Annotated in this window: 199 protein-coding genes, 1 tRNA gene and 1 other RNA gene; 147 read left to right on the plus strand and 54 right to left on the minus strand. The window is 63.8% G+C overall.

What is annotated here, in order from left to right; translation table 11 throughout:
* The first annotated feature begins 241 nt into the window (after positions 1 to 241).
* The 9 genes from WH303_RS15585 (at position 242) to WH303_RS15625 (ending at position 10325) form a co-directional block, all read left to right on the plus strand.
* Positions 242 to 961: a DUF4197 domain-containing protein gene (locus WH303_RS15585; protein WP_339519631.1), complete on the plus strand. Its 720-nt coding sequence runs from the start codon at positions 242 to 244 to the stop codon at positions 959 to 961.
* A 3-nt stretch (positions 962 to 964) separates the two neighbouring features.
* Positions 965 to 1369, plus strand: a complete 405-nt coding sequence (locus WH303_RS15590) for a YchJ family protein (protein WP_339519633.1) — start codon at positions 965 to 967, stop codon at positions 1367 to 1369.
* A 31-nt stretch (positions 1370 to 1400) separates the two neighbouring features.
* Complete coding sequence (locus WH303_RS15595) at positions 1401 to 2096, plus strand: HAD family hydrolase (protein WP_339519635.1); 696 nt, start codon at positions 1401 to 1403, stop codon at positions 2094 to 2096.
* Positions 2097 to 2196: 100 nt separating this feature from the next.
* Positions 2197 to 3831 (plus strand): GMC family oxidoreductase, encoded by a 1635-nt coding sequence (locus WH303_RS15600; protein WP_339519636.1) that lies wholly within the window; start codon positions 2197 to 2199, stop codon positions 3829 to 3831.
* Positions 3832 to 3973: 142 nt separating this feature from the next.
* A complete protein-coding gene (locus tag WH303_RS15605) occupies positions 3974 to 5167 on the plus strand; it encodes an ABC transporter substrate-binding protein (RefSeq protein WP_339519638.1) in 1194 nt (397 codons plus the stop codon).
* An 80-nt stretch (positions 5168 to 5247) separates the two neighbouring features.
* On the plus strand, positions 5248 to 6168 hold the full coding sequence (locus WH303_RS15610) for a branched-chain amino acid ABC transporter permease (protein ID WP_339519639.1): 921 nt from the start codon (positions 5248 to 5250) through the stop codon (positions 6166 to 6168).
* Positions 6168 to 7988 (plus strand): branched-chain amino acid ABC transporter ATP-binding protein/permease, encoded by a 1821-nt coding sequence (locus tag WH303_RS15615; RefSeq protein WP_116926538.1) that lies wholly within the window; start codon positions 6168 to 6170, stop codon positions 7986 to 7988. Before WH303_RS15610 ends, WH303_RS15615 begins: the two co-directional genes overlap by 1 nt.
* On the plus strand, positions 7981 to 8712 hold the full coding sequence (locus WH303_RS15620; RefSeq protein WP_043338144.1) for an ABC transporter ATP-binding protein: 732 nt from the start codon (positions 7981 to 7983) through the stop codon (positions 8710 to 8712). The genes WH303_RS15615 and WH303_RS15620 overlap by 8 nt, the downstream gene beginning before the upstream one ends.
* A complete protein-coding gene (locus tag WH303_RS15625) occupies positions 8709 to 10325 on the plus strand; it encodes a GMC family oxidoreductase (RefSeq protein WP_339519641.1) in 1617 nt (538 codons plus the stop codon). Before WH303_RS15620 ends, WH303_RS15625 begins: the two co-directional genes overlap by 4 nt.
* Before the next feature lie 42 nt (positions 10326 to 10367).
* Here the strand turns inward: WH303_RS15625 and WH303_RS15630 are convergent, their stop codons facing one another.
* From WH303_RS15630 to WH303_RS15640, 3 genes are all read right to left on the minus strand, one after another.
* The gene (locus tag WH303_RS15630; RefSeq protein ID WP_339519643.1) at positions 10368 to 11996 is read right to left on the minus strand and encodes an AMP-binding protein; all 1629 of its coding nucleotides are present in this window, start codon (positions 11994 to 11996) and stop codon (positions 10368 to 10370) included.
* A gap of 22 nt (positions 11997 to 12018) precedes the next feature.
* Entirely contained in the window at positions 12019 to 12699 is a 681-nt protein-coding gene (locus tag WH303_RS15635; RefSeq protein ID WP_339519645.1) for a glutathione S-transferase family protein, read from the minus strand.
* A gap of 97 nt (positions 12700 to 12796) precedes the next feature.
* Positions 12797 to 13840, minus strand: a complete 1044-nt coding sequence (locus tag WH303_RS15640; protein WP_339519646.1) for an AraC family transcriptional regulator — start codon at positions 13838 to 13840, stop codon at positions 12797 to 12799.
* A 152-nt stretch (positions 13841 to 13992) separates the two neighbouring features.
* On the opposite strand from WH303_RS15640, the gene WH303_RS15645 reads away from it, so the two are divergent.
* Positions 13993 to 15705, plus strand: coding sequence for an AMP-binding protein (locus WH303_RS15645; RefSeq protein WP_339519648.1), 1713 nt, complete (start codon positions 13993 to 13995; stop codon positions 15703 to 15705).
* 39 nt (positions 15706 to 15744) lie between these two features.
* Here WH303_RS15645 and WH303_RS15650 read toward each other — a convergent pair whose 3' ends face one another.
* Positions 15745 to 17472, minus strand: coding sequence for a Na+/H+ antiporter (locus WH303_RS15650; RefSeq protein WP_021024800.1), 1728 nt, complete (start codon positions 17470 to 17472; stop codon positions 15745 to 15747).
* An 82-nt stretch (positions 17473 to 17554) separates the two neighbouring features.
* On the opposite strand from WH303_RS15650, the gene WH303_RS15655 reads away from it, so the two are divergent.
* From WH303_RS15655 to WH303_RS15730, 16 genes are all read left to right on the plus strand, one after another.
* The gene (locus tag WH303_RS15655) at positions 17555 to 19162 is read left to right on the plus strand and encodes a carboxyl transferase domain-containing protein (protein WP_339519650.1); all 1608 of its coding nucleotides are present in this window, start codon (positions 17555 to 17557) and stop codon (positions 19160 to 19162) included.
* Between the two features lie 16 nt (positions 19163 to 19178).
* Positions 19179 to 19967, plus strand: coding sequence for an enoyl-CoA hydratase/isomerase family protein (locus tag WH303_RS15660; RefSeq protein WP_339519653.1), 789 nt, complete (start codon positions 19179 to 19181; stop codon positions 19965 to 19967).
* Positions 19968 to 20059: 92 nt separating this feature from the next.
* Entirely contained in the window at positions 20060 to 20839 is a 780-nt protein-coding gene (locus WH303_RS15665; protein ID WP_339519654.1) for a DUF4126 domain-containing protein, read from the plus strand.
* Positions 20840 to 20895: 56 nt separating this feature from the next.
* Positions 20896 to 22905: an acetyl/propionyl/methylcrotonyl-CoA carboxylase subunit alpha gene (locus WH303_RS15670; protein ID WP_339519655.1), complete on the plus strand. Its 2010-nt coding sequence runs from the start codon at positions 20896 to 20898 to the stop codon at positions 22903 to 22905.
* Positions 22906 to 22964: 59 nt separating this feature from the next.
* On the plus strand, positions 22965 to 23888 hold the full coding sequence (locus tag WH303_RS15675; RefSeq protein WP_339519656.1) for a 2-hydroxyacid dehydrogenase: 924 nt from the start codon (positions 22965 to 22967) through the stop codon (positions 23886 to 23888).
* 40 nt (positions 23889 to 23928) lie between these two features.
* Positions 23929 to 24840 (plus strand): hydroxymethylglutaryl-CoA lyase, encoded by a 912-nt coding sequence (locus tag WH303_RS15680; protein WP_339519658.1) that lies wholly within the window; start codon positions 23929 to 23931, stop codon positions 24838 to 24840.
* Between the two features lie 86 nt (positions 24841 to 24926).
* Positions 24927 to 25427: a YbaK/EbsC family protein gene (locus WH303_RS15685; RefSeq protein ID WP_339519659.1), complete on the plus strand. Its 501-nt coding sequence runs from the start codon at positions 24927 to 24929 to the stop codon at positions 25425 to 25427.
* On the plus strand, positions 25424 to 25732 hold the full coding sequence (locus tag WH303_RS15690; protein ID WP_339519661.1) for a DUF1289 domain-containing protein: 309 nt from the start codon (positions 25424 to 25426) through the stop codon (positions 25730 to 25732). The genes WH303_RS15685 and WH303_RS15690 overlap by 4 nt, the downstream gene beginning before the upstream one ends.
* A 12-nt stretch (positions 25733 to 25744) precedes the next feature.
* The gene (locus WH303_RS15695; protein WP_339519663.1) at positions 25745 to 26392 is read left to right on the plus strand and encodes a DsbA family protein; all 648 of its coding nucleotides are present in this window, start codon (positions 25745 to 25747) and stop codon (positions 26390 to 26392) included.
* 256 nt (positions 26393 to 26648) lie between these two features.
* Positions 26649 to 28307 carry an MFS transporter gene (locus WH303_RS15700; protein WP_339519665.1) on the plus strand — a complete coding sequence of 553 codons (1659 nt, stop codon included), beginning with the start codon at positions 26649 to 26651 and terminating at the stop codon, positions 28305 to 28307.
* 302 nt (positions 28308 to 28609) lie between these two features.
* Positions 28610 to 29587 carry a porin gene (locus WH303_RS15705; protein WP_027010383.1) on the plus strand — a complete coding sequence of 326 codons (978 nt, stop codon included), beginning with the start codon at positions 28610 to 28612 and terminating at the stop codon, positions 29585 to 29587.
* Positions 29588 to 29905: 318 nt separating this feature from the next.
* Positions 29906 to 35866, plus strand: coding sequence for an excinuclease ABC subunit UvrA (uvrA, locus tag WH303_RS15710; protein WP_339519667.1), 5961 nt, complete (start codon positions 29906 to 29908; stop codon positions 35864 to 35866).
* A 273-nt stretch (positions 35867 to 36139) separates the two neighbouring features.
* Complete coding sequence (locus tag WH303_RS15715) at positions 36140 to 36838, plus strand: response regulator (RefSeq protein WP_312988752.1); 699 nt, start codon at positions 36140 to 36142, stop codon at positions 36836 to 36838.
* Positions 36839 to 36843: 5 nt separating this feature from the next.
* Positions 36844 to 38379 (plus strand): sensor histidine kinase, encoded by a 1536-nt coding sequence (locus WH303_RS15720; RefSeq protein ID WP_339519670.1) that lies wholly within the window; start codon positions 36844 to 36846, stop codon positions 38377 to 38379.
* A 198-nt stretch (positions 38380 to 38577) separates the two neighbouring features.
* Entirely contained in the window at positions 38578 to 39060 is a 483-nt protein-coding gene (locus WH303_RS15725; RefSeq protein WP_021027529.1) for a tripartite tricarboxylate transporter TctB family protein, read from the plus strand.
* Between the two features lie 3 nt (positions 39061 to 39063).
* Positions 39064 to 40617 (plus strand): tripartite tricarboxylate transporter permease, encoded by a 1554-nt coding sequence (locus tag WH303_RS15730; RefSeq protein ID WP_312988755.1) that lies wholly within the window; start codon positions 39064 to 39066, stop codon positions 40615 to 40617.
* Positions 40618 to 40712: 95 nt separating this feature from the next.
* On the opposite strand, the gene cysK is transcribed toward WH303_RS15730, so the two are convergent.
* Positions 40713 to 41630, minus strand: a complete 918-nt coding sequence (gene cysK, locus WH303_RS15735; protein ID WP_021027531.1) for a cysteine synthase A — start codon at positions 41628 to 41630, stop codon at positions 40713 to 40715.
* A 221-nt stretch (positions 41631 to 41851) separates the two neighbouring features.
* On the opposite strand from cysK, the gene WH303_RS15740 reads away from it, so the two are divergent.
* On the plus strand, positions 41852 to 42022 hold the full coding sequence (locus tag WH303_RS15740) for a hypothetical protein (protein ID WP_239644993.1): 171 nt from the start codon (positions 41852 to 41854) through the stop codon (positions 42020 to 42022).
* 4 nt (positions 42023 to 42026) lie between these two features.
* Here WH303_RS15740 and WH303_RS15745 read toward each other — a convergent pair whose 3' ends face one another.
* Entirely contained in the window at positions 42027 to 42929 is a 903-nt protein-coding gene (locus tag WH303_RS15745; RefSeq protein ID WP_339519675.1) for a DMT family transporter, read from the minus strand.
* 128 nt (positions 42930 to 43057) lie between these two features.
* On the opposite strand from WH303_RS15745, the gene WH303_RS15750 reads away from it, so the two are divergent.
* Complete coding sequence (locus WH303_RS15750; RefSeq protein ID WP_339519677.1) at positions 43058 to 43855, plus strand: AraC family transcriptional regulator; 798 nt, start codon at positions 43058 to 43060, stop codon at positions 43853 to 43855.
* Positions 43856 to 43955: 100 nt separating this feature from the next.
* Positions 43956 to 44295, plus strand: an RNA gene (gene rnpB / locus WH303_RS15755) — RNase P RNA component class A.
* 68 nt (positions 44296 to 44363) lie between these two features.
* Here rnpB and WH303_RS15760 read toward each other — a convergent pair.
* The 3 genes from WH303_RS15760 to dapF all read right to left on the minus strand — a co-directional run bounded on the left by WH303_RS15760 (position 44364) and on the right by dapF (position 46929).
* Positions 44364 to 45293: a tyrosine recombinase XerC gene (locus WH303_RS15760; protein WP_339519678.1), complete on the minus strand. Its 930-nt coding sequence runs from the start codon at positions 45291 to 45293 to the stop codon at positions 44364 to 44366.
* Between the two features lie 5 nt (positions 45294 to 45298).
* Positions 45299 to 45991 carry a DUF484 family protein gene (locus WH303_RS15765; RefSeq protein WP_339519679.1) on the minus strand — a complete coding sequence of 231 codons (693 nt, stop codon included), beginning with the start codon at positions 45989 to 45991 and terminating at the stop codon, positions 45299 to 45301.
* A 65-nt stretch (positions 45992 to 46056) separates the two neighbouring features.
* Positions 46057 to 46929 (minus strand): diaminopimelate epimerase, encoded by an 873-nt coding sequence (dapF, locus tag WH303_RS15770; RefSeq protein WP_339519681.1) that lies wholly within the window; start codon positions 46927 to 46929, stop codon positions 46057 to 46059.
* 174 nt (positions 46930 to 47103) lie between these two features.
* Here dapF and WH303_RS15775 point away from each other — a divergent pair, with 174 nt between their 5' ends.
* Positions 47104 to 48801, plus strand: coding sequence for an MBL fold metallo-hydrolase (locus WH303_RS15775; RefSeq protein ID WP_339519682.1), 1698 nt, complete (start codon positions 47104 to 47106; stop codon positions 48799 to 48801).
* Positions 48802 to 48838: 37 nt separating this feature from the next.
* On the opposite strand, the gene pssA is transcribed toward WH303_RS15775, so the two are convergent.
* The gene (gene pssA / locus WH303_RS15780; RefSeq protein WP_027011044.1) at positions 48839 to 49462 is read right to left on the minus strand and encodes a CDP-diacylglycerol--serine O-phosphatidyltransferase; all 624 of its coding nucleotides are present in this window, start codon (positions 49460 to 49462) and stop codon (positions 48839 to 48841) included.
* A 211-nt stretch (positions 49463 to 49673) separates the two neighbouring features.
* On the opposite strand from pssA, the gene WH303_RS15785 reads away from it, so the two are divergent.
* Genes WH303_RS15785 through WH303_RS15795 form a run of 3 tightly spaced genes read left to right on the plus strand, consistent with a single transcriptional unit; the run spans position 49674 to position 53031 of the window.
* Entirely contained in the window at positions 49674 to 51056 is a 1383-nt protein-coding gene (locus WH303_RS15785) for an aspartate aminotransferase family protein (protein ID WP_339519684.1), read from the plus strand.
* Positions 51053 to 52120 (plus strand): GNAT family N-acetyltransferase, encoded by a 1068-nt coding sequence (locus WH303_RS15790; RefSeq protein WP_339519686.1) that lies wholly within the window; start codon positions 51053 to 51055, stop codon positions 52118 to 52120. The genes WH303_RS15785 and WH303_RS15790 overlap by 4 nt, the downstream gene beginning before the upstream one ends.
* The gene (locus WH303_RS15795) at positions 52117 to 53031 is read left to right on the plus strand and encodes a hypothetical protein (RefSeq protein WP_339519687.1); all 915 of its coding nucleotides are present in this window, start codon (positions 52117 to 52119) and stop codon (positions 53029 to 53031) included. The genes WH303_RS15790 and WH303_RS15795 overlap by 4 nt, the downstream gene beginning before the upstream one ends.
* On the opposite strand, the gene WH303_RS15800 is transcribed toward WH303_RS15795, so the two are convergent.
* From WH303_RS15800 to WH303_RS15840, 9 genes are read right to left on the minus strand one after another with little or no spacing between them, the layout of a single operon-like run.
* Complete coding sequence (locus WH303_RS15800) at positions 52961 to 54199, minus strand: DegT/DnrJ/EryC1/StrS family aminotransferase (protein WP_339519688.1); 1239 nt, start codon at positions 54197 to 54199, stop codon at positions 52961 to 52963. The two genes, WH303_RS15795 and WH303_RS15800, sit on opposite strands and share 71 nt — an antisense overlap.
* A gap of 28 nt (positions 54200 to 54227) precedes the next feature.
* On the minus strand, positions 54228 to 54677 hold the full coding sequence (locus WH303_RS15805) for an EamA family transporter (protein ID WP_339519689.1): 450 nt from the start codon (positions 54675 to 54677) through the stop codon (positions 54228 to 54230).
* 4 nt (positions 54678 to 54681) lie between these two features.
* Complete coding sequence (locus WH303_RS15810; protein ID WP_339519690.1) at positions 54682 to 55056, minus strand: EamA family transporter; 375 nt, start codon at positions 55054 to 55056, stop codon at positions 54682 to 54684.
* Entirely contained in the window at positions 55046 to 55981 is a 936-nt protein-coding gene (locus tag WH303_RS15815; protein ID WP_339519692.1) for an alpha/beta hydrolase, read from the minus strand. Before WH303_RS15815 ends, WH303_RS15810 begins: the two co-directional genes overlap by 11 nt.
* Entirely contained in the window at positions 55978 to 56688 is a 711-nt protein-coding gene (locus tag WH303_RS15820; RefSeq protein ID WP_339519693.1) for an MtnX-like HAD-IB family phosphatase, read from the minus strand. The genes WH303_RS15815 and WH303_RS15820 overlap by 4 nt, the downstream gene beginning before the upstream one ends.
* Positions 56681 to 57610 carry an HlyD family secretion protein gene (locus tag WH303_RS15825; RefSeq protein ID WP_339519694.1) on the minus strand — a complete coding sequence of 310 codons (930 nt, stop codon included), beginning with the start codon at positions 57608 to 57610 and terminating at the stop codon, positions 56681 to 56683. The genes WH303_RS15820 and WH303_RS15825 overlap by 8 nt, the downstream gene beginning before the upstream one ends.
* The gene (locus tag WH303_RS15830; protein ID WP_021025291.1) at positions 57607 to 58335 is read right to left on the minus strand and encodes an ABC transporter ATP-binding protein; all 729 of its coding nucleotides are present in this window, start codon (positions 58333 to 58335) and stop codon (positions 57607 to 57609) included. The genes WH303_RS15825 and WH303_RS15830 overlap by 4 nt, the downstream gene beginning before the upstream one ends.
* Positions 58336 to 58346: 11 nt before the next feature.
* Positions 58347 to 59492, minus strand: coding sequence for an ABC transporter permease (locus WH303_RS15835; RefSeq protein ID WP_339519696.1), 1146 nt, complete (start codon positions 59490 to 59492; stop codon positions 58347 to 58349).
* A complete protein-coding gene (locus WH303_RS15840; RefSeq protein ID WP_339519698.1) occupies positions 59489 to 60850 on the minus strand; it encodes a TolC family protein in 1362 nt (453 codons plus the stop codon). Before WH303_RS15840 ends, WH303_RS15835 begins: the two co-directional genes overlap by 4 nt.
* Before the next feature lie 305 nt (positions 60851 to 61155).
* Between WH303_RS15840 and WH303_RS15845 the strand changes: the two genes are divergently transcribed.
* From WH303_RS15845 to WH303_RS15970, 26 genes are all read left to right on the plus strand, one after another.
* Positions 61156 to 61881, plus strand: coding sequence for a response regulator (locus WH303_RS15845; RefSeq protein WP_339519699.1), 726 nt, complete (start codon positions 61156 to 61158; stop codon positions 61879 to 61881).
* Positions 61866 to 63035 (plus strand): ATP-binding protein, encoded by a 1170-nt coding sequence (locus WH303_RS15850; protein ID WP_021026151.1) that lies wholly within the window; start codon positions 61866 to 61868, stop codon positions 63033 to 63035. Before WH303_RS15845 ends, WH303_RS15850 begins: the two co-directional genes overlap by 16 nt.
* Positions 63036 to 63193: 158 nt before the next feature.
* Positions 63194 to 63949, plus strand: a complete 756-nt coding sequence (locus tag WH303_RS15855; protein WP_021026152.1) for an RNA pseudouridine synthase — start codon at positions 63194 to 63196, stop codon at positions 63947 to 63949.
* Positions 63950 to 64269: 320 nt separating this feature from the next.
* Positions 64270 to 65385 carry a CobW family GTP-binding protein gene (locus WH303_RS15860; RefSeq protein WP_021026153.1) on the plus strand — a complete coding sequence of 372 codons (1116 nt, stop codon included), beginning with the start codon at positions 64270 to 64272 and terminating at the stop codon, positions 65383 to 65385.
* 448 nt (positions 65386 to 65833) lie between these two features.
* The gene (dksA, locus tag WH303_RS15865; RefSeq protein ID WP_027010726.1) at positions 65834 to 66316 is read left to right on the plus strand and encodes an RNA polymerase-binding protein DksA; all 483 of its coding nucleotides are present in this window, start codon (positions 65834 to 65836) and stop codon (positions 66314 to 66316) included.
* 42 nt (positions 66317 to 66358) lie between these two features.
* Complete coding sequence (locus tag WH303_RS15870) at positions 66359 to 68035, plus strand: hypothetical protein (RefSeq protein WP_339519702.1); 1677 nt, start codon at positions 66359 to 66361, stop codon at positions 68033 to 68035.
* 108 nt (positions 68036 to 68143) lie between these two features.
* Positions 68144 to 68689: an ATP-dependent protease subunit HslV gene (gene hslV / locus WH303_RS15875; RefSeq protein ID WP_021026155.1), complete on the plus strand. Its 546-nt coding sequence runs from the start codon at positions 68144 to 68146 to the stop codon at positions 68687 to 68689.
* Positions 68690 to 68784: 95 nt separating this feature from the next.
* On the plus strand, positions 68785 to 70101 hold the full coding sequence (gene hslU, locus WH303_RS15880; RefSeq protein ID WP_339519703.1) for an ATP-dependent protease ATPase subunit HslU: 1317 nt from the start codon (positions 68785 to 68787) through the stop codon (positions 70099 to 70101).
* Positions 70102 to 70487: 386 nt separating this feature from the next.
* On the plus strand, positions 70488 to 70913 hold the full coding sequence (mraZ, locus tag WH303_RS15885) for a division/cell wall cluster transcriptional repressor MraZ (protein WP_021026157.1): 426 nt from the start codon (positions 70488 to 70490) through the stop codon (positions 70911 to 70913).
* 7 nt (positions 70914 to 70920) lie between these two features.
* Positions 70921 to 71850: a 16S rRNA (cytosine(1402)-N(4))-methyltransferase RsmH gene (rsmH, locus tag WH303_RS15890; protein ID WP_339519836.1), complete on the plus strand. Its 930-nt coding sequence runs from the start codon at positions 70921 to 70923 to the stop codon at positions 71848 to 71850.
* A gap of 43 nt (positions 71851 to 71893) precedes the next feature.
* Positions 71894 to 72178, plus strand: coding sequence for a cell division protein FtsL (ftsL, locus tag WH303_RS15895; RefSeq protein ID WP_027010728.1), 285 nt, complete (start codon positions 71894 to 71896; stop codon positions 72176 to 72178).
* Positions 72175 to 73920 carry a peptidoglycan D,D-transpeptidase FtsI family protein gene (locus WH303_RS15900; protein ID WP_021026160.1) on the plus strand — a complete coding sequence of 582 codons (1746 nt, stop codon included), beginning with the start codon at positions 72175 to 72177 and terminating at the stop codon, positions 73918 to 73920. The genes ftsL and WH303_RS15900 overlap by 4 nt, the downstream gene beginning before the upstream one ends.
* A complete protein-coding gene (locus WH303_RS15905) occupies positions 73917 to 75464 on the plus strand; it encodes a UDP-N-acetylmuramoyl-L-alanyl-D-glutamate--2,6-diaminopimelate ligase (protein WP_339519705.1) in 1548 nt (515 codons plus the stop codon). The genes WH303_RS15900 and WH303_RS15905 overlap by 4 nt, the downstream gene beginning before the upstream one ends.
* Positions 75465 to 75466: 2 nt before the next feature.
* The gene (locus WH303_RS15910) at positions 75467 to 76882 is read left to right on the plus strand and encodes a UDP-N-acetylmuramoyl-tripeptide--D-alanyl-D-alanine ligase (RefSeq protein ID WP_339519837.1); all 1416 of its coding nucleotides are present in this window, start codon (positions 75467 to 75469) and stop codon (positions 76880 to 76882) included.
* Complete coding sequence (gene mraY, locus WH303_RS15915; RefSeq protein ID WP_339519706.1) at positions 76876 to 78054, plus strand: phospho-N-acetylmuramoyl-pentapeptide-transferase; 1179 nt, start codon at positions 76876 to 76878, stop codon at positions 78052 to 78054. Before WH303_RS15910 ends, mraY begins: the two co-directional genes overlap by 7 nt.
* 5 nt (positions 78055 to 78059) lie before the next feature.
* Positions 78060 to 80045: a UDP-N-acetylmuramoyl-L-alanine--D-glutamate ligase gene (gene murD, locus WH303_RS15920; RefSeq protein WP_445228295.1), complete on the plus strand. Its 1986-nt coding sequence runs from the start codon at positions 78060 to 78062 to the stop codon at positions 80043 to 80045.
* Positions 80042 to 81310, plus strand: a complete 1269-nt coding sequence (gene ftsW, locus WH303_RS15925) for a putative lipid II flippase FtsW (RefSeq protein ID WP_021026165.1) — start codon at positions 80042 to 80044, stop codon at positions 81308 to 81310. Before murD ends, ftsW begins: the two co-directional genes overlap by 4 nt.
* Positions 81307 to 82371 (plus strand): undecaprenyldiphospho-muramoylpentapeptide beta-N-acetylglucosaminyltransferase, encoded by a 1065-nt coding sequence (gene murG / locus WH303_RS15930; protein ID WP_339519707.1) that lies wholly within the window; start codon positions 81307 to 81309, stop codon positions 82369 to 82371. The genes ftsW and murG overlap by 4 nt, the downstream gene beginning before the upstream one ends.
* Complete coding sequence (murC, locus tag WH303_RS15935; RefSeq protein WP_339519708.1) at positions 82368 to 83801, plus strand: UDP-N-acetylmuramate--L-alanine ligase; 1434 nt, start codon at positions 82368 to 82370, stop codon at positions 83799 to 83801. The genes murG and murC overlap by 4 nt, the downstream gene beginning before the upstream one ends.
* Positions 83798 to 84772, plus strand: a complete 975-nt coding sequence (locus WH303_RS15940) for a D-alanine--D-alanine ligase (protein WP_445228296.1) — start codon at positions 83798 to 83800, stop codon at positions 84770 to 84772. Before murC ends, WH303_RS15940 begins: the two co-directional genes overlap by 4 nt.
* 30 nt (positions 84773 to 84802) lie before the next feature.
* Positions 84803 to 85588, plus strand: a complete 786-nt coding sequence (locus tag WH303_RS15945; protein WP_232539438.1) for a cell division protein FtsQ/DivIB — start codon at positions 84803 to 84805, stop codon at positions 85586 to 85588.
* A gap of 59 nt (positions 85589 to 85647) precedes the next feature.
* A complete protein-coding gene (gene ftsA, locus WH303_RS15950) occupies positions 85648 to 86877 on the plus strand; it encodes a cell division protein FtsA (RefSeq protein ID WP_021026170.1) in 1230 nt (409 codons plus the stop codon).
* Between the two features lie 165 nt (positions 86878 to 87042).
* Entirely contained in the window at positions 87043 to 88290 is a 1248-nt protein-coding gene (gene ftsZ, locus WH303_RS15955; RefSeq protein WP_339519711.1) for a cell division protein FtsZ, read from the plus strand.
* Positions 88291 to 88567: 277 nt separating this feature from the next.
* A complete protein-coding gene (gene lpxC, locus WH303_RS15960) occupies positions 88568 to 89491 on the plus strand; it encodes a UDP-3-O-acyl-N-acetylglucosamine deacetylase (RefSeq protein WP_021026172.1) in 924 nt (307 codons plus the stop codon).
* Positions 89492 to 89504: 13 nt separating this feature from the next.
* Positions 89505 to 89681 carry a hypothetical protein gene (locus tag WH303_RS15965; RefSeq protein ID WP_021026173.1) on the plus strand — a complete coding sequence of 59 codons (177 nt, stop codon included), beginning with the start codon at positions 89505 to 89507 and terminating at the stop codon, positions 89679 to 89681.
* Positions 89682 to 89936: 255 nt separating this feature from the next.
* Positions 89937 to 90422, plus strand: coding sequence for an RcnB family protein (locus tag WH303_RS15970; protein WP_339519714.1), 486 nt, complete (start codon positions 89937 to 89939; stop codon positions 90420 to 90422).
* Positions 90423 to 90676: 254 nt separating this feature from the next.
* Here WH303_RS15970 and ruvC read toward each other — a convergent pair whose 3' ends face one another.
* The 6 genes from ruvC to WH303_RS16000 all read right to left on the minus strand — a co-directional run bounded on the left by ruvC (position 90677) and on the right by WH303_RS16000 (position 96728).
* On the minus strand, positions 90677 to 91225 hold the full coding sequence (gene ruvC / locus WH303_RS15975) for a crossover junction endodeoxyribonuclease RuvC (RefSeq protein WP_182343568.1): 549 nt from the start codon (positions 91223 to 91225) through the stop codon (positions 90677 to 90679).
* A gap of 33 nt (positions 91226 to 91258) precedes the next feature.
* Positions 91259 to 92047: a transglycosylase domain-containing protein gene (locus WH303_RS15980; protein ID WP_339519716.1), complete on the minus strand. Its 789-nt coding sequence runs from the start codon at positions 92045 to 92047 to the stop codon at positions 91259 to 91261.
* Positions 92048 to 92103: 56 nt separating this feature from the next.
* A complete protein-coding gene (gene aroE / locus WH303_RS15985) occupies positions 92104 to 92949 on the minus strand; it encodes a shikimate dehydrogenase (protein WP_339519717.1) in 846 nt (281 codons plus the stop codon).
* Between the two features lie 134 nt (positions 92950 to 93083).
* A complete protein-coding gene (locus tag WH303_RS15990; RefSeq protein WP_339519719.1) occupies positions 93084 to 93956 on the minus strand; it encodes an energy transducer TonB in 873 nt (290 codons plus the stop codon).
* A gap of 9 nt (positions 93957 to 93965) precedes the next feature.
* Complete coding sequence (locus WH303_RS15995) at positions 93966 to 96032, minus strand: ribonuclease catalytic domain-containing protein (RefSeq protein ID WP_339519720.1); 2067 nt, start codon at positions 96030 to 96032, stop codon at positions 93966 to 93968.
* A gap of 105 nt (positions 96033 to 96137) precedes the next feature.
* Entirely contained in the window at positions 96138 to 96728 is a 591-nt protein-coding gene (locus tag WH303_RS16000; RefSeq protein ID WP_339519721.1) for a YqiA/YcfP family alpha/beta fold hydrolase, read from the minus strand.
* 151 nt (positions 96729 to 96879) lie between these two features.
* On the opposite strand from WH303_RS16000, the gene rodA reads away from it, so the two are divergent.
* The 9 genes from rodA (at position 96880) to WH303_RS16045 (ending at position 107300) form a co-directional block, all read left to right on the plus strand.
* The gene (gene rodA / locus WH303_RS16005) at positions 96880 to 98052 is read left to right on the plus strand and encodes a rod shape-determining protein RodA (RefSeq protein ID WP_339519722.1); all 1173 of its coding nucleotides are present in this window, start codon (positions 96880 to 96882) and stop codon (positions 98050 to 98052) included.
* Between the two features lie 139 nt (positions 98053 to 98191).
* Entirely contained in the window at positions 98192 to 99682 is a 1491-nt protein-coding gene (tldD, locus tag WH303_RS16010) for a metalloprotease TldD (RefSeq protein ID WP_312987321.1), read from the plus strand.
* Positions 99683 to 100105: 423 nt separating this feature from the next.
* Positions 100106 to 101260: a 3-deoxy-7-phosphoheptulonate synthase gene (locus WH303_RS16015; RefSeq protein WP_027011094.1), complete on the plus strand. Its 1155-nt coding sequence runs from the start codon at positions 100106 to 100108 to the stop codon at positions 101258 to 101260.
* A 59-nt stretch (positions 101261 to 101319) separates the two neighbouring features.
* On the plus strand, positions 101320 to 101631 hold the full coding sequence (locus WH303_RS16020; protein WP_339519725.1) for a hypothetical protein: 312 nt from the start codon (positions 101320 to 101322) through the stop codon (positions 101629 to 101631).
* Between the two features lie 193 nt (positions 101632 to 101824).
* On the plus strand, positions 101825 to 102532 hold the full coding sequence (locus WH303_RS16025; protein ID WP_339519727.1) for a response regulator: 708 nt from the start codon (positions 101825 to 101827) through the stop codon (positions 102530 to 102532).
* Positions 102529 to 104043, plus strand: coding sequence for a sensor histidine kinase (locus tag WH303_RS16030; protein ID WP_339519728.1), 1515 nt, complete (start codon positions 102529 to 102531; stop codon positions 104041 to 104043). The genes WH303_RS16025 and WH303_RS16030 overlap by 4 nt, the downstream gene beginning before the upstream one ends.
* A gap of 235 nt (positions 104044 to 104278) precedes the next feature.
* Entirely contained in the window at positions 104279 to 105199 is a 921-nt protein-coding gene (locus WH303_RS16035; protein ID WP_339519839.1) for a tripartite tricarboxylate transporter substrate binding protein, read from the plus strand.
* Positions 105200 to 105333: 134 nt separating this feature from the next.
* Complete coding sequence (locus WH303_RS16040; RefSeq protein WP_339519730.1) at positions 105334 to 105777, plus strand: tripartite tricarboxylate transporter TctB family protein; 444 nt, start codon at positions 105334 to 105336, stop codon at positions 105775 to 105777.
* Entirely contained in the window at positions 105774 to 107300 is a 1527-nt protein-coding gene (locus WH303_RS16045) for a tripartite tricarboxylate transporter permease (RefSeq protein WP_021027769.1), read from the plus strand. Before WH303_RS16040 ends, WH303_RS16045 begins: the two co-directional genes overlap by 4 nt.
* A gap of 84 nt (positions 107301 to 107384) precedes the next feature.
* Here WH303_RS16045 and mpl read toward each other — a convergent pair whose 3' ends face one another.
* Positions 107385 to 108788 carry a UDP-N-acetylmuramate:L-alanyl-gamma-D-glutamyl-meso-diaminopimelate ligase gene (gene mpl, locus WH303_RS16050; protein WP_339519732.1) on the minus strand — a complete coding sequence of 468 codons (1404 nt, stop codon included), beginning with the start codon at positions 108786 to 108788 and terminating at the stop codon, positions 107385 to 107387.
* Between the two features lie 103 nt (positions 108789 to 108891).
* On the opposite strand from mpl, the gene WH303_RS16055 reads away from it, so the two are divergent.
* The 7 genes from WH303_RS16055 (at position 108892) to WH303_RS16085 (ending at position 115485) form a co-directional block, all read left to right on the plus strand.
* The gene (locus WH303_RS16055; RefSeq protein WP_339519734.1) at positions 108892 to 109488 is read left to right on the plus strand and encodes a hypothetical protein; all 597 of its coding nucleotides are present in this window, start codon (positions 108892 to 108894) and stop codon (positions 109486 to 109488) included.
* Between the two features lie 6 nt (positions 109489 to 109494).
* On the plus strand, positions 109495 to 110076 hold the full coding sequence (locus WH303_RS16060) for a TlpA disulfide reductase family protein (protein WP_339519735.1): 582 nt from the start codon (positions 109495 to 109497) through the stop codon (positions 110074 to 110076).
* Positions 110077 to 110194: 118 nt separating this feature from the next.
* Positions 110195 to 110647: an acetyl-CoA carboxylase biotin carboxyl carrier protein gene (gene accB / locus WH303_RS16065; RefSeq protein ID WP_021026146.1), complete on the plus strand. Its 453-nt coding sequence runs from the start codon at positions 110195 to 110197 to the stop codon at positions 110645 to 110647.
* 10 nt (positions 110648 to 110657) lie between these two features.
* Positions 110658 to 112013, plus strand: coding sequence for an acetyl-CoA carboxylase biotin carboxylase subunit (accC, locus tag WH303_RS16070; protein ID WP_021026145.1), 1356 nt, complete (start codon positions 110658 to 110660; stop codon positions 112011 to 112013).
* A gap of 75 nt (positions 112014 to 112088) precedes the next feature.
* The gene (gene prmA, locus WH303_RS16075; RefSeq protein WP_021026144.1) at positions 112089 to 113009 is read left to right on the plus strand and encodes a 50S ribosomal protein L11 methyltransferase; all 921 of its coding nucleotides are present in this window, start codon (positions 112089 to 112091) and stop codon (positions 113007 to 113009) included.
* A gap of 25 nt (positions 113010 to 113034) precedes the next feature.
* The gene (locus tag WH303_RS16080; RefSeq protein WP_339519737.1) at positions 113035 to 114555 is read left to right on the plus strand and encodes a zinc-ribbon and DUF3426 domain-containing protein; all 1521 of its coding nucleotides are present in this window, start codon (positions 113035 to 113037) and stop codon (positions 114553 to 114555) included.
* Between the two features lie 27 nt (positions 114556 to 114582).
* Positions 114583 to 115485, plus strand: a complete 903-nt coding sequence (locus WH303_RS16085; protein WP_021026142.1) for a carbohydrate kinase family protein — start codon at positions 114583 to 114585, stop codon at positions 115483 to 115485.
* Positions 115486 to 115521: 36 nt separating this feature from the next.
* Here WH303_RS16085 and WH303_RS16090 read toward each other — a convergent pair whose 3' ends face one another.
* The 5 genes from WH303_RS16090 to WH303_RS16110 form a co-directional block, all read right to left on the minus strand.
* A complete protein-coding gene (locus WH303_RS16090; RefSeq protein ID WP_339519740.1) occupies positions 115522 to 116007 on the minus strand; it encodes a GNAT family N-acetyltransferase in 486 nt (161 codons plus the stop codon).
* Between the two features lie 118 nt (positions 116008 to 116125).
* Positions 116126 to 117175: a bifunctional nicotinamide-nucleotide adenylyltransferase/Nudix hydroxylase gene (locus WH303_RS16095; RefSeq protein ID WP_339519742.1), complete on the minus strand. Its 1050-nt coding sequence runs from the start codon at positions 117173 to 117175 to the stop codon at positions 116126 to 116128.
* A 79-nt stretch (positions 117176 to 117254) separates the two neighbouring features.
* Positions 117255 to 118955, minus strand: coding sequence for an NAD+ synthase (locus WH303_RS16100; RefSeq protein WP_339519743.1), 1701 nt, complete (start codon positions 118953 to 118955; stop codon positions 117255 to 117257).
* A 9-nt stretch (positions 118956 to 118964) separates the two neighbouring features.
* Positions 118965 to 120152, minus strand: coding sequence for a nicotinate phosphoribosyltransferase (gene pncB, locus WH303_RS16105; RefSeq protein WP_339519745.1), 1188 nt, complete (start codon positions 120150 to 120152; stop codon positions 118965 to 118967).
* A gap of 69 nt (positions 120153 to 120221) precedes the next feature.
* Positions 120222 to 121085 (minus strand): cysteine hydrolase, encoded by an 864-nt coding sequence (locus tag WH303_RS16110; RefSeq protein WP_339519746.1) that lies wholly within the window; start codon positions 121083 to 121085, stop codon positions 120222 to 120224.
* A gap of 164 nt (positions 121086 to 121249) precedes the next feature.
* On the opposite strand from WH303_RS16110, the gene WH303_RS16115 reads away from it, so the two are divergent.
* Positions 121250 to 121933, plus strand: coding sequence for an NUDIX hydrolase (locus WH303_RS16115; protein ID WP_445228297.1), 684 nt, complete (start codon positions 121250 to 121252; stop codon positions 121931 to 121933).
* Positions 121934 to 122020: 87 nt separating this feature from the next.
* On the opposite strand, the gene metK is transcribed toward WH303_RS16115, so the two are convergent.
* Positions 122021 to 123208 (minus strand): methionine adenosyltransferase, encoded by a 1188-nt coding sequence (metK, locus tag WH303_RS16120; protein WP_239810717.1) that lies wholly within the window; start codon positions 123206 to 123208, stop codon positions 122021 to 122023.
* Between the two features lie 132 nt (positions 123209 to 123340).
* On the opposite strand from metK, the gene WH303_RS16125 reads away from it, so the two are divergent.
* Both WH303_RS16125 and WH303_RS16130 read left to right on the plus strand, forming a co-directional pair.
* Positions 123341 to 124201: a lysophospholipid acyltransferase family protein gene (locus WH303_RS16125; RefSeq protein ID WP_339519752.1), complete on the plus strand. Its 861-nt coding sequence runs from the start codon at positions 123341 to 123343 to the stop codon at positions 124199 to 124201.
* Complete coding sequence (locus WH303_RS16130) at positions 124194 to 125063, plus strand: lysophospholipid acyltransferase family protein (RefSeq protein ID WP_339519753.1); 870 nt, start codon at positions 124194 to 124196, stop codon at positions 125061 to 125063. The genes WH303_RS16125 and WH303_RS16130 overlap by 8 nt, the downstream gene beginning before the upstream one ends.
* Before the next feature lie 60 nt (positions 125064 to 125123).
* Here WH303_RS16130 and yihA read toward each other — a convergent pair whose 3' ends face one another.
* Positions 125124 to 125876 (minus strand): ribosome biogenesis GTP-binding protein YihA/YsxC, encoded by a 753-nt coding sequence (yihA, locus tag WH303_RS16135; RefSeq protein WP_339519755.1) that lies wholly within the window; start codon positions 125874 to 125876, stop codon positions 125124 to 125126.
* 83 nt (positions 125877 to 125959) lie between these two features.
* On the opposite strand from yihA, the gene WH303_RS16140 reads away from it, so the two are divergent.
* The 3 genes from WH303_RS16140 to ccsB all read left to right on the plus strand — a co-directional run bounded on the left by WH303_RS16140 (position 125960) and on the right by ccsB (position 130318).
* On the plus strand, positions 125960 to 126592 hold the full coding sequence (locus WH303_RS16140) for a c-type cytochrome (protein WP_116926463.1): 633 nt from the start codon (positions 125960 to 125962) through the stop codon (positions 126590 to 126592).
* Positions 126593 to 126812: 220 nt separating this feature from the next.
* Positions 126813 to 128948, plus strand: coding sequence for a cytochrome c biogenesis protein ResB (locus tag WH303_RS16145; RefSeq protein WP_445228298.1), 2136 nt, complete (start codon positions 126813 to 126815; stop codon positions 128946 to 128948).
* Positions 128945 to 130318 (plus strand): c-type cytochrome biogenesis protein CcsB, encoded by a 1374-nt coding sequence (gene ccsB, locus WH303_RS16150; protein WP_339519758.1) that lies wholly within the window; start codon positions 128945 to 128947, stop codon positions 130316 to 130318. Before WH303_RS16145 ends, ccsB begins: the two co-directional genes overlap by 4 nt.
* 16 nt (positions 130319 to 130334) lie before the next feature.
* Here ccsB and WH303_RS16155 read toward each other — a convergent pair whose 3' ends face one another.
* Positions 130335 to 131144 carry an MBL fold metallo-hydrolase gene (locus WH303_RS16155; RefSeq protein WP_339519759.1) on the minus strand — a complete coding sequence of 270 codons (810 nt, stop codon included), beginning with the start codon at positions 131142 to 131144 and terminating at the stop codon, positions 130335 to 130337.
* A 121-nt stretch (positions 131145 to 131265) separates the two neighbouring features.
* Positions 131266 to 131484, minus strand: coding sequence for an LPS translocon maturation chaperone LptM (lptM, locus tag WH303_RS23765; protein ID WP_133856919.1), 219 nt, complete (start codon positions 131482 to 131484; stop codon positions 131266 to 131268).
* Positions 131485 to 131496: 12 nt separating this feature from the next.
* Between lptM and cyaY the strand changes: the two genes are divergently transcribed.
* Positions 131497 to 131826: an iron donor protein CyaY gene (cyaY, locus tag WH303_RS16160; RefSeq protein ID WP_339519760.1), complete on the plus strand. Its 330-nt coding sequence runs from the start codon at positions 131497 to 131499 to the stop codon at positions 131824 to 131826.
* A gap of 72 nt (positions 131827 to 131898) precedes the next feature.
* Here the strand turns inward: cyaY and WH303_RS16165 are convergent, their stop codons facing one another.
* Complete coding sequence (locus WH303_RS16165) at positions 131899 to 134199, minus strand: penicillin-binding protein 1A (protein ID WP_021026123.1); 2301 nt, start codon at positions 134197 to 134199, stop codon at positions 131899 to 131901.
* Positions 134200 to 134556: 357 nt separating this feature from the next.
* Here WH303_RS16165 and WH303_RS16170 point away from each other — a divergent pair, with 357 nt between their 5' ends.
* The 12 genes from WH303_RS16170 (at position 134557) to WH303_RS16225 (ending at position 148108) form a co-directional block, all read left to right on the plus strand.
* Complete coding sequence (locus WH303_RS16170; RefSeq protein ID WP_021026122.1) at positions 134557 to 135636, plus strand: pilus assembly protein PilM; 1080 nt, start codon at positions 134557 to 134559, stop codon at positions 135634 to 135636.
* Positions 135633 to 136235, plus strand: a complete 603-nt coding sequence (locus tag WH303_RS16175) for a PilN domain-containing protein (protein WP_021026121.1) — start codon at positions 135633 to 135635, stop codon at positions 136233 to 136235. The genes WH303_RS16170 and WH303_RS16175 overlap by 4 nt, the downstream gene beginning before the upstream one ends.
* 8 nt (positions 136236 to 136243) lie before the next feature.
* The gene (locus tag WH303_RS16180; RefSeq protein WP_027010719.1) at positions 136244 to 136918 is read left to right on the plus strand and encodes a type 4a pilus biogenesis protein PilO; all 675 of its coding nucleotides are present in this window, start codon (positions 136244 to 136246) and stop codon (positions 136916 to 136918) included.
* Positions 136919 to 136926: 8 nt separating this feature from the next.
* On the plus strand, positions 136927 to 137472 hold the full coding sequence (locus WH303_RS16185; protein WP_339519764.1) for a pilus assembly protein PilP: 546 nt from the start codon (positions 136927 to 136929) through the stop codon (positions 137470 to 137472).
* Positions 137469 to 139586: a type IV pilus secretin PilQ gene (gene pilQ, locus WH303_RS16190; RefSeq protein ID WP_339519765.1), complete on the plus strand. Its 2118-nt coding sequence runs from the start codon at positions 137469 to 137471 to the stop codon at positions 139584 to 139586. The genes WH303_RS16185 and pilQ overlap by 4 nt, the downstream gene beginning before the upstream one ends.
* Positions 139587 to 139607: 21 nt before the next feature.
* Positions 139608 to 141152 carry an Ig domain-containing protein gene (locus WH303_RS16195; RefSeq protein ID WP_339519766.1) on the plus strand — a complete coding sequence of 515 codons (1545 nt, stop codon included), beginning with the start codon at positions 139608 to 139610 and terminating at the stop codon, positions 141150 to 141152.
* A 116-nt stretch (positions 141153 to 141268) separates the two neighbouring features.
* Positions 141269 to 141826 carry a shikimate kinase gene (locus tag WH303_RS16200; protein ID WP_339519767.1) on the plus strand — a complete coding sequence of 186 codons (558 nt, stop codon included), beginning with the start codon at positions 141269 to 141271 and terminating at the stop codon, positions 141824 to 141826.
* Between the two features lie 40 nt (positions 141827 to 141866).
* Positions 141867 to 142976: a 3-dehydroquinate synthase gene (gene aroB / locus WH303_RS16205; protein ID WP_339519768.1), complete on the plus strand. Its 1110-nt coding sequence runs from the start codon at positions 141867 to 141869 to the stop codon at positions 142974 to 142976.
* A 25-nt stretch (positions 142977 to 143001) separates the two neighbouring features.
* Positions 143002 to 144201, plus strand: a complete 1200-nt coding sequence (locus tag WH303_RS16210; RefSeq protein ID WP_339519842.1) for a deoxyguanosinetriphosphate triphosphohydrolase — start codon at positions 143002 to 143004, stop codon at positions 144199 to 144201.
* Positions 144202 to 144401: 200 nt separating this feature from the next.
* Entirely contained in the window at positions 144402 to 145031 is a 630-nt protein-coding gene (locus WH303_RS16215; RefSeq protein ID WP_339519769.1) for a DUF1415 domain-containing protein, read from the plus strand.
* Positions 145028 to 145918: a class I SAM-dependent methyltransferase gene (locus WH303_RS16220; protein WP_445228299.1), complete on the plus strand. Its 891-nt coding sequence runs from the start codon at positions 145028 to 145030 to the stop codon at positions 145916 to 145918. The genes WH303_RS16215 and WH303_RS16220 overlap by 4 nt, the downstream gene beginning before the upstream one ends.
* Positions 145919 to 146074: 156 nt before the next feature.
* Positions 146075 to 148108, plus strand: coding sequence for a PhoX family protein (locus tag WH303_RS16225; RefSeq protein WP_339519770.1), 2034 nt, complete (start codon positions 146075 to 146077; stop codon positions 148106 to 148108).
* A gap of 84 nt (positions 148109 to 148192) precedes the next feature.
* Here the strand turns inward: WH303_RS16225 and WH303_RS16230 are convergent, their stop codons facing one another.
* From WH303_RS16230 to WH303_RS16270, 9 genes are all read right to left on the minus strand, one after another.
* The gene (locus WH303_RS16230) at positions 148193 to 149191 is read right to left on the minus strand and encodes a Bug family tripartite tricarboxylate transporter substrate binding protein (RefSeq protein WP_339519771.1); all 999 of its coding nucleotides are present in this window, start codon (positions 149189 to 149191) and stop codon (positions 148193 to 148195) included.
* 98 nt (positions 149192 to 149289) lie between these two features.
* Positions 149290 to 150624 carry a short-chain fatty acid transporter gene (locus WH303_RS16235; protein ID WP_339519772.1) on the minus strand — a complete coding sequence of 445 codons (1335 nt, stop codon included), beginning with the start codon at positions 150622 to 150624 and terminating at the stop codon, positions 149290 to 149292.
* 66 nt (positions 150625 to 150690) lie between these two features.
* On the minus strand, positions 150691 to 151440 hold the full coding sequence (locus WH303_RS16240; RefSeq protein WP_339519773.1) for an SDR family oxidoreductase: 750 nt from the start codon (positions 151438 to 151440) through the stop codon (positions 150691 to 150693).
* A gap of 20 nt (positions 151441 to 151460) precedes the next feature.
* The gene (locus WH303_RS16245) at positions 151461 to 151757 is read right to left on the minus strand and encodes a YciI family protein (protein WP_021026108.1); all 297 of its coding nucleotides are present in this window, start codon (positions 151755 to 151757) and stop codon (positions 151461 to 151463) included.
* A 75-nt stretch (positions 151758 to 151832) separates the two neighbouring features.
* Entirely contained in the window at positions 151833 to 152891 is a 1059-nt protein-coding gene (locus WH303_RS16250; RefSeq protein WP_339519775.1) for a cyclase family protein, read from the minus strand.
* A gap of 80 nt (positions 152892 to 152971) precedes the next feature.
* A complete protein-coding gene (gene pcaD, locus WH303_RS16255) occupies positions 152972 to 153769 on the minus strand; it encodes a 3-oxoadipate enol-lactonase (RefSeq protein WP_339519776.1) in 798 nt (265 codons plus the stop codon).
* Between the two features lie 158 nt (positions 153770 to 153927).
* Entirely contained in the window at positions 153928 to 155130 is a 1203-nt protein-coding gene (gene pcaF / locus WH303_RS16260) for a 3-oxoadipyl-CoA thiolase (protein WP_339519777.1), read from the minus strand.
* Positions 155131 to 155166: 36 nt separating this feature from the next.
* Positions 155167 to 155808 carry a 3-oxoacid CoA-transferase subunit B gene (locus WH303_RS16265; RefSeq protein ID WP_339519778.1) on the minus strand — a complete coding sequence of 214 codons (642 nt, stop codon included), beginning with the start codon at positions 155806 to 155808 and terminating at the stop codon, positions 155167 to 155169.
* A 16-nt stretch (positions 155809 to 155824) separates the two neighbouring features.
* Positions 155825 to 156526: a 3-oxoacid CoA-transferase subunit A gene (locus WH303_RS16270; RefSeq protein ID WP_339519780.1), complete on the minus strand. Its 702-nt coding sequence runs from the start codon at positions 156524 to 156526 to the stop codon at positions 155825 to 155827.
* Between the two features lie 310 nt (positions 156527 to 156836).
* Here WH303_RS16270 and WH303_RS16275 point away from each other — a divergent pair, with 310 nt between their 5' ends.
* Positions 156837 to 157661, plus strand: coding sequence for an IclR family transcriptional regulator domain-containing protein (locus tag WH303_RS16275; protein WP_021026102.1), 825 nt, complete (start codon positions 156837 to 156839; stop codon positions 157659 to 157661).
* Positions 157662 to 158069: 408 nt separating this feature from the next.
* On the plus strand, positions 158070 to 160172 hold the full coding sequence (locus WH303_RS16280) for a TonB-dependent receptor (RefSeq protein WP_339519781.1): 2103 nt from the start codon (positions 158070 to 158072) through the stop codon (positions 160170 to 160172).
* 79 nt (positions 160173 to 160251) lie between these two features.
* Here the strand turns inward: WH303_RS16280 and WH303_RS16285 are convergent, their stop codons facing one another.
* The gene (locus WH303_RS16285; protein WP_339519782.1) at positions 160252 to 161808 is read right to left on the minus strand and encodes a hypothetical protein; all 1557 of its coding nucleotides are present in this window, start codon (positions 161806 to 161808) and stop codon (positions 160252 to 160254) included.
* Positions 161809 to 161939: 131 nt separating this feature from the next.
* On the opposite strand from WH303_RS16285, the gene WH303_RS16290 reads away from it, so the two are divergent.
* The 7 genes from WH303_RS16290 to fghA all read left to right on the plus strand — a co-directional run bounded on the left by WH303_RS16290 (position 161940) and on the right by fghA (position 173257).
* Positions 161940 to 162641, plus strand: a complete 702-nt coding sequence (locus WH303_RS16290; RefSeq protein ID WP_339519783.1) for a transposase — start codon at positions 161940 to 161942, stop codon at positions 162639 to 162641.
* 178 nt (positions 162642 to 162819) lie between these two features.
* Entirely contained in the window at positions 162820 to 167601 is a 4782-nt protein-coding gene (locus tag WH303_RS16295; protein WP_339519784.1) for a glutamate synthase-related protein, read from the plus strand.
* A gap of 102 nt (positions 167602 to 167703) precedes the next feature.
* Positions 167704 to 169179 (plus strand): glutamate synthase subunit beta, encoded by a 1476-nt coding sequence (locus WH303_RS16300; protein WP_339519786.1) that lies wholly within the window; start codon positions 167704 to 167706, stop codon positions 169177 to 169179.
* A gap of 216 nt (positions 169180 to 169395) precedes the next feature.
* The gene (locus WH303_RS16305) at positions 169396 to 169662 is read left to right on the plus strand and encodes a metal/formaldehyde-sensitive transcriptional repressor (protein ID WP_021026096.1); all 267 of its coding nucleotides are present in this window, start codon (positions 169396 to 169398) and stop codon (positions 169660 to 169662) included.
* Between the two features lie 183 nt (positions 169663 to 169845).
* The gene (locus WH303_RS16310) at positions 169846 to 170961 is read left to right on the plus strand and encodes an S-(hydroxymethyl)glutathione dehydrogenase/class III alcohol dehydrogenase (RefSeq protein WP_116926434.1); all 1116 of its coding nucleotides are present in this window, start codon (positions 169846 to 169848) and stop codon (positions 170959 to 170961) included.
* 135 nt (positions 170962 to 171096) lie between these two features.
* The gene (locus WH303_RS16315; protein WP_339519787.1) at positions 171097 to 172398 is read left to right on the plus strand and encodes a DEAD/DEAH box helicase; all 1302 of its coding nucleotides are present in this window, start codon (positions 171097 to 171099) and stop codon (positions 172396 to 172398) included.
* Entirely contained in the window at positions 172391 to 173257 is an 867-nt protein-coding gene (gene fghA, locus WH303_RS16320) for an S-formylglutathione hydrolase (RefSeq protein WP_339519789.1), read from the plus strand. The genes WH303_RS16315 and fghA overlap by 8 nt, the downstream gene beginning before the upstream one ends.
* Before the next feature lie 63 nt (positions 173258 to 173320).
* On the opposite strand, the gene WH303_RS16325 is transcribed toward fghA, so the two are convergent.
* The 3 genes from WH303_RS16325 to WH303_RS16335 all read right to left on the minus strand — a co-directional run bounded on the left by WH303_RS16325 (position 173321) and on the right by WH303_RS16335 (position 174785).
* Positions 173321 to 173953 (minus strand): LysE family translocator, encoded by a 633-nt coding sequence (locus tag WH303_RS16325; protein WP_339519790.1) that lies wholly within the window; start codon positions 173951 to 173953, stop codon positions 173321 to 173323.
* A 62-nt stretch (positions 173954 to 174015) separates the two neighbouring features.
* The gene (locus WH303_RS16330; RefSeq protein ID WP_339519791.1) at positions 174016 to 174315 is read right to left on the minus strand and encodes a putative quinol monooxygenase; all 300 of its coding nucleotides are present in this window, start codon (positions 174313 to 174315) and stop codon (positions 174016 to 174018) included.
* Positions 174316 to 174347: 32 nt separating this feature from the next.
* A complete protein-coding gene (locus tag WH303_RS16335) occupies positions 174348 to 174785 on the minus strand; it encodes a DUF3293 domain-containing protein (protein WP_339519792.1) in 438 nt (145 codons plus the stop codon).
* 258 nt (positions 174786 to 175043) lie between these two features.
* On the opposite strand from WH303_RS16335, the gene WH303_RS16340 reads away from it, so the two are divergent.
* The 14 genes from WH303_RS16340 (at position 175044) to hisD (ending at position 186037) form a co-directional block, all read left to right on the plus strand.
* Positions 175044 to 175856, plus strand: coding sequence for an amino acid ABC transporter substrate-binding protein (locus WH303_RS16340; RefSeq protein WP_021026089.1), 813 nt, complete (start codon positions 175044 to 175046; stop codon positions 175854 to 175856).
* A 209-nt stretch (positions 175857 to 176065) separates the two neighbouring features.
* A complete protein-coding gene (locus WH303_RS16345; RefSeq protein WP_021026088.1) occupies positions 176066 to 176719 on the plus strand; it encodes an amino acid ABC transporter permease in 654 nt (217 codons plus the stop codon).
* Positions 176720 to 176773: 54 nt separating this feature from the next.
* Complete coding sequence (locus tag WH303_RS16350) at positions 176774 to 177562, plus strand: amino acid ABC transporter ATP-binding protein (protein ID WP_445228051.1); 789 nt, start codon at positions 176774 to 176776, stop codon at positions 177560 to 177562.
* Between the two features lie 272 nt (positions 177563 to 177834).
* A complete protein-coding gene (locus WH303_RS16355) occupies positions 177835 to 178665 on the plus strand; it encodes an ABC transporter ATP-binding protein (protein WP_339519795.1) in 831 nt (276 codons plus the stop codon).
* The gene (mlaE, locus tag WH303_RS16360) at positions 178665 to 179447 is read left to right on the plus strand and encodes a lipid asymmetry maintenance ABC transporter permease subunit MlaE (protein ID WP_021026085.1); all 783 of its coding nucleotides are present in this window, start codon (positions 178665 to 178667) and stop codon (positions 179445 to 179447) included. Before WH303_RS16355 ends, mlaE begins: the two co-directional genes overlap by 1 nt.
* 41 nt (positions 179448 to 179488) lie before the next feature.
* On the plus strand, positions 179489 to 179968 hold the full coding sequence (gene mlaD, locus WH303_RS16365) for an outer membrane lipid asymmetry maintenance protein MlaD (protein WP_021026084.1): 480 nt from the start codon (positions 179489 to 179491) through the stop codon (positions 179966 to 179968).
* A gap of 24 nt (positions 179969 to 179992) precedes the next feature.
* Positions 179993 to 180763 carry an MlaA family lipoprotein gene (locus WH303_RS16370; protein WP_339519796.1) on the plus strand — a complete coding sequence of 257 codons (771 nt, stop codon included), beginning with the start codon at positions 179993 to 179995 and terminating at the stop codon, positions 180761 to 180763.
* Between the two features lie 113 nt (positions 180764 to 180876).
* A complete protein-coding gene (locus tag WH303_RS16375; protein WP_021026082.1) occupies positions 180877 to 181524 on the plus strand; it encodes an MlaC/ttg2D family ABC transporter substrate-binding protein in 648 nt (215 codons plus the stop codon).
* Between the two features lie 2 nt (positions 181525 to 181526).
* A complete protein-coding gene (locus tag WH303_RS16380) occupies positions 181527 to 181808 on the plus strand; it encodes an STAS domain-containing protein (RefSeq protein WP_339519798.1) in 282 nt (93 codons plus the stop codon).
* Between the two features lie 55 nt (positions 181809 to 181863).
* A complete protein-coding gene (locus WH303_RS16385; RefSeq protein WP_021026080.1) occupies positions 181864 to 182814 on the plus strand; it encodes an ABC transporter ATP-binding protein in 951 nt (316 codons plus the stop codon).
* The gene (locus tag WH303_RS16390; RefSeq protein WP_021026079.1) at positions 182811 to 183566 is read left to right on the plus strand and encodes an ABC transporter permease; all 756 of its coding nucleotides are present in this window, start codon (positions 182811 to 182813) and stop codon (positions 183564 to 183566) included. The genes WH303_RS16385 and WH303_RS16390 overlap by 4 nt, the downstream gene beginning before the upstream one ends.
* A gap of 103 nt (positions 183567 to 183669) precedes the next feature.
* Positions 183670 to 183912 carry a BolA family protein gene (locus tag WH303_RS16395; protein WP_021026078.1) on the plus strand — a complete coding sequence of 81 codons (243 nt, stop codon included), beginning with the start codon at positions 183670 to 183672 and terminating at the stop codon, positions 183910 to 183912.
* 91 nt (positions 183913 to 184003) lie between these two features.
* Complete coding sequence (gene hisG, locus WH303_RS16400; RefSeq protein ID WP_027010712.1) at positions 184004 to 184648, plus strand: ATP phosphoribosyltransferase; 645 nt, start codon at positions 184004 to 184006, stop codon at positions 184646 to 184648.
* Between the two features lie 69 nt (positions 184649 to 184717).
* Positions 184718 to 186037, plus strand: coding sequence for a histidinol dehydrogenase (gene hisD / locus WH303_RS16405; RefSeq protein ID WP_339519799.1), 1320 nt, complete (start codon positions 184718 to 184720; stop codon positions 186035 to 186037).
* A 55-nt stretch (positions 186038 to 186092) separates the two neighbouring features.
* Here hisD and WH303_RS16410 read toward each other — a convergent pair whose 3' ends face one another.
* Positions 186093 to 187631, minus strand: coding sequence for a glycosyltransferase family 39 protein (locus WH303_RS16410; RefSeq protein ID WP_339519800.1), 1539 nt, complete (start codon positions 187629 to 187631; stop codon positions 186093 to 186095).
* 137 nt (positions 187632 to 187768) lie between these two features.
* Positions 187769 to 188644 (minus strand): NAD-dependent protein deacetylase, encoded by an 876-nt coding sequence (locus tag WH303_RS16415; protein WP_052329839.1) that lies wholly within the window; start codon positions 188642 to 188644, stop codon positions 187769 to 187771.
* A gap of 109 nt (positions 188645 to 188753) precedes the next feature.
* Here WH303_RS16415 and WH303_RS16420 point away from each other — a divergent pair, with 109 nt between their 5' ends.
* The 17 genes from WH303_RS16420 (at position 188754) to tatC (ending at position 211660) form a co-directional block, all read left to right on the plus strand.
* Positions 188754 to 189014 carry a DUF6364 family protein gene (locus tag WH303_RS16420; protein WP_027010710.1) on the plus strand — a complete coding sequence of 87 codons (261 nt, stop codon included), beginning with the start codon at positions 188754 to 188756 and terminating at the stop codon, positions 189012 to 189014.
* Positions 189011 to 189451 (plus strand): PIN domain-containing protein, encoded by a 441-nt coding sequence (locus WH303_RS16425; protein WP_027010709.1) that lies wholly within the window; start codon positions 189011 to 189013, stop codon positions 189449 to 189451. Before WH303_RS16420 ends, WH303_RS16425 begins: the two co-directional genes overlap by 4 nt.
* 27 nt (positions 189452 to 189478) lie before the next feature.
* Entirely contained in the window at positions 189479 to 190597 is a 1119-nt protein-coding gene (gene hisC, locus WH303_RS16430) for a histidinol-phosphate transaminase (protein WP_339519805.1), read from the plus strand.
* On the plus strand, positions 190594 to 191223 hold the full coding sequence (gene hisB / locus WH303_RS16435; protein WP_339519807.1) for an imidazoleglycerol-phosphate dehydratase HisB: 630 nt from the start codon (positions 190594 to 190596) through the stop codon (positions 191221 to 191223). Before hisC ends, hisB begins: the two co-directional genes overlap by 4 nt.
* A 38-nt stretch (positions 191224 to 191261) precedes the next feature.
* Positions 191262 to 191930 carry an imidazole glycerol phosphate synthase subunit HisH gene (gene hisH, locus WH303_RS16440; protein ID WP_133856870.1) on the plus strand — a complete coding sequence of 223 codons (669 nt, stop codon included), beginning with the start codon at positions 191262 to 191264 and terminating at the stop codon, positions 191928 to 191930.
* A 23-nt stretch (positions 191931 to 191953) separates the two neighbouring features.
* Positions 191954 to 192700: a 1-(5-phosphoribosyl)-5-[(5-phosphoribosylamino)methylideneamino]imidazole-4-carboxamide isomerase gene (hisA, locus tag WH303_RS16445; RefSeq protein WP_339519811.1), complete on the plus strand. Its 747-nt coding sequence runs from the start codon at positions 191954 to 191956 to the stop codon at positions 192698 to 192700.
* A gap of 337 nt (positions 192701 to 193037) precedes the next feature.
* Positions 193038 to 194048 (plus strand): UDP-glucose 4-epimerase GalE, encoded by a 1011-nt coding sequence (galE, locus tag WH303_RS16450; protein WP_339519813.1) that lies wholly within the window; start codon positions 193038 to 193040, stop codon positions 194046 to 194048.
* A 139-nt stretch (positions 194049 to 194187) separates the two neighbouring features.
* Positions 194188 to 194967, plus strand: coding sequence for an imidazole glycerol phosphate synthase subunit HisF (gene hisF / locus WH303_RS16455; RefSeq protein ID WP_021026068.1), 780 nt, complete (start codon positions 194188 to 194190; stop codon positions 194965 to 194967).
* A 1225-nt stretch (positions 194968 to 196192) separates the two neighbouring features.
* Complete coding sequence (locus WH303_RS16460; protein ID WP_339519815.1) at positions 196193 to 206884, plus strand: beta strand repeat-containing protein; 10692 nt, start codon at positions 196193 to 196195, stop codon at positions 206882 to 206884.
* Between the two features lie 110 nt (positions 206885 to 206994).
* Positions 206995 to 207393, plus strand: a complete 399-nt coding sequence (gene hisI / locus WH303_RS16465) for a phosphoribosyl-AMP cyclohydrolase (protein ID WP_192816996.1) — start codon at positions 206995 to 206997, stop codon at positions 207391 to 207393.
* Positions 207394 to 207454: 61 nt separating this feature from the next.
* Positions 207455 to 207859, plus strand: coding sequence for a phosphoribosyl-ATP diphosphatase (locus WH303_RS16470; protein ID WP_312988089.1), 405 nt, complete (start codon positions 207455 to 207457; stop codon positions 207857 to 207859).
* Entirely contained in the window at positions 207856 to 208245 is a 390-nt protein-coding gene (locus tag WH303_RS16475; RefSeq protein WP_021027784.1) for a DUF4870 family protein, read from the plus strand. Before WH303_RS16470 ends, WH303_RS16475 begins: the two co-directional genes overlap by 4 nt.
* Positions 208238 to 209338, plus strand: coding sequence for a patatin-like phospholipase family protein (locus WH303_RS16480; protein ID WP_084635872.1), 1101 nt, complete (start codon positions 208238 to 208240; stop codon positions 209336 to 209338). The genes WH303_RS16475 and WH303_RS16480 overlap by 8 nt, the downstream gene beginning before the upstream one ends.
* Positions 209339 to 209428: 90 nt before the next feature.
* Positions 209429 to 209785, plus strand: a complete 357-nt coding sequence (locus WH303_RS16485) for a histidine triad nucleotide-binding protein (RefSeq protein WP_339519820.1) — start codon at positions 209429 to 209431, stop codon at positions 209783 to 209785.
* 103 nt (positions 209786 to 209888) lie between these two features.
* Positions 209889 to 210140, plus strand: a complete 252-nt coding sequence (gene tatA, locus WH303_RS16490; RefSeq protein WP_021027787.1) for a Sec-independent protein translocase subunit TatA — start codon at positions 209889 to 209891, stop codon at positions 210138 to 210140.
* Between the two features lie 65 nt (positions 210141 to 210205).
* Entirely contained in the window at positions 210206 to 210727 is a 522-nt protein-coding gene (gene tatB / locus WH303_RS16495) for a Sec-independent protein translocase protein TatB (RefSeq protein ID WP_116927101.1), read from the plus strand.
* Between the two features lie 138 nt (positions 210728 to 210865).
* A complete protein-coding gene (gene tatC, locus WH303_RS16500; protein WP_116927100.1) occupies positions 210866 to 211660 on the plus strand; it encodes a twin-arginine translocase subunit TatC in 795 nt (264 codons plus the stop codon).
* A 203-nt stretch (positions 211661 to 211863) separates the two neighbouring features.
* On the opposite strand, the gene WH303_RS16505 is transcribed toward tatC, so the two are convergent.
* Both WH303_RS16505 and WH303_RS16510 read right to left on the minus strand, forming a co-directional pair.
* Positions 211864 to 213027 carry a trypsin-like peptidase domain-containing protein gene (locus WH303_RS16505; protein WP_021027791.1) on the minus strand — a complete coding sequence of 388 codons (1164 nt, stop codon included), beginning with the start codon at positions 213025 to 213027 and terminating at the stop codon, positions 211864 to 211866.
* 111 nt (positions 213028 to 213138) lie between these two features.
* The gene (locus tag WH303_RS16510) at positions 213139 to 213471 is read right to left on the minus strand and encodes a hypothetical protein (RefSeq protein WP_339519822.1); all 333 of its coding nucleotides are present in this window, start codon (positions 213469 to 213471) and stop codon (positions 213139 to 213141) included.
* Between the two features lie 137 nt (positions 213472 to 213608).
* Here WH303_RS16510 and WH303_RS16515 point away from each other — a divergent pair, with 137 nt between their 5' ends.
* The 3 genes from WH303_RS16515 to pdxA all read left to right on the plus strand — a co-directional run bounded on the left by WH303_RS16515 (position 213609) and on the right by pdxA (position 216861).
* The gene (locus WH303_RS16515) at positions 213609 to 214931 is read left to right on the plus strand and encodes an MFS transporter (protein ID WP_021027793.1); all 1323 of its coding nucleotides are present in this window, start codon (positions 213609 to 213611) and stop codon (positions 214929 to 214931) included.
* A 101-nt stretch (positions 214932 to 215032) separates the two neighbouring features.
* Positions 215033 to 215785: a Nif3-like dinuclear metal center hexameric protein gene (locus WH303_RS16520; protein WP_339519823.1), complete on the plus strand. Its 753-nt coding sequence runs from the start codon at positions 215033 to 215035 to the stop codon at positions 215783 to 215785.
* Between the two features lie 23 nt (positions 215786 to 215808).
* Complete coding sequence (gene pdxA, locus WH303_RS16525) at positions 215809 to 216861, plus strand: 4-hydroxythreonine-4-phosphate dehydrogenase PdxA (RefSeq protein WP_339519824.1); 1053 nt, start codon at positions 215809 to 215811, stop codon at positions 216859 to 216861.
* Positions 216862 to 216933: 72 nt separating this feature from the next.
* Here the strand turns inward: pdxA and mscL are convergent, their stop codons facing one another.
* Positions 216934 to 217362 (minus strand): large conductance mechanosensitive channel protein MscL, encoded by a 429-nt coding sequence (gene mscL / locus WH303_RS16530; RefSeq protein WP_021027796.1) that lies wholly within the window; start codon positions 217360 to 217362, stop codon positions 216934 to 216936.
* Positions 217363 to 217493: 131 nt separating this feature from the next.
* Between mscL and petA the strand changes: the two genes are divergently transcribed.
* From petA to WH303_RS16580, 10 genes are all read left to right on the plus strand, one after another.
* Positions 217494 to 218090, plus strand: coding sequence for a ubiquinol-cytochrome c reductase iron-sulfur subunit (gene petA, locus WH303_RS16535; protein WP_021027797.1), 597 nt, complete (start codon positions 217494 to 217496; stop codon positions 218088 to 218090).
* A 9-nt stretch (positions 218091 to 218099) separates the two neighbouring features.
* Positions 218100 to 219548, plus strand: coding sequence for a cytochrome b (locus tag WH303_RS16540; RefSeq protein ID WP_021027798.1), 1449 nt, complete (start codon positions 218100 to 218102; stop codon positions 219546 to 219548).
* Between the two features lie 18 nt (positions 219549 to 219566).
* Positions 219567 to 220331, plus strand: a complete 765-nt coding sequence (locus WH303_RS16545) for a cytochrome c1 (RefSeq protein ID WP_339519826.1) — start codon at positions 219567 to 219569, stop codon at positions 220329 to 220331.
* 123 nt (positions 220332 to 220454) lie between these two features.
* On the plus strand, positions 220455 to 221066 hold the full coding sequence (locus WH303_RS16550) for a glutathione S-transferase N-terminal domain-containing protein (RefSeq protein ID WP_116927111.1): 612 nt from the start codon (positions 220455 to 220457) through the stop codon (positions 221064 to 221066).
* Between the two features lie 78 nt (positions 221067 to 221144).
* Positions 221145 to 221666, plus strand: coding sequence for a ClpXP protease specificity-enhancing factor (locus tag WH303_RS16555; protein ID WP_339519828.1), 522 nt, complete (start codon positions 221145 to 221147; stop codon positions 221664 to 221666).
* A gap of 49 nt (positions 221667 to 221715) precedes the next feature.
* Positions 221716 to 221791 (plus strand) — tRNA-Thr (locus WH303_RS16560).
* Positions 221792 to 221980: 189 nt separating this feature from the next.
* Positions 221981 to 223213, plus strand: a complete 1233-nt coding sequence (locus tag WH303_RS16565) for a tyrosine-type recombinase/integrase (protein ID WP_339519830.1) — start codon at positions 221981 to 221983, stop codon at positions 223211 to 223213.
* A gap of 24 nt (positions 223214 to 223237) precedes the next feature.
* Entirely contained in the window at positions 223238 to 224167 is a 930-nt protein-coding gene (locus WH303_RS16570) for a hypothetical protein (RefSeq protein ID WP_339519832.1), read from the plus strand.
* Between the two features lie 140 nt (positions 224168 to 224307).
* Positions 224308 to 224493 carry a helix-turn-helix transcriptional regulator gene (locus tag WH303_RS16575; protein WP_339519833.1) on the plus strand — a complete coding sequence of 62 codons (186 nt, stop codon included), beginning with the start codon at positions 224308 to 224310 and terminating at the stop codon, positions 224491 to 224493.
* A gap of 62 nt (positions 224494 to 224555) precedes the next feature.
* Positions 224556 to 225034, plus strand: a 479-nt coding sequence (locus tag WH303_RS16580) for a hypothetical protein (protein WP_339519835.1), incomplete at its 3' end; no start/stop codon positions are given.

Genomic DNA, 225034 nt, shown 5'->3' on the forward strand with positions numbered 1-225034 from the left:
CGCGCCGATGATAGTGCGGATTCCCGTGTGAAAGTAGGTCATCGTCAGGCTTTTATACTGATCAACCCCTCTGCTCTTCCCGAGTAGAGGGGTTTTTCTTTTGACCAGCATCATCTGGCACCCTTCCCAAGCCTCCGGCTGACTATGTTTTGCGCTGCAGCGCAGCCCCGGCAAGCACCTTCGCGCACGGCTGGATGCCGGTGTTTGGCACAATAGCTGGTTTGTGTTTTCAAGGACTGCCATGACCGAGCAAAGCTGTCTGCGCCAGGCGCAGCGCCGCCGTTTGCTGCATCTATTAGCGCTGCTGGGCGGCGCCGGCGCGGTGTCTCCGGCTTTGGCGCTTTCCCTGGCCGATCTGACCAATACCGATGCCAGCCAGGGCATCAAGGCCGCACTGACCCAGGGGGCGCAGGTAGCAGTGTCTCAGTTGGGCCAAAGCGGCGGCTTCTTCAACAACCCGCAGCTGCGCATTCCGTTGCCCGGCTATATGGCAGAAGCGGCCAAGATGATGCGCCGCTTTGGCCAGGGCCGCTATGTGGATGAGGTGGAGCAGGGGATCAACCGGGCGGCCGAGATGGCGGTTCCGATGGGCAAGGATGTGCTGCTGGATGCCGTGCAGCGTATGACAGTCGATGATGCCAAGCGGATCCTGAGCGGTGGTGATCATTCCGTAACCACGTTCTTTATGGACAAGACGCGCCAGCCGCTGATGCAGCGCTTTTTGCCCGTGGTAACCCAGGCCACAGGCCAGGTGGGCGTGGTGCAGCAGTACAACCAGCTGGTGGGCAAGGCTTCCAGCTTTGGTGTCTCCAGTGATGCGCTGGATCTGAACCAGTATGTGACGGGCAAGACCCTGGATGGTCTCTATGCCGTGATTGCCGAGCAGGAGCGCGCCATTCGCCAGAATCCGCTGGGCAGCGCAAGTGCGGCGGTGCGCAAAGTCTTTGGCAGCTTGCGCTAAACCATGGCCAATAAATCTCCGGTTCCCAGCCAACCGCTGTGCCCTTGTGAATCTGGCGCTGCCTACAGCGCCTGCTGCAGCCGCTTTGTTGCCGACTTTGACGGGACGCCGGCACCCGATGCCGAGCGCCTCATGCGTTCGCGTTACAGTGCCTTTGTACTGGAGCAGCGCGACTACCTGCTAGCCACCTGGCATGCCTCGACCCGTCCATCGCAGCTCGATTTTGAGCCGCAGTGCCGCTGGCTGGGCTTGCAGGTCAAGGCCTTTGAGCTGCTAGATGACAGCCATGCCGAGGTGGAGTTTGTCGCCCGCTACAAGCTGCAAGGGCGCGCGGTGCGTCTGCATGAGCGCAGCCGCTTTGTGCAGGAGCAAGGCCGCTGGTTTTATCTGGATGGTGACCAATTTTGATCGCCACCTGCAATTTTTCGAGGATCCCAAAATGAACCCCAATGCAGGCTTTGAGGCCATGCTGTTTGATTGCGATGGTGTGCTGGTGGACAGCGAAGTCATCACCAACCGGGTGCTGTGCACGATGCTCAATGAGGCGGGCTGGGTGCTGTCGTCCGAGGACTGCCTGCAGCTGTTCATCGGCAAGATGGTGCGCAGCCAGAAGGACTTGATCGAGGCGAACACCGGTAAGCCGCTGACCGATGCCTGGATGGAAGAGTTCTATGCGCGCCGCAATGTGGCGCTGGAGCAGGATGTCAAAGCCATCGAAGGCGCGGTGGAGGCCATCCAGGCCCTGCATGCGCAGTTCAAAGGGCAGATTGCCTGCGCCTCGGGTGCGGATCGCAAGAAGATTGTGATGCAGCTGCGCATTGCCGGTTTGCTGCCCTATTTTGAAGGGCGCATTTTCAGCGGCCATGAGATGCCGCGTACCAAGCCTTTCCCTGATGTCTACCTGGCCGCGGCTGCCGCGCTGCGCGCCGATCCGCAGCGCTGCCTGGTGATCGAAGACAGTGTGACCGGCACCCAGGCGGGCGTGGCGGCCGGCGCTACCGTGTGGGCCTACCACCCGCCAGCGCATGCGGTCTGCTCGCAGGCCGATCTGGCCGCAGCTGGTGCCAGCGAGTTCTTTGAACACATGGCCGATTTGCCCCAGCGCGTGGCCCGCGCATCGGCCGTCGCTGCCTGAGCTTTAAGATCCGCCCCAGACGCAGAGGCGGACACTGAAGCGACAGGCCGGATGCCAGGCTGCACCTAGACTTTTCGTCTGGTTGCCACCTGGAGCTGTTATGGGGCCTGTGCATGAGTGGGATGCAGCGTTTGACTTCATCATTGTCGGTGCCGGCATGGCTGGCTGCATCCTCGCCAACCGCCTGAGCGCATCGGGCCGCTTCCAGGTCTGCCTGCTCGAAGCCGGCCCACCCGATCACCACCCCTACATCCATATCCCCGCCGGATTTATCAAGGTTGGCTACAACTTGCGCTACACCTGGCCTTTCAAGACTGCGCCCGATGCCGCCACGATGGGCCGCCAGGTGGTCGCGCAGCTAGGCCGCACCTTGGGCGGCTCCAGCGCTGTCAACGGTTTCAACTATGTGCGTGGCCAGGCCCAGGACTATAACGACTGGGCAGCCCAGGGCGCCACCGGCTGGTCCTATGACGAGGTGCTGCCGTACTTCAAGCGCTCGGAGCGGCGCCTGGCTATCTGCGATGTGAACTACCGGGGGCTGGAAGGTGAATTGCCGATCACCGACTGCGACTGGCGCCACCCGCTGTGTGATGCCTTTATCGCCGGTGCCGCCAGCCAGGGCATTCCGTCGGGCAAGGACTACAACGCGGGCAAGCAGGAGGGCGCTGGCTACTACCAGCGCTGGATCCACCGGGGCTGGCGGGTCAGTGCTGCCAAGGCCTTTTTGCGCCCTGCCAAGGGTCGCGCCAATCTGCGGGTCATCCCCCGTGCCCAGGTCAGCCGCCTGGTGATGGAGGGCGCGCGTGTCACCGGCGTGGAGTACGCGGCCGAGCCGGGTGGCCCTGTGCGGCGCCTGCAGGCCAGCCGCGAGGTGGTGGTGGCAGCCGGCGCCATCAATTCGCCCAAGCTGCTCAACCTGTCGGGCCTGGGCGATGCGCAGCGCCTGCAGGACCTGGGCATTGCTGTACAGCAGCACCTGCCGGGTGTGGGTCAGGGCCTGCAAGACCATATGATGCTGCGCTCCATCGTGCGGGTGCAGAACGCGCCGACCTTGAACACCACCGCCCGGGGCTGGCGGCTCTGGGGCCAGGTGGCGCGCTGGATGGCGAACAAGCCCAGCATTCTGGCGATCAGCCCTTCGGTGGCTTATGCCTTCTCATCGGCGCAAACGGCTGGTGGCCGGGCAGATTTTCAGTTCCATTTCTCGCCGGGCAGCTATGCCTCCGGCATTGCCGGCCAGCTCGATGATTTTCCCGGCATGACCCTGGGCTTTTACCAGTTGCGCCCCCAGAGCAAGGGCCATGTGCGCCTGGCCTCGGCCCATGCCTGGGACAGCCCGGTGATCCAGCCGCACTACCTGCACCATGAGGCCGACCAGCGCCTGGTGGTGGAGGGCCTGCGCCAGGCCCGTCGCCTGCTGCACAGTGCCGCCTTGGCGCCCTATGTGGCCAGCGATGAGGCGCCGTCCGCCCAGCTGCAATCGGACGAGGAACTGCTGCAGTTTGCCCGTGAGCGGGGCAGTACGGCTTGGCATTTCATGGGTACCTGCCGCATGGGTGCGGCCAGCGATGGCCAGTCCGTGGTCGACCCCCAACTGCGCGTGCATGGCATCAGCGGTTTGCGGGTGGCCGATGCGTCCGTGATGCCGGCCATGCCCTCGGGCAATACCGGCGCGCCGACGATGATGATTGCCGAAAAGGCCGCTGATCTGCTGCTGGCCGAGCACCGCCACTAAGGGGTTGTAGTTACGAACTCTTACTTAGGAGAAACCCAGAAGAGCGTTTGCGGCATCCGCCGCTATATTGAAGAAGACAAGGGCCTCGTGCGTGCTAGAGAGGTTCACCAAGAGATTTTGACAACAAAGCAAGGAGACAAACATGAACAAGCTCGTCTATCGTTTGACGCAGGCTGCGGCGTTGGTTGCCAGCGCTTTTGCCTTTTCGGCCCAGGCCCAGGACATCAAGATCGGCTACACCGCCGACCAATCGGCCAGCGGCGTGGCCGAGCTGGGCATTTCCGGCCGCTGGGGCTTTGAAGCCGCTATCGAAGACATCAACAAGGCGGGCGGCATCATGGGCCGCAAGCTGGTCGGCGTCATCCGCGATGACCAGGGCACGCCGCCCAAGGCCATCCAGACCGTGCAGGAGCTGATCGACAGCGAAAAGGTCAGCGGCATCGTCGGCCCGGCCAACTCCGGTAATGCGCTGGCCTGGCTGCATATTCCGCAGCAAAAGAAGGTGCCGGTGATCGTGCCCATCGGTACCGCCACCGAAATCACCACGCGCTACGCCAAAGAGCCGCAGAACTACCTCTACCGCATCTCGATGGTGGACCGCGAGCAGGTCGCGCTGCTGGGCGCCTATGCCGTCAAGGCCTCGAAGGACAAGAAGATCGCCATCCTGGCGGACTCCACCGGCTACGGCCAGGGCGGTATCAAGGATGCGACCGAGATTCTGGCCTTGCACGGCATCAAGCCGGTGGCCGTTGAAAAGTACGGTCCCAAAGACACCGACATGACCTCGCAGCTCAACAAGATCAAGGCGGCGGGTGCGGACACCGTGATCATCTACGGCATTGCTGACGGCGCCGCCCAGGTGCTGCGCAGCATGGAGAAGATCAACTACATGCCCACGACGCTGGGCACCTGGGGCAACCTCAGCTCGCTGCTGCCCAAGATGGCGGGCACCAAGCTGGCCGAGCACCTGATCATGGCCGCCTCGACGACCGAAGACACCTCTGCCAAGACCAAGGCCCTGGGCCAGCGCGTGCGCGTGAACTTCCCGACCCTGACCACCTTCCCCTGCGCCGCCCAGGCCTATGACTCGGTGATGCTGCTGGCCGCTGCGATGAAGCAGGCCAACAGCACCGATGGCGAGAAGGTCGCTGCTGCGCTGGAGAACCTGAACAGCACCGAAGGCGTGATCAAGACCTATGACAAGCCCTTTAGCAAGACCAACCACGAAGGCCTGAGCGTGGGCGACTTCTACCTCGCCCGCTGGAAGGGCAGCGACGTGGTGCGCTTTGAAGACAGTGTCTACAAGTCGCTGACGCCAGCGGATCTGAAGAAGTAAGGCATCGACTCGTCAGGCCTGCGCCCGCCCCATGCGGTCCGCAGGCCTGGTTTTTTAGCGGCAATGTGTCTGGGGTGCGTATGCTGGATTCGATACTGCAGGCGGTCTTTAGCGGGCTGGCCTTGGGAAGTATTTATGCCTTGGTGGCGGTGGGTTTCAACATCACCTTCAACACCACCAAGACCTTGAATTTTGGCCAGGGCGAGTTCCTGGTCGCGGGCGCGTTTGTCGCGGTCTCGGTGTTGCTGCTGCTCGCCGGCAAGAACATCACCGACAGCCTGGTGCCCGCCGATGTCAGCCTGTGGCGCTATGTGCTCAGCCTGGTGGGCACGATGGCCGTCCTGGCGCTGCTGGGCCTGCTGCTGTACTACGCCGCCGTGCGGCCCTTTGTGGGGCGCGGCGGCATGGCCTGGGTGATGAGCACCATCGGCTTTGGCATCATCATCCAGAACACGGCACTGGCCATCTGGGGCCCGGCGCCGCTGGTCATGCCCTCGCCGCTGGGTAGCGAGGTGCTGCGCATCGGCAATGCCGGTGTGCTGCCCCAAGAGGTGCTGGTGCTGGTCTGCAGCGTGGCCGTGCTGCTCGCGCTCGATTATGTGATGCGCCACACCCGCATCGGCAAGGCCGTGCGCGCCGTGGCGCAAAGCGGCAGTGCCGCTACGCTGATGGGCATCAATGTGACGGCCATCGTCGTACTGGCCTTTGTCATCAGCTCCAGCCTGGCGGGCCTAGCCGGTTTGCTGATTGCGCCCATCACCACCGCCTCGGTGTTCATGGGCATGACCTTGGCGCTCAAGGCCTTCTCATCGGCCATTCTGGGTGGGCTGACCAGCCCGCGCGGCTGCATGCTGGGCGGCTTTGTGCTGGGCCTGATTGAGGCCCTGGTGGGCCTGTGGCAGGCGGAGATGCGCGAGATCAGCATCTTCTTGCTGATCATCGTGGTGCTGGTCGTGCGGCCCCAGGGCCTCCTGGGCCAGAAGATCGTGGAGAAAGTCTGATGAACAGCGAGATCAAGCACTACGGCTGGCTGGCCCTGGTGGCGGCGCTGGTGGCCGCCATCCCGCTGATGACCAGCAACGACTTTTACCTGCGCATCGTCTTTCTGATCGGGGTCAACTACATCGCCGCCTCGGGCCTGAATGTGCTGGTGAACTACACCGGCCAGAAATCGCTGGGCCATGCCGGCCTGTTTGCCGTGGGCGCCTATGCGGTGGCGCTGCTCACCACCCGTTGGGGCTGGAACCCCTGGGCCGCGTTTGCAATGGCCGGTGTGCTGGCCGGCCTGTTTGGCGTGGTGATTGCGCTGCCTGCGCTGCGCGTCAAGGGCCCGGCGCTGGCCATGGTCACCATCGGCTTTGGCATCGTGGTCGAGAAGGTCGTCTCGGAATGGCAGGATGTGTTTGCCGGCCAGCAGGGCATCTATGGCGTGGTGCCCTTGAAGCTGGGTGACCAGATGTTTGCCTCCTCGCACTGGGTCTGGTTTGTGCTGGCTCTGTGCGTGGTGCTGCATGTGATGTTCCGCCACCTGCTGGCGGGGCGTTTTGGCCGCGCCTTCATGGCCGTCAACACCGCCGAGGTGGCGGCCGAGAGCGTCGGCGTCAGCGTCTACAAGTTCAAGGTGCTGGCCTTTGTCATCAGCGCCTTTACCTGCGGCATTGCCGGCGCGCTGATCACACAGCAGAACCAGTACATCAACTCGGACTTCATCACCTTCAACTTGTCGGTCTTCTTCCTGCTGGTGGTGCTGTTTGGCGGCAATTCCGTCTACGGGCCGCTGCTGGGCGCGGTGGTGCTGACCCTGCTCGATTCGCTGCTCTCGCGCTGGCCAGGTGTCCAGCATTTCACCTATGGTGCGCTGCTGCTGTTTGCGCTGTACGCCATGCCCAATGGCCTGGCGGGCACCTTGCGCAGCCTGGCGCGCAAATACGCACCGGGCCTGCTGCCCACGCCGCAGCTGCCGCAGGATCTGCCGGCCTGGCAGCTCAAGTCCGCCGCGCCGCTGGCCAGTACCGGCGCCGAGGGTTTGCTGGACGGTCGCGGCATCTACAAGGCCTATGGCGGCGTGGTACCGACCAATGAGGTGGATCTGTGCATCAAGCCCGGCCATGTGCATTCGCTGATCGGGCCCAATGGCGCGGGCAAGACCACCTTGCTCAATATTCTGTCGGGCATTGTGGTGCCCGAGCGCGGCTCGATCCAGTTTGCGGGGCAGAGCATTGTCGGCGTGTCCCCCAACCGGATCGCCCGCATGGGCCTGGGCCGTACCTTCCAGAACCTGCGCCTGTTCAGCGACATGACGGTGCTCGACAACGTCAAGGTCGGCTTGCACGCGCATATCCAGGCGGGCTTCTTTGCCAGCCTGATAGGGGTGGGCAAGGCCCGGCGCGCCGAGCTCGCTGCGCGGGATGAGGCCTTGCAGATCCTCGACCGCCTGCAGCTGCGCGACAAGGCGCTGCACACCGCAGGCAGCCTGCCCTATGGCCTGCAGCGCCGGCTGGAGCTGGCGCGCGCGCTGGCCACCCACCCGCGCCTGCTGCTGCTCGATGAGCCGGCCGCCGGCCTCAACCCGCAGGAGACGCAGGAACTGATCCAGGTGATTGCACGCATCCGCGATCTGGGCATCACCGTGCTGCTGATCGAGCACCACATGGACCTGGTGATGGCCGTGTCCGACCATGTCATCGTGCTCGACTACGGTCAGAAGATTGCCGAAGGCACGCCCCAGCAGGTGCAAAGCAACCCGCGCGTGATTGCCGCCTACCTGGGCAGCGACGATGAAACCGAGGACAACGCGATGAACGGAGGCCCCCATGCCTGAGCAAACACCATTGCTGCGTGTCGAGGCGCTGGAGCTGCACTACGGGGCGGTTCAGGCGCTCAAAGGGGTGTCGCTGCAGGTGCATGCCGGTGAGGTGGTCACCATCATCGGTGGCAATGGCGCGGGCAAGAGCACCTTGATGAAGGCCATCTCGGGCCTGGAGCCCACAGCCGCCGGCCGTATCGAGTTTCTGGGCCAGGACATCACCCGCATGCCCGGCCACCTGCGTGTGCCCTTTGGCATTGCCCAGTCGCCTGAAGGGCGCCAGGTGTTTGCCGACCAGAGCGTGCATGACAACCTGCTGCTGGGCGCCTACCACCGCAAGGATGGCGCCGCCGCGATTGCCGCCGATGTGGAACAGCAGTTCAACACTTTCCCCCGGCTGCGCGAGCGCCGTGCGCAGATGGCCGGCACCATGTCGGGTGGCGAGCAGCAGATGCTGGCGATTGCGCGCGCGCTGATGTCGCGGCCCAAGCTGCTGCTGCTCGATGAGCCCTCGCTGGGCCTGGCGCCGCTGATCGTCAAGGAGATCTTTGCGATCGTGCGCCAGCTCAAGGCGCAGGGCGTGACCATCTTGCTGGTCGAGCAGATGGCCAACCAGGCCCTGGCGGTGGCCGACCGCGCCTATGTGCTGGAGACCGGCCACTTCACACTGCAGGGCGCCGCTGCCGATCTGCGGCGCGACCCCAAGGTGCGTGCCGCGTATCTGGGAGCCCATGCATGAGCGCGCCGGCAGCCGACCATTTTGACTATGTGGTGGTCGGCAGCGGTGCGGCCGGCGCCATCGTCGCTGCCCGCTTGGGCGAGGACCCTGCGCTGCGCATCTGCGTGCTCGAAGCCGGCCCGCCCGACCACCAGCCCTACCTCAAGCTGCCGGCCGGCTTTATCAAGGTGATCTTCAACCCGGCGGTGGCCTGGCAGTTCAGCTCCGAACCGACCGAGCGCACCGGCGGGCGGCGCATTCCGCTGCCCCAGGGCAAGACCTTGGGCGGCTCCACCTCCATCAATGGCCTGGTCTACAACCGGGGCCAGCGCGAGGATTTCGACGGCTGGGCGGCGCAGGGCAATGCTGGGTGGTCCTATGACGAGGTGCTGCCGTACTTCCAGCGCAGCGAGCATTTTGTCGATGGTGGCGATCCGGCCCTGCGCGGCCACAACGGGCCGCTCAAGGTCAGCCTGCCGCACTGGCCGCACCCGATTTGCGAGGCATTTTTGGACGGTGCCGCCGAGCAGGGGCTGGCGCGCAACCCGGACTACAACGGCGCCTACCAGCAAGGCGTGGGCTATTTCCAGCGCAGCATCCACAATGGCTGGCGCATGAGCACGGCCGGCTGCTTTCTGCGCCCGGCTGTGCGGCGCGGCAACCTGGATGTGCGGACCGGCGCGCAGGCGCTGCGCATTCTGATCGAGGGCGGCCGCGCCTGCGGGGTGGAATACCTGCAGGGCGGTGTGCGGCGCCAGGTGATGGTGCGGCGCGAAGTGGTGGTCAGCGCCGGCGCCATCAACACGCCTAAGCTGCTGCAGCTGTCGGGCATTGGCGACGGCGAGCAGCTGCGCGCTTTGGGCATTGCCACCCAGGTGCACCTGCCCGGTGTGGGCCAGCACCTCAAGGACCATTTCTCGGTGCGGCTGGTCGCGTCGGTCAAGAACGCCACCACGATCAACGAGCTGGCGCGTGTACCGCGCCTCTGGGGCCAGGCCTGGCAATGGCTGCGCGGCAAGCCCAATATTCTGCAGCTCAGCCCGTCGGTCGTGCACTGGTTCGCGGCCTCGCAGCCGGGGCTGGACCGGCCCGATCTGCAAGGCGTGTTCTCCCCGGCCAGCTACCGCGAAGGCTATGTGGGCCAGCTCGATGTGTTTCCGGGCATGACCTGCGGCGTCTGGCAGCACCGGCCGCAAAGCATGGGCACGGTGCAGCTGGCATCAGCCGATCCGCTGGCTGATCCAGTGGTGCAGCCGCGCTATCTGGCGGAAGAGGGCGACCGCCAGACCTTGATTCGTGGTGTGTGCCAGGCCCGGGCCTTGCTGCAGAGCCAGGCGCTGGCGCCCTACCGGGTGGCCGAGGTCATGCCCGGGCCGCAGGTGCAGTCCGATGACGAGATCCTGGACTTTATCTACCGCTACGGTGTCTCGTCCTACCACCTCAACGGCACGGCGCGCATGGGGCCCCGGCCCGAGGCAGGTGCCGTCGTTGATGCCCAATTGCGCGTGCATGGCCTGCAGGGGCTGCGCGTGATCGATGCCTCGGTGATGCCCGAGATTACCTCGGCCAACACCTGCGCGGCGACGATGATGATTGGCGAGAAGGGCGCCGACCTGCTGCGCCGCGCAGGCTAGGTTTTCGGCCCGCCTCGCAGTGCAGCAGCGGGCCCAGCGCCATCAGCGCTTTTTGTGCGCCCGCATGTCCAGCACCTGGGGCAGGCTGCGCACATCCTGGCCCGCCGCCAAGATCCGGTGCTTCTGGATCTTCTGCGTGCCGGTGGTGGGGATCTCGTTGGTGAACCACCACCAGCCTGGCACCTTGTAATAGGCCATCTCCTGCTGGCAGAACGCAAACAGCTCCTGGCAGATGGCGGTGCCGGGCGCCACACCGTCCGTCAGCACAATGCTGGCCAGCACCTCTTCTTCGCGGATGTCATCGGGCGCGGCCAGCACGGCCACCTGGTGTACCTTGGGGTGGGACAGCAGCACGGCCTCGACCTCGGCAGCGGCAATGTTCTCGCCGGAGCGGCGGATGATGTTCTTGCGCCGGTCCATGAAGTGCAGCAGGCCATCGGGGTCCTGCACCACCACATCCCCGGTGTGGAACCAGCCGCCTTCCCAGGCCTTGGCGGTGGCCTCGGGGTTGTCCAGGTATTCGCTGAAAAAATGCTTGCGCGGGGTCTCGGCCGAGTAGCGCACCAGCATCTCGCCAGGCGTGCCGGGCGGCACCGGCTGGCCGCTCTCATCGGCCACCAGTACCTCGAGCCCCGGCGCACCACGGCCAAAGGAGCGCGTGCCCACCTGGCGGTCGTCGCCATGGTCGGAGAGGGTGCGCACCACCTCGGTCATGCCCCAGAGCTCGATCAGCGGAAAGCCAAAGCGCTGCTCGAAGGCGGCATGCAGCTGCGGCTCCACCCCCGCGCCATAGCCAAAGCGCACACAGTGCTGCTTTTCCCAATCGGATGGCGGCTGCTTGAGCAGCAGCGGAATGATCACGCCCAGGTAGTGGACGATGGTGGCGCGGCTGCTGGCAACCTCTTCCCACCAGCGGCTGGGCTGAAAGCGGTCGGTCTGGACCTGGCAGCCGCCGGTGAGCAGCATGCAGTAGAACGACAGGATGGACGCGTTGACATGGAACAGCGGCAGCGGGTTGAACAGGCGCTCGCGGCCCTCCTGGATCGACACATGGCCGGGGTGGGATGCATACCATTTGCCAGCGGCCAGCTCATAGGCATGCGACAGCACACAGCCCTTGGGCTGGCCGGTGGTGCCCGAGGTGTAGAGGATGCTCGCGGGCGTGTCGGCGCTCAGGCTGCCCGAGGGCTGCGAGCGGGCCGGCGGCAGCGTGATCGCGCTGCCATCTTGCGGATCGGTGCAGACCAGGGCCGGCTGGTTGCGCGTGTCCTGCAGGGACTGCTGCAGCGCCTCCAGCCGCTCGGGCAGGCAGATGACCAGGTCCAGCTGTGCATGGTCGATCAGGTAGTTCAGCTCGCGGCGCTTGTAGTCGGGGTTGATGGGCACACAGCAGATGCCCAGGCTGTTCATCGCCAGCTTGTGCCAGAGATGCTCGGGCCGGCTTTCCAGAAACAGCCCCACGCGGTGGCCCACGCCATAGCCCGCTGCCTGGTAGTGGGCCTGCAGCCGCGCAACATGGGCGCCGGCCTGGGTGTAGCTGAACTCGCAGCCCTCGGGCAGGTAGCTGCGCTTGGGGTTGGCAGGTACCGTCAGCAGGCTGTGCTCGGGGTAGCGCGCAATGGCGGCCTGCAAGGCCTGGCCGATGGTGGTCTGGTCGGTGATGGCGATCATGTCGGTGGGCTTCAAGGCAGGCTCAGGGCCGGATCAAGGGCGATGGAATGGGGTCGATCTGCTGGTCCAGCGCGGCCTGCTTTTCCACCTCCAGGCTGCGCAAAAAGGCGGCGCGCTGCTGCAGGTGCATCCAGTAGTGCTGGGTGGCCGGCCCCCATTGCGAGGACATGCCCAGGTAGTCCGACAGCATCAGCGCATAGCCCACGGCCACATCGGCGGCCGTGAAGCGGCCTGCGCAGAGGTAAGGCTGGTCGGCCGGCATCGCCTGGGCGGCGGTCTCCAGTGCGCGCAGCCGGCCCAGAAACCAGCGCTCGTAGTCTTGGGCGACCTGGGGCTGGCGCCGTACGGCCGGCTCAAAGAACTGGTAGCGCAGCACCAGGGTCTGCGGAAAGGTCAAGGTCGCATCGGACATGTACAGCCAGTTCAGGTAGCTGCCATAGGCGGGGTCGCTGGGCAGCACGTCCAGGCGCTGCGCCGGGTCGCGGCTGGCCAGGTACTGGCAGATGGCGGACGACTCGGTCATGCGCGTGTCGCCGTCGATCAGCAAGGGCACGGTGCCCAGCGGGTTGAGTGCCAGGTAGTGCTTGGCCAGTGCGCGGGGCGGAAAAGGCAGCATCTGCAGCCGGTAGGGCAGGCCCAGCTCTTCCAGCATCCATAGCGCGCGGAACGAGCGCGCGCTCACACAGTGGTACAGCTCGATCACGGCAAGTCTCCATCCGATGTTGTGCCGCCATCTTGGCACGAATGGACGCCAGCGGCTGCCCTGCAGGTGTCAGCCAGGTTGCAAATCGGGCCGGTGTTCAGGCCGGCGGCCGGGTGCTCTTGCGGTATTCGGCCGGGGACATGCCCATCCAGGTGCGGAAGGCGCGGATAAAGCTCTTGTCGTTGCTGAAGCCGGCCAGCTGCGCGATCTGCTTGATGGGCCGGTTGCTGCGGTGCAGCAGGGTCAGCGAGCGTTCGCGCCGCACCTCGTCCTTCAGGGCCTGCAGCGATGCACCCTCGTCCTTGAGCTGGCGGTGCAGGGTGCGCAGCGACAGGTGCAGCTTGGCCGAGAGGCTGTCGGCGCTGTGCATCGCCGAGGGGTCGGCGGCTAGCAGCTGGCGCACACGCTGCACCATCAGCCGGTCGCGCCGGTAGGGGCGCACGGTCAGCGGCAGCGCGCGCTGCAGCATGCGCTGCAAGGCGGCCTCATCGCGGGCAATTGGCAAGGCGAGATAACGCGCATCAAACTGCATGCGGGTGACTGGCGCGCCAAACTGCACATCGCCGGGGAAGAGCAGCGCATACACATCGGCATGGGCCGGTGCCTCGAACGGAAAACTCACCTTGAACAGCGGCAGCGACGAATCGACAAACCAGCTCGACAGCCCATGCATATTGCGCAGCATGGACACCAGGCAGAACTCGCGCAGCTCGCCCAGGCCCGTGTGCTCGATGATCTCGACCGTGGCCGTCTCGCCCTGCACCTGCAGGCTGAGCGCCAGGTCATCGGTAAGCAGGCCGTGGTGGCGGCACCAGCGTTTGAGCGCCACCCCCAGGTTGGGGCTGGTGAGCGAGGCGCGCGCCAGCATGCCATAGCTGCCCCAGGGCAGGCGCCGGCTGAACCAGCCCAGCGCCTCGTCATCCAGCTCCTGCATGGCGGCGTCGGAGAGGGTCTCGAACTGCAGGGCGGTGATGCCGGGGCCGTCCTTTTCAACCGCCAAGGGATCGATTTGCGCCAATTGCAGTGCGCGGTCCGCACTCAGCCCCCGGTGCTGGTAGGCCCGCGCGATGGCCCGGACAAAGGCCATGGGCGTAACGGCGGGGTGGTGCATGACGGCAGAGGAGGGCAGCGGTTTGGGCATGGAGGGTGGGGTTTAAAAAGCGCCAAGCAGAGCCATTGTACTGGCGACATTTGCAACCATCCTGCCATCATTTGCGCGGCACGCTCGCGTATCCTGAAAGACAAGGAACAGGGCCGCCGACCCGGCTGGTTGGGCGGCGGACAGGAGACACCATGAGCGAGACCAGATTGACCAGCAGCTATGCACGGGGCGCCAGCGAGCCGCGCCTGCTCAACAAGACCATCGGCCAGCAGCTGAGCGAGACGGCAGCGCGCTTTGGCGCGCGCGATGCGCTCATCAGCCGCCACCAGGGCCTGCGCCTTACCTACCAGCAACTGCTGGAGCAATCGCAGCAACTGGCCAGCGCCTTGCTGCGCGCTGGCATCGCCAAGGGCGACCGGGTCGGTATCTGGTCGCACAACAATGTGGAATGGGTGCTGCTGCAACTGGCTACCGCCCATGTGGGCATCATCCTGGTCAACATCAACCCGGCCTACCGCACCTCCGAGCTGGCCTATGCGCTGAACAAGGTGCAGTGCAAGGCGCTGTTCGTGATGGAGCGCTTCAAGACCAGCGACTACCTGGGCATGGTGCGCGCGCTGGCGCCTGAGCTGGAAACCCAAGCCAGCGCTGCGCTGCAGATCGAGGCCCTGCCCGATCTGCGCCTGGTGGTCTGGATCGATGTCGCAGGCCAGGGCCAGGAGCAGGCGGGCATGCAGCGCTTCTCGCGCTTTATCGCCAGCGGTGATGCGGCCGACCCGCAGGTCGCGCAGATCGGCGCCACTTTGACGCCTTACGACCCGATCAATATCCAGTTCACCAGTGGAACCACGGGCTTCCCCAAGGGCGCCACGCTGACCCACCGCAATATCGTCAACAACGGCTATTTCATTGGCGAGGCGATGCGGCTCTCGGAAGAAGACCGGCTCTGCATCCCCGTGCCGCTCTACCACTGCTTTGGCATGGTGCTGGGCAATATGGCCTGCATGACGCATGGCGCGGCCATGGTCTACCCCAATGACGGCTTTGATGCGCTGACGGTGCTGGAGACGGTGCAGGCCGAGCGCTGCACCGGCCTGCATGGCGTGCCCACGATGTTCATTGCCGAGCTGGACCACCCGCGCTTTGCCGAGTTCGACCTGTCGAGTCTGCGCACCGGCATCATGGCCGGCTCGCCCTGCCCGATCGAGGTGATGAAGCGCGTGGTCAGCCAGATGCATCTGTCCGAGATCACCATCGCCTACGGCATGACCGAGACCAGCCCGGTCAGCTGCCAAAGTTCGACCGACACGCCGCTGGACAGGCGCGTGTCCACCGTCGGCAAGGTGCATCCGCACCTGGAGGTCAAGATCGTCAGCCCCGAGACCGGCGAGACCGTGGCCCCGGGCCAATCCGGTGAGCTCTGCACGCGCGGCTACTCCGTCATGCATGGCTACTGGGGTGATGAGGCCAAGACGCGCGAGGCCATCGATGGCGATGGCTGGATGCACACCGGCGACCTGGCCACGATGGATGCCGACGGCTATGTGAACATCGTCGGCCGCATCAAGGACATGGTGATCCGGGGTGGCGAGAACATCTACCCGCGCGAGATCGAGGAGTTCCTCTACACCCACCCGCAGGTGCAGGATGTGCAGGTGGTGGGCGTGCCCGACAGCCGCTTTGGCGAAGAGCTCTGTGCCTGGGTCATCGTCAAGGCCGGCCAAAGCCTGGATGCCGAGGCGCTGCGCAGTTACTGCAAGGGCCGGGTGGCCCATTACAAGGTGCCGCGCTACATCGAGTTTGTCGAAGCCTTCCCGATGACGGTGACCGGCAAGATCCAGAAGTTCAAGATCCGCGAGGCGATGATCGAATCGCTGAAGCTGGATGTGAGCAAGACCGCCTGAGACCGGCAGAGCGCCGCCATGCAGCACCCGCCTGAACGATCAATGTCCTTCCAGCTTGGCAGCCTGCTTGGCGGCGGCGCGGCGGGCCACTTCCAGGCGTTTGCGCAAGGTGATCTCGCTCAGGTCCAGCTCCTGGACCAGGCTGCGCAACGATTCGTCGTTGATGCGGTTGTTGTGCCGCTCGGCGTAGATGGTGTGGCGCTCGACCTTGATGCAGTTGAGCCGCATCTCCAGCTCGGCCACATAGCGCAGGCGCCGCTCCTGCACCGCGTCGGGCGTGGCCAGGTCTTGCACCTCGGCGGTTTCGGGCGTGCGCTCTTCGTCGAGCAGGTCGATACGGTTGCGGTACTCGCGCGCAATGCGGCCTTCGATTTCATGCTGCTGGGCCTGCCATTCGGTGGGCTGCTGGGCGGCATCGTCGTCGCTCATTGCCAGGCTGTTGATCGCAGCGCGGCAGGCTGCAATGCGCGCCTGGCGCTCTTCGCGCACCGATTCGGGCTCGCTCACCGCCTGCACGCGGCGCAGCACCAGCGGCAGGCCGATGCTGCCGATCACCAGGGTGAACAAGATGGTGCCGGTGGCCAGAAAGATCAGCATGTCCCTTGCTGGAAACGGCTGGCCGTTGTTCAAGAGCAGCGGCACGGACAGCGCACCGGCCAGGGTGACCGCACCACGGATGCCCGCCAGGGTCGTGGCCAGGTTCAGCCAGAGATCGGGCTTTTTGACCAGTTTGCCGGCCTGGTGGGCCTTGTGCAGGCTGCGGCTGACGCCCAGCATCAGCCAGATCCAGCGCAGCGCCAGCAGCGCGATCGAGATGATGGCCACATAGCCCACCAGAATCCACCAGTCATGGCCGGCATCGCGCAGGGTCACGCCGATGATCGACGGCAGCTGCAAGCCCAGCAGCAGGAAGATCGCGCCGTTGAAGGCCGATTCGACCATGGCCCAGGTACCGGCGGTCTGCATGCGCTCGGAGATGTAGTCGGCGCGGTTCAGGTCGCCAAAATTGGTGGCCACGCCCGCGGCCACCGCCGCCAGAATGCCGGAGACGCCAATCTTTTCGCCCAGCAGGTAGGCCGCAAAGGGCAGCAGCACCAGCAGCAGCACCATCTGGGTGGCGGCCACATCGCCCAGGCGGCGGGTGACGGTATCGCGCAGGTAGCTGAAGCCCCAGCCTACCGCAGCGCCCACGCCCAGGCCGCCCAGTGCGATCCACAAAAACTCCTGCGTGACCTGGGTCCAGGAGAACAGGCCGGTCAAGGTGGCGGCGATGGCAAATTTCAGCGCCACCAGGCCCGATGCATCATTGAGCAGCGATTCGCCTTCGAGCACATGCATGGTGTGGGCCGGCATGCCCAGGTTGCGCGTGATGGCCGAGACGGCCACCGCATCGGTGGGCGATATCACGGCGGCCAGCGCAAAGGCCACGGTAAGCGGGATCTCCGGAATCATCCAGTGGATCAGGTAGCCCAGGCCAATCACGGTAAACAGCACCAGGCCGAAGGCCAGCCGCAAAATAGGGCGGTACAGCGCAAAGAACTCGCGCTTGGGAATGCGCCAACCGTCGGCAAACAGCAGCGGCGGAATGAACAGCAGCATGAACAGGCCGGGGTCGAAATCGATATGCAGGCCTTTTTGCGGCCAGGACAGCGCCGCGCCCAGCATGATCTGGATCAGCGGCAGCGGAATGGCCCGGATGTAGCGCGCAATGATGCCGGTGACGGCACCGATCATCAGGACGAGCAGGACGGTTTCGACGGTGTGCATGGTGCGGATTCGTTTGGCAGCAGACTATTTTTAAAGAAAACGCGTTTCTGAACGGAACGCTAGAACATTGAAGAGGACAAGCATGAGCAAACTCGCAACCCAGCTGAATGCCCGGTCGGCAGATTTTCAGACCAATGCGCAAGCCATGCGCAGCATTGTGGAGGAACTGCGCGCCCAGTCTGCCAAGGTGGCGCAAGGCGGTGGCGAAGCCGCCCGTGCCAAGCACCTGGGCCGGGGCAAGCTGCTGCCGCGTGACCGCGTGCAGATGCTGCTCGACCCGGGCACGCCCTTCTTGGAGCTGGCGCCGCTGGCTGCGCTGAACATGTACAACAACGATGCACCCGGTGCGGGCCTGATCGCCGGCGTGGGCCGCGTCAGTGGGGTGGACTGCATGATCGTGTGCAATGATGCCACGGTCAAAGGCGGTACCTACTACCCGATGACGGTAAAAAAACATTTGCGCGCCCAGGAAGTGGCCGCGCAAAACCGCCTGCCCTGCATTTACTTGGTGGACTCGGGCGGCGCCAACCTGCCCAACCAGGACGAGGTCTTCCCCGACCGCGAGCACTTTGGCCGCATCTTCTACAACCAGGCCAATATGTCGGCCCAGGGCATTGCGCAGATCGCCGTGGTCATGGGCTCCTGCACCGCTGGCGGCGCCTATGTGCCGGCGATGAGCGATGAGTCCATCATCGTCAAGAACCAGGGGACGATCTTTTTGGGTGGCCCACCGCTGGTGAAGGCCGCGACCGGCGAGGTGGTGAGCGCCGAAGACCTGGGCGGTGGCGATGTGCACACCCGCCTGTCGGGTGTGGCCGACCACTTGGCCGACAACGACACCCATGCGCTGGCGCTGGCCCGCAAGGCGGTGAGCCACCTGAACAAGGCCAAGCAGCCCCATGCGGCTGACAAGGCGCCACAGGCACCGGCCTACCCGGCCGATGAGCTGTATGGCGTGATCCCGGTTGATACGCGCAAGCCTTTCGATGTGCGCGAAATCATCGCCCGCATTGTCGATGGCAGCGATTTCGACGAGTTCAAGGCCCGTTTTGGCGCCACCCTGGTCTGCGGCTTTGCCCGCGTCGAAGGCATGGAGGTGGGCATCATCGCCAACAACGGCATTCTGTTCAGCGAGTCGGCCGTCAAGGGCGCGCACTTTATCGAGCTGTGCTGCCAGCGCAAGATTCCGCTGGTGTTCCTGCAGAACATCACCGGCTTCATGGTGGGCCGCAAGTACGAGAACGAGGGCATTGCCCGCCACGGCGCCAAGCTGGTGACGGCAGTGGCCACAGCCAACGTGCCCAAGTTCACCATCATCATCGGCGGCAGCTTTGGCGCCGGCAACTACGGCATGTGTGGCCGGGCCTACAGCCCGCGCTTCCTGTGGATGTGGCCAAACGCACGCATCAGCGTGATGGGCGGCGAGCAGGCAGCCAGCGTGCTGGCCACGGTCAAGCGCGATGGCATCGAAGGCCGGGGCGGCGCCTGGACGGCGGAGGAGGAAGAGGCCTTCAAGGCGCCCATCCGCCAGCAGTATGAGGACCAGGGCCACCCCTACTACGCCTCGGCTCGCCTGTGGGACGATGGCGTCATCGACCCGGCCGATACCCGCCGCGTGCTGGCGCTGGGCCTGGCGGCCACGCGCAATGCACCGATCGAGGACACCCGATTCGGCATCTTCCGCATGTAAGGACAGAGAGGACACCATGAAAAGTACATTTCTGACCGTCGAAGCCGCTGGACCGGTGGCCACCATCACCCTGACCCAGCCTGATGTGCGCAATGCCTTCAGCGATGAGGTGATTGCCGACATCACCCGCGCCTTTACCTGGGTGGGTGCGCAGGACCAAGTCCGCGCCGTGGTGCTGGCTGCCGAAGGCCCGGCCTTCTGCGCTGGCGCCAACCTGAACTGGATGCGCGCGATGGCCGACTACACCCGCGAGGAGAACCTGGTCGATGCCGGCAAGCTCGCCGAGATGCTGCGCGTTATCTACACCTGCCCCAAGCCGACGATTGCGCGGGTGCAGGGCGATGTCTACGCCGGTGGCATGGGCCTGGTGGCCTGCTGCGACATGGCGGTGGCGGCCAGCCACGCCGGTTTTTGCCTCAGCGAGGTGAAGATCGGCCTGATCCCGGCCACCATCAGCCCCTATGTGATCCGCGCGATGGGTCCGCGTGCGGCGCACCGCTACTTTCTGACCGGTGAGCGCTTTGACGCTGCCGAAGCGCTGCGTACCGGCTTTGTGCACCAGGTGGTGGAGGCCGAGGCGCTGGACAGCGCCGTCGACGGCCTGCTGAAGCACTTGCTCAGTGCCAGCCCGGCGGCAGTGCAGGCCTGCAAAAAGCTGGTGCTCAATGTGGCCGGCCGCGAGGTGGACGAGGCACTGATCGCCGAGACCGTGGCCGGCATTGCCGACATCCGCGCCAGCGCCGAAGGCAAGGAAGGCGTGCAGGCCTTCTTGAACAAACGCAAACCCAGCTGGCTGGGAGGCTGATGCAGCCCTAACGCGGCCTTGGATGGCAGACAGCAAGCGGGCATTGGCGCTATAAACAGCGCGTTTGCTGACTGGCACTGAGGAGCACCACCATGGATATCTGGAACACCATCGTCAACTGGCTGCACGGCATCGGCCTGCATCTGGACAAGGACACCGCCCACACGGTGGGGCAGACGGCCGACCAGGTCGGCCAGGTGGCCGGCCAGATGGGCCAGGCCATGGCGCAGTGGGACTGGGGCCAACTGATGGCGCTGGCGGCTGCGCTGGGCTGGGCCAGTGGCTTTCGGCTCTACGCGGTGGTGTTTGTGACGGGCATGCTGGGCGCCACCGGCGTGCTGCAGCTGCCCGGTGGGCTGACGGTGCTGCAGCAGCCGGTGATCCTGTTCATCAGCGGTGCGCTGCTGTTTGTCGAGTTCTTTGCCGACAAGATCCCCGGCGTGGATTCGGTCTGGGATGTGGTGCAGAGCGTGGTGCGGGTGCCAGCGGGTGCGGCCTTGGCGGCCAGCGTGTTTGGCACCGACAACGCGACGATGGCGACAGCGGCGGCCCTGATGGGCGGCACCCTGGCGCTGAGCAGCCAGGTGGCCAAGACCACGACGCGCGCGGCCATCAACACCAGCCCGGAGCCTTTCTCCAACTGGAGCGCGAGCTTGGTCGAAGACGGGGTCTCGATCGGCGCGGTGTGGCTGGCCATCCACCACCCGCTGGTGTTTGCGCTGGCGCTGGCCGTGGTGCTGGTGCTGATGTGGGTGATGACCTGGGTGTTGTGGAAGTTTTTGCGGGCCGTGGTGCGCCGGATTCGCCGGTGGCTGGGCCATGAAGAGCCGGTGGCCTTGGCTGCCACGGGCGCGGATCACCAACGATATTGACCGGGGGCTTGCAAAGGCGGGCCGGGGTCAGGGAAGAAGACTGAGGAGATTGTTCTATGTTCTCGAAAATTTTGATCGCCAACCGTGGTGAGATTGCCTGCCGCGTCGCCGCTACCGCCCGCCGCATGGGCGTCAAGACCGTGGCCGTCTACTCCGACGCCGACGCCCATGCCAAGCATGTGGCCGCCTGCGACGAATCGGTGCATATCGGCGGCAGCGCCCCCAAGGACAGCTACCTGCGCTGGGAGCGCATCATCGAAGCCGCCAAGGCCACCGGCGCCCAGGCCATCCACCCCGGCTACGGCTTTCTGAGTGAGAACGAAGACTTTGCCGTGGCCTGCGCCGCTGCGGGCCTGGTGTTCATCGGCCCGCCTGCCAATGCCATCCGTGCGATGGGCCTGAAGGCCGAATCCAAGCAGCTGATGGAAAAGGCCGGCGTGCCGCTGGTGCCCGGCTACCATGGCGCCGGCCAGGACCCGGCGATGCTGCACGCGGAGGCCGACCGCATCGGTTACCCGGTGCTGATCAAGGCCAGCGCTGGCGGCGGTGGCAAGGGCATGCGCCTGGTGGAAAAGAGCGAGGACTTTGCTGCCGCGCTGGAGTCCTGCAAGCGCGAGGCCATCAACAGCTTCAGCAATGATGCGGTGCTGATTGAGAAATACGTATTGCGCCCCCGCCATATCGAGATCCAGGTGTTTGGCGACACCCAGGGCAACTGCGTCTACCTGTTCGAGCGCGATTGCTCGGTGCAACGCCGCCACCAGAAGGTGCTGGAAGAAGCCCCCGCGCCCGGCATGACGCCCGCGCTGCGCCAGCAGATGGGCGAGGCGGCGGTGGCCGCTGCCAAGGCCGTGGGCTATGTGGGCGCGGGCACGGTGGAATTCATCGTCGAGCAGCCCGGCGGCTACGACCAGCCCGAGGCGATGAAGTTCTACTTCATGGAGATGAACACGCGCCTGCAGGTCGAGCACCCGGTGACCGAGGCCATCACCGGCGAAGACCTGGTGCAGTGGCAGCTGTTGGTGGCCAATGGCCAGCCGCTGCCCAAGCAGCAGGCGGAGCTCAAGATCAGCGGCCACGCGATCGAAGCGCGCATCTGCGCCGAGAACCCGGACAACAACTTCCTGCCCGCCACCGGCACCTTGCATGTTTACCGCAAGCCCGACTGCAGCAGTTTTGCGATCAGCGATGTGCGCATTGACGATGGCGTGCGCGAAGGCGATGCCATCAGCCCCTTCTACGACAGCATGATCGCCAAGCTCATCGTCCACGGCGCAGACCGCGCCCAGGCGCTGGCGCGGCTCGATGCGGCGCTGGCTGCGGTGCGCATTGTCGGCCTGCAGACCAATGTGCAGTTCCTGCGCCATATCCTGGCCACGCCGTCGTTTGGCCAGGCCAAGCTCGATACGGCGCTGATCCAGCGCGAAGAGGCACGGCTGTTCAAACAACGCGGCCTGGGCCTGGATACTGCGGCAGCCGCTGCCGTGGTGGCCGAGCTGCTGCAGGAGCGCACTACCGAGAGCCACGACCCCTTCAGCCGCCGCGATGGCTGGCAATCGCATGGCGTGACCGAGCGCCGCTTTGACTTTGAGTTTGGCGGCGACAAGCTGCAGGCGGCGCTGCGTTATGAGGCCGCTGGCCTGGTGCTGACGGTGGGCGATGCCACCGGCCCGCTGCAGTTCAGCCCCAACGGCGAGTTGGTGGAGCTGCAGTTCAACGGCCAGCGCGACCAGGTGCAGACCTGGCAGCAGGGCGAGGTGGTGCATGTGTTCGCCCCGCGCGGCGCGGCCGAGATCACCGCCATCGATGCGCTGGCCCATGCCGGTGAGGCCGGCAGCGAAGGCGGGCGCCTGACGGCCCCGATGCCGGGCAAGGTGGTGTCGTTTGCAGTCAAGGCCGGTGACAAGGTCAGCAAGGGCCAGCCGCTGGCGGTGATGGAGGCGATGAAGATGGAGCACACGATTGCCGCCCCGGCCGATGGCGAGGTGCTGGAGCTGCTGTTTGCGCCGGGTGACCAGGTGACTGAGGGCGCCGAACTGCTCAAGCTGCAGGTCGTCGCCGCCTGACAGGGCCGCTGCGCTGTCTGTGACGGTGCGGCACCCTTTTCTGTGCTGAAATGCCGGCCATGAAAATTCTCGTCTACACCGACAGCGATGAACTCCAGCCCTGGCTGGATGCGATTCGCCTGCACCTTCCCCAGGCCCAAGCCTGCGGCTGGACACCCGGCATGGCGCAGGCCGATTACGCGCTGGTCTGGAAGCCGCCGCAGCAGCTGTTCGACGAGCAAGGCGCCGGCCTCAAGGCGATCTTCAACATGGGCGCCGGCGTCGATGCGCTGTTTGCGCGCCAGCTGCCGCCCGGCGTGCCGGTGCTGCGGCTCGAAGACGCCGGCATGGCCGTGCAGATGGCCGAATATGTCTGCCATGCGGTCATCGACCATTTTCGTGACCTGGCGCCGTACCGGGCGCAGCAAAGCGCTGGCGTCTGGGCCCAGCAGCCCTTGCGTTTGCGCAGCGACTTTCCGGTCGGCGTGATGGGCCTGGGTGTGCTGGGCGAGCGCGTGGCCCAGGCGGTGGCGCAGTTTGCGTTTCCGGTGCACGGCTGGAGCCGCTCGCCCAAGCAGATCGCCGGTGTGCAGTGTTTTGCCGGCAGCGCGCAGCTGCCGGACTTTCTGCGTGCCACGCGCATCCTCGTCAATCTGCTGCCGCTGACCGCGCAGACCGAGAACATCATCGACGCCGGCCTGCTGGCACAGCTGCAGCCGGGCGCCTATGTGATCAATGTGGCGCGCGGCGCGCACCTGGTCGACGCCGACCTGCTGGCCGCGCTGGACAGCGGCCAGGTGGCTGGTGCCACCTTGGATGTGTTCCGCACCGAGCCGCTGCCCGCCGAGCACCCGTTCTGGCAGCAGCCGCAGATCCGCATCACGCCGCACAGCTCCGCCCGCACCTTGCCCGAGGAGACCTTGCAGCAGATCCTGCACAAGCTCCAGGCCTTTGCCGCCGGAGAGAAGCCTGGCGGCATGGTCTATGCCGATCGCGGATACTGATTCCGCCCCCGTTTTTAAGAAATACCCCAGGAGACGCCCCATGGCCCGCTACCCCCAACGAGTCCAATTGATTGATGTCGGCCCGCGCGATGGCCTGCAGAACGAGAAATCGCCGGTGCCGGCGGCCGTCAAGATCGAGCTGACCCAGCGTCTGCAGGATGCGGGCCTGACCGAAATTGAGGTCACCAGCTTTGTCAGCCCCAAATGGGTGCCGCAGATGGGCGACAACGCCGAGGTGATGGCGGGGCTGGCGCGCAAGGCCGGCGTGCGCTATTCGGTGCTGACCCCGAACATGAAGGGCTATGAAGCGGCCGTGGCCTCCCAGCCCGATGAGATCGTGGTGTTTGGCGCGGCCAGCGAAGCCTTCAGCCAGCGCAATATCAACTGCTCGATTGCCGAGAGCATCGAGCGCTTTGCCCCCGTGGTGGAAGCGGCCAAGGCTGCCGGCATTGCGGTGCGCGGCGCGATGAGCTGCACCGTGGGCTGCCCGTATGAGGGCGAGATTGCGCCTTCGCGCGTGGCCTACCTGGCCGAGCTGATGAAGGGCATTGGCGTCGAGCGCGTCGATGTCGCCGACACCATCGGCGTGGGCACACCGATCAAGGTGCAAAAGGCGCTGGAAGCGACCTTGCAGTATTTCAACCTGGACCAGGTGAGCGGGCATTTCCACGACACCTATGGCCAGGCGCTGCCCAATACCTTGGCGTCGCTGGAGCTGGGCATCTGGAACTTCCAGTCGTCCATCGCCGGCCTGGGCGGCTGCCCCTATGCCAAGGGCGCGACCGGCAATGTCGCCACCGAAGACCTGGTCTACATGCTGCATGGCATGGGCATCGAGACCGGCATTGACCTGGACAAGCTCGTCGATGCGGGCATCTACATCAGCGACTTTTTGCAGCGCAAGCCCAACTCGCGCGTGGCCGTGGCGCTGATGAACAAGCGCGCGGGTTGATCGCCCAGCGCGGCAGCGCGAATGCCCGCTGCGCTGCAGCGGAGCCTGCTAAACGGCACAATCGTCGCTTAACAAGGAGTTGAACCATGTGTGGAGCGGAGTTGCTGAGCCTGCCCGAAGGGGTGCAGCGGGTAGACAGGGTGCTGCAGGACAAGGGCCATCCGCATGGGCCGCAGATGCTGGAGGTGGCAGCGCGCACGGCCCAGGAAGCGGCCGATGCGCTGGGCATTGCGCTGGGCCAGATTGCCAAGAGCATTATTTTCCGCCGCAAGAGTGATGACGCCTGCGTGCTGGTCATCACCTCGGGCGACTGCCGCGTGGACGAGGCCAAGGTGGCTGCGCTGGTCGGCCCGGTAGGCCGTGCGGATGCGGATTTTGTCAAAGCCCGTACCGGCTTTGCGATTGGCGGTGTCTCGCCCGTCGGCCATGTGAGCCAGCCCGTTACCCTGATTGACCGGGAGCTGTTCCGTTTTGAACAGATTTGGGCTGCCGCAGGCCACCCGAACGGCGTGTTTGCGCTGGCGCCGGCCGATCTGGAAGCGCTGACCGGCGCGCCGGTGGCCGATGTGGTCAAGGAGGCGGCATGACGGAACAAATGGACAAACCGGTGGAGCTGCCAGTGGCTTCGCCCGCGCCGCTGGCAGCCCGCACCAAGCAGGTGCGGGTGACTGGCGCCTTTGCCGCCGATTACAGCGATGTCGTGCCATCGCCCTGCGTGTCGCTGTGCAAGATGAATGCGGACCGCAGCCACTGCATCGGCTGCTACCGCTCGATCGATGAGATCCGTGCCTGGTCCAAGGCCGACACCGCAGAGCGCCAGCAGATCTGGCTGCAGGCGCTGGGCCGTGCGGGCTTGGGCAGCAATGGCCGGCCGCTGGTGCCGGCGGCCTGACAGGAGCCGGGTATGAAAAGCATCGATTTCTACCTGGACTTTGTCTCCCCCTACGCCTGGCTGGCTTTCCATGCGCTGCCGCAGGCGCTGCAAGGCCATAGCGTGCATGTGCGCTACCGGCCCGTCTTGCTGGGTGCCTTGCTGCAGCAGCATGCCAACCCCGGCCCGGCCGGCATTGCCGGCAAGCGCGAATGGACCTACCGCCATGCCAGCTGGCTGGGCCACAGCCTGGGCTGCGGTCTGCAAATGCCCGCCCAGCACCCCTTCAACCCCTTGCCCTTGCTGCGCCTGGCCTTGCGCACGGGCCAGGGCGGCTGCATCAACCGCTTCACCGCCGATGCGATCTTTTGCCATGTCTGGCTGGGTGGCGCCGATGCGCTGGATGCGCAGCGCCTGCAGGCCTTGGAGCAAACGCTTGCCGAGCAGCTGCGCCATGGCGATGCGGCCGAGCAGGAGGCCAAGCAGGCCTTGCGCAGCAATACCGATGCGGCGGCCGCCGCCGGCGTGTTTGGCGTGCCCAGCATGGTGCTGGACGACAAGCTGTTCTGGGGCCTGGATGGGCTGCCGATGCTGAGCGCCTACCTGAACGGCGACGCCTGGTTTGCCGATGGCCAATGGGAGGCGGCAGCAGACCGCCCCTCCGGTTTGCCCAAGCGCTGATTTCCAGCTTCTAAGCCGCTGAAAACGCCCCTCCCAGCGGTTTTGCCCGCCCTGGGACTTTCCCTTGGTTGCTGCTGCAGTGCAGCGATATTCCGCATCGCAAAACGCTTTGTGCGGGTTGCGCTGGATTTTGTCAGCGAATTGTCAGCAGATTGCAAGCTTGTGTTGGAAAACCGTCAGACTAGGGTCAGCGCTTGCTTGAAGAATGCAGTGTCCGCCAAACAAAAGAGCGGCAACACTACAAGGAGACAACAGCATGGCAACCAGTGCAGCAGCACGGCCGATGACCAAGGAGGAGCGCAAGGTCATCTTCGCCTCGTCACTCGGCACCGTTTTTGAGTGGTACGACTTCTATCTCTACGGCTCGCTGGCGGCCATCATCGCCAAACAGTTCTTCTCCGGACTGGACCCAACCTCCGCCTTCATCTTTGCGTTGCTGGCCTTTGCGGCCGGCTTTATCGTGCGCCCCTTTGGCGCGCTGGTGTTCGGCCGCCTGGGCGACATGATCGGGCGCAAGTACACTTTCCTGGTCACCATCTTGCTGATGGGCGCATCGACCTTCATCGTCGGTATCTTGCCCAACTACGCCAGCATCGGCGTGGCAGCGCCCATCATCTTGATCGTGCTGCGCATGCTGCAAGGTCTGGCCTTGGGTGGTGAATACGGTGGTGCGGCAACGTACGTTGCCGAGCATGCGCCGCACGGCAAGCGTGGTGCCTACACCTCCTGGATCCAGACCACGGCGACCCTGGGCTTGTTCCTGTCCCTGCTGGTGATTCTGGGCACGCGTACCGTGATGGGCGAGCCCGCCTTCAATGACTGGGGCTGGCGCATTCCGTTCCTAGTGTCGATTCTGCTGCTGGGTGTGTCGGTGTGGATCCGTATGACCTTGTCCGAATCGCCTGCGTTCCAGCGCATGAAGGCCGAAGGCAAGACCTCCAAGGCCCCGCTGCGCGAGTCGTTTGGCCAGTGGAAGAACCTGAAGATCGTGATTCTGGCGCTGATCGGCCTGACCGCCGGCCAGGCCGTGGTCTGGTACACCGGCCAGTTCTATGCGCTGTTCTTCCTGACCCAACAGCTCAAGGTCGATGCTGTCAGTGCCAATCTGATGATTGCGGTGGCCCTGCTGATCGCAACGCCGTTCTTCGTGATCTTTGGTGCGCTGTCCGACAAGATCGGCCGCAAGCCCATCATCATGGCGGGCTGCCTGCTGGCGGTGCTGACCTACTTCCCCGTGTTCAAGATGCTGACCGAGGCGGCCAACCCTGATCTGGCAGCGGCGCAAGCCAAGAACAAGGTGGTGGTCGTGGCCAATCCGGCCGAGTGCTCCTTCCAGTTCAACCCGACGGGCACCTCCAAGTTCACCAGCTCCTGCGACGTGGCCAAGCAACTGCTGGCGGCCAATTCGGTGAGCTATGAAACCGAGGCCGCACCTGCCGGCACGACGGCGGTCATCAAGATCGGCAACGACACCATCCCCAGCTATGCCGCTGCGGGCCTGAGTGGCGACGATCTGAAGGCCAAGGATGGTGCGTTCAAGAAGGCAGTGGCCGAAACCCTGGCCAAGGACGGCTACCCAGCCAAGGCCGACCCCGCCAAGACGAACAAGGTCTTGACCGTGGTGCTGCTGACCTACCTGGTGCTGCTGGTGACCATGGTCTACGGGCCGATTGCCGCGATGCTGGTGGAAATGTTCCCGACCCGCATCCGCTACACCTCCATGTCGCTGCCCTACCACATCGGCAATGGCTGGTTCGGTGGTCTGCTGCCGACGACGGCCTTCGCGATCGTCGCCCAGACCGGCAATATGTACAACGGCCTCTGGTACCCGATCATCATCGCCGGCATCACCTTCGTGATCGGAACCTTGTTTGTGCGTGAAACCAAGGATGTGGATATCTACGCGAACGACTGAACCTCAGCACTGCGAGCTGGCCGCGGGTATGCGGATGACCTGATACCCGTGGCCTTCACCTCCCAACAGCACCTTCGGGTGCTGTTTTTTTCTGCGCGGTTTGGTATCTCATGGTTAATACCAGGGTGTGTCACATAAGTGTGGTAGCGATGCGTCACTCTCGCAAAAACTGCAAGATATTCAGCGCGTTTTTCGGGGACTGCCGCCTAGAATTAACATTATGTGACGGGCTGAAACCTGCCCTGTGCGGACCCCAACAGCACCGTCCAACCATTTTTAATGACTACATCCCCGAGGACACTATGCGTTCACTGAATCGTTTGATGATTGCCACCTTGGCCATTGCTGGCTCTACCGCTGCACTGGCTCAAAGCAGCGTGCAGGTTTATGGCCGTGTGAACACCTCGGTGGAACGCCAAAAGGTGGGCGATGTGTCCACCACCGGCCTGTTCAACAACGCATCGCGTATCGGTTTCCGTGGCACGGAAGACCTGGGTGGCGGCCTGAAGGCTGGCTTCGTGCTGGAATCGGGTTTCAACTCGGATGACGGCTCGGGCACCGGTTCCGCTGGTGGTCTGACCTTCCGCCGCCAAAGCGAAGTGAACCTAGCTGGCAACTTCGGTATGCTGCGTCTGGGTACCTTCACCGCTGAGTCCTACTACGCAGTGGCTGACTACGGCGTGCTGGACCAGCCTAACCACGACACCGGTTCGCTGTCGGATGCGCTGTACAGCTACGTGATGCGCGACTCCAACAAGATCGCCTACCGCACCCCCGTGTTCCTGGGCGGCCTGACCATTGAAGGCGCTGCTTCGTTCCACGAAAAGGCTGCTGGCACCAACGACAAGAACGGCTACGACCTGGCTGCCAACTGGGAAAGCGGTCCTCTGGCCCTGGGTGCAGGCTTCACCAAGGTCGGTGGCGACAAGCAACTGGGCCTGCGCGCGCACTACACCATCAACGCCTTCCAACTGGGCGCTTACTACCAACGCTCTGACGAAGAGCTGCGCGGCAAGCGCAATGCAGCGCGCGTGACCGGTATGTACACCATGGGCGCTTCCGAGTTTGTCGCTGGCTTCGGCTGGGCTGGCAAGTGGGACGACGTCAGCAACAGCGGCGCACGCCAGCTGATCCTGGGCTACAACTACAACCTGAGCAAGCGCTCCAAGCTGTACGCTGGCTACACCAAGGTCGACAACAAGGCCAACGCCAGCTACGCCACCGGTATCTCCGGCGCCGACTTCAGCACCTTCGCTGCTGGTATCCGCCACAACTTCTAAGCAAGCCTTGGGCGCCCAGCGCGCCCCTGCTTCCCCACCCGCCTTCGAGAGATGGCGGGTTTTTTTTATGCCGCCCAAGCCTGTGGCCCGGATACATCGCCATTTGCTAATATCTGTAAATATGTACAGTGTTTTGCAGGGCTTTGCCGCGCGCTGATTCAGCCGAGGAATGAACTCCCTAGAATGGTTGCTCACGATCATTTTGCCCCCACGCAGTCGTGTCGGCCTTCCGAGTTTGGGCATCCCTGGCACTGCGCATGGGGGCTTGCTTATCCGGCGGCTGGACTGCGCCAACGAATTACTGGATAGCTCATCGGTATGTCTCAGGAAAACATTCGCATCCGTGGTGCACGTCAGCACAACCTCAAGAATCTGGATCTGGATATCCGCACCGGGGAGTTGACGGTGGTGACCGGGCCCAGCGGTTCGGGCAAGTCCAGCCTGGTGTTCGATACCTTGTATGCTGAGGGGCAGCGCCGCTACGTTGAAACCTTCAGCGCCTATGCGCGCCAGTTCCTCGACCGCATGGACAAGCCGGCCGTGGACAAGGTCGAAGGCGTGCCGCCCGCGATTGCGATTGACCAGACCAACCCGGTGCGCAGCTCGCGCTCGACGGTGGGCACGATGACCGAGCTCAACGACCACCTGAAGCTGCTGGTGGCACGCGCCGGCCATCTGTTTGATCAGCAGACCGCCTTGCCGGTGCAGCATGACACGCCCGAGAGCATTTACGAGCAGCTGCTGCAGCGCAGCCAGGCGGATGACCCGCGTATCGTGATCACCTTTCCGGTCGAGCTGCCGGCCAACACCAGCGCCGAGCAGGTCGAGCAGTGGCTGTCGGCCAGCGGCTTTACCAAGGTGCAGGCCGAGCGCGAGGTCGATGTGGTGCGCCATGCCGCTGCCGTGGACAGCAGCAAGAAAAAGCCCAAGGCCGGCAAGCAGGCTGCGGCAGAAGCGCCCCAGCGTGTCAAGCTGCTCGATGTGGTGGCGGATCGCTTTCGCCTCAGCAAGGCCGAGAAGGCGCGCGTGATCGAGGCCATCGAGGTGGCCCTGAAGCGCGGCAGCGGCCAGATGACGGTGTATGCCATCGCCGAGGCCGATGCGGACGGCAACACCGCCGAGCCCGCGCTGTGGAAGTTCTCTGCCGGTCTGCACTGCCCGGAAAGCGGCCTGCGCTACCGCGAGCCGACGCCGTCGATGTTCTCGTTCAACTCGGCCGTGGGCGCCTGCGATGCCTGCCGGGGCTTTGGCCGGGTCATTGGCGTGGACTGGGGCCTGGTGATCCCCAACGACAAGCTGACCTTGCGCACCGGCGTGATCAAGCCGATCCAGACGCCGGCCTGGAAAGAGATCCAGGACGATCTGATGCGCCATGCCGAGGCGCAGGGCATTCCCCGCGATACCGCCTGGGCCAAGCTGACCGAGGCGCAGAAGGACTGGGTCATCCATGGCGAAGAGGGCTACAAGGACGGCAACTGGAGCCGCCAGTGGTATGGCATCCGCCGCTATTTCGAGTACCTGGAAACCAAGTCCTACAAGATGCATATCCGCGTCTTGCTGTCCAAGTACCGCAGCTACACGCCTTGTCCGGTCTGTGGCGGTGCACGCCTCAAGACCGAGAGCCTGCTGTGGCGCGTGGGATCGAAGGCCGACGCCGATGCGGCCCTGCCGCCGGCCCAGCGCTTCATGCCGCGCGGTGTGGCCTGGAGCCGCGAGCAGCTCGAGGCCTTGCCAGGCCTGAGCTTGCACGACCTGATGCTGCTGCCGATTGTGCGGCTGCGCCAGTTCTTTGCCAGCATGGATATCCGCCGCAGCAACGATGGCGACGCGCAGGCGCTGCGCCTGCTGCATGAAGAAATCAGCAACCGCCTGCTCTACCTCTGCGATGTCGGCATTGGTTACCTGACCCTGGACCGCCAGAGCCGCACCTTGAGTGGTGGCGAGGTGCAGCGCATCAACCTGACCACGGCGCTGGGCACCTCGCTGGTCAACACCTTGTTCGTGCTGGATGAGCCCTCGATCGGCCTGCACCCGCGCGATATGGAGCGCATCACCGTCGCGATGAAGCGGCTGCGTGATGCCGGCAACACCCTGGTGGTGGTGGAGCACGACCCGGCGGTGATGTTTGCCGCCGACCGCATGATCGACATGGGCCCAGGCCCGGGCGAGAAGGGGGGCCAGATTGTGTTTGATGGCAGCCCTCTTGAACTGCGCCATGCCGATACCTTGACTGGCGCCTATCTGGGCGGCCGCAAGCAGGTGGGCATGGGCGCCAAGCGCATGGTGACCGAGAGCACGCCACGGCTGATTCTGGAAGGCGCGACCGAGCACAACCTGCAGAACGTGTCGGTGGATTTTCCGCTCCAGCGCATGGTGGTGGTCACCGGCGTGTCGGGCTCGGGCAAGTCCACCTTGATCCAGGACGTGCTGGCACCCGCTTTGATGCGCCATTTTGGCAAGCCCACCGAGCTGGCTGGCGCGCACCAGCGCCTGCTGGGGGCCGACCATCTGTCCGACATCGTCTTTGTCGACCAGTCACCGATTGGCAAGACGGCGCGCTCCAACCCGGTCAGCTATGTGGGCGCCTGGGATGCGGTGCGCGAGCTGTTTGCGACTGCGCCGCTGTCGCTGCAGCGCGGCTATACCGCCGGCAAGTTCAGCTTCAACAGCGGCGATGGCCGCTGCCCGACCTGCGGCGGCTCGGGCTTTGAGCATGTGGAGATGCAGTTCCTCTCCGACGTCTACCTGCGCTGCCCCGATTGCGACGGCAAGCGCTACCGCGCCGAGATTCTGGAAGTGCGCATCGAGCGCGATGGCCGCTTGATGAACGTTGCCGATGTGCTGGAGCTGACCGTCAGCGAGGCGGCTGCGCTGTTCGCTAAGGACCGCGAGGTGATCCGTGCGCTGCAGCCCATCGTCGATGTGGGGCTGGAATATGTGAAGCTCGGCCAGCCGGTGCCGACCTTGTCGGGTGGCGAGGCCCAGCGCCTCAAGCTCGCCGGCTTTCTGGCCGAGGCCGCCAAGAGCGCCTCCAAATCCAAGCAAACGCTGGCGCGCAAGGGCACCTTGTTCCTGTTTGACGAGCCCACTACCGGCCTGCATTTTGAAGACATTGCCAAGCTGATGCGCGCACTGCGCAAGCTGCTCGAAGCCGGCCATTCGCTGATCGTCATCGAGCACAACTTGGATGTGATCCGTGCCAGCGACTGGTTGATCGACCTGGGCCCCGATGCTGGCGAAGACGGTGGCAAGGTGGTGGAAGAGGGTACGCCCGAGGAGGTGCGCAAGTCCGGCCGTTCCTACACCGCACAGGCGCTGCGTGATTACGAGCTGGCCATGCTGGGTGAGCGCGGCGACGGCCAGCCCCACGAGGTGCGCGAGCAGCGGCCAGCCTATGCGCTGGCGCCTGCAGCGCAAGCTGCGGCGCTGCCCGGGCCGGGCAACAGCATCCAGATCATCAATGCCAAGGAGCACAACCTGAAGAACCTGAGCGTGGACATTCCGCGCGGCAAGTTCAATGTCGTCACCGGCGTATCGGGCTCGGGCAAATCGACCCTGGCGTTTGACATCCTGTTCAACGAAGGCCAGCGCCGCTACCTGGAGTCGCTCAACGCCTATGCGCGCTCCATCGTGCAACCGGCGGGCCGCCCCGAGGTCGATGCGGTCTACGGCATCCCGCCCACGGTAGCGATCGAGCAGCGCCTCTCGCGCGGCGGGCGCAAATCCACGGTGGGCACCACGACCGAGGTCTGGCATTTTCTGCGCCTGCTCTACGTGAAGCTGGGCGTGCAGCACTGCACCAAGGACGGTGCAGCGGTGCAGCCGCAAACCCCCGAGAGCATTGCCGCGCAGCTGATGACGCAGTACCGGGGCCAGCTCATTGGCTTGATGGCCCCGTTGGTGGTCGCCCGCAAGGGCGTGTACACCGAATTGGCGGACTGGGCGCGGCCGCGTGGCTACACCCATCTGCGCGTCGATGGCCAGTTCCTGCCGACCACCGGCTTTCCGCGCCTGGACCGCTTCAAGGAGCACACGGTCGAGCTGCCAGTGGCCAGCATCGAGATCCGGCCCGAGAACGAGGCCCTGCTGCGCGACAAGCTCGCCACGGCGCTGGAGCTGGGCAAGGGCGTGCTGCATGTGCTCTCGGCCATCGGCACCCTGGAAGCGGCGATGCAGGCGGGCAGCGACACGGCGGCCATTGGCCAGCTGCAGGTGTTCTCCACCAAGCGCGCCTGCCCGGTCTGCGCCACCAGCTATGCCGAGCTGGACCCGCGTTTGTTCTCCTACAACAGCAAGCATGGCTGGTGCCCCGACTGCGTGGGCACCGGCGTCAAGCTGACCAAGGACCAGCGCAAGGTCTATGACGACTCGGTGATGGGCCAGGACAACCGGGGCCGCGAGCAGAGCTTTGAAGAGCCCGAGGCCGAGGACGTGGGTGAAACCACCTGCCCGACCTGCCAGGGCACGCGCCTCAATGCCACCGCCCGCGCGGTGCTGTTCCACGGCCAGTCGATCTCGTCGATCGCCCGCCTGTCGGTCACCGATGTGCGGCTCTGGATCGAGGGCCTGGTGCTGTCGGGCCGCGAAAGCGATATCGCCCGCGACCTGGTGCCCGAGATCCACAGCCGCCTGGCCTTTCTGGAAGAGGTCGGCCTGGGCTATCTGACCTTGGACCGGGGCGCGCCCACCTTGTCGGGCGGCGAGGCGCAGCGCATTCGCCTGGCCGCGCAGCTGGGCAGCAATCTGCAAGGCGTCTGCTATGTGCTCGACGAGCCCACGATTGGCCTGCATGCGCGCGACAACCATATCCTGCTCAATGCGCTGCACAAGCTGGGGGCCAAGGGAAATACGCTGGTGGTGGTGGAGCATGACGAGGACACGATCCGCCGCGCCGACCATGTGATCGACATCGGCCCCAGCGCCGGCAAGCGCGGCGGCCGCCTGGTGGCCCAGGGCACGACGCAGGATGTGATGGATGCGGCCGATTCGCAGACCGGCCGCTACCTGCTGCATGCGATGCGCCACCCCTTCCAGCCGCGCCGCCTGGTGCATGGCGTGGCCGATGCGGTGGCCGCGCCGGTCGAAGACGCCAAGCCCGTCGCCAAAAAGCGCACCAAGAAGCAGATCGCTGCCGACGCCGCTGCCGCCTTGGCCGCCGACAGCGCCCAGGCCAATGCCGCGCTGGCCGCGCCGGCCCGTGCCGATGCAATGGCGCCGCTGCACTGGCTGTCGGTGCTGGGTGCCCACCTGCACAACCTGCAGAACGTGGATGTGCGCGTACCGCTCAAGCGCCTGGTGGCCGTGACGGGGGTGTCGGGCTCGGGCAAATCCACGTTGGCGCGCGATGTGCTTCTCACCAATGTGGCCGCCTGGGTCGGCCAGCGCGCCACCAAGGCCGGGCGTGACGACATGGATGCCGGCAAGGCCCCGGCGCTCTTGGGCTGCAAGGGCCTGCAGGGCTTTGAGGGCATCGACCGGGTGCTGGAAGTGGACCAGACGCCGATTGGCAAGACGCCGCGCTCCTGCCCGGCGACCTATATCGGCTTCTGGGACACGATCCGCAAGCTGTTTGCCGAAACGCTGGAGGCCAAGGCGCGCGGCTATGCGGCCGGGCGTTTCTCCTTCAACACCGGCGAAGGCCGCTGCCCGGCCTGCGAGGGCCAGGGCATGCGCACCATCGAGATGAGTTTTCTGCCCGATGTGAAAGTGCCTTGCGAGGTCTGCCATGGCGCCCGCTTCAGCCCCGAAACGCTGGCGGTCACCTGGCGCGGCAAAAGCATTGGCGAGGTGCTGCAGATGGAGGTCGACGAGGCGGTGCTGTTCTTTGCCAGCATGCCCAGCATCGCCCATCCGCTGCAGCTGCTGCAGGATGTGGGCCTGGGCTACCTGACCCTGGGCCAGCCGTCGCCCACCTTGTCGGGTGGCGAGGCGCAGCGCATCAAGCTGGTGACCGAGCTGACCAAGGTGCGCGATGACATCACGCGCCGGGGCAACAAGGCGCCCCACACCTTGTATGTGCTCGACGAGCCCACCGTGGGCCTGCACATGGCCGATGTGGACAAGCTGATCCATGTGCTGCACCGCCTGGTCGATGCCGGCCACAGCGTGGTGGTGATCGAGCATGACCTGGATGTGATTGCCGAGGCCGACTGGGTGATCGACCTGGGCCCCGAGGGCGGCAATGCTGGTGGCCGCATTGTGGCCACCGGTTCGCCCGAGGACCTGGTGCAGGCGGGCACGCATACCGGCAAGGCGCTGGCGCCAGTGCTGGCGCGTTGACTGCGGCGTGACGGCAGGGCGTTTGCTGACAGCGCGCCCTGCCAGGCCTGGGCACAATCGCAGAACCATCTGCAAGGAGCCCTTGATGCATATTGACCCCCGGCACCCGGAAGCCCCGCCTGTCAAAGACCCCGCCCCGCTGCAACCGCCACCAGTGCCCACGCCCGGCATTCCATCGCCCATCCAGGAGTAGTGATCAAGGGGCGCTGGATACCGCTGCCCAGCGGCGTATGATCGCGGTTTTCTGAGCCCCCTGAATTCTGGCGAGCAAGCATGCGCATATTGCTGATTGAAGACGAGCTGGAGATGGCCGCCTGGCTGGTGCGCGCCCTCAAGCAATCGAACATCGAAGCGGTGCATGCCGCGCATGCGGCGATGGCCACGCGCCTGCTGCCCGATGGCCGCTTTGATGTGGTGGTGCTCGATTTGCAGCTGCCCGACCAGCATGGCTTTGACTGGCTGTCGGCCATGCGCGGCCAGGGCCGGCGTGAGCCGGTGCTGGTGCTGACTGCGCAAGGAGCGGTGCAGGACCGGGTTGAAGGCCTGCACCGGGGGGCCGATGACTACCTGACCAAGCCTTTCGATGTGGCCGAGCTGGAGGCGCGCCTGGCGGCGCTGCACCGGCGCAGCCAGGGCCGGGTGCAGGCCATGCAGCAATGCGGCTCGCTGCGCTACGACAGCAACCACCGTACCTTCTGGCTGGCCGAGCAGATGCTGGCGCTGACCCCGCGTGAGCATGCGGCGCTGGAGGCGCTGATGGCGCGCACCGGCGCGCCGGTGGGCAAGTCCAAGCTGACGGCCAAGGTCTTCCCGCAGGACAGCAGTGTCAGCCCCGATGCCATCGAGCAGGTGCTGCACCGGGTGCGGCGCAAGCTGGCCGGCGGCGATGTGCACATCGTGACCGTGCGCGGCCTGGGCTATATGCTCGAAACCCTGGCGCCCAAGGGCCCGGGCCATACGCTCTCCTCCTGACCACCATGCGCTGGCGTCTGCGCTCTTCCAAAGGCTTGCGTCTGCGCCTGCTGTGGGTGCTGGTTCCCGTGCTGATGGGCCTGCTGGTGCTCGACAGCTGGCGCGACAGCGTCAGCCTGGCACGCGAGTTGGAGCGCGCCTATGACCAGAGCCTGCTGGAGCCGGCCCAGGCGCTGTCGGACAACCTGCGCTGGGACAGCGAAGGCCAACTGAGCCTGGACGAGCCGCTGCACATCATCTCGATGTTCGAGGTGCTGAGCAGCCGGCGCAAGTTTTTGCGCGTGCAGCTGCAGACCCCCGATGGCACGCAGCAGCGCCTGCTGCTGGGCGCCGCGCAGTTCCCCGAGCCCGCGCACGACCCGGCTGACCCCAGCCGCCCTTTTCGCGCCGCAGAGGATGGCACGCGCGTGTCCTATGCCGCCGAGGTAGAGCACCAGCCGGTGCGGGTGCTGGCGCTGCTGCGGGTGCTGCATGACCAGACGGGCCAGGAGTGGCGCGTGCTGATCCAGACCGCGCAGACCAGCGCCGGCATTGAGCGCACGGTGCGCAGCCTGATGTGGGACAGCCTGCTGCGCGATGGCCGCACCTTGCTGGTCCTGGTGTTGGTGGTGTGGCTGGGTGTGGCCTGGGGCCTGCGGCCGCTCCAGGCCTTGCGCCGGGCCGTGCAGCAGCGCCGCAGCGATGACCTGCAGCCGCTGGCCACCGAGGCCGTGCCCGGCGAGGTGCGGCCCCTGGTCGATGCGATGAACCTGCACCTGGCGCAGCAGCGCGATGCGCTGGCCCAGCAACGCCAGTTTCTGGCCGATGCCTCGCACCAGCTGCGCACGCCGCTGGCCATTCTGAGCACGCAGGCCGCCTATGCGCTGCGCGAGACCGATCCCGAGGCGGTGCAGGCCAGCTTGCGCAGCATGCTCCAGCAGCTGCAGCGCGGCCGCCGCGTGTCCGAGCAACTGCTGGCGCTGGCCCATGCCAGCCAGCCTGCCGCGCAGCTGGCGCGGGAGGGCGAGGTCTGCGACGCCAATGCGGTGGCGCGCGAGGTGGTGCTGGCCTACCTGCCGCTGGCGCTGGACAAGCAGCAGGACCTGGGCTGGATCGATGTGCGCGGCCAGGATTTTGAGGGCGATGCCGAGGGCGAGGCCGACCCGGGCGCCGCGATGGCCGCAGCAGTGCAGGCCCCCGCCACCGCCGTCTATGAGCTGCTGGCCAACCTGGTGCACAACGCGATTGCCTACACGCCAGCCCAGGGCCGCATCAATGTCTCGGTGCAGCGTGACGGGGCCTGGGTGCAGATCCGCGTGCAGGACAACGGCCCCGGCATTGCACCTGAGGACCGCGAGCGTGCCTTTGCGCGCTTTAGCCGCTTGCAGCCTGATGCCGCACTGGGGCCAGACGGATCGGGCCTGGGCCTGGCCATTGCCCGGGCCTATGTGCAGCGCTTCCACGGCGAGCTGCTGCTGGACGATGGCGAGGCCCGCGATGGCGTTGCCGGCCGGGGGCTGAGCGCCCTGGTGCGCCTGCCCGTGGCCCGCGATCGCGCCTGAGCGCACTGTCCTTTGCGGGACTGTTTTCGCTAAGTAGATTTACGTATTTTGCGGCGCCATCCGACATTTGGCAGCTGTTTGGCAGCTTCGTTTTCTAGACTTTCCGCGCAAGTTGTAAGAAAAGGAGACGAGCATGAGTCAATACAGGTCCACCCTTGCGGGTGTGCAGGGGCGCCGGGCGCCCGCCAAGGAGCGGCCATGAGCGCCGGCGGCAAGAGCTACAACAAGGATTACTACGGCGGCGCGCTGATGATCCTGCTCGGTGGCAGCGCGGCCTACGCGGCGCAAAGCTACAACATCGGCTCGCTGGCCCACATGGGGCCTGGCTACTTTCCGTTTGCGGTCGGCATTCTGCTGGCGCTGACGGGCGTGCTGATCGCGCTGAACGCCAAGAAAAAAGGCCCCGGCGACGAGGCGGCGCTGGTGGGACACAAGCATGAGATTCCCGATTTCCGGGGCGCCGCTTGCATCATCTTGGGCACCATTGCCTTTTACTTCTGTGGCGAATACCTGGGCCTGCTGCCAGCGACCTTTGCCATCGTCTTCATCTGCGCGTTGGGTGACCGCAGCAACAGCGTGATGGCCTGCTTTGTGCTGGCCATGTCGATGATGATTGTCGCCGTGGTGATTTTCTGGTGGGCGCTGCAGGTGCAGATGCCGCTGGTCAGGTGGGGGATGTAAGCCATGGGACAAGCACTGCAAGACCTTTGGTACGGCTTTGGCATCGCCTTCCAGGGCCATAACCTGATGTGGTCGTTTTTCGGCGTGCTGGTGGGCAACCTGATCGGCGTGCTGCCGGGCATGGGCGCGCTGTCGGCGATCTCCATTCTGCTGCCACTGACCTACACCATGCATCCGGTGCCAGCCATCCTGATGCTGGCCGGTATCTTCTACGGTTCCCAGTACGGCGGCGCCATTGGCGCCATCTTGCTGAACCTGCCATCGCACCCGCCCCATGCCGTGACCTGCCTGGACGGCTACCCGATGACCAAGAAGGGCAAGGGCGGAACGGCGCTCGGGATCACGATGATCTGCTCGTTCTTTGCGGCCTCGGTCGGCATCATCGTGATGATCTTTGCCTCGCCACTGCTGACCACGATCGCGTTCAAGTTTGGCCCGGCCGAGCTGTTCTCCATCATGCTGCTGGGCCTGCTCGCGGGCTCGACCATGTCACGTGGCTCGCCCCTCAAGGGCGTGGCGATGACCTTGTTTGGTCTGCTCTGCGGCATTGTCGGCACCGACGTGAACAGCGGCACCTTCCGCTTTGCGTTCGACATCCCGGATCTGAGCGATGGCCTGGAGATGGTGGCGGTGGCGATGGGCTTGTTCGGTATCGCCGACTTCCTGCTCAACGTCAACAAGATGAAGGCGATCACCAGCAACACCAAGATGCGCATCCGTGACATGCGTCCCTCGATGGCTGAGCTCAAGGAAGCCTTCTGGCCGATGGTGCGCGGCACGGCCGTGGGCACCCTGTTTGGCGCCATGCCCGGCACGGGCCCGACCATCACCACCTTCATCGCCTATGCGCTGGAGCAAAAGGTGGCCAAGGACCCAAGCCGTTTTGGTACCGGCATGATCGCTGGCGTGGCAGCCCCCGAGGCCTCCGCGCACTCGAAGACCCAGGTGGACTTCATCCCGACCATGAGTCTGGGCATCCCCGGTGACGCCGTGATGGCGCTGCTGCTGGGCGCGCTGCTGATCCAGGGCATTCAGCCTGGTCCTCAGCTGATCACCGAGCATCCGGACATTTTCTGGGGCCTGATCGCCAGCTTCTGGATCGGTAACGTGATCTTGATGATTCTGAACGTGCCGCTGATCGGCGTCTGGGTCAAGATGCTGGCCGTGCCTTACAAGTACCTGTTCCCCTCGGCGATGTTCTTCATTGCTGTCGGTGTGTTCACCACGCAAAACAGCCTGTTCCACATCTGGGAGGTGCTGGCCTTTGGCATCATCGGCGCCATCTTGATGGTGCTGGATTTCTCGGTCGCGCCGATCATGCTGGGCTTTGTGCTGGGGCCCATGATGGAGGAGAACTTCCGCCGTGCGCTGCTGCTGTCCCGTGGCGACATGATGGTCTTCATGCAGCGCCCCATCAGCGCGACCTTTGTCTGCATCAGCCTGTTCCTGCTCGCAGCGGTGACCTGGTCGGCCTGGCGCAAGCGCTCGGGCGTGAGCAAGGTGGCGCAAGCCATCGCGCAGGAGACCTCGGACGCTGGCGTGGTGGTGGCCAAGTAAGGCTCGCTGCCCCAAGCAAAAGCCGCTCCTCGGAGCGGCTTTTGCTTGGGGCCTGGCGCAGGCACCATGGCCTGCAGACCGCCATCAGAGGGGGATCAGGCGGGCAGAAAGCCCTCTACCGACAGGTAGCGCTCGCCGGTGTCATAGGCAAAGCCCAGCACCTTGGCGTTGGGTGGCAGCTCGGGCAGCTTTTGCGCAATGGCGGCCAGCGTGGCGCCGGACGAGATGCCGACCAGCAGGCCTTCCTCGCGGGCTGCGCGGCGGGCGTATTCACGGGCGGGTTCGGCATCGACCTGGATCACGCCGTCGAGCACGCTGGTGTCCAGGTTGCGCGGGATAAAGCCGGCACCAATGCCCTGGATCGGGTGCGGCGCTGGCTGGCCGCCCGAGATGACGGGCGAGGCCGTGGGCTCCACCGCATAGACCTTGAGCTGCGGGAACTTGGCCTTGAGCACATGGGCCACGCCCGAGAGGTGGCCGCCGGTGCCCACGCCGGTGATCAGTACATCGAGGCCATCGGGGAAATCGGCCAGCACTTCCTGCGCGGTGGTGCGCTCATGCACGGCGGTATTCGCGGGGTTCTCGAACTGCTGCGGAATCCACGAACCCGGGGTCTGCGCGGCCAACTCTTCGGCGCGGGCGATCGCGCCCTTCATGCCCTTTTCCTTGGGCGTCAGGTCAAAGCTGGCGCCATAGGCCAGCATCAGGCGGCGGCGCTCGATGGACATGCTCTCGGGCATCACCAGGATGAGCTTGTAGCCCTTGACCGCGGCGACCAGCGCCAGGCCCACACCGGTGTTGCCGCTGGTGGGCTCGATGATGGTGCCGCCGGGCTTGAGCGCGCCGGTCTTTTCGGCATCTTCGATCATCGCCAGCGCGATGCGGTCTTTGATGGAGCCGCCCGGGTTGCTGCGCTCGGACTTGATCCAGACCTGGGCACCTGCGCCAAACAGGCGGTTGATATGGACCACCGGCGTGTTGCCAATGGTGTGCAGAATATTCTCAACTTTCATGGAGCCTCCAGCGGATCGGGATGAACAAGGGGGTGGAAATAGCCGAACCATTGTGACGCAGTTGATCATTCCGGCTGGAATATCAATATGCCCAGGATGTTCTTAACGACATGGGACTACAGACACCCGCCCACCGGCCTTTCCTTGATAGCCGTCAATACCGCCTGCAGCCCATCGGCCCAAGATGGGCACTGAACGTTATTGCTGTGCAAGGAGGCCGTTTGCTGAGTTTCAACACCACCCTGGTTCTGCTGGGCGTCTGCTGCGTCAGCCTGCTGCTGGGCTTTTCCTGGCGCGACAAGGTCTGGGCGCCCTGGCTGATGCTGGTATCGGTCGCTGGCCTGCTGGCGCTGATGGCCAGGATCATCTACGACCTTTTGTCGATGGGCTGACAGATCAGGCGGCTCTGCTGGCCGCGTCCCTGGCGCGGCGCAGTGGCGTTTTCCACAGCTCGGCCAGCAGCACGCCCAAGATGGTCATCGCCCCGCCGATCCACAGGTAGCTGTGCAGCTGCTCCTTGGCCCAGGCCGAGGCGATCAGCGCCGTCAGCAGCGGGGTCAGGTTGAAGAACATGATCGAGCGGCTGGGCCCGAGCTTGGCGACAGCGGTCATCCACATCCAGGTGGCGACGATGGAGGCCATGGTGCCGGCATAGGCAACCAGGTACCAGTTGTCCGCATTGAGGCCGACCTTGGGCGAGGCCAGGTAGAACGGCAGCTGCGCGAACATGGCCACCACCATCTGCAGGTACAGCAGCTGCCAGCTGGGCACGCGCGGCATGGCCCAGCGCTTGAGCAGGATGTTGTAGGCCGCATAGGCCAGGCAGGCCAGCAGCATCAGCAGATCGCCCCGGTTGATGCCCTGGTCCAGCAGCGATGACGGATGCCCCTCGCTGATCACCAGCACCACCCCGGCAAAGGCCAGCACCGAGCCGATGGCGCCACCGGCCGTCAGCACCTGGCCGAGCAGGCCCACGCAGATGCCCAGCACCACCAGCGGCGACAGGGTCAGGATGATGCCCATGTGCGTGGCCGTCGTGTAGGCGGCGGCAAAGTAGGCACAGCTTTGGTAGACCACCATGCCCAGCACGCCCAGCACCAGGATCTGGCCGGCATGGCCCCGGATGGCCTCGCGGTTGCGCCAGACCGCCGGCAGCAGCACGGGGGTGACCAGCAGCACCGCCAGCACCCAGCGCAGAAAGCCGATTTCAATGGGGGCGATGGCGCCAGCGGCTTGTTTGCTGACGACGGTGTTGCCCGACCAGATCAAGACCGCGAGCAGCGGATACAGGTATTGCATGGGAGTAGAACTTAAAAACGTCTGGCTGCTATCATCGCCGTGGCAGGTTTAAAGCCTATAGCTGTAATCAGACATTTGATGCACCAAGCCAGACATGTTGCGCTGACCGGATGCTGCAAGGAGCCACGATGGCGACAGGCCAAGCACTGAAGATCTACGACGTTGACCAGGAGACCGCACCCTATTTGGTGCGCTACGACGAATTTGCCGCCGGCAGTTTTGCCGATGCGCACCGCCACCGGCTGGGCCACCTGAACTACACCTCGCATGGCACGATGACCATCGTCACCCAGGGTCGGCAGCTGGTGGCGCCGCCGCAGTACGGCATCTGGATACCGCCGGCCGTCGAGCACAACTGCTATGTGCCGCAGGCCGCCGTCTACCGCTCGTTTTATGTGCAGCCAGCGCTGTGCACGGGCCTGCCCCAGCAGGCCTGCATTCTGCGCATCAGCGCCATCGTGCGCAGCATCCTGGCCGATCTGGCCCAGCGCGACATACGCCGGCCCGCGACACCCGAGGACCTGCGCCTGGCCGAAGTGATGGTGGACCAGCTGCGGCTCGTCCCCTCGGAGCACAGTTTTTTGCCGGCCGCCCAGACCCGCGCGCTGCTGAGCGTGCTCGATGCCCTCAAGGCCGAGCCCGGCAGCCGCCGCACGATGGCCGAGTGGGCGGCCTCGGTGCACATGACCGAGCGCACCCTGGCGCGCCACTGCCACCAGGAGCTGGGCATGGGCCTGGCCGAATGGCGCCAGCGCCTGCGCCACCTCTGCGCGGTGGATGCGCTGGGCCAGGGCCGGACGGTGCAGGAGATTGCCTTTGACCTGGGCTACAGCACGGCCTCGGCCTTTATCGCGATGTTCCAGCGTGCCGCCGGCATGCCGCCCGAGCAGTTCCGGCGCGAGTTCAGCAGCGCGGTGGACGAGTAGGGCGGCGATACATAGCGATGGGCCTTATCCCCGGCGGCGGCCTGCAGTTTTTGGACGACTCGCGCGGGCAGGCGTGATTCGGTGGAATAATCACGCCTGTGAAGCCTGCCAGACCGCCGCTGGTGCAAGTGCCGAAAGGCCGCACTGGAGGAACGTCCGGACTGCACAGGACAGCGTAGCAGCTAACGGCTGCCCACCGTGAGGTGAGGATCAGAGCAACAGAGACGAGTCCGGGGGGCGTACCGCAAGGTAAACCACCCGGGGTGAAACGGGCAATCTCTACGCGCAGCAATACCAAGTAGGCCAGCGTTGATGTGGTTCCGCAGAGTTGGCGGGTAGGTAGCGTCGAGCCGTGGTGGCGACACCCGGCCCAGAGTAATGGCGGTCACGCCTGGGGCAACCCAGGTGCACAGAATCCGGCTTATCGGCAGACTTCACACTTTGATAATGGATAAAACGGCCACCGATGTAGATCGGTGGCCGTTTTGTCTTTTTGAACTCTGCGGAATCAGTCCTTTTTGCGCGCGCGCGGATGGGCCTGGTCGTAGACCTGGGCCAGGTGCTGAAAATCCAGCCGGGTGTAGACCTGGGTGGTGGTGATGCTGGCATGGCCCAACAGCTCCTGCACGGCGCGCAAATCCTGGCTGGACTGCAGCACATGGCTGGCAAAGGAGTGGCGCAGCATGTGCGGGTGCACGGGGGTGGTCATGCCGGCGACCAGGCTGCGCTCGCGCAGGCGCTGCCAGACGCTGGCGGCCGACAGGCGGGCGCCGCGCACGCCGATGAACAAGGCCGCATCACAGGGCGCCACCTGGTCGCGCACGGCCAGCCAGGCCTGCAGCGCGGCCAGGGCCGCCTTGCCCACCGGCACCACACGGCGCTTGCTGCCCTTGCCCAGCACATGGGCCTCGGCTGCGTCCCTATCGATCCAGCCCAGCGCCTGGACGCTGGCAGCGGTATCGAGGCCCACCAGCTCGCCCACACGCAGGCCGCTGCCATAGAGCAGCTCGACCATCGCGCTGTCACGCGCCTGCACCCAGGGGTCGCCCTGGGCCTGGCTGGTTTCGGCAAAGCGCACCGCATCGTCGACCGACAAGGCCTTGGGCAGTGGCTTGGGGGATTTGGGGGCGCGCACATCCTGCACCGGGTTGCGCTCGACCAGGCCTTCGCGGCCGGCCCAGGTAAAAAAGCCGCGCCAGCCGCTCAGGATCAGCGCAATGCCCCGGCCGCTGCGGCCTGCGGCATGCATCTGCGCAACAAAGCGGCGGATATGCTGGGGGCCCAGTTGCAGCACCTCGGTCTGGGCCTCGGCGGCCATGGCCGACAGGCGCTGCAAATCCAGCGTGTAGAGCGTGTGGGTGCGTGGCGCCAGCCGCTTTTGCACGCGCACATGCTCCAGGTACTGGAGCATGGGGGCGCTGAGCGCGGCGGTGTCCATGGGAACTAGCGCAGGCGGCAGAGCACGCTGGCGGCGATCTCGCCAATGCGCTCGAGCAGATCGGTGTCCATGTCGGCCTGGAAGCGGGCCGGATCGGGCGAGCCCAGCACCAGCAGGCCCCAGGCGGGGGTGTCGCCCAAAATGGCGCCATCGCGCAGCGGCAGCAGCACCACCGATTGGACCTGGGCGCTGTCGGGCAGCCAGCCGGCCGGCTCGACGCCAACATTGGGGCCACAGTAGGGCGTGGACAGCGAGCTGGCAAAGCTGCGGGCATCGGCGCTCACGCCCTGGGCAAAGGGCTCGTTCAGGTAGGTTTCGGCCACATCCCACAGGCGCAGCGCGACCTGGGGCACGTCGAAGTGCTGCATCAGGCTCTCGGCTATCACCTCGGGCAGCTGCAGCGGGTTGCGGGTCTTGACCACATCGCAGGTCCAGTGGTGGATGCGGTCGATGGTGTGGTGGTTCTGGCTGCCGTTGCGCATCATGTCCATGATGCGGTGCTCCAGGCCCTTGATCTTGTCGCGCAGCATCTCGGCCTGGCGCTCCTGCAGGCTGACGGTGCGGTTGCCATAGGGGCTGACCATGTGCACGCCGGTCAGTACCTGGGCCTGGCGCTCGAAGAAATCCGGTGTCTGCACCAGGAACTCGGCGATGTCTTCTTCGGTAATGGGGGGAACCTGGTTGTTGTTTGCGCTCATCGGTCTCTCTCGTATCGGCTGTTCGCCGTCTCCTCGTTCGGTCACCGCAGTATGCCGCGCTGTGTCTAGTCCGGAATGCTGATCTGCCCTTCAAACACCGTCGTGGCCGGGCCGGTCATCATCACCGGGTCGGCGGCCTGGCCGCTCCAGGCAATGGTCAGCAGGCCGCCCCGGGTCTGCACATCGACCGGGCTTTGCAGCAGTCCCAGCGTGATGCCGGCCACCACCGCCGCGCAGGCGCCGGTGCCGCAGGCCAGGGTCTCGCCGGTGCCGCGCTCGAACACCCGCAGGCGCACCTGCTGCGCTGTTTGCACCTGCAGAAAGCCGACATTCACGCGCTCGGGAAAGCGGGGGTGGGACTCCAGCACGGGGCCCTGGGATTCGACCGGCGCGGTATCCACATCATCGACCAGCATCACCGCATGCGGGTTGCCCATGGACACGGGCACGATGAACACGGTAGTTGGATCGACCGGCACCTGCAGCGCCAGCGGCCATTTCTGCGTGTGGTGCTGGGCAACCGGCGTGAGGCCGCTGGTGTTGAAGGGGACGTCTTCGGGCACCAGGCGGGGCTGGCCCATGTTCACGGTGACCCGGCCATCGGCCATCAGCTCGGGGGCGATCACGCCTTTTTGGGTCTGGACCCGGATGGCGCGCTTGTCGGTCAGGCCCTTGTCATACACAAAACGGGCAAAACAGCGCGCGCCATTGCCGCATTGCTCCACCTCGCCGCCATCGGCGTTATGGATCAGGTATTCGAAATCGATCCCAGGGGCGGGCGAGGGCCGCACCGTCAGGATCTGGTCGGCACCCACGCCAAAATGGCGGTTGGCCAGAAAGCGGTACTGGTCGGCACGCAGACCCAGCGGGCCAGCGGTCTCGTCGAGCACGACAAAATCATTGCCGGCGCCTTGCATCTTGGTAAAACGGATGTCCATCCGCCCATTATCGCTTTTTGGGCCCGCCTGGATGCGCAACGGGGCAGAGGGCGTAAGAACCTGTTACTCGTAGCCCGTCCCGAGGTTGCAGATGCGGACAGTCTGGGGCCTGCGCCATCCCCACCCGCCCTGCGGGTGACACAGCCCGGCCATGCAAGTGTTGATAATGGCCCCATGACCCGTACCAGCCAGCTCCTCCATGCGCAACGCGAGCCCGCTCCGGCCCGCGCAGCCGCCACGGCCTTGTTTCTGCGCGATGCGCCAGACCCCCAGGCCGGGCCGGGTGCGACGCGGCTGGAGGTGTTGATGTCGCGCCGCTCGGACCAGGCCCGTTTTGCGGCAGGGCACTATGTTTTCCCCGGTGGCGCCGTCGATGCCAGCGATGCCCTGCACCACGACCTGCTGGAGCGCCGCACGGCACAGACCACCGAGGAGCTGACCTATGCGCAGGCTGCGATCCGCGAGAGCCTGGAGGAGATGGGCGTGCTGCTGGCCCGCCATGCCGATGGTCGCTGGGCCAGCCAGGCCGAGGTCGCCAGCATGGACCGCAGCCAGCCGCTGCTGCCGCAATGCGCAGCGCTGGGCCTGACCTTGGCGGCCGATATGCTGTGGCCGCTGGCGCGCTGGACGGCCGCGCAGGAGATACCGATCCGCTTTGATGTGCCCTTCTTCGTCGCGCGCATGCCCGAAGGCCAGGAGCCGGTCACCGACGACACCGAACAGTTCGAGGCGCTGTGGGTGCACCCCGCGCAGGCCTTGCAGCGCGCAGCTGATGGGCAGATGACGGTGATGTTCCCCACCCGGGTCACGCTGGAGCGCCTGGCCGCCTACCCCACGGTGCAGGCGCTGCTCGATGTGCTGCAGGCGCTGCAGCAGGTGCAGCCGGGCCAGTGGCTGTGGCAATCGATGCCGCGTGGCGCGATGGTCAACGGCGAGGTGCGGCGCTTTATGGAGCATGAGACCGCCTATGGCGAGCTGGCCCTGGTCTGCCCCGATGGCCAGCTGCACCATGCGCTGGGCTGGCAGAGCGCACAGCCGGTGCCGCTGTTGAAGAACGTGCAGCGCCTGACGGCCGACAACGGCGGCACGATGACCGGGCCGGGCACCAACACCTACCTGGTCGGTGATGCCGAGACCGGCTACATCGTGGTCGACCCCGGCCCCAAGCCGCAGCCGCAGGACGACCCGCACCTGGCGCGCATCCTGGCCGCCACTGGGGGCGATATCCGCGCCATCGTCTGCACCCATTCGCATGCCGACCATTCACCGGGTGCGGCGCCGCTGCAGGCGCTGGTGGCCCAGGCAGGGCGCAGCAAACCGGTGATCTGGGGACTGGCTTCTGCCTGCACTGCGCGCGCGGGCAGCCATTTCACGCCGGACCAGGCGCTGCACGACGGCCAGGTGCTGCAACTGGCCCACCCCAGCGACCCGGCGCGCAGCCACAGCCTGCGCGTGCTGCATACGCCCGGCCATGCGGCCAACCATGTCTGCCTGGTGCTGGAAGAAGACGGCCTGCTGTTCAGCGGCGACCATATCCTGAACGGCAGCACGACGGTGGTGGACCCGCCCGACGGCAATATGCGCCTCTACCTGGCGTCGCTGGCCAAGCTGGCCCAGGCCTGCGAGCAAGGGCAGATCGGCTTTATCCTGCCGGCCCATGGCTATGTGCTGGCCAAGCCGCTGCAGGTGATTGCCAAGCTGCATGCGCACCGCATGGCGCGCGAAGAGAAGGTGCGCGATGCGATGGCCCAGGCGCCCGATGGCACGCCAGAAGACTGGGTGGCGATCGCCTATGCCGACACGCCCGAGCGGCTGTGGCCAGTGGCCAAGCGCTCACTGCTGGCGCATGTGGAGCATATTCGCGGGATGTGAGGCAGGCTTGGGCCTTGCGCCCAAGCTCGCTCAGAGCTTAGAGTTTGGGGATCTTGATACGGCTGATCATCAGCGAGCCCGAGACCGCAAACAGCAGCACCAGCGGGTGCAAGGTGAAGCCGCCAATCAGCAGCTTGCCAAACCACAGATCGGCCCGCACCGCATTCATCGCGGCGGCCAATGCCAGCAAGGCGACCAGCACGATCGAGGTGGGGATGGGGGTGCCTTCGAAGTACTTCACCTTGCCCGATGGCCCCTCTGACAGTGATTCTGCGGTCACGTTGTAGCGCGCCAGGCGCGAGACGCCGCAGGCCACAAAGTAGCCCAGCACAATGCGGTCCCACAGGCCTTGCATGCCGCAGGCATAGGCAATGATGGCTGGCGCCACACCGAACGAGATCACATCGGCGAGCGAATCGAGCTCGCGCCCCATCGCCGATGACTTTTGCCGCCAGCGCGCAATGCGGCCATCAAAGATATCGAAGACCAGCGCGGCGAGCACCAGCGCGGCGGCAAAGTAGATGTGCCGGCGGTCCGAGGTCTCCAGAAAGGTCATCGCCGAGAACAGCGCGCCCACGCCGCAGACGGCATTGCCCAAGGTGAACCAGTCAGCGAGGTGGAACTCGCGAATCATCGAAAAACGTTTGTGAGGACTATTCATGAAGAAGGGGCCAGGGGCCAAAGTGCAGCGGCTGCCCGTGCGGCGGCCATGGTTGGCAATCATGGTACACCGTGCGCCAGCCAGCACCAAACCCGGAGCCGGCCGCGCTCCATCAAGCGGGCAAGATCTCCATCAATCCTACAAATAACGTAGGCGGAGCCACAACATTGCAGGGCCAGACTGGCGGCACTCAAAACTGGAGCCCTTTGCCGTGACTTTCAACACCGAACAACTGCTGGCTGACGAAGCCCAATACTGCTCTTTTGGCGACACCGTTCACTACGTCAATCCCCCCAAGATCTTCAGCGGCTGCGAGGGCAGCTACATGTTTGACCAGGCTGGCACGCCTTACCTGGACTTGCAGATGTGGTACTCGGCCGTCAACTTCGGCTACAAGAACAAGCGCCTGGAAGACAAGATGATCGAGCAGCTGCGCGAGCTGCCCCAGGTGGCCAGCCAGTACCTGCACCCCACGAAGATCGAGCTGGCCAAGTTCATTGCCCAAGATGCCGAGAAGAAATGGGGCATGCCAGGCCGCGTGCACTTCAACGTGGGCGGTGCCCAGGCGATTGAAGACTCGCTGAAAGTGGTGCGCAATGCCACCAATGGCAAGAGCCTGATGTTCGCGTTTGAAGGCGGCTACCATGGCCGCACCCTGGGTGCATCGAGCATCACTTCCAGCTACCGCTACCGCCGCCGCTTTGGCCACTTCAGCGACCGCGCGCAGTTCATTCCCTTTCCCTACCCCTTCCGCCGCCCCAAGGGCATGACCTCCGAAGAATATGCGGAGTCCATCGTGCAGGAGTTTGCGCGCAAGTTCGAGAACGAGTACCACGCCGTCTGGGACCCCAAGACACAGCAGTGCGAGTACGCGGCCTTCTATGTGGAGCCGATCCAGGGCACCGGTGGTTACGTCGTGCCACCGCCCAATTTCTTCAAGGGCCTCAAGAAGGTGCTCGACGACCATGGCGTGCTGATGGTGGTCGACGAAATCCAGATGGGCTTCTGGCGCACCGGCACCCTGTGGTCGGTGGAGAACTTTGGCGTCAAGCCCGATGTGCTGGTATTTGCCAAGGCGCTGACCAATGGGCTGAACGCGCTGTCGGGCCTGTGGGCCCGTGAAGAGCTGATCAACCCCACGGTGTTCCCGCCCGGCTCGACCCATTCGACCTTTGCCTCCAACCCGCTGGGCACGGCGCTGGGCCTGGAAGTGATGAAGATGACCCACGAGATGGACTTTGGCCGCCAGGTGCGCGAGTCGGGGGCCTATTTCCTCGATGGCCTGCGCCAGCTGCAAAAGCGCCACCCGGAAATTGGCGATGTCGACGGCATGGGCCTGGCGCTGCGCGCCGAGATCTGCACGGCCGATGGCTTTACCCCCAACAAGGCACTGCTCGACAAGATGGTGGACCTGGGCCTGGAAGGCAAGCTCGAGTACCAGGGCCAACGACGCGGCCTGGTGCTGGACGTGGGCGGCTACTACAAGAACGTGATCACCTTCGCGCCGTCGCTGATGATCAGCCGCAGCGAGATCGATGAAGCGCTGGTGCTGCTCGACCAGCTGATCACCCTGGCCAAGCGGTCCTGCGCTTGAGCGAGCCACTGCGCCCTGCGCGCAACCAGTTGGAGCCCTCGGCGCTGATCGGGCAGTTTGCCGCGCATCCGCCCGAGGGATTTGTGGTGCGCTCGGACCGGTCGTATCCGGCCTTTCGCGCGCCCTTCGATCTGCTGACCACGGCCGACGCGGCCGTCAAGCGCTGGGTGCTGCAGCTGCCCGGTGGAGCCTGGCTGGCGCAGCGCTTGCGGCTGCGCACCGATTTTGTCGGCTCGACCTTGAGCGAGTACCTGGTGCTGCCCCCGGAGGTGGAGATGGACAAGCTCGCTGGCGAGCTGCGCCGCCACGCGGGGCGCTGCATGCTGACCATCGTCAAGGACCTGCCGCAGGACTCGCCGCTGCTGCCCCCGGCCGACAATGCCGATGCCCGCCGGCTGGCCCAGGCGCTCCAGCACCAGGGCTTCATCCTGGTCGAAGGCCAGGCGCTGGCCTATGTGCCTATCGATTTCGAGAGCATCGATGCCTACCTGGCGCGGCTGTCGAAGAACCGGCGCTCCGACCTGCGCCGCAAGCTCAAGAGCCGCAGCCAGCTGCAGATTCGCCGCATTTCCACCGGCCCGGCCTTTGCCGATGAGGCCCTGGTCGATGCCTACTATGCGCTGTTCGAGGCCGTGTATGCGCAAAGCGCGCTGCACTTTGACAAGCTCAGCCGCAGCTTTTTTGCCGCAGTGCTGCGTGATGCCAGCAACCAGGGTCTGGTGTTCGAGTACCGCGATCTGCAGGATGGCGCCCTGCTGGGCTGGAACCTGTGCTTTGCCCATGATGGGCGCCTGGTCGACAAATACATCGGCCTGTCCTACCCGCGTGCGCGCCAGACCAACCTGTACTTTGTCAGCTGGATGCTGAACCTCGAATATGCGCTCGAATGCGGCCTGTCACACTATGTGGCAGGCTGGACCGATCCCGAGGTCAAGGCGCAATTGGGCGCCAGTTTCACGTTCACCCAGCATGCGGTCTACATCCGCAACCCGCTGCTGCGGGCTTTGGGGCGGCGGTTTTCCCGGCATTTTGAAAGTGACCGCGCATGGCAGGAACAGCGATGACCCCCTTGGTGCTCGATGTCGATGGCTCCGTTGGCCCCTTGGCCGGCGAGCTGCGCCTGCCGCTGGGCGACTGGCAGGAGGCGATCCGCTTTGGATCATCGCTGGGCCGCTACCAGCAGTTCCGCCGCCATGTGCAGGCCCAGCTGCCCGCGCAGCATGGCACGGCCTGGATGGGCAGTGGCGATTTCCACCACCTCTCCTGGCTGCTGATCGAGCACTGCATTGCGCGCCAGGGCTATACCGCTGCGCGCCCGCTGCGCGTGGTGGTGCTGGACAACCACCCCGACAACATGCGCTTTCCCTGGGGTGTGCACTGCGGCTCCTGGGTGCGGCGCATTGCCATGCACCCGGCAGTTGCGCATGTGCATGTGGCGGGCATCACCTCCGCTGACATTGGCGCCGGCCACGCCTGGGAGAACTACCTGGGCCCGCTGCGTGCCGGCAAGCTCAGCTACTGGAGCTGCGGCGTGGATACCGGCTGGGCGCGGCGCCTGGGCCTGTCCGCCGCCTTTCGCGCATTTCCCAGCCTCGATGCCCTGACCGATGCCTTGGCGGCGACCCTGGCGCGCGAGCGCCAAAGCACTTACCTCAGCATCGACAAGGATGTGTTTGCCACTGACGTGGTCACCACCAACTGGGACCAGGGCCAGATGCGCGAGGCGCAGGCGCTGGGCATCATTGCAGCGCTCGACGGCCAATTGGTGGGCAGCGATATCACCGGCGATGTCTCGTCCTGGCAATACAGCACCTGGTGGAAGCGCTGGCTGAGTGCTGGCGATGGCCAGGACACGGCCATCGATGCACAGGCACTGGCGGCAGCCCAGGCGGGGCAGCATGCGCTCAACCAGCGGCTGATGGCGGCCTTGTCTGCCGCAACGCATCCAGCAGCTGGGCAAACAGCGCATCGCTGAGCCAGGCACTGTTGCTGATGGCCAGCAGGCGCTGCGCCCAGTCGCGGGCCTGCGGCACCGGGTCGTGCAGGGCCTCGCCCAGCAGGGGCGCGTAGCGCGCGTAGTCGGGCAGCACCTGGCTGAAGGGTAGCGACAGGCCCCAGCCGCTCGCCCAGTGCGCCTGCATCAGCGCATCGCGCTGGGCGGCGCTGGGCAGGCGCAGCAAAATCACCGGCCAGATGCCCTGCGCCAGGGGCGCGGCATCGTCCACCATCTCTACACCGGGCAGGGCGCGCAGCTGGGCCACGCGCCGCTGCGCCTGCTGCTGGGCCTGCTCCCAGTGCCCGCGCAGCCGCGCCAGTGCGCGCAGGGCTACGCGCTGGCGCCAGGCGCCCAGGCGGTGCTGCGGGATCTGGCTGTCAAAATCATCGCCAGCCGCTTCTACCCAGTCGCCGCGCGCCAGGCTGCGCCGCAACGCTGCGCCATAGACGGCGTCCAGCAGCGCCGGCCGATAGGCTGCGGCATAGCCCAGCAGCGCCAGGCTGCGGCGCAGCTCCCAGACCAAGCTGGGCCGTATCGATTGCTGGTGCTGCGCGCGCAGCGCTGCCATCAGCGCCGGCTCGCGGGCCAGCAGCACGCCGCCTTCATAGGTGCTCAGGCCTTTGCCCACCGCCAGGCTGAACAGCGCGATATCGCCCTGCAGGCCCACGCTGCGGCCCGCTACCCGGGCACCCAGGGCCTGGGCGGCGTCTTCGATCACATAGGCGCCGCAGGCCTGGGCGCGGGGCAGCAGGCGGGCAACATCGGCCACCCTGCCGCCCAGGTGGGTGGGCACCACGGCCAGGGTGCGGTGGCTGAGCACGGCATCCAGCGCTTGGCCATCCATGTCCAGGCGGTCGGGCGACAAATCACAGAGCCGCAGCTGCAGACCGCATTGCGCGACGGCCATTGCCACCAGCGGGCAGGTGTAGGCGGGCACCACCACCTCGCAGCGCTCGGGGGCGAGCTGCTGCAGCGTACGCAGCGCCAGCATAAGCGCAGAGGTACCGGAGCATTCCAGCAGCACCTCGTCTACCCCCAGCCAGGCGGCCAGCGCCCGGTCCAGATGCTTGTCTCCCCAGGGGCGCAGATCGGCTAAGCGCAGCGCCAGGCCGGCGGTGGGCGGTACCGTGATGCGGTGCGCAGTCATCGCTGGGGGCCCTGGCAGTTGCCTGCCATCAGCGGGCGGCCGCGCTGGCGCCTGCTGCGCCGTCCGCCGGGCCCTGTGCCAACTTCTCTGCCGGCTCGGCGGCGCCATGGTCCTGGGCTTCGCTCACCGCCAGGCAGGCAATGCCGGCAATGATGAACCCGCAGCCCAGAATCTGGGGCAGGCCGATGCTCTCCTGGAACAGGTAGTGCGACAGCAGCAGCACCGAGATGATCTCCAGGTGCGAGGCGGCAAACGCCGGGCCCACGGGCGCGCGCCGCAGCAGATGCATCCAGGTGAAAAAGGCGCCGATGTAGCCGATCAAGGCGCCGTAGATCCAGGGCTGGGCAAACACGCGCCAGAGCCAGGACGGGCTGAACTCCAGCGGCAGTGCGGCGTCGCCGGCCTTCTTGAAGCTCAGCTGGGCCAGCGTGTCGAAGGCCATCAGCACCATAAAGCCGACCAGGTAAAAGCGTTTCATGCCATCACCCCTTGAGACCCACGACGGCCACGCCAATGGAGACGAGCACGATGCCTGCGACCCGCATCGGGGCGAGCTTTTCCTTGAACAGAATGCGCCCGGCCACCATGATGGCCACGATGTTGATGCTGCCCAGCAGCACGCCATCGGACAGGGGCACCAGCGACAAAAAGGCCAGCCAGGCGACAAACTCGATCACATAGCAGGCGCCGCCGATCCAGATCCAGGGGCGCGCGAGCATGAAGCGCCAGTGCGCCATACCGGTCGCCGTGCCCGGGGTCTGGCTGGCAGCGGCCTTGAAAGCCAGCTGCCCGCCGCTGTCGACCAACACATTGATCAGCCACAGGCTGATGACCAGGGGGGTGATCTCAGTGCCCATGGGTGGCGGCCTGTGTTGGTATGCCACCAAGGCGGGCCACAAAGTCATGCACCTTGGCGATCACCGTGCGGCGCTCGCGGTCGATGGTGATCATGTGGTAGCAGTTGTCGAGCAGCACGACCTCGACCTGCGCATGGACGGCGCCAGCGGCGATGTCCTCGGCATTGGAGCGGTGGGAGATGTCGTCTTCCTTGGCATGGATGGCGAGGCATGGCGCGCGCAAATCCCGCAGATGGCTGCGGACATGGGCCGAGAGCCGGCGCAGCTCGATGATGGACCACCAGGGATTGCCGGGCAGGCCCGCTGCAGCGCTGTCGCCGCCATGCATTTGCGCGACCACCCTGGCGCGCAAGGCCTCGTCCTTGATGCCGTAGGGCGGTGCTTCCATGAACACGCTGTGGCGGCCAATGCCCAGCAGGCGGAACAGCGGCAGCAAAAAGGCCAGCCTGGTGTAGCTGGGAATGCTCCAGCCGTCATAGCGGAACGTGGTGGACAGCGCCGCCACCCCCGCCACCTGGCGCGGGTGCGAGGTGGCCACCGCCAGCGACAGCAAGGCGCCCATCGACAGGCCGCCGACGACGACACGGTCGACATGGGGGGCAAAGCGCAGCAGCGCCGATTGCACGCTGGCGAGCCAGTCGGTCCAGCGCGTCTGCACCAGGTCCTGCATGCTGCCGCAGTGGCCGGCCAGTTGCACCGCATAGACGGTAAAGCCTTCGCGGTTGAGGCCCTTGGCCAGCAGGCGCATCTCGGCGGGGGTGCCGGTCAGGCCGTGTACCAGCAGCACGCCGGTGCGCGCGGCAGCGCCGGAGCCGGGCATGACGAATTCATGGGGCGTGAGGCACAGCGTCTGCAAGGCCGCTTCTGCCGCTCTTTCCTGGGGTTGGCCTGCCAGATGGCGGGCGAGTGCGTCTTTGGCCTTCATGCGACGGCCTCCTGCTGCTGCATGAACTGCAGGAGCCAGGGCGTGGCATCGCTGAAACCCTGAAACGGTGCATGGGCGATGCCATGGCGCTCGCAGTGGCCGATCAGCCGGTATTTGGCCAGCACATAGTCGGCCTCGTGCGAGACGCAGAAGTCCGAGCTGCTGTCGCCCACATACAGAACCCGGCCGGCCAGCGTTTTCTGCGTGGCCAGGCGCTCGCATTTGCAGTTGCCACTGGCACGCTTGCAGTGCGGGCTGGCCCAGGGGGATTCCAGCGACCAGCGGCGTGTGTCCTGCTGTACCAGGCGGTTGGCGATCACCTCCAGATGGCCCAGGCCGTGGCGTGCCAGCACATGTTCGATGGCGTAGTCGATGCCGTCGCTGACCACCTGCACGCGCAGGCCCAGCGCCTGCGCTGCCTGTACAAAGCCGGGGAAGCCGGGGTCGATGGCGATGCTGTCCAGGTGCGCGTCCAGCTCCTGCTGGTCCATGTCCAGCAGCGCGACCTGGCCTTGCATGCAGGCGCGCGAGCCGATCTCGCCGCGCTCCCAGGCGTCTTCCAGGTCAGTCCAGCCGGGCCGGCCAAAGCGCTGCAGCAGGCTGTCGGTGACATCGACCAGGCTGATCGTGCCGTCAAAGTCGGACTGGACCATCCAGCCCGTGGTGTTGTGGCAAGCGGGCGCCTGCGCAAGCATGTATTTATTCATGGAAGCTCACTCTCACGTTCTGGCCCACGCGCACATGGATGGGGGCGGTCTCGAATTCAAGCACGCACTCGACCACGCGCAGCGGGCCGCGCTGGGCGTCGTCCTGCAAGGTCGACGGCCCGTACATGGGGTTGATGCGCAGCACCCGGGCCTCGGGCAGCGCGGTGGCGCTGTCGTTGTCCAGCACCACACTGGCGCGCATGCCCTTTTGCACCGTGCCGGCAAAGCTCTCGTTGAGCTCGGCGCGGATGCGCAGCGGGCGCAGCGGCAGCAGACGCATCGCCGCCTGGCTGGTGTGTACCTGGCTGCCGACCTGGGCGCGCAGATGCACGACGGTGGCCGCTTCCGGCGCATGCAGCGCATAGAGGCGCTGGCGCTCGCGCAGCTGCTGGGTCTTGGTCTGCGTCAGCTGTACCTCGGCCTGTGCCACCTCGGTCTCGGACTGCGCATTGCGCAGCGCGGCCTGGGCGTTGTCCACTTCCTGCAGATCGGCAGCGCCGTCGCGGGCGGCAGCCTGCAGGCGCTTGAGCTGGGTCTGCAGCAGCGGCAGCTTGGCGGCCAGGGCCTTGTGCTTGGCCTGGGCCAGCCGGTAGGAGGACTGGGCGACGGCCAGCTCGGCGCGCAGGTCCTCGTCATGGACCTTGAGCAGCAGCTGGCCGGCCTGCACCTGCTGGCCTTCGCGCACGGCGATCTGCTGCACGGTGCCATCAACGGCGGTGGCCAGCTCCAGCAGGCCGCCATCGACTTCGATCTTGCCCCGGGCCACGGCCACCGGGCTTTGGTGCTGCTGGCTGGTGCTGGGGGCGGGGGGGCTGTCCGCTGCCGGTGTGCAGCCTGCGAGCCCGCCTGCTGCCAGGCAGAGCAGACCCAGCACCTGCCAGGCATGCGGCAAGGGCCAGGGGGTTGCGGGGATCTTGGTCACGCGGGGTTCTCCATCAGGGTGTTTTGGCGCCGGTCGCTGTAGACGGCGCCGTCTTCCATATTCAGTACGCGGTCGGCATGCCCCACCAGGCGCGGGTCATGGCTCACGCACAGCACCGTGGTGCCATGGCTGCGCGCGACGCGGTGCAGGATGTCGATCACCCGTTGTCCGCTTTCGGCATCCAGCGCGCTGGTGGGCTCATCGGCAAACAGCAGCTGGGGGGCCTTGGCCAGCGCGCGGGCAATGGCCACGCGCTGCTTTTCGCCGCCCGACAGCTCGGCCGGGCGCATGTGCGCGCGGTGGGACAGGCCGACTTCGTCGAGCGCATCCTGGGCGCGCTTCAAGGTCTCGGCGCGCCGTATGCCCAGGTAGCCCAGCGGCAGCTGCACCTGCTCGAGCGCCGTCAGCGCCGGGAACAGGTTGAAGCCCTGGAACACAAAGCCGGTATGCAGCAGCCGAAAGCGCTCCATCTCGCGGGCGGGCATGGTCGTCAGGTTCTGGCCGAGTGCAAAGGTCTGGCCGTCATCGGGGGTGAGCAGGCCCGACATCAGCGACAGCAAGGTGCTTTTGCCGCAGCCCGAGGGGCCGGAGATCAGGGTCAGCTCGCCGGCGTACAAATCGACCGACAGATCCTGCAGGACCTGGATGCGGATGGCGCCCGAGACATAGGTCTTGCGCAATCCGACGGCCTGCAGGCTGGGTGTTGGAGGGGTGGTGGTGGGCATGGCGATGTCCTTCAGCGCAGCAAGGTGGCCGGGTCGGTGCGCAGCAGCACGCGCATCGCGCCCAGGCCGGACAGCAGCGCCAAGGTGGCCACCAGGGCGGCGCAGGCCAGCGCGGCTTGCAGGTTGAGCGCAATGGGCACCCGGTAGACCTGGGCGAGCGAGACCAGGGCCACGCTGGCGATGCTGGTGAGCAGCAGGCCGGCAGCGCCGATCCAGCAGGCCTGCTCCACCACCACCCTGCCCAGCGCCGCGCGGCTGACGCCCAGCGCATTGAGCACCGCGTATTCGCGCACCGAGCCCGCCACCACGCTCTTGAGCGACTGGCTGGTGACGACCGCGCCGACCAGGCACACCACGATGGCCATGAACAGCACGCCAGCGCCCGCGCCGGTATCGAGCATCCAGTAGCGCTGGGAGCGGTGCGCAAAGCTGTCGGCGGTCCAGACCTCGTGCGGGCCAAAGCTGCGCGCTTCGCTGCCCAGGCGCCGTTGCACGGCATGGCGGTCGGCGCCCTTGCGCACCCGGGCCAGCAAGTAGGTGCTGCCCTGGCTGGGCGAGCTGCCAGCGATCTGGTGCGCGCTCTCCAGCGAGGCCAGCACGTTGACGCCGCCCAGGCCGCGCAAGCCGTCGACGGCGGCCACCACGCGCACGCGGTGGTTGTTGATCCAGGCGGTGCCGCCTTCCCGGGCGGCCAGGCTGTCCAGATCGGCGCGGTCGACGATGACGGCGCCGGGCTCGCGCAGCAACTTGCGCTGCCAGGGGGCAATGACCCGGTCGAACACCATGGCCGTGCCGGCGGTGGAAATGCCCGACAGGTAGACCGATACCGCACCGGCGGCCTGGGCCGCGCCCTGGCTGGAGCGCCAGTCGCCATCGACCCAGACATAGGGCTCGACGGCACGGATGTCCGGGTCCATGCGCAGGCGCATTTCCACATCGGGGCCGATGTTGCGGCCAAAGTTCACGCTCTGCGTGCCGGGGTAGCCCACCCAGAGGTCGGCCGAGCTGGCGGTGATGTAGATGGCGGCCGAGCTGAAAATGCCCAGCACCAGTGCGGCCTGCATCACCAGCAGCACACCGGCAAAGCCCACCGCGAAGACCGAGGGCACAAAGCGGCGCCATTCGTAGACCAGGGTTTTGCGTGCCAGCGCAATCATGGCGTGGCCCCCGGGGTGGTGGGCGGCGATTGCGGCGGCAGCGGGGCGCCGCCCAGCGCCTGGAACAGTGCCACCCAGGCCAGTGTCTGTGCGGCTTGCGCCACGCTTTGCTGGCTTTCGTGCAGCAGCAGCTGGCGGCGGGGCTCCAGCGTGTCGAGCTCGCTGGCCAGGCCCAGCTGCTGGCGGCGCTGCAGCTGTTGGGCGCGGCTGCGCAGCAGCGGCGTTTGGGCATCGAGCGATTGCCAGCGCTGTTGCTGGGCGCCCAGGCCGGCCAGCGCGGTCTCGACATCGGCAATGCCGTCAAGCACGCTTTGCCGGTAGGCCTTGACGGCATTGTTCATCTGCAGTTCGTCGGCATCGGCCTGCGCGCGCCGGCGGCCCCAGTCGAACAGCGGAATGTCGATCACCGGGCCCAGCGAGGGCACATGGTCGGAGCTGGAGCGGCGGTTCTGCGTCAGGTTGAACGAATAGAGCAGCGAGCCGCCCAGCGCAAAGCGCGGGTAGAGCGCCGCGTTCGACAGGCCCGCGGCGGCTGCAGCGCGCTGCACCGCGGCCTCGGCCGCCAGGATGGCCGGGCGGCTGCGCAGCAGCTCGGCGGGCAGTACTTGCAGGCTCAGTGCACCGGCGCTGGGGATATGCGGGGCGCTGGAGGCGGCCAGCCAGGCGGCCTCGGGCTCGCTGCGGCCCAGCAGTGCGGCCAGCGCATGCGCGGCGCGTGCCTGGTGCTGCAGCAGCTCGGCCTCCTGGGCGCGGCTGCGGTTGAGCTCCAGATGGGCTTGCTGCACCTGCTCTGCGCTGCCCAAGCGTTGCTGCACCCGCAGCTGCTGCAGCTGCAGCCGGCGCGCATCGAGCTGCAACTGCTGGTCCAGCCCAAAGCGTTGCTGTTGCGCGACGCAAATGTCCAGATAGCGCTGCACCACATGGGCGATCAACTGGACCCTGGCGGCCTGCAGCTGCGCCTGGGCATCGAGCAGCTGCGCCTGGCCGTCGAGCGCGCTGGATTCCTGGGCGCCAAAGAGACCCAGGTTCCAGCCCATGTCCAGGCTGGCGTGGAAGTAGGAGTCGAGCGCGGCCACATCCTGCAAGGTGCGCACGCCGGCGGTGATTTCCGGCTTGTAGGCGGCCGTGGCCGTGCCCAGCAAAATGCGCTGCGCCTGGAGCCTGCCCCGTGCCTGGGCCAGATCCAGGTTCTGGGCAAGTGCCTGCTCCACCAGCGTGTTGAGCGCGGGATCGGCCAGCAGCGTCCACCAGCTGGCCAAATCGGCCGCCTGGACGGCGCGCGCATTCGCCTGCGCCTTGCCGGCCTGGCGCCACTGCGCAGGGGGGTCTTGGCCCAGTGGGGGCTGGGGCGGCGTCATGCAGCCAGCCAGCAAAGCCGCAGGCGCAAGCATCAGCAGTGTTTTGCAGAACAGGGGTTTCACGTGCAAGGCAATCGGTTCATGGCCCGCAGGGGCCGCAGCGGCCCAAGCCGCAGATGCGGGGCCGGTATGCGTTGGATTCAACCCTGTAAAACTTGCGCAAGCTTGCACAATTGATGGAGGAAACATGGAGGCGCAAAAGGGGGTGCCAGGGGGCGGTGGCACGGTCATAATGGCTTGTTTCAACAGCGTGTGCGCGCCTTGGAGGCTGCACCGCATGCCCTTATTTTTGGAAGCAGTCCGCGATGAAACTACCCACCCCAACGGTGGCGGCTCCGCTGGTGCTCGTCGTGGAGGATGAGCCGGGAATCGCCACGATTTTGCTGGCCTACCTGGAGCGCGATGGCCTGCGCAGCCTGCATGCGCGCGATGGTGAACAGGCGGTGCAGCTGTTTCGCCAGCATGCGCCCGACCTGGTGCTGCTCGACATCCACCTGCCCGGCATGGACGGGGTCGATGTGCTGCGCTTCATCCGCGACCAGGGCCAGACCCCGGTGATCATGGTGACGGCGCTAGCCGACGATGTGGACAAGCTGGTGGCTTTGCGCCTGGGGGCCGATGACTATGTGGTCAAGCCCTTCAATCCTGCGGAGGTGGTGGCGCGGGTGCGCGCCGTGCTGCGCCGCAGCCAGCCCAAGGCCGCCTCTGCGCCGCTGGCGCCGATCCGGGTGGGGGCGCTGGAGATCAACCCCGCCGAGCACAGTGCCCGGGTCTATGACACGCAGGGCCAGGCCACGCCGCTGCCATTGACGCTGACCGAGTTTCGCCTGCTGGCCCTGCTGGCCTCGCAGCCACGGCGCTGTTTCTCGCGCGCGCAACTGATCGAGCATTGCCTGCCCGAGAGTGACGCGCTCGAGCGGGTGATCGACTCGCACCTGTCCAAGCTGCGCCGCAAATTGCAGCTGGCTGGCCAAGATGAGCTGATCGAGACTGTCCGCAGCATTGGGTACCGCCTATGGCCCGGGGATTGAACCGCATCTGGGTGCGCTTTGGCCTGTGGATTGCCGCCACCCTGCTCACCTCCATTGCCCTGCTTAGCGCCTGCGCCTGGGCGTTCGATGCGTTGGAGTACAACCAGTTCTACAAAAGCCTGCCCGAGACCGTGCGCGTGGAGCTGGACGATCTGGTCGAGCGGAACATGGAGAGCAGCCCGCGCGCGATGCAGATCTATGGCGAGTACTGGCGCGGCGAGGTGTTTTTTGGCGAGCAGGTCTCGGCGGTCATTGCGCTGCTGATCTGCCTGCCATTTGGCCTGGCCATGGGCTTTTTCGTCTCGCGCTATATCACCCGGCCGCTGGCCTCGATGGTGGAGGTGGCGCAGCGGGTGGCGCATGGGGATTTCAGCTCGACGCGGGTGGTCGAAGAGGGCGCGCATGGCGAGCTGAAGGAGGTGGTGCACACCTTCAACGCGATGCTCGATGCGCTGCAAAAGCTCAAGGCTGAGCGCCAGGCGTCGGCCGCCTCCATCTCGCATGAGCTGCGCACGCCCTTGTCGGTGCTCAAGACCCATCTGCATGCGCTCTGCGATGGCGTCATTGCGCCCAGCGAGCTGGAGTTTCGGCTGCTGCTGGCGCAGACCGAGCACCTGGGCCGCCTGATTGACGACCTGCATACGCTGGCGATGGCCGAGGCGGGAGAGATGTCGCTGCGCAGGGAGCGGTTGAGCCTGGGCGCGCTGGTGCGCGCGAGCCTGCAGGAGCTGCAGCCCCAGCTGCAGCAGGCCGAGATGGCGCTGTCGCTGCTGCTGCCCCAGGACGATGCGCTCAGCACGATCCGCGCCGACCCATTGCGCATGCGCCAGATCATTGCCAACCTGGTCGGCAATGCCGTGCGCCACGCGGCCAGCGGGCATTGGCTGGAGGTAGAGGTGCGCAACCTGCGCGATGCGCAAGGGCATATCTGGATCGAGCTGCTGGTCAGCGATGCCGGGCCGGGCCTGCCGCAGGAGTTGCGCGCCCACCCCTTCCGCCGCTTTGCAATGGCCCCGGGCCGGCGCAAGCGGGAAGGCTCGGGCCTGGGGCTGTCCATTGTGCAGGCGCTGACCGAGTTGCAAGGCGGGGTGGCACATGCCGAGAGTTCGCCGCGGGGCGGCGCGCGGTTTCGCCTGCGTTTTGCGCCGGCCTGAAGCCCTCCACCCGGTCAAAGGCAAGGCCACACAGCAGGCATCGGGCGCAAGCGATGGCCGGCGATTAAAATGGCGTTTACGCTCTGTGATTGCAGAGTTTTTGCTATTTTTTAAGGAGCGGATGGCGCGTTGTTGCGCCAAGCCGCAGAGTTGCTGCCATGCAAGCCCAAGACCCCCAAGCCATTCGCCTGTCCAAACGCCTGGCCAGCGACATCGGTTGCTCGCGCGCCGAGGCTGAGCACTACATCGATGCCGGCTTTGTCTCGGTGGATGGCCAGATCCAGGACACCCCCGGCGCCCGTGTGCTGCCCAGCCAGACCGTGCTGCTGCAGCGCGGCGCCGATCTGCGCCCGATCCAACCGGTCACCTTGCTGCTGCACAAGCCTGCGGGCTACAGCCTGCGCGCGCTCGAGCCCGGGCGCCCGGGCCTCAGTGCGCTGGATTTGCTGACGCCCGACAACCTGGCCGATGTCGATACCCCCCAGCCTGCCCGGCCCGTGGCGCGCCATTTTCGCCACCAGCAGTTTTTGCTGCCGATCCCGCGCGCTGCCAGCGGCCTGGTGGTCTACAGCCAGGACCCGCGCATCATCCGCCACCTGGCCGAAGAGGCGGATTTGCTGGAGCAGGAATGCCTGGTCGAGGTGCAGGGGCAGATCGTCGACGATGGCCTGGCCTTGCTGGCCCAGGGGCTGTATGTGGATGGCGAGCGCCTGCCGCCCCTCAAGGCCAGCTGGCAGAACGAGACCCATCTGCGGTTTGCGCTCAAGCGGGTCGCGCCCGAATGGCTGCCCGCCATTTGTGCCGCACTGGGGCTGGAGCTGCTGTCGCTCAAGCGTTTGCGCATCGGCCGGATTTCGCTGAGCAAGCTGCCCCAGGGGCAGTGGCGCTACCTGCAGGGCTACGAGCGGTTCTGACGCGCTTGGGGGCCCCACGGTGCCTGCTCGAAAAAACCGGACCGCCATTTGTTATTGATTTGATAGCAAGCTTTGTTGACTGGCATTGAAATATCCGCCGCTTGTTCCGTTGAGCGTGCTGCCTGCAAAACATGCCACAATAGCCCGCTGTCGGCATCGCCACAGAAATTACCTGTGGCTGTCTTGATATTGCCTGGCATGGCCCCATATAACGGTGTTTGATACAAAGGCCTGAGCTTGTGCGCTGGGCCGTGGGCGGGCAAGCCTGGCGCGTGGCGCGGCTTGTGAACGCTGCCTTTTGTGTAACTATCAGGGGTCCTATGTCACTCATTCCAGTCACCATCCTCACGGGCTTCTTGGGCTCGGGCAAAACCACGCTGCTCAAGCGTGTGCTGCATGAGTCGCACGGCATGAAGATTGCCGTGATCGAGAACGAGTTCGGCGAAGAGAACATCGATACCGACATCCTCAAGACGGAATCGAAGGAACAGATTCTGCAGATGAGCAATGGCTGCATCTGCTGCACCATCCGTGAGGACCTGCGCGAAGCGCTGCAGCTGCTGGCGGCCAAGCGCCGCAAGGGACTGGTGGATTTCGAGCGCATCGTGATCGAAACCACGGGCCTGGCCGACCCCGGACCGGTGGCCCAGACATTCTTCATGGATGAAGAAATTGCCGAAACCTATTTGATCGACTCCATCATCACCCTGGTGGACGCCAAGCATGCCGGCCAGCAGCTCGACACCCGCCAGGAAGCACGCCGCCAGGTGGGCTTTGCCGACCAGATCTTCCTGTCCAAGACCGACCTGGTGACCGAGGCCGACAAGGACGCGCTGGTCCACCGCCTCAAGCACATGAACCCGCGCGCACCGATCCGCGCAGTGCATTTTGGCGATGTGCCGCTCAAGGACGTGTTCGATCTGCGTGGTTTCAACCTGAATGCCACGCTCAACATCGATCCGGACTTCCTCAAGGAAGAAGGCCACGACCACGGCCATGTGCATGACGAGCATTGCGGCCACGACCATGACCATGGCGATAGCCATGGCCATGTGCACGATGAAAACTGCGGCCATGACCATGACCACGTGCATGGCGAGCACTGCAACCACCCGCACCACCACCACCATGACGATGATGTGAAAAGCTTTGTCTACCGCGTGGACAAGGCCTTTGACCCGGCCAAGCTGGAAGACTTCCTGGGCGCCATTGTGAACATTTATGGTCCGCGCATGCTGCGTTACAAGGGCGTTCTGGCGATGAAGGGCACCGACCGCAAGGTGATTTTCCAGGGCGTGCACCAGCTGATGGGCAGCGATCTGGGTCCCGAGTGGGCTGCCGACGAGCGCCGCCAGAGCAAGATGGTCTTCATCGGTATTGATTTGCCGCAGGACATCCTGCGCCAGGGCCTGGACCAGTGCGTGGTGGAGGCCTGATTGCCCACGAGGGGCCGGCCCGGGGATGAGACCCCGGGGAAACCCCCCGTTGCATCCGGGCTGCATCCACTTGTTGCTGTGCAGCGATGCCATATACAATCGCGGCCCGAAATGCAGCAAAGCAGGCATGCGGCGAGATACGGTTTCCGTGGTTCGTCCTGAAGATTTCGATGAGAGAGCGCGGTGTGACAAGGGGCTTTGGCCTGTTGGACACGGCGCTGAAGGAGAAGGAGGCTTGTGCAAGCGAGCTTTACCCTGCCAGGTGCTGGCCGGGTTGGCCTGCAAGATGACGGAGTTGCGGGCACCGGCCCGACTTCATAGATGTGCCTGGGTCCCTGTGGGACGCGGGCAAGTTGATCAGGGGGCGGAGCCTGTCGGGCTTTGCACCTTTTGTAACGAGACGGACATCCGTCGCATGTAAGAACTGCGCTAGCCAGTCGAGAGAACTATGCCTACCACTACGCAAACCATCCCTAAACGCGACGCCAAGCTGGCCAATGCCTGGAAGTCCAAGACGGTAGACACCCTCACTGACGATGAGGTGCTGTCGATGCCGGAGAGCGAATACATGAACGACATCCAGCTGGCGTTCTTTCGCAAGAAGCTGGTGGAGCTGAAGACGGGCATCCACCTCAATGCCGATGCCACGACGGAAAACCTGCGTGAAGACACCGTGGTCGTGCCCGATCCAGCAGACCGCGCTACCATTGAGGAAGAGCATGCGCTTGTCTTGCGCACGCGCGACCGTGAGCGTAAGCTCTTAAAGAAGATCGACCAGTCGATCAGCCGCATCGATGCGGGCGACTATGGCTACTGCGACGAGACGGGCGAACCCATCGGGGTGGGCCGTCTGCTGGCGCGTCCTACGGCCACTTTGTCGCTGGAAGCGCAGCAGCGCCGTGAATTGAAACAAAAAATGTTTGGTGATTGAGGCTGGGGCAGCGCACCGGACACACAAGGGGAGGGAGTAACCATGAGTGAGGCTCAAAAGCCAACCAAGGGTTTGTTGTCCAAAGTGGTGCGCTTTGTAACCAAACCGACCACGCAGTGGTCGGAGCTGGACAAGACGCCGGAGCCGGAGAACCCTGAGGCGCAGTTTTCCAAGCAGGCGCTCAAGGAAATCATGGAGCGCAAGCGCCGCAATGATTTTGTGCGCAAGCTGGAGTTCGACCAGCTGCGCAAGATTCGGCGCGAAGCCAACAAGTCCAGCAGCGCTGGCGCCGATGGCGCTGCCAGCTCGGCGGCCATGCTCGAAGGCGGGGTGGCGCCCGATGCCGCAGCCGTTGCGGCGGGCAAGCATGCCCATCCTTCGCACACCATCGAGAAAATCAACCAGATCGAGCGGCAGATGTCCAAGCAGTGGTGGTCCGGCGACAACGCCGCTGCGGCTGCGGCCGATCCTGCCGCTGCTGCCCCTGCCGAGGCCACGCCGGTCAGTGCGCCGGTGCCTGTGGCGTCTGCTGCGGCGCCCTTGGTGGCCGAAGCTGTGCCTGTGGCACCCGCTGCTGCACCGGTGGCGCCGCCGCCAGCGGCACCGGCGACCTTGCCTGCCGCTGCCTTTGATGCCCAGGTCGAGTCGGGCCGGTTTATCCACGATACCGATCTGGAAGAAGCGGCGGTGCTGTTTGCCAACGGCGATGCAGCCGGGGCCGAGGCCTCGCTGCTGGCCCTGGTGCAACAGCGCCGTGGCGATCTGATGGGGCAGCTGACGATCTGGCTGACCTTGTTTGACCTGTACCGCGCCACCGGTGACCAGACCAAGTTTGATTTCCACGCTATTGAATTTGCCAGCAAATATGGGCGCTCTGCGCCCGTGTGGTTCTCGATGCCGCAAGAGCTGGGCGCCAAGGCGCTGCAGGCGGGCGACACCTCCGCGCAAGAGGTGCGGCTGCTTAACTGGCAGGCACCGCCCGTGCTCAGCAGCGCGGCGCTCAGTGGCCTGCAAGGCAACCTCAAACGCTATGCACCCCCCTGGACGCTGAACTGGTCCCGCGTGACCGAGGTGCGCGATGAGGTGGTTGCCGCGCTGCTGGCGCAGTTCCGCGTGTGGGCAGACCAGCCCGATGCGCGCCTGGTCTTTGTCGGGGCGGACCATCTGCTCTCGGTGCTCGAGGCGCAAACGCCCGTGGGTGACAACGCCGTGGCCCAGGAGCGCTGGTCGCTGCGCATGGCCTTTTTGCGTTTGCTGCAGCTGGAGCAGGATTTTGAAGCGGCTGCGCTCGATTACTGCATCACCTACGAGGTCTCGCCGCCATCCTGGGTCGCGCCCCGGGCCGAGACCAGCAGCGACAGCGGGCGCTCTGGCGCGCCCGCTGCGCCCGATATGTCGCTGGGCTTTGATCTGCCCGAGAGAAAGCCGGTGGCCGCCGACAGCCCGCAGGCCGTGCTCGAGGGGATTGTCGAAGGGGATGTCTCGCAGCAGCTCGATACCTTCACACCGATGGTGGAGCCGGGCATGCCGTTCACGGTGCGCTGCGACCGCCTGATGCGCATCGATTTTGTCGCGGCTGGCTCGGTGCTCAACTGGGTGGCCGAATGCCAACAGAAAAACGTGCTGGTGCGTTTTGGCAACCTGCACCGCTTGAATGCCGTGTTCTTCAACCTGATCGGCATCAACGAGCATTCCATCGTCAACCAGCGGGAAAACTGATCGGTCAGCGGCAGCTGGCGACCAACGCACCTGCGGGTGCGTTTTTTTCTGCCTGCTGTGCCGCCCCCTCCTTGGAAAACCCGGGCCAGGCTCCATATAGACAAGACTATGGAACAGTATCACGGCACAACCATTCTCAGCGTGCGGCGCGAAACGCCGCAAGGCATCCAGGTCGCCATCGGCGGCGATGGCCAGGTCACCCTGGGCAACATCGTCGTCAAGGGCACTGCACGCAAGGTGCGCAAGCTCTATGGCGGCAAGGTGCTGGCCGGCTTTGCCGGCGCCACGGCCGATGCCTTCACCTTGTTCGAGCGCTTCGAGGCCAAACTAGACAAGCACCAGGGCCAGCTGACCCGCGCAGCGATCGAGCTGACCAAGGACTGGCGCACCGACCGGGTGCTGCGCCGGCTCGAAGCCATGCTGGCGGTGGCCGACCATTCGGCCTCGCTGATCATCACCGGTAACGGCGATGTGTTGGAGCCCGAGCAGGGCATTGTGGCCATCGGATCGGGCGGCGCCTATGCGCATTCGGCCGCCAAGGCGCTGTTGAACAACACCGAGCTGTCGGCCGAAGAGGTGGTGCGCAAATCGCTGGGCATCGCCGGTGAGCTGTGCATCTACACCAATATGCACCACACGATTGAGACCTTGTGAGCGTCTGGCAGGCTGGCGCGCCGCCTGCCGCCCCATCTCCCATTGATCGACTGCTGTACCCGTTGCCCGGCGGGTGCCAACCGGATTTTTGCACTATGTCCTCGATGACACCCCAGGAAATCGTTTCCGAACTCGACAACCATATCGTTGGCCAGGCCAATGCCAAGCGCGCGGTCGCTATCGCGCTGCGCAACCGCTGGCGCCGCCAGCAGGTCGCTGACGGCCTGCGCCAGGAGATCACGCCCAAGAACATCCTGATGATTGGCCCCACGGGTGTGGGCAAGACCGAGATCGCCCGGCGCCTGGCCAAGCTGGCCGATGCGCCCTTCATCAAGGTTGAGGCGACCAAGTTCACCGAGGTGGGCTATGTGGGCAAGGATGTGGATGCCATCATCCGCGACCTGGCCGAGGTGGCCGTCAAACAGACCCGCGCATCGGACGTGAAGAAGCTGCGCGTGCGTGCCGAGGATGCCGCCGAAGAGCGCATTCTGGACGCGCTGCTGCCACCCGCCCGCACCGGCGAAGCCGCACCCGATACCAGCACGCGCCAGGTGTTCCGCAAGAAGCTGCGCCAGGGTGAGCTCAATGACAAGGAAATTGACATCGAGGTGGCCGAGGCCAAGCCCCAGCTCGAGATCATGGGCCCCCAGGGCATGGAAGAGATGGCCGAGCAGCTGCGCGGCATGTTCAGCCAGATGGGCCAGGAAAAGCGCAAGGTCCGCAAGCTCAAGATCAGCGAAGCGCTGCAGCTGATCACCGATGAGGAGGCGGCCAAGCTGGTGAACGAGGAAGATGTCAAATCCCGGGCCATCGAGAACCTCGAGCAAAACGGCATCGTCTTCATCGACGAGATCGACAAGGTCGCCACGCGCCAGGAGACCAGCGGCAGCGATGTCTCGCGCCAGGGCGTGCAGCGCGATCTGCTGCCCCTGGTCGAAGGCACTTCGGTGTCGACCAAGTACGGCATTGTGAAGACCGACCACATCCTGTTCATTGCCTCGGGCGCCTTTCACCTGGCCAAGCCCAGCGACCTGATCCCCGAGCTGCAAGGGCGTTTTCCGATCCGCGTTGAGCTCGGCTCGCTGTCGGTGCAGGATTTCGAGGCCATTCTGACGCAGACCCATGCCTCGCTGATCAAGCAGTACGAAGCGCTGCTGGCCACCGAAGGCGTGACGCTGCAGTTTGAGGCCGATGGCATCACGCGCCTGGCGCGCATCGCCTTTGACGTCAATGAGCGCACCGAGAACATCGGCGCGCGCCGCCTGGCGACGGTGATGGAGCGCCTGCTCGAGGAGATCAGCTTTGGGGCCGCCAAGCTGGGCGGGCAGACGGTGGTGATTGACGCCGCTTATGTGGACCAGCGCCTGGGCTCGTTGAGCCAAAACGAGGATTTATCGCGTTATATCCTCTAGCCATAAGGTGCGCGGCAGCGCGCATTCTGAACCGCGTGCCCGCCCATGTTGGCGGGCACTTGCTTTTCGCCCAGCCGCCGCATCTGGGCCTGTAGGAGAACATCTAGTTTTGTAACAAAAGACGATCAGATGCTAATCCCTGATGGCGTCAATTTTGCTAAGAGTCTGGATATAGAGGCGATTGTAAGTGCCTATCAAATAAGAAGAATTTCATAGCGGTTTTTGCTCGAAGTGCGTTATAAGTTATTGATTTACTTGTATTTTCATTGCAAATCATTGTGTTGAAGTGTGGCGCGATCTGGAATTCCTGATACAGTGGGGAAAAGTGCAGTTTTGTGGGAAAAAGTGCACTTACTCCCTCCGAAACCCCAACCAGAGTCCACACCGTGTTTCAAGGAGCTTCCTCACTCAGTCTTGATGCGAAAGGTCGGTTATCGATACCGACCCGGCATCGCGACGCGCTGACGAAGCCCGGACCCACGCTCACCATTACCCGCCACCCCCATGGTTGCCTGATGATCTTCCCGCAGGATGCCTGGGCGGTTTTCAGCGCGCGCATGGCGCAGGTCAAGATGGGCGAGCAGGTGCTCAAGCGGATTTTTCTGGGTAGCGCCATGGATGTGGAGATGGATGGCACTGGCCGTGTGCTGGTGTCCCCCGAGCTGCGTGCTGCGGCCAACATCACCAAGGACGCGATCCTGATGGGGATGGGCAGCCATTTTGAATTGTGGGACAAGGCGACGTACGAGAAGCAGGAGGCCGAAGCCCTGCAGAATCTGCCGCCCGACGCCCTGGATAACTTTGCATTCTGAGGTGCATGTGGAAACCAAGAACTACCTGCACACCACCGTCTTGCTCAACGAGGCCGTGGACGCCTTGTTGGAGGCCAGGGTCGAGATGGACCCGGTCTTTGTCGATGGGACCTTCGGCAGAGGCGGGCACTCCCGCCTGGTGCTGTCCAAGCTGCCGGCCCAGGGCCGGCTCATTGCTTTTGACAAGGACGTGGAGGCGATTGCCGAGGCCGGCAAGATTGCCGACGCCCGGTTTGCCATTCGCCATGAGGGCTTCAGCCACATGGCGCAGCTGCCTGCCGCTTCGGTGGCCGGCGTGCTGCTGGATCTGGGGGTCAGCTCCCCGCAGATCGACAGTCCCGAGCGCGGCTTCAGTTTCCGCTTCGATGGCCCGCTCGACATGCGCATGGACACCACCCGAGGCCAGAGTGTGGCCGAGTGGTTGCAAGAGGCGGAAACACAGCAAATAGCGGAGGTGATTCGTGACTTCGGTGAAGAACGGTTTGCTGGGCCCATTGCAAAGGCGATTGTTGCGCGGCGGGAGGCTGGCTCGCCAGTCGCCACCACTGCCGATCTGGCCGAGCTCGTGGCTGGCGCAGTCAAGACCCGCGAGGCTGGGCAAAATCCAGCTACGCGGACATTCCAGGCTCTTCGGATTTTCATTAATGCCGAGCTCGAAGAGCTCGAACAGGCGCTAGAGGCCAGCCTGCGGGTGCTCGCTCCCGGCGGCCGCCTGGTGGTGATCAGCTTCCACTCGCTGGAAGACCGCATCGTCAAGCAGTTCATCGCCAAGCATTCCAAAGAGGTGTTCGACCGCCGTGCACCCTTTGCAGCGCCCAAGCCCATGCTGCTCAAGGCGCTCGAGCGCATCAAACCCAGTGAGGCAGAAGTCTCGGCCAACCCACGCGCCCGCAGTGCGGTGATGCGGGTGGCCGAACGCACCGAGGTGGCGGCATGATGCACCGCTGCCTGCCCGGACCATGCAACAGGGGGTGGCTGTGCTGCTGCGCCTGAACATTCTGCTGCTCATGGTGACGATCCTCAGCGCGATGGCGCTGGTGCAGTCGCAGTATGAATCGCGCAAGCTGTTCACCGAACTCGACCGCGCACTGGCCGAGTCGCGCCAGCTGGAGACGGACCACCAGCGCCTGCAGGTGGAAAAGCGCGCCCAGGCCACGCCGCTGCGCCTAGAGCAGCTCGCGCGCGACAAATGGGGCATGCAGACGGCGACGCCGGCCGTCACCGTCTATGTGCCCGAGCCGGGCACCGGAGGCGTGGCACCATGAGCAAGGACATGCGCTACTCCACCAGCCCGCTGCTGGCCGAGCGCACGCCGATGTGGCGCAGCCGCTTCATCATGATTGGCCTGGCGCTGGCCTTTACCGGCCTGATTGGCCGCGCCGCCTATGTGCAGGTCATCGGCAACGATTTCTTTCTGCGCCAGGGCGAAGTGCGCTTTGCCCGTACGATCGAGCTGCCGGCCAACCGGGGCCGCATCCTCGACCGCAATGGCCTGATTCTGGCCTCCAGCGTGCCCGCTGCCAGCATCTGGGCGATTCCCGAAGATGTGGACCAGGCCGATCCGGCGATCAAGGCCAAGATTGGCGAGATCGCCAAGCTGATGGGCATGCCGCTGGCGCAACTCGATGCCAAGCTGGCCGATGAGGACAAGTCCTTTGTCTGGATCAAGCGGCAGCTCGATTGGGATATCGGGCAGAAGATCAAGGCGCTGGATGTCAAGGGCATCTACCTGCGCAAGGAATACAAGCGCCAGTACCCCGAAGGTGAATCCGCAGCCCACGTCGTGGGCTTTACCAATGTGGAAGACCAGGGCCAGGAAGGCATGGAGCTGGCCTTCAACACCGAGCTGGGCGGCAAGGCCGGCTCGCGCCGCGTGATCAAGGACCGCCTGGGCCGCATCGTCGAAGGCGTCGGCGTGGAGACGCCGCCGCAAGAGGGCCAGGACATCCAGCTGTCCATCGACAGCAAGGTGCAGTTCTTTGCCTACCAGAAGCTGCGCGACCAGGTGGCCGCCTTCAAGGCCAAGGCCGGCAGCGTGGTGGTGATGGATGCCCACACCGGCGAAGTGCTGGCGCTGGCCAACTACCCCAGCTATGACCCGAACAACCGCTCGCGCCTGACCGGCGAGCAGCTGCGCAACCGCGCCATCACCGACACCTTTGAGCCCGGCTCGACGATGAAGCCCATCACCGTGGGCACGGCCCTGGAGCTGGGCCGGGTCAAGAACACCACGATCATCGACACCACCCCCGGACGCTACGCGATCGGCGGCTTCACGATCAGTGACACCCACAACTACGGGGCCTTGACGGTGGATGGCGTGATCCAGAAGTCCTCCAACGTGGGCGCGCTCAAGGTGGCGCAGAAGATGACGCCCCAAGAGATGTGGAATGTGCACTCGGCGCTGGGTTATGGGCAAAAGCCCCAGATCGCCTTCCCGGGCGCGGCCAGTGGCCGCCTGCGTCCCTGGAAGACCTGGAAGCCGGTCGAGCAGGCCACCATCTCCTACGGCTACGGCCTGTCGGCTTCGCTGTTCCAGATGGCGCGCTCCTACACCGTGTTCTCGAACGACGGCAATGTGATCCCGGCGACCATGCTCAAGCGCACGGGCCGTCCTGCGGGCACGCCGGTGTTCTCGAAGAAGACCGCCGAGCTGGTGCGCCACATGCTGTGGATGGCTGCCGGCCCCGGTGGTACCGGCCAGAAGGCGCAGACCGTGGGCTACTCCATCGGCGGCAAGTCGGGTACGGCCCGCAAGCAGCAGGGCCGGGGCTATGCCGCAGGCAAGTACCGCGCCTGGTTCACCGGCATTGCACCGATCGAGAACCCGCGCATCATCGTGGCCGTGATGGTCGACGAGCCCAGCCAGGGCAGCTTTTATGGCGGTACCGTCGCTGGCCCGGTGTTCAGCGAAGTGGTGCAGCAGACCCTGCGCCTGATGGGCGTGCAGCCCGATATGTCGGTCAAGCCGCAGATCGTGGCCAACGATGTGGAGGAGCCGCTATGAGCACCACCACCCACAACACCACCACCGTGACCACGGTGCACAGCACCGCCGCCGCCGTTGAGTGGCTGCGCGAGCGTGTACGTGGCGGCACCCTGCACACCGACAGCCGCCAGGTGCAAGCGGGCGACGCCTTTATTGCCTGGCCCGGCGGCGTCAACGACGGCCGGGCCTATGTGGCCCAGGCCGTGCAGCGCGGCGCGGCCGCCTGCCTGGTCGAGCAGGCTGGCCTGGAACAATTTGATCTGCAGGGCATGCCCGTTGCTGCGATGGCCGATTTGAAGGCTGCCACCGGCCCGATGGCCAGCGCCTGGTTTGGCCAGCCCAGCGAGCAGCTCGATGTGCTGGCTGTCACCGGCACCAATGGCAAGACCAGCATCAGCTGGTGGCTGGCCCAGGCGGTGAGCCATCTGTGCGAAGCCGGTGTGCTGCCGCACCGGGGCTGCGCCATGGTCGGTACCCTGGGCGTGGGCATTCCGCCGCACCAGCTCGATGTGACCGGCATGACCACCCCCGATCCGGTGCTGCTGCAACGCGCTTTCCGCAGCTTTGCCGATGCCGGCTATGGCGCTTGCGCGATCGAGGCCTCGTCCATCGGCATTGCCGAGCACCGCCTGGCCGGCACCCGCATCCGGCTGGCCATCTTCACGAATTTCACCCAGGACCACCTGGACTACCACGGCAGCATGGACGCCTACTGGGCCGCCAAGGAGGCACTGTTCCACTGGTCCGGCCTTCAATCGGCTGTGGTCAACCTGGACGACGCCCGCGGCGCGGCACTGGCGGCATCCTTGGCCGGTGGCGCGCTGGATCTGTGGACCGTCTCCGTGGATAAGCCCAGCCAGGCCCGTCTGTCGGCCCAGGCCATCCGCGCGGGCGAACGTGGCCTGGTGTTCGAGGTTGTAGAGGCGGGCGCCGAAGCCGCTGCCGTGACCCTGCACAGCCAGGTGATTGGCCAGTACAACGTGCTTAACCTGCTGCAGGTGATGGCCAGCCTGCGCGTGCTGGGAGCGAGCTTGCAGCAGGCTGCACAAGCCTGTGCGGTGCTGGCGGCAGTGCCCGGACGCATGGAGCAGGTCAGCCAGGCCGGTGCGCCGCTGGTGGCCATCGATTACGCCCACACCCCCGATGCGCTGGACAAGGCCTTGCAGGCGCTGCGCCCGCTGGCTGTACAGCGCGGCGGCCAGCTGTGGTGCGTGTTTGGCTGTGGTGGCAACCGCGATGCCGGCAAGCGCCCGCTGATGGGCCGCATTGCCCAGGCCGGTGCCGACGAGGTGGTCGTGACCAGCGACAACCCGCGCGGCGAGCAGCCCCAGGCCATCATCGACGACATTCTGCGCGGTATGACGCCCAGTGCGCATTGGCATGTACAGGCCGACCGCGCGGCCGCCATCGAAGAGGTGCTGCTGCGCGCGTCCAGCCAGGATGTGGTGCTGCTGGCCGGCAAGGGCCATGAGGATTACCAGGAAGTGGCTGGCGTGAAGCTGCCCTTTCTCGATGCCGCGCAGGCCCATGCTGCGCTGGCCAAGCGGAAAGAACAACTATGAGCATGATGACCCTGCAGCAGGCGCTGGGCTTCATTGAGCCCCTTGTCCCCCAGGCCCGGCTGGTGGGGGATGGTGCTGTGCCGCTGCTGCGCGTCCACTCGGACTCGCGCAGCCTGCAGGCGGGCGATTTGTTTGTGGCGCTCAAGGGTGAGCGCTTTGATGCCAACCAGTTTCTGGCCCAGGCCCAGGCGGCAGGTGCAGCGGCCGCGCTGTGCCATGCCGACCCGGCCGAGGCTGGCCTGCCCGGCATTGTGGTGCCCGATACCCTGGCGGCGCTGGGCGCACTGGCCACGGGCTGGCGTGCGCAGTTCCCGCTGCCGCTGATTGCGGTGACGGGCAGCAATGGCAAGACCACGGTGACCCAGATGCTGGCCTCGATCCTGCGCGCCCATGCGGGTGATGCGGCCTGGGCCACGCGTGGCAACCTGAACAACGAGATCGGCGTGCCGTTGACCCTGCTGGGCCTGACGGCTGCGCACCGCGCTGCCGTGGTCGAGCTGGGTATGAACCACCCTGGCGAAATCGCCGTGCTCGCCGCGATGGCGCAGCCCCAGGTGGCCCTGGTCAACAACGCGCAGCGCGAGCACCAGGAGTTCATGCACACGGTGGAAGCCGTGGCCCGCGAAAACGGCAGCGTGCTCGCCGCGCTGCCGGCCGATGGCGTGGCGGTGTTCCCTGCTGGCGATACCTACACCCCCTTGTGGCAAGCACTGGCTGCCGGCCGGGCGACCTGCCTGTTCGGCGAACAGGCCGATGGTGCCCAGGCCTATGCCAGCGATGTGCGGTGGCAAGAGGGTGCCTGGCATTTGCAGCTGCACCTGCCCGGTGGCGCTGCGCCCGTGGTGCTGCAGATTGCTGGCCGCCACAACGTGCGCAATGCCTTGGCCGCCGCTGCTTGCGCCCATGCCGCCGGTGTGCCGCTGGCTGCGATTGCCCAGGGCCTGTCGGCGTTCGAGCCGGTCAAGGGCCGTTCGCGCGCGCTGGCCCTGCCCATCGCCGGCCGCAGCCTGACGGTGGTCGATGACAGCTACAACGCCAACCCGGATTCGGTGCAAGCCGCGATCGAGGTGCTGGCCGAGCTGCCTGCGGCCCAGCTCTTGGTGCTGGGTGATATGGGCGAGGTGGGTGACCAAGGGCCCCAGTTCCATGCCGAGGCCGGTGCGCTGGCCAGGCAGCATGGCATCGCCCAGTTGTTTACTTTGGGTGCCCAAAGCCAGTCGGCCGCCGAGGCCTTTGGTGCGGGTGCTCAGCATTTCGAGAGCATGCCTGCCTTGCAGGATGCGGTGTGCAAGTTGATGCCTCAGTTGGGCAGTGTGTTGGTCAAAGGTTCGCGGTTCATGAAGATGGAGCAAGTGGTGCAGGCGATGCAGTCGTGCGCAGACAAGGGCCTGAACGCCCATGAGGAGGCCGCATGCTGATTGTGCTCGCCAGCTGGTTGCAAAGCCTCTCGCCCGAGTTCGGCTTTTTGCGCATCTTCCAGTACCTGACCTTCCGCGCGGTGATGGCGGCGATGACGGCGCTGGTGATCGGCTTGGTGGCTGGCCCCAAGGTCATCCGCACCTTGTCGGCGCTGAAGATCGGCCAGCCCATCCGGGGCTATGCGATGCAAAGCCATTTGAGCAAGAGCGGCACCCCCACGATGGGCGGCGTGCTGATCCTGCTGGCGATCACCATCTCGACCGTGCTGTGGTTTGACCTGTCCAACCGCTTTGTCTGGATCGTGCTGATCGTCACCTGGGGCTTTGGTGCCATTGGCTGGGTCGATGACTGGCGCAAGGTGGTCAACAAGGACCCCGAAGGCATGCGCTCGCGCGAAAAGTATTTCTGGCAGTCGGTGCTGGGCCTGGCCTCCGCGCTGGCCCTGGTGTTCTGCATCTCGGAAAACACCAATGCCGAGGTCTGGAGCCTGTTCGTCAACTGGGTGCAGTCGGGCTTCTCGCTGGATCTGCCGCCCAACGCTGGCCTGATGGTGCCCTTCTTCAAGCAGGTGAACTACCCGCTGGGCGTGCTGGGCTTTGTGATCATGACCTACCTGGTCATCGTGGGCGCGAGCAATGCAGTCAACCTGACCGATGGTCTGGATGGCCTGGCCATCATGCCGGTGGTGATGGTCGGCTCGGCCCTGGGCGTGTTCGCCTATGTGACCGGCAGCGTCAATTTCTCGCGCTACCTGCTGTTCCCGCACATTGGCGGCACCGGTGAGCTGCTGGTGTTCTGCTGCGCAATGACCGGCGCGGGCCTGGCCTTCCTGTGGTTCAACACCCACCCGGCCCAGGTCTTCATGGGCGATGTGGGCGCGCTGGCGCTGGGCGGCGCGCTGGGCACGATCGCGGTGATCGTTCGGCAAGAGATCGTGCTGGCCATCATGGGCGGCATCTTTGTGGCCGAGGCCGTGTCGGTGATGATGCAGGTGGTCTGGTTCAAGTACACCAAGAAGCGCTATGGCGAAGGCCGGCGCCTGTTGAAGATGGCCCCCTTGCACCACCATTTTGAAAAGAGCGGCTGGCGTGAAACCCAGGTCGTTGTGCGTTTCTGGATCATCACGATGCTGCTGTGTCTGATCGGTCTGTCTACCTTGAAGCTGCGGTGAGCACCATGTCAACCGAGCACCTCCACCCCCTTGACCCTTTGGCAGAAGCCGCAGCTGCGCCCCTGGCGCCAGCGGTAGTGCCGGTGGCTGCGGCTGAGCTGGCGCAGCCTGCCGCGTTGCAGCCTGAGGTGGCAGCGCCTGGCGCCGATGCGCAAGTGCTGGCACAGCCCTTGGCTGAAGATGAAGCCCCCGTGGACGCGGCTGCGGACGAAGCAGCCGTTGTGGCTACCGATGCTGCGGATGCTGAAGTGCCCCCCGTTGCCGACGCCTCGGCAGTGGACATGGCCCCGGTGCCCGATGTGTCGACCCTGACGGCCGCCAAGGATGCGGCGGCCTTTGTCGCGCAGATCTTTGCCGATCCTGGCGTGTCGGACGCTGCCAGCAGCGAGGTGACCGCGGTGGATGTACAGCCCCAGGAGGCCGAGGTGGTCTATGCCCCGGTGCCGGCCCAGTGGCCGCAGGGGCAAGAGCATCCGCTGCAAGGCCAGCAGGTGCTGGTGCTGGGTTTGGGTATCTCGGGCCTGGCGATGGCGCGCTGGTGTGTGCGTTGCGGCGCCCAGGTGACGGTTGCGGATACGCGCGATGCGCCATCCCATTTGGCGCAGCTGCGCAGCGAGCTGCCGGAGGTGCGTTTTGTCGCCGGTGTGTTGTCCGCTGCGCTGGTCGATGGCCAGCCGGTGCGTGTGGTCTACCGCTCGCCCGGACTGAGCCCCGAAACCGTAGCCCCCGTCGTTGATGCGGCGCGCGCCATTGGCTTGCCGGTCAGCGGCGAGCTGGATCTTTTCAGCCTGGCCCTGCAGTCGCTGGCCCAGGCCCATGGCTATGCGCCCAAGGTGCTGGCGATCACGGGCACGAATGGCAAGACCACGGTCACGTCGCTCACGGGGCAATTGCTCGCGCATGCCGGCATGACCACGGCCGTGGCCGGCAATATCGGCCCCAGCCTGCTCGATACGCTGTCGCAGCACATCGATGCCCAGAGCCTGCCCCAGGCCTGGGTGCTGGAGCTGTCGAGCTTCCAGCTCGAAGATGCGCATGCCTTCAACCCGACGGCAGCGACCGTGCTCAATATCAGCCAGGACCACCTGGACTGGCATGGCAGCATGGAGGCCTATGCAGGCGCCAAGGCCAAGATTTTTGGCAGCGATGCGCTGATGGTGCTCAACCGCGACGACCCGGCCGTGATGGCCATGCTGCCGCCGCCCGTGCGCGTCAAGCTGCAGCGCCCCCAGCTGCGCCCCCACATCAGCTTTGGTCTGGATCTGCCCACGCAAGTGGGTGACTATGGCCTGGACGTGGTCAACGGCATGGCCTGGCTGGTGCGTGCGCAGGACGATGGCAACAGCGCCAGCAACAAGCGCAACCAGACAGCCGCAGACGATGTGTTCCTGCAGCGGCTGATGCCCGCCGATGCGCTGCGCATCCGGGGCCGCCACAACGCGATGAATGCGCTGGCCGCGCTGGCGCTGGGCCATGCGGCAGGTGCCGGTTTCGCCCCAATGCTGTTTGGCCTGCGCGAGTACCGGGGCGAGCGCCACCGGGTCGAGCCCATCGGCATCGTCAGCGATGTGGAATATTTTGACGACAGCAAGGGCACCAATGTGGGCGCCACAGTGGCCGCGCTGATGGGCCTGGGTGCCGAGCGCCGCATCGTGCTGATCCTGGGCGGTGAGGGCAAGGGCCAGGACTTCTCGCCGCTGGCAGCGCCCGTGCTGCGCTATGCGCGCGCCGTGGTGCTGATCGGCCGCGATGCGCCGCTGATCGAAGCCGCACTGGCCGACACCGGTGTGCCGATGTTGCACGCAGCCAGCATGGACGATGCCGTGCTGCTGGCCAGCCAGAAGGCGGTCGCAGGCGACGCGGTGCTGATGTCGCCGGCCTGCGCCAGCTTTGACATGTTCCAAAACTACGGCCACCGCGCCGAAGTCTTCTGCCAGGCCGTTGCGGCGCTGGCCGAAGAGCGCGGTACCAGCCTGGAGGTGCAGCCATGAGCGCCGATACCGGACTGCGCAGCAGGTTCTCGGGCTGGTTCAAGCCGGCCGGGGAAAAGCCTGTGGATATCCTGCCGGTGCGCGTGGGTGGCAATGAGTACCGCCAGACGCCATCGAACACCACCAATATCTTTGGTGCCGACCAGGTGCTCATCTGGCTGGTGGTGGCCATTCTGTCCTGGGGCATCGTCATGGTGTTCTCGGCCTCGATCGCGATGCCGGACAACCCGCGCTTCGGCAAGATCGCGCATTACTACTTCTTCCAGCGCCACCTGATGAGTGTGGGGCTGGGCTTTGTGGCGGCGGTGCTCACCTTCCAGATCCCGATGAAGGTCTGGGAGCACTGGGCGCCCTGGCTGTTCATTGCCTCGATCCTGCTGCTGATTGCGGTGCTGATCCCGCATGTGGGCACGGTGGTCAACGGCGCGCGCCGCTGGCTGTCGCTGGGCATCATGAACTTCCAGCCCTCCGAGTTGGCCAAGATCGCGGTCATCATGTATGCCGCCGATTACATGGTGCGCAAGATGGAGGTCAAGGAGCGCTTCTTCCGCGCCGTGCTGCCGATGGGGCTGGCCGTGGGTATCGTCGGCGCGCTGCTGCTGGCCGAGCCCGACATGGGCGCCTTCATGGTGATCGCCGTGATCGCCATGGGTATCCTGTTCCTGGGCGGCGTCAATGCCCGCATGTTCTTCCTGATCGCGCTGGTGCTGGTGGCCGCCTTTGCGCTGATCGTGATGACCTCCGAATGGCGGCGCGAACGGATTTTTGCCTACCTCGATCCCTGGAGCGAAAAGCATGCGCTGGGCAAGGGCTACCAGCTCTCGCATTCGCTGATTGCGATTGGCCGGGGCGAGATCTTTGGCGTGGGCCTGGGTGGCAGCGTCGAGAAGCTGCACTGGCTGCCCGAGGCGCACACCGACTTCTTGCTGGCGGTGATCGGCGAGGAGCTGGGCCTGGTGGGCATCATTGCGCTCTTGGGTCTGTTCTTCTTCATGATCCGCCGCATTGTCGAGATCGGCCGCCAGGCGATCCGCATGGACCGCATCTTCTCCGGCCTGGTGGCGCAGGGCATTGCGATCTGGCTGGGCTTTCAGACCTTCATCAATGCCGGTGTGAACCTGGGCGCCTTGCCCACCAAGGGCCTGACCCTGCCGCTGATGAGTTTCGGCGGCTCGGCGATCTTGATGAACCTGGTGGCGATTGCCATCGTGCTGCGCATCGATTGCGAAAACAAGGCCATGGGTGCCGGGGGGGCGCGATCATGAGCGGCAAGACGGCACTGATCATGGCGGGCGGCACCGGCGGCCATATTTTCCCCGGCCTGGCCGTGGCCCAGGAGCTGCGCAGCCGTGGCTGGACCGTGCACTGGCTGGGCGCGCCCGACAGCATGGAAGAGCGCCTGGTACCCCCCCAGGGCTTTGCGCTGGAGCGGGTGGCGTTCTCGGGCGTGCGTGGCAAGGGGCTCATGTCCCTGGTCGGCCTGCCGCTGCGCTTGTTGAAGGCCTTGCAGCAGGCGCGTGCCGTGCTGCGCAAGGTCCGCCCCGATGTGGTTGTGGGCATGGGCGGCTACATCACCGTGCCCGGCGGCCTGGCGGCCAAGCTGGCCGGTGTGCCCATCGTGCTGCATGAGCAGAACTCGGTGCCGGGCATGGCCAACAAGCTGCTGGCCCGCATGGCCCAGCGCGTGTTCAGCGCCTTCCCCCATGCGATTGACGGCGGCCAGTGGGTGGGCAATCCGCTGCGCGCCGAGTTCCTGCAGCAGCCAGAACCTGCTGAGCGCTTTGCTGGCCGCAGTGGTCCGCTGCAGCTGCTGGTGGTGGGCGGCAGCCTGGGCGCCAAGGCCTTGAACGAGGTGGTCCCTAAGGCGCTGGCGCGGATGGCACCCGAGACCCGCCCGGTGGTCACGCACCAAAGCGGCGCCAAGCAGATCGATGCACTGCAGGCCAATTACGCAGCCGCTGGTGTGCAAGCCAGCCTCACCCCCTTTATCGACGATGCGGCCAAGGCCTATGCGGATGCCGATGTCATTGTCTGCCGCGCAGGCGCCAGCACGGTGACCGAGCTGGCCGCCGTGGGCGCTGCGGCGGTGTTTGTGCCGTTTCCAGCGGCGGTGGATGACCACCAGACGGCCAATGCGCGCTTTCTGGTGGATGCCGGCGCCGGCTGGTTGGTGCAACAAAGCGTTTTGACCCCGGAAAACCTGGCTCAGATGCTAGAGAATATGCAGCGGACGGGCCTGGTGGACATGGCCCAAAAGGCAAAGAAAATGCAGAAATTGGAAGCCGCCCAAGCAGTGGCGGATGCCTGCGTGGAGGTGGCACGATGAAACACGCCATCCAACGCATTCATTTTGTAGGTATCGGCGGTGCCGGCATGAGCGGCATTGCCGAAGTGCTGCACAACCTGGGCTATATGGTCTCGGGCTCGGACCTGTCGGACAGCAGCACCATGGCGCATCTGCGCGATGCCGGTATCACCACCTTTGTGGGCCATGATGCGGCGCATATCGCCCAGGCCCAGGCGGTGGTGACATCGACGGCGGTGCAGGCCGACAACCCCGAAGTGGTGGCCGCCCGGGCCATGGGCATTCCGGTGGTGCCGCGCGCGCTGATGCTCGCTGAGCTGATGCGCCTGCGCAAGGGCATCGCCATTGCCGGCACCCATGGCAAGACGACCACCACCAGCCTGGTGACCAGCGTGCTGGCCGAGGCCGGCCTGGACCCGACCTTTGTCATTGGCGGCAAGCTCAACAGCGCCGGCGCCAATGCACGCCTGGGCAGTGGTGAGTACATCGTGGTCGAGGCGGACGAATCCGATGCCTCGTTCCTGAACCTGCTGCCGGTGATGGCGGTGGTCACGAACATCGATGCCGACCACATGGACACCTATGGCCATGACTTTGGCCGGCTCAAGACGGCCTTTGTCGATTTTTTGAACCGCATGCCCTTTTATGGCAATGCGGTGGTCTGCATCGACAGCCCGGCCGTTGGCGACATCATCGAGCGCGTGGCCTGCAAGGTCACGACCTACGGCCTGGGCGAGAACGCCCAGATCCGCGCTGTGAACCTGCAGGCCGACAACGGCCAGATGCGCTTTACCGTGCAGCGCCGCCTGGCCCAGCCCTTGCCCGATCTGGAGGTGGTGCTGAACCTGCCTGGCGAGCACAACGTGCTCAATGCGCTGGCCGTGGTCGGTGTGGCGGCTGCCATCGGCATCGATGACGCAGCGCTGCAGCGGGCGCTGCAAGGCTTCAAGGGCGTGGGGCGCCGTTTTCAGCGTTATGGCCAGGCCCAGCTGCCCAACGGCGGCGAGTTGACGGTTATTGACGATTACGGACATCACCCTGTCGAAATGGCTGCCACCATTGCGGCCGCGCGCGGCGCGTTTCCAGGCCGCCGGCTGGTGCTGGCCTTCCAGCCGCACCGCTATACCCGCACGCGGGATTGCTTTGAAGACTTTGTCCAGGTGCTGGGCGGCGCCGATGCGGTGCTGCTGGCCGAGGTGTATGCCGCTGGTGAGACGCCCATCGTGGCGGCCGACAGCCGTGCGCTGGCCCGCGCGGTGCGTGTGGCTGGCAAGGTGGAGCCGGTGTTTGTCGAGCAGATCAGCAGCCTGCCCCAGCAGATTCTGGACCAGGCGCAGGACGGCGACGTGCTGCTGTGCATGGGCGCGGGATCGATTGGTGCGGTGGCTGCCAAGGTGATGGCATTGGCGGGTGGGCAAGAGCGTGTAGCGCCGCAGGGGAGCGCGGTATGAGTGAAACCATGAACAATATTGATGTGAAGGCCTTGGGCAAGGTCGCGGTGCTGATGGGCGGGAGCTCGGCAGAGCGCGAGGTGTCGCTGATGTCCGGCAAGGGCGTGCTCGCTGCGCTGCAGTCCAAGGGGGTGGATGCGCATGCGTTTGACCCCTCGCAGCAGGACCTGGGCGAGCTGCGCAAGCAAGGCTTTGCGCGCTGCTTCATCGCGCTGCATGGCCGCCATGGCGAAGACGGCACGGTGCAAGGCGCGCTGGAGCTGCTGGGCATTCCCTACACCGGCCCGGGCGTGATGGCCTCGAGCATCGCGATGGACAAGATCATGACCAAGCGCATCTGGCGCTTTGAAGGCCTGTCCACCCCTGAGTGGCGCATGGCCGCCAGCGAGCAGGACACGCGCGATGCGCTGGCCGCACTGGGCGCGCCAATGATCGTCAAGCCTGCACGCGAGGGCTCGACCATTGGCCTGTCCAAGATCAGCAGCCCCGAAGAATGCGCCCAGGCCTATGCGCTGGCCTCCCGCTACGACCCCGAAGTGCTGTGCGAGCAGTTCATCGAGGGCATGGAAACGACGTGTGCCGTGCTGGGCCAGGGCAGCAGCGCCAAGGCGCTGCCGGTGATCAAGATCGTCGCGCCCGAAGGCAACTACGACTACCAGAACAAGTACTTCACCGACACCACCCAGTATTTCTGCCCCAGCGAGCTGCCTGGCGAGATGGAAGCGGCGATCCGCGACCTGGCGGAAAAGGCCTTCCGCACCCTGGGCTGCCGGGGCTGGTCGCGTGCCGATGTGATGGTGCGGGCTTCGGACCAGCAGCTCTTCCTGCTGGAGATCAATACCTCGCCGGGCATGACCAGCCATTCGCTGGTGCCGATGGCCGCCCGTGCCACCGGCATGAGCTATGAAGACCTGTGTTTGCACCTGCTGGCCAATGCATCGAGCGATGCGGCCCAGGGTGCGGAGCTCTAAGACAAGGAGATGAGATCCATGGAGCAGACCATGCCAGTCCCCTTCGACGTCAAGCTGATGAACATGCTGGCCACGGCATTGTTCCTCGGCTGCGGCGCGTTGCTGGTGCTGGCTGGGGTGCGCTGGGCCATCCACCATCCGGCGCTGAGCATTGCGCGAATCGTGGTGCAGGGCGAGCTCGAACACAACAGCGCCGTGTCGCTGCAGGCCAATGTGATGCCGTCGCTCAAGGGCAACTTCTTCACGATGGACCTCGATGAGACGCGCCGGATCTTCGAGCAGGCGCCCTGGGTGCGCCAGGCGCGCATCAAGCGCGAGTTCCCCAGCACCTTGGCGGTGACGATCACCGAGCAGGATGCCACGGCGATCTGGGGCGCGGAGGGCGAGTCCCGCCTGCTCAACAGCGAAGGCCAGATGTTTGAAGGCGACTCGGCCGACCCCGATCTGCTGCACCTGCCGCACCTGTCGGGCCCGGCTGGGCGCTCGCAAGAGGTGCTGGCCATGTTCCGCGCGCTCGCGCCCATCTACGCCAAGCTCGACAACGCGCTGGTGGCGCTGGCCGAGTCGAACAGCGGCAGCTGGAAGGCCACCTTGCAGTCGGGCGCAGTCATCGAGATGGGCCAGGGCCGGGAGGATGTCCTGAGCGAGCGGGTACGTAAATTTGTTGAATCTTTGCCTGAAGTCACCGGTACCTACAGACGCAGCGTGGCATCGCTGACGTCGGCGGATCTGCGCCATGCCGGGGGCTATGCGGTGCGCATGCAAGGGGTGACCACGGGCACCTCGGCAGCGGGCCGGGCGCCAGTCAAAAAATAAAACACAGAGATGCGAAACATGAACCATACCAATCACTTGATCAGCGAGGGCTACTGACTATGGCGCGAGATAGCAAAGACGTGGTCGTCGGCCTGGACATCGGCACCGCCAAGATCATGGTGGTCGTCGCCGAGGTGCTGGGCAATGGCGAGCTCAAGCTGGCAGGGCTGGGTGTGGCGCCCAGCAACGGGCTCAAGCGCGGTGTGGTGGTGAACATCGATGCGACGGTGCAGAGCATCCAGCAGGCGCTCAAGGAGGCCGAGCTGATGGCCGACCTGAACATCCAGCGCGTCTACACCGGCATCACCGGCAGCCATATCCGCGGCATCAACTCCAGCGGCATGGTGGCGGTCAAGGACAAGGAAGTCTCTGCCGCCGATGTGGCGCGCGTGCTGGACACTGCCAAGGCGATCAACATCCCGTCGGACCAGCGCCTGCTGCTGGTCGAGCCCCAGGAGTTTGCGATCGACGGCCAGGATGTGCGCGAGCCCATCGGCATGAGCGGTCTGCGCCTGGAGTCCAAGATCCATATCGTGACCGGGGCACAAAGCGCGGCCGAGAACATCATCAAATGCGTGCGCCGCTGCGGGCTGGAAGTCGAGCAGCTGCTGCTCAACCCGCTCGCCTCCAGCCAGGCGGTGCTGACCGATGACGAACGTGAGCTGGGCGTGTGCGTGGTCGATATCGGCGCGGGCACCACCGATGTGTCGATCTTCACCGGTGGCGCGATCCGCCACACGGCGGTGATCCCGATTGCTGGTGACCTGATCACCAGCGACATCGCGATGGCGCTGCGCACGCCGACCAAGGACGCCGAGGATATCAAGGTCGAGAGCGGCTGCGCCAAGCAGCTGCTGGCCGATCCGGACACGCAGGTCGATGTGCCCGGTCTGGGTGACCGGGGCCCGCGCCTGTTGAGCAAGCAAGCGCTGGCCGGCGTGATCGAGCCACGCGTCGAAGAAATTTTCTCGCTGGTGCAGCAAGTCATCCGCGAGTCTGGTTATGAGGAGGTGCTGTCGTCGGGCATTGTGCTGACGGGCGGCAGCGCGGTGATGCCGGGCATGGTGGAGCTGGGGGAAGACATCTTCCTCAAGCCCGTGCGACGCGGCATTCCCAAGTATTCCGGCACCCTGGCCGAGATGGTTGCGCAGCCCCGTGCTGCCACCGTCATGGGCCTGCTGGAAGAGGCCCGCATGGCCCGCATGCGTGGCTACAAGGTGGCCCAGAAGTCCGGTTCGGTGAAATCGGCATTTGGGCGTTTGAAGGACTTTATTGTGGGGAACTTTTAACCATGCATGACACCACTTGTTGGCTGGCGCAAAGCAGCCCTTCAAGGCTCAAAGGGTATGACCCTTGGAGACCTAAAGGGCCACCAGCAATCCATTGTTCATTAAAGAGTGAATTATTCGTAACCCATTTTTCTCATGTTGACGCGAGAGCGAGAGGAGCAGGCAATGACCATCGAAATGTATGAAGGCAACACATTCAACCAAGGCACCCAGATCAAGGTGATCGGCGTCGGTGGCGGTGGTGGCAATGCGGTCGAGCACATGATCGCCAACAGCGTGCAAGGTGTCGAATTCATTTCGGCCAACACCGATGCGCAAGCGCTGGAGCGTTGCCATGCCCACCGCGTGATCCAGCTGGGAGAGACCGGCCTGGGCGCGGGCAGCAAGCCTGAGAACGGCCGCGAGGCTGCCGAATCCGCGATCGAGGACATCCGCGCTGCGATCGTGGGCTCGCACATGCTGTTCATCACCGCCGGCATGGGCGGTGGTACCGGCACCGGCGCTGCCCCCGTGATCGCTCGCGTCGCCAAGGAAATGGGCATCCTGACCGTGGGCGTGGTGACCAAGCCCTTCGAATGGGAAGGCAAGCGCCGCATGTCGAATGCCGACGGCGGCTTGAGCGAGCTCGAAGCGAATGTCGACTCGCTGATCGTGGTGCTCAACGAGAAGCTGCTCGACGTGCTGGGCGACGACATCACCCAGGACCAGGCCTTCGCCCATGCCAACGATGTGCTGAAGAACGCCGTGGGCGGCATCTCCGAGATCATCAACGACCACGGCTACATCAACGTCGACTTTGCCGACGTGAAGACCGTGATGAGCGAGCCCGGCAAGGCGATGATGGGTACGGCAACGGCCAGCGGCCCGGACCGTGCACGCATCGCTGCGGAACAAGCCGTCGCTTGCCCGCTGCTGGAAGGCATCGATCTGTCGGGCGCCAAGGGCATCCTGGTGCTGGTCACCGCGACCAAGGGCAGCCTCAAGCTGGCCGAATCGCGCCAGGCCATGAGCACCATCAATGCCTACGCCTCGCCAGAGTCGCATGTCATCTTCGGCGCGGCTTACGACGAAACCCTGGGCGACGAGATCCGCGTGACCGTGCTGGCCACCGGCCTGTCCCGTCCCGTGGCCAAGCGCCAGCCCATCTCGGTGATCCAGGGCAGTGCAGGTCTGCGTACCGGTACCGACGACATCGCCTACACGCCCCAGTCGGTCAACAGCACCGTCTCGGGTCTGGGTGTGCAAAATGCGGTGCCCATGGGCAATGCCTTTGCCAACGACTTTGCCGACAAGAAGACCCCCTCGGTCTGGCGCACCGGCCGCAATGCGGCTTCGGCTCGCGTCGATGCGATGTCTTCGAGCGGCATGGAAGACCTGGAGATCCCCGCCTTCCTGCGCAAGCAGGCGGACTGATCGCCTTGCGGGGCTTTCGTTGAAGCCAGTCCAGCCTCTGGGATGGACCGGACTTTGAAGACAACGCGCTGAAACCTTTCGGGGGTTCAGCGCGTTGTTATTAGAGGGCTGCGTGGTTGTTCGTTGTCCCGTCCGCTGTCCGTGCAAGCACGGGGGTAGCGGCTTTGTGCACAGATTGGCCGGCAAGGCAAGTGTTTGTCCTACAAGGCTTGCACTATCTGGGTGATTGGCATTTTTGCGCGTCCCAAGCGGGCGTACGGCGTAAAATCAACGAGTTATGCTCCAGCAACGAACCATCAAGTCTTTAACCCGTGCCGTGGGCGTGGGCCTGCACAGCGGCCAGCGGGTCGAGCTCACCTTGCGCCCTGCACAACCCAATACGGGCATTGTGTTTCGCCGGGTGGACCTGCCCGAGCCGGTCGATATCCCCGTCAACGCCGAAGCGGTGGTGGACACCCGCATGGCCTCGACCCTGGGCAAGGGTGATGTGCGCATCCATACGGTGGAGCATGTGATGTCGGCCTGCGCGGGCCTGGGCATCGACAACCTCTATATCGACGTGACAGCCGAGGAAATCCCGATTCTCGACGGATCGTCGGCCTCCTTTGTGTTTTTGCTGCAGAGCGCCGGCATTGAGCTGCAAAACGCGCCCAAGCGCTTTTTGCGCCTGACCAAGCCGGTCGAAATCCGCCAGGGCGAGGGCGCTGCGCAAAAGTGGGCGCGCCTGGACCCCTACCATGGCTACAAGCTGCGTTTCGAGATCGACTTCTCGCACCCGGCGGTGGATTCCACCGGCCAGACCTATGAGTTCGACCTGGGCATCGGCAACTACAGCCGCGATATCGCCCGCGCCCGCACCTTTGGCTTCACCAAGGATGTGGAAATGCTGCGCTCCAACGGCCTGGCATTGGGTGGTGGTCTGGACAACGCCATCGTCATGGACGACTACAAGGTGCTCAACAGCGACGGCTTGCGCTATGACGACGAGTTCGTCAAACACAAGATCCTCGATGCCATCGGTGACCTCTACATCGTGGGCTATCCCTTGCTGGCCGCCTACAGCGCGTTCCGCTCGGGCCATGGCCTCAACAACCTGCTGCTGCGCGAGCTGATGCAGCGCCAGGATGCCTGGGATATCGTCACCTTTGACCATGTGCGCGAAGCCCCGCAGGGCTTTGCACAGTCGGCCCTCGCCTGGTAAGGCCGCGCCCGGGATGCTGCTGTTCCGCTGGATCTTCATGCTGCTGGTGCTGATGGCGGCCCTCAGCTTTTGCTTTTACCTGGGCACCGGCCAGCGCCGCTACCGCCAGTGGTCCCTGCTGCTGGTCAAATGGACCGTGGTCGCGGGCCTGGCCTTCTTTGCGGTGCTCTTTGTCGGCCGCATGGTCTGAGCCAGACTGGCCTTAGGCAGGCCGCGCGACAGGTAAAGTGCGGTAAACCCAGGCTTGCCCCGGGCGGGCCAACACCGGCCCCAGCCCTCTGCCCACGCGGTTTTTCCGCCTCCTTCCCAACTTTACAAATGACACATACCGGTGCGCAGCACCGGCCTTGGGTAAACGATGGCGCGCCGACAGGCGTTAAATCTGCATGGGGGCATGCTTGCCGCTCGCACCAGCAACTGCTGGTTCATCAGAAAGGATTCCGTCATGAACAAGCACCGAAGCCGTTTTATCCGTCTGGCCGGCATGGGCAGCCTGGCCCTGGCATTGGCCGGCGCCCTGGCTTTTAGCGCGCCTGCACAGGCCCAGCCCGATGGACGCCATGGTGACCGCCATTACCAGCGCGATGACCGGCGCGACCATGCCGACCACCGCCGCTGGGAGCGTGAACGCGAGCGGGACCGCCGCTACCGCGAGCAGCAGCGCCGTGACTACCGCCATGACCACCGTCCACCTCCCCGTGTCGTGGTCGTGCCAGACCGGGGCCGTGGCATCGGCCCGCGCAATGACTGGTACCGGGGCGGCTATGTGCCCGCACCCTACCGTGGCTACAGCTATGTGGTGGGCGACTGGCGCGGCCACCGCCTCAGCGCCCCACCCCGGGGCTACCAGTGGATCCAGTATGGCGGTGACTACCTGCTTATCGCCATTGGCACCGGCCTGATCGCCAATATTGTCATCAATGGTTATTGAGCCGCCGCGAAGTCGCGATAATTGAGGGTTTGCATGGTGCCCACAACGAACCTTTGTGTGGCGCCACGCTCCAAAGCTTACTTTGGTGGTTGCACCTTATGCCGAGCGCTGCTTCACGGAGCGCACGGATCCACGCATAAGGAGCCTGTAGCCGGCCAGACCTGTGCACGCTAGCGATGCACAGGTTTTTTTTTGCCTGCGCGCTGCGGGCGGGGTGGTTCACCAGGCCGCAGAGGCACCCGGTGGGTGCTTGCCTAGTAGCTGCGCCCGGCCTTGTACATTGCGTGCTGGCGGCGTTGCAAGGGGCTGGCCTCGGCCATGCGCGCCATCGCCAGGCCCGCATGGGCATGGGTGATCGCCAGGCCCAGCGCATCGGCTGCATCGGTGCCGGGCAGGCCAGGCAGCTGCAGCAGGCGGCGCACCATCTCCTGGATCTGGTTCTTGGCAGCGCGCCCATGGCCGACCACGGCTTTTTTCATCTGCAGCGCGGTGTACTCGGCAACCGGCAGGTTCTGCGACACCAGCGCCGTCAGCGCGCAGCCCCGGGCCTGGCCCAGCAGCAGGGTGGACTGGGGGTTGACGTTGACGAACACGATTTCCACCGAGGCCATGTCGGGCTGGTAGCGCTGGCTGACTTCGCAGATACCGTCAAAGATCATCTTCAAGCGGCCGGGCAGGTCGCCCAGGTTCAGCGTGGTGGTGCGGATGGTGCCGCTGGCCACATAGGACAGGCGCTGGCCATCGACGTCGATGACGCCAAAGCCGGTGGTCTGCAAGCCAGGGTCGATGCCAAGGATTCTCATGCGTCTCAAATGGGGTGGGGGCGCAGGCGCCTGTCAGGGAAGCTCAGCATAGCGCATGCGGGCCGCGATGGTGGCGCTGCGGCGGTTCAGGTAGGCGGAGTTGGGGTTCTTGTCGGCACCCTTGGGGTTGGGGAGCATGACGGCCAGGCGCGCCGCTTCATAGGCGCTCAGCTGGGCGGCGGGTTTGCCAAAGTAGCGCTGGGCGGCGGCCTCGGCGCCAAACACGCCGTCTCCCCATTCGGCATGGTTGAGGTACAGCTCCAGAATGCGCTGCTTGCTCAGCAGGAACTCCAGGGTGTAGGTCAGCAGCAGCTCCTGGCCTTTGCGCAGCAGGCTGCGCTCCGACGACAGCAGCAGGTTCTTGGCCAGCTGCTGGGTGATGGTGGAGCCACCCATGATCCTGGCCGGCGGGCCGGCTTGCACCGCGCTGGGGTCAAAGGCCTCACCCCGCCGCTCGGCCTGGGCCTGGGCGCGGGCCAGGGCCTTTTCCCGGCGCTGCTCGGCGCGCTCGATGGCCTTGGCATTGCGCGCGCGGGCCTTTTCAATCGCATCCCAGAGCACGCCATCGTGGTTGACAAAGTCGTCGTCCTCGGAGGCGATCACCGCGCGCTGCAGGTTGACCGATATCTGCGACAAGGGCTGCCATTGCTGGCGCCAGTGCAAGCGCCCGTCCTGGCGCAGCTGGCGCCATGCTTCGCTGCGCTCAAAGGCGGTGGAGGCCGGGTCCACGCGGGCCATCATCGCAATGCGGGCGACAAAGAACAGCTGCAGCGCGATGCCCAGCAGCAGTGCCCAGCCGATCCAGCGCACAATCGCTTTCATCGGCGGGTCCTGCGGGCTAAGGCGGGGAGAAGGCTGGGGACCATCGGCGCCTGCGCTCAGTGGGCGGCCAGTTCGCTGCGCAGCTGCGCCAGCACCGGCTGGGAGGGGGGGCGCACGCCGCGCCACAGCGCAAAGGCCTCGGCCGCTTGCTCGACCAGCATGCCCAGGCCATCGCGGCCCTGGGCGCCATGCTGCGCGGCCCACTGCAAAAAGGGCTGGGCGGCGGGGCCGTACATCATGTCGTAGGCCAGTGCGCCGGGGCGCAGCAGCGCGCCGGGCACCGGGATGGCCGCGCCTTGCAGGCTGCTGGCGGTGGCGTTGATCACCACATCGAAGGGGCCTTCGAGTGTGCCCGCTTCCAGCGCCAGCAACTGGGTGGCCGAGCCCTGGGCCAGGTCGGCATGCTGGTCCACCAGATCCTGGGCCTTGGCATGGGTGCGGTTGCAGACCACGAGCAGCGCCGGTGCCTGGGCCATGAGCGGTGCCAGCGCGCCGGCAGCGGCGCCGCCGGCACCCAGCAGCAGCACGCGCTGGCCGGCGAGCGCCACCCCCGCATTGCGCACGATATCGGCCACCAGGCCCAGGCCATCGGTGTTGTCGGCGTGGATGCGGCCATCGGCGCCCACCACCAGGGTGTTGGCCGCGCCCGCACGCAGCACGCGCTCGCTGCGGCTGTCGGCCAGGCGCGCGGCGTCGAGCTTGAAGGGAACGGTCACATTCATGCCCCGGGTGCCGGCCTGAACCAGCTGGCGCAGGGCCGCATCAAAACCGTCCAGCGCCACCAGCTCGGCCTCATAGACCAGCGCCTGGTCGGTCAGCTGCGCAAACAGCGTGTGGATGCGGGGTGAGCGGCTGTGGGCAATCGGGTTGCCCATCACGCAATAGCGGTCTGGAAGGGGCATGGTCGTAAGGGCCTGGGCCGTAGCGGCTGCGCGGTGAAGGCGCTGGCCGCGCATGGCAGAAAAAAGGGCATGCGCTGGGCATCCGGTGGCGGCGCAAGGGGGCCCGCCAGCATGGCGCTCAAGCGCCTGCCACTTTACTGCAAATTGGCCGTTTCCAATGTCTGCTCGCGGGTGAAGCGGAATTTGGAGACGACGGCAATCTGGTCGGCCTTGGCGCGCAGCGCCGGGCCAAAGTGGCCAAAGGGGCCGCTGCTGACGGCAATGGCCTCGGCCCGGCGGTCGAGCTGCTGGTTGCCCGAGCTTTTGTAGACCTCGGTGCCCAGCACCCGGCCGTCGTGGTTGACGGTCATGATCATCACCAGCTCGCCATAGAGCTTGCGGCCACCGGCTTCGGGGAAGTTGCTGGTGCCCCGGTCCTCGACCTTGCGGCGCAGCTGGTCGTAGTAGATGGCGAACACCTCTTCGCGCGTGGCGGGGCTGATGTAGCGCTTCTTGGGGCGGGCGTTTTCTTCGTGGATGCGCTTTTCGATCTCGGCGAGCATCTTGAGCAGCTGCTGGTGCTTTTCTTCCTGCTCGACTTCCGCCTGCGAGGCGCTGGCCTTGCGCGTATCGGGCGGCTGGTACTGGGCCAGCTGGTTGCGCAGGTCGGCCAAGAGCTGCATCTGCTGGGTCTGCATGGCATCGAGCTGGCGCTGGCGCTCTTCAAAGTCATCACCCATGTTGGTGATGGCCGAGTAGGGCATGGGGCTGGTGGCGCGCTCCTGGCTGTTGGCCGATTCGCCGCCGCCGGCCAGGTTGGCCTGGGCGACGGCCTGGGCCTTGTCAGGCGGGGCGTCGTTGGACTTGGCGTTGACCAGAATCACTTCGAGCGGGGTGTCCTCGAACACCCGGTCAAAGGCCTGGGGGTCGACAAAGCGGATGCTCAAGATGGCGGCGTGCACCAGCACGGACACGGCCAGCGCCAGTTGCAGCGTGGACAGCGATCGAAGAAATTGGAAAAACTTCACGGTTCCGGGTTAATCGGTTTTTGTGGTCGCCGCGTCCTCACCGTCGCCCATGTCCACCGCGATTGCGATGGGCCCAGCCACAGCCTCCTCCTCATCTTCCGGCGACTCTGTCTCGGCCTGGTTGGCCTGTTCGTCGTCCAGTCTCTCCAGCACGGTTCCGGTCACATCCAGCGTGATCTCGTCGATCTCGCCGAGCTTGACCCGGACCTGGGCACCACGCGGCAAACTCTGCGCGCCCAGCACCGGAAACACCAATGGTAGTTCATCTGCACGCACCAGCATGCTGCCTGCCGGGCCTTCCTTCATAACTGTTGCAGTGAGGTCACTGATGCTGTTCTGCGCCAGGTACTTCAAGGTCCAGTAGCGCTCCATGCCGGCCTGGTAGCCGTTGTAGGCGCTGTAGGCGGCATCAAAGCCGCTGATGATGGAGAACAGTTCCGCATCCTTGGGCTTGAATGGGGCGACCAGCGCGGCGGTGGCGCCATGGCGCGCGCAGGCGATGATCTGCCACTGGTTGACCAGGTCGGTGTAGCGGCGCAGTGGCGACGTGGCCCAGACATAGCTTTTGACGCCGATGCCGGCATGCGGCAAGGCCTTGGTGGACATGCGCACCTTGATGCCGGGTGCCAGGCTGGCCTGGCTGCGGTAGATGCCGGGCACGCCATAGTCGGCCAGCAGCTGGCCCCAGCTGCTGTTGGCGACGATGGCCGCCTCGGCCACGATCAGATCGAGCGGCGCGCCGCGCTTGCGCACGGAGATCTGCACCGTCTCGCTGCCGTTGGGCACCTGGCCGCCATTGCCTTGCAGGCGGAAGTTGTAGTCCGGGCGGTTGAAGTTCTCGGGCTTGCCGCGCACCACTTCGCGGCCGGCCTTGAGGTGGCGCGAGAGGCGGTAGAGAAAGCTCAGCTCGTCGCGCTTGTCCAGCAGCGGCTGGGGCGTGTCCTCGACCTGCAGCGCCGGGTCGGTCAGCCAGGCTTCGGTGGCGATGTGGTCGAGCTTGTCGTAGCGGAAGTTGCTAACCACCGGTACGCGCTCCAGGCGCGTTTCCTTGTTCAGCACCTCCAGCGTTGCTTCGTCGTAGGTGACGTAGAGCGAGACGGCCGGGTTGGCGCGGCCCTCATCCAGGGTGTAGATCTGCACCACTTCATCGGGCAGCATCGTGACCTTGTAGCCCGGCATGTAGACCGTGGAGTAGCGGCTGCGGCCCAGATGGTCAAGCGCCGAGCCGGGCTCGATCGCGAGACCAGGTGCTGCAATGTGCACGCCGACGATCACCTGGCCGGTGCCCAGGCCTTGTACCGACAGCGCATCGTCGATCTCGGTCGTGGCCGAATCGTCGATGGAGTAGGCCTCCACCGTGGCCAGCGGCAGATCGGCAGGCGGCAGCGGTGCGGTGACGGCCGGGAAGCCCGTGCCCTTGGGGAAGTTGTCAAACAAAAAGCGCTGCCAGTGGAACTGGTAGGACGAGTCGATGGCGCCGGCCTGTTGCAGCAGCGCCAGCGGCGCGAGCTGCGCCTTGCGGCTGGCTTCGACCACGGCCTTGTACTCAGGCGCGTTCTTGTCCGGGCGAAATAAGATCTTGTAGAGCTGCTGCTGCACGGGCGCAGGGCACTGACCGTTGACGAGTTCGGCCGCCCAGCCGTCGATCTGGGCCTGGATCTGGGCCTTTTTCTCGATGGCGGCCAGCGCTTGCTGCACGATCTCGGCCGGCGCCTTCTTGAAGCGGCCCTTGCCGGCGCGGCGGAAGTAGTGCGGTGCTTCAAACAAGGTGAAGAGCGCGGCCACCTGTTCGGTGATCGAGGCGTTCTCCGAGAAGTAGTCGCGCGCCAGGTCGGCAAAGCCAAACTCCTGCTCGGGCGCAAACTCCCAGGCCAGCTGGGGGTCGATGTCCGCCGACAGGGTTTGCGCCTGTGCGATCAGCTCCGCAGGCGTGGGCTTGTCAAATTTGAGAAGCAGGTTCGCTGCTTTGACCTTGACCCGTTTTCCGGAGTCCAATTCAATTTGGGCGGAGCTTTCAGCTTCGGAGAGGATACGGCCGGCCAAAAATTTGCCAGCGTCGTCAAACAGTGCATACATAGCCGGGCATTTTCCCATGCTGGATGGTGCCGGGGCGCGCTCGCAGGGTTTTTTGCGTGGGGGCTCTGGCCGGCCCACGGCGGGCAGGCCTGCCAGCGCTGGTTTTTACCAGCCCAGAAACTTGTCGATCTGCGGCAGATAGCTCTCGAAGTTGGACAGCGCATGGTCGCTGCCCTCGTCCAGCAGCAGCTGGGCGGCGGGGTAGCGCGCGACCATGTCCTGCCAGTGCAGCACCTCGTCGCCCATGGCGGCAATCAGCAGCTGGGCCGCGGCAGGGGGCTGACCGTTGACGTTCAGTGCCTGCAGCTCGTCCAGGTATTCCGGGCGGAAGAAGAAGGATTCCTCCGGGTTGTGCCAGGCCGTTTGCTCGCCCAGGTGCTGCGCCAAGGTGACCCAGGGCGTTGTCGAGGGGTTGATCATCACGCTCTTGCAGCGCAGCTGCTGGGCCACCCAGCTGGCATAAAAGCCGCCCAGCGAGGAGCCGACGACCGCCAGGCTGTCGGGCGGCAGGCCGGCCCAGCTGCGGGTGGTTTGGAGCAGCAGATCGGCCGCTTGCCGGGGCGAGGCGGGCAGCTGGGGGGCTGACCACACCACGTGCGGGTGGTTGTCTTCGATATGGCGCTGCAGGCGCTGGGCCTTGGCCGATTGGGGGGAGGAGCGAAAGCCGTGCAGGTAGAGCAAGTGGGTGGTCGTCATACACAAATGATAGCGCCCAGGCCACCACTGCTAAGGCCTTGACAACCTTAGTTGTTTTGTTGAATTGATTTGGTTCGGGTGACACAGGTAAAACCGGTCTTTACCGCTAGCGCTGGCGGCCGTTCTGTGCCAAGCAGAGATAATGGCGGCCATGTCCGAAGTTCTTGATAAACCGAATCTGTTCCAGCGTCTCATGCCGATGCTGCGCGGTTATGACTGGCCGCTGATCTTCATCATCGGCACCCTGGCCGCCATCGGACTGACGGCCATGTATTCCGCCGGTTTTGACCATGGCACCCGCTTTTCCGACCATGGCCGCAATATGCTGCTGGCGCTGGGCATCTTGCTGGTGGTGTCGCAGATCCCGCCGCACCGGCTGGCCAGCTTTGCGCTGCCGCTGTATGGCTTGGGCGTTGCCTTGCTGGTCGCCGTGGCGCTGTTTGGTATCACCAAGAAGGGCGCGCAGCGCTGGGTGAACCTGGGCATCGTCATCCAGCCCAGTGAGCTGCTGAAGATTGCGATGCCGCTGATGCTGGCCTGGTGGTTCCAGCGCCGCGAAGGGGCCTTGCGCCCGGCCGATTTTGTCGTCGCGTTTGCGATTCTCGTCATCCCAGTGGGCCTCATCATGAAGCAGCCCGACCTGGGCACGTCGCTGCTGGTGATGGCTGCGGGCCTTGCGGTAATCTATTTTGCCGGCCTGTCCTGGAAGCTGATCATCCCGCCGGTGCTGATTGGCGTCATCGGCCTGCTGCTGATCGCCATCTATGGCCACCACCTGTGCGAAGACGGTATGGACCTGGTGGTGCTGCATGAGTACCAGCGCCAGCGCGTCTGTACCTTGCTGGACCCCACCCGCGACCCGCTGGGCAAGGGCTTTCACATCATCCAGGGGATGATTGCCATCGGCTCGGGCGGTTTCATGGGCAAGGGCTTCATGGCCGGCACGCAGACCCATCTGGAGTTCATCCCTGAGCGCACCACCGACTTTATCTTTGCCGCGTTTTCTGAAGAGTTCGGCCTGGCCGGCAACCTGCTGCTGATCTTTTTCTTCCTGCTGCTGGTCTGGCGCGGCCTGGCCATTGCGATGCGCGCGCCCACCTTGTTTGGCCGCCTGATGGCCGGTGCGGTGGCGATGATCTTTTTTACCTATGCCTTCGTCAACATGGGCATGGTCAGCGGCATCCTGCCGGTGGTGGGTGTGCCCCTGCCCTTTGTCAGCTACGGGGGCACGGCCATGGTCACCCTGGGGCTGGCGCTGGGGATCTTGATGTCGGTCGCCCGATCGCAGCGCCAGCTGGCGCGGGAGCAGGCGCCGCGCCTCTAGCGGACAGGTGCAGGCCAGGCTTTGCCATTGAAAACACCCCCGCCAGCCGCAGATACGGGAGAGGTGGCAACTGGCCCGCTGGCCACCGCAAATCAACGCATGGGCCCACGGCCATTGCGCAAGCCCTAAAATCGCCTCTATGAATGCACCTTTTGACCTTGCTGTGGCCAAGCCGCTGGCGGCTTCTACCGAACAACGACTGGATATAGCGCGCAGCCTGCTGCTGACGCCTTTTGGTCTGGATGACAGCCATCTGGCGCGCGCGCTGGCGGACATTCGCGCCCACAAGGTGGACGATGCAGACCTGTACTTCCAGTACACCCGGGCCGAAGGCTGGAGCCTGGAAGAGGGCATCGTCAAGACGGGCTCCTTCTCGATCGACCAGGGCGTGGGCGTGCGCGCGGTGTCCGGCGAGAAGACGGCCTTTGCCTATTCGGACGACATCTCGCTGGCATCGCTGTTGGATGCCGCCCATACGGTGCGCAGCATTGGCGCGCAAAGCCAGTCGCGCCAGGTGCGCGTGCCTGCCAAGAAGATTGCGCTGAGCCGCTCGCTCTACCCCGATCTGGACCCGATCTCCACGCTCGACAGCACCGCCAAGGTGGCCTTGCTGGAAAAGGTCGAGAAACTGGCCCGTGCCAAGGACCCGCGCGTCAAGCAGGTGATGGCGGGCCTGGCCGCTGAGCACGATGTGGTCCTGGTCGCCCGTGCCGATGGCACCCTGGCTGCCGATGTGCGCCCGCTGGTGCGCCTGTCGGTCACGGTGATCGCCGAGAGCAAGAGCCGCCGCGAAGTGGGCTCGGCCGGCGGCGGTGGCCGCTTCGGTCTGGCCTATTTTGACGATGAGCTGGTGCAGCAGTATGTGGACGAGGCCGTCAAGGCGGCCCTGGTCAACCTGGAATCGCGTCCCGCGCCAGCCGGCGTGATGACCGTGGTTCTGGGCCCGGGCTGGCCCGGTGTGCTGCTGCATGAGGCGGTGGGCCATGGCCTCGAAGGTGACTTCAACCGCAAGGGCTCGAGCGCCTTCAGCGGCATGATCGGCCAGCGCGTGGCGGCCAAGGGCGTGACGGTGCTGGACGACGGCACGATCGCCGACCGCCGCGGATCGCTCAATGTGGACGACGAGGGCCAGCCGACCCAGCGCAATGTGCTGATCGAAGACGGCATCTTGAAGGGCTATATCCAGGATGCGATGAATGCGCGCCTGATGAAGGTCAAGCCCACCGGCAATGGCCGGCGCGAGAGCTATGCCCACATCCCCATGCCGCGCATGACCAACACCTACATGCTGGGGGGCGACAAGGATCCGCAGGAAATCATCGCCTCGATGCAAAAGGGCCTGTATGCGACCAACTTTGGCGGTGGCCAGGTCGACATCACCAGCGGCAAGTTTGTGTTCTCCGCCAGCGAAGCCTATTGGGTCGAGAACGGCAAGATCCAGTACCCCGTCAAGGGCGCCACCATCGTGGGCAGCGGCCCCGAGTGCCTCAAGCACGTCAGCATGATCGGCAACGACATGCGCCTGGACAGCGGCGTGGGCACCTGTGGCAAGGAGGGCCAGAGCGTGCCCGTGGGCGTGGGCCAGCCGACCATGCGTATCGATGGTTTGACGGTGGGCGGTACAGCCTGAGCGATCCAAATAGCCGCTGCGTAGGCGGGGGCTAACGCAAGAATCAACCAAACGCCTGCGCGGTTTCTGCCGCGCAGGCGTTTGTTTTTTGACATCTTTCTGCAGTGTGTCTTTCTCAGATGCGCAATAAAAATGCGTATATAAAAAAATTGACAAAGCAATGGTGTGATTTCAACTTTGAAATCTTATTTTTTGCAATTTTTGTGCGTTTTATACAGAATGATGGATTCCGCCGCCCGCAGATGTGGTACATTGAAAAACATGCAAGCACGTAGCGCTTTTACCTTTTACTTTTGGTTCTCTGTCCCAGGCGGACGAGAGGTCTAAAAGCGCGCGAGCACCTAAACCTCCAGACAACCGCCGAAGCTGAAAAGCCCGGCGGTTTTTTGTTGCATAAACCACCCACACATTCAGGATCCTTAGATGACTCAGCAAGCCCAACCCACAAGCGATGCTTGGTATCGCGGTGTCGAGAAAACAAGCCAAACCGACGACCAACGTATCAAGGACATTACTGTGCTGCCGCCACCCGAGCATCTGATTCGCTTCTTCCCCATCAACGGCACGCCCGTTGAATCGCTGATCAGCAACACCCGCCAAAACATCCACAACATCATGTCCGGCGCGGATGACCGCCTGCTGGTCATCATCGGCCCTTGCTCGATCCATGATCCGCAAGCCGCGCTGGAATACGCCCGCCGCCTCAAGGCCGTGCGCAAGCAGTACGAAGGTACCTTGGAGATCGTCATGCGGGTCTACTTCGAAAAGCCCCGCACCACGGTGGGCTGGAAGGGCCTGATCAACGACCCCTACCTCGACGAGAGCTACCGCATCGACGAAGGCCTGCGCATTGCGCGCCAGCTGCTGATCGAGATCAACCGCCAGGGCGTGCCGGCCGGCAGCGAGTTCCTGGACATGATCTCGCCCCAGTACATTGGCGACCTGATCAGCTGGGGCGCGATTGGCGCGCGCACGACGGAGAGCCAGGTGCACCGCGAGCTGGCCTCGGGCATCTCGGCGCCGGTGGGTTTCAAGAACGGCACCGATGGCAACATCCGCATCGCCACTGACGCGATCCAATCGGCCAGCCGCCCGCACCATTTCCTGTCGGTGCACAAGAACGGCCAGGTCGCCATCGTGCACACCAAGGGCAATACCAACTGCCACGTGATCCTGCGCGGCGGCAAGACGCCCAACTACGATGCCGTCCATGTGGCCGCCGCATGCAAGGACCTGGAGGCCGCGCACCTGCCCGCCACCCTGATGGTGGACTGCAGCCATGCCAACAGCAGCAAGCAGCACGAGAAGCAAAAAGAGGTGGCGCGCGATATTGCCCAGCAGATCGAAGGCGGTTCGCGCAGTGTCTTTGGCGTGATGATCGAAAGCCACCTGCAAGCCGGCGCGCAGAAGTTCACCCCCGGCAAGAACGATCCGGACAGCCTGGAGTACGGCAAGAGCATCACCGATGCCTGCCTGGGCTGGGACGACTCGCTGGAGACCTTGGCCGAGCTGTCCGACGCGGTGCAGGCCCGCCGCGTGCGCGCAAATACCGAGGAGCGCGCCGCTGCAACGGTGTAAGCTGGCGGTTTTGGGGCGGCCGCTGCCCGCCCCGTTTGCACCACCAATAAGGGATTGTCATGCGCAATGAAGTACGGGTTCTGCTCGAGGATGGCCAAGAGTTTGTCCATGGCTTTGACAGTGCGGAGGCCATGTCCAACGAGGACGGGCGCCGCTGGCTGGACCAGGAATTTCTGCGTTTGGACTGCGAGCCGCTGCGCGCCAGCGGCAAGGTGCTGATCGTCGACAAGGTCGTCGTTGTCGCCAAGGCCGCTGGCGCCCCGCTGCTGGGCGATGCCCAATGGCTGGCGCAGTTTGCCCGTGCCAGCGTAGGCGCGGTGGGCCGGCCCACGGTGGTGGTGAACACCAAGGCGATGACGGCCTCGTTTTAAGCGTTCTCACTGCCCGCCTGACCTCAAAGCGCGAACCGCTGGGTTCGCACACCACGCCAAAAACCCGCTCGCCAATGAGTGGGTTTTTCTATTGTGGAGAATGCATCGTTAATCAGTCGCTATGGATGCCGGCTGAAGAGGGTGTTGCTCCAACCGTGGGTGCATCTGGCAGATATGTCGGGAGGGAGGGTGGATGCGAATCCTGTTGGTGGAGGATGAACAAGATCTGGCGCACTGGCTGGCCCGAACGTTGGCGCAGCAGTCGGGCATCGTCGTGGACTGGGTGGGCGATGGGCAGATGGCAGATCTGCGCCTGCAGCAGGAAGACTTTGATGCGGTGGTGCTGGACCTGGGTCTGCCTGGCATCGATGGCCGCACCGTGCTGGAGCGCATGCGCGAGCGCGATGACCGCACACCCGTCCTGGTGCTGACCGCGCGGGACTCCCTGGCTGAGCGCGTCGGCACGCTCAAAAATGGTGCCGACGACTTTCTGGCCAAACCCTTTTTGCTCGATGAGTTGGAGGCGCGCCTGCAGGCTCTGGTTCGCCGCAGCCGGGGGCGTGAGCACCCTCGGCTGTCCTGCGGGCCGCTGCAGTTTGATGTCGCTGCGCAGCGCTTTTCGATGGCGGGCGATGCCTTGCCGGTGACACCCCGAGAGCATGCGGTGTTGCTGGCGCTCATCCAGCGCAGCGGTGAGCCAGTGGGCAAGCAAAGTATCTTGGACCGGGTCTTCCTTGGAGACCGGGATGTGAACCTCCAGGTCATTGAGGTACTGGTGTTTCGCCTGCGCAAGAAGCTCTTGGGCCGTGGCGTGCAGATTGTCACCCTGCGCGGTTTGGGCTACTGCCTGGAAGAGACGCAAGGCCGTGGCGTGGCCGGCGCTGCATTGCAAGGCCCATGATCTGGCGCAGCGCCGATCGCGATCTGGATGGCCGCGCTGCTTGGCGCCACCGCTGGCGTGATCGCGCCCGCTCTTTGAAGGCTGCGCTATTGGTGTGGCTGGTGCCGGGTTTGCTGCTGGGCATGGGCGGCAGCTTGCTGTGGTCCACCTACAGCCTGCGCATCCAGGTTGACGAGGCCTATGACCGTGCGCTGGCGGGTGCGTTGCGCGCGATCCACTACAACATCTCCACAGCCAGCGGCGGCTTGAGTGTGGAGCAGCCGTATCTGCTGCTGGAATTCTTCGAGTTGACGGTCAACGGCCGGGTCTACTTCCGGGTCGCGACCGAGGACGGCCTGGTCGAAACGGGGAATCCGGGCCTTCCTTTGCCCGAGGGCGAGCTCGAACTCGGCGTGCCGCAGTTCTATGACGCGGTGTACCTGAATGAGCCCATCCGTGTGGCCGCCTGGGCTCGGCTGGCGGAGCCGCCCGTCGCGGGCAATCCGCACAGCCGCATCGTGGTGCAGGTGGCAGAGAATCTTCAGGAGCGTGCGCTGGTGGAGCGGCACATGGTCACGCGTGCCATCTTGCGCGATGTGCTGCTGGTCGGTATCAGTGTGGTGTTGCTGGTGGCGGGCGTGGTGCGCGCGCTCAGGCCATTGAAGCGCCTGCGCCAGCACCTGGATGCGCGCGCCTGGGATGACCTCTCGCCCATCGATGCGGCCAGCCTGCCTGCAGAAGTGCGGCCACTGGTGCAGTCGCTGAACCACTTGGTGGCGCGCTATGCCCACAGCGCCCAGGCCCAGCGGCAGTTTCTTGATGACGCCTCCCACCAACTGCGCACGCCGCTGGCCTTGCTGCGTACCCAGATCGGCTATGCATTGCGTGAACGGGACCCGGCCCAGATGCGGGCTGCACTGCATGCAATGCAAGACGGTCTGGGCCGGGCCGAGCGCCTGACCCAGCAGATGCTGGCGCTGGCCCGCGCCCGAGATGCCGGGGCCGCTGCCAGTATCCGATCGCAATTTGCCGAGGTCGATCTGCGGGCGCTGGCGGAGCAGGTGGTCACCACCTTGTGGCCGCTCGCGCGCGCCAAGCAGATTGACCTGGGGCTGGATCTGGTGGGGTTGGGCGACGACCCCCGAAGGTGGCAGGTGCAGGCCCTGGGCTGGCTGCTGCGCGAGGCGATCAGCAACCTGGTGGACAACGCCATCCGCTATACGCCTGCCGGTGGCCAGGTCACCGTGCAGCTGCAGGGCAGCGCGTCGTCCATCGCGCTGGTGGTGATCGACAGTGGCGGGGGCATGAGCGAGCACGACAGGGCACAGGCGGGCAGCCGGTTTCGGCGTGGTGCTGCGGGCAAGCGCCAGCAGGGCGCGGGCCTGGGCCTGGCCATTGTGCAGACCATTGCCCAGATGCATGGCGCCGAGTTCAAGCTGGTCAATGGCCGTGATGCGCAGGGGCAACCGGGTTTGCACGGCAGCTTCCGTATGCCGCATACCGCCGCTGACCTGGGAATAACCCTGAATTGAAAGGCTATTGAAAGCCGATAAATATTAGTCTTTGTCTACCTTGGTGGCGATCCTTCGCCCGACCAGGTTCCACGCTTGGCCAGCGCTGCCAGCCAGGTTCTGGCCAGCCGCCCCTTGGCCAAAGCGCCCATGCCCAAAAAAGGAGACAAAACCGATGTTTGCAAGCCGTTTATCAGGCCAGGCCTCAGGCCTTTTCATCAGCACGGTCATCGCAGCGAGCACCTGGGTGCCAGCGATGGCGCAAGCAGAGCCCCGCCGCCCGGAGTGCATTGCCCCGGCCCAGCCTGGCGGCGGGTTTGACCTGACCTGCCGCCTGGCCCAGACGGGCATGCGCGAGTCCAAGGCGCTCCAGAAACCCATGCGCATCGTCTACATGCCTGGCGGCATTGGTGCGGTGGCCTACAACAGCATCATCACTCAGCGCCCGGCAGATGGCAGCGCCATTGCTGCGTTCTCCAGTGGCTCGCTGCTCAATCTGGCCCAGGGTAAGTTTGGCAAGTACAGCGCCGATGATGTGCGCTGGCTGGCCACTGTGGGTGCGGATTACGGTGTGGCCGTGGTGCGGGCGGATTCGCCCCACCAGGATCTCAAGAGCCTGATGGCGGCGTTCAAGGAAGATCCGAGCCAGGTGGTGCTGGGCGCGGGCGGCTCCATTGGCAGCCAGGATTGGATGAAGGCAGCGCTGACCGCGCGCGCCGCCGGCGTGGACTACAAGAAAATGCGCTTTGTTGCCTTTGAGGGCGGTGGCGAGGCCGTCACGGCGCTGCGCGGCGGCCATGTCCAGGCCTTCATGGGGGATGCGGCCGAGGCGGTCACCATGCTCGAAGGCGGTGCGCCCATCCGCGTGCTGGCGGTCTTCCACTCCGAGCGCTTGCCGGGCAAGTTGGCCGACGTGCCGACCGCTGCCGAGCAGGGCTTCAACATCGAATGGCCGATCATCCGGGGTTTCTACGTGGGGCCCAAGGTATCGGATGCTGACTACCGCTGGTGGCAGCAGGCGTTTGACAAAGCCATGGCCACGCCCGAGTTCCGCAAGGCCCAGGCGCAACTGGGTCTCATGCCCTTCAACAAGACGGGGCCCGAGCTCGACCACTACATCAAGGCCCGTACCCGGCACTACACCGAGCTGGCCACGTCCTTTGACCTGGTCAAGTAAGAGCTGGTCAAGTAGGAGCTGGTCAAGTAAGGCCTGCCTGGGCCTGGCACCTGCCAGCCATGGCCCATGGGGCTTGAACAAGGCGGCCAGATACCCTGGTCCGCCGCACTCGCACATCTTGCGGAAAGATATCTATGGTTCTCAATGATCGCACCCTGGGCGTGGCGGCGCTGCTGCTATCGGCCTTTCTGGCGTGGTTTGGACACGGGCTGGAGGCAGCATTTGCCTACGAGCCCGTGGGCCCGCGCGCCTTTCCTATGTTGCTGGCCACGGTGATTGGCATGTGTGGCCTGCGCCTTGTTGTGAAAGGCGGCAACCCGGCAGCGCCCAACCCGCCCGGGGCCAACAGCCGCATTGCGCTGATGGTGGCGCTGGTGCTGGTGTATGCCGGGCTGTTCCAGTGGGCCGGCTTTGTGCTGGCCACGGCCGTGGTTGCCGCCTGCGTGGGCCGGCTCTTTGGTGGCAGCTGGCTGCAGTGCGGGGTCGGTGGCACCAGCCTGAGCGTGCTGTTTTATGTTCTTTTTGACCGTTTGCTGGACGTGGTGCTGCCACTGGGCTGGCTGGAGGGGCTGCTATGAGCGCGATGCTGGATAACCTCTCCCTGGGTTTTGGTGTTGCCTTCTCGGGCACCAACTTGCTCGTGGCACTGATTGGCTCGTTCTTTGGCACCATCGTCGGTGTGCTGCCGGGCCTGGGCCCGACGAACGGGGTCGCCATGCTGGTGCCGATCGCCTTTGCGATGGGCTTGCCGCCCGATACCGCCTTGATCTTGCTGGCCGCTGTCTATGTGGGTGCCGAATACGGAGGCCGGATCACCTCGATCCTGATCAATGTGCCCGGCGAGGCGGCTGCGGTCATGACCACGCTGGATGGCTACCCGCTGGCGCGCCAGGGGCTGGGGAGCGTGGCGCTGTCCCTGTCGGCCTGGTCCTCCTTTGTCGGCTCCCTCATCGCCATTGTCGGTATCGCCGCGTTTGCGCCCTTTCTGGCGCAGTGGGCCTTGGCATTTGGCCCGGCGGAATACTTTGTACTGATGGTGTTTGCCTTCTGTGCGCTCACCAGCTTGCTGGGGGAGCAACCCATCAAAGGGGTTCTGGCGGCCGCCATCGGGCTGTCGATTGCGACCATCGGCGTGGATGCGAACTCCGGCGTTTACCGCTATACCTTCGACATCCCGCACCTGGCCGATGGCCTGGATTTTGTCGTGGTTGTCATTGGCTTGTTTGCCGTCGCGGAAATGCTGCAAATGCTGGAGAACAAGCTCTCGGGCCAAAGCGTCGAAGTGCCACCCAGCCAACGCAAGCTCTTCAATCTGCGCGAGCTGCGCTTTACCTCCGGCAGCACCATCCGTGGCAGCCTGCTCGGGTTTGTGATGGGCGTGTTGCCAGGGGCGGGCGCCAGCGTGGCCTCGGCCGTGGCCTATGCCAACGAGAAGCGCTATATAGAGGACAAAGACCCGGATGCCAAATTTGGCCAGGGAGACATGCGTGGCTTGGCCGCGCCTGAGGCGGCGAACAACAGCGCCGCTACCGGCTCGTTCATCCCCATGCTCACCTTGGGCATCCCTGGCTCGGGGACGACGGCCGTGATGATGGGCGCGCTCACGCTCTACAACATCACCCCCGGCCCGGTGCTGTTTGAGCAGCAGCCCGCGCTGGTCTGGGGCTTGATCGCCTCGCTGCTGATTGCCAATGTGATGCTGCTGGTCATGAACATCCCGATGGTGCGGGTGTTTGCCTCGATGCTGTCCATCCCGGGCTGGCTGCTGGTGCCGGGCATTTTGGCGATCAGCTTTATCGGCGTCTATGCCATCAGTGCCACGACCTTTGACCTGATGGCGGTCGTCGCCATCGGCGTGATCGGCTACCTGCTGCGCAAGCTCCAGGTGCCCATGGCGCCGATGGTGCTGGGTGTTGTGCTGGGCACGATGATGGAGCAAAACCTGCGGCGTGCGCTGTCCATCACCAATGGCGATGTGTCCATCCTCTGGGCCAGCACGGTCTGCACCATCCTCTGGGTGCTGGCGGCTGCCGTGGTGCTGGGGCCCATGGGTTACCGTTGGTGGGTCAAGCGCAAGCAGGCAGAGCCAGCGGCTGCTTGATGGGCGCTAACTGCGCTATTAATAATAGAAAGGCGAGCACCTGGGGCTCGCCTTTTTCTTGGGGAGGGCCGTCGCGCAGACCGCTCAGTTGCGGGCGGTGAGCGCCTTGAGCAATTTGTCGTGGATGCCGCCAAAGCCGCCATTGCTCATGCAGACGATCACATCGCCGGCCTTGGCCGCCTGCAGCACCTGGGCGATCAGGCTGTCGATGTTACCTGCGGTCTGGGCGCGGGCACCCATGGGGGCCAGGGCCTGGGCAGCGTCCCAGTCCAGGCCGGCAGTGTGGCAAAAGGCCAGGTCGGCTGATTCCAGCGACCAGGGCAGCTGCGACTTCATCGTGCCCAGCTTCATCGTGTTGCTGCGCGGCTCGAACACCGCAAGAATGCGGGTTTGCGCGCCCACCTGCTGGCGCAGGCCATCCAAGGTGGTGCGGATGGCCGTGGGGTGGTGGGCAAAATCGTCGTAGACCTGGATGCCGGCAGCGGTGCCACGCAATTCCATGCGGCGCTTGACGTTCTGGAAGCGCGACAAGGCTTGGGCCGCCTCTGCGGGTGCCACGCCCACATGCTGGGCCGCAGCGATGGCAGCGAGCGCATTCATCTGGTTGTGCACGCCGCTCAGGCCCCATTGCACCCTGCCAGCGGGCGCATCTTTGAAGAGCACCTCAAAGTTCGACGGGTCGCCCTCGGCGCGCATATCGTCAATGGCAGCGCCAAAGCGCACCACTTCGCTCCAGCATCCTTGGTGCAGCACGCGGGTCAGGCTCTCTTCAACACCATTGGCCACCACGCGGCCGCTGGCGGGCACGGTGCGCACCAGGTGGTGGAACTGGCGCTCAATCGCTGCCAGGTCATCAAAGATGTCGGCATGGTCGAACTCCAGGTTGTTCAGCACGGCAGTGCGGGGGCGGTAGTGCACAAACTTGCTGCGCTTGTCGAAAAAGGCGGTGTCGTATTCGTCGGCCTCGATCACAAACACGGGGCGCTGGTCGCCACCGCCGGGCCGGGTGGGCGCACCCAGGCGGGCGGAGACGCCAAAATCGAGTGGCACGCCGCCGACCAGAAAGCCCGGCTGCAGGCCGGCGGCCTCCAGAATCCAGGTGAGCATCGAGGTCGTCGTGGTTTTGCCATGGGTGCCGGCCACGGCCAGCACATGGCGGCCCTGCAGCACATGCTCGGCCAGCCACTGGGGGCCGCTGGTGTAGGGGGCGCCGGTGTCGAGGATGGCCTCCATCAGCGGAAACTTGGGTGAGCCATCGTCCAGGCGCGCACGGCTGACGACGTTGCCGACCACGTACATATCGGGTTGCAGCGCGAGCTGGTCGGCGCCAAAGCCTTCGATCAGCTCGATGCCCAGCGCGCGCAGTTGGTCGCTCATCGGCGGGTAGACGCCGCTGTCGCAGCCCGTCACCTTGTGCCCAGCCTCGCGTGCCAGTGCGGCCACGCCACCCATAAAGGTGCCACAGATACCCAGAATATGAATGTGCATGGACGTCGATTCTACGGCGCGTCCGGATATAAGCCGCGCTCTGGGCGGCTGTAATTGCAAGCAAGTGCCGCAGGGGCCATGCAAATCCGACACAATGGAATGCATGAAGACTGATGCAAGCTGGGAAATCGCCAATACCGCCGCACGCATGGTGGTGGAGGAAGGCCTGGAGTGGGGGCCGGCCAAGAAGCGCGCTGTCAAGCAGCTGGGGCTGCCGGGCCGCACCGCTCTGCCCGACAACGAGGTGCTGGAAGCGGCGGTGCGCGAGTACCTTGAGCTGTTCTGCGCCGACACCCAGCCCGCTGAGTTGCGCGCCTTGCGCGAGATGGCCGTCGTGTGGATGGAGCGCATGGAGGCTTTCCGGCCCTATCTGGCAGGCGCCGTCTGGAATGGCACGGCCACGCGCCTGTCTGATATATACATTCAGTTGTTCTGCGATGACTCCAAATCGGCTGAGATTGCGCTGATTGACCATGGCGTGCGCTATGAGGTATCGTCAATCAACGGTTTCCACGGTGAGACGGTGGATGCCTTGTCGATCAGCAGCCTTTGCAAACCGCTCCATGAAAACATTGGTGTGCACTACCTGGTCTATGACCTGGATGACCTGCGCGGCGCCTTGAAGCCCGATGCCCAGGGCCGCACACCGCGCGGCTCGCTGGAGGCGGTGCGCCGCCTGCTGACCCCACCCACGGAGTGATGCCCCATGCCGACACCTGAACGCGCGCCTGTTGATGCAGCGCAAACCTTACCAGCGCAGGCCGCCGCCAGCCGCCGGCGCCTGCTGACCGGTGGCGTGGCGGCTGCCGCTTTGGCCGCCGGTGCAGGCTGGGCCTGGTGGCGCCACCGCTTGGCCGAGCCCAGTGGCCCGGCGATGGACGGGCTGTGGGGCCAGGCCTTTGCGGCGCCCGGTGGGCAGACCGAAGTGCGCATGCAGGCCTTCCAGGGCAAGCCTTTGCTGCTGAACTTTTGGGCCACCTGGTGCCCGCCTTGTGTTGAAGAGCTGCCGATGCTCAACCAGTTCTACGAAGCGCAGCGCGCCAAAGGCTGGCAGGTGGTGGGTTTGGCGGTGGACCAGGATGCGGCGGTGCAGCGTTTTTTGCAGCGCACGCCGCTGGCCTTCCCCGTGGGGATTGCCGGCATGGGCGGCACGCAGCTGACGCGTGACCTGGGCAATTCCGCAGGCGGCCTACCGTTCACAGTGGTATTTGGTAGGCAAGGTGACGTTCAACATCGTAAAATGGGGCAACTTCTTGCATCTGACTTGCAAAATTGGGCAAGTCTATAAGGTGTGCAAGCCGGGACGGCAGTAGTGCCGTTGATCAAAAATCAAAGATATTGAGTCAAATAGGGCGAAATTGGAGTAAATTTGCGCCCTGTTTGATTTTCTAGCCGTTGGAGCTCCCATGGATTTACGCAAGCTGAAAACCCTGATCGATCTCGTGTCCGAATCGAATGTCTCGGAGTTGGAAATCACCGAAGCAGAAGGCAAGGTTCGCATTGTGAAGGGCGGCGGCGCTGTGGTGCAGCAAGTGATGGCGGCGCCCGTGTTGCCCGCTGCGGCCCCTGCAGCAGCCCCCGCTGCTGCCGCTGCGCCGGCAGAAGCTGCTCCCGCTGCGGCGCAAGGCCATACGGTCAAGTCGCCGATGGTAGGCACGTTCTACCGCTCGTCCGCGCCCGGCGCCAAGGCCTTTGTCGAGGTCGGCAGCCAGGTCAAGGAAGGCGACACCGTGTGCATCATTGAAGCGATGAAGATCCTCAATGAGATCGAAGCCGACAAGTCCGGCACGATCAAGCAGATCCTGGGCGAGAACGGCCAGGCCGTGGAATTTGGTCAGCCTTTGTTCATCATTGAATAAGGCCTCGCCCATGTTCAAGAAAATTCTGGTTGCCAACCGCGGAGAGATCGCACTGCGTGTGCAGCGCGCTTGCCGCGAGCTGGGCATCAAGGCCGTGATGGTCTATTCCGAGGCCGACCGCGACGCCAAGTATGTGAAGCTGGCCGATGAGGCCGTCTGCATTGGCCCGGCTCCGTCGGCCCAAAGCTACCTGAACATGCCGGCCATCATCTCGGCGGCCGAAGTGACCGACGCCGAGGCCATCCACCCTGGCTACGGCTTTCTGTCCGAGAACGCCGACTTTGCCGAGCGCGTGGAAAAGAGCGGCTTCCAGTTCATTGGCCCGACGCCCGAGTCCATCCGCATCATGGGTGACAAGGTCTCGGCCAAGCAGGCGATGATCAAGGCTGGTGTGCCCTGCGTGCCTGGCTCCGATGGCGAACTGCCAGACGACCCCGCGCTGATCCGCCGCATTGCCAAGGCCATCGGTTACCCGGTGATCATCAAGGCCGCAGGTGGCGGCGGTGGCCGTGGCATGCGCGTGGTACATACCGAGGCTGCGCTGGTCAATGCCGTGCAGATGACCAAGGCCGAAGCCGGTGCTGCGTTCGGCAATCCTGCGGTGTACATGGAAAAGTACCTGCAGAACCCGCGCCACATCGAAATCCAGGTGATGGCCGACAAGTTCAAGAACGCCGTCTACCTGGGCGAGCGCGACTGCTCCATGCAGCGCCGCCACCAGAAGGTGATTGAAGAGGCGCCGGCCCCTGGCATTCCTCGCCGCCTGATCGAGAAGATCGGTGACCGCTGCGTGGCTGCCTGCAAGAAGATCGGCTACCGCGGCGCGGGCACGTTCGAGTTTCTGTACGAAAACGGCGAGTTCTACTTCATCGAGATGAACACCCGCGTGCAGGTCGAGCACCCGGTGACCGAATGGATCACCGGCGTGGATATCGTCGGCACCCAGATCATGGTGGCCGCTGGCGAGAAACTGCCGTTCACGCAGCGCCAGATCAACGCGCAGATGCGCGGTCATGCGATCGAATGCCGGATCAACGCCGAAGATGCCTACAAGTTCACGCCATCGCCTGGCCGGGTCACCACCTGGCACATGCCTGGCGGCCCGGGTGTGCGCGTCGATTCGCATGTGTACGCCAACTACTTTGTGCCACCGAACTACGACTCGATGATCGGCAAGCTGATCGTCTATGGCGACACTCGCGAGCAGGCCATTGCCCGCATGCGCACCGCGCTGCTGGAGACGGCGGTCGAAGGGATTTCGACCAATATCCCGCTGCATTCGGAGCTGATGGTGGATGCCAAGTTCAATGCCGGCGGCACCAATATCCACTATCTGGAAGAGTGGCTGGCTGCGCGCAAGCGCTGATGCGCCCCCTTTCATCGTGATAGATGCTGGCATTTCCAAGGGAATGCCAGCTTTTTGCATTAAGGAAACCCTGTCATGTACGAACTGTGCCTGATGTGCCCGGAAGACCGGGTCGAGAGCGTTAGCGAAGCGCTGGATGCGCTCGATGCGCTCAGCGTCTCGGTCGAAGATGCCGATGCCCAGACCGATGCCGAGCAGGCGCTGTTTGGCGAGCCCGGCATGCCGCCGCCCAAGGATGGCTGGCAGCGCAGCCGCATCGTGGCGCTGTTCCCGCAGCGCGCTGCGGCCGAAGAGGCGCAGAGCCTGCTGCAGCTGCAGGATTTCTTTGCAGGCTGCAGCCTGCTGGGCATCCGTGAAGTGGCCGAGCAGGACTGGGTGCGCCTGACCCAATCGCAGTTCGCCCCGGTGGACATCACGCCGGAATTCTGGATTGTGCCCACCTGGCATGAGCTACCAGCGGCCGCGACCCGCAGCATCCGGTTGGACCCGGGCCTGGCCTTTGGCACCGGCACCCACCCCACTACCCGCATGTGCCTGCGCTGGATTGCCCAGCGCGGCGCGCAAGGCCAGGACCTGGGCCGTGTGCTCGACTACGGCTGCGGCTCCGGCATTTTGGCCATTGGTGCCGCCAAGTTTGGTGCGGTGGATATTGATGCGGTGGACATTGACACCGCTGCCGTGGAATCGACCGAATACAACGCCCAGGCCAACCATGTGCAGCTGCGCGCCGGCTTGCCTGATGCCGCCCAGGGCGAGTACCAGACGGTGCTGGCCAATATCCTGGCCACCCCGCTGAAGGTGCTGGCCCCCTTGCTCTGCGCCCATGTGGCCCAGGGTGGCCACCTGGTGCTGGCCGGCATCCTGGAGCGCCAGACCGATGAGCTGAAAGCCGCCTACGCCCCTTATCTGCAGCTGGACGTGGCCGATACCGAAGACGGCTGGGTGCTGATGACAGCACGGCGCGCAGCAGATTCCGCCACCGGGACAGGCCGCTGAACTTCTGACCCTACAATCCACTGCGATGAGCCAGATAACGCGTTGCCCCCAGTGCCAGACCCGCTTCAAGGTGGTGGATGACCAATTGCGCATCTCCGATGGCTGGGTGCGCTGTGGCAAGTGCAAGGCGGTGTTTGATGCGCTGACGCACCTGGCGGCCGGCGCGCCGGCGGCAGTGCCCACAGGCGCGCAGGTGCCGGCTGTGGACCATGCCGCTGTCGCCGCGCAGGCCCCGGCGGTCGCGCCATCGCAGATGGTGTCGCCTGCCGCTCCTGCACGCAGTGCCGAGCCCGTGCAGGAGGGGGCTGCAGTGCTGCGGACCGAGAACTCGCTGCAGGTGGACCCCAACGCCCAGGTGCCCGAGCTGTCGGTGCTGGTGTTTCCGCGCCGCGCCAATGCGAGCGGGGATTCGGGCTATGTGGATTCGTCCTGGATGCAGGCCTATGAGGAAGAGGCCCAGGCGCAGACCCCTGTCGCGCCACCCGCAGGCCAGGACCGCAGCGGTCTGGAGAGCGAATGGCAGCCGATGGCGGACCAGCGCCCGGAATCGCTGCGCAGCAGCCGGGTGGACTTTTCGGCGACGGACGACCTGGCGGAGCTGCAAGCCCGCGAGGGCCGCTTGCTGGAGGCCATTGCCGAGCGCCAAAAGCCTGCGCAGGCGCCTGTGCCGCCCGTGCCGCCAGTTCCAGCGCAGCCCGCTGAGGTGGCTGAGGCCCCGGCGCTGGTGGTAGGCGAGGTGGTGGCACCCGCTGCCCCGGCCGCAAAAGACCTGCAGCTGCAGGCGCCTGCTTCACCTCCGCCGTATTTGAGGCAGAGCAGCGCCCATGATCTGTCCGACCCCGCCCCGGCGGTGCGGCAAGAGGATGAGCTGCTGCTGGCACCCGAGATGGCGGGCAGAACCCTGGATGCCGGCAAGCTGGAGCCCTCGCTGGCTGCAGCCACCAACTATGTGGCGCAGATGGATGAGGCCGTTGCAGCTGCTGATGCAGCGGCTGCCGACACCGCTGCTGCTGCCGGCATGGGTGCCGCCGCCGAGCCCGGTTTTGTGCGCGCCGCCAAGCGCAAGGCCTTCTGGCGCAAGCCCTGGGTGGTCGTGCTGTCGCTGTTGCTCAGCTTGCTGCTGTTGGCGGCCTTGCTGCTGCAGATCGCGCTGACCCAGCGTGACCGCCTGGCCCTGGCCCAACCCCAATGGCGCCCGGCGTTGCAAGCGGCTTGCCGCCTGGCGGGTTGCGAGATTGCGCCGCCCCGGCAGCTGCAGGCTGTCTCCATCGACAGCACCAGCTTCAATGCCGTGGGGCCGCGCCAGTTCCGGCTGCGCGTGGTCTTGCGCAATGGCGTTGACTACCCGGTCGCAGTGCCGTCGCTGGAGCTGAGCCTCAATGACGCGGCAGAAAAGCTGGTGCTGCGCCGCGTGCTGAGCCCGCAGGAGCTGCAGGCACCTGCTGCGCTGGAGGCGCATGGTGAGTGGACGGCCGAGATGGTCATCCAGGTGGCAGAGGCGGCAGGTGATGTCGTGGGCTACCGTGTACTGGCGTTTTACCCTTGAATTTTTGATAACAGAAAGAATAGCTTCATGGCTTCGCTGATCTGCGGCTCGCTCGCATTTGACAACATCATGACCTTTTCGGGCCGCTTTGCCGACCAGATCATGCCCGATCAGATCCATATCCTGAACGTGTCCTTTCTGGTGCCGACCTTGCGCCGCGATTTTGGCGGCTGCGCCGGCAATATTGCCTATGCGCTGCACCTGCTGGGCGGCCAGGCGCTGCCAATGGCGGTGGTGGGCCATGATGGTGACGGCTATGTCGCGCATTTCAAGCAGCTGGGTATCGATACGCGCTTTATCAAAAAGCTCGACGACCACTACACGGCCCAGTGCATGATCACCACCGACATGGACAACAACCAGATCACCGCCTTCCACCCTGGCGCGATGATGCAGGCCCATGAAAACACCATCACCAAGGACTGTGGCGCAGCCATTGGCATCGTGGCGCCCGATGGGCGTGACGCCATGCTGCAGCACGCCGAGCAGCTGCATGCGGCCGGTATTCCCTTTGTGTTTGACCCCGGCCAGGGCTTGCCGATGTTCGATGGCAATGACCTGCGCCACTTCATCAGCCTGGCGACCTGGGTGACCGTGAACGACTATGAAGGCAAGATGCTGAGCGAGCGCACGGGTTTGTCGTTTGCCGAGATCTCCACCCAGGTGCAGGGCCTGATGGTGACCCTGGGTGCCGAGGGCTGTGAGCTCTGGGAAAACGGTGAGCGCACCCATGTGCCTGGCATCCAGGCCACGGCCGTGGTCGACCCGACCGGCTGCGGCGATGCCTGGCGCGGTGGTTTGCTCTGGGGCCTGGAGCAGGGCCGCCCGCTGCGCAGCTGTGTGGAACTGGGCAACCGCATGGGCGCCTTGAAGATCGCCGCACGCGGCCCGCAGAACTACCAGCTGGATTTTGACCCCGCAGCGGTCTGAGGCGGTGGCTTGGCCCCCCCGGGCTGAGCCTTGTCCTCAACCCTTGGCAAAGGCCTCCAGCGCCTCGCCGGTCATCCGGTAGCGAATCCATTCGCTCTGCGGCTTGGCGCCCAGGCTGTCATAGAACTCGATCGATGGCGTGTTCCAGTCCAGCACGCTCCACTCGAAGCGCCCGCAGTCCTTGTCCACGGCAATACGCGCCAGATGGCGCAGCAGGGCCTTGCCGGCGCCGCTGCCGCGGTGGCGGGGGTCCACGTACAAGTCTTCCAGGTAGAGGCCATTGCGCCCCTGCCAGGTGGAGTAGTTGAAAAAATACACCGCAAAGCCAATGGCCTGGCCATCTTGCTCGCAGATCAGGCCATGCGCCGTGGCGCCCGCGCTGAACATGGTCTTGTGCACATGGGCGGCTGTAGAGAGCACCTCGTGCTCGGCATTTTCATAGACCGCCAGATCGCGCACAAAGCGCAGGATGGTGTCGGTGTCGTCAATGGTGGCGGGGCGGATGTGAAGCGCTGTCGTCATGGATCAATGGCCAGGGAGTGAGCCTGGTGAGTCTGTGGATGCAGGCCGCGCAGCGGGCGGCCTACAAGGTTGGCTGTTGTGGAGGAAGGCTGCGCCAGTGTTGCGTTGACGCTGCCCATCAATGCGAGGCTGCCACCAGTTTTTGCAGAATCTGGAAATGGTCCTCAAAAAACTCGGCCTCGCGGGCGCGTATCGCGTCGATGCTGAGCCAGAAGGCCTCGGCCGCGTCATCGTCGGCGCGCACGGCGGGCTTGGGGCTGCGCTGCAGGTCGAAATAATGCACATGGGTGATGGTGCGGCCACGCTGGCTGCGGTCAGGGTGGTCGAACACGGTCACCGATTGCAGGCTGGCCTGCAGTTGGGTTTCGTCCAGCGCGCAATGCGTCTCTTCCTGCAGCTCACGCAGGCAGGATTGCCAAAGGCTGTCGCGCGGCTCGACAAAGCCGCCGGGTAAGGCCAGCAGGCCTTGGCCGGGCGCATGGCCACGGCGAATCAGCAGCACCTCGTTGCCGCAGCGCAGCAGCGCATCGACGGTGACAAAGACCGGCGGGTAGGGCGCTGCCGACCAGGAGGCCTGGTAGCGGCGCAGCATCTGCCATTCGGTTTGCAGCGCGGCGTATTCTGGGGTAGTGCGGAACTGCTGCAGAAACTGCAGCGAGCTGGCGGGCAGCATGTCGGCCAAGGGGGCGAGACTTGCTGCAGAGCCGTCGCCTTGCGTGCCAAAGTAGGCGTCGCGGATGGGGGTGGCGTCGATGCTGTTCTGGCGCGGCAGGCTGACCAGCTCCCAACCGGGGAAGTGGGCCAGGTAGCTGCTGCTCTCGTCCTTGAAGTGGCCCACCAGGCCAATGCGCGCACCCGGTGTGCTGTGGCTGGTGACGGCCTCGCGCACGGCAGTCACCCAGCGCGGCTCGTCATAGTAATCGCGGATGGGCACAAACACCAGGCGCGCTGCATCGGTGGGGCAGAGCGCTGCAGCAAACATCTGCGCACGCTCTTGCCAGGTGAATGGGTTCTTGGGGCTGCGGGCCTGCAGCGCAGATCCCAATACCACCACCACCTTGCTGGCGCGGGCAAGCGCCTGCTGCAAGAGGGCCAGGTGGCCCAGGTGTGGCGGCTGGAAGCGGCCAATCAATACGGCCAGGTCATAGTGCTCGGTAGCTGCGATCATGTCTCGTTGTCTTGGTGCCTGCTGGGGTGCTGGCTTGGGATTATGCGCTGTGGATGTGCCGGGGCGCCGCGCTGTGTCTTCATGGGTAGTAGGCCGCAATCGGCATTTGCCGGCCGGTGCCAAAAGCGCGCGGGCGCAGCCGCAGGATGGGAGGCGCCTGGCGGCGCTTGTACTCACTGCGGTGGACCATGCACTGCACCTTGGTGAGGGTCTGGCGTCCTGCCTCGGTCTGTACAAAGCGATCGACAAAGAGGCGCGCGGCGTCGTACTCCAGGCTCGACAGGCGCTGGCCTTCGATGAGGATTTTGAGGATCTCATCGAGCACCGCATAGGGTGGCAGGCTGTCCTCGTCCTTCTGGTCGGGGGCCAGCTCGGCCGATGGCGGCTTGTCTATGATGGCCTCGGGGATGATCTCGCGCCCGGCGCTGGCGTTGATATGGCGCGAGAGCGCGAACACCTCCGTCTTGTACAGGTCGCCGATCAGGCCCAGGCCGCCGTTGGTGTCACCATACAAGGTGCAGTAGCCCACCGAGATCTCGGACTTGTTGCCCGTGGTCAGCAGCAGGTGGCCAAAAGCATTGCTGTACTCCATCAGGATGGTGCCGCGGATGCGGGCCTGGACGTTCTCCAGCGGCAGGCCTTGCAAGGGCGCGCCAAAGCTGGCCTCAAACTGCTGGGCATAGCCCTGTACTAGGTCGGCAATCGGGTGCGTGTGCAGCGCAATGCCCAGGTTGCGGCACAGCGCCACCGAATCGTCCACCGAGCCGCTCGATGAATAGTGCGAGGGCATGGTGATGCCGACCACGTTCTCGGGGCCGAGCGCCTCGGCCGCCAAGGCCAGGGTCAGTGCCGAATCGATGCCGCCGGAGCTGCCGACCACCACCTGGCGAAAGCCGCAGCGGCGCGCATAGTCGCGCAGGCCCAAAATGGTCTGCTGGCGGTAGAACTCCATCGTCGGCAGGCCTTCAGCCGGAGGGGTGGCGGGCTGTGTGCCATCGGGCAGGCAGAAGTCGCCACTGTCAAAGCCCAGCGTGCAGACGGATTGCACAAAGCGCGGCGCCTCCCAAACAATGCCGCGCTCGGGCTGCACCGCAAACGATGCGCCGTCGAACACGATCTGGTCCTGGCCCCCGATCTGGTTGACATACAGAATCGGCAGGCCATGGCGGCGCGCGGCATGGCTGAAGATCTGGTGGCGCTCCTCGCGCTTGCCCAGGTGGCTGGGGCTGGCATTGATGCTGACGACCACATCGGGCGCGGCATCGGCCATGCGTTCGAAGGGATTGGTGGCGTAGTCGGCGCCGCTGTCGTTCCAGCCGTCCTCGCAGATCAGAAAGCCGACCTGCATCTGGCCGATACGCAGCACCTTGGCCACGTCGCGGCCGGGCTCAAAGTGGCGGCGCTCGTCAAAGATGTTGTAGGTGGGCAGCAGCTGCTTGTCGTACTGCAGACGGATGGCGCCGTTGTGCAGCACCAAGAGGCTGTTGTGCAGGTGCTTGCCGGGGCCGGCGGCGCGGGTGGGCGCGCCCAGCACCCAGTGCAGATCGGGCAGCTGCTGGCTCTCTTGCAACAGGCGCGCAATGCCGGCATCGACGCGTGCCAGAAAATCGGGCTCGTCGAGCAGGTCGCCGGGGTAGTAGGCGGTCAGCGACAGCTCGGCAAACACGACCAATTGCGCGCCGTCGGCCTGCGCCTGGCGGGCGGCGGCCAGCATCTGGTCGATGTTGCCATCCATGTCGCCCACGGTGGGGTTGAGCTGGGCCAGGGTGATCTTGAGCATCGCGGCTCCTTACGGCGTCACATGGAACACTTGCTTGAGGTAGGCTAGGTAGGTCTCGTCGTCGCACAGGGTTTTGCCGGGGCTGTCGCTGAGCTTGGCCACTGGCTGGCCGTTGGCATGGGTGAGCTTCATCACGATGTTGAGCTGCTTGAGGCCCATGTCGTTGGCCAGCTGGGTGCCGATGCCAAAGCCGCACTGGATGCGATCGGCAAAGTGCTGGTAGAGGGCCAGCGCGCTGTCCAGGGTCAGGCCATCGGAGAACACCAGGCGCTTGGCATGCGCATTGATGCGCAGCTTGGCGTAGTGGGCCAGCGCTTTTTCGCCCCATTCATAGGGGTCGCCCGAGTCATGGCGCAAGCCGTCGAACAGCTTGGCAAAGTACATGTCGAAATCGGCGAGGAAGGCATCCATGCCGACGGTGTCGGTCAGCGCAATGCCCAGGTCGCCCCGGTACTCCTGCACCCAGTCTTCCAGCGCAGCGATCTGAAAATCACGCAGGCGCACGCCATGGGCCTGGTAGCTTTGCAGGTACTCGTGGGCCATGGTGCCAATGGGCACCAGGTTCAGGTCGCGCGCCAGCAGCACGTTGGACGTGCCCTTGAACCACTGCGCCGTCTGCGTGGCAAAGGCCTGCACCACCTCGCGCTGCCAGGGGGCCGAAAAGCGCCGGCGCACGCCAAAGTCAAACAGCTCAAAGGGGTGGCGGTGCTTGGCCTCTTGCGCCAGCTCCTGCAGCCGCACTATTTTTGCCCCCAGGCGCTTGCGCCCCTCGGCCAGCGCACTGGCCTGCGCAAAGCGGCGGAAGTACAGCTCGTTGACGATGGACAGCACAAAGATCTCAAAGCCCATCACATGCACCTGGGGGCCATGGGCAACAATATGCAGGCCGTCGCCATCGGGTTCGACCTCGATGAAATCACGCTGGAACTGGAAGATGCGCAGAAAGTCGATGAAATCGCTCTTCATGAAGCGCAGACTGGCCAGGTAGTCGAGCTCGTCCTTTTTGAACTTCAGCGCACACAGCGCGTCGATCTCGGCGCGCACTTCGGCCAATAGATCCACCAGCGGAAACTCGGTCTGCGAGCGGCAGACAAAGCGGTAGGTGGACTGTGTCTGCGGATGGCGATGGAGCATGGCCTGCCACATCGTGAACTTGTACAAATCGGTGTCGAGCAGGCTGGTGATGATGGGCTGCATACCGCGTCTTTCTCTGTCAAAAATACGATCCATCAGCGCTTGTCCCTCAAGCACCAATGGCCAAACGGCTTACAAACTGAAAGCCGTGCTGGTGCAGCAGCGTACACCGAGGGCGCGCATCTGCTGCAAAAAGGTGTCTTGGGCCGCTTCAAAACCGGCGACGGGGCTCATGCAGTCGGTCAGCAGGACCATGCGCGAGAAATCCTCCGCGCCCCAAAGTGCCGCCATATGCTGCACGATGTGCTCGGTGGTGGCGCGCACGCAGTGGCTGCCCGCTTCGCCGGCAATCACCAGGGTATCGGCCTGCGCCAGCTGCTGGAGCAGGGCGGTGTTGAGGCCGGTTTCCGCATCCTGCGGATCGGGCACCTCGGCGCAGATGGCGCTGTAGTGCTCGGTGTAGGGGTTCATGCCCTTGAACACATGCTTGACTGCGCGCTGGCGCTGGCGCTGGCTTTGCCATTGGCGGCAGGCGTTCAATATGTCGGCATGCACGCCATGGCCGATGCTGCCGATCTCGCAGTGCAGCGGCCAGACCATCAAGGTGTAGCGGCCCTGGGCTTCCAGCGCATCCAGATAGGCGAGGGTACGGGCCTGCTCGTCCGGGTTGCGGGGCTGGAAGCTGCCGTCGCGCATCTGGGCCGCCGTGATGGCGGTAAAAGGCTGCACCGGGTTGCCATCGCCTTGCTGCCAGAAGGCGGGGTGGGCAATGTCATAGGCCTGGTGGGAGTCGAGCGTGACGGTGATGCCATCGAGCTGAGCAGCATGCTGCAGCAGCCATTGCGCCAGGCGTTGCATGTCGGCATGGGCGCCGGCCACCGGCAGGCTGGGGGCAAATGGCGCGGGGCTTGCCGCGCTGCTGGGGCGCCAGTCTGGTGGCAGATCGCAAAAGTCGTTTTGCGGGTCGATGATGAGCAGCTGTGTGCGTTGGCGCATGTCTTTCTCCTTCGATGTGAGGTAGTCTACGCTTGTTAAAACATTTTTGCAACTAACTAATTAAAAGAGGTCGGAGCAAATCTTTTGCCTGAAGTCTGTGTTTTTATTGATTCTGGGTGGCTGCAGCGGCATACTGCCCTTCATGAAAAAGACTTGGTACAGAAATGATGCAAAGTGAAGCCGCCTCCATCCAGGTGCTGACCACCGTGGATGTGGTCGTGCTGACCTTGGTGGACGGGGTGCTGAGCGTCGTGCTGGTGCAGCGCGAGCGCGCGCCGTTTGCCGGGGTCTGGGCTTTGCCGGGCGGCTACATCCATGCGCAAGAGGACGCCGATGCCCATGCCAGTGCCGCCCGCGTGCTGCGCAGCAAGGCGGGGATTGAAGACGCGTACCTGGAGCAGCTGGCCACTTTTACCGGCCCGGCGCGGGACCCGCGCGGCTGGTCGGTCGCCATCAGCTATTGCGCACTGATCCCGCAACAAAAGCTGCCCACGCCAAGGCCGGGGCTGAAGCTGGTACCCGTCGCTGCCACTGGCCAGCTGCCGTTTGACCATGCACAGATCCTGCAGGCAGCGCTGGCGCGGGTGCGCAGCAAGAGCCAGTACTCCTCGCTGCCGGTGCATTTTTTTGGCGAGAGCTTTACCCTGCCGCAGCTGCAGCAGGTCTATGAAAGCATCCTGGGCGAGCCGCTGAACAAGGTGAGCTTTCGCCGCAAGATGGACGAGCTGGGCATGCTGGAGCCCGTGCCGGGCGAAATGCAGGCCGGTGGCGCGCACCGGCCGGCGCAGCTGTACCGGGTGCGGCCGGAGTTCAGGCAGCAGCTGGCGCTGAGTGCGAGAGGATTGTGAGTGCGTTGCCCGGACTGACGAGCGCGCATGAAAAAATCCGCTGGATCACTCCGAGCGGATTTTTAAAGCAGACTAATCTGAACTGAATTACTTCAAGCCAGCAGCAGCGCGCAGTAGCGCAGCCTTGTCCGTACGCTCCCACGTAAACTCAGGTTCTTCACGGCCAAAGTGGCCATAAGCTGCCGTCTTGCTGTAGATCGGGCGCAGCAGGTCCAGCATCTGGATGATGCCCTTGGGACGCAGGTCAAAGTGCGCGGCCACCAGCTTGGCGATGTCGGCATCGGGGATCACGCCGGTGCCTTCGGTGTAGACGGTGATGTTCATCGGACGGGCCACACCGATCGCATAGGCCACCTGCACCTGGCACTGGCGCGCCAGGCCGGCAGCGACCACGTTCTTGGCGACGTAGCGGGCAGCGTAGGCGGCAGAACGGTCCACCTTCGTTGGATCCTTGCCGGAGAAGGCACCGCCGCCGTGGGGGCAGGCACCGCCGTAGGTGTCCACAATGATCTTGCGGCCGGTGAGGCCACAGTCGCCCTGGGGGCCGCCCACGACGAAGCGGCCGGTGGGGTTGATCAGGTACTTGGTGTCCTGCAGCCATTCCGATGGCAGCACGGGCTTGATGATCTCTTCGATGATGGCTTCGGTGAAGCTGGCCTTCATCTTGGTGGCGGTTTCCGACTGGTCGGGGCTGTGCTGGGTGGACAGCACGACGGTGTCGATGCTGTGGGGCTTGCCGTCCACATAGCGCATGGTGACCTGGCTCTTGGCGTCAGGGCGCAGGAAAGGCAGGCGGCCATCCTTGCGCAGCTGGGCCTGGCGCTCGACCAGGCGGTGCGCGTAGTAGATCGGCGCGGGCATCAGCTCGGGCGTTTCGTCGCAGGCATAGCCAAACATCAGGCCCTGGTCACCTGCGCCGGTGTTCAGCTCGTCATCGCTGGCCTTGTCCACGCCCTGGGCGATGTCCTGGCTTTGCTTGTCATAGGCCACCAGCACGGCGCAGCCCTTGTAGTCGATGCCGTAGTCGGTGTTGTCGTAGCCGATACGCTTGATGGTGTCGCGGGCCACCTGGATGTAGTCCACGTTGGCGCCGGTGGTGATCTCGCCTGCCAATACCACCAAGCCGGTGTTGGTCAGTGTCTCTGCCGCCACGCGGCTGTGTGGATCTTGGGTGAAAATAGCGTCCAAAATCGCATCAGAGATCTGGTCGGCTACTTTATCGGGATGGCCTTCGGACACTGATTCCGAGGTAAACAGAAAATCGCTGTTTGCCATAAACAAAAAACTCCTTCAAAGCTTGGGCAATTGCGTTGCCCGAGCCTTAAAGGAGCCTGGCGAACGCTTTAGCAGTTTGTTTTTAACGTCGCCCTGCAAGTTGCTCTTTAACTCAGCGACCGACACATTCTAATGCCTTTCTTGTTTCGACTATTTGCTGCGTTGCCGTTGTGGCTATTGCATGGCCTGGGCGCTGGCCTGGGCTGGCTCACTTTCGTGGCCTCGCCCACCTACCGCCGGCGCTTTCTGGCCAATGCCCAGCAGGCGGGCTACCGCTTTGCCGATGTGAAAAAAGCCGTGGCCCATGCCGGCCGCATGGTGGCTGAGGTGCCGCGCCTCTGGTTTGGCGCGCCGCTGCCTTGCGATATCCATGGCGCCGAGGTGATCGAGCAGGCGCTGGCCGATGGCCGGGGCATTGTGTTTTTGACCCCGCACATGGGCTGCTTTGAGCTCTCGGCCCAGTACATGGCGCGGCGCTGGGGCGTGGTGCATGGCCCCATCACGGTGCTCTACCGCCCGGCACGCCAGGCCTGGCTGGCCAAGCTGATGGAGACGGCGCGCGCGCGCCCCGGCCTGGCATCGGCACCAACGACGATGGCGGGGGTGCGGCAGATGATCAAGGCCCTGCGCCAAGGCCATAGCGTGGGACTGCTGCCCGACCAGGTGCCGCCCGATGGCCAGGGCATGTGGGTGCCGTTTTTTGGCAAACCCGCCTACTCGATGACCTTGGCTGCCAAGTTGGCCCAGCAGACGGGTGCGGCTGTTATATTGGCGCGCTGTGTGCGCCGGCCCCTGGGCCGGGGCTTTGATCTGTATGTGCGCGGCCTGCAGACCCCGCTGGCCCAGGAGGCCGAAGCCGCCGTGCTGCAGATCAACCAGGAAATGGAGCGCTTGATCCGCGACAGCCCCGAGCAGTACCTCTGGGGCTATGCGCGCTACAAGCAGCCGCGCAGCCTCACTGCCGCTCCCTCGGAAGGTCAAAAGCATGGGTAAGTTGTTTATCGGGTGGATGTGGCTGATGTCGCACCTGCCTTTGTCGGTCTTGCGCGGCCTGGGCTGGTTGATGGGCCGGGTGCTGTTCTATCTGGTGCCCTCGCGCCGCCGCATTGCGCTGCGCAATCTGGAGCTGTGCTTTCCCGAAGCCAGCGCTGAGCAGCGCCGGGCCTGGGCCAAGCAAAGCTTTGTGGTGTTCTGCCAAACCTGGCTGGACCGCAGCTGGCTGTGGTTTGCACCACAAAAAACGCTGGAGAAACGCACCCGCATGACGGGCGCGCTCGAAGAGCTGGAAGGCGATACGCCGACCATCATCTTTGCGCCGCATTTCTACAGCATGGATGCCGGGGGCACGGCGCTCACTATCCACTGCAGCCGGCCCTTCACGTCGATCTTCTCGACCCAGCCCAATGCCGATGTCGATGCCTGGATCCGCAAGGGCCGCCAGCGTTTTGGCGATGTGCGCATGCTCAACCGCGACGATGGCATCAAGCCCATCATCGCCAGCCTGCGCAAGGACCATGGGCTGTTGTACCTGCTGCCGGACATGGACTTTGGCCCCAGCGACTCGCTGTTTGTGCCATATTTTGGCCAGGTGGCCGCGACCATTCCCTCGCTGTCGCGCTTTGCGCGGCTAGGCAAGGCCAAGGTGATCGGCATGTACACGCGGCTGACGCCGCAGGGTTACGAAGTCACCATCTCTCCGGCCTGGCAGGACTTTCCCACTGACGATGTAGTGGCTGATACCACGCGCCAGAACCGTGAGTTGGAAGCCCAGATCCGCACCATGGTGCCCCAGTACTACTGGGTGCACAAGCGCTTCAAGACCCGGCCCGAAGGCGAGCCCTCGCTCTATTCATAAAAGAAAAAGGCCCTTGCGGGCCTGGTGGTGGTGGTGCGCCTTGGCGGGCGCCCGTACAGATTATTCATCGCCAGCAGCGGCTGCTGGGGCTGGTGGTGTTTCTGGCGCTGCAGGCGCGGCCTCGGGGCTGACCAGGCCTTCGGGGTGCGACCACTGCCACAGCAGCTGGGCGACCTTGTCCACATTCTGCTTCTTTAACGCACTGAACAGCATCACCTCACCACCGCCGGCATTGAGCTTGGTGATGGACAGGATCTTGGCCTGCTCGACGCGGGTCAGCTTGTCGGCCTTGGTGAGCAAAATCAAGAACTTGAGGCCTTGCTCCACGCGGGGGCGGATGATGTCGAGCAGCGCTTCGTCCAGCTCGGTCAGGCCCAGGCGCGGGTCGCAGAGCAGCACGATACCCGTCAGGCTGGGGCGGCTGACGAGGTAGTTCACCATGACCTGCTGCCAGCGCTTCTTGTCCTCGCGCGAGACAGCGGCATAGCCGTAACCGGGCAGGTCGGCCAGCACGGCATCGGTCACGCCCTTCTTGCCCAGCGAAAACAGGTTGATATGCTGGGTGCGGCCGGGCTTTTTCGAGGCAAAGGCCAGCTGGTTCTGCTGGGTGAGCGTATTGATCGATGTGGACTTGCCCGCATTGGAGCGGCCCACAAAGGCGAACTCGGGCACATCGACGACAGGCAATTGGTGCAGCTGCGCAGCGGTGGTGAAAAAGCGGGCGGTGTGCATCCAGCCCAAAGCCGCCTTGCCATCAATGCCTGGGCTTGGCGTGTCTGCAACGGCTTGGGGGGTACTAGGTGTTGTCGTCATGTGCGTTCGAGTCTATCTAAGGCATCATTGTAGAATCTGGCCGCTTTGGCCTTATACCCATAAACCAGACAAAGACCCACGATATGAAGTTGATCGCCCCTTTGCTGACAACGGCTGTACTGGCTTTTTCTTCCGTTTCTGTGTATTCGGCGTCCGAGACGCCCAACCGGTCGCCCAAGCCGGATCTGGCCAAGGGGGAGGCCAGCTACACCGCCGTCTGCGTCGCTTGCCACAATGCCGACGGCAATGCCTCCATCGCCATCAACCCCAAACTCTCGCAGCAGCATCCTGAGTACCTGCTCAAGCAGCTGCAGGAGTTCAAATCCGGCAAGCGCAAGGACCCGGTGATGCAGGGCATGGTTGCCGGCCTGTCGGATGCGGACATGCTCAATATCTCGGCCTGGCTGGCCAGCAAACCCGGCAAGCTCGGTTTTGCCAAGGACAAGGACGCCGTGGCCCTGGGCGAGCGCATCTACCGCGGCGGCCTGCCCGACCGCCAGATTGCCGCCTGCGCGGGCTGCCACAGCCCCAATGGCGCGGGCATTCCGGCCCAGTACCCCCGGCTTTCGGGCCAGAACGCTGATTACGTCAGCAAGACCTTGCATGATTTCCGCGATGGCAAGCGCGGCAACAGCCTGCAGATGACTGGCGTCACCGCCAAGATGAACGACAAGGAAATCAAGGCGGTGTCGGACTATATTGCGGGCCTGCGCTAGGCCGGCGCCCTGCGCGTTGGGCCTGTGCCGCCACGGGGAAAGCCCCCGCGCAAAGACATTGAGCGCGTTGCTGGGCATTTTCTGGCCCCCCGGGCTATCCCTAGGGTTGCAGACTAAACTTGGCGTTCTGCGAACTTGTACTCTGGTGGCGACTCCATGGGGTGCGGACTGGCAGCGCAGCAGCGGTCCTGCTCCTGCTTTTCACCGATAGCGTCGTACCATGTCTGAATCTTCTCCCCCGCCAACGCAGCTGCAGCCTCAGCTGGGCACCCGTGCCGTCTATGAGATGCTGTCGTCGATGCGCTTTGCGATTGCGCTGCTGTCCATTATCTGCATTGCCTCGGTCATCGGCACCGTATTGCGCCAGCATGAGCCGGCCGTCAACTACGTCAACCAGTTTGGCCCCTTCTGGGCGCAACTGTTTCTGTCGCTCAAGCTCAATGCGGTCTACAGCGCCTGGTGGTTTCTGCTGATCCTGGCGTTTTTGGTGACCAGCACCAGCCTGTGCATTGCCAAGCATGCGCCCAAATACCTGGCCGATTTGCGCCAGTACAAAGAAAACCTGCGCGTGCAAAGCCTGCAGGCCTTCCACCACCAGGCCAGCGCCCATTTGGCAGAGACCCCGGCGCAGGCGGCGCAGCGGGTGGGATCGCAGCTGGCCGGCAGCGGCTGGAAGGTGCGCCTGCAAGAGCGCAGCGATGGCTGGATGGTGGCGGCCAAGGCCGGTGCCGCCCACAAGATAGGCTATCTGGCAGCGCACAGCGCCATTGTGCTGATCTGCCTGGGTGGCCTGCTCGATGGCGATTTGATTGTGCGTGCGCAAATGCTGCTGGGCGGCAAGACCACCTTCAGCGGCGGCGGCATGATTGCCGATGTGCCCGAGCAGCACCGGCTGTCCGCCAGCAACCCGACCTTTCGCGGCAACCTGATCGTGGCCGAGGGTGCGCAGTCGGGCACGGCCATCCTCAACCAGTCGGACGGCATTCTGCTGCAGGACTTGCCGTTTTCGGTGGAGCTGAAGAAATTCATCGTCGAGTACTACTCCACCGGCATGCCCCGGCTGTTTGCCAGCGAGGTGGTGCTGCATGACAAGAAAACCGGCGCTGCGGTGGAAAAACGCATCGAGGTGAACCATCCCGCCAGCTACCAGGGCATCGAGATCTACCAATCGAGCTTTGAAGACGGCGGATCGCGCCTGCAGCTGCGCGCCGTGCCGCTGGTGCCGGGCATGAAGAGCTTTGAGGTGAAGGGCGAAGTGGGTGCCTCCACGCAGATCACGATGGGCGAAGGCCAGCCACCGCTGGAGATGGAGTTCACCGGCCTGCGCACCATCAATGTGGAGAACATGGGCGCCAACCCGGGTGATGCGGCACAGGGCGGCACCGATGTGCGCAAGGTGGATTTGAGATCCAGTCTGGACAACCACCTGGGCGCCGGCAACAAGGTGACCACGCCGCGCGATCTGCGCAATGTGGGCCCCAGCGTCAGCTACAAGCTGCGCGATGCCTCGGGCCAGGCGCGCGAGTTCAACAACTACATGCTGCCCGTCGACATGGGCGATGGCCAGCCGGTCTACCTCTGGGGCGTGCGCGAGACCCTGGCCGACCAGTTCCGCTACCTGCGCATTCCGGCCGATGACCAGTCGAGCTACCGGGGCTTCTTGCGTTTGAAGGCGGCGCTGCAGACGCCAGCAATGCGCGAGCGGGCCGTGCAGCAGTATGTGGCCGGCGCCGTGGAGGCGAGCCGGCCGGCACTGCGCGAGCAGCTCTATGCCTCGGCGCTCAAGGCGCTGGTGATTTTTGCTGGCGATGGCCAGGCGGGCGCGAGCAGCGTCACCGGCTTGCAGGCGATTTCGGCCTTCATGGAGCAAAATGTGCCCGAAGGCGAACGCGCCAAGGCGGGCGAAGTGCTGGTGCGCATTCTGAACGGTGTGCTGTTTGAGCTGATGCAGGTGGCGCGGGCTGACGAGGGTCTGGCACCGCTGGAGCCCAATGAGCAAACGCAACGCTTCATGACCCAGTCGGTGCTGTCGCTCAGCGATGCGCTGCTGTACCCCGAGCCCCTGGTGTTTGAGCTGACCCAGTTTGACCAGGTGCAGGCCAGCGTCTTCCAGGTGGCCAAGGCGCCGGGCAAGCTGGTCGTGTACCTGGGCTGCCTGTTCCTGATTCTGGGGGTGTTTGCGATGCTCTATGTGCGTGACCGGCGCCTGTGGGTCTGGCTGGCGCCGCGCGCCGATGGCAGTGCCGATGCGCGCATGGCCTTGTCCACCAACCGCCGCACCCTGGATGTGGACCGCGATTTTGAGGGCCTGAGTCAAAAGCTTCTGGGCACCAGCCCCAGCGGAGAACAACGATGAATACTGCTTCCACCAACCTGCCGCCCGCCCAGGCGGGCACCGTGGTTCAAACGGTGCAACTCAACCCCGGCTACTTCAGCAGCCGATCGGTCTGGGACTGGCTGTTTGCATTGGCCCTGGCCGTTGGCGGCGGTTTTGCGCTGTTTTTGTACGGCCACCATATGGATGGCTACGAAAAAGGCATCCTCATCGCCTCGGTGCCGTTTTTTATCTGGCTGGGCTGGTTCTGGAGGCCCTTGCAGCTGTTGATGCTGGTGGTGGCCGCGCTGTCGCTGCTGGCCATTGGCCTGTACCGGGTCGATGGCGCAGGGCAGATCGCCCGGTCGGAGACGGTGTTTGGCCTCAAGTACTTTCTGTCCAGCCAGTCGGCCATCCTGTGGATGAGTGTGCTGTTCTTCATGAGCACGGTGTTTTACTGGATCGGTCTGCTCTCCAAGGGCGAGGGATCGGCGCTGACGGCCGTCGGCAGCCGCCTGACCTGGCTGGCTATTGTGATGGCCCTGGTGGGCACGATGGCGCGCTGGTATGAGAGCTACCTGATGGGGCCGGACATTGGCCATATCCCCGTCAGCAACCTGTATGAAGTGTTTGTGCTGTTCGCCTGGATGACGGCGCTTTTCTACCTCTACTTTGAAGCGCATTACCAGACCCGGGCGCTGGGCGGCTTTGTGATGCTGGTGGTCAGCGCCTCGGTGGGCTTTTTGCTGTGGTACACCGTCGCGCGCCAGGCCCATGAGATCCAACCGCTGGTGCCCGCGCTGCAGAGCTGGTGGATGAAGCTGCATGTGCCGGCCAATTTTGTCGGCTACGGCACCTTTGCGCTGGCGGCTATGGTGGCGCTGGCCTACCTGCTCAAGGCCGCCACGCAGCGCGCGCTGTGGATCGGCCTGGTGCTCGTGCCCATGCTGGTGCTGGTGCTGCCGCTGCTGGCCTTCCGCATCTGGGGCGATGAGAGCCTCTACCCCTCGCTCGACAAGACCTTGCGCATGGCCTTGCCGCTGGAGCTGTTTTTCGGGCTGATGATCGTACTGCGCGGCTGGATCAACCGGGGCACGCCGCGCCTGCAGATCATGGATGACCTGATGTACAAGGCCATCGCCGTGGGCTTTGCGTTTTTCACCATTGCCACCGTGCTGGGCGCGCTCTGGGCGGCCGAGGCCTGGGGCGGCTACTGGAGCTGGGACCCCAAGGAGACCTGGGCGCTGATCGTCTGGCTCAACTATGCCGCCTGGCTGCACATGCGCCTGGTCAAGGGCTTGCGCGGTGCCGTCTCGGCCTGGTGGGCGCTGGTGGGCCTGGTGGTGACCACCTTTGCCTTCCTGGGTGTGAACATGTTTCTCTCGGGCTTGCACAGCTACGGCACGCTGTAAGCGGTATGGGCCAGGCTTACTGCGGGCGTTGCGGCTGCGGCGAGATCGCTTGCTTTGGTAGGGTGTAGTTCTGGTTGTCCATCAGATCGACCCCGCACATCAGGTGGTCGAGCCAGTCAAAGAACTGCGCAATGGCCGGGCCCATGATGGGCGCGCCGTGCTGGGGCACGATCAATGAAATATCCAGTTGGCGCGCCATCGCCACCCACAGGCGTAGCACCTTGTTGGACACCATGTAGCGCCGGTGGAAGCCTTCCATGCGCGGAATGTGCGGGGCCAGGTCGGTCACGGGAGTGCGGGCGAGATAGCCATCGGTCATCGAGACGCCCAGGTCCCCGGTGAACAGGATGCGGCTGATCGGATCGTAGAAGTGGAAGTTGCCTTCGGCATGCAGAAAATGCGCGGGCAGGATGTGCAGCTGGCTCTGGCCCAGCGGCAGAATGCCACCGGGGTCCTGTACGGGGATGACCCGGTTTTCCGTCTTGCCGACCTTGGTGAAATGCGGCACAAAGCGCTCCCAGACGCGGGAGATCACCAGGGATGCGCGGGTAGAGGTGAGCCAGCGGTCCAGCGAGGCGATGATGTCCGGGTCGGCATGCGAGGCGATCAGGTAGGACAGCTTGTGCGGCGAGAAATAGCGCACCATGCCCATGTAGAGCTCATTGAAGGCGAGGTTGCCGCCCGGGTCGATGATGGCGCCGGTACCATGGTCGACAATCAGGAACTGGTTGGCCTGCACGGCCTGCGCATCCTCTTCCACCAGATCGGTGAACATCAGACAAGCATGCTGCTCGTCACGGTACAGTTCCACAGGTTCCAACGCCATCTATTCCGCCCAGTTATCTATTGCAACGGGCGTGACTGTAACGGGGTGTAGTGGGTTGGACCTTGAGGTGGATCAAGGAGGCAGGCTGGGTGGGCCGAAGAGGGCAAGGGCCGGCGCTGGATCAGGGCTTGGCAGCGGGCTGCATCACGGTGGAGGGCTGCAGCTGGGGCTCAGGCCGGTCCGGGGCACTGGGGTCCAGCGTTTGCGGCAAAGTGGCCCGGTTGGCTGCTGCCGGTTCCGTGGGCAGGTACAGCGGCCCGCGCTGGCCGCAAGCGGCCAATAGTGCCGCACCGGTGGCAAGGACAATGGTCCTGCATACAATTTGGTAAATACTCCACATTGAAGCATTGTAATGAACGAACTCGAATACCTGGATGCGGCAGAAAAACTCTTGCTGGCGGTTGAGCAGACCTGCGACCGCATCAACGATGAGACCGATGCCGATATCGACGCCCAGCGCGTGGGCGGCCTGCTGACCCTGATTTTTTCCAACCGCAGCCAGATCATCATCAATCTGCAGCCGCCGCTGCACGAGGTATGGCTGGCGGCCAAGTCCGGTGGCTACCACTACAAGTTCGATGGCAGCGTGTGGCGCGATACCAAGACCGGCCATGATTTCTTTGCCGATCTGACGCGGGATGCCGGTGTGCAGTCGGGTCTGCCCCTGGTCTTCAAGGCCTGACGCGACACCCCCGAGTAAAAAGGCCAGTCCGCGCAATGCGGGCTGGCCTTTTGTCTGGACGCTGGCGCTGTGTCAGTTGCGGAACAGGTCCAGAATCTTGTTGCGCTCTTCCGAGTTCGGCGGCGGCACCATGGTGCCAGCAGTTGACGCGGGGGAATCCAGGCCCAGGTTGGGGGCACTGCGCGCATATTCTTCGTAGAGCCAGTCCCCACCCACATTGACCAGGCCGCTGGGCGGCGTCATCTTGTCTACCGGCACGTCCTTGAGCGCGTGCTGCATGTAGTTGATCCAGATGGGCAGGCTCAGACCCCCCCCATATTCGCGCGCACCCAGGCTGCGAGGGTTGTCATAGCCCATCCAGACGACGGCTGCATTGGTGGGCTGGAAGCCGGCAAACCAAGCGTCCACCGAATCATTGGTGGTGCCGGTCTTGCCATAGATGTCCGGGCGCTTGAGCTGGGCCTGGGCCTTGGCGGCAGTGCCGTAGCGCGCGACATCCTGCAGCAGCGAGTCCATCACAAAGGCGTTGCGGGCGTCGATGGCGCGCGGCAGGTCCTCAGTGGCCGGTGGTGCAAATTCAGACAGCACATTGCCACGGTGGTCGGTGATCTTGGCAATCAGGTAGGGATTGACCCGGTGCCCGCCATTCGCAAACACCGAATAGGCCGCCACCATCTGCATCGGGGTGACGGAGCCCGCGCCCAAGGCCATCGGCAGGTAGGGTGGCTGCTTGTCGGCATCAAAGCCGAACTTGGTCACCCATTCCTGCGCCTTCTTGGGGCCCACCGATTGCATCACGCGGATGGTCACCAGGTTCTTGGAGCGTGCCAGCGCCTGGCGCATGGTCATCGGGCCATCGAAGCGGCCGTCGGAGTTCTTGGGCTCCCAGGGCTGCTGGCCGGCCGATCCAGGGAAGCTCAGCGGCGCATCATTGATCACCGTGGTGGGTGAGAAGCCTTTTTCCAGTGCCGCCGAATAGATAAAGGGCTTGAAGCTGGAGCCCGGCTGGCGCCAGGCCTGGGTCACATGGTTGAACTTGTTCTTGTCGAAGTCAAACCCACCGACCAGCGCCTTGATGGCGCCGCTGCGCGGGTCGAGCGAAACAAAGGCGCCTTCCACTTCGGGCAGCTGGGTCAGCTCAAAGGTCTTCTTGGCGGTTTCCATGATGCGCACCACGGCGCCGGGGCGCAGCTTGGTGTTGGGCGGCGCCTTGTCGCTCAGGCCTGATTGCACGGGCTTGAGGCCATCACCGGTGATCTCGATCGGATCGCCATCGGCGCGGATCACCACAACCTTGCGCGGCGCAGCTTCAAGCACGACGGCAGACAGGATATTGCCGTTGTCCGGGTGCTGGGCCAGCACCTCGTCAATGGCTTCGTCCCGCTCCTGGCCGGCGGCCGGCAGGCTGATGAACTTCTCCGGGCCACGGTAGTGCTGGCGCTTTTCGTAGTCCATGATGCCCTTGCGCAGCGCCTCATAGGCCTTTTCCTGGTCGCTGGCGATCAAGGTGGTGTAGACGTTGAGGCCGCGTGTGTAGGCCTCGCTGCCGTACTGGGCAAAGATCAGCTGGCGCGCCATCTCGGCCACATATTCGGCATGCACGCGGTTGTCCGCATAGCTGGAGCGGATCTTGAGTGACTCCTCACGTGCCTGGCTGGCCTGGGCGGGCGTGATGAAGTGGTTCTCTTCCATCCGATCAATGATGTAGAGCTGGCGGATGCGGGCGCGCTTGGGATTGCTGATCGGGTTGTAGGCCGAAGGGGCCTTGGGCAGGCCGGCGAGCATGGCCGCTTCTGCCACCGTGACATCCTTGAGTGGCTTGCCGAAATAGGTTTCGGACGCCGCCGAGAAGCCGTAGGCACGGTTGCCCAGGTAGATCTGGTTCATATAGATTTCCAGAATCTGGTTCTTGCTCAGCGTGTGCTCCAGCTTCAAGGTCAGCAGGATCTCATATATCTTGCGGGTATAGGTTTTTTCAGACGATAGATAGACATTGCGGGCCACCTGCATCGTGATGGTGGAGGCGCCCTGGGCCTTTTCGCGCCCCAGGTTGGCAAGCAGCGCGCGCGCCATGCCCTTGTAGTCCACACCGCTGTGCTCAAAAAAGCGCGTGTCTTCGATGGCCAGCACGGCATCGACCATCACCTTGGGGATCTCGCTGATCGGCGTCAAATTGCGGCGTTCTTCGCCAAACTCGCCCAGCAGAGCGCCTTCTGAGGAGTAGACGCGCATCGGCAGCTTGGGCCGGTAGTCGGCCAGCTCGGAGACATCGGGCAGGTTGGGGTAGGCCATGGCCAGGCCCACGGCGACCACCGCCGCCCCTGCGATGGCGCCGGCCACCAGCAAGGCCAGCAGCCAGCCAAAGAACTTCATGGCCTTGGTGGTGAAGCTGGATGGCTTGGCTTGCTTGGGAGATTTGGCGGGAGGTTTTTCAGGCGTTCTGCGCGAAATCGGAGCGTCTGGATTCATGGGGTCAGACCGTCGAGGGGAGCTTGCATAAGCAGGGGATGCTATCACGCGGCTGCTTTGGCTGGGGTGCGCGCCGGTTTTGAATTAGCTTGTGACAAATGTCATGCTGCGTCCAATGTATCCCTTGTATCGTATTGTTTTGACAACGAATTGGGCCTGGGAGCAGGTGGTTCTTTGCTGCGCGACTATCTTGCTGATAGCATTCATAGGGGGTGTTAAGTTTTGTAGCTCAATATAGAGCAAATTAGGGAGGAGCCCATCTTGGTCTCAATGGGATCTTTGTTCCGACGCCAGCCGCCTAGCCTCTTGGGGATAGACGTGAGCGCGTCGAGCATCAAGTTGGTTGAACTGGGGAGGAGCGGCAGCGGTCAATACATTGTTGAGCGCTGTGCACAAGAGCTGCTGGAGCCTGGCTGGGTCACTGAGTCGGGCATCGAGCGTTTTGACGAGGTGGCCGATTCCTTGCGGCGCCTGGTCAAAAAGAGCGGCACGCGCACCAAGCAAGCGGCACTGGCGTTGCCGCTTTCTGCCGTCATCCAAAAGAAAATCGTGCTGCCATCGGGGCTCTCCGAGCTCGAGATGGAGTTTCAAGTTGAATCAGAAGCTAACCAATACATACCATTTTCCCTCGATGAGGTGAATCTGGATTTCTATGTCATCGGCCCATCCGCCAACTCGGTGGGGGATGTTGACGTGTTGATTGCCGCTGCCCGCAAGGAAACCGTGCAAGACCGGCAGGGCCTGGCGGAAGCCGCAGGCCTCAAGCCCGTGGTGCTGGAGATCGAGTCCAACGCCACAGCGCTGGCGGCGCGGCGCTTGATCGGCAATATGCCCAGCAAGGGCAAGGATGCCTTTATCGCCATCTTTGAAATCGGTGGCAATGCGTCGTTCCTGCAGATCATCCACAACAACCAGGTGATCTATGAGCGTGACCAGTCCTTCAACGGCGGCCAGCTCACACAGATGATCATGCGGCAATATGGCTTCTCGCAAGAAGAGGCCGAGCAGAAAAAACGCGGTGGCGATCTGCCTGCCGACTACAAGCAGGTAGTCCTCAAGCCTTTTGTAGAGAGCATCGGGCAGGAGATCAATCGCGCTTTGCAGTTCTTCTTTACCAGTACGCCGCACAACCGCATTGACCACATCCTGCTCGCGGGCGGCTCTGCGGTGCTGAGCGGCCTGACGGATGCGGTGATCGATGCGACCGGCTTTGCCGCGTCCGCTGCCAACCCGTTTGAAGACATGGTGATGGATGCCGCCGTGCGGTCCAGGGCCAAGAGCAAGGACTTCACAACCTATCTCACCGCCTGCGGCCTGGCACTGCGGAGGTATGCAGCATGATCTTGATCAATCTGCTCCCCCACCGCGAAGCTGCGCGAAAAAAGCGCAAAGAAAGCTTCCAGGCATCGATGGTGGCCGCGGCCCTGGTGGGCGCGCTGGTCTGCGGTGCCGTGTACATGTTCTACCAGTACAAGATCGATCTGCAGGGCCAGCGCAATGCGCTGCTGACGCGCGAGATCAAGGCGCTGGATGTCAAGATCGCCGATGTGGCCAAGATCGATGCGGAAATTGCGGCGCTGAAGGCGCGGCAAAAGGCCGTAGAAGACCTGCAGTCCGACCGCAATCTGCCCGTGCATTTGCTCAATGAGCTGGTGCTGCAGCTGCCCGATGGCGTCTATATCGAAAGCCTCAAGCAACAAGATCAGACCGTGCAGATCCAGGGCATCGCGCAGTCGAATGAGCGGGTGTCCGAGTTGCTCAACAGCCTGGCGACCAAGACGCCCTGGCTCTCCAAGCCTGAATTGGTCGAGGTGGTCGGTACGACCACACAGGTCAATGCGCGCGAGAAAAAGCGGGTCGCTGGCTTCAACCTGCGTTTCGGCTTGGTTCGCTCCAGCGACGTGGAGCAGGCCCATAACGCGCAGGCGCTGAAAAAATAAGGGCGACCATGGCAACGAAAAAAAATATTCAAGTGGGAGAGGCGCTGCAAGGCTTTCAGCGCCAGTTTCAAAATCTGGATCCCAAGGATCCTTCTGTCTGGCCGGCCGCACCGCGTGCGGTTTTGTTGGTGCTTATTGCGGCCGTGGTGATTGGTTTGGGCTGGTATGCCTATCTGAGCAGTTTTGAGGAAGAGTTGACTGCCTCGCAGGCCCAGGAGCTCAAACTCAAGGAAGACTACAAGACCCGTCTGCGCAAAGCCGTCAACTTGGATGCGCTGCGCAAACAGCGTGAGCAGGTCTTGCAGTATGTGACCCAGTTGGAAAAGCAACTGCCCAGCAAAGCGGAGATGGCAGCGCTGCTGTCGGACATCAACCAGGCGGGTATTGGCCGCAGCCTGCAATTTGACCTGTTCAAGCCTGGCCAGACGGTGGTGAGGGACTACTACGCGGAATTGCCGATTACGCTGAAGGTCAATGGCAAGTACCACGACATCGGCTTTTTTGCGGCCGATGTTGCCAACCTCTCCCGTATCGTGACCTTGAACAATATCGCTTTGGCGCCGGCCAGCAAGGACAGCGCTACCTTGGCGTTGAATGCCACGGCCAGAACCTTCCGCTATTTGGATCCGCAGGAACTCCAAGAGCAGCAAGCTGCGAAGTCCAAACAAAAAGGGAAGAAGTAGGGTGGGATATGCATACTTTGTCTAAATGGATAGGGGCTGCGCTGGCGGTATCGCTGCTGGCAGGCTGCAGTGACGAAGGCGATGACCTGCAGCAATGGATGCAGCAGGAGCAGGCGAGCACCCGGCCTTCGGTCAAGCCCATCAGCGCTCCCAAGGAGTTCGTGCCGCAAGGCTATCTGGCCAGTGCGACGCTCGACCCGTTCAGCAAGGAACGCTTGGCAGCCCTGTTGGGTGGCAGTGCGAGCGCGCCAGCAACCATCTCGGACGCCCTGGTCGCACCCGAGCGTGCGCGGCGCAAAGAGCAGCTCGAGTCGTTTCCGCTCGACACCATTTCCATGGTGGGTTTCTTGAAAAAGGGCGCGCAGGACGTCGCGCTGGTCAAGGCCGATAGCCTGATCTACCAGGTCAGCAAGGGCATGTACATGGGCCAGAACTACGGAAAGATAAAAAGCATCAGCGACAGCGCGATCACCCTGCGGGAGATTGTGCAAGACGGTGTGGGTGAATGGATAGAGAGAGATGCAGTGCTTGAGCTGCAGGAGGCCAAAAAATGAAGAAATTCAGTGTACTTATCCCTTTGATGGCCATGCTGCTGCCATCTTGGGCGCTGGCACAGGGGCGTATCAACAAAGTCTCGACCCTGGTGCGTGACGGCGTGGAGATGGTCAAGATTGAGACCGACGGTGCGCCGCTGGTCTTGCCAGAGACCTTCAGCATCCAATCGCCTGCACGCGTGGTGCTGGATCTGCCAGGGTTCAAAAGCGCAATGCCCAGCAACCGGGTGGAACTCAACCAGGGAAATCTGCGTTCCTTGAATGTCGTGGAGACGGATACCAAGGCCCGTGTGGTGCTGAACCTCAAGGAAAGCACCAGCTACAAGACCGAAGTGAGCGGCAACGACTTGCTGGTGGCGCTGGAACCTGCTGCCAAGGCGGTCGCCAGCATCAATGCGCAAAACACGCAGTTTGCCGAAGATGGCAATAACTATTCGCAGCCGCTGTCGGATCTGGATTTTCGCCGTGGTACCGATGGCGCAGGCCGTCTGGTGATCTCCTTGCCGAACAACAAGGTGGGCGTGAATATCTCCAAGCAAGGCGATGGCCTGACCTTGGAGCTGCAGCATACCCTGCTGCCCGAGGCGCTGCGCCGCAGGCTCGATGTGGCGGACTTTGGCACGCCAGTGGGCATGATCTCGGCGCGCCAGTCTGGCAGCACCGTGTTTGTGCAGTTGAAAAATGCGGGTGAGTGGGAGCACAGTGCCTACCAGAGCGACAACCAGTTTGTGGTGGAAGTGCGCCAGCGCAAGAGCGACCCGAACAAGCTGGGTTCATCGGGCACCTTCACGGGTGAAAAGCTGTCGCTGAGCTTCCAGAATATTGAAGTGCGCTCGCTGCTGCAGGTGATTGCAGATTTCACCAACTTCAATATTGTCACCTCGGACACCGTCAATGGCGCGTTGACGCTGCGCTTGAAGGACGTTCCTTGGGACCAGGCCTTGCAGATCATCCTGGATGCCAAGGGCCTGGGGATGCGCAAGTCTGGCACGGTTCTTTGGATTGCGCCCAAGGATGAAATCGACGAGCGCATCCAGAAGGACTTTGATGCGGTTGCCAAGCTCGAAGAAAAGACGCCGCTGCAGACCCAGTCGTTCCAGCTCAACTATGCCAAGGCGACCGAGCTGCTCAAGCAAATTACCAGCAACTCCGGCGGTGGCGGAGGTACTGGCGGCACCCAAAGCCGTTTCTTGACGGCCCGTGGCTCGGCCATTGCCGAGCCACGCACCAACCAGCTGTTCATTACGGATATTCCTGCCAAGCTGGAAGAGTTCAGACGCTTGCTCGTGACCTTGGACATCCCCGTGCGCCAGGTGCTGATCGAGGCGCGGATTGTCGAGGCGCGCGACACCTTTGGCCGTGCGCTGGGTGTGCGCCTGGGCGGTGGCGATATGCGCGCAGCCAATGGGGGTGATGGCGGCTATAGCATTGGAGGCGGCAACCGTGTCGGCTTTGGCACCAGCTATGACAATGCAGTGGGAACCACGGGCATGGGAGGTACTAACACCTCCAACGGTAGCTTTGTCAACCTGCCTGCCGTTCTGTCCACCGGTGGTGGCAGTGGCTCCTTCGCACTGTCCATTTTCAACTCAGCGGCCAATCGCTTTTTGGCGTTGGAGTTGTCGGCGATGGAGGCTGATGGCAAAGGCAAGATTGTCTCCAGCCCGCGCTTGATCACGGCCGACCAGACCAAGGCGCTGATCGAGCAAGGTACGGAAATCCCGTACCAGAACTCAGCACAAAACGGCGCGACCACGGTGGAATTCAAAAAAGCAGTGTTGAAGCTTGAAGTGGTGCCCCAGATCACCCCTGAAGGCAGCATCATCCTGGACCTGGATGTCTCCAAGGACTCCCAAGGCGCTAACACTTCTGCAGGTCCGGCAATCGACACCAAGCACATTAAGACCCAAGTCTTGGTGGAAAATGGCGGTACCGTGGTGATTGGCGGTATTTTCGAGCTTTCGGAGACATCGACCACCAACAAGATTCCTTTGTTGGGCGATGTGCCGGTGCTGGGCAATCTGTTCAAGAGCAATGTTCGTGAATCGGAAAAGCGCGAAATGCTGGTGTTCATCACTCCAAAGATGATTTCAGACCGCGGTGAAATGCGTTAATTAAGATTGATAGGGAGAGCTATGAGAAATTTGTTGAAGCCCTTGGTGCTGGTGGCGCCGCTGTTGTTGGCCGCCTGTGGCGGCGGTGGTGGCAGCGGTGGTGAAGCGCAACTGCAGTACAGCATCAAGCTGACGTCTTCCAAGACAACGGTGCCCGTGAATGTTGGAAGTAGCTTGCCGGGCTATTCCAATGGTGATTACTACCCGTACATGTCGACCCTGTATATCCAGGCCAACGCAGGCAGCAATCCCATTCCAAACCAAGAAGATGGGGCTTTTTCCTGCAATATCACCTCGGGTCTGGACTCCGGCGCGCTTTACTACCTGGATGGTAAGGATGAGCATACCGTTGAGATTCCATCTGGAACCGGGACTGTCAAGGTTCCAGGTGCTTACCGCAATATTACTCTGGGCTCCAACGCTGGTGGTGCGTCGTTCCATATCATCTCGCATGACATTGCCGGAGAAGTCACCGTACAGTGCAGCGTGACCGATCCACGTGACAACAAGGTCTACACCGACCGCGCAACCGTGAAGGTTGGCGGCGGCAGCACAGCAACGCCAGCGACAGTCACGTTGACCAAGGATGCCTCCTATGTCGGCTCGCGTGACAATGTAAACAACATCCCTAACAGCGTGGTGGTGCAGGCGATCCTCAAGAATGACAATGACCAGCCCGTGAGCAGCTCAGGCAATGCTAACCTGCAGGTCAGCATTGTTCCCAATGCCGCATCTGACGGCGCTCGGTTGCTGGCCGGTGGCCAGACCAACAGTGGATCTATCCAGATCAGCACCGTCAATGGCGTAGGCCAGTTCTCCGTGGCCAGCGGTCCTGCTTCGGGCTCGCTGCTGCTGCGTTTGACAGTCGACCGCGCTGACAATGACCTGACCAATGGCATCCAGCAACCTATCACCCAGTACGCTGTGATTCCTGTCGTGCATGCGATTGCCTCGAGCGCGCTGACCATTCCTGAGTCGGAATTGGCTCAAACGGTGCAGAATGCCGAGCCCTATTCTCATGCCCTGGTTGTAGAAGGTGGTGTTGCTCCGTTCCTGTGGTCTACCACTTCGACCCTGCCAACCGGTCTGAGCCTGAGCTCTGATGGCCTGATTTCCGGCACTCCGAATGTCAAGGGCCCTGGCGCATACACCGTGGTGCTGAATGTGCGCGATGCCAACGGCGCGACTGCACGTCAAACCCTGGTGCTGACTGTGGTGGGTAACCTGCCGGACAACCCTGTGGCCTTCACCATCAATGGTTGCACCGGTTCGTCGACTTCGCCATGCGAGATTGCCTCGGTGGAAGTGGGAACCTCCTACACCTACACCTTCTCTGCGACTGGTGACAATGTGACCTGGGTTCTGGAAGGTGCGCCTGCTTGGCTGCAAGTGGTGGGTCAAGGCACGACTGGCCGTATCGCTTCGGGTGCACCCCTGACCTGTGCGGATGTGGCTACCTACCGCATGTTTGTGACTGCCAAGAATTCCACCAATTCGGTGAGCCGTGAAGTCACCTTCCGTGTGACCTCAACGGGCGATGCCTGCAAGCCCGCCGAAGCCTCGTGATTGAGCTGTCTCAGACCTTTCACTAGGTCTCACCCAAAAACCTCCGGCAACCCCGGAGGTTTTTTTATGCCCGCCATTGCCCTATCATGTGCAGTCCGTTTTCAGGATCTAGCGCGATGGCACCTTCCGTGTGTTTGATTGGGCTGCCCGGCAGTGGGAAATCCACCATCGGCCGGCAGCTGGCACGCCTTTGGGGTGTGGATTTTGTCGATTCCGACCATGTGATCGAGGCGCAGCTGGGCTGCACGATCAAGGAGTACTTCTCGGCCCAGGGCGAGCAGGCTTTTCGCGATGTCGAGGCCCAGGTGATTGCAGCATTGGCGACACGGGAGCGGGCCTGCATTTTGTCCACCGGGGGCGGTGCAGTGCTCAGGCCTGAAAACCGTGCGGTGCTGCATGCCCACACAACGGTGTTCTACCTGCATTCCAGCCCCGAAGACATTGCCCGGCGTCTGCGCAACGATACCGGGCGCCCCTTGCTGCAGGGCGATGACACGCTCAAGCGCCTCAAGGACCTGCTGGCCGTGCGCGCGGCCTTGTACGAAGAGACGGCGCACTACACCATCGACACCTTGCGTTGCGGCACCGGCCAGGTGATGCGTAAGGTCAGCATGCAGGCCGAGCTTGCCGGCTTGGTGCCACAGCTGGGCGCGAATCTGGCAACTCCCCGATAATGGGCGGGCGAAACCGTATAACTTCCCGACGCAAACACCTGTGACCGACACTGTTCATATTGATCTGGGCGACCGCTCCTACCCCATCCTGATTGCTGCTGGCTTGCTCGCCCAGGCGGACACCTTTGCGCACTGCCCCAAGGCCTCGCAGGCGCTCATCGTCAGCAATGACACGGTGGCGCCGCTCTATGCCCGCCAACTGCAGGCCGCGCTGGCACCCCACTACCCCAAGGTCGAACTGGTAGTGCTGCCCGATGGCGAGGCGCACAAGAACTGGACAACCCTGCAAGGCATCTTTGATGCACTGATGCACAACGGCGCCGACCGCAAGACGGTGCTGTTTGCTTTGGGTGGTGGTGTCGTGGGCGATATGACCGGCTTTGCCGCTGCCAGCTTCATGCGCGGTGTGCCTTTTGTGCAGGTGCCCACCACCTTGCTGTCGCAGGTGGATTCGTCGGTCGGCGGCAAGACCGGCATCAACCACCCGCTGGGCAAGAACATGATCGGCGCCTTCTACCAGCCCCAGCTGGTGGTCTGCGACCTGGACACCTTTGACACCTTGCCCGCGCGCGAGCTGAGCGCTGGCCTGGCCGAAGTCATCAAGTACGGCCCGATTGCCGATATGGCCTTTATGGATTGGCTGGAGGCCGAGATGCCTGCGCTGATCGCCGGCGACAAGCGCGCATTAGCCCATGCGGTGCGCCGCAGCTGCGAGATCAAGGCCGATGTGGTCTCCAAGGACGAGCGCGAGGCGGACCTGCGCGCCATCCTGAACTTTGGCCACACCTTTGGCCATGCGATCGAGGCCGGCATGGGCTATGGCGTCTGGCTGCATGGCGAGGGCGTGGGCGCCGGCATGGTGATGGCTGCCGAGCTGTCCCAGCGTCTGGGCCTGGTCGATGCCGCCTTTGTGCAGCGCCTGCGCGCCTTGGTGGCCCGGGCCGGTTTGCCGGTGCGCGGCGCCATGTTGGATGCCCATGACAACGCAGGCCGCTATCTGGAACTGATGCGCCACGACAAGAAATCCCAGGCCGGCGCGATCCGCTTTGTGCTGATCGATGGCCCGGGCAAGGCGGTGGTGCGCGAGGCGCCCGATGCGCTGGTGCGCGAAGTCATCGACCTGTGCTGCGCCGGCGCAGTACAGGCCTGATCGGATGGACCGTCCCTCGCTGCTGATGCAGCCAGCCGAGCCCCAGCAGATCTGGACCGAGCTGGGCCTGGCACCCTATGCCTGCTTCTCTCACCGCAGCCAGGGCCGTCTGCATGCGCAAGAGGCCGCGCCCACGCGCAGCGCTTTTCAGCGCGACCGCGACCGGATTGTCCACTCCACCGCCTTTCGCCGACTGGTCTACAAGACCCAGGTCTTTCTGAACCACGAGGGCGACCTGTTTCGCACCCGCCTCACGCACTCGATCGAGGTGGCGCAGCTGGGCCGCTCCGTGGCGCGGGCGCTGCGCATCAATGAAGACCTGACCGAAGCGATCTGCCTGGCCCATGACCTGGGCCACACCCCTTTTGGCCATGCGGGCCAGGATGCGCTCAATGCCTGCATGCAGGACTTTGGCGGCTTTGAGCACAATATGCAAAGCCTGCGCGTGGTCGATACGCTCGAAGAGCGCTACCCGGACTACAGCGGTCTGAACCTCTGCTTTGAGACCCGCGAAGGGATTTTGAAGCACTGCTCGGCCAAGCACGCGCGCCAGCTGGAGCAGCGCGAGCCCGGCGGTGTGGGGCAGCGTTTTTTGCTGGGCCACCAACCGGGGCTGGAGGCCCAGCTGGCCAATCTGGCCGACGAGATTGCCTACAACGCCCATGATGCGGACGACGGCGTGCGCTCGGGCCTGATCAGCCTGGAGCAGCTGATGGGCGTGCCGCTGTTTGCCCGCTATGCCCAGGAGGCGCTGGCCGAATACCCGCAACTGCAGGAGCCGCGCTGGCAGCGCAAATGGCTGTATGAGGCCACGCGCCGCATGCTCAGTGAGCAGATCTACGATGTAATCCGCCACACCAGCGCCGGCCTGCAGGCTGCGCAGCCCGCCGATGTGGATGCTGTGCGCCAGCTGCCCGCGCTGGTCGGTTTCAGCAGCACGATGGCGGCCGAGTCGGCCGAGCTCAAGCGCTTTTTGTTCAAGAACCTGTACCGCCATCCGCAGGTGGTGCAGACCACCGGGCAGGCCAAGGTCGTCGTGCGCGAGCTGTTTGACATCTACCTGGCTGACCCCGCGCAGATGAAGCCGCGCTTTGCCGCCCGTGCGGCCGGTCTGGACCCGATTGCTTGTGCCCGTGTGGTGGCCGATTTCATCGCCGGCATGACCGACCGCTATGCACTGCGCGAGCATGAGCGCCTGACCGGCCAGCGCGTGCTGGTCTCCTGACAGCAGGACGCCTGCACGCTGGGCATGGCTTAGCGCCGCAAGTGGCAAAGCGCCCCTCGCTACAATGGCAGGCCCAGCGTCAGCCTCTGCCCGCTTGCGGCCCTGCGCCGCCCTGGCGCCTAGCGCCCACCCCCGTTGCAGGGTGATGGCCCGCAGACAGCCCCCGCTGGCCACCCATAACTCCACCAGAAAGCCCCACGATGACCGATACCCATGCTGCGCCCGCGTCTGCGGATGAGGCCTTGCACCAAGTGGTGATCGCCGACACCGTGAACTGGCTGGAAAAAGCCGTCATCGGCCTGAACCTCTGCCCCTTTGCCAAGGGCGTACATGTCAAGGACCAGATCCACTATGTGGTGAGCGATGCGCAGGATGCCGAAGCGGTGGCGCATGATCTGCACCGCGAGCTCGAAGCGCTGGCCGAAGCCAATCCGGACAAGCGCGATACCACCTTGCTGATCCTGCCGCTGGCCTTGCATGATTTTCTGGATTTCAACGATTTCCTGGAGATCGCCGACGAAATGATCGAAGAGCTGGATCTGGGCGGCATCCTGCAGGTGGCCTCATTCCACCCGCTGTTCCAGTTCGAGGGCACCACGGTCGACGACGTGACCAACTGCACAAACCGCTCGCCATACCCCATCCTGCACCTGCTGCGCGAGGAGAGCATCGACAAGGCGGTCGAAGCCTTCCCCGAGGCGGATGCAATTTACGAAAAGAACATGGACACGCTCGATGCGCTGGGCCTGGAAGGCTGGCTCGACCTGGGCGTGGGCCCGCGCTGCCCCTTCCCGCACCAGGGCGCTGCCAGCGACAAGGCCGAGGAATGAAAACGATGAAAGCACCGCGCGCCGCAGGCCGTAGCACCACCAAGCCCGCCGCCCCCGATGTCGCCCAGCAGCTGGAGCTCAAGCCCGGCCAGTCGATTGAGCTGCTCAAGGCGCTGCACATCCTCACGCGCGATGGCAAGCTGAACCAGGATTCGCGCCGTAAGCTCAAGCAGGTCTACCACCTCTACCAGTTCATCGAGCCTTTGCTCACCGAGCTGTCGGCACAAGACCATCCGGTCAGCCTGGCCGACCATGGCGCGGGCAAGTCCTACCTCGGCTTTATCCTCTACGACCTGTTCTTCAAGAACCTGGGCCGTGGCCATATCTACGGCATCGAGACCCGTGCGCCGCTGGTAGAGGCCTCGCAGCAGCTGGCGGCCGATCTGGGTTTTGCGCGCATGTCGTTCCTGAACATGTCGGTGGCCGATTCCACCCGTACCGATGCCGTGCCCGAGCGCTTTGATGTGGTCACTGCGCTGCATGCCTGCGATACCGCCACCGATGACGCCATCGCCTTTGGCCTGGAAAAGCATGCCCGCGCCATGGTGCTGGTGCCCTGCTGCCAGGCCGAAGTGGCCGCCTGCCTGCGCCAGAACAAGGCCATGAGCCTGTCGCGCACGCCCCTGGCCGAACTCTGGCGCCACCCCATCCACACCCGCGAGATGGGCAGCCAGATCACCAATGTGCTGCGCTGCCTTTACCTGGAAAGCCAGGGCTACCAGGTCACCGTGACCGAACTGGTGGGTTGGGAACACAGCATGAAGAACGAGCTGATCCTCGCCAAATACACCGGCCAGAAAAAGCGCGCAGCGGCCGAGCGCCTGCAGCAGCTCTTGGTTGAGTTTGGTCTGGACCAGTCCTTGCAGCACCGTTACCGCTTGGATTAATTTGCAGTTTTTGCGGGTGTGGCGCGGCTTATACCGCACAAACTTATCGCATCGATGACAGTGCTGTGACGTCATCGGAGATTCATAAAAGTCGCGTCGCCGCTTTCTAGACTGGGCCTTCCCTACGGTGGTTCAATAATCTGGAGAGTCGAAGCGATGAGCAAATCCATTTCCGACAAAGTCGTCCGCAACACGGATGGCAACACCCCTTTCAGCACCATTCTCGAAGCGAACATGTCGCGCCGTTTGGTGATGCGCGGCAGCCTGGGCTCGGCCCTGGCGCTGTTTGCCGGTGCCAGCATCTCCGCCTGCGGTGGCGGCAGTGATGGCGATGATGACAAGGCCGTCAAGCTCGGCTTTGCGTCGCTGCCCAACTCGATGACGGATGCCTGCGTAGTGCCCGCCGGCTATGTGGCCTCGGTCATCGGTGCCTGGGGTACGCCGCTCAACGACCAGGCAGCGCCCTGGAGCAATGAAGGCCGCAACACCTCGCAGGATCTGCTGCACTCCACCGGCATGCACCATGACGGCATGCACTACTTCCCGCTGGCCGGCAGCTCCAGCGAAGGCCTGCTGGTCGTCAACCACGAATACATCGACGAAAAGGCCTTGCATCCCAACGGCCCCACCTCGGTGGGCGGCAAGCGCCCGGCTGAAGAGGTGCGCAAGGAGGTCAATGCCCATGGCGTCGCCGTCATGCATGTGCGCAAGCAGGGCAGCCAGTGGGAGATTATCCAGAACTCGCGCTACAACCGCCGCTTCACCTCCGCCACGCCGATGAACCTGTCCGGCCCTGTGGCGGGCACCGACTGGGTCAAGACGCCGTTCTCCACCACCGGCAGCCAGGTGCGCGGCACCAACAACAACTGCGGCAATGGCACCACCCCTTGGGGCACCTACATCACCGCCGAAGAAAACTGGGCCGCCTGCTTTGTCAACACTGGCGAGCAAACCGCCGCGCAAAAGCGCGTGGGCGTGCAGACCAAGCTGGGCCGCTACCAGTGGGAAACGGCCGCCGGCGATGCGACGGAGCAGCAAGGCGAATTTGCCCGCTTCAACATCACCGCCACTGGCGCCGATGGCCTGCAGGACTGGCGCAATGAGGTCAACGGCTTTGGCTACCTGGTCGAGATCGACCCCTACGACCCCGGCAGCACGGCCACCAAGCGCACCGCGATGGGCCGCTTTGCCCACGAAGGCGCTGCCTACGGCATCCCGGTGGCGGGCAAGCCGCTGGCTTTCTACAGCGGTGATGATTCGCGCTTTGAATACATCTACCGCTTTGTGTCCGAAGCGCTGTGGGACCCCAAGGATGCCGAGCGCAGCGACCGCATTGCCGTGGGCCACAAGTACCTGGACAAGGGCACCCTGTACGTGGCGCGCTTTGATGCCGAAGGCAAGGGCGAATGGCTGGCGCTGACCCCCGCCACCAAGGGCAAGGACGGCCGCAGCCTGGGCGAGGCCTTTGGCAATATCGATGCCATCCTGATCAACACGCGTGGTGCGGCCGACTTTGTCGGTGCCACGCCGATGGACCGCCCCGAGTGGACCGCCGTGCACCCCAGCAATGGCGATGTCTACCTGACCCTGACCAACAACACCAGCCGCAATGCCGAGCGCGGCACCAACCCCGCCAACCCGCGCCTGAACAATGTCAACGGCCATATCGTGCGCTGGCATGACGACGCTGGTGCCAACACCTTCCGCTGGGACATCTTTGTGTTTGGCTCGGACGCGGCGGGCAATGCCGACACCAACCGCTCGGGCCTGACCGAGCTGAACCAGCTCGCCAGCCCCGATGGCATTGCTTTCGATGACCGCGGTATTCTGTGGATCCAGACCGACAACGGCATCGATGGTGGCCGCAACAATGCGGTTGCCAAGGCCACCAACGACCAGATGCTGGCCGTGGTGCCCGGTGCTATGAAGGATGCCAAGGGCACCGGCCCCGTCATCAATGCCAGCAACCAAGCCGAGCTGCGCCGTTTCTTTGTCGGCCCGAACGAGGCCGAGATCACCGGCTTTGCCTATACCCCCGACCACACCAGCATCTTCCTCAACATCCAGCACCCGGTGAACTGGCCCGCCTATGGCACGGCCGATGCCACCCGCGCGCCCGATGGCACGGTGCGCCCGCGCTCGTCGACGGTGGTGATCCAGAAGGCGGACGGCGGCCCGATCGGCGTCTGATCTTTTAGTCAGCCGCCATAGAAAAAGCCGCCGGTCCTGGGCGTCCAGGATCGGCGGCTTTGCTTTGTGCGCTTGGGCTGTGGATTAGCCTGCGGTCGCGCCCGAGGTCTTCACCACTTGCTTCCACTTTTCGTTTTCAGCAGCGATGAACTTGCCAAATTCGGCCTGCGATTCGGTCACCACTTCGCCGCCTTGGTCGCCAATTTTTTTGATCACGTCAGGCTTTTGCAACACCTTGATGATGGCGGCATGCAGCTTGGCCTGCACATCGGCGGGTGTCTTGGTGGGGGCGAACAGGCCAAACCAGGAGGTGGCTTCGTAGCCGGGCACGCCTGCTTCGGCAACCGTTGGCACATCCGGCAGCTCGGGCGAGCGCTTGGCGGTGGTCACCGCCAGTGGGCGCAGCTTGCCCGAACGCACGTGCTGGATTGCAGAGGGCATGTTGTCAAACATGATCGCAATCTGGTTGCCCAGCAGGTCGGTCACGGCCGGCGCGCTGCCCTTGTAGGGGATGTGGATCATGTCGACCTTGGTCATCATCTTGAACAGCTCACCCGACAGGTGGATGGAGCTGCCGCTGCCCGAGGAGCCAAAGTTCACCTGGCCGGGGTGGGCCTGGGCGTAGCTGATCAGCTCCTTGACGTTCTTGAAAGGCTGCGCAGGGTTGGCCACCAGCAGGTTGGGCACATTGGCCACGCGGGTCAGCGGCACAAAGTCCTTGTTGGGGTTGAAGGGCATTTTCTTGTAGAGCCATTCATTGATCGCGTGGGTGCCCACGGTGCCCATGAAGATGGTGTAGCCATCGGCCGGCGCACGTGCAGCAAACTGGCCGCCGATATTGCCACCGGCACCGGCGCGGTTGTCGATGATGACCGGCTGGCCCAGCTCCTCGCCCAGCGACTGGCCCACGATGCGGGCCAGAATGTCGGTGGTACCACCGGCCACAAAGGGCACGACCAGCGTGATGGGCTTGTTCGGGAAGGCCTCGGCCGCAAAGGCTGCTGGCATAAGGGCTGCCCCCAGGCTGGCAGCGGCGATGGCTTGCAGCACGGTGCGGCGGGCGTTGAGGCGGATGGTGTTCATGGGTATCTCCAAAGCAAGGTGAAAAAGGCTGCCACTTGTTTTGTCAATGCTTGTTGGGTCTCGCGTGACAGCCGGAGGAAGGGAAGGTCTGGCCCGGTTTATGGCCAGAACAGGGAGGAGCCGATGTAGATGGCCCCCACGACGAACATCGAGACCACGGTGTAGCCCATGATGTCCTTGAGCTTGAGCTTGGACAGCGCCAGCGCCGGCAGGATCCAGAAAGGCTGCACCAAGTCGTTCCAGCCATTGCCCAGCATCACCGACATGGCGGTGTGGGCCTGCGATGCGCCCAGGGTCTTGGCCGCTTCGATCATGAAGGGGCCTTGCAGCACCCAGTGGCCACCGCCCGAGGGCGCAAAGAAGTTGATGAAGAACGAGCTCACCAGGCCCCACAGCGGCAGGGTGTAGGCGGTCGAGAAGCTCACAAACACATGGGCGATCGATTCGACCAGGCCCGAGGCATGCATGATGGCCATGATGCCGGCGTAGAACGGGAACTGCAAAATGATGCCGCCAATGGTCTTGACGCCTTCATTGACCTTTTCCACATACTTCATCGGTGTGCCCAGCAGCAAGATGCCCAGGAACAGGATGAAGAAATTGATCATGTTCAGATCCAGGCTGCCGTTCTGCATGAAGTGCATGACCACAAAGGCCATGCCGGTCAGGCCAATCAGCCAGCTCAGGATGCGGCTGTTGTTCAGGCGGCCGGCAAAGGTCTTTTCATCGCCCAGCAGGTTGGCGGCCGATGGGCCCTTGGCCTCTTCGTTGCTGGCCAGCTCGGGGCTGATTTCGGTGATCTTCTCACCGGCCTTGGGGTGCATCGCGGCGTTGATCAGCGGCAGCACGATCAGCACGGCCAGGGCCGTGAGCAGGATGTGGGGCGAGAAGATGGTTTCGCTCAGCGGGATGATGCCCATCTGCTTTTCAAAGCTGTGGCCCTTGGTGGAGATCAGCACCGGAATCGTGGCCGACAGCCCCAGGCTGTACATCGTAAAACCCGTGTAGGCCGAGGCGATGATGAGCGGGTAGTGCACGCCCTTGACGCGCACGGCCAGCTTCTTGGCCATGATGCCGCCAATCACCAGACCGAAACCCCAGTTGAGGTAGCTGCCCACGCAGCCCACGACGGTGGCCATGATGATGGCGCCACGCGGCGTGTGCACCATGCCGGCAATGCGGTTGAGGAAGCGGTCCACCACCGGCGCGGCGGCCAGCACATAGCCCATCACCAAAATCACCGCCATCTGGGTGGTGAAGGCCAGCAGGCTCCAAAAGCCCTTGCCCCAGTCCTGCACCACCAGGTTGATGGGCCGGCTCTCCACAGCAAAGGCCAGCACCATGGTCAATAGCGTAAGCAAGATCGCGAACACAAAGGGGTCGGGCAGATACTTGCGCATCAGCTCGGTGAAAAAAGCGGTGATTTTTGACATCAATGTCTCTTGTTATCGGTGGTTGGAGCAAAGGCGGGCCGGTACCAGACAGGCCCACGAAAAAATTTAGACCGGTGCCACGCCCACGGTCATGCCGCCGCAGACATAAAGCGCCTGGCCGGTGACAAAACCGCTGCGCTCGTCGAGCATGTAGGCCACGGCATGGGCCACGTCATCGGGCGTGCCCACACGCTTGACGGGCACAGACTGGATGATCTTTTGCGTGCGCTCGGCGCCCGGCGGGTTGGCCTTGTCGAACAGCTCGGTACGGATGGGGCCGGGGCCAATCGCATTGGCGGTGATACCCCATTGGCCCAGCTCCAGCGCCCAGACGCGGGTCATGCCGATCAGGCCGGCCTTGGTGGCGGCGTAAGCGGTGCGTAGGTCCTTGCCCAGCGCGGCACGCGAGGACATGTTGACGATGCGGCCAAAGCGCGCCTCCTGCATGCCCGGCAGCAAGGCCTGCATGCACTGGAAGGCGCAGCGCAGGTTCAGCGATACGGCCAGATCAAATTCGGCCAGGGTCTGGCTGGCGGCGTCGTTGGGCACGACGATGCCAACGTTATTCACCAGGCGGGTGATGGCGCCGCCAGCGAGCGCTTCGCCCAGCGCGCGCGCCGTGTCTTCGGCGCTGCTGAGGTCGGCCTGGATCGCGACAAAGCCTGCCGGCACCTGGTCAATCTGGCGGTCGATGATGACCGGGTCATAGCCATCGGCATGGCAGCGCAGCGCAGCGGCTGCACCAATGCCGGCGCCGCCGCCGGTGATGAGCACGCGGGGGCGTGCGGGAGTCGATGGGGTCGATGGAGTGGACATAGCAGTTTCCAAGAAAGGCGTCACAGGCAGCACTGGCCGGCCACATAGGCCTTGCGCCAGCGCGTGATGCGCACCTGGGCAAACAGTGCAGCCTGGTAGAAGGGATCGGATTCGATAAAGGCCTGGGCTGCTTCGCGCGTGTCCAGGTCCACCACATAGAGGCCACCGCCCATGTCGCTGCCGTCGTCCTGCAGCTTGGCGCCGCAGGCCAGCAGCAGCTCGGCGTTGCGCGCCAGAAAGTCCAGATGCGCCGGGCGGTGGGTCTGGCGCACGGCCTGGTGTTCGGGCTTGTCGAAAGTCTCAATGATGTAGGGCATGGTGGCTCCGGGGTAGGGCGCGGCAGGCGTGCTTAGGACGGCTGCCGCTGTAAAACGGGTCTCTGAATGCCGGTCTCAGACCGTGGCAATCGGGGTCACGGGCGAGGCAATGGCGCCGGGCAGGTTCAGCGGTGGGGCGGTCAGCAGAAAGCGGCTGCGGCCATGGGCACGCAGCCACTGCGCCAGCGGCGTCAGGTGCCAGAGCTCACCCAGGTGCAGGCCCAGCTTGAACAAACAGTGCTCATGCAGCGGCAGCGCGGCGCAGCAATCGGCACCGGGCTGGGCCGGATGGGCTTCGACGGCATAGTTGTCGGCAGCGATCACGGCGATCTGGCTATCGCTGATCCACTGAAGCAGCTTCTCGTCGCGGCCATTGAGCACCGCGCAGCGGTTGTTCAGCACCACCGGGTCGGGGTTCTTCTGCATCGCCAGCACGGCCTGGGCAAAGCCGGTGTGCAGGCAGAGCATGTCGCCGGGCTCGATCTCCAGCCGGTCGGCCTCGATCACGCGCATCCACTCGTCGTAACCGATCAGGCTGCGGGCATCGCCGTAGTGCGCATGCAGGTCCAGCATCACGCCCCGGCCTTGCACGCCGTTCTGCGCCATGCCCTCGATGCCCAGCGCCTTGGCGCAGCTGGTGCTGCCGCTGCTCTCGGCCGTGGGCATGCCGGTGTCGCTGACCAGCAGCGGCCCCAGCACATCGCGGCCAGCAGCAAAACCGTTGTAGTAGAGCGGCTCGGGCACACCGTCGCCATTGGCATCGAACAGCTGGCCGGCATGGGCCAGGCCATCCCACTGGGTGGAATACTGCAGCGACAGCACGGCCATGTCGTCCGACAGCACATCGGTGCGGCCGGGCTCCAGGTCGCCCAGCAGGCAGTTGAAATTGACCAGGCCCTTGCGCTGCAGCGGGCGCAGCACAGGCGGCTTGCGGTTGGGGTTGAGCGCGCTGCCGCCGGGGTAATCGAGCGGCAGGCTGAGTGAAAAGCGCAGGCCTTCCTGCACCTCGGCCACGCCCTGGCGCACCTTGGCGGCCGTCAACAGGTTGAGGCGGCCCAGCTGGTCATCGGGGCCGAAGTCGCCCCAGGTCGATCCTGCAGGGCGCTGCTTCCAGCGTGGATTGGCATCGGACATGCTTGTCTCCTTGGTTGAGGAAGGGCTGCAGCGAGCGGTTGTTGTTCTTGGTACCCGTCTGCATGGTTTGAGGCTTTGCCTCAGTGTTTTTGCAAAAAGCTGCCCAGTGCCAGGTCAAAGGCCTGGGGCACTTCGAGGTTGGACAGGTGCGAGGCCGGCACGGTCGCCAGCTCCGAGCCGGCGATGGCGGCATGCATGGCCTGGGCATCGGCCACCGTGGTGACCGGGTCGGCGCTGCCGCCAATCAGCAAGGTGGGGGTCTGGATGCGGGCGATATCGGCACGCAGGTCCTCCACAGCCAGCGCTTCGCAGCAGCTGGCATAGCCTTCGGGGGCAATGCCGGCAATCCAGGCCTGGGCGGCCCGCACCACCTGGGGCTGGCTGGCGATAAAGCCTTCGGTGAACCAGCGGCTGGGCGATGAATCGGCCAGGGTCTGCATGGCTGCCGCGCCATTGGCACGCACCAGCGCGGCGCGGTCGCGCCAGCCGGCTTCGGCGCCAATCTTGGCGGCGCTGTTGGCCACGGTGATGCTGCGCATGCGTGCGCCGGCATGCACGCCCAGCCAGAGCCCGGTAAGGCCGCCCATCGAGATACCGCAGAAATGGGCCTGGTCGATGCCCAGGCTGTCCAGAATGGCCAGCACATCGCCGCCCAGTTGGGCGAACTGGTAGGGGCCTGGGCTCAGCACGCTGGCGCCGTGGCCACGGGTGTCATAGCGCAGCACGCGGTACTGGCTGCTGAAGCTGCGGGCCTGGGCATCCCACATGTCCAAGGTGGTGCCCAGCGAGTTGGAGAACACCAGCACCGGCGCGCCCTCAGGGCCTTGCAGATCGATGTTGAACATGCCGGTCGCAGTGGTGATTTGTTGTGTTGCCATGGCGTTCTGTCCTTCAAAAAGTGCCCCTGCATCGCTGCGCGGGCGTGGCTGCGCCAAGGTGGGCTAGGCAGCAGCGCTGGTGTTTGGGGGGAGGGTGTCGGGGAGTGCGGGGCAAGGCGCGGCCTTGGCAGGCCTGCGCTTGCCGCCGCAGTGGAGCGTCAGACTTTTTCGAGAACCACGGCAATGCCCTGGCCCACGCCGATGCACATGGTGCACAGCGCGTAGCGGCCACCCAGTGCATGTAGCTGGTTGACGGCGGTGGTCGCGAGGCGTGCACCCGATGCGCCCAGCGGGTGACCCAGCGCAATCGCGCCGCCCCATTGGTTGACGCGCTGGTCGTCATCCGCAATGCCCAGGTCGCGCAGCACGGCCAGGCCTTGGGCGGCAAAGGCTTCGTTCAGCTCGATGACATCCATGTCGGCCAAGGTCAGGCCGGCCAGTGCCAGCACCTTGCGCACGGCAGGTGCCGGGCCAAAGCCCATGATGCGTGGGGCCACACCGGCAGTCGCCATGGCAACCACACGGGCGCGCGGGGTCAGGCCGTATTGCTGGGCAGCTTCTTCATTGGCCAGCAGCAAGGCGCAGGCGCCGTCATTCACGCCCGAGGCATTGCCGGCCGTCACGGTACCGCCTTCGCGCACCACGCCCTTGAGCTTGGCCAGCGCTTCGATCGTAGTGGCGCGGGGGTGCTCGTCCTGGCTGATCACCAGTGCATCGCCCTTTTTCTGTGGAATGGTCACGGCCACGATCTCGCGGGCCAGGTGGCCGGCGGCGATGGCTGCGGCAGCCTTTTGCTGCGAGGCCAGGGCCATGCGGTCCTGGGCTTCGCGCTCGATCTTGAAGTCGTCGGCCACGTTCTCGGCCGTCTCGGGCATGGAGTCCACGCCGTACAGCGCCTTCATCTGCTTGTTGACAAAGCGCCAGCCAATGGTGGTGTCGTAGACGGCATTGTTGCGGCTGAAGGCGGATTCGGCCTTGGGCATCACAAAGGGTGCGCGGCTCATCGATTCCACACCCCCCGCGATCATCAGGCGTGCTTCGCCGGACTTGATGGCGCGGGCAGCGGAGCCCACGGCATCCAGGCCCGAGCCGCAGAGGCGGTTGACGGTGGCGCCGGGCACCTCGATGGGCAGGCCCGCGAGCAGGCTGGACATGCGGGCCACATTGCGGTTGTCTTCGCCGGCCTGGTTGGCGCAGCCGTAGATCACATCGGTCACGGCCGTCCAGTCCACACCGGGGTTGCGCTCCATCAGCGCCTTGATGGGCACAGCGCCCAGGTCATCGGTGCGCACACCGGCAAGCGCGCCGCCGTAGCGGCCAAAGGGGGTGCGCACGGCGTCGCAGATATAGGCGTTGGTCATGGTGTCTCCTTGGATGAATACAGATCGGCGCTGCGCTTACAGCAGGCTCAGGCCAATCATTTGTTCGAGTTCGGCCTTGTCCAGACCTGCAACGGTGTCGATGAGCTTGAGGCCTTGGGGCGTAACCTCGATGGTGGCCACATCGGTGTAGATGCGCTTGGCGCAGCCAATGCCGGTCAGCGGGTAGCTGCATTGCTTGACGATCTTGCTCTCGCCCTTCTTGGTCAGCAGGTCCATCATCACCCAGGTCTGTTTGGCACCAATGGCCAGATCCATCGCGCCGCCCACAGCCGGAATGGCACCGGCCTCACCGGTGCTCCAGTTGGCCAGGTCGCCGTTCTCGGCCACTTGGAAAGCGCCGAGCACGCAGATGTCGAGGTGGCCGCCGCGCATCATCGCAAAGCTGTCGGCATGGTGGAAAAAGCTGCCGCCTGCGAGCAAGGTGACGGGCTGCTTGCCGGCGTTGGTGAGGTCATAGTCTTCCTCGCCAGCGGCGGGGGCCGGGCCCATGCCCAGGATGCCGTTTTCCGACTGCAGGATGACTTCGCGGTCCTGGGGGATGTGGTTGGCCACGGCCGTCGGCTGGCCAATGCCCAGGTTCACGTAGGCGCCATCATGGATGTCCTGCGCCACGCGGGCGGCCAGTTCGTCTTTCGTACGTTTTTGGTAGCTGCTCATGGTCTTGTCTCCTGCTTCAGGCTGTTTTTTTGAAGCCACCGGCTTGCGTGGCAACGCGCTCGATCTTGATGACCTGGTTGACATAGATACCAGGGGTGACCACGGCCTCCGGGTCGAGCTGGCCCAGCTCCACGAGCTCATGCACGGTGGCCACGGTGTACTTCGCCGCAGTAGCCATCACCGGGCCAAAGTTGCGGGCCGATTTGCGGTAGGTCAGGTTGCCCCAGCGGTCGCCTTGCTCGGCCTTGATCAGCGCCACGTCGCCATAGATGGGGTACTCGAGCACATAGTGCTTGCCATTGATCTCGCGCGTTTCCTTGCCCGCGGCCAGCTCGGTGCCGTAGGCGGTGGGGCAGAAGAAGGCGCCGATGCCGGCACCTGCCGCGCGCATGCGCTCGGCCAGATTGCCCTGGGGCACCACTTCCAGCTCGATCTTGCCGCTGCGGTAGAGCTCGTCAAACACATAGCTGTCGACCTGGCGCGGAAAGCTGCAAATGATCTTGCGCACGGCACCGGTCTTGAGCAGGGCCGCCAGGCCCGTGTCGCCATTGCCGGCGTTGTTGTTGACCACCGTGAGGTCGCGCGCACCTTGTGCGATCAGGCCATCAATCAGGGCCGCTGGAATGCCGGCGGTGCCAAAGCCGCCGATGAGCACGGTCGAGCCGTGCTGGACGCGGCTGAGGGACTCGGCAATCGAGTCCGAAATCTTGTTGATCATCTTGTCTCCTGGTTCTGAACACGGGTCGCAACAGGCTGCTGATCCCGCTGCGGCATGGTCGCGCTGCGCTGGGGCAGTGCCTGTACCGCGTGCGACAAATGCAATGCCGAGGCTGCCTGCGCGAAACCTGGGAATGCATTTGAGAGGATCGGCGGCCTTTGGTAGGGCTCTTGGATGAAATGTTCGTATATAGAACATTAGTTCGCTAAAAGAATTATAGACTGCCTGATAATCCGCTACCCGATGTCCCTGCGATTTGCTTTTGTATTGCCAGGGACCCGCTCCACGCCAACGACCAAGATTGCGGCCTATGAAAGAAGAAGACCCGACCCTCCGCCCCAGCGACAGCTATGTGCAGTCCTTCGCGCGCGGGCTGGAGGTCATCCGCAGCTTTGGCGCTGCCGCGCCGCGCCAGACCTTGACGGAAGTGGCCGAGGCCACCGGCATGACGCGGGCCGGGGCGCGCCGCATTCTGCTGACCTTGCAGACCCTGGGCTATGTGCGGGTGGAGGGCCGTTTGTTTGCGCTCACGCCGCGCATCCTGGATCTGGGCTTTGCCTATCTGTCGTCGATGCCGGTCTGGAACTTGGCCCAGCCGGTGATGGATGCACTGGTCGAGCAGACGCACGAGTCCTGCTCCATCGCCGTGCTCGATGGCCAGGATGTGGTCTACGTGTTGCGCGTGCACACGCACAAGATCATGAGCACCAACTTAGGCATGGGCTCGCGCCTGCCGAGTTTTTGGACCTCGCTCGGCCGGGTGCTGCTGGCCGAGCTGCCGCCGCAGGAGCTGCAGCCCTTGCTGGAGGGCCGCGACCGCACGATGTTCACCCGCTTCACCCTCCAGGACGATGCCCAGCTGCTGGCCGAGCTGGCCCAGGTGCGCGCGCAGGGCTGGTGTCTGCTCAACCAGGAGCTGGAAGAGGGCCTCACCTCGGTGGCAGCTCCTATCCGCAATGCCAGCGGCCAGGTGGTGGCTGCGATGAACATCAGCGGCCAGGCCAACCGCACGACGCCCGAGATCATGCAGGGCGAGCTGCTGCCCCAGCTCTTGCAGGCGGCCGGGCGCGTCTCGGGCCTGCTGGGCTACCAGCCGGGTCGGGGCATCGGCGGCAAGATAGCGCCACGCTGCTGAGCGGCGGGCGCCGTTGCGCGCTTGGGCTCCAGCCTCATCGTTCCCCCATCGCTTTGATGCGCCCATGCCGGTCGCAGGCTGCGGCTCGCCATGCCCTGGCCCCGGTAAGCCCTCTGTTGCTGGGGGCATTTCTCTGCTTTGAGGCGAGCCCAGCGCGGCCTGCGACGGCGCGCAGACAGCCCATGCGCTGCAGTTGCGGCGTTTCTTAACAAAATCTGAAGGCGCGTTAAGAAATCGCCTACTGTGGCTTTGTTGCTGCCTTGCATTCCTTTCTTAAAGATATGTAAATGAGAACCATTTTCCTCTTTAAGATGTGCGAGCTTTTCACGGTGGTAGCCAACCAGAGTGCGGATCTCCCATGCGGTACAGCCAGACCGAACACATACCAAGGCAATAAAAGGAACTGGAATGGCTTTCAAAACACAAGCCGTGGCAGCAGCAGTGGCGCTGCTGTGCACGGGCTATGCAGGGGCGCAGCAGGCGCCAGCTGAGACGACCTTGCAGGAAGTGCGCGTGCAGGGCGATACCGCAGCGGACGTGGGCTATGCAGCGCCCACGGCCAAGAGTGCCACCAAAATCGAAGCGCCTTTGCGCGACATTCCGCAAACCGTGAACGTGGTGCCCCAGCAGCTGATGCGCGACCAGGCCGTGCAGTCGATGCAGGACGTGCTCAAGGCCGTGCCCGGCATTGGCCTGTCGCATGGCGATGGCCAGCGCGACCAGGTGACGATCCGTGGCTTTTCGGCCATTGCCGACCAGTTTGTCGATGGCGTGCGCGATGACGCGCTGTACTTTCGTGACCTGTCCAATGTCGAGCAGGTCGAAGTGCTCAAGGGCCCGGCATCGGTGCTGTATGGCCGGGGCTCTTCGGGTGGCTTGATCAACCGCATCACCAAAAAGCCCGGTATCGACCGCAGCGAAGTGGGCCTGACCCTGGGCAGCTGGAACCAGCGCCGGGGCGAGTTTGACCTGGCACGCGCCCCGCAGGACAGCATCGTCTCCTACCGCCTGACCGGCGCCATCGAGCGCGCCGACAGCTACCGCGACCAGCAGTTTCTGGACCGCAAGGCGCTGGCCGGCTCGGTGCAGTTCAAGTTCAGCGCGGACACGCAGCTGCTGCTGCAGGCCGACTACCTCAAGGACAGCCGCCTCACCGACTTTGGCATTCCCGCCTTCCAGGGCCGCCCGGTCAACGTGTCGCCCCGCACCTACTTTGGCGCGGCCAATGCACGCGATACCGATGTGAGCACCTCCGAGGTGTATTCGGCATCGGCCACCTTGAGCCACCGCTTCAACGACAGCCTGAGCCTGCGCAATGTGCTGCGCTACTACGACTACAGCCTGGACCGCAGCAACACGCTGGTCGGCTCGGTCAACGAGAAGGCGCAGACGGCAACCCTCAACCGCGGCCATCTGGAGCGCGACGAGCACGGCTTTTTCAACCAGCTGGAGCTGACGCAAAAAGTCGATCTGGCCGGCATGCCGCACCAGATTCTGTACGGGCTGGAGCTGGGCCGCCAGAACAAGGGGCTGCTCAGCATCAGCCAGAACAATGTCGGCACGGTATCGCTGTTCAACCCGGTGCTGCCGGTCGTCTCGCCGGTGCTGACCGCTGCGCCGTCTGCCAACAACGACAGCGTCTTCAGCGTGGCCAGCGCCTATGTGCAGGACATGGTGACCCTGGCCCCGGAATGGAAGCTGCTGGCCGGCGTGCGCTATGACCGCTTCCGCCAGGAAACCGACAACTACACGCCAGGCAGCGTCAACCTGGGCCGCACCGATGTGGCCTGGAGCCCGCGCGTTGGCCTGGTCTACCAGCCGAGTAATGCGCTGTCGTACTACGTGTCGTTCAGCAAGTCCTTCCAGCCCTCGGGCGAGACCTTTGCGCTGGCGGCCAACAATGCCCAGCTGGCGCCGGAGAAGACCAGCAGCCGTGAGGTGGGGGTGAAGTGGGATCTGCTTGACGGCAAGGCCAGCGCCAATGCAGCGCTGTTCGAGATCGAGCGCACCAACATCAAGAGCGTGGACCCTGTGACCAACACCTTGGTCCCCCTGGGCGTGCAGCGCACGCGCGGCCTGGAGCTGAGCTTTGCTGGTGACCTGTCACAGGGCTGGCAGATCTGGTCGGGCTATGCCTACCTGCTGAGCGAGATGACCTCGTCACCTGCCGTCGATGCCGGTCAGGCCGTAGAAGGCAAGCGCGCCACCTTGACGCCCAAGCACAGCGCCAATATCTGGGTGACCAAAGCCCTGGGCCATGGCTTTGGCGCCGGTGGTGGCATCAACTATGTCGGCGCGCGTTTTGCCAACCCTGGCAATACCGTTGTGCTGCCGGGCTACGTCACCCTGGATGCCATGGCCTACTACCGCCTGAACAACGTGGACCTGCAGCTCAAGCTCAACAACCTGCTGGACAAGCGCTACATCGTGGCCGGCCACGGCTCCTCGCCCAACCTGAACCTGCCGGGCGCGCCGCGCTCGGTGCAACTGGTGGCGCGTTACCGCTTCTAAGCTGCAAAGCTGGTATGGAAAAAGGCCATCTGCCGTGGGCAGATGGCCTTTTGTCGTTGTGGGTGCAGCGGCGAGAGGCTTAGTCGATATTGCCCAGGCCTTGCAGGTTGCCGAAGCGATCGCGGATCTGGATCCAGTTGCTGCCCTGGTTCAGCAGCGGCAGTGTTAATGGGTAGGGCGTGGTGGAGGACCCGTTGTCAGACGCGCTGGCTTTGACACAGGACACAAAATCGAGGTTGTCCGGATTCTTTTGCGTGCAGCTCACCGAGCCGTCTGACGAGAGAACGACGCCATTATTTTCCTGGTTGAAAACCAGGTGGATATCTTGTGAATGTGAATACCACTCGCCAAACAGCTTGTCGGCCAGCGAAGGCTGGTTGTCCAGTCGCATGCGCACGATGGCCTTGGGCGCTTCTCCCGGAAAAGTAACGGTGCCGCGCTGCGAAAAATGGGGCGTGGGCTGCTCGCGGTTCAGTGCCAAATCGATGCGCACTGGGCCCGCGTCTGCCACCGGGTGCGCCGATTGGGCAGGGCCGCCCAGGCTGCGGCCGCCTGCATACTGGTTCAGCGCAAACTCGGCATAGGACGCCAAGCTGTTGACCCCCGCGCTGCCGTAGGCGCCGCTGCCCATATGGAAAGTGGGCTGGCCATTGGCACTGTAGTTGAAGACCTGCAGCACCATCGTGGAGTTTTGCACGTCCAGCGCCAGTCCGCGCCCTGGCTTGCCGGTCAGCTCATCCTGCACAATCCAGGTGCCATTGACGGGCATCAGTTGGTGGGTGTGCGTCATGGGTATGCCCGTCACGGTCGCTCCAGGGATCACGACGGACCAATAGTTTTGCTGCTGACGCTGATTGTTGGCTATGTTCACTGCAGAATCGCTTTGCCCGATCACCGTTAGCTGCTGCGCTGGCGAGTCTTTCATAGTGATCTGGCCCGCCAACTGGCCGCCCACGATTCGGAAGCGCAGACTGTCGATATCGCTGCCGCTGTCCGCAGCGCTGCAGACAAACTGGCCTTCGTCGGGTTCGAGGCTGCAAGGAAGGACATGTCCCATTGCAGACGAGCCAGGATGTTCCACCAGCACCGGCTGCCCTTGGCTATCGCGCTGAAGCATTGCACTGCGGTACTGCTTGAACTGCAGATCCTTGTCCAGTATCAGCAGATGCAGGCCGCGTTGGCCTATCTGGGCAAGTGGGTTGCTGATGCTCGGCGTGAATTCCTTGATCGCAAAGCGCTCCATCGCTGCGGGTGCTTCGCCGGGAAACTGCACGCTGCCCTTCAATCCATTGCTAAAGGACACGGTCACATCACCGGGCGAGCTGTCTTCTACGCCATCACGCGCTTCGCTGCCAAAGCTGCGCCCGCCGGTATAGCGAACGAGTGGGGCGGTGATGCTGTTGCCATCCAACTGCCCGGTTGCGGTGTAGAAAGTGGCATCGCCGTTCTTCTCATAGCCAAACACCTGCATGAAAAAGGTGTTGCCTTGCACATCGATGGCCAGGCCACGGCCAGGTTTGCCATCCAGCTCACTGCTGACGATCCAGGTACCCGCTTGGGGTGTGAAATCGCGTGCGGCCCAGCTGTTGGCGCTGAAGACCAACAAGGACGCAATCGCTAAAGAAGAAAAGCGCATTGTGTTTCAATCTCCCAGGTAATTGTCATAGTTGCCCGTTAGATCATAGCTAAGGGGCGTGCAAGCTAGCTGTCAGGGAAGCGTTGATAATGGTGCCGCCTCTCCACCCGCTGTCCTCGCCCATTACGCCCATGGCCCGCCTTCCCCGACTCAGTCTTCCTGACATGCCGCACCATGTGCTGCACCGGGGCAACAACCGGCAGACGGTTTTTGTCGATGACGAGGATTTCCAGCACTTCAGCGACTTGCTGCGCCAACTGGCGCAGACCCATCTGGTGGCAGTGCATGCCTTTGTGCTGATGCCCAACCATTTCCATCTGCTCTTAACACCCCAGACCGAGCAGGGCCTGCCGCTCTTGATGCAGGCGCTGGGCCGGGCCTATGTGCGTTATTTCAATGCGCGGCATGGGCGCAGTGGCACCTTGTGGGAAGGGCGCTACCGCTCGACGGTGGTCGAGCCGGCCGAGCCGTTGCTGCAATGCATCATCTATATCGATTCCAACCCGCAGCGCGCTGGCCTGGTTACCAAGGCGGAAGACTACCCCTGGTCCAGCTGCGCGCACCATTTGGGTGCAGAACCGCTGGCCTGGTTGCGTGATCCGGCGGCTTTCTGGGCCTTGGGCAACACCCCCTTTGCGCGGGAGGCCCGCTATGCCCAAATGCTGGCCTATGGCCTGTCGCAGCGCGAGTCTGGCGCGCTGACCGATGCCGTGCAAGGGGGCTGGGCGATGGGCAGTGAGGACTTTGTGCAATCCCTGCAGTCCAAAACGGTGCGTAGGCTGCACAAAAAGAGTGCGGGTCGTCCCCGTCTGCTAGCCCCTTCCGACGATTGAATTAAAAATGTCATATAAATCAACGATAATTTTGCTCATTTAAATATGACCCCAATTAATTGTTGAGAAAAATCATTTGAAAATAATTGGTATCTGACCCTAAATAAAAATCTTGCTCGGGTATTGCCAGCTGCTCTACATTGACTTTCCCGCGATAGATTATTTGAAGGATTGCGCCATGTCGGCTTCTGCACGCGAGCACATGCAAGCTCAGGGTCTGTATGACCCGACTCTGGAACACGATGCCTGCGGCGTCGGTTTTGTGGCCCACATCAAGGGCCAGAAGAGCCATGCCATCGTGACCCAGGCTCTGAAGATTCTGGAGAACCTGGACCACCGGGGTGCGGTGGGTGCCGACAAGCTGATGGGTGATGGCGCCGGTATCCTGATCCAGCTGCCCGACGCGCTCTACCGCGACGAGATGGCCGCCCAGGGCGTCAAGCTGCCGCCGTTTGGCGAATACGGCGTGGGCATGGTGTTCCTGCCCAAGGAACATGCATCGCGTCTGGCTTGCGAGGAAGAGCTCGAGCGCGCCATCAAGGCCGAAGGCCAGGTGCTGCTGGGCTGGCGCGATGTGCCGGTCAACCGCGAAATGCCCATGTCGCCCACCGTGCGCGAGAAAGAGCCGGTCATCCGCCAGGTGTTCATTGGCCGTGGCGCCGATGTGATCGTGCAGGATGCGCTGGAGCGCAAGCTGTATGTGATCCGCAAGACCGCCAGCGCGGCGATCCAGAACCTGCAGCTCAAGTACAGCAAAGAGTACTACGTGCCCAGCATGAGCAGCCGCACCGTGATCTACAAGGGTTTGCTGCTGGCCGACCAGGTGGGCACCTATTTCCGTGATCTGGAAGACGAACGCTGCGTCTCGGCGCTGGGCCTGGTGCACCAGCGCTTCTCGACCAACACCTTCCCCGAATGGCCACTGGCCCACCCTTACCGCTATGTGGCGCACAACGGTGAAATCAACACCGTCAAGGGCAACTACAACTGGATGCGTGCCCGCGAAGGCGTGATGAGCTCGCCCGTGCTGGGCAACGACCTGCAAAAGCTCTACCCGATCAGCTTTGCGCACCAGTCCGACACGGCCACCTTCGACAACTGCCTGGAGCTGCTGACCATGGCGGGCTACCCGCTGGCCCAGGCCGTGATGATGATGATCCCCGAGCCATGGGAACAGCACGCCACGATGGATTCGCGCCGCCGCGCTTTCTATGAATACCATGCCGCGATGATCGAGCCCTGGGATGGCCCCGCGTCGATCGTGTTCACCGATGGCCGCCAGATCGGCGCCACCCTGGACCGCAACGGCCTGCGCCCTGCCCGCTACTGCGTGACCGACGATGACTTCGTCATCATGGGCTCCGAATCGGGCGTGCTGCCCGTGCCCGAGCACAAGATCGTGCGCAAGTGGCGCCTGCAGCCTGGCAAGATGTTCCTGATCGATCTGGACCAGGGCCGCTTGATCGACGACGAGGAAGTCAAGTCCTCGCTGACCAATGCCAAGCCCTATATGCGCTGGATCGAAGACCTGCGCATCCGCCTGGACGATGTGGTCAAGCCCGTGGCCGGCGAATCGCAGGTCGACCAGCAGGCCAAGGCCTCGCAAGAGTTCGGCGCGATTGCCGATGAGCAGCAGTCGCCCGAGTTGCTGGACCTGCAGCAGGCCTTTGGCTACACCCAGGAAGACATCAAGTTCCTGATGAGCCCGATGGCCGCCAATGGTGAAGAAGGCATTGGCTCGATGGGCAATGACAGCCCGCTGGCTGTGCTCTCGGACAAGAACAAGCCGCTGTACAACTACTTCCGCCAGATGTTCGCGCAGGTGACCAACCCGCCGATCGATCCGATCCGTGAAGCGATTGTGATGAGCCTGGTGTCCTTCATCGGCCCCAAGCCCAACCTGCTCGACATCAACCAGGTGAACCCACCGCTGCGTCTGGAAGTGACCCAGCCGGTGCTGGACTTCACCGACATGGTCAAGCTGCGCAACATCCGCTCGCACACCGCTGGCAAGTTCAGCTCGGCCGTGCTCGATATCACCTACCCGCTGGAATGGGGCAGTGAAGGCGTGGAAGCGCGCCTGGCTTCGCTGTGCGCACAAGCGGTTGATGCGATCAAGACCGGCAACAACATCCTGATCATCAGCGACAAGGGTGTCAGCAAGGACCGCGTGGCCATCCAGGCACTGCTGGCGCTGTCGGCCATCCACCAGCACCTGATCCGCGAAGGCCTGCGTACGGCCTGCGGTTTGGTGGTGGAAACCGGCACCGCCCGCGAAGTGCACCACTTCGGCGTGCTGGCCGGCTACGGTGCCGAAGCCGTGCACCCCTACCTGGCGCTCGAGACGATCACCTCGATCCACAAGCACCTGCCCGGCGATCTGTCGGCAGACAAGGCGATCTACAACTACATCAAGGCCATCGGCAAGGGTCTGTCCAAGATCATGTCGAAGATGGGTGTGTCCACCTACATGTCCTACTGCGGTGCGCAGCTGTTCGAGGCCGTCGGCATCAACAGCGAAACCATCGACAAGTACTTCACCGGCACCTCCAGCCGCGTCGAAGGCCTGGGTGTGTTCGAGATCGGTGAAGAAGCCATCCGCCGCCACAAGGCGGCCTTTGGCAACGACCCGGTGCTGGCCACCATGCTGGACACCGGTGGCGAATACGCCTGGCGTGCCCGTGGTGAAGAGCATATGTGGAGCCCCGATGCGATTGCCAAGCTGCAGCACTCGACCCGCGCCAACAGCTTCAACACCTACAAGGAATATGCGCAGCTGATCAACGACCAGAGCAAGCGCCACATGACCTTGCGTGGCCTGTTCGAGTTCAAGATCGACCCTGCCAAGGCCATCCCGGTCGAGCAGGTCGAATCGGCGGCCGAGATCGTCAAGCGCTTTGCCACCGGCGCCATGTCGCTGGGCTCGATCAGTACCGAAGCCCATGTGACCCTGGCCGTGGCGATGAACCGCATTGGCGGCAAGAGCAACACCGGCGAAGGCGGTGAAGACCCCGCCCGTTACCGCAATGAGTTGAAGGGCATCCCGATCAAGCAGGGCGAGTCGCTGGCGTCGATCATCGGCAAGGACCAGATCGAATCGGACTACGTGCTGCAAGACGGCGACAGCCTGCGCTCGCGCATCAAGCAAGTGGCATCGGGCCGCTTTGGTGTGACGGCCGAGTACCTGGCCTCTGCGGACCAGATCCAGATCAAGATGGCGCAGGGTGCCAAGCCCGGTGAAGGCGGTCAGTTGCCTGGCGGCAAGGTGACCGAGTACATCGGCAAGCAGCGTTACTCGGTGCCTGGTGTGGGCCTGATCTCGCCGCCGCCGCACCACGACATCTACTCGATCGAGGACCTGGCCCAGCTGATCCACGACCTGAAGAATGTCGCTACGCACTCGTCGATCAGCGTCAAGCTGGTGTCCGAAGTGGGCGTGGGCACGATTGCCGCCGGCGTTGCCAAGTGCAAGGCCGACCATGTGGTGATCGCCGGCCATGACGGCGGCACGGGCGCATCGCCCTGGTCGTCGATCAAGCATGCGGGCTCGCCTTGGGAAATCGGCCTGGCCGAAACCCAGCAGACCCTGGTGCTCAACGGCCTGCGCAGCCGTATCCGGGTGCAGGCAGACGGCCAGATGAAGACCGGCCGCGACGTGGTGATTGGTGCACTCTTGGGCGCTGATGAGTTCGGCTTTGCCACCGCACCGCTGGTGGTTGAGGGCTGCATCATGATGCGCAAGTGCCACCTCAACACCTGCCCGGTGGGTGTGGCCACGCAAGACCCCGAGCTGCGCAAGAAATTCAGCGGCAAGCCCGAGCATGTGGTGAACTTCTTCTTCTTCATCGCCGAAGAAGCGCGCCAGATCATGGCCCAGCTGGGTATCTCCAAGTTCGACGATCTGGTGGGCCGTGCTGATCTGCTGGACATGAAGGCCGGTATCACCCACTGGAAGGCCAAGGGCCTGGACTTCAACCGCCTGCTGGCCCGTGCCGAAGTGGCGGACGATGTGCCGCTCTACCACACGCAAAACCAGGACCATGGTCTGGAAAAGGCCTTCGACAACATCCTGATCGAGAAGTCGCGTCCTGCCATCGACAAGGGCGAGCGGGTCAAGATCCTGGAGACCGTGCGCAATGTGAACCGCACCGTGGGCGCCATGCTCTCGGGCGCGGTGACCAAGGTGCATGCCGAAGGTCTGCCTGACGACACCATCCACATCCGTGTCGAAGGCACGGGCGGCCAGTCCTTTGGCGCCTTCCTGTGCAACGGCATCACCCTGTACCTGGTCGGCGACGCGAACGACTACACCGGCAAGGGCCTGTCCGGCGGCCGTGTGGTGGTGCGCCCGAGCCTGGATTTCCGTGGCGAAGCGCACAAGAACATCATCGTGGGCAACACCGTGATGTACGGCGCGACCACCGGTGAGGCCTTCCTGAGCGGCGTTGCTGGCGAGCGCTTTGCGGTGCGCCTGTCGGGTGCCACGGCCGTGGTCGAAGGCACGGGTGACCATGGTTGCGAATACATGACCGGCGGCACCGTGCTGGTGCTGGGCAAGACCGGCCGCAACTTTGCAGCCGGCATGAGCGGTGGCGTGGCCTACGTCTATGACGAGGACGGCCAGTTCGCCAGCCGCTGCAACACCACGATGGTGACCATGGACAAGGTGCTGAGCCAGTCCGAGCAGGAGGCCAGCATCGACAAGGGCATCTGGCACAACGGCCAGACCGACGAAGCGCAGCTCAAGCGCCTGCTCGCCGACCATCTGCGCTGGACCGGCAGCAAGCGTGCCCGTGATCTGCTGGACAACTGGGCGGAAGTGCGCAGCAAATTCGTCAAGGTCTTCCCAACCGAGTACAAGCGCGCGCTGGGTGAGATCCATGCCCGCGCCGAAGCCAAGGCGCAGGTCGCCAAGGCCAAGACCTCGGCCAAGAAGAGTGTGGACGCCGCTGCAAAGTGAGGCCCTGGCGGCCTGGCCGCCAAGCACCCAGCCCCTTATTAATGACCACGATTGCTGTCCCCGCCAACGCGGCGCGGGCAGCAGCCAAGCAAGAGATCGATCATGGGAAAAGTCACAGGCTTTATGGAATTTGCGCGTATCGACGAGGGTTATGCACCCGTTGAAGATCGCCTCAAGCACTACAAGGAATTTGTTGTTGGCCTGAACTCGCAGCAGGCCAAGCAGCAAGGCGCCCGTTGCATGGACTGCGGCACGCCGTTCTGCAACAGCGGCTGCCCGGTCAACAACATCATTCCGGATTTCAACGATCTGGTGTACCGCGCCGATTGGGCGGCAGCCTTTCATGTGCTGGACTCGACCAACAACTTCCCCGAGTTCACCGGCCGCATCTGCCCCGCGCCTTGCGAAGCAGCCTGCGTGCTGAACATCAACAACGACCCGGTGGGCATCAAGTCCATCGAGCACGCCATCATTGACCGTGCCTGGGAAGAGGGTTGGGTGCAGGCGCGCCCCGCCAAGCACCAGAGCGGCAAGAAGGTGGCTGTGGTCGGCTCCGGCCCTGCCGGCATGGCCGCTGCCCAGCAGTTGGCACGTGCAGGCCATGCGGTGACCCTGTTCGAAAAGAACGACCGCATTGGCGGCCTGCTGCGCTACGGCATCCCTGACTTCAAGCTCGACAAGCTGCACATCGACCGCCGCGCCGCCCAGCTGCAAGCCGAAGGCGTGACCATCCGCACCGGTGTGCTGGTGGCCGGCAAGGATGGCCTGGGCAAGGACAGCAAGGTCACCAACTGGGCCAAGGAAACCGTCTCGCCCGAGCAGCTCAAGTCCGAGTTCGACGCGGTGCTGCTGACCGGCGGCTCCGAGCAGTCGCGCGATCTGCCCGTGCCCGGCCGTGAGCTGGACGGCGTGCACTACGCGATGGAGTTCCTGCCCCAGCAAAACAAGATCAATGCCGGCGACAAGCTCAAGGGCCAGATCCGTGCGGATGGCAAGGACGTCATCGTCATCGGCGGTGGCGACACCGGCAGTGACTGCGTGGGCACCAGCAACCGCCACGGCGCCAAGAGCGTCACCCAGTTCGAGGTGATGCCCATGCCGCCCGAAGAGGAAAACAAGCCCCTGGTCTGGCCCTACTGGCCGATCAAGCTGCGCACCAGCTCCAGCCACGAAGAAGGCGCCGTGCGTGAGTTCGCGATCTCGACCAAGACCTTCAATGGTGACAAGGGCAAGGTCAAGAGCCTGACCACCGTGCAGGTCGAGTTCAAGGACGGCAAGCTGAGCGAAGTCAAGGGCACCGAAAAGGAATGGCCCGCCGACCTGGTGCTGCTGGCCATGGGTTTTGTGAACCCGGTCTCGCCGGTGCTGGAAGCCTTTGGCGTCGACAAGGACGCCCGTGGCAACGCCCGCGCCACCACCGACTTCACAGGCGGCTACGCCACCAATGTGGACAAGGTGTTTGCCGCTGGCGACATGCGCCGTGGCCAGTCGCTGGTGGTCTGGGCCATCCGCGAAGGCCGCCAGGCTGCCCGCTCCATCGACGAGTACCTGATGGGCTGGAGCGATCTGCCGCGCTAAAACCGCTAGCCACCCACCTACCCAAGACCGCAGCCGAGGCTGCGGTCTTTTTTTATACTTGCTCGGCCTGAGAGAATTCGAGATATCCAGCATACCCCCAGGGGGTACCAGGGGTTTTCATCTATTTTTCATATGTAATTTTTATAAATTGCATTTATACTCTAGCCCAGTACCTGAGTTTGGCGTGCTTTTGCGCCGTTGCGAACACCGCCTGCCATGCCCCATAACGCCGAAGACAAGCACCGCGCCATCACCCGCCTGCGCCGCATCAAGGGCCAGGCGGAGGCCCTGGAGCGGGCGGTGGAGGCGGGCAGTGATTGCGCCCCCATCCTGCAGCAGCTCGCCGCCATGCGCGGGGCCGTACACGGCCTGATGGCCGACTTGCTCGATGGCCATATGCGCGAGACCATGGCCAAGCAGCCAGCGCCATCGCAGGCGGATATTGATGAAATGCTGTCGCTACTGCGTTCGTACTTGAAATGAACACCCCCTGTGGCGCTGCGCGCCTTCCCCCCGCTCTCGCATGGCGGTGCCATGCGGGCAGGGGGACGACAGCCTCGGTGCGGGGCGGCGCGGCCGGCGTTGGGCCTTCCTCGCTGTCTCGCGGCTGGGCAGCGTCCGTGTTATGAATATTTGTCCATCGTTTGACCTACAAGGAGTCCACCCATGAAATCCCGCGCCGCTGTTGCCTTCAAAGCCGGAGAGCCTTTGCAGATTGTCGAGATCGACGTTGCGCCCCCCCAGAAGGGCGAAGTGCTGGTCAAGATCACCCACACGGGCGTGTGCCACACGGATGCCTTCACCTTGAGCGGTGATGACCCCGAAGGCATCTTCCCGGCGGTGCTGGGCCATGAAGGCGCCGGCATCGTGGTGGAAGTGGGCGAGGGCGTCACCAGCGTCCAGCCGGGCGACCACGTGATTCCGCTGTACACGGCAGAGTGCGGCGAATGCCTGTTCTGCAAAAGTGGCAAGACCAACCTCTGCGTGGCGGTGCGCGCCACCCAGGGCAAGGGTGTGATGCCCGATGGCACCACGCGCTTCAGCTACAACGGCGAGCCGATCTACCACTACATGGGCTGCTCCACGTTCTCGGAATACACCGTGGTGGCAGCGGTGTCGCTGGCCAAGGTCAACCCCGATGCCAACCCCGAGCAGGTCTGCCTGCTGGGCTGTGGCGTGACCACCGGCCTGGGTGCTGTGAAGAACACCGCCAAGGTGCAAGAGGGCGATACCGTGGCCGTGTTCGGTCTGGGTGGCATTGGCCTGGCGGTGATCCAGGGCGCGCAGCTGGCCAAGGCTGGCCGCATCATTGCGGTGGATACCAACCCCGGCAAGTTCGAGCTGGCCAAGACCTTTGGCGCGACCGACTGCATCAACCCCAAGGATTTCGACAAGCCGATCCAGCAAGTGATCGTCGAGATGACCGGCTGGGGCGTGGACCACAGCTTTGAATGCATCGGCAGCACCCAGGTGATGCGTGCAGCGCTGGAATGCGCGCACCGTGGCTGGGGCCAGAGCGTGATCATCGGCGTGGCGGGCGCGGGCCAGGAAATCTCTACCCGTCCCTTCCAGCTGGTGACCGGCCGCAAATGGCTGGGCACTGCTTTTGGCGGCGTCAAGGGCCGCAGCGAGCTGCCCGGCATGGTGGAAGACGCGATGGCCGGCAAGATCAAGCTCGAACCCTTTGTCACCCACACCATGGGTCTGGCCAAGATCAACGAGGCTTTCGACCTGATGCATGAAGGCAAGTCGATCCGCTCGGTGGTCAATTACGCCAGCTAGGCACTGCTGGCCGAACCTGACCAGCGCCGGCTGCCAGCATGCGCTGCAATAGTCCTGCGCAGCGCTGGCGGCGCTGCCAGGGGCGACAATGCGAGGCTTGTTGTCCCTGCGGCCCGGCCCGCACCATTGAAATCCATGTCTTTTACCTCTCTTGGCCTTGCTCCGTCGCTGGCCCACGCTGCCCAGGCCCATGGCCTGGTTGCACCCACGGCCATCCAGACCCAAGCCATTCCGGCCATTCTGGACGGGCGTGATCTGCTGGGCTGCGCGCCCACCGGCTCGGGCAAGACGGCGGCCTATGTGCTGCCGCTGATGCAGGCCTGGATGCTGAGCGACGCGGCAGGCCAGGCGGGCCGCCACGAGACGCAGGCCTTGATCCTGGTGCCCACGCGCGAGCTGGCCACCCAGGTGGCCGAGCTGGTCTACTTTGTTGGCGAGGCCCTGGGCCGCCGCCCCAAGGTGGCCGTGCTCACTGGTGGTGTCTCCATCAATCCCCAGCTGCTGGCCCTGCGCGGCGGCGTGGATCTGGTGATTGCCACTCCCGGGCGCCTGCTCGATGTGGTGGCGCACAGCAAGCTGCGGCTGGACACCATCAGCACCCTGGTGTTGGACGAGGCCGACCGCTTGATGGACCTGGGTTTTGCCGAGGAGCTGCACAGCGTGCTGGGCCTGGTGCCCGCGCGTGAGCAGCGCCAGACCCTGCTGCTGTCGGCCACCTTTGCCCCGGCGGTGCAGGCGCTGGTGCCCACCTTGCTGCGTGCCACGCATGAGACGGTGGAGATCGCCTCGACCCACCTGCAGGACGCCACCATCGTGCAGGAGGCCTACTACCTCGATGCCGCCAAGCGCACGGCCTGGCTGCGTGAGCTGGTCACCCAGTACGCCGGCCAGCGCATGCTGGTGTTTGTGGCCAGCCGCTACAGCGCCGAGCATGTGGCCAACAAGCTTTATGACAAGGGCATCAGCGCCACCGCCTTCCATGGCGAGCTGAGCCAGGGCGCGCGCCAGCAGGTGCTGCAGGAGTTCCGCAGCAGCCAGTGGCAGGTGCTGGTCACCACCGATCTGGCCGCGCGGGGCATCCATGTCGAGGCACTGCCCCTGGTCATCAACTACGACCTGCCGCGATCGCCCACCGACTACACCCACCGCATCGGCCGTACCGGCCGGGCCGGTATCTCGGGCCTGGCCATCAGCCTGGTGACCCCCGCCAGCCTGGCGCACTGGAAGCTGATCGCCAAGCGCAATGGGCTGGATGTGGCGCTGCAGACCCTGGACCAGTACCCGGTGACCGAAGCGGTGCCCGCGCATGCGCCCTCTGAAGACGCCGGCAATGGCGGCATCAAGGGCAAGCGCATGAGCAAGAAAGACAAGCTGCGTGCAGCGGCCGCCCAGGCCGCATCCCCGCAACCCCCTAGCGAAGGAAATTCCGATGTCTGAAGCCCAAGCCAGCCTCAAGCTGCAGGCGGCCCATGCCTGCTTTGGCGGCGCCCAGCGTTTCTATGAGCATTTCTCCAGCCAGATCGGCCTGGCGATGAAGTTCTCGGTGTTTCTGCCGCCCAAGGCGGTGGAGGGCGAGAAAGTGCCCGCGCTGCTGTACCTGGCAGGCCTGACCTGTACCGAAGAGACCTTCATGACCAAGGCCGGCGCCCAGCGCCTGGCGGCGTCGCTGAACGTGGCCCTGGTCACCTGCGACACCAGCCCGCGCGGCGCGGGCCTGCCTGGCGAGGCAGAGAGCTGGGACTTTGGCGTGGGCGCCGGTTTTTACCTGGATGCCACGGCCAAGCCCTGGGCGCTGCACTGGCGCATGGAAAGCTACATCCTCGAAGACCTGCTGCCGCTCTTGGGCGCCAAGCTGCCGATCGACCTGCAACGCCTGGGCATCTTTGGCCACAGCATGGGCGGCCATGGCGCGCTCACCCTGGCGCTGCGCCACCCCGGCGTGTTCAAGTCGGTTTCGGCCTTTGCGCCGATTGCCAATCCCATTAACTGCCCCTGGGGCCAGAAAGCCTTTGCCGGCTACCTGGGCGATAACCAGGCCGAATGGGCGCAGCACGATGCCACCGCCTTGATGGCCGCGCAAAAGCAGCCGCCATACCCGGCCGGCATCCTCGTCGACCAGGGCCTGGCCGACAAGTTCTTGCTGGAAAAGCAGCTGCTGCCCGAAGCCTTTGAAGCCGCCTGCACCCAGGTCGGCCAGCCGCTCACACTGCGCCGCCATGGCGGCTATGACCATGGCTACTACTTCATCCAGAGCTTTATCGATGAGCACCTGCGCTTTCACGTGAGCCAGCTGTAAACAAAGCCCGATACGCGGGTTTCTGCCAGGCGCTGCGGCCCACCCCGGGCTGCAGCGCCGGTTTTACTTGCGGGCCTCAGTCAGCATGCGCAGCGCCAGGCCTGCGAGCACGGTGCCCATCATCCAGCGCTGCAGCTGCACCCAGCTGGGGCGGCTGGCCAGAAACACGGCGATCGAGCCGGCCAGCATCGCGATGGCGGCATTCACGCTGATGCTGATAACGATCTGCGTGAAGCCCAGCACCATCGACTGCGAAAAAACGCTGCCCTGTGCCGGTGTGATGAACTGCGGCAGCAGCGACAAATACATCACCGCAATCTTGGGGTTGAGCAGGTTCGTCAGAAAACCCATCGCAAACAGTTTGCGTGGGCTGTCCTGCGGCAACTGGCGCAGCGCAAACGGGGAGCGCCCTCCGGGCTTGACCGCCTGCCAGGCCAGGTACAGCAGGTACAGCGCGCCGCCAATGCGCAGTGCGTCATAGGCGTAGGGGATGGCCATCACGATCGCGGTGATGCCCAGGGCCGCGCACAGCATGTAGAAGACAAAGCCCAGGGCCACACCGCCCAGCGAGATCAGCCCGGCAACCCGCCCCTGGCATATCGAGCGCGAGATCAGGTAGACCATGTTGGGCCCGGGGGTCAGGACCATGCCCAGGGAAATGAGGCCAAAGGCGAGCCAGTTGTGGAATTCAGGCATGGGCGGCGTGCAAGCGGTGGGGTGGAGAAGGGAACCGTCGGAGAGGAGGGCGCCAGCTGCGATCAGGTGCTGCGCGGCGCGCCCACCTCATAGACGCGCAGATTGCGCTCGCCCATCTCCAGCGCAGGCCAGGCAGCGCGCCAGGCCTGGATATGGCTGGAGGCAAAGTGCGCATCCAGCGCGGCCTGGTCGCTCCAGAGCTCTTTGACGTGGATCAGCCCGGGCACCAGCACATCCTGGGCGTAGCCATATTCCAGGCAGCCTGGCTCGGCGCGTGAGGCTTCCACCATCGCCTGCATGGCGGGCAGGGCGCGTTCCAGGTTCGCGGCGGGCAGGCGGACGGTGCCAACGATCAACAGCATGGGTTTTCCTCTCAAAGGGTTGACAGTCGGGGTCAGCGCATCCAGCCGGGTACCTTGGTTTCCAACAGCTGGGGCACCATGTCGGCGCTGGTCCATACCACCGCCAACTGCTCCCACTGCGCGGCCCAGCGCTGGGCATCGTCGCGGCCCATGCCGATGACGAGAAACCCAGGCTCGGCCGGCCAGCCGTTGGCAGGGTGCTGGGCAACGGCGGGCAGCGCGGCAAAGCCGGCAGTGCCCAGCGCGCGGCCCAATTGGGCATGGCGCTCGATGTTCTCGTCCTTGTCCAGCAGCTCGCCCATGGGGTTGAAGGCGGTGATGAAGCAACTGCAATCGGTCTGGTGCTGCTGGTAGAGGGCGCCAAGCGCTGCCTGGACCTGGCCCAGCTGCAGGATGAACGGGGTCTGGTTCAGCACGTGGTACTGGGTTTCTTCAAAGGCCTTGCGCAGTTCGGGCGAGAGGGTGGTCATAAATAAGGGGCCGCCAGTGTTGTAAATCATGCACGCGCGGCAAGAGACGGCCGTGATGTCAAGATGCCCTGGTCGCCAGATGGCAGCCGGGGCAGCCATCGTAGCGGCTTGCGGACGTCCGACTAGGCCGGCAGAGTTTTCCACACAAGCGACACGAATTTCGTGTGATCGGAGACAATACGAGATTCGCCTGCACGCTGATGCTTGTACAAAACAAGCCAAGTGCTCTTATTTTGTCTTTCTCTTTGGTTGAGACACATGAAAAAACGTTCTTTCGTTGCCACCCTGGCGCTGACTGCCTTGCTCACCGCTTGCGGCAAGAATGATGCGCCCAAGCCTGCGGCTGAAGCACCCGCGCCTGCGCCTGTTGCGGCGGCGGTCACCAAGCTGGTGGTGGGTCTGGACGACAACTTCCCGCCCATGGGTTTCCGTGACGAGAAGAACGAAATCGTGGGTTTTGACATCGACATGGCCCGCGAAGCGGCCAAGCGCGCTGGCATCGAAGTGGAATTCAAGCCAATCGACTGGAACGCCAAGGAAGCCGAGCTGCTGGGCAAGCGCGTCGATGCACTGTGGAATGGCCTGACCATTCTGGAAGAGCGCAAGGAAAAGATCCTCTTCACCGACCCCTACATGGTCAACAAGCAGATCATCATCGTGAAGGCCGGCTCGCCGATCAAGACCAAGGCCGACATGGCAGGCAAGATCGTTGGCGCCCAGGAAGGCTCCAGCGCCGTGACCGCGATGGAAAAGGACAAGGAGCTGTCCGCCCAATTCAAGGAAACCAAGCTGTTTGGCGACAACATCGCTGCGCTGATGGACGTGGAAGCTGGCCGTCTGGACGTGGTGGTGGTGGACGAGGTCGTGGGCCGTTACCTGGTCTCCAAGAAGCCTGACAACTATGTGGTGCTGGCTGAAGACTTTGGCACTGAAGACTATGGCGTGGGCTTCCGCAAGGACGACGAAGCCACCCGCAACAAGATCAACGACGTGCTGTCTGAGATGAAGAAGGACGGCAAGGCCGAAGAAATCGCCAAGAAGTGGTTTGGCGCCGACGTGATCAAGCACTGATCTGCGTGTGACTTTGCACCGGGCCGGCACAGCGTGCCGGTCTTGTGCTTTTGGGCGCAGCCCATGGCCGCCGCAGCGCTGGGCGCTGCCCGGCGGCCAGAACGGATTTTTTTGACAGGAGTGCCAGACCAGGAGCGCCAACGCGTTCCAAGGCGCTCGTGCCTGTGGCAGCGAAGCCCGCGAAGCCGCTGCCACCGTGAAGGCCATCGATGGATTATGTAATTTCAATGCTGGGGCCGCTGTCCAACGGCGCCCTGGTGACTCTCAAGCTGTTTTTCATCACCCTGGCGCTGTCGGTGCCACTGGGTCTGGCCCTGGCGTTGGCGCGCATCTCGCGCTTCAAGGCGCTGGCGCGCTTTGTCGAGGCCTATATCTGGCTGATGCGCGGCACGCCGCTGATGCTGCAGCTGCTGTTCATCTATTTCGCGCTGCCCTTTGTGCCGGTGATTGGCGTGCGCCTGCCGGACTTCCCCTCGGCCGTCGTGGCATTCGCGCTGAACTACGCGGCCTATTTTGCCGAGATCTTCCGCGCCGGTATCCAGAGCGTGGACCGGGGCCAGTACGAAGGCGCGAAGGTGCTGGGCCTGTCCTACAGCCAGACCATGCGCCGCATTGTGCTGCCGCAGATGGTGCGCACCATTTTGCCGCCGGTCAGCAACGAGACCATCACCCTGGTCAAGGACACCTCGCTGATCTATGTGCTCGCTCTCAACGACCTGCTGCGCGCCGCGCGTGGCATTGTGCAGCGCGACTTCACGACCACGCCCTTTGTGGTGGCGGCCGCCTTCTACCTGCTGATGACCCTGGTGCTGACCTGGGGCTTCAACCGACTGGAAAAGCGCTATGCGAAATACGACGCATAAGTGGCTGGTAGCGGTCGGTGGATGGAAAGCGGCAACGGCGAACAGCGCAGGAGAATGGCGATGACAGGCAATGACATGGGCACCCCGGTGATGGTGCAGGCGCGCGATATCTGCAAGGCCTTCAACGGCAACGAGGTGCTCAAGCGCGTCTCGCTCGATATCCACAAGGGCGAGGTGATGGCGGTGATCGGGCCCTCGGGTTCGGGCAAGAGCACCTTTTTGCGCTGCTTGAACCACCTCGAAGTGATCGATTCGGGCTCGGTCGTGGTCGAGGGCCAGACCTTGGTCAGTACCAATGCCCAGGGCCAGGCCCAGTACGCACCCGAGGCCCAGATGCGCGCCATTTTGCGCCGCATGGGCATGGTCTTCCAGGGCTTCAACCTGTTCCCACATCTGTCGGTGATCGACAACATCACCGAGGCACCGATGGTCGTCAAGGGCCTGACGCGCGAGCAGATCATGCCCAAGGCCCAGGAGCTGCTGCGCAAGGTCGGTCTGCTGGAGAAGGCCGATGCCTATCCGGCACGGTTGTCGGGCGGCCAAAAACAGCGCGTGGCCATTGCCCGGGCGCTGGCGATGGAGCCGGACATCATGCTGTTTGACGAGCCCACCTCGGCGCTGGACCCGGAGCTGACCGGCGAAGTGCTGCGCACCATGCGCCAGCTCGCCGAGGAGCACATGACCATGCTGGTGGTCACCCACGAAATGGGCTTTGCCCGCGAGGTGGCCAATACCGTGGTGTTCATGGACCAGGGCGCCCTGATCGAGGCCAAGCCTGCGCGCGCCTTCTTCGAGGACTGCAGCCATCCCCGCATTCGTTCCTTTTTGGACAATATGCTTTAATCGTGGGCGCTTCTCACTGTTGTTGACGCTGTGAACAACGGGCCAAGAGGCTGCCTGTGCGATGCTGAAGACTTGCCCGATCAGGCAAGCGACGGCAATAGCCTGTTGCCTTGCGGGGCTTAGCCCGTCCGGGTTACGATCTGGCTATATAAATACATTCATGAATGTTTGTTACAAGCGGTAAGCTTGATGGCTTGCGCTGCGGCAACTGACTACAGAAAAGAGCCCTGCCCCCTCTTATGATGACGATGCCGGATGTTGCCGGCTTTTCTATGCAATCTTCTGCCTCACCACCTCTTGTCGAACTGCGCAATGTCACCTTTGGCTATGGTGACCGCACCATCTTGCGTGATGTGTCGCTGACCATCCCGCGTGGGAAGGTGACTGCGCTGATGGGCGCATCCGGTGGCGGCAAAACCACGGTGCTGCGCCTGATTGGCGGCCAGGCCCGCGCCCAGGCCGGCCAGGTGTTGCTCGACGGCCAGGATGTGGGGGCGATGAGCCAGGCGCAGCTCTATGCCGCGCGGCGCCGCATGGGCATGTTGTTCCAGTTTGGCGCGCTGTTCACCGATATGACGGTGTTCGAGAACGTGGCTTTTCCGCTGAGCGAACACACCCAGCTGTCCGATGCGATGGTGCGCGACATTGTGCTGATGAAGCTGCAGGCCGTGGGCCTGCGCGGCGCGCGCGATTTGATGCCCTCGCAGATCTCCGGCGGCATGGCCCGGCGCGTGGCGCTGGCCCGTGCCATGGCGCTGGACCCGGAATTCATCATGTACGACGAGCCCTTTGCCGGTCTCGACCCGATTTCGCTGGGCACCTCGGCGCAGCTGATCCGCGAGCTCAACGACGCGCTGGGCCTGACCAGCATCATCGTCTCGCACGATCTGGAAGAGACCTTCAAACTGGCCGACCAGGTGATCATCCTGGGCCCTGGGGTGGTGGCCGCGCAGGGTACGCCCGATGAGGTGCGTGCCAGCAGCGACCCGCTCGTGCACCAGTTTGTCAACGCGCTGGCGCAGGGGCCGGTGCCTTTCCATGTGCAAGGGCCCAGCATCGATGAAGATTTTGGCCCTGGCGCCGCCAAGAAGGGAGGCCGCTGATGCGTTGGTGGCACCCTGCTGATATCGGTTTTGCGCTGCGCTCCAAGGCTGCGGCGGTGGGCCAGGCCACGCGCCTGCTGCTGCGCCTGGTCGCCGGGCTGGGCTATGTGCTCAAGCGTCCGGGCCTGCTGCGCGACCAGATCCACTTTTTGGGCAATTATTCGCTGGCCATCATTGGCGTCTCGGGCCTCTTCGTCGGCTTTGTGCTGGGGCTGCAGGGCTACTACATCCTGCAGCGCTACGGCTCGGCCGAGGCCGTGGGCATGATGGTGGCGCTGACCCTGCTGCGCGAGCTGGGCCCGGTGGTGACGGCGCTGCTGTTTGCTGGCCGTGCCGGCACCGCATTGACGGCCGAGATTGGCCTGATGAAGGCGGGCGAGCAGCTCTCGGCCATGGAGATGATGGCCGTCAATCCGATCGAGCGCATTCTGGCGCCGCGCTTTTGGGCCGGCCTGATTGCGATGCCGCTGCTGGCGGCGGTGTTCAGTGCCGTCGGCATCATGGGCGGCTGGATTGTTGGCGTATTGATGCTGGGCATCGATGGCGGCGCTTTCTGGGGCCAGATGCAAAGCGGTGTCGATGTGTTCCAGGATCTGGGCAACGGCGTGATCAAGAGCATCGTCTTTGGCATCACGGTGACCTTTGTCGCCTTGCTCCAAGGCTTTGTCGCCAAGCCCACTCCCGAAGGTGTCTCGCGTGCCACCACGCGCACCGTGGTCATGGCCTCGTTGTCGGTGTTGGCGCTGGACTTCATGCTCACGGCCATGATGTTCAGCATCTGACGCCTGCCCTGTAGATAGAGAAAAGAGAAACGGATTCGCATATGCAGCCCTCCAAAACCGATATCTGGGTTGGCCTGTTTGTCATGCTGGGCGCTGCCGCGCTGGTGTTCCTGGCCTTGCGCGCAGGCAATCTGCTGACCCTGGATTTCAACAAAGGCTATGAGGTCACCGCCCGCTTTGACAACATTGGCGGCTTGAAGCCGCAGGCCGCCGTGCGCAGCGCCGGCGTCAAGGTCGGCCGTGTCAAAAGCATTGGCTTCAATGACCAGACCTTCCAGGCCGATGTCCATATCGAGCTGACCAATGGCTACGCCTTTCCCAAGGACAGCTCGTTCAAGATCCTGACCAGCGGCCTGCTGGGCGACCAGTACGTGGGCGTGGAGGCCGGCTTTGATGAAAAGCCCTTGGTCAGTGGTGATACCGTCACCAATACACAATCTGCCATCGTGCTGGAAAATCTGATCGGCCAGTTCCTGTATGGCAAGGCCTCAGAGAGCTCCGCACCCAAAGCCGCCGAATAACACAAGCAAAAAAAGAGAACGATGATGCGTTATCCAATCCACCTCCCAGCCCGCACCTGGATGCTGGCCTCCTCCCTGGGCCTGGCTGCGCTGCTGGCCGGCTGCGCCAGCGGCCCTGGCGCCAACCCCCGCGACCCGCTGGAGCCCTACAACCGGGCGATGTTCAGCTTCAACGATGCCGTCGACAGCGCGGTGCTCGAGCCCGTGGCCACCGGCTACCGCGATGTGACGCCGACTGTGGTGCGCACCGCCGTGACCAACTTCTTCGCCAACCTGGGTGACCTGTGGTCGGCCGTGAACAACGCGCTGCAGCTCAAGGGCGAGGGCACCTACAACAGCGTGGTGCGCTTTACTACCAACACCGTGTTTGGTCTGGGCGGTCTGATCGACATCGCCAGCGAGATGGACATCGAGCGCCACAAGCAGGACTTTGGCCTGACCCTGGCACGCTACGGCATGCCCGCCGGTGCCTATATCGTCTGGCCTTTGCTGGGCCCCTCGACCATCCGTGACTCCGCCGGCATGGTGGTGGACTGGCAAGGCAATGTGGTCAGCTCGATCAACGATGTGCCGGTGCGCAACTCGCTGACCGGTCTGCGCATCGTCAACACCCGCGCCAACCTGCTGGGCACCACGTCGCTGGTGCAGTCTGCGGCACTCGACAAGTACAGCTTCACCCGTGACGCCTACCTGCAGCTGCGCCAGAACGCCAGCCAGTCCGCTGAGGACGAGGACGAGACCCAGTGGATGAACGAGTCGGCCGCAGACCCCCAGCCCCAGGGCGGCGTCAAATAAGCCGGCGTTATAAAGACTTACAAGAAATAGAGCGGTGCATGCAACTGCATGGCCGCCTCAGTATCAAAAGTGCTCTGAGTCTGAATCGCAGACCTGGGCTGAAAGGAAAGCATATGTTCAATCGTCGCGCATGGGTGCAGTACTCCGCCGCAGTGGCTGCCGTGGCCTGCATGGCATCGGCCCCTCTGGTGGCCAGCGCCGCCGACATGGCGCCCGACGCCATGATCAAGCAACTCTCGGACGAGGTGCTCAACACCTTGAAGACCGACCAGTCCATCCGCGGTGGTGATGTCTCCAAGATCACCTCGTATGTCGACAGCGTGGTCATGCCCAATGTGGATTTCCGCCGCATGATGGCTTCGGCCGTTGGCCCCAAGTGGCGCACGGCCACGGCTGCGCAGCAGCAGCAACTGCAAGATGAGTTCAAGAAGCTGATGGTCAACACCTACGCCGGTGCGCTGCACCAGGTGAGCAACCAGACCATCAATGTCAAGCCGGTGCGCATGCAGGCAGGCGACAAAGAGGTGGTGGTGCGCTCCGAGATCCTGGGCCGTGGTGACCCGATCCAGCTGGACTACCGCCTGCAAAAGACGCCGGGCCAGGGCATGGGCTGGAAGATCTACAACCTGAACGTGATGGGCATCTGGATGGTGGAGACCTACCGCAACCAGTTCCAGGAAGAGTTGAACAAGCCCGGTGGCAGCCCGCAGACCTTGATCGACTCGATCGCTGCCCGCAACAAGGCCAACGCAGGCAAGTAAGCATGGCCGCGCTCAGCCTGCCTTCGACCTTGACCCATGACCAGGCACAGGCCTGCCTGCAGCACTTGCAGGCGGGCATGGCGCAGCTGCCAGCGGGGGCTGTGGTGCAGATCGATGCCAGTGCCTTGGCGGTGTTTGACTCGTCGGCGCTGGCGGTGATGCTGGGCAGCCGGCGCGCGGCACTGGGGGCCGGCCGGCCCTTTGAGATGCGCGGCGTGTCCGCGCCGCTGCTGTCGCTGGCCCGCCTCTATGGTGTCGATGGCCTGCTGACCACCGCCGGCTGAGCGCTGAATCCCCAGGACAGCGCCATCTGGCCGCTGCGCCTACAATGGCCGACTCATGTCCGCCATCGCATTCCAATCCGTCTCCAAGGTCTACCAGACCGCCAAGGGGCCCTTCCAGGCATTGAACAACGTCAGCCTCGATATCGAGGAAGGGGAGTTCTTTGGCCTGCTCGGCCCCAACGGCGCGGGCAAGACCACCATGATCAGTATTCTGGCCGGCCTGGCCCGCGCCAGCAGTGGCTCCGTCAAGGTGCTGGGCAGCGATGTGCGCGAGGATTACGCCAACGCGCGCCGCAAGCTCGGTATCGTGCCGCAGGAGCTGGTTTTTGATCCCTTTTTCAATGTGCGCGAGTCGCTGCGCATCCAGTCGGGCTATTTCGGTGTGAAGAACAACGATGCCTGGATCGATGAGCTGCTCGAGAGCCTGGGTCTGGCCGACAAGGCCACGGCCAATATGCGCCAGCTGAGCGGCGGCATGAAGCGCCGCGTGCTGGTGGCCCAGGCGCTGGTGCACAAGCCGCCGATCATCGTGCTCGATGAGCCCACGGCAGGCGTCGATGTGGAGCTGCGCCAGACCTTGTGGCAGTTCGTCAGCAAGCTCAACAAGCAAGGCCATACGGTGCTGCTCACCACCCATTACCTGGAAGAGGCCGAAGCGCTGTGCAACCGCATTGCGATGCTGCGCTCGGGCCATGTGGTGGCGCTGTCGACCATGGCCGAGCTGCTGCAGGGCAGCTCCTCGAACGTGCTGCAGTTCAAGACCGATGGCCTGCTGCCGGCCGATCTGGCCGCCCAGGCGCGCATCACCGGCCGCATTGTGCAGTTGCCCGCCAGCAGCGCAGCGGATGTGGAGCGCATCCTCGCCCAGCTGCGCACGGCAGGTGTGGTGGTGGAAGACCTGGAGATCCGCCGCGCGGATCTGGAGGATGTGTTCTTGCAAGTGATGGCGCGCGATGCCGTGGTGGACCATGCCACCACGCAACTGGGTGCGGGAGTGGCACGATGAGCGGCTGGCAAACCCTGTTTTACAAAGAAGTGCTGCGTTTTTGGAAGGTGAGCTTCCAGACCGTGGCCGCGCCGGTGCTGACCGCTGTGCTCTACCTGCTGATCTTTGGCCATGTGCTGCAAGGCCGCGTGACCGTGTTCAGCGATGTCAGCTACACCGCTTTCCTGGTGCCGGGCCTGGTGATGATGAGCCTGCTGCAAAACGCCTTTGCCAACAGCTCGTCGAGCCTGGTGCAAAGCAAGATCATGGGCAGCCTGGTGTTTGTGCTGCTGACGCCGCTGTCGCACTGGGGCTGGTTCTTTGCCTTTGTCGGCGCCTCCATCGTGCGGGGTCTGGCCGTCGGCCTGGGTGTCTATGTGATCACCTTGTTCTTCGCGCCACCGCATTTTGCATCGCTGCCCTGGGTGCTGATGTTTGCCGTGCTGGGCGCGGGCCTGATGGGCACGCTGGGCCTGCTGGCGGGCCTGTGGGCGGACAAGTTCGACCAGATGGCTGCGTTCCAGAACTTTGTGATCGTGCCGATGACCTTTCTGTCGGGCGTGTTCTATTCGATCCAGTCGCTGCCCCCGTTCTGGCAAAAGGTCAGCCACCTGAACCCGTTCTTCTACATGATCGACGGCTTCCGCTATGGCTTTTTTGGCCAGAGCGACACCTCGCCCTGGCTGAGCCTGGGTATTGTGGCGGTCGCCTGGCTGCTGGTGAGTGCATTGGCGGTGCAGCTGCTGCGCACCGGCTACAAGATCCGCAACTGATGAACATTGGCTGCAGCCCACGCGTGGCTGCAGTCGCCTGGCCAGCAGCCCGCCCCACGGACCGGCTGGCAGGCATTTAGAACCGACTAAGTGAGAGCGTGCAATGACTGCTGAGGACCTCAAAGACATCATCACCGCCGGCCTGGCCTGCGAACATATTGCGCTGGAGGGCGACGGCCGCCACTGGTTTGCCACCATCGTGTCGCCTGCCTTTGAAGGCAAGCGCCTGATCCAGCGCCACCAGCTGGTCTACGCCACCTTGGGCCAGAAGATGCATACCGATGAGGTGCATGCACTGTCGATGAAGACGCACACCCCTGCCGAGTGGGCTGCCCAGCAGGCCTGATTTTTCTTGTATCAACCCAGGCTGGCCCAGCCCCATCCGGCAAGGATGCGCAGGCTGCCGCTGGCGAAAGTGCCCCATGGACAACACCACCATGATCACCTTGGCCCTCTCCAAAGGCCGCATTTTTGACGAAACCCTGCCGCTGCTGGCCGCTGCAGGCATCGAGGTGCTCGAAGACCCCGAAAAGTCGCGCAAGCTGATTTTTGCCACCACCCAGCCCGATGTGCAGGTGGTGCTGGTGCGCGCCTCCGATGTGCCCACCTATGTGCAATACGGCGGCGCCGACCTGGGCGTGACCGGCAAGGACACCTTGCTCGAGCATGGCGGCGAGGGTCTCTTCCAGCCGCTCGATCTGCAGATCGCCAAGTGCCGCGTGAGCGTGGCGGTGCGCAATGATTTTGACTATGCCCAGGCGGTCAAGCGCGGCGCACGGCTGCGCGTGGCCACCAAGTACCCGCAGATCGCCCGCGAGTTCTTTGCGCGCAAGGGCGTGCACGTGGACCTGATCAAGCTCTACGGCAGCATGGAGCTGGCGCCGCTGACCGGCCTGGCCGATGCCATCGTTGACCTGGTGAGCACCGGCAATACCCTGCGCGCCAACCACCTGCAGGAAGTCGAGCACATTATCGACATCAGCTCCCACCTGGTGGTGAACCAGGCGGCGCTCAAGCTCAAGCAAAAGCGCCTGCGCCATATCATCGATGTGTTCGCCGCCGGCGTGGCCCAGAACAGCTAAGCCGCACCTACCATCCCCCAGGCTGGCACCTGCCTGTTTGAAAAGTGTCTGAGTCAGAAGGTAATCACTATGGAATTCGTTGCCACCCCCGCCCGTCTGTCAACCACCGATGCCCAGTTTGAGCATGATTTTGCTCAGCGCCTGCATTGGTCGGCAGACACGGATGCTGCCATTGAGCAGCGGGTGGCCGATATCCTGGCGGATGTGCAAAAGCGGGGCGATGCCGCCGTGCTGGACTACACCGCGCGCTTTGATGGCCTGCAGGTGAGCAGCATGGCTGCGCTGGAGTTGAGCAAGCAAGAGCTCAAGGCCGCCTTTGAGGGCCTGCCCACTGAGCAGCGCGAGGCGCTCGAATCCGCAGCCCGCCGTGTGCGCAGCTACCACGAGGCCCAGAAAAAGGCCAATGGCGAGAGCTGGAGCTACCGTGACGAAGACGGCACCTTGCTGGGCCAGAAGGTCACGCCGCTGGACCGCGTGGGAATCTATGTGCCAGGGGGCAAGGCCGCCTACCCCAGCAGCGTGCTGATGAATGCCATCCCCGCCCATGTGGCCGGTGTGGAAGACATCATCATGGTGGTGCCCACGCCCCAGGGTGTGAAGAACCCGCTGGTGCTGGCTGCGGCCTATGTGGCGGGCGTACACCGCGCCTTCACCATTGGCGGCGCACAGGCCGTGGCGGCGCTGGCCTACGGCACGGCCACCATCCCCAAGGTGGACAAGATCACCGGCCCGGGCAATGCCTATGTGGCCAGCGCCAAAAAGCGCGTGTTTGGCCTGGTGGGCATCGACATGATTGCCGGCCCCAGCGAAATTCTGGTGCTGGCCGATGGCTCGACGCCGCCAGACTGGGTGGCTATGGACCTGTTCTCGCAGGCCGAGCACGATGAGCTGGCGCAGTCGATTCTGCTTTGCCCCGATGCCGCCTACCTGGATGCCGTGCAGCGCGAAATCGACCGCCTGCTGCCCGAGATGCCGCGCAAGGCCATCATTGCCAAGAGCCTGTCCGACCGGGGCGCGCTGATTTTGACGCGTGACATGGAAGAGGCCTGCGTGCTGAGCAACCGCATTGCGCCCGAGCACTTGGAAGTCTCCAGCCGCGATCCGCACCGCTGGGAGCCCTTGCTCAAGCATGCGGGCGCAATCTTCCTGGGTGCCTACACCAGCGAAAGCCTGGGCGACTACTGCGCAGGCCCCAACCATGTGCTGCCCACCAGCGGCACCGCGCGTTTCTCGTCGCCGCTGGGTGTCTATGACTTCCAAAAGCGCTCCAGCCTGATCGAGGTGAGCGAGGCGGGCGCCCAGGTGCTGGGCAAGACCGCGGCGGTGCTGGCCTATGGCGAAGGCCTGCAAGGCCACGCGCGCGCAGCCGAGATGCGCATCAAGCGCTAAAGCCCAACGGCTTGACGCCGCCCCGCGTCACCAAGACAGGGGCAGCACCGGCTGCTCAGTGGCGCTCGCAGGCTGCCGGCACATAGGCCTGCCACTGCACCACCAGCTGGGCGCGGCTCTGGCCCCGGGGCCAGGGAATGCTCCAGGCGCCCTCGTGCATGCGCATGCCTTGCAGCCCATCCAGTACCGGATACGGCCCAGTGGGTGCATCCCGATCCGCATCTTCTTGCGCCTGCCAGATCTGCAGCGCACCATGCTGCTGCAGGCGCTCGGCCGTGGCCCAGGGCGAATGGCGCGGGTCACCCGGGATCAGCACCGAGGGCTGGCTTTGGGCGCCGATGGCGACGAGGCCTCCAGTCCAGGCATCGCTGGCCACGGTATTGAGCGGGCAGCTGGACAGGGAGTCCCAGGTGGCCTCGGCCTGCTTAGCCAGCGCGGCGGCAGGCCAGTCGCTGCGCACGGGGCTCCTGCGGAAGTCCGAGATCTTCCACAGATACACACCGCAGAGCACGGAAATCAACGTGAGCCACACGATGGTGCCGCGCAGCAGGTAGGGGCGCATGGGCGCGAGCCAGGCGCTGGGGATCAGCGCCGCTGCCAGCACGCCACTGAAAGGCCACATCGGCACGCCCCACATATCGCGCAGGCGCAGGCCCAGGGCCATGCCCAGGGCCGCCAGAAGCAAACCGGGGGCCAGTGCGATGAGGCACAGGTAGGCCGGCTTGGCGCTGTGCCATTGCCAGGGGGCGGACACCGCAGGCCGCAGCCTGGACCAGCGCAGCCGCAAAAAGGCAAACAGCACTATCAGCAAGAGCGGCAGGTGGTTGAGCAGCTGGGTCAGCAAAAAGCCCAGCGCGCCGGCGCGCGGCGATTCGCCGGAGCTGTTGGAGCGGTCCTTGGCATAGGAGAAAGGCAGCCAGTCGTTGTGGTGCAGCCAAAGCAGGTGCGGCGCAAACGCCAGCGCCATCACCAGCAAGGCCAGCCAGGGGCCTGGACGGCGCAGCAGGCTGCGTGCGGGGCTCAGCACCGTAAACAGGCCCAGGCAGAGCAGCAGCAAGCCGATGGAGTATTTGCTCAGCAGCCCCAGGCCCGCCATCAGGCCCAGCATCAGCCATTGCCAGCGCTTGTCGTCCTGCCAGGCGGCCAGGTAGAAGTAGCAGATGCCCGCCCAAAACGGCATCTGCGCAATATTGTGGTTGAACTCCAGCGCGGGCCGGGTGTAGAAGACCACGCCCATGGTCAGCACCGTGCCGATAAAGGCGCGCTCGCGCCCCAGCAGGCGGCAGGCGGTCAGCCAGACCAGCCACAAGGTCAGCGCCACGCACAGCTGGCTCAGTGCAAACGGGCCCCAGCGGCCCAGTGCCAGAAAGGACACATGCAACGCAATCGGCGGCAGCGGCGGGTGCTTGTAGTAACCCCATTGCCATTCGCGGCCCCAGCCCAGGCTCTCGACCACATCCAGCGGAAAGCTGGGGGCCAGCAGCGGTGGCATGAGGGTCCAGGCCAGGGCGTACAGGCAGGCAAAGGCCAGCATGGTGCGCAACGCTTTTTGGTGGTCGTGCGGCTGGAGTGGGTGGGGGATGGCAGGGGGCATGCAGTGGAGCGCTCACAGCGCTTGAGGCTGTGTCAGGGGCTGGGTGGGCTTTGTAAAGCTGGCTAGTGTAGCTGCAGGCTATCGGCTGCATCTACCGTTGGCGGGGCAGCAGGCGGGGGTTTTGGTTACTGAAAATATCAGTCGCTGCGGGCGGGTGCCAGCAGATCGGCCAGGCTGCTGAGCGCGGGCGCGCAGGCCTGGGCTAGCTTCAGGTCCAGCAGCGCGTCATCGCGCATCTGGCCCAGGTTGATGGCCGCCACCGGCAGGCCCGCTTGCTTGGCGGCATGCACAAAGCGCAGGCCCGAATACACCATCAAGGAGCTGCCCACCACCAGCAGTGCGCCGCTGGCAGCCAGGTGGTCCATGGCTTGCTGGCGGCGCGCGGCTGGCACGTTTTCACCGTAAAAGACGACATCGGGTTTGAGGATGCCGCCGCAGGCAGGGCAGGCTGGCACCTGAAAGGCGGTAAAGTCCACGCCGGCCAGGTCGGCATCGCCATCGGGTGCGGCGCTGGCGCTCAGGTGCTGCCAATCGGGGTTGGCGGCCAGCAGCTGGTGCTGGAAATCAGTACGCGCCAGGCGCTGGCCGCAGCCCATGCAGACCACCTGGTCGAGCCGGCCATGCAGATCCACCACCCGCTCGCTGCCCGCGCGCTGGTGCAGTCCATCGACGTTCTGGGTGATCAGGCCTTGGACATAACCGGCCTGCTCCAGCCGGGCCAGCGCCTGGTGCGCGGCATTGGGCTGGGCCTGCGAGAACACCGGCCAGCCGACCAGGCTGCGCGCCCAGTAGCGCTGGCGCGTGAGTGTCTCGGCCATGAAATCCTGAAAGCGCACCGGGGCAGGGCGCTTCCAGGCGCCTTGCGCATCGCGGTAATCGGGGATGCCGCTGCCGGTGCTCACGCCCGCGCCGGTCAGCACGGTCCAGGGGCGGTGCTGCTGCAGCAAGCGGGTCAAGGCTGCCAGATCTGCGGAAACAGGGGCTTGCGGGAGGAGGTCGGTGAGAAGTGGCATGGCTTAGGGCTTGGCTGCAATGATCATAGTGCCCGCAACGTCCGATGGCTGCAGTCTGGATTTTCGACACGAAATTCGTGTTGCACGAATTTCGTGTAAAATCGGCCGCATGAAAAATCTCACCATCACTGTGGAAGACAGTGTGCTGGAATGGGCACGGGTCGAGGCCGCAAGGCGCGGCACCAGCGTCTCACGCATGGTAGGAGATTTTATGGCCGAGCTCCAGCAGCGCGAGGACGCCTACGAGCGTGCCTACCTGGCCTGGCGCACGGACGAGCGCAGCTGGCAAGGCGGCGCAACGCCCCAGGGTGGCGCCGCTGCGGCACGCAAAATCGGCGGCCGCCGCAAGACAGGGCAGGAGGGCGCATGAGCACCGTGTTTGTCGATACCTCGGTGCTGGTCGCCGCAGAAAACGTCTCCGATGCCACGCTCTACCAGGCCACCTTGGACTGGCTCGATCTGCTGTGGAGCAGCCGCACCGGCCGCACCGGCAACCAGGCGCTGAGTGAGTTCTACGACCAGGTCACCACGGCGGCCAACCCCATGCCCCAAGGCGATGCACGCGCCGCCATCCGCCGCTACCAAAGCTGGACGCCCTGGAAAACCGATGCCGCCACCTTGGAGACCGCCTGGGCGGTGCAGGCGCGCCATGCCTTGGACTTTGGCGATTGCCTGGCGGTGGCCTGCGCCCAGCACAGTGGCTGCCAGCAGATGCTCAGCCTCCACCTGCCCCATGGCGCCGAATTTGGTGGCGTGACCATCGTGCACCCCTTGCGCCAGGCTGCTCCGGCCCAGGCCAAAGCCTGAATATTCCTGATGTGAAAGAGTGATGTGATGACGTCCCAAGACAAGTCTGTGCAGGCCCTGCAACGCATCCGCGCCGATGTGCGCGCCATGCAGGCCTACCATGTGCAAGATTCCAAAGGTCTGCTGAAGATGGACACCATGGAGAACCCCTACCGCCTGCCAGATGCGCTGCAGCAAAAGCTGGGCGAGCGGCTGGGCGCGCTGGAAATCAACCGCTACCCGGGCGAGCGCCTGGAGACGCTGAAGAAAATGCTGGCCGACTATGTGGGCGCGCCTACCGGCACGGCCGTGCTGCTGGGCAATGGCTCGGACGAGATCATCACCTTGCTGGCGCTGGCCACCGCCCAGCCCCATGCTGAGGGCCGCGCCAAGATGCTCGCGCCGATGCCAGGTTTTGTGATGTACCCCATGTCCGCCCAGCTGCAGGGCCTGGACTTTGTGGGCGTCAACCTGACGGCAGACTTTGACCTGGATGTGCCCGCGATGCAGGCCGCCATCGCAAAGCACAAGCCCGCCATCACCTATATCGCCTACCCCAACAACCCGACCGCCACCTTGTGGGACGACGACAAGGTGCTGGCCGTCATCGATGCGGTGGCGGAGGTGGGTGGCCTGGTGGTGATGGACGAGGCCTACCAGCCCTTTGCCAGCCGCAGCTGGATCGACCAGATGCGTGCCGACCCTGCGCGCAATGCGCATGTGCTGCTGATGCGCACCCTGTCCAAGTTCGGTCTGGCCGGTGCGCGCCTGGGCTACCTGGTGGGGCCGGCGGTCATCGTTAACGAGATCGACAAGGTGCGCCCACCCTACAACATCAGCGTGCTCAACTGCGAGACGGCCATTTTTGCGCTGGAGAACGAGGCGCTCTATGCCGAGCAGGCCCGCGCCATCCGTGCAGAACGCCAGCCGCTGATCGACGCGCTGCAGGCTCTCAGCGGCGTGCGCAAGGTCTGGCCGTCGGAGGCCAATATGGTGCTGATGCGCGTGGACGATGCGGGCAAGACCCAGGCGGCGATGAAGGCGCGTGGCGTGCTCGTCAAGAATGTATCGGCCATGCACCCGCTGCTGGCCCAGTGCCTGCGCCTGACCGTGGGCACCCGTGAAGAAAATGCCCGCATGCTGGCGGCGCTCAAGGAGTCTGTATGAACCATCTGGTGCCCACCCCATCGACCGCCACGCCGCTGCACCGCACGGCCGAGGTGGCTCGCAACACCGCCGAGACCCGCATCCAGGTGCGCGTCGACCTGGACGGCACGGGCCATGCCCGGCTGAACTCGGGCATCGGCTTTCTGGACCACATGCTGGACCAGATCGCGCGCCATGGCCTGATCGACCTGGACATCGAGTGCGCGGGCGACCTACATATCGACGGCCACCACACGGTCGAAGACATCGGCATCACCTTGGGCCAGGCCTTTGCGAAGGCCATTGGTGACAAGAAGGGCATCCGCCGCTATGGCCACGCCTATGTGCCGCTCGATGAGGCGCTGAGCCGCGTCGTGATTGATTTCTCCGGCCGCCCGGGTCTGCACATGGATGTGAAGTTCACCGCCGGCAGCATTGGCCAGCTTGATACGCAGCTGGTGTACGAGTTCTTCCAGGGCTTTGTGAACCATGCCGGCGTGACCTTGCACATCGACAACCTCAAGGGCTTCAATGCCCACCACCAGTGCGAGACCATCTTCAAAGCCTTTGCGCGCGCATTGCGTTTTGCGTTGGAGCATGATCCCCGCATGGCGGGCGTGATACCGTCCACCAAGGGCTCCCTGTAAGCTGCCGTTGGCGGCAGCCGCTACACTTCATTCTTGCTATGACAACTTCATCCAATACCGTTGCCGTGGTGGACTACGGCATGGGCAATCTGCGCTCGGTATCGCAGGCCGTGCAGGCGGCAGCGGCCGGCTCGTCCGTGGCCGTGGTGGTGACGGCCGACCCCGAGGTGGTGCGTGCAGCCACCCGCATCGTGTTGCCAGGCCAGGGCGCCATGCGCGACTGCATGGCCGAGCTCAAGGCCTCGGGCCTGCAGGACAGCGTGCTGGAAGCGGCCCGCAACAAGCCGATGTTCGGCGTCTGCGTGGGCATGCAGATGCTGCTGGACCACAGCGAAGAGGGCGACACGCCCGGCCTGGGCCTGATTGCTGGCCAGGTGCGCAAGTTCCAGCTGGCGGGCCGCACCCAGGCCGATGGCAGCCGCTTCAAGGTGCCGCAGATGGGCTGGAACCAGGTGCAGCAGCAAGCCCATGGCGGCCAGCCCCACCCGGTCTGGCAAGGCGTGCCCGACCAGTCCTATTTCTATTTTGTCCACAGCTTTTATGCGGCCCCCGCCAGTGATGCCCAGTGCCACGGCTGGGCCGAGTATGGCGAGCGTTTTGCCTGCGCCATTGGCCGCGACAACATCTTTGCCACCCAGTTTCATCCAGAAAAAAGTGCGGACCAGGGCCTGGCGCTCTACCGCAACTTCTTGCACTGGAACCCTTAAATTCTCACCGTCAGCCCACTACCATGCTGCTCATTCCTGCGATTGACCTCAAGGACGGTCACTGCGTGCGCCTCAAGCAAGGCGATATGGACCAATCCACCACCTTTGGCGAAGACCCGGTTGCGGTCGCCCGCCGCTGGTTCGATGCGGGCGCGCGCCGCCTGCATCTGGTGGATCTCAACGGCGCCTTTGCCGGCCAGCCCAAGAACCTGCCGGTCATCAAGGCCATCCTGAAAGAGTTTGGTGACGAGCTGCCGGTGCAGCTGGGTGGCGGCATTCGCGACCTGGACACCATCGAAAAATACATCGATGCCGGCATGCAGTACGTGATCATCGGCACCGCTGCGGTCAAGGACCCCGGCTTTCTGCAGAACGCCTGCACGGCCTTTGCCGGCCACATCATCGTCGGCCTTGATGCCAAGGACGGCATGGTTGCCACCGATGGCTGGAGCAAGATCACCCAGCACTCGGTCATCGAGACGGCCAAGCGCTTTGAGGACTGGGGCGTGGAATCCATCATCTACACCGACATCGGCCGCGACGGCATGCTCAGCGGCATCAACATGGAGGCCACCATCAAGCTGGCCCAGGCGATCAAGATTCCGGTGATTGCCTCCGGTGGTCTGTCGGGCATGGCCGATATCGAGGCGCTGTGCAAGGCTGAGCCCGAAGGCGTCGAAGGCGTCATCTGCGGCCGCGCCATCTACACCGGTGATCTGGATTTTGCAGCGGCCCAGGAGCGCGCGGACCAGTTGAGTGACAGTGTCTGATTGGCGCTGAAACTCTCTGCAACACAGCAGAACAGCAAGGCCACCTTCGGGTGGCCTTTTTGATATCTGTGTTAATTGAAACAGTTTGTATTCGATCTTGGGTGCCCGTTGGCGTGCAGGCTGTGGGAGTGGGACTACACCGCGCTTTTAAGTCCGTGTGGTGACTGCGAATTTGAGAAATGTCAACAAATGCTAGTTGTTACCCGCAGCTGCTTCTGATGACCGACAAATGTTTTGAATAACTGTGGCTTATCAGACAATGGTTGCTTGGTCAGGATGACAGAATCCATAGAAGTCTTGGATAGCGCATTCTGCAAGACCTCTTTGAAAGCCCCCTGTGATACTCGTGACTGGCGGAGCCGGCTATGTTGGCTCTCATATCTGCATTGCCTTGGCCGAAGCCGGCATGCCGTTCCTGATTCTGGATAACTTCAGCAATGCAAGGCGTTCGGTCATCACCAGGCTGGGCAAGATCCTGGGCTTTGCGCCGCCCTGCATCGATGCCGATGTGCGCGATGTCGCAGTGCTGGAACAATTGTTTGACGAGCAGCATTTCGATGCGGTCATCCACAGCGCTTTTCTCACCGCCTCTGCCGATGCCGCGCGCGAGCCGCTGCGCTACTACGACAACAATGTATCGGGCACCATCGGCCTGCTGCGCGCCATGCAGACGGCCGGCTTGCGCAACCTGGTGGTGTCGTCCTCGTCAGTGGTCTATGGAGATCCGGCGCCGCACCCGGTGCGCGAGGACGCGCCGCTGTCTGCCTGCACGCCCTACGGCCAGACGGCACTGATGGTGGAGCAGGTGCTCAGCAGCTTGGATGAAGCCTCGCCCAAGCGCTGGCGCATGGCCTTGCTGCGTAGCTTCAATGCCGTGGGCTGCCACGAGAGCGGTCTGATTGCCGAGGACCCACCGCGCATGTCCTCCCATGTGGCGCCGTATCTGGCCCAGGTGGCTGCCGGCAAGCGCGATGGCCTGCGCATTTATGGCGGTGACTACCCGACGCCCGATGGCACCCCCGTGCGCGACTACCTGCATGTGATGGACCTGGCCCGCGCCTATGTCGCCACCCTGCAGTATTTGCGCGGCCACGCGGGCCTGGCCCGCTTCAACATTGGCTCGGGCCAGCCCACCTCGGTGCTGGGTCTGGTGCGTGCTTTCGAGCATGCCAATGGCCGTGCCGTGCCTTTTCGCATCGGTGCACGCCGCGCAGGCGATGCTGCGCATTGCTGGGCGGATATCTCGCAAGCACGCACGCAGCTGGGCTGGCAGCCCAAGCTGGGTCTGGACCGCATGATGGAAGATGTCTGGCGCTGGCAAATCGGCACTGGCCGCAGCGTGCACTGACGGATCCTGACCCAACGCCTGGCGGCCCAAGCGCTGCAGGCGTTTTTCTGGCCCGCAGCCTGCGCGCGAGCGCTGGGCGTGTTATTGTTTTGCCCGTCTGGCGCTATCGCCACCGCTCCCATCTGCCACGAGATCTTCCATGCTTGCCAAACGCATCATTCCTTGCCTCGACGTTACCGGCGGTCGCGTCGTCAAAGGTGTCAATTTTGTCGAACTGCGCGATGCCGGCGACCCGGTGGAGATTGCGGCGCGCTACAACACCCAGGGTGCCGATGAGCTGACCTTTCTGGACATCACCGCCACCAGCGATGGCCGCGATCTGATCTTGCCGATCATCGAGGCCGTCGCCAGCCAGGTCTTCATTCCACTGACCGTGGGCGGCGGCGTGCGCACCGTGGCCGATGTGCGGCGTCTGCTCAATGCCGGTGCCGACAAGACCAGCTTCAACTCTGCGGCCATTGCCGACCCGGCCGTCATCAACGCCGCCAGTGATCGCTACGGCTCGCAGTGCATTGTGGTTGCCATCGACGCCAAGCGCCGCCAAGGCCAGGATGTCATCGAGCGCGGCGAGGGCTGGGATGTCTACAGCCACGGCGGGCGCAAGAACACGGGGCTGGACGCTGTCCGCTGGGCGAGTGATATGGCCGCACGCGGCGCCGGAGAGATCTTGCTCACCAGCATGGACCGCGATGGCACCAAGTCCGGCTTTGACCTGGCCCTGACCCGTGCCGTGGCCGATGCCGTGGGCGTGCCCGTCATTGCTTCGGGCGGTGTGGGCAACCTCGACCACCTGGCCGATGGCGTGCAACAGGGTGGTGCCGATGCGGTGCTGGCGGCCAGCATCTTCCACTACGGCGAGTTCACCGTGCAGCAGGCCAAAGAGCGCATGCGCGAGCGCGGTATTCCGGTTCGACTCTAAGAACCTGTTCAAAGTCTCCTCGCGCCGCGACAGTGTCTTTGCGAGATGGGATGCTAGGCGCAACACCGCAGCAATAGCCCAGCTATTGCGAGGATTTGCAACAACGCAGACCGCTCGCAAAGCCACTGTCCCTAAGGGTTGGAGTGAAATCGGGCGATTTCTGCGCGCTGGCCCTTGCTTGCACCCCGGTGCAAGCTGCGTTCCATCCCTTCGAACTCATCCCGATTGCACTCCAACGCGGCTGCGTAGAGACTTTGAACAGGTTCTAAGAACAGATTCTAAACACCGCTTTTCAGGCTGGTTTTTGACACAAGCAACGGCGCCTTTGGCGCCGTTTGTGTTGTGGGGCCTGATCCAGCTAGCTACCCATTCCGTCTGCGAGCTTTGGGCCAGCGACGCCGCCCTTGCTGGAACTCTCCAGTCTCCGCTGTCTGAACTGCCCAGGCCGTTTGTGCGCGTTTGCACTTTCCTCCGTAGGCATCCACCAGCCAGCCTCTGGAGGGGTGGCGTGACTGGCGTTTGTCTTTGGCCATTGCAAGCGGCTATTCGTCGGCGCGTGGATTGGCTGACCTGGCTACCCCCATGCACCTGGGTGGGGCCAGGAGGCATTTGCAAACGGCATCCCATGAGCATGCTGACCAGCCAAGTTCTGAGCCTCTGCACTCTCCTTCGTCACTAGTGATCTGCAAAGCTATAAAAATGATTGATTTAATCGATCAGAAATGACAGTTTGCAATGATTGACAATGTTTCCAAAGTTGAAACACACTCGGTAATTGCAAACTGCTATAAACGCGATCTATCTATTTTTAGTCACAGTTTGTTTCGGTTGTCTGAGAAATGCGGCGGCAAAAGCCGTAGGCAATTGCAATAGAACTATGAGAAAACGCGTCGCCGATCCGGGCCTGGTGACGCTGATAAGAGGCTGGGAGTTGTCGGCTATGTCGGTGTTTGGGATATGCGTTATGCAGGCTTTGGCCTGCCTGTCTGTTTTCCGCAAGATTTGCGCGCGCACTGCGATGCTGGTGGCGCTGCTGGTGTTACCGGTCAGTGTCTGGGCGCAGGTCTGTGCAGTGCCCGGCAAGGACGGTGCAGGCTCTGCAACTGGCATAGTAAATAGCTACTTTCCAGGCACTACGGCATCTCTGAATGCTGGCAGTACCAGCTTGACCATTGGTGCCCGAAATACGGCAGGCGCAACGACTGCGTTCGCTGCCAATGACCTCATGCTGGTCATCCAGATGCAGGACGCCAGCATCAATGCCGTCAACTCCAGCGCCTACGGCAGCGGTGGCAGTGGTGGTCAGGGTTCCACCAGCGTCAATAACACCGGTCTGTATGAGTTTGTCCGTGTGGTCTCGGTTTCTGGGTCCACCGTGACGTTCACGCCGGCGCTGGCCAATAACTATCGCAACGCAACGGCAACCTCCACTTCTGGCCAGAAGACCTACCAAGTCGTGCGGGTGCCGCAGTACACCACGGCGGCCGTCAGCGGTGTCACCGCCCCCGCTTGGAATGGTTCCACCGGTGGCGTCGTTGCCATTGATGCCCGCGATACTTTGACGCTCAATAGCGGCACGGTGGAGGGTCAGACCGGCCGTGCCATTTTCCTGGCAGGCAAGGGCTTTCGCGGTGCCATCGGCAGCAATGGCTCCGCACAGGGATCGCGAGACGATTGGATGGGCACTTATGCTGCTGCGGGTGGCGGAGGCGGGAAGGGTGAAGGCATTGCAGGCACACCGCAGTATTTGGCCAACAAGAGCGGAAACTATGGCGCAAAGCTGACGAATGCGGTTCTCAATGGGGGCATCAGCCAGATAGATTCGGGCATCGAAGGCTACCCAGGAGGCTCGCGCGCGCGCGGCGCCCCGGGCAATGCCGGCGGTGGTGGTGCCGATGGCGCACCTGCTGGTGTCAATAACAACAATTACAACGCAGGCGGCGGTGGCGGCGGCAACTACGCCGCCGGCGGACTGGGTGGTCGGCCCTGGGCGTATCCCTTGGTCGACAGCGGTGGTCGCGGCGGCGGTGGCTATATGGGTACCACCGCCTTCAACCGTATTTTCTTGGGTGGTGGCGGTGGTGCGGGTAGTACCAACAATGGCACCGCAGATTCTGCAGCCTACAGCAACAACGGTATTGGGTGTTCGGATGCGGATGGCCGTTGCTCCTCCGGTGCATCGGGTGGCGGTATTGTCATTTTGCGTGCGCAGAACATTACTGGTACCGGTGTGATCGATGTGCGCGGCGCCAATGGCTACAACGTGCAAAACGATGCGGCAGGTGGCGGTGGCGCAGGCGGCTCGGTGGTGATCCATACGCTTGAAGGCGGCACTGCCGTGATTGATGCCAGCGGTGGTGACGGTGGCAACGCCTGGGCGGGCAGCCAGACTGGCACTGCCGGACGCCATGGCCCTGGCGGCGGCGGCGGCGGTGGCTTTATCGCTTTTTCTCCATCCAGCATGGTGGTCACGACGACCATCAATGGTGGCACTCCGGGTTACACCACCAATGGCACGACGGACAACTACGGCGCCTTTGGTAACCAGGGCGGCGTTGCCTCGTTCCAGTCACCCAATGCACCAGGCACCTTGCCGGGTGCTTCTTGCGCCCCAGATCTGCGCTTGGCCAAGAGCAACGGTGTCAACATTGTGAATGCGGGTAGCACAACCGCCTACACCCTGACCGCCAGTAATGTGGGCGCTTCACCCACCACGGGTTTGATTACCGTGGTCGACAAGTTGCCTACAGGTTTGACGATTCCCTCAGGTACCATTTCCTTGGGGGGGACCAATGCCGCCAACTGGAGCTGTAGCGGCGCAGCCGGCGGCAGTGTGATCACCTGTACCAGCTCTACTGCCATTGCTGCGGCCGGTAGCAGTGTGTTTAGTGTGACGGTCAATGTCGGTCTGAGTTCGGCAACCAGCACAACCATCACCAACAAGGCCAAGATTGGTGGAGGCGGGGATCCGCTCAACGGCTCCGCCCCTACTGAGGCGACCGCGACGGCGTGTACCGGTAACCAGTCACCCGCTGGTTGTGCCATCGATGTCGATGCCGTGAAATCGCCTTTGCTGAGCTTGACCAACAATGACAACACCGATGTGGTCTTGGCAGGTGGGACGACCATCTATGCGTTGACCGTCAACAACGTCGGTGATGCGCCAAGTGCCGGCGTGGTCACCGTTGTGGATGTCTTGCCCACGGGCATGTCCTATACGGGTGCAGCGACTTTCAGCAGCGGCATTTTCAGCTGTAGCTATACCGCGTCAAGCAACAGCATCACCTGCACCACCAGCACCGCTATTGCGGCAGGTGGCAGTGCTGCGATTTCGCTGCCGGTCTCAATTGCCAGCACGGCGCCCAGCGCCTTGGTGAACCTCGCCCGCGTTGGTGGCGGCAGTGATTCCAGCAAGCCCAGTGCGCCCACGGTCGCGACCACGCAAACGTGCTCGCCATCGGTGGCTTCGGATATCGCCACGGGTTGCGCGGCCGATACCGATGCGGTCAAGCGTGTGCAACTGAACCTGACCAAGGACGATGGCCGCTTTGGCATCTATGTCGGCGGCACGACGACCTATGCCTTCCGCGTCAGCAATACTGGCGATGCCGACTCGGTGGGCACGATCAATTTCCGCGATGTGCTGCCCACGCCGATGAACTGGCCAGCAGCGCTGACCAAGACGGGCCCCAATGCCGCAGACTGGACCTGCACTCGGGTCAGCAACACGGAAGTCAGCTGTACCTCGAGCACGGTGATTGCGGCGGGGGCTGTCAGCCAGTTTAGTCTGCTGGCCAATGCAGGCGCGATGACCAGCGGCAACCAGTACATGAACAAGGCATTGGTCACTGGCGGTGCCGACGCCGTCCTGGGCTCTGCAGCACCGACCACCACGCAAGTCAATGCCTGTACCAACAACAGTATTCCAGCCGGTTGCGCCATCGATCTGAACACGGCGCAGACACCACCCATCCTGCGGCTGACCAAGACCCATTCCAATCCCCAGTCCAAAGCGCCTGGCGATACGGTGGCTTTCACGCTCACCGTTGCTAACTCCGCCACCGTCGAAGCCCTGGCCAATACCGTGCGGGTGGTCGATGTTTTCCCCACGGGGCTCAGCAATTTCACCGTGAACGCCACCCAGGGTATCTTTAGCTGTGCCATGGGCTCGGGTGCCGACAGCAATGTGCTGACCTGCAACAACACCGGCGGCGCATTGGCCGCCAGCACCAGCGCCACCATCGCTGTCACTGCCACGGTATCGGCGACCACCAGCACCACCTTGGTCAACAAGGCGCAGGTGGGTACCGACAACACGGATCCCACGACCAGCAGCTACCCCACCAGCACGACGGCGGCGGCCTGTACCGCTGTCAATACGCCGACCGTCGGTTGCGCCACGGACTCGATCCCGGTGGTGCCATCGGCCACCTTGACGGTGGTGGCAAACGTGGCAAGCCGTGCCGCCAGTACCGACCAGTTCACCGTTGCCATCAGCAACGGCCCCACTGCGACGACCTCGGGCACGGCCACCAGCGCAAGTACCGCGGCCTTTGCGGCTACCCCGGGCACCAGCTACGCACTGAGTGAAACGGCTGCCGGCACGACCAACCTGGCGCGCTATACCACCACCTACGCCTGTACCAATGCCACCGCAGGCGGCACCTCGGTGGCGCCGGGCACTGGCACCACCGTGAATGTGACCCCGCAGGCGGGCGATGCCATCACCTGTACGTTCAGCAATACCCCGATCGCGCCGCGCCTGACCCTGGTCAAGAGCATTGCCTCGCGCGCACTGGCCTCGGACCAGTTCACGATCGCCATCAGCAATGGTGGCCCCACCGTATCGACCGCCGGCACGGCAACCTCGGCAAGCACCACGACTTACACGGCCACCGCCGGCACCAGCTACACACTGAGTGAAGTAGCAGCCGCTGGCGCCAACTTGGCGCGCTACAACAGCAGCTACAGCTGTACCAACACGGGCGTTGCCGGCACCACCATGCCTTCGGGCACGGGCACCAGCTTCAGCCTGGCGCCCCAGGCGGGCGACAACATCAGCTGTACCTTCAGCAACAGTGCCATTGCGCCCAAGCTGACGGTCAACACGGTCGTATCGGGCCGCATTCTCGGCACCGACCAGTTCAGCGTGGGCATCAACAATGGCGGCCCTAGCGCCACCACCAGCGGCACGCAAACCACAGCCTCGGCAGGCCCGACCACCGCGACGGCCGGCACCAGCTACCTGCTGACTGAAACCGCCGCCGGCACACCTGCGACCAACCTGGCCCGTTACACCACCACCTACAGCTGTACCAATGCGACGGCGGGCGGCACCAGCGTGTCCTCGGGTGCGGGTACCTCCATCACGGTCGTACCCCAAGCCGGTGATGACATCAGCTGTACCTTTACCAACACGCCGGTCTACCCCAAGCTCAGCGTGACCAAGGCCGCATCACCGACCAGCTTTGTCGTGGGTGCCAGCGGCCAGAGCTACCGCATCACCATTGGCGTGGCCAACGGGCCCACCACTGCGGCCATCAGCATCGCCGACAGCCTGCCCGCTGGCGTGACCCTGTCGGGTGCGCCAACCGTCAGTGGCGCCGCCACGCTGAGCGGTTGCAGCAGCAGTGGCAGCAGCATTGGTGCTTGCCAACTGGCCAGCGGCCTGGCCGATGGCAGCTATGTGCTGACCATTCCCGTGTCGGTGGCATCATCGGCCACGGGCGCCGGCGCTGCCAACACCGCCAATCTGGGCGGCGGTGGTGATCCCAGCTGTACGGCTGCCGCAACGACGGAGGCATGTGATCCCACCACCGGTGCGGTTGCCGTCAAGACCCCGGCCAATGTCAGCCTGGCCAAAACCGGCGCAGCCACTGCGGTGGCAGGCAATAGCTATGTCTACACGCTGGCGCTGAGCAACAGCGGCCAGACCGCCACGGCCTCCAACCTGGTGGTGCGAGACCAGCTCGCCACCGGCATGGTTGCCACGGGCGTTACCGGCGCCAACTGCGGCACCTTGCCCAGTGCGGCAGGTGCCTTGCTGACCTGTACCGTGGCTGATCCGATCGCAGCAGATGGTGGCTCTGCCAGCATCCAGCTGACCGTGACCATGCCCAGCGGTGGCGGCAATGTCGTCAACTATGCGGCAACCCATCCATCGGGCAGCGGAAATCCGGGTGTGGACCCTGGCCCGGCCTGTACCAATGCGGCCAATGTGGCTTGCGCCAGCTCGACGGCCGCCGTCAGCACTCCCGCCAATGTCAGCCTGAGCAAGACGGGCGCAGCCACGGCGCTGACCGGCTCCAGCTATGTCTACACGCTGACCCTGAGCAACAGTGGCCAGTTGGCCACCGGCAGCAACCTGATCGTCAAGGACAAGCTGCCTGCAGGCGTGGTGGCCACTGGCGTGACTGGCGCCAGCTGCGGCGCGCTGCCCAGCAGTGCCGCCGCCTTGCTGACCTGTACCGTTGCCAGCCCGCTGGCAGCCGGTGCATCGGCCAGCATCCAGCTGACCGTCACTTTGCCAAGTAGCGGCGGTACCGTCGTCAACAACGCTGCTACCAACCCCACGGGCTCGGGCGCTCCGGGCGTGGACCCCAGTGTTACCTGTGTGAACAGCAGCACGACTGCTTGCGCAAGCCACAGTCTGTCGGTCAACACACCGGCGAGCCTGGCCACCACCAATGTGCTGACCTTGGTCAATGGCAGCCCCGTGCCCGCTGGCTACCTGGCCAAGCCTGGTGATGTGCTGACCTATACCGTCAGCGTCACCAACAGTGGCGGCACGGCAGGCAGCACCGATGTTGGCCAGACCGTGCCAGCAGGTACCGCTTACACCGGCACGGGTGAGGGTTGGAGTGCAGGTTGCACGGCAGCGGGTACGCAGTGCGCGCAAACCGTGGCAGTGGGTGCAGGCCTGACCAGCACCGTGCAGTACACGGTGACTGTTGCCAGCCCAGGCAGCACTGCGACCATCGTGGACACCGTCACCAGCTCGGTGGGTACCTGCACGACCTGTGTGGTGACTACCGACACACAGCATGCAGATATGCAGGCAACCGTGACGGTGACGCCAGGCACGACCAGCACGACGGGTGTGGAGTTGATCTACACCAGCGTCTGCAAGAACAATGGTCCACAGACGGCGCTGAACGCCGCTTGCACGGTGACCTCTCCAGCCGGCGCGGTGACGACCTGTACGCCCACCAGCCCGGCAGCGACGCTTGCATCGGGATCCAGCATCACCTGTACCACCAAGCTCACACCGAGCGTGGTGGGTGACTATGCCGTGAGCGTTGCCACCAGCAACACCCTGTACGACGCCGTGACGAGCAACAATGCCGCCACCGCGACGGTCAAGGTCAACACGCCAGCGGCTCTGCGCATCGTCAAGACCCTGGCGCAAGTCAATGGCGCGGCTGTGCCTGCTAACTACGCGGCCAAGATCGGCGACAAGCTGACCTACGCTATGGTCGTTACCAACACCGGTGGCACTGCTGGCACGACAGTCCTGACTGAAACCGTGCCAGAAGGTACCCAGTTTGTGGGCGGTAGTGCTCCTGATGTAACTCAAGGCTGGAGCCAGACACCACAGGCTTGCGGCGTGGCAGCCAGCACCTGCACGCAAAGCGTGACGGTGCCAGCGCAGAGCGCCGAAGGTGTGGCTGGTGAGCAAACCGTGCGCTTCACGGTGGAAGTGCTTGCCCCAGCGACCAGCAACGGCAAGATCACCAATACCGTGAGCAGCGACATTGCTGCAGCTTGCGCCTCTGGTACTTGCTCGGTCGAAACCGCCAACGCCGTCGCCGACATGCAAGCGCAGATCACCAGCAGCTTGCCAAGTGCTGTGGTGGTGGGCCAAAGCGTGACCATCACCGGTACCTGTACCAACAATGGTCCCGTCAGTGCTGTTGGCGCCAGCTGCCAGATGGCAGTGCAGAACGGTGCTGCATCGGTCGGTGCAACTTGCGATGCAGCCAAGACCTTGGCAGTGAGCGAGACGCTGAGCTGCTCGGTGACCTTCACCGCTGCCCAAGGCGACATCAGTGCGACCATCAATGCAGCAACGCAGAGCTACGAGTCCAACACTGCGAACAACACGGACACCAAGTCCACGGTGGGTAATACGCCAGCTAGCCTGGCGACCACCAATGTGCTGACCTTGGTCAATGGCAGCCCCGTGCCAGCTGGCTACCTGGCCAAACCCGGTGATGTGCTGACCTATACCGTCAGCGTCACCAACAGCGGCGGTACTGCAGGTTCCACGGAAGTGGGCCAGACTGTGCCCGCAGGTACGACCTACACGGGCACGGGTGAGGGTTGGAGTGCAGGTTGTGCTGCGGCGTCCAGCACCTGTAGCCAGACGGTTGCAGTGAGTGCGAACCAAACCAGCACCGTGCAGTACACGGTGACCGTTGCCAGCCCAGGCAGCACTGCCACCATCGTGGACACCGTCACCAGCTCGGTGGGCACCTGCACGACTTGCCAAGTCACCACCGACACGCAGCATGCAGATATGCAGGCAACCGTGACCGTCAGCCCAGGCACGACCAGCACGACTGGTGTGGAGCTGACCTACACCGCCGTTTGCAAAAACAACGGCCCGCAAAGCGCTATCAATGCAACTTGCGTGGTGACCGCACCAGCGGGCGCATCGGCAGCAATCTGCACGCCAACCAGCCCAGCGGCGAGCTTGGCTTCGGGTGAGAGCATCACCTGCGTTACCAAGCTCACGCCAAGCACGGCTGGTGACTATGCCGTGAGCGTGGCTACCAGCAATGACTTGTACGACGCAGCGCCAAGCAACAACACTGCCAACACCACCGTCAAGGTCAATACGCCAGCGGCGCTGAACATCACCAAGACCTTGGCGCAAGTCAATAGCGCTGCTGTGCCAGCCAACTATGCAGCCCAGATTGGCGACAAGCTGACCTACGCAATGGTTGTGACCAACACGGGTGGTACATCCGGCACCACGGTGCTGACCGAGACCGTGCCAGAGGGCACCCGCTTTGTAGGCGGCATCGCTCCTAACGAGAGCCAGGGTTGGAGCCAAGCACCGGTCTGCGAAGCAGCAGCCACCACCTGCACGCAAAGCGTGACCGTGCCAGCGCAAAGCGCAGAAGGTGTGGCCGGTGAGCGGACCGTAGAGTTCACGGTGGAAGTGCTTGCCCCAGCTACTAGCAACGGCAAGATCACCAATACCGTGAGCAGCGACATCCCAGCTGCTTGCGCCTCTGGTACTTGCTCGGTCGAAACTGCTAACGCAGTTGCCGATATGCAAGCGCAGATCACCAGCAGCTTGCCAAGTGCGGTGGTCGTGGGTCAAAGCGTCACCATCACTGGTTTGTGCACCAACAATGGCCCAGCCAATGCGGTCAACGCCAGCTGCGAGATGACAGTGAGCAATGGCGGCAACAACACTGCAGTGACCTGCGGTGCAAATGCAACCTTGGTAATGGGTGGCAGCATCAGCTGTACTGCAAGCTTCACCGCTGTTGAAGGTGCTATCAGCGCAAGCATCCAAGCTGCAACGCAAAGCTATGACAGCAATACGGCCAACAACACCGACACCAAGTCGACGGTGGGTAATACCGCAGCCAGCTTGGTGACCACCAATGTGTTGACCGCCGTGAACGGCAGCCCCGTGCCAGCGGGCTACCTGGCTAAGCCCGGTGATGTGCTGACCTACACAGTGACCGTGGTGAACAGCGGCGGCACGGCAGGCAGCACCGATGTGGGCCAGACCGTGCCAGCAGGTACCACTTACACCGGAACGGGTGAGAGTTGGAGTGCAGGTTGTGCTGCGGCGTCCAGCACCTGCAGCCAGACGGTGGCAGTGGGCGCGGGCCAAACGAGCACCGTTACCTACACCGTCACCGTGGCTGGCCCAGGCAGCACGGCGAGCATCGTTGACACGGCTACCAGCAGTGTCGGCAGCTGCAGCAGCTGCCAGGTGACGACCGGCACGCAGCATGCAGACATGCAGGCCACCGTGACGGTGACACCGGGCACGACCAGCACCACGGGTGTGGAGCTGATCTACACCAGCATCTGCAAGAACAATGGCCCGCAAACGGCCTTGAACGCGGCTTGCCTGGTGACGGCTCCCGCTGGTGTACAAACCATCTGCGCGCCCACGACGCCCGCCGCAACGCTGGCATCGGGCGACAGCATCACCTGCACCACCAAGATCACGCCAAGTGCAGCCGGTGACTATGCCGTGAGCGTGACCTCCAGCAATGACTTGTACGATGGCGCACCGGGCAACAACACGGCGACGAGGACCGTCAAGGTCAACACGCCCGCCGAGCTGAACATCGCCAAGACCCTGGCGCAAGTCAACGGTGCGGCTGTGCCCGCCAACTACGCAGCCAAGATCGGCGACACGCTGACCTACCAACTGCGGGTGACCAACGCGGGCGGTACTGCCAGCACCCTCGTGCTGACCGAGACCGTGCCAGAAGGCACCCAGTTTGTAGGCGGCATCGCCCCTAACGAGAGCCAGGGTTGGAGCCAAGCACCGGTCTGCGAAGCAGCAGGAAGCACCTGCGAGCAAAGCGTGACGGTGCCCGCACAAAGCGCAGAAGGTGTGGCCGGTGAGCAAACTGTTGCGTTCACGGTGGAAGTGCTTGCCCCAGCGACCAGCAGCGGCAAGATCATCAATACGGTGACCAGCGATGTGCCAGCCGCTTGCGCGGCCGGTGGTTGCATGGCAGAGACGGCCAATGCGGTGGCGGACATGCAGGCGCAGATCACGACGATCCCGTCTGGCGCTGTGGTGGTGGGTCAAAGCGTGACTATCTCCGGCCAGTGCACCAACAATGGACCGGCGGAGGCCCTCAATGCCAGCTGCGTGATGACCGTGAACAATGGTGGCACAAGCATTGCCGCAATCTGCGATGCCAACGCCAACCTGGCGGTGGGCGGAAGTCTCAGCTGCACGGCGACCTTTGCTGCGGCAGAGGGTGCGATCAGTGCCAGCATGACGGCAGCAACGCAAAGCTACGAAAGCGACACCGCCAACAACAGCGATGCCAAGGCCGTCAACGGCAATACACCTTCGGCGGTGACGGTGACCAATGTGCTGGTGAAGGTGAACGACGCGCCCGTGCCAGCGGGCTATGTGATCAAGCCCGGCGACAAGCTCACCTACCAGGTGCTGGTCAGCAACACAGGCGGCACGCCTGGCTCGACGGTGCTGACCGAGACGGTGCCTGCGGGTACCCGCTATGTCGGCACGGGTGAAGGCTGGACGGCGGGTTGCGTGGCCGCAGGCAGCAGCTGCACGCAGCCAGCAACGGTGCCGGGCGGCAGCCCGCAAGCGCCGGGTACGGTGGCCTTTGAATACACGGTGCGCGTGGACGACACGGTGACCAGCCCGAATGTGGTCAACACCGTGGGCAGCAGTGCAGCAGGCAGCTGCAGCGCCGCCTGCTCGGTGAGCACGCCAACGCAAGCCGCGGATATGCAGGTGAGCATGCCCGCCACCCTCGATGCCAAGGTGGGGGTGGAGTTCACGCTGACCTCGACCTGCCGCAACGCAGGCCCGGCCACGGCGACCCATGCACGTTGTGACGTCAGCGGCGCGCCTGCCGGTGCGGTCACGGTCTGCACGCCGACCCAGCCCGTGGCGGCACTGGCGGTGGGCGAGTCGATCACCTGTACCACCAAGTTCACGCCGGCCTCCACCGCTGCGATCACGATCACAACCCGTGCCAGCAGCGATGTGTATGACCCGGTGGCAGCGAACAACGAGGCCACGTCGTCTGCGCTGTTTACCAACACGCCGCCCACCGATGTCAAGCGGGTGCCCGTGAATGCCGCTTGGGCGCTGGCCTTGATGGCGCTGCTGCTGGTGCTGTTGGCGGGCAAGGCCCTGCCGCAGCGCCAGGGCCGTCGTCCCCAGGACTGAGCGTTCTGAGCGTGAGCCTCTCCGGCCCGGCTGCATGGCTTGCACCGGGCCGGTTTCTTTTGCGGCTGTTTTCTCCCTGCATTGCGCACAACTGCATTGAATGCGAGACAATTCCCCGCATGAACTGGCTCGATCAAGTGAAATGGGACGCGCAGGGCCTGGTGCCCGTCATTGCGCAGGAGCAGCACTCCAAGGATGTGCTGATGTTTGCCTGGATGAACCGCGAAGCGCTGGCCCATACGGCCGAGCTGGGCCGGGCGGTGTACTTCAGCCGCTCGCGTGGCAAGCTGTGGTTCAAGGGCGAGGAGTCCGGCCATGTGCAGACCGTGCATGAGATCCGCATCGACTGCGACAACGATGTGGTGCTGCTGAGCGTGACCCAGACCGGGCATGAGCCGGGCATCGCCTGCCACACCGGTCGCCATAGCTGTTTTTACAGTGTGTTGCGGGATGGCCAGTGGCAAGCGGTCGATCCGGTCTTGAAAGACCCGGAATCGATCTACAAATAATCCCTGTCCCGGCACTGTCTTCTTTGGCAGCCCTGGGTGGCTGCTTCGCTATATTTTCGTTATGACCGATACCTCTGCTTCCGCTGCCCTGTCCTCCACCGATGCCTTGCTGCGTCTGGCCGAGGTGCTGGAGTCGCGCAAACCCGCCAATGGCGGCGATCCTGAGACCAGCTATGTGGCACGCTTGCTGCACAAGGGCCCGGATGCCTTTTTGAAGAAGGTGGGGGAAGAGGCGACCGAAGTGGTGATGGCGGCCAAGGATGTGGACCATGGCGCGCCAGCCTCCAAGCTGGTGTACGAAGTGGCCGATCTGTGGTTTCATACGATGGTGGCGCTGGCCCACTATGGCCTGAGCCCCGCCGATGTGGTGAACGAGCTGGCGCGCCGCGAGGGCTTGAGTGGCCTCGAAGAAAAAGCGATGCGCAAGGTGAAAGACCGTGAAGCTGAAGAAGGGAGTTCCGCATGAACGACGTCGTTGACGTGAAGACCGTTGATTCGGCCGCGATGGAAAGCCTCAAGACCTGGGGCTGGGTCAGCTATCTGCTGCACCTGATTGTGGCCGTGGCAGCGGTGGTGCCCACCGCCCAGGCCAGCATCGTGCTGCTGCTGATCGCGCTGGTGATTGACCTGGTCAAGCGCAGCGATGCGCAGGGTACCTGGCAGCAAAGCCATTTTTCCTGGCGCATCCGCAGCGTGGTCTGGGCCGGCGTGCTGTATGTCATCACCGCGCCGCTGTGGTTCCTCTTCGTCGTTCCGGGCTGGATCGCCTGGACCCTCATTTCCGTCTGGTTCCTCTATCGCATCGTGCGCGGCATGGTGGCGATGAACAAAGACCAGGCCATCAATGGCTAGCCACACACCAGCACCCGAGACGCCGGAGCCAGCAGCCCCCGCTGAGGCCGAAGCGCCCAAGCGGGTGCCCCGCTCCAAGGGGGTGGACGAGAACACGCCGCCCATCAGCCTGGCCTTGCAGGGTGGCGGCTCGCATGGCGCCTTTACCTGGGGCGTGCTCGATGCCTTGCTGGCTGACCGCAGCCTGTGGATAGAAGGTGTGAGCGGCACCAGCGCCGGGGCGATGAACGCCGTGGTGATGGCCTATGGCTACGGCAAGGCAGCAGCCACCGAAACCGACAAGCGAAAAGCCCATGACGCGGGCTGTGAATCGGCCCGCGAGAGCCTCAAGCAGTTTTGGGAAGGGGTAGGCACGATGGGCAGCCTGATGGCGGGTGTGCCGATGGCCGGCAAGGCCATCTGGGACATGATGAGCCAGTGGCTCTCGCCCTACCAGACCAACCCGCTCGACATCAACCCCTTGCGCCGCCTGCTGGAAAAGGTGGTGGACTTTGACTTTCTCCAGCATGAGCAGGGCCGCAATGCGCCCCGGGTATTTGTCTGCGCCACCAATGTGCGCACCGGCAAGGGGGAAGTCTTCAGCGGCAAGCGGCTGACGGCCGACGCGGTGATGGCCTCGGCTTGCCTGCCGATGATGTACAAGGCCGTCGAGATCAAGGACCAGTACTACTGGGATGGCGGCTACTCCGGCAACCCCTTGCTCTACCCGCTGATCTACCAGACGGGCAACAGCGATGTGCTGCTGGTGCAGCTCAACCCCATTGAATACAACGAGGTGCCGACCAACGCCCAGGAGATCATGGACCGCATCAACGAGATCACCTTCAACGCCAGCTTGCTGGCCGAGCTGCGCGCCATGGGCTTTGTGCGCCGCCTGCTCGATGAAGGCAAGCTAGACCGGGAGCGCTACAAGTACATGCTGATGCACCATGTCGATGGAGGTGCTGTGCTCAAGAGCTATGGCGCATCGAGCAAGAACCGCTCGGATGCGCCTTTTGTGCGCGAGCTGTGCGAGCGGGGCCGTGTCTCCGGCGAGAACTGGCTCACCAAGCACCGGGCGGATGTTGGTGTGCGATCTGGTTTCAAGGTGTAATCTACTGCCTGTTGGCACAGTTGCTGCTTGTGCCGGTTACTGCGGGTTGCCAGCAACGGCGGCACCCTTGTTTTGAGAGATAAGAAGTTTATGCACGATCCTGATTGCCTTTTTTGCAAAATCATTGCCGGCCAGATCCCGTCGAGCAAGGTCTATGAAGACGAGGACATGCTGGTGTTCAAGGACATCCACCCAGCCGCGCCCGTGCATCTGCTGATGGTGCCCAAGCTGCATATCGCCTCGATGGCGCAGGTCAGCGCCGAACAGGCACCGCTGTTGGGCCGCATGCTGGCCAAGGCGCCGCAACTGGCGCTGGATAACGGCTGCCATCCCTATCCGCAAGGCGGTTTCCGGCTGATGGTCAACACCGGCGAAGAGGGCGGCCAGGAGGTGCACCATCTGCACATCCACCTGCTGGGCGGCCCCCGGCCCTGGAAAAAGGGCTGAGCCCTGCGCAGGCCACGGGCTGAAGCCCTGGCCGCGTGACAGTATTACGAAACCGGTAGATGCCCAAGGCGTCTAAAATGCGCATATTCGCTAGGAGAATTTCATGGGTTCCTTTTCTGTTTGGCATTGGCTGATTGTTCTGCTCATCGTGGTGCTGGTATTTGGTACCAAGAAGCTCAAGAACATCGGCACCGATCTGGGTGGTGCCGTCAAGGGCTTCAAGGATGGCATCAAGGACGGCGGCGAATCCGCCTCGCCCGCTGCATCCACGACGACCACGGCACAGCAAGTGGGTCAGTCGCCTGCGGCTGACAAGAACACCACCATCGACGTCGAAGCCAAGAACAAGGGCTGATGTGCGCATGACAGGGGCTGCGGGCAAGCCGCAGCAACCGCTTGTGTGCATTCGATGGGGTTGGAATGTTTGATCTCGGTATCTCCAAGATGGCCTTGATCGGTGCGGTGGCACTGATCGTCATTGGCCCTGAAAAACTGCCGCGCGTTGCGCGCACGGTAGGCACATTGCTGGGCAAGGCGCAGCGCTATGTCAACGACGTCAAGTCCGAGGTCAACCGATCGATGGAGCTCGACGAGCTGCGCAAGATGAAGGAGAACGTCGAGTCGGCCGCGCGTGATGTGGAAAGCACCATCCGCACCAACTCCGCAGACTTCGAGAAAAACCTCAACGACCAGGCCAATGGCACGGCTTCATCGGGCAGCGACGACAGCTTCTACACCGCCGATCCCTATGCCGAGAGCTATGACGGCGGCTCGGCATCGACGGTGGCTCCGGTCTACCACCACCCTCGCAAGAACTGGCGCGTAAAGCGCGGCGCCACACCCCAGTGGTACAAGCACCAGGCGGGTGTGCGCACCCATGTGCAATCGGGTGCAGCGCGCGTGGCACGTTTTCGGCCCAAGAAGCCATCGTCTGGCCTGTGATGGCGCCCGCAACGCAGCCCGCTCCCAGAGCCGCGCGTTGGCATGTTTTCTCACTGGTATTTCCATCGGCCCGGGGCGCTGCAGCCTGCGCTAACGCGCTGCGCTCCCGTGAGGCCTTGATCCGCAACAGATATCCCCATGTCCGAAACCCCTTCTAAAGAAGACGAGCTGGCCGGCACCGAGCAGCCCTTTGTGCAGCACCTGATGGAACTGCGCGATAGGCTGCTCTACAGCATTGGTGGCGTGCTCGTGGCCCTGGCTTTGTTGGCCTTCTGGCCTGGCCCCGATGGGCTGATGAACTTCATCGCGCATCCGATCAAGATGCACATGCCGCCCGATGCCAAGCTGATTGCCGTGGGCGTGTTCTCGCCTTTCATCGTGCCCCTCAAGGTGCTGGGCATGGCGGCCATTTTGCTGGCCTTGCCCTGGATCATGTACCAGCTCTGGGCCTTTGTGGCCCCGGGCCTCTACATGCATGAGCGCAAGTTTGCGCTGCCGTTGATCTTCTTTGGCAGCTTGCTGGCCTATGCCGGCATTGCCTTTGTGCAGCTGTTTGTGCTCGATCGCATGTTTGGCTTTATCCAGCATTTCACGCCATCAAGCGTGGCGGCCACGCCCGATATTGCCTCCTATGTCGAAGCCATTTTGTCGCTCTACCTGGCCTTTGGCCTGGCCTTCCAGGTGCCCATTGTGGTGATCCTGCTGGTGCGGCTGGGCATCGTCGAGATCGCCAAGCTCAAGTCGTTCCGGGGTTACTTCATTGTGCTGTCCTTTGTCATCGCCGCGGTGGTGACCCCTCCCGATGTGCTGTCGCAGATTTCGCTGGCCGTGCCCATGTGCATTCTGTATGAGGTCGGTATCCTGGGCGCTACCTGGTTCTCGCGCAACCAGCCCAAGAAGGAAGAAGAAGCGGACACGGACGCCGCAGCCTGACCGGCTACCTGCCCACCAGATACGCCAAAGCCCCGTGCTGACCTGAGATCAGCCGGGGCTTTGCTGTTGGTGGGGCAGGGCCAGCACCTGGGGTGGGTCTTGTGCTGTGTCGTTGCGGGGATCGGGTTCGACGGCACCGGTCCACATCCCTTTGATCCACGCGCAAAGGCGAGGGCGCTGCCAACGCCGCTCGCCGCCAGGGCTTAACGCCGGCCTTGGGGCATCGCGCGGTTGTTGACCGGGCGGGTGCCGGGAGTGATCGGCAGGGTCAGGCTCTGGTCGCCCCGGCGCAGCTGCACTTCGGACGTGGTGCCGGGCACGAGAGCCGCCACGGCAGTCAGCAGGCTTTGCACATGGTGCACCTGCATGTCGCCGATCTGGGTGATCACATCGCCCGGGCGGATGCCGGCATTGGCAGCTGGCCCGCTTTGCAGCACGCCGGTGATGATCACACCACTGTCGGCCTTGACGCCAAAGGTCTCGGCCAGCTCAGGCGTCAGGTCATTGGGCTCGACGCCGATCCAGCCACGCGTCACCTTGCCGTCGCGCACAATGCTGTCGAGCACATTCTTGGCCAGGGCCACGGGGATCGCAAAGCCAATGCCCATGCTGCCGCCCGAGCGCGAATAGATGGCCGTGTTGATGCCCACCAGGTTGCCGTTGACATCGACCAGTGCGCCGCCCGAGTTGCCGGGGTTGATGGCCGCGTCGGTCTGGATGAAGTTCTCGAAGGTGTTGATGCCCAGCTCGCTGCGGCCCAGCGCGCTGATGATGCCGCTGGTGACCGTCTGGCCCACGCCAAAGGGGTTGCCAATGGCCAGCACCTGGTCGCCCACCTCGGCCGAGTCGGAGTTGCCCAGCACGATGACGGGTAGCTTGTCCAGGCTGATCTTGAGGATGGCCAGGTCGGTTTCCGGATCGGTGCCAATGACCGTGCCCTTGGCTTTGCGGCCATCGGTCAGGGTCACCTCGATGTCATCGGCCGCTTCCACCACATGGTTGTTGGTGAGCACATAGCCGTCGGGGCTGACGATCACGCCGCTGCCCAGGCCCGCCTGGTTCTGCACGCCCTGGTCGCCAAAGAAGAACTGGAACCAGGGATCATTGGCGCGCGGGTGGCGCACTGCGGTGCTGGTATTGATGCTGACCACGGCAGGCGAGGCCTTTTTGGCCGCAGGGCTGAAGCTGCTGGTGGCCACACTGGCGCGGTTGGCCTCACTTTGCGGCGCCTCGATCAAGGCAATACCGGCATTGCTGCGTACGGCATTGTTGCGCTGCAGCCAGCCCGGCTGCAAGGTGGCGACGATAAAGTACAGGGCCAGCAAGACGGTGACCGATTGTGCGAAAAGAAGCCAGAGGCGTTTCATAAAACCTGGGGTTGGGTGTGGGGTGGCCGCGTCTGGCTAACAGCCCTGAGCGGCGCAGAACATTGCCATTGATTATGGCACCGGGCTTGGTGGCAAGGCTCTGCCAAGGCGCTAGCTGCTGTGCAGACCATGCATGGGTTCACGCTCGATTCGGGCCAGAGGGCCCTGCGCATTCTGGCGCATAGCGCTGTCATCTGCGATGTATTCCATCGTCTTTTGCGATGTCATGGGGGTGACATCGTTCTCGAAACGGTACCAATCTGTTCGATTTTCTGCGAAGTCCTCCAAAATAAGTTGCTTGCGGAACAATATCAGGCTGAACATCGCCGCCGGCTGTGGTGGCATGCCCCAGTGGCGGGCGATACTTTTCGTGACACCGGCAGAGCCCAAAGGGTAAGTACCTAGAATAGTTCCCCAACCTTTTGACTGCGCTCTTTTGCTCATCGTGGTTCCCTGCGAACGGGTCCATCTCTCCTCTCGCTGGCCCTGACTCCCGCCATCCCGGGTCTCGCCGAACCCCTTGATATGCGCCCATAACGCGCTGCGCTTTGCGCTGTCCTGCTCTGGAATGTAGAGGACACATGACTTCGCTGACTGCTGACCAAGGTGGGGCCCAAGCCGCCTCGCCTGCCAACCGGCCTTTGAACCGGAACGATTACAAGACCCTGGGCCTGTCGGCCTTGGGCGGCACCCTGGAGTTTTATGACTTTGTGGTGTTTGTATTTTTTGCCAACGTACTGGGCTCGCTGTTCTTCCCGGCGTCGATGCCCGACTGGATGCGCCAGCTGCAGACGCTGGGCATCTTTGCGGCCGGCTACCTGGCACGCCCCATTGGCGGCATCCTGATTGCCCACTTTGGCGACATCCTGGGCCGCAAGCAGATGTTCACCCTGTCGGTGTTCCTGATGGCGGTGCCCACCTTGGTGATCGGCCTGCTGCCCACCTATGAGACCATCGGTCTGGCCGCGCCCATCCTGCTGCTGGCCATGCGCGTGCTGCAGGGCGCAGCGATTGGCGGCGAAATGCCCGGCGCCTGGGTGTTTGTCGCGGAACACGCACCTGCCAAGCGCTACGGCTTTGCGATTGGCTCGCTGACCTCGGGCATCACCGGCGGTATTTTCCTGGGCTCGATCATTGGCGTCTGGCTCAACAGCGTCTACAGCGCGGCCGAGATCCACGACTGGGCCTGGCGCATTCCCTTCATTCTGGGCGGCGTGTTTGGCCTGGTGTCGGTGTACCTGCGCAAGTTCCTGCATGAGACCCCCATCTTCCAGGAGATGCAGGCCCGCAAGCAGGTCGACCGCGAACTGCCGCTCAAGACCATCCTGCGCGACCACCGCGAAGCCAGCGTGGTCGTGGCACTGATGACCTGGATCCTGTCCACCGCCGTGGTGGTGGTGATTCTGTTCACGCCGTCCTACCTGCAAAAGGTGTTCCATATCGCGCCTGCGGTGGCCCTCAAGGCCAATGCGGTGGCGACCGTGACCTTGACCATCGGCTGCGTGTTCTGGGGCTGGCTGTCCGACCAATGGGGCACGCGTGCCGCCATGGTGCTGGGCTGGGGCGGCATGGCTGTCACTGCCTATCTGTTCTACCTGAACCTGCCAGGCACCGAGATCTCGCTGGTCTGGACCTATGCGCTGGTGGGCTTCTTTGTGGGTGCGATCTCGCTGCTGCCCGTCGTCGGTGTGCGCGCCTTCCCGCCTGAAGTGCGCTTCACGGGCCTGTCCTTCTCCTACAACATGGCCTATGCGGTGTTCGGTGGTTTGACGCCGATGCTGGTGTCCGTCTGGCAACAGGCCGATGTGATGGCGCCTGCGCACTATGTGGCCGCCATGGGCGTGCTGGGCGTCGCGATGGGCTTTTGGCCGCTCGCCGTCAAGGGCTGGGTTGCCAAGAAGTAAATCGGCATCAGACTGATGGCCCCGCAACCCGCTGCATGCCTGGCATCAGCGGGTTTTCTGTTTCTGGCCTGGCGCGCCGCACAGGTCTGAGACAATCGGGCATGACTACGACCCGCCAAGACATGCTGCAGGCCTTTGATGCGCTGCTGCAGCCCGCCCGCTTCAAAGACTATGGCCCCAACGGTTTGCAGGTGGAGGGCAAGGCCGAGATCCGCAAGCTGGTCAGCGGGGTGACGGCATCGCGGGCACTGATCGAGGCGGCCATTGCCGAGCAGGCCGATGCCATCTTTGTGCACCACGGGCTGTTCTGGCGCGGCTACGACGGCCGCATCACCGGCTGGATGAAGCAGCGCATCGAGCTGCTGATCAAGCACGACATCAATTTGTTCGCCTACCACCTGCCGCTGGATGCACACCCGGAGCTGGGCAACAACGCCCAACTGGGCGCGCTGCTGGGCTGGCAGGCCGATGCCCGCTTTGGCGATCAGGAGCTGGGCTTTATCGGCAGCTTCGATGCGGTGGCGCCGGCGCAGGTTGCTGCGCATATCCAACAGACCCTGGGGCGCTCCGTCACCCTGGTGACGGGCGAGACGCCGCGCCCCATCCGCCGCATGGCCTGGTGCACCGGGGGCGCACAAGGTTTCTTCGAGGCCGCGATGGCGGCCGGCGCTGATGGCTTTTTGACCGGTGAAATATCCGAACCCCAGGCCCACCTGGCGCGCGAGACCGGCGTGAGCTTTTTTGCAGCCGGCCACCATGCCACCGAGCGCTATGGCGCACCCGCCGCTGCGGCCGCCGTGGCCCAGCAACTGGGTGTGGCGCACCGCTTTATCGATATCGACAACCCCGCCTGAGGCTTTCTCCAGAGGACCTGCCTGTGCACTCCGCTCCCTTGCTCGCCATCACCCAGGGCGACCCTGCCGGCATTGGCCCGGAAATCGTGGCCAAGGCCTTTCGCGATGCGCCTGAGCAAATGCAGGGCTGCTTTGTCGTGGGCGAGCTGCAGACCCTGCGCCGCGCAGCGCAGCTGTTGCAGGGCCCAGGCCGCTGCGCGCTGCCGGTGGCCGAGATTGTTGAACCGCAAGAGGCTTTGCAGGTGCCGCCGCGCTGCATCCCGGTGCTATCGCTGCCGGGCTTGCCCGGGCCATTGCCCTTTGGCCAGGTGCAGGCCGAGGCCGGGCGTGCTGCTGCCGAATGCGTGCGCTGGGCTGCGCGCCAGGCCTTGCGAGGCCGGATTGCCGGGCTGGTGACGGCGCCACTGAACAAGGAGGCGCTGCACCTGGCAGGGCTGGCCTTCCCCGGCCATACCGAATTGCTGCAGGCCGAAGCGGCCGAGCATGCCGGGCTGCCACTGGCACAGATGCCCGTGCGCATGATGCTGGCCAATGAGGCGTTGCGCACCGTGCTGGTGAGCATCCATGTATCGCTGCGCGATGCCATTGAGGCGGTGACCCAGGCGCAGGTGCTGGAGACCATCCGCATCACGCACGAGGCCTTGCTGCGTGCTCTGGGGCGGCCACCCCGGATTGCGGTGGCAGGGCTCAACCCCCATGCCGGGGAGGCAGGGCTGATGGGCCGCGAGGAGCTCGAGCACATCGCGCCTGCGGTGGCCGCTGCCCAGGCGCTGGGCATGCAGGTGATCGGGCCGGAGCCGCCCGATACCGTGTTCATGCGGGCCCGCCACAGCGCCGGGCACCCGGGCGCCTTTGATGTGGTGGTCGCCATGTACCACGACCAGGGCCTGATCCCCGTGAAGTACCTGGGGCTGGACGAGGGCGTCAACGTGACCCTTGGCCTGCCGCTGGTGCGCACCAGCCCGGACCACGGCACCGCCTTTGATATTGCCGGCCAGGGCCTGGCCGATGCGGCCAGCCTGATCGCGGCGGTGCAGATGGCGCGCCGTTTGGCAGCGGGACAGGCGCAGGCATAAAAAAGCAGCCTCGAGAGGCTGCCGGGTAGCGGTGCAAAAGAAGCAGAATTTCTGCTTCTTTGTTGCAAAAAATCAACGCTTTTGCTGCAGGCTGTCGCGGATTTCACGCAGCAGCACCACGTCTTCCGGGGTGGCAGCGGGCGCTGGAGGGGGCGTGTCGCGCTTGAGGCGGTTGATCTGTTTGACCATCATGAAAATAATGAAAGCCAGAATCGCGAAGTTCACCGCGACGGTGATGAAGTTGCCATAAGCAAACACCGGGATGCCCGCTTTTTTCAGCGCGTCGAGTGTGCGCGGCACGCCATCGGGAATGGTTCCCAGCACCACGAAGAGATTGGAGAAGTCCAGCTTGCCAAAGACCAAACCGACGATGGGCATGATCAGGTCATTGACGACCGAATCGACGATCTTGCCAAAAGCGGCGCCGATGATCACACCAACGGCCAGATCCATCACATTGCCCTTGACCGCGAACTCGCGGAATTCCTTCATGAAGCTCATGCGCTGCTCCTGTCAAATAAACATGACGCCTAGTATCGCTCAGCTTCAAGGGTTTCGGCGCATTGCATGATGGGCAAGACACTTCATACAATCCGCAAAAACCGAGATATAAGCGTTGACCAAGGAGCCCCATGAGTGATTCTTCCATCGACTCCAGTAAAAGGACGTGGCTGATAGCGTCGGGATGCGCAGGTGCTGTCGGAGGAGTCGCCACTGCGGTCCCCTTTGTCAGCTCCTTCCAGCCGTCAGAAAAGGCCAAGGCCGCCGGCGCTGCCGTTGAAGTGGATATCTCGGAGCTCAAGCCCGGCGAGAAAATCACCGCCGAATGGCGCGGCAAGCCGATCTGGATCCTGCGCCGCACGCCCGAGCAGATTGCCGAGCTGCCCCAGCTCGATGGCCAGTTGGCCGATCCCAAATCGGAGCGCACGGCCTACCCGACTCCGGACTACGCCAAGAACGAAACCCGCTCCATCAAGCCCGAGGTGCTGGTGGTGATCGGCATCTGCACCCACCTGGGCTGCTCGCCCACCGACAAGCTCCAGCCCGGCCCCCAGCCTTCGCTGCCCGATGACTGGAAGGGCGGCTTTCTCTGCCCCTGCCACGGCTCGACCTTTGACCTGGCCGGGCGCGTGTTCAAGAACAAGCCCGCGCCCGACAACCTCGAAGTGCCAGCGCACCAGTATCTGAGCGATACCAAGCTGCTGATTGGCGAAGATAAAAAAGCATAAGGAAGCGCCATGGCACACGAATTCAAGGAGATATCGCCGAACGCCACCTTGGGCGCCAAGGCCGGCAACTGGCTGGAGAACCGCTTTCCCACGGCATTTGAGGCCTACCGGGTCCATATGTCGGAGTACTACGCGCCAAAGAACTTCAACTTCTGGTACATCTTTGGCTCGCTGGCGCTTTTGGTGCTGGTGATCCAGATCGTCACGGGCATCTTCTTGGTGATGCACTACAAGCCCGATGCCGAAAAGGCCTTCGCCTCGGTCGAGTACATCATGCGCGATGTGCCCTGGGGCTGGCTGATCCGGACCATGCATTCCACCGGCGCCTCGGCCTTCTTTGTCGTGGTCTACCTGCATATGTTCCGCGGCCTCCTGTATGGCAGCTACCGCAAGCCGCGTGAGCTGGTCTGGGTCTTTGGCTGCGCGATCTTCCTGTGCCTGATGGCCGAGGCCTTCATGGGCTACCTGCTGCCCTGGGGCCAGATGTCGTACTGGGGCGCGCAGGTGATCGTCAACCTGTTCTCGGCCATTCCCTTTATCGGCCCGGACCTGGCGCTGCTGATCCGGGGCGACTATGTGGTGGGCGATGCAACCCTGAACCGTTTCTTCAGCTTCCATGTGATTGCCGTGCCGCTGGTGCTGCTGGGCCTGGTTGCTGCGCACTTGCTAGCCTTGCATGATGTGGGCTCCAACAACCCCGATGGCATCGAGATCAAGGGCCCGAATGCGCCCAAGGATGCGCAGGGCCGGCCGCTCGACGGCGTGCCTTTCCACCCGTACTACACCGTGCATGACCTGTTTGGTGTGGCGGTGTTCCTGTTCATCTTCTCGGCCATTGTGTTCTTTGCGCCGGAGATGGGTGGCTACTTCCTCGAATACAACAACTTCATCCCGGCCGACCCGCTCAAGACGCCCAACCATATTGCGCCCGTGTGGTATTTCACGCCGTTCTATTCGATGCTGCGTGCCATCACCAGCGAGATGATGGTCGCCTTGTCGGTGATCCTGGTCGCAGCCGTGGCCTATGTCTGCATCAAGACCCGCATGGCCGCCATCCTCAAGGGCTTGCTGGTGCTGGTGGCGCTGGTGGTGCTGGCGCTGTTTGGTGCCTTTGCCTTCACCGGCATTGCAGCGCTGGGCGGAATCGACGCCAAGTTCTGGGGGGTGGTGGTGATGGGCTTGGCCGTGATCATCCTGTTCTTCCTGCCCTGGCTGGACCACAGCCCGGTGCGCTCCATCCGCTACCGCCCGCACTGGCACAAGTATGTGTATGCGGTGTTTGTCGTGAACTTCGTGGTGCTCGCCTATCTGGGGGTGCAGCCGCCATCGCCGATTGGCGAAAAGGTCTCCCAGGTAGGTACCTTGTTCTACTTTGGCTTTTTTCTGCTGATGCCGTGGTGGAGCCGCAAAGGCACACCCAAGCCGGTGCCTGAGCGTGTCACCTTCCATGCGCACTGAACCAGAAAGCATCCCACGATGAAAAAAATCATTCTCTCCGCATGCCTGGGTCTGGGCGTGCTTTTAGGGGCCGGTGCTGTGCAGGCGGCCGAAGGCGGCGTGGCCTGGGACAAGTTCAAGCCCGACACCACCAACACCACTTCCTTGCAAAACGGCGCCAAGCTGTTTGTGAACTACTGCCTCAGCTGCCACTCGGCGGCCTTCATGCGTTACAACCGCTTGCAGGATATCGGCCTCACCGAGCAGCAGATCAAGGACAACCTGCTGTTCACCACCGACAAGGTGGGTGAGACGATGAAGGCGGCCATCGATCCGAAGCAGGCCAAGGAATGGTTTGGCGCCAACCCGCCAGATCTCACCTTGGTAGCGCGCTCACGCGCGAGCCACCAGGGCACCGGTGCCGACTACCTCTACACCTTCCTGCGCGGCTTCTACAAGGACGACACCAAGGCCACCGGCTGGAACAACATGGCCTTCCCCTCGGTGGGCATGCCCCATGTGCTATGGGAACTGCAAGGCGTGCGCGTGCCGGTCTACCAAGAAGTAGAGGAGCATGGACACAAAACCCAGGTGTTCACTGGCTGGCAACAGGTCACCCCGGGCAAGCTGACTTCCACCGAATTCGATAAGAGTGTGGGTGATTTGGTGAACTATCTACAATGGATGGGTGATCCCAGCCAGAACACCCGCATGCGCGTCGGCGTCGGGGTGCTGATATTTTTGCTGGGACTCATCTTCATCACCTGGCGCCTGAATGCGGCGTTCTGGAAAGACGTGAAGTAAACGTATTTGCGTGCAGCCGGTTCAGTCCCTGTGAGCAGGGCTTGAATTGGGGTAGCCGATTTGTGTAGAGTGGGCGGCATTGACTGCAGTCCACTCTTTTTTGATTTTGAGGAGCCTCTCACCATGATGGTGCTTTATTCGGGAACGACCTGCCCTTTCTCCCACCGCTGCCGCTTTGTGCTGTTTGAAAAGGGGATGGATTTCGAGATCCGTGATGTGGACCTGTTCAACAAGCCCGAAGACATCAGCGTGATGAACCCCTATGGCCAGGTGCCTATCCTGGTCGAGCGCGACCTGATCCTGTACGAGTCGAACATCATCAACGAGTACATCGACGAGCGCTTTCCCCACCCACAGCTGATGCCCGGCGACCCCGTCGAGCGTGCCCGTGTGCGCCTGTTCCTGCTGAACTTCGAAAAAGAGCTGTTCACGCACGTGCACACCTTGGAAGAGCGTGCCGTCAAGGGCAACGAGAAGGCACTGGAAAAGGCCCGCGCACAGATCCGTGACCGCCTGACCCAGATGGCTCCGGTGTTCCTGAAGAACAAGTTCATCCTGGGTGAGAACTTCTCGATGCTGGACGTGGCCATTGCGCCGTTGCTGTGGCGCCTGGATTACTACGGTATCGAGCTGTCCAAGAACGCAGCGCCGCTGCTCAAGTATGCCGAGCGCATCTTCTCGCGTCCCGCCTACATCGAGGCGCTGACGCCGTCCGAAAAGGTCATGCGCAAGTAAAAGCCGCCTGGCCCGCCACTGGGCGGGCAGCGCTGCGGGGCCGTGCTCCGTGGCGCTGGAGAGCGCAGAAAGTGTCCTATGAGTGAAATCCAGACAACATCCACCCAGCCGTACCTGATCCGCGCCTGGGTGGAGTGGTGCAATGACAATGGCCTGACCCCGTACCTGAGCGTTCGCGTCGACAAGACGGTGCTGGTGCCGCGCGAGTTTGTCAAAGACGGCGAAATTGTGCTGAACATCAGCTATGACGCAACGAGTGCGCTCAAACTGGGCAATGACTACATCGAGTTCACCGCCCGTTTTGGCGGCGTGCCGCGCGACATCATGGTGCCCGTCAGCCGCGTGGTTGCCATTTTTGCGCGTGAAACCGGCCAGGGCATGGGCTTTCCGCCGCCTGAGGACCTGCTTGATGACGATGCCGACATCGCGATGGCTGCGCTCGAAGGCGCTGGCGATGCGGGCGAACCGGCTGGCGAGGCCAACGCTGCGTCTCCGGTGATGCAGGTCGTGACCTCCAGCGACGAGCCTCCGGCTCCCGATGGCAAGTCGCCCGGCCGCGCAGGCAAGGGCGGCAAGCCGTCACTCAAACTGGTCAAATAGGCCTCATTCGGCTTTGTTACGGGCAATCCCGTATAGAATGCCGTGTGTTGCCGGTTTAGCTCAGTTGGTAGAGCAACCGCCTTGTAAGCGGTAGGTCATCAGTTCGATTCCGATAACCGGCACCATCCGACTATCCCAGGTAGTCTCAAATCCTCTTAAAACCCGCATGTTTCCTAGCATTGCGGGTTTTTTGTTGTCTCAGGAGCTATTGCGTAACCCCGCTACATACCGCCAAAATGTCGGTGATTGTGTCGGTATGTGGAGGCAGTGTCCATCCAGATACCGACAGGCACTGTTACAGATGGGAGATTGCTATGCCTCTACCGGATACCTTCGTACGCCAGGTGAAGCACTCGGGCAAGGTCAACGGGGACAAGTACGCCGATGGCGGGGGAATGTATTTGCTGGTCAAGGCGGCCGGCAAGTACTGGCGGATGGACTATCGCTTTGCCGACAAGCGCAAGACGCTGGCCCTGGGTATCTATCCCGATGTTTCGCTTGCTAAGGCCCGCCAGCGCCGCCAGGAGGCCCGCGAGCTGCTGGCTGATGGCGTAGACCCAGCTGAGGCGAAAAAGGCCAAGGAGGCCCAAGCGGTGACTGTGATGTCAAATACCGTCAAAGCCATCGGCGATCTCTGGCTGAGCACCAAAAAGGGCGGCTGGAGCGACGCACACTACGAGCGTGAGCACCGCAACCTAGAGAAAGATGTTTACCCTTACATCGGAGCCAGGCCGATCTGCCAGATTGAACCGCCTGAGCTGTTGAGAGTGATACGCCGGGTAGAGGATCGCGGAGCGTTGGACGTGGCCCATAGGGTGCTGTTAACCAGCCGGGGCGTGTGGCAGCACGCGGTCGCGGAGGGCTACGCGCAGCGTGACATAACCCAGGACATTAAAAAGGCGCTCAAGACGCACACCAAGCAGAATTACCCCGCCATCACCAATCCCACTGAACTTGGCAAGCTGCTAAGGGCATGCGCGGGCTACAAGGGAGGGCCTGTGGTACGGGCGGCGCTGGCCATCGTCCCTGTGCTATTTCAGCGGCCCGGCAACATTCGCACAATGCGCTGGGCGGATCTCGATCTTGATGATGGCATGTGGGCCATTCCGAGCGCTGACATGAAGCGCACCAAAGCTCAGAAGCTCAATGGTGCTGAGCACCTGGTTCCGCTTCCCCGCCAGGTTGTGGAAGTGCTGCGAGAGCTGCAGCCGCTGACTGGTGGGAGGGAGTACGTTTTTCCTGGCCTGCGTGACCCCAAAGCGCCTATGTCAGAGGCCGCTGTGAGTGCTGCTCTCAACGCGATGGGCTACAAGAATATTCAGACCTGGCACGGCTTCCGCGCGACTGGGCGAACCATCATTCGGGAGCAACTGCGCTACCCCAAGGATGTGATCGAGTACCAGCTCGCCCACAAGGGTCAGGTTACTCACGGCGGGGCTTATGACCGCGCCGAGTATTTAGACGAACGCAGAGAGATGTTGCAAACATGGGCCGACTACCTTGACAAGCTTAAGGCCGGGGCTGCTGTGATACCGTTCCGAGCATAGAGCATTTTGGTTTTGGGGAATTTTATGAGTGCTGAGCCATATTACGAATCAAACTTTGAGGCTGATTCTCCGGAGAAACAATATAGGCAGTATATTGACAAATGGCTTGTTGATAAGACTGAGAATATTCGTGCTCATAAGCTGAAAGCTAGGCAGCGTAAATTTGCTAAAGCTGCTCCTAATCAGAAAAGAGAGTCCTCGGTAGAGCTGATACCTGTCTTGCAAAAGCCTAAGAAGAGGTTTTTTGTTAGAGCTAATAAATTTAGACAGGCTATAGATGATGCGGTTGATAACTTCCTTGCGATCTGCGAGAGATTTGGTCTAAAGGCGGGTTCGATTGCTCCAACTTCATTGGAAAATGCCTGTTTGGCCAAGGATAGTCGATTCTTGCCTGCTGAATTAGTCAGTTTAATTATTAGGCATGAAGAAGTTAAAGAGGCTCTTGGAGATTTGTCTCTGGTGATCGCAGTTAATCAAGAGGCACTGATTGAGGGACGTAAGATACCTGCAAATCCAAATGAAATTGCAAGGCACTCTAGCAGGGTAAGGCGGTTTTTCCGTGCTGGCGCAAATTCATATATCGAAAAGCTTAAACAGCTAGAAGATGGAGTTGATGCGCTAAAGGATATGACCGGGGAAGAGTTAAATCAAATTGAAGGTGATTTGAGGAAGATAGCTGATGCAGTAACTGGGGTTGCTGAGAGAATTGCTAAAGAAATCAGACGGAGAGATGCTCAAGCAGGCGCATCTGGCAAGCTTGCCAAAGACCCCAAGCAATTGGCAAAGCAGCAGGTTCGTGAATGCTGGGATATATGGAGAGGTGAGCCGTCCAGGTATAAGAGTAAGTCGGCCTTTGCGAAAGATATGCTCAGCAAGTATGAACAGCTTGAAAGTTCCGAGGTTATTCAGCGCTGGTGTCGAGAATGGGATTCTGAACTGAGCAAGCAGAGTTAGAACTTAGCTGGCAAACTTCGGATTGTGCTTGCGAGGTTCTAACTTTGCTGGCATGGTGCTATATATTTTATAGCTGAATATTGTTTCAATCACTCCATACCGCAGCACATGATGCAACGCGGGTTCAAATGGAGTGATACATGGCATCAATTCAGTCTTACCGCCCAAAGCAAGCCGCCGAGCTGCTGGGCATTGGTACTGCAACCCTCTGGCGCTGGATCAAGAGCCGCCCAGACTTTCCCCAGCCCATCCGACTATCTGCCCGCTGCACGGTTATTCCCGCTGACAAGCTGCTTGCCTGGCGAGATGCCCAGGCTGGAAAGTGAGGCGCAGAATGTCTTGCGTAATCTCACACAGTCGCTATACTGGTGGCAAGCCGAAAGGCCCGGTGCGTAAGAACACCTCTTCCGAAGCGTTTGCAACCCCCAACGATAAGCGGGGTTTTGTCATGCCCAGAATTTTGACGGGGCTGAGTATTCAGCACGTCCAATGGTTACGGGGCATGGTGGGGGCTATCCGTAAGGACGCCCGCACGGCTTCGGACGTGTTCTTAACCACCATGCTCCACCTGTTGCGCGTAAGAACGCATCAAGTGGTTTTCTTGAATCCCGAAGGAACCAAGACCATGACCGCTACCCTCCGTGCGCACACTGCTGCGCCAACGTCCCCCCAGGCCAATACGGCCACCATCCCTGCTGACCGCCTGCACGCCGTTCTGGGCGCATACAACGCTGCCAACCTGGCATCGAGCTACATCGAGCGCGGCAACTTCCTCGCCGCCCGCCGCAAGCGAGGGTGTGCAGAATTTTGTGTAAACGGCCAATTCACTGCAGGCGACAGCCTGCTTGTCCGTAAACACAATGACAT

Source organism: Comamonas sp. MYb69, from assembly GCF_037479315.1.
GTDB lineage: Bacteria > Pseudomonadota > Gammaproteobacteria > Burkholderiales > Burkholderiaceae_C > Comamonas.

Coding starts and splice junctions, on each gene's coding strand:
- WH303_RS15585 (WP_339519631.1), top strand. CDS start 242: ATGACCGAGCAAAGCTGTCTGCGCCAGGCGCAGCGCCGCCGTTTGCTG.
- WH303_RS15590 (WP_339519633.1), top strand. CDS start 965: ATGGCCAATAAATCTCCGGTTCCCAGCCAACCGCTGTGCCCTTGTGAA.
- WH303_RS15595 (WP_339519635.1), top strand. CDS start 1,401: ATGAACCCCAATGCAGGCTTTGAGGCCATGCTGTTTGATTGCGATGGT.
- WH303_RS15600 (WP_339519636.1), top strand. CDS start 2,197: ATGGGGCCTGTGCATGAGTGGGATGCAGCGTTTGACTTCATCATTGTC.
- WH303_RS15605 (WP_339519638.1), top strand. CDS start 3,974: ATGAACAAGCTCGTCTATCGTTTGACGCAGGCTGCGGCGTTGGTTGCC.
- WH303_RS15610 (WP_339519639.1), top strand. CDS start 5,248: ATGCTGGATTCGATACTGCAGGCGGTCTTTAGCGGGCTGGCCTTGGGA.
- WH303_RS15615 (WP_116926538.1), top strand. CDS start 6,168: ATGAACAGCGAGATCAAGCACTACGGCTGGCTGGCCCTGGTGGCGGCG.
- WH303_RS15620 (WP_043338144.1), top strand. CDS start 7,981: ATGCCTGAGCAAACACCATTGCTGCGTGTCGAGGCGCTGGAGCTGCAC.
- WH303_RS15625 (WP_339519641.1), top strand. CDS start 8,709: ATGAGCGCGCCGGCAGCCGACCATTTTGACTATGTGGTGGTCGGCAGC.
- WH303_RS15630 (WP_339519643.1), bottom strand. CDS start 11,996: ATGATCGCCATCACCGACCAGACCACCATCGGCCAGGCCTTGCAGGCC.
- WH303_RS15640 (WP_339519646.1), bottom strand. CDS start 13,840: ATGCCCAAACCGCTGCCCTCCTCTGCCGTCATGCACCACCCCGCCGTT.
- WH303_RS15645 (WP_339519648.1), top strand. CDS start 13,993: ATGAGCGAGACCAGATTGACCAGCAGCTATGCACGGGGCGCCAGCGAG.
- WH303_RS15650 (WP_021024800.1), bottom strand. CDS start 17,472: ATGCACACCGTCGAAACCGTCCTGCTCGTCCTGATGATCGGTGCCGTC.
- WH303_RS15655 (WP_339519650.1), top strand. CDS start 17,555: ATGAGCAAACTCGCAACCCAGCTGAATGCCCGGTCGGCAGATTTTCAG.
- WH303_RS15660 (WP_339519653.1), top strand. CDS start 19,179: ATGAAAAGTACATTTCTGACCGTCGAAGCCGCTGGACCGGTGGCCACC.
- WH303_RS15665 (WP_339519654.1), top strand. CDS start 20,060: ATGGATATCTGGAACACCATCGTCAACTGGCTGCACGGCATCGGCCTG.
- WH303_RS15670 (WP_339519655.1), top strand. CDS start 20,896: ATGTTCTCGAAAATTTTGATCGCCAACCGTGGTGAGATTGCCTGCCGC.
- WH303_RS15675 (WP_339519656.1), top strand. CDS start 22,965: ATGAAAATTCTCGTCTACACCGACAGCGATGAACTCCAGCCCTGGCTG.
- WH303_RS15680 (WP_339519658.1), top strand. CDS start 23,929: ATGGCCCGCTACCCCCAACGAGTCCAATTGATTGATGTCGGCCCGCGC.
- WH303_RS15685 (WP_339519659.1), top strand. CDS start 24,927: ATGTGTGGAGCGGAGTTGCTGAGCCTGCCCGAAGGGGTGCAGCGGGTA.
- WH303_RS15690 (WP_339519661.1), top strand. CDS start 25,424: ATGACGGAACAAATGGACAAACCGGTGGAGCTGCCAGTGGCTTCGCCC.
- WH303_RS15695 (WP_339519663.1), top strand. CDS start 25,745: ATGAAAAGCATCGATTTCTACCTGGACTTTGTCTCCCCCTACGCCTGG.
- WH303_RS15700 (WP_339519665.1), top strand. CDS start 26,649: ATGGCAACCAGTGCAGCAGCACGGCCGATGACCAAGGAGGAGCGCAAG.
- WH303_RS15705 (WP_027010383.1), top strand. CDS start 28,610: ATGCGTTCACTGAATCGTTTGATGATTGCCACCTTGGCCATTGCTGGC.
- uvrA (WP_339519667.1), top strand. CDS start 29,906: ATGTCTCAGGAAAACATTCGCATCCGTGGTGCACGTCAGCACAACCTC.
- WH303_RS15715 (WP_312988752.1), top strand. CDS start 36,140: ATGCGCATATTGCTGATTGAAGACGAGCTGGAGATGGCCGCCTGGCTG.
- WH303_RS15720 (WP_339519670.1), top strand. CDS start 36,844: ATGCGCTGGCGTCTGCGCTCTTCCAAAGGCTTGCGTCTGCGCCTGCTG.
- WH303_RS15725 (WP_021027529.1), top strand. CDS start 38,578: ATGAGCGCCGGCGGCAAGAGCTACAACAAGGATTACTACGGCGGCGCG.
- WH303_RS15730 (WP_312988755.1), top strand. CDS start 39,064: ATGGGACAAGCACTGCAAGACCTTTGGTACGGCTTTGGCATCGCCTTC.
- cysK (WP_021027531.1), bottom strand. CDS start 41,630: ATGAAAGTTGAGAATATTCTGCACACCATTGGCAACACGCCGGTGGTC.
- WH303_RS15745 (WP_339519675.1), bottom strand. CDS start 42,929: ATGCAATACCTGTATCCGCTGCTCGCGGTCTTGATCTGGTCGGGCAAC.
- WH303_RS15750 (WP_339519677.1), top strand. CDS start 43,058: ATGGCGACAGGCCAAGCACTGAAGATCTACGACGTTGACCAGGAGACC.
- WH303_RS15760 (WP_339519678.1), bottom strand. CDS start 45,293: ATGGACACCGCCGCGCTCAGCGCCCCCATGCTCCAGTACCTGGAGCAT.
- WH303_RS15765 (WP_339519679.1), bottom strand. CDS start 45,991: ATGAGCGCAAACAACAACCAGGTTCCCCCCATTACCGAAGAAGACATC.
- dapF (WP_339519681.1), bottom strand. CDS start 46,929: ATGGACATCCGTTTTACCAAGATGCAAGGCGCCGGCAATGATTTTGTC.
- WH303_RS15775 (WP_339519682.1), top strand. CDS start 47,104: ATGACCCGTACCAGCCAGCTCCTCCATGCGCAACGCGAGCCCGCTCCG.
- pssA (WP_027011044.1), bottom strand. CDS start 49,462: ATGAATAGTCCTCACAAACGTTTTTCGATGATTCGCGAGTTCCACCTC.
- WH303_RS15795 (WP_339519687.1), top strand. CDS start 52,117: ATGACCCCCTTGGTGCTCGATGTCGATGGCTCCGTTGGCCCCTTGGCC.
- WH303_RS15800 (WP_339519688.1), bottom strand. CDS start 54,199: ATGACTGCGCACCGCATCACGGTACCGCCCACCGCCGGCCTGGCGCTG.
- WH303_RS15805 (WP_339519689.1), bottom strand. CDS start 54,677: ATGAAACGCTTTTACCTGGTCGGCTTTATGGTGCTGATGGCCTTCGAC.
- WH303_RS15810 (WP_339519690.1), bottom strand. CDS start 55,056: ATGGGCACTGAGATCACCCCCCTGGTCATCAGCCTGTGGCTGATCAAT.
- WH303_RS15815 (WP_339519692.1), bottom strand. CDS start 55,981: ATGAAGGCCAAAGACGCACTCGCCCGCCATCTGGCAGGCCAACCCCAG.
- WH303_RS15820 (WP_339519693.1), bottom strand. CDS start 56,688: ATGAATAAATACATGCTTGCGCAGGCGCCCGCTTGCCACAACACCACG.
- WH303_RS15830 (WP_021025291.1), bottom strand. CDS start 58,335: ATGCCCACCACCACCCCTCCAACACCCAGCCTGCAGGCCGTCGGATTG.
- WH303_RS15835 (WP_339519696.1), bottom strand. CDS start 59,492: ATGATTGCGCTGGCACGCAAAACCCTGGTCTACGAATGGCGCCGCTTT.
- WH303_RS15840 (WP_339519698.1), bottom strand. CDS start 60,850: ATGACGCCGCCCCAGCCCCCACTGGGCCAAGACCCCCCTGCGCAGTGG.
- WH303_RS15845 (WP_339519699.1), top strand. CDS start 61,156: ATGAAACTACCCACCCCAACGGTGGCGGCTCCGCTGGTGCTCGTCGTG.
- WH303_RS15850 (WP_021026151.1), top strand. CDS start 61,866: ATGGCCCGGGGATTGAACCGCATCTGGGTGCGCTTTGGCCTGTGGATT.
- WH303_RS15855 (WP_021026152.1), top strand. CDS start 63,194: ATGCAAGCCCAAGACCCCCAAGCCATTCGCCTGTCCAAACGCCTGGCC.
- WH303_RS15860 (WP_021026153.1), top strand. CDS start 64,270: ATGTCACTCATTCCAGTCACCATCCTCACGGGCTTCTTGGGCTCGGGC.
- dksA (WP_027010726.1), top strand. CDS start 65,834: ATGCCTACCACTACGCAAACCATCCCTAAACGCGACGCCAAGCTGGCC.
- WH303_RS15870 (WP_339519702.1), top strand. CDS start 66,359: ATGAGTGAGGCTCAAAAGCCAACCAAGGGTTTGTTGTCCAAAGTGGTG.
- hslV (WP_021026155.1), top strand. CDS start 68,144: ATGGAACAGTATCACGGCACAACCATTCTCAGCGTGCGGCGCGAAACG.
- hslU (WP_339519703.1), top strand. CDS start 68,785: ATGTCCTCGATGACACCCCAGGAAATCGTTTCCGAACTCGACAACCAT.
- WH303_RS15900 (WP_021026160.1), top strand. CDS start 72,175: ATGAGCAAGGACATGCGCTACTCCACCAGCCCGCTGCTGGCCGAGCGC.
- WH303_RS15905 (WP_339519705.1), top strand. CDS start 73,917: ATGAGCACCACCACCCACAACACCACCACCGTGACCACGGTGCACAGC.
- WH303_RS15910 (WP_339519837.1), top strand. CDS start 75,467: ATGATGACCCTGCAGCAGGCGCTGGGCTTCATTGAGCCCCTTGTCCCC.
- mraY (WP_339519706.1), top strand. CDS start 76,876: ATGCTGATTGTGCTCGCCAGCTGGTTGCAAAGCCTCTCGCCCGAGTTC.
- murD (WP_445228295.1), top strand. CDS start 78,060: ATGTCAACCGAGCACCTCCACCCCCTTGACCCTTTGGCAGAAGCCGCA.
- ftsW (WP_021026165.1), top strand. CDS start 80,042: ATGAGCGCCGATACCGGACTGCGCAGCAGGTTCTCGGGCTGGTTCAAG.
- murG (WP_339519707.1), top strand. CDS start 81,307: ATGAGCGGCAAGACGGCACTGATCATGGCGGGCGGCACCGGCGGCCAT.
- murC (WP_339519708.1), top strand. CDS start 82,368: ATGAAACACGCCATCCAACGCATTCATTTTGTAGGTATCGGCGGTGCC.
- WH303_RS15940 (WP_445228296.1), top strand. CDS start 83,798: ATGAGTGAAACCATGAACAATATTGATGTGAAGGCCTTGGGCAAGGTC.
- WH303_RS15945 (WP_232539438.1), top strand. CDS start 84,803: ATGCCAGTCCCCTTCGACGTCAAGCTGATGAACATGCTGGCCACGGCA.
- ftsA (WP_021026170.1), top strand. CDS start 85,648: ATGGCGCGAGATAGCAAAGACGTGGTCGTCGGCCTGGACATCGGCACC.
- ftsZ (WP_339519711.1), top strand. CDS start 87,043: ATGACCATCGAAATGTATGAAGGCAACACATTCAACCAAGGCACCCAG.
- lpxC (WP_021026172.1), top strand. CDS start 88,568: ATGCTCCAGCAACGAACCATCAAGTCTTTAACCCGTGCCGTGGGCGTG.
- WH303_RS15965 (WP_021026173.1), top strand. CDS start 89,505: ATGCTGCTGTTCCGCTGGATCTTCATGCTGCTGGTGCTGATGGCGGCC.
- WH303_RS15970 (WP_339519714.1), top strand. CDS start 89,937: ATGAACAAGCACCGAAGCCGTTTTATCCGTCTGGCCGGCATGGGCAGC.
- ruvC (WP_182343568.1), bottom strand. CDS start 91,225: ATGAGAATCCTTGGCATCGACCCTGGCTTGCAGACCACCGGCTTTGGC.
- WH303_RS15980 (WP_339519716.1), bottom strand. CDS start 92,047: ATGAAAGCGATTGTGCGCTGGATCGGCTGGGCACTGCTGCTGGGCATC.
- aroE (WP_339519717.1), bottom strand. CDS start 92,949: ATGCCCCTTCCAGACCGCTATTGCGTGATGGGCAACCCGATTGCCCAC.
- WH303_RS15995 (WP_339519720.1), bottom strand. CDS start 96,032: ATGTATGCACTGTTTGACGACGCTGGCAAATTTTTGGCCGGCCGTATC.
- WH303_RS16000 (WP_339519721.1), bottom strand. CDS start 96,728: ATGACGACCACCCACTTGCTCTACCTGCACGGCTTTCGCTCCTCCCCC.
- rodA (WP_339519722.1), top strand. CDS start 96,880: ATGTCCGAAGTTCTTGATAAACCGAATCTGTTCCAGCGTCTCATGCCG.
- tldD (WP_312987321.1), top strand. CDS start 98,192: ATGAATGCACCTTTTGACCTTGCTGTGGCCAAGCCGCTGGCGGCTTCT.
- WH303_RS16015 (WP_027011094.1), top strand. CDS start 100,106: ATGACTCAGCAAGCCCAACCCACAAGCGATGCTTGGTATCGCGGTGTC.
- WH303_RS16020 (WP_339519725.1), top strand. CDS start 101,320: ATGCGCAATGAAGTACGGGTTCTGCTCGAGGATGGCCAAGAGTTTGTC.
- WH303_RS16025 (WP_339519727.1), top strand. CDS start 101,825: ATGCGAATCCTGTTGGTGGAGGATGAACAAGATCTGGCGCACTGGCTG.
- WH303_RS16030 (WP_339519728.1), top strand. CDS start 102,529: ATGATCTGGCGCAGCGCCGATCGCGATCTGGATGGCCGCGCTGCTTGG.
- WH303_RS16035 (WP_339519839.1), top strand. CDS start 104,279: ATGGCGCAAGCAGAGCCCCGCCGCCCGGAGTGCATTGCCCCGGCCCAG.
- WH303_RS16040 (WP_339519730.1), top strand. CDS start 105,334: ATGGTTCTCAATGATCGCACCCTGGGCGTGGCGGCGCTGCTGCTATCG.
- WH303_RS16045 (WP_021027769.1), top strand. CDS start 105,774: ATGAGCGCGATGCTGGATAACCTCTCCCTGGGTTTTGGTGTTGCCTTC.
- mpl (WP_339519732.1), bottom strand. CDS start 108,788: ATGCACATTCATATTCTGGGTATCTGTGGCACCTTTATGGGTGGCGTG.
- WH303_RS16055 (WP_339519734.1), top strand. CDS start 108,892: ATGAAGACTGATGCAAGCTGGGAAATCGCCAATACCGCCGCACGCATG.
- WH303_RS16060 (WP_339519735.1), top strand. CDS start 109,495: ATGCCGACACCTGAACGCGCGCCTGTTGATGCAGCGCAAACCTTACCA.
- accB (WP_021026146.1), top strand. CDS start 110,195: ATGGATTTACGCAAGCTGAAAACCCTGATCGATCTCGTGTCCGAATCG.
- accC (WP_021026145.1), top strand. CDS start 110,658: ATGTTCAAGAAAATTCTGGTTGCCAACCGCGGAGAGATCGCACTGCGT.
- prmA (WP_021026144.1), top strand. CDS start 112,089: ATGTACGAACTGTGCCTGATGTGCCCGGAAGACCGGGTCGAGAGCGTT.
- WH303_RS16080 (WP_339519737.1), top strand. CDS start 113,035: ATGAGCCAGATAACGCGTTGCCCCCAGTGCCAGACCCGCTTCAAGGTG.
- WH303_RS16085 (WP_021026142.1), top strand. CDS start 114,583: ATGGCTTCGCTGATCTGCGGCTCGCTCGCATTTGACAACATCATGACC.
- WH303_RS16090 (WP_339519740.1), bottom strand. CDS start 116,007: ATGACGACAGCGCTTCACATCCGCCCCGCCACCATTGACGACACCGAC.
- WH303_RS16095 (WP_339519742.1), bottom strand. CDS start 117,175: ATGATCGCAGCTACCGAGCACTATGACCTGGCCGTATTGATTGGCCGC.
- WH303_RS16100 (WP_339519743.1), bottom strand. CDS start 118,955: ATGCTCAAGATCACCCTGGCCCAGCTCAACCCCACCGTGGGCGACATG.
- pncB (WP_339519745.1), bottom strand. CDS start 120,152: ATGCAGCCCATCATCACCAGCCTGCTCGACACCGATTTGTACAAGTTC.
- WH303_RS16110 (WP_339519746.1), bottom strand. CDS start 121,085: ATGCGCCAACGCACACAGCTGCTCATCATCGACCCGCAAAACGACTTT.
- WH303_RS16115 (WP_445228297.1), top strand. CDS start 121,250: ATGATGCAAAGTGAAGCCGCCTCCATCCAGGTGCTGACCACCGTGGAT.
- metK (WP_239810717.1), bottom strand. CDS start 123,208: ATGGCAAACAGCGATTTTCTGTTTACCTCGGAATCAGTGTCCGAAGGC.
- WH303_RS16125 (WP_339519752.1), top strand. CDS start 123,341: ATGCCTTTCTTGTTTCGACTATTTGCTGCGTTGCCGTTGTGGCTATTG.
- WH303_RS16130 (WP_339519753.1), top strand. CDS start 124,194: ATGGGTAAGTTGTTTATCGGGTGGATGTGGCTGATGTCGCACCTGCCT.
- yihA (WP_339519755.1), bottom strand. CDS start 125,876: ATGACGACAACACCTAGTACCCCCCAAGCCGTTGCAGACACGCCAAGC.
- WH303_RS16140 (WP_116926463.1), top strand. CDS start 125,960: ATGAAGTTGATCGCCCCTTTGCTGACAACGGCTGTACTGGCTTTTTCT.
- WH303_RS16145 (WP_445228298.1), top strand. CDS start 126,813: ATGTCTGAATCTTCTCCCCCGCCAACGCAGCTGCAGCCTCAGCTGGGC.
- ccsB (WP_339519758.1), top strand. CDS start 128,945: ATGAATACTGCTTCCACCAACCTGCCGCCCGCCCAGGCGGGCACCGTG.
- WH303_RS16155 (WP_339519759.1), bottom strand. CDS start 131,144: ATGGCGTTGGAACCTGTGGAACTGTACCGTGACGAGCAGCATGCTTGT.
- lptM (WP_133856919.1), bottom strand. CDS start 131,484: ATGTGGAGTATTTACCAAATTGTATGCAGGACCATTGTCCTTGCCACC.
- cyaY (WP_339519760.1), top strand. CDS start 131,497: ATGAACGAACTCGAATACCTGGATGCGGCAGAAAAACTCTTGCTGGCG.
- WH303_RS16165 (WP_021026123.1), bottom strand. CDS start 134,199: ATGAAGTTCTTTGGCTGGCTGCTGGCCTTGCTGGTGGCCGGCGCCATC.
- WH303_RS16175 (WP_021026121.1), top strand. CDS start 135,633: ATGATCTTGATCAATCTGCTCCCCCACCGCGAAGCTGCGCGAAAAAAG.
- WH303_RS16180 (WP_027010719.1), top strand. CDS start 136,244: ATGGCAACGAAAAAAAATATTCAAGTGGGAGAGGCGCTGCAAGGCTTT.
- WH303_RS16185 (WP_339519764.1), top strand. CDS start 136,927: ATGCATACTTTGTCTAAATGGATAGGGGCTGCGCTGGCGGTATCGCTG.
- pilQ (WP_339519765.1), top strand. CDS start 137,469: ATGAAGAAATTCAGTGTACTTATCCCTTTGATGGCCATGCTGCTGCCA.
- WH303_RS16195 (WP_339519766.1), top strand. CDS start 139,608: ATGAGAAATTTGTTGAAGCCCTTGGTGCTGGTGGCGCCGCTGTTGTTG.
- WH303_RS16200 (WP_339519767.1), top strand. CDS start 141,269: ATGGCACCTTCCGTGTGTTTGATTGGGCTGCCCGGCAGTGGGAAATCC.
- WH303_RS16210 (WP_339519842.1), top strand. CDS start 143,002: ATGCAGCCAGCCGAGCCCCAGCAGATCTGGACCGAGCTGGGCCTGGCA.
- WH303_RS16215 (WP_339519769.1), top strand. CDS start 144,402: ATGACCGATACCCATGCTGCGCCCGCGTCTGCGGATGAGGCCTTGCAC.
- WH303_RS16220 (WP_445228299.1), top strand. CDS start 145,028: ATGAAAACGATGAAAGCACCGCGCGCCGCAGGCCGTAGCACCACCAAG.
- WH303_RS16225 (WP_339519770.1), top strand. CDS start 146,075: ATGAGCAAATCCATTTCCGACAAAGTCGTCCGCAACACGGATGGCAAC.
- WH303_RS16230 (WP_339519771.1), bottom strand. CDS start 149,191: ATGAACACCATCCGCCTCAACGCCCGCCGCACCGTGCTGCAAGCCATC.
- WH303_RS16235 (WP_339519772.1), bottom strand. CDS start 150,624: ATGTCAAAAATCACCGCTTTTTTCACCGAGCTGATGCGCAAGTATCTG.
- WH303_RS16240 (WP_339519773.1), bottom strand. CDS start 151,440: ATGTCCACTCCATCGACCCCATCGACTCCCGCACGCCCCCGCGTGCTC.
- WH303_RS16245 (WP_021026108.1), bottom strand. CDS start 151,757: ATGCCCTACATCATTGAGACTTTCGACAAGCCCGAACACCAGGCCGTG.
- WH303_RS16250 (WP_339519775.1), bottom strand. CDS start 152,891: ATGTCCGATGCCAATCCACGCTGGAAGCAGCGCCCTGCAGGATCGACC.
- pcaD (WP_339519776.1), bottom strand. CDS start 153,769: ATGGCAACACAACAAATCACCACTGCGACCGGCATGTTCAACATCGAT.
- pcaF (WP_339519777.1), bottom strand. CDS start 155,130: ATGACCAACGCCTATATCTGCGACGCCGTGCGCACCCCCTTTGGCCGC.
- WH303_RS16265 (WP_339519778.1), bottom strand. CDS start 155,808: ATGAGCAGCTACCAAAAACGTACGAAAGACGAACTGGCCGCCCGCGTG.
- WH303_RS16270 (WP_339519780.1), bottom strand. CDS start 156,526: ATGATCAACAAGATTTCGGACTCGATTGCCGAGTCCCTCAGCCGCGTC.
- WH303_RS16275 (WP_021026102.1), top strand. CDS start 156,837: ATGAAAGAAGAAGACCCGACCCTCCGCCCCAGCGACAGCTATGTGCAG.
- WH303_RS16280 (WP_339519781.1), top strand. CDS start 158,070: ATGGCTTTCAAAACACAAGCCGTGGCAGCAGCAGTGGCGCTGCTGTGC.
- WH303_RS16285 (WP_339519782.1), bottom strand. CDS start 161,808: ATGCGCTTTTCTTCTTTAGCGATTGCGTCCTTGTTGGTCTTCAGCGCC.
- WH303_RS16290 (WP_339519783.1), top strand. CDS start 161,940: ATGGCCCGCCTTCCCCGACTCAGTCTTCCTGACATGCCGCACCATGTG.
- WH303_RS16295 (WP_339519784.1), top strand. CDS start 162,820: ATGTCGGCTTCTGCACGCGAGCACATGCAAGCTCAGGGTCTGTATGAC.
- WH303_RS16300 (WP_339519786.1), top strand. CDS start 167,704: ATGGGAAAAGTCACAGGCTTTATGGAATTTGCGCGTATCGACGAGGGT.
- WH303_RS16305 (WP_021026096.1), top strand. CDS start 169,396: ATGCCCCATAACGCCGAAGACAAGCACCGCGCCATCACCCGCCTGCGC.
- WH303_RS16310 (WP_116926434.1), top strand. CDS start 169,846: ATGAAATCCCGCGCCGCTGTTGCCTTCAAAGCCGGAGAGCCTTTGCAG.
- WH303_RS16315 (WP_339519787.1), top strand. CDS start 171,097: ATGTCTTTTACCTCTCTTGGCCTTGCTCCGTCGCTGGCCCACGCTGCC.
- fghA (WP_339519789.1), top strand. CDS start 172,391: ATGTCTGAAGCCCAAGCCAGCCTCAAGCTGCAGGCGGCCCATGCCTGC.
- WH303_RS16325 (WP_339519790.1), bottom strand. CDS start 173,953: ATGCCTGAATTCCACAACTGGCTCGCCTTTGGCCTCATTTCCCTGGGC.
- WH303_RS16330 (WP_339519791.1), bottom strand. CDS start 174,315: ATGCTGTTGATCGTTGGCACCGTCCGCCTGCCCGCCGCGAACCTGGAA.
- WH303_RS16335 (WP_339519792.1), bottom strand. CDS start 174,785: ATGACCACCCTCTCGCCCGAACTGCGCAAGGCCTTTGAAGAAACCCAG.
- WH303_RS16340 (WP_021026089.1), top strand. CDS start 175,044: ATGAAAAAACGTTCTTTCGTTGCCACCCTGGCGCTGACTGCCTTGCTC.
- WH303_RS16345 (WP_021026088.1), top strand. CDS start 176,066: ATGGATTATGTAATTTCAATGCTGGGGCCGCTGTCCAACGGCGCCCTG.
- WH303_RS16350 (WP_445228051.1), top strand. CDS start 176,774: ATGGCGATGACAGGCAATGACATGGGCACCCCGGTGATGGTGCAGGCG.
- WH303_RS16355 (WP_339519795.1), top strand. CDS start 177,835: ATGCAATCTTCTGCCTCACCACCTCTTGTCGAACTGCGCAATGTCACC.
- mlaE (WP_021026085.1), top strand. CDS start 178,665: ATGCGTTGGTGGCACCCTGCTGATATCGGTTTTGCGCTGCGCTCCAAG.
- mlaD (WP_021026084.1), top strand. CDS start 179,489: ATGCAGCCCTCCAAAACCGATATCTGGGTTGGCCTGTTTGTCATGCTG.
- WH303_RS16370 (WP_339519796.1), top strand. CDS start 179,993: ATGCGTTATCCAATCCACCTCCCAGCCCGCACCTGGATGCTGGCCTCC.
- WH303_RS16375 (WP_021026082.1), top strand. CDS start 180,877: ATGTTCAATCGTCGCGCATGGGTGCAGTACTCCGCCGCAGTGGCTGCC.
- WH303_RS16380 (WP_339519798.1), top strand. CDS start 181,527: ATGGCCGCGCTCAGCCTGCCTTCGACCTTGACCCATGACCAGGCACAG.
- WH303_RS16385 (WP_021026080.1), top strand. CDS start 181,864: ATGTCCGCCATCGCATTCCAATCCGTCTCCAAGGTCTACCAGACCGCC.
- WH303_RS16390 (WP_021026079.1), top strand. CDS start 182,811: ATGAGCGGCTGGCAAACCCTGTTTTACAAAGAAGTGCTGCGTTTTTGG.
- WH303_RS16395 (WP_021026078.1), top strand. CDS start 183,670: ATGACTGCTGAGGACCTCAAAGACATCATCACCGCCGGCCTGGCCTGC.
- hisG (WP_027010712.1), top strand. CDS start 184,004: ATGATCACCTTGGCCCTCTCCAAAGGCCGCATTTTTGACGAAACCCTG.
- hisD (WP_339519799.1), top strand. CDS start 184,718: ATGGAATTCGTTGCCACCCCCGCCCGTCTGTCAACCACCGATGCCCAG.
- WH303_RS16410 (WP_339519800.1), bottom strand. CDS start 187,631: ATGCCCCCTGCCATCCCCCACCCACTCCAGCCGCACGACCACCAAAAA.
- WH303_RS16415 (WP_052329839.1), bottom strand. CDS start 188,644: ATGCCACTTCTCACCGACCTCCTCCCGCAAGCCCCTGTTTCCGCAGAT.
- WH303_RS16420 (WP_027010710.1), top strand. CDS start 188,754: ATGAAAAATCTCACCATCACTGTGGAAGACAGTGTGCTGGAATGGGCA.
- WH303_RS16425 (WP_027010709.1), top strand. CDS start 189,011: ATGAGCACCGTGTTTGTCGATACCTCGGTGCTGGTCGCCGCAGAAAAC.
- hisC (WP_339519805.1), top strand. CDS start 189,479: ATGACGTCCCAAGACAAGTCTGTGCAGGCCCTGCAACGCATCCGCGCC.
- hisB (WP_339519807.1), top strand. CDS start 190,594: ATGAACCATCTGGTGCCCACCCCATCGACCGCCACGCCGCTGCACCGC.
- hisH (WP_133856870.1), top strand. CDS start 191,262: ATGACAACTTCATCCAATACCGTTGCCGTGGTGGACTACGGCATGGGC.
- hisA (WP_339519811.1), top strand. CDS start 191,954: ATGCTGCTCATTCCTGCGATTGACCTCAAGGACGGTCACTGCGTGCGC.
- hisF (WP_021026068.1), top strand. CDS start 194,188: ATGCTTGCCAAACGCATCATTCCTTGCCTCGACGTTACCGGCGGTCGC.
- WH303_RS16460 (WP_339519815.1), top strand. CDS start 196,193: ATGCTGGTCATCCAGATGCAGGACGCCAGCATCAATGCCGTCAACTCC.
- WH303_RS16470 (WP_312988089.1), top strand. CDS start 207,455: ATGACCGATACCTCTGCTTCCGCTGCCCTGTCCTCCACCGATGCCTTG.
- WH303_RS16475 (WP_021027784.1), top strand. CDS start 207,856: ATGAACGACGTCGTTGACGTGAAGACCGTTGATTCGGCCGCGATGGAA.
- WH303_RS16480 (WP_084635872.1), top strand. CDS start 208,238: ATGGCTAGCCACACACCAGCACCCGAGACGCCGGAGCCAGCAGCCCCC.
- WH303_RS16485 (WP_339519820.1), top strand. CDS start 209,429: ATGCACGATCCTGATTGCCTTTTTTGCAAAATCATTGCCGGCCAGATC.
- tatA (WP_021027787.1), top strand. CDS start 209,889: ATGGGTTCCTTTTCTGTTTGGCATTGGCTGATTGTTCTGCTCATCGTG.
- tatB (WP_116927101.1), top strand. CDS start 210,206: ATGTTTGATCTCGGTATCTCCAAGATGGCCTTGATCGGTGCGGTGGCA.
- tatC (WP_116927100.1), top strand. CDS start 210,866: ATGTCCGAAACCCCTTCTAAAGAAGACGAGCTGGCCGGCACCGAGCAG.
- WH303_RS16505 (WP_021027791.1), bottom strand. CDS start 213,027: ATGAAACGCCTCTGGCTTCTTTTCGCACAATCGGTCACCGTCTTGCTG.
- WH303_RS16510 (WP_339519822.1), bottom strand. CDS start 213,471: ATGAGCAAAAGAGCGCAGTCAAAAGGTTGGGGAACTATTCTAGGTACT.
- WH303_RS16515 (WP_021027793.1), top strand. CDS start 213,609: ATGACTTCGCTGACTGCTGACCAAGGTGGGGCCCAAGCCGCCTCGCCT.
- WH303_RS16520 (WP_339519823.1), top strand. CDS start 215,033: ATGACTACGACCCGCCAAGACATGCTGCAGGCCTTTGATGCGCTGCTG.
- mscL (WP_021027796.1), bottom strand. CDS start 217,362: ATGAGCTTCATGAAGGAATTCCGCGAGTTCGCGGTCAAGGGCAATGTG.
- petA (WP_021027797.1), top strand. CDS start 217,494: ATGAGTGATTCTTCCATCGACTCCAGTAAAAGGACGTGGCTGATAGCG.
- WH303_RS16540 (WP_021027798.1), top strand. CDS start 218,100: ATGGCACACGAATTCAAGGAGATATCGCCGAACGCCACCTTGGGCGCC.
- WH303_RS16545 (WP_339519826.1), top strand. CDS start 219,567: ATGAAAAAAATCATTCTCTCCGCATGCCTGGGTCTGGGCGTGCTTTTA.
- WH303_RS16550 (WP_116927111.1), top strand. CDS start 220,455: ATGATGGTGCTTTATTCGGGAACGACCTGCCCTTTCTCCCACCGCTGC.
- WH303_RS16555 (WP_339519828.1), top strand. CDS start 221,145: ATGAGTGAAATCCAGACAACATCCACCCAGCCGTACCTGATCCGCGCC.
- WH303_RS16565 (WP_339519830.1), top strand. CDS start 221,981: ATGCCTCTACCGGATACCTTCGTACGCCAGGTGAAGCACTCGGGCAAG.
- WH303_RS16570 (WP_339519832.1), top strand. CDS start 223,238: ATGAGTGCTGAGCCATATTACGAATCAAACTTTGAGGCTGATTCTCCG.
- WH303_RS16575 (WP_339519833.1), top strand. CDS start 224,308: ATGGCATCAATTCAGTCTTACCGCCCAAAGCAAGCCGCCGAGCTGCTG.